General features: G+C 57.7%; 223 protein-coding genes, 9 pseudogenes and 1 other annotated feature. Of the genes and pseudogenes, 121 read left to right on the forward strand and 111 right to left on the reverse strand.

The features are described from left to right. Together K7A42_RS11365 and K7A42_RS11370 are read right to left on the reverse strand one after the other, a co-directional pair. The coding region (locus K7A42_RS11365) for an AAA family ATPase (protein ID WP_282454653.1) at positions 1-252 on the reverse strand (252 nt) is incomplete at its 3' end. Positions 253-663: 411 nt separating this feature from the next. Further along, entirely contained in the window at positions 664-2568 is a 1905-nt protein-coding gene (locus K7A42_RS11370) for a helix-turn-helix domain-containing protein (RefSeq protein ID WP_220367147.1), read from the reverse strand. Positions 2569-2684: 116 nt separating this feature from the next. Between K7A42_RS11370 and K7A42_RS11375 the strand changes: the two genes are divergently transcribed. The 3 genes from K7A42_RS11375 to aspA are packed head-to-tail and all read left to right on the forward strand — an operon-like array spanning position 2685 to position 6766. Next, positions 2685-3905 carry an MFS transporter gene (locus K7A42_RS11375; protein ID WP_174151424.1) on the forward strand — a complete coding sequence of 407 codons (1221 nt, stop codon included), beginning with the start codon at positions 2685-2687 and terminating at the stop codon, positions 3903-3905. Between the two features lie 9 nt (positions 3906-3914). Continuing rightward, positions 3915-5306, forward strand: a complete 1392-nt coding sequence (locus tag K7A42_RS11380; protein ID WP_282455181.1) for an amidohydrolase — start codon at positions 3915-3917, stop codon at positions 5304-5306. Positions 5307-5350: 44 nt separating this feature from the next. After that, positions 5351-6766, forward strand: coding sequence for an aspartate ammonia-lyase (gene aspA, locus K7A42_RS11385; protein WP_282455182.1), 1416 nt, complete (start codon positions 5351-5353; stop codon positions 6764-6766). A 50-nt stretch (positions 6767-6816) separates the two neighbouring features. Here aspA and K7A42_RS11390 read toward each other — a convergent pair whose 3' ends face one another. From K7A42_RS11390 to K7A42_RS11435, 10 genes are all read right to left on the reverse strand, one after another. Next, positions 6817-6981, reverse strand: coding sequence for a hypothetical protein (locus K7A42_RS11390; RefSeq protein ID WP_282455183.1), 165 nt, complete (start codon positions 6979-6981; stop codon positions 6817-6819). 134 nt (positions 6982-7115) lie between these two features. Continuing rightward, entirely contained in the window at positions 7116-8021 is a 906-nt protein-coding gene (kdgD, locus tag K7A42_RS11395; RefSeq protein ID WP_064263120.1) for a 5-dehydro-4-deoxyglucarate dehydratase, read from the reverse strand. Between the two features lie 74 nt (positions 8022-8095). Beyond that, a complete protein-coding gene (locus tag K7A42_RS11400) occupies positions 8096-9301 on the reverse strand; it encodes a pyridoxal phosphate-dependent aminotransferase (RefSeq protein WP_282455184.1) in 1206 nt (401 codons plus the stop codon). Between the two features lie 75 nt (positions 9302-9376). Next, entirely contained in the window at positions 9377-11014 is a 1638-nt protein-coding gene (locus K7A42_RS11405; protein ID WP_064263097.1) for a hydantoinase B/oxoprolinase family protein, read from the reverse strand. Positions 11015-11030: 16 nt separating this feature from the next. Beyond that, positions 11031-13121, reverse strand: coding sequence for a hydantoinase/oxoprolinase family protein (locus K7A42_RS11410; RefSeq protein ID WP_064263098.1), 2091 nt, complete (start codon positions 13119-13121; stop codon positions 11031-11033). Positions 13122-13294: 173 nt separating this feature from the next. Beyond that, a complete protein-coding gene (locus K7A42_RS11415) occupies positions 13295-14170 on the reverse strand; it encodes a transporter substrate-binding domain-containing protein (RefSeq protein WP_223215457.1) in 876 nt (291 codons plus the stop codon). An 11-nt stretch (positions 14171-14181) separates the two neighbouring features. Continuing rightward, positions 14182-14832, reverse strand: coding sequence for an amino acid ABC transporter permease (locus tag K7A42_RS11420; RefSeq protein WP_064263100.1), 651 nt, complete (start codon positions 14830-14832; stop codon positions 14182-14184). Positions 14833-14841: 9 nt separating this feature from the next. Further along, complete coding sequence (locus tag K7A42_RS11425) at positions 14842-15510, reverse strand: amino acid ABC transporter permease (RefSeq protein ID WP_282455185.1); 669 nt, start codon at positions 15508-15510, stop codon at positions 14842-14844. Positions 15511-15520: 10 nt separating this feature from the next. Beyond that, positions 15521-16276 (reverse strand): amino acid ABC transporter ATP-binding protein, encoded by a 756-nt coding sequence (locus tag K7A42_RS11430; RefSeq protein ID WP_064263102.1) that lies wholly within the window; start codon positions 16274-16276, stop codon positions 15521-15523. Between the two features lie 18 nt (positions 16277-16294). Next, a complete protein-coding gene (locus K7A42_RS11435) occupies positions 16295-16768 on the reverse strand; it encodes a RidA family protein (RefSeq protein ID WP_064263103.1) in 474 nt (157 codons plus the stop codon). Between the two features lie 436 nt (positions 16769-17204). Here K7A42_RS11435 and K7A42_RS11440 point away from each other — a divergent pair, with 436 nt between their 5' ends. The 4 genes and pseudogenes from K7A42_RS11440 (at position 17205) to K7A42_RS11455 (ending at position 20264) form a co-directional block, all read left to right on the forward strand. After that, the gene (locus K7A42_RS11440; protein ID WP_064263104.1) at positions 17205-17957 is read left to right on the forward strand and encodes a FadR/GntR family transcriptional regulator; all 753 of its coding nucleotides are present in this window, start codon (positions 17205-17207) and stop codon (positions 17955-17957) included. A gap of 519 nt (positions 17958-18476) precedes the next feature. Beyond that, positions 18477-18668, forward strand: a pseudogene (locus K7A42_RS11445) (GntR family transcriptional regulator); the annotation flags it as partial. A 93-nt stretch (positions 18669-18761) separates the two neighbouring features. Beyond that, complete coding sequence (locus K7A42_RS11450) at positions 18762-19379, forward strand: GntR family transcriptional regulator (RefSeq protein WP_223215472.1); 618 nt, start codon at positions 18762-18764, stop codon at positions 19377-19379. A 6-nt stretch (positions 19380-19385) separates the two neighbouring features. Next, positions 19386-20264, forward strand: coding sequence for a sucrase ferredoxin (locus K7A42_RS11455; protein ID WP_202049064.1), 879 nt, complete (start codon positions 19386-19388; stop codon positions 20262-20264). Positions 20265-20294: 30 nt separating this feature from the next. Here K7A42_RS11455 and K7A42_RS11460 read toward each other — a convergent pair whose 3' ends face one another. The 9 genes from K7A42_RS11460 to K7A42_RS11500 are packed head-to-tail and all read right to left on the reverse strand — an operon-like array spanning position 20295 to position 30120. Beyond that, the gene (locus K7A42_RS11460) at positions 20295-21128 is read right to left on the reverse strand and encodes a hypothetical protein (protein ID WP_064263107.1); all 834 of its coding nucleotides are present in this window, start codon (positions 21126-21128) and stop codon (positions 20295-20297) included. A 13-nt stretch (positions 21129-21141) separates the two neighbouring features. Further along, positions 21142-22035, reverse strand: a complete 894-nt coding sequence (locus tag K7A42_RS11465; RefSeq protein ID WP_013637117.1) for an N-formylglutamate amidohydrolase — start codon at positions 22033-22035, stop codon at positions 21142-21144. Beyond that, on the reverse strand, positions 22032-22730 hold the full coding sequence (locus K7A42_RS11470) for an RraA family protein (RefSeq protein WP_064263109.1): 699 nt from the start codon (positions 22728-22730) through the stop codon (positions 22032-22034). Before K7A42_RS11470 ends, K7A42_RS11465 begins: the two co-directional genes overlap by 4 nt. Then, complete coding sequence (locus tag K7A42_RS11475) at positions 22723-23580, reverse strand: creatininase family protein (RefSeq protein WP_064263110.1); 858 nt, start codon at positions 23578-23580, stop codon at positions 22723-22725. Before K7A42_RS11475 ends, K7A42_RS11470 begins: the two co-directional genes overlap by 8 nt. Then, the gene (locus K7A42_RS11480; RefSeq protein WP_220367151.1) at positions 23573-25129 is read right to left on the reverse strand and encodes a serine hydrolase domain-containing protein; all 1557 of its coding nucleotides are present in this window, start codon (positions 25127-25129) and stop codon (positions 23573-23575) included. The genes K7A42_RS11475 and K7A42_RS11480 overlap by 8 nt, the downstream gene beginning before the upstream one ends. Next, a complete protein-coding gene (locus tag K7A42_RS11485; RefSeq protein ID WP_282455186.1) occupies positions 25126-26790 on the reverse strand; it encodes an ABC transporter ATP-binding protein in 1665 nt (554 codons plus the stop codon). Before K7A42_RS11485 ends, K7A42_RS11480 begins: the two co-directional genes overlap by 4 nt. A 3-nt stretch (positions 26791-26793) precedes the next feature. Next, the gene (locus K7A42_RS11490) at positions 26794-27609 is read right to left on the reverse strand and encodes an ABC transporter permease (RefSeq protein WP_282455187.1); all 816 of its coding nucleotides are present in this window, start codon (positions 27607-27609) and stop codon (positions 26794-26796) included. Continuing rightward, positions 27606-28550 (reverse strand): ABC transporter permease, encoded by a 945-nt coding sequence (locus tag K7A42_RS11495; protein WP_282455188.1) that lies wholly within the window; start codon positions 28548-28550, stop codon positions 27606-27608. The genes K7A42_RS11490 and K7A42_RS11495 overlap by 4 nt, the downstream gene beginning before the upstream one ends. Positions 28551-28572: 22 nt before the next feature. After that, positions 28573-30120 (reverse strand): ABC transporter substrate-binding protein, encoded by a 1548-nt coding sequence (locus K7A42_RS11500; protein ID WP_220367153.1) that lies wholly within the window; start codon positions 30118-30120, stop codon positions 28573-28575. Positions 30121-30259: 139 nt separating this feature from the next. Here K7A42_RS11500 and K7A42_RS11505 point away from each other — a divergent pair, with 139 nt between their 5' ends. From K7A42_RS11505 to K7A42_RS11515, 3 genes and pseudogenes are all read left to right on the forward strand, one after another. Next, complete coding sequence (locus K7A42_RS11505; protein ID WP_006699236.1) at positions 30260-30721, forward strand: Lrp/AsnC family transcriptional regulator; 462 nt, start codon at positions 30260-30262, stop codon at positions 30719-30721. A gap of 89 nt (positions 30722-30810) precedes the next feature. Next, complete coding sequence (locus tag K7A42_RS11510) at positions 30811-31764, forward strand: aldolase/citrate lyase family protein (RefSeq protein WP_223215459.1); 954 nt, start codon at positions 30811-30813, stop codon at positions 31762-31764. A gap of 302 nt (positions 31765-32066) precedes the next feature. Continuing rightward, a pseudogene (locus K7A42_RS11515) lies at positions 32067-32735 on the forward strand (substrate binding domain-containing protein). A 142-nt stretch (positions 32736-32877) separates the two neighbouring features. Here the strand turns inward: K7A42_RS11515 and K7A42_RS11520 are convergent. After that, positions 32878-34107 (reverse strand): type II toxin-antitoxin system HipA family toxin, encoded by a 1230-nt coding sequence (locus tag K7A42_RS11520; RefSeq protein ID WP_282455189.1) that lies wholly within the window; start codon positions 34105-34107, stop codon positions 32878-32880. Further along, positions 34100-34690 (reverse strand): helix-turn-helix domain-containing protein, encoded by a 591-nt coding sequence (locus K7A42_RS11525; protein WP_282455190.1) that lies wholly within the window; start codon positions 34688-34690, stop codon positions 34100-34102. Before K7A42_RS11525 ends, K7A42_RS11520 begins: the two co-directional genes overlap by 8 nt. Positions 34691-34927: 237 nt before the next feature. Here K7A42_RS11525 and K7A42_RS11530 point away from each other — a divergent pair, with 237 nt between their 5' ends. The 3 genes and pseudogenes from K7A42_RS11530 to K7A42_RS11540 all read left to right on the forward strand — a co-directional run bounded on the left by K7A42_RS11530 (position 34928) and on the right by K7A42_RS11540 (position 37331). Continuing rightward, positions 34928-35632, forward strand: coding sequence for an IS6 family transposase (locus K7A42_RS11530; protein WP_174151509.1), 705 nt, complete (start codon positions 34928-34930; stop codon positions 35630-35632). Between the two features lie 61 nt (positions 35633-35693). Beyond that, positions 35694-35843: pseudogene (locus K7A42_RS11535) on the forward strand (ATP-dependent DNA ligase); the annotation flags it as partial. Between the two features lie 594 nt (positions 35844-36437). After that, complete coding sequence (locus K7A42_RS11540; protein ID WP_174151433.1) at positions 36438-37331, forward strand: alpha/beta fold hydrolase; 894 nt, start codon at positions 36438-36440, stop codon at positions 37329-37331. Positions 37332-37440: 109 nt separating this feature from the next. Here the strand turns inward: K7A42_RS11540 and K7A42_RS11545 are convergent, their stop codons facing one another. Together K7A42_RS11545 and K7A42_RS11550 are read right to left on the reverse strand one after the other, a co-directional pair. After that, positions 37441-37875 (reverse strand): cupin domain-containing protein, encoded by a 435-nt coding sequence (locus K7A42_RS11545; protein WP_282455191.1) that lies wholly within the window; start codon positions 37873-37875, stop codon positions 37441-37443. Between the two features lie 10 nt (positions 37876-37885). Continuing rightward, positions 37886-38695 (reverse strand): SDR family NAD(P)-dependent oxidoreductase, encoded by an 810-nt coding sequence (locus K7A42_RS11550; protein ID WP_282455192.1) that lies wholly within the window; start codon positions 38693-38695, stop codon positions 37886-37888. 442 nt (positions 38696-39137) lie between these two features. Between K7A42_RS11550 and K7A42_RS11555 the strand changes: the two genes are divergently transcribed. Further along, on the forward strand, positions 39138-39638 hold the full coding sequence (locus K7A42_RS11555; protein WP_174151436.1) for a helix-turn-helix domain-containing protein: 501 nt from the start codon (positions 39138-39140) through the stop codon (positions 39636-39638). Between the two features lie 179 nt (positions 39639-39817). On the opposite strand, the gene K7A42_RS11560 is transcribed toward K7A42_RS11555, so the two are convergent. After that, positions 39818-40213, reverse strand: a complete 396-nt coding sequence (locus tag K7A42_RS11560) for a response regulator transcription factor (RefSeq protein WP_202049065.1) — start codon at positions 40211-40213, stop codon at positions 39818-39820. Positions 40214-40340: 127 nt separating this feature from the next. After that, a complete protein-coding gene (locus K7A42_RS11565; RefSeq protein ID WP_174151437.1) occupies positions 40341-40955 on the reverse strand; it encodes a response regulator transcription factor in 615 nt (204 codons plus the stop codon). Positions 40956-41150: 195 nt separating this feature from the next. Between K7A42_RS11565 and K7A42_RS11570 the strand changes: the two genes are divergently transcribed. Continuing rightward, positions 41151-43703, forward strand: a complete 2553-nt coding sequence (locus K7A42_RS11570; protein ID WP_282455193.1) for an MFS transporter — start codon at positions 41151-41153, stop codon at positions 43701-43703. 77 nt (positions 43704-43780) lie between these two features. Here the strand turns inward: K7A42_RS11570 and K7A42_RS11575 are convergent, their stop codons facing one another. The 4 genes from K7A42_RS11575 to K7A42_RS11590 form a co-directional block, all read right to left on the reverse strand. Continuing rightward, complete coding sequence (locus tag K7A42_RS11575) at positions 43781-44929, reverse strand: L-dopachrome tautomerase-related protein (protein WP_282455194.1); 1149 nt, start codon at positions 44927-44929, stop codon at positions 43781-43783. A 127-nt stretch (positions 44930-45056) separates the two neighbouring features. Continuing rightward, the gene (locus tag K7A42_RS11580) at positions 45057-45770 is read right to left on the reverse strand and encodes an SDR family oxidoreductase (RefSeq protein ID WP_282455195.1); all 714 of its coding nucleotides are present in this window, start codon (positions 45768-45770) and stop codon (positions 45057-45059) included. A gap of 50 nt (positions 45771-45820) precedes the next feature. After that, complete coding sequence (locus tag K7A42_RS11585; protein WP_006699252.1) at positions 45821-46129, reverse strand: putative quinol monooxygenase; 309 nt, start codon at positions 46127-46129, stop codon at positions 45821-45823. Between the two features lie 76 nt (positions 46130-46205). Continuing rightward, positions 46206-47228, reverse strand: a complete 1023-nt coding sequence (locus K7A42_RS11590; protein ID WP_282455196.1) for a zinc-binding alcohol dehydrogenase family protein — start codon at positions 47226-47228, stop codon at positions 46206-46208. A gap of 116 nt (positions 47229-47344) precedes the next feature. On the opposite strand from K7A42_RS11590, the gene K7A42_RS11595 reads away from it, so the two are divergent. The 7 genes and pseudogenes from K7A42_RS11595 to K7A42_RS11625 all read left to right on the forward strand — a co-directional run bounded on the left by K7A42_RS11595 (position 47345) and on the right by K7A42_RS11625 (position 52928). Then, positions 47345-47746 (forward strand): winged helix-turn-helix transcriptional regulator, encoded by a 402-nt coding sequence (locus tag K7A42_RS11595; RefSeq protein ID WP_006699254.1) that lies wholly within the window; start codon positions 47345-47347, stop codon positions 47744-47746. 53 nt (positions 47747-47799) lie between these two features. Then, positions 47800-48762 (forward strand): GlxA family transcriptional regulator, encoded by a 963-nt coding sequence (locus tag K7A42_RS11600; RefSeq protein ID WP_174151440.1) that lies wholly within the window; start codon positions 47800-47802, stop codon positions 48760-48762. A gap of 139 nt (positions 48763-48901) precedes the next feature. Further along, the gene (locus tag K7A42_RS11605; protein ID WP_282455197.1) at positions 48902-49441 is read left to right on the forward strand and encodes a carboxymuconolactone decarboxylase family protein; all 540 of its coding nucleotides are present in this window, start codon (positions 48902-48904) and stop codon (positions 49439-49441) included. Between the two features lie 138 nt (positions 49442-49579). Beyond that, positions 49580-50338 (forward strand): SDR family oxidoreductase, encoded by a 759-nt coding sequence (locus K7A42_RS11610; protein ID WP_174151442.1) that lies wholly within the window; start codon positions 49580-49582, stop codon positions 50336-50338. A 59-nt stretch (positions 50339-50397) separates the two neighbouring features. Further along, the gene (locus tag K7A42_RS11615; protein WP_282455198.1) at positions 50398-51645 is read left to right on the forward strand and encodes an MFS transporter; all 1248 of its coding nucleotides are present in this window, start codon (positions 50398-50400) and stop codon (positions 51643-51645) included. 366 nt (positions 51646-52011) lie between these two features. Continuing rightward, positions 52012-52095: pseudogene (locus K7A42_RS11620) on the forward strand (ATP-dependent DNA ligase); the annotation flags it as partial. 59 nt (positions 52096-52154) lie between these two features. Beyond that, positions 52155-52928, forward strand: a complete 774-nt coding sequence (locus K7A42_RS11625) for an SOS response-associated peptidase family protein (protein ID WP_282455199.1) — start codon at positions 52155-52157, stop codon at positions 52926-52928. An 83-nt stretch (positions 52929-53011) separates the two neighbouring features. Here K7A42_RS11625 and ada read toward each other — a convergent pair whose 3' ends face one another. Together ada and K7A42_RS11635 are read right to left on the reverse strand one after the other, a co-directional pair. Beyond that, positions 53012-54034 carry a bifunctional DNA-binding transcriptional regulator/O6-methylguanine-DNA methyltransferase Ada gene (gene ada, locus K7A42_RS11630; RefSeq protein WP_282455200.1) on the reverse strand — a complete coding sequence of 341 codons (1023 nt, stop codon included), beginning with the start codon at positions 54032-54034 and terminating at the stop codon, positions 53012-53014. Next, on the reverse strand, positions 54034-54438 hold the full coding sequence (locus K7A42_RS11635; RefSeq protein WP_022557096.1) for a YybH family protein: 405 nt from the start codon (positions 54436-54438) through the stop codon (positions 54034-54036). The genes ada and K7A42_RS11635 overlap by 1 nt, the downstream gene beginning before the upstream one ends. Positions 54439-54614: 176 nt before the next feature. On the opposite strand from K7A42_RS11635, the gene K7A42_RS11640 reads away from it, so the two are divergent. The 4 genes from K7A42_RS11640 to K7A42_RS11655 all read left to right on the forward strand — a co-directional run bounded on the left by K7A42_RS11640 (position 54615) and on the right by K7A42_RS11655 (position 56882). After that, positions 54615-55127, forward strand: coding sequence for an RrF2 family transcriptional regulator (locus tag K7A42_RS11640; protein ID WP_022557095.1), 513 nt, complete (start codon positions 54615-54617; stop codon positions 55125-55127). Positions 55128-55139: 12 nt separating this feature from the next. Further along, positions 55140-55892 carry an SDR family oxidoreductase gene (locus K7A42_RS11645; RefSeq protein WP_022557094.1) on the forward strand — a complete coding sequence of 251 codons (753 nt, stop codon included), beginning with the start codon at positions 55140-55142 and terminating at the stop codon, positions 55890-55892. A 15-nt stretch (positions 55893-55907) separates the two neighbouring features. Next, positions 55908-56345, forward strand: coding sequence for a cupin domain-containing protein (locus tag K7A42_RS11650; protein WP_282455201.1), 438 nt, complete (start codon positions 55908-55910; stop codon positions 56343-56345). 90 nt (positions 56346-56435) lie between these two features. Further along, positions 56436-56882: a carboxymuconolactone decarboxylase family protein gene (locus tag K7A42_RS11655; protein ID WP_282455202.1), complete on the forward strand. Its 447-nt coding sequence runs from the start codon at positions 56436-56438 to the stop codon at positions 56880-56882. 64 nt (positions 56883-56946) lie between these two features. Here the strand turns inward: K7A42_RS11655 and K7A42_RS11660 are convergent, their stop codons facing one another. Then, a complete protein-coding gene (locus K7A42_RS11660; RefSeq protein ID WP_282455203.1) occupies positions 56947-57870 on the reverse strand; it encodes an SDR family NAD(P)-dependent oxidoreductase in 924 nt (307 codons plus the stop codon). A gap of 61 nt (positions 57871-57931) precedes the next feature. Here K7A42_RS11660 and K7A42_RS11665 point away from each other — a divergent pair, with 61 nt between their 5' ends. Beyond that, positions 57932-58867, forward strand: coding sequence for a LysR family transcriptional regulator (locus tag K7A42_RS11665; RefSeq protein WP_416220907.1), 936 nt, complete (start codon positions 57932-57934; stop codon positions 58865-58867). Positions 58868-59048: 181 nt separating this feature from the next. Here the strand turns inward: K7A42_RS11665 and K7A42_RS11670 are convergent, their stop codons facing one another. Further along, positions 59049-59198 (reverse strand): hypothetical protein, encoded by a 150-nt coding sequence (locus K7A42_RS11670; RefSeq protein ID WP_282455205.1) that lies wholly within the window; start codon positions 59196-59198, stop codon positions 59049-59051. Positions 59199-59242: 44 nt separating this feature from the next. Between K7A42_RS11670 and K7A42_RS11675 the strand changes: the two genes are divergently transcribed. Further along, a complete protein-coding gene (locus K7A42_RS11675) occupies positions 59243-60145 on the forward strand; it encodes a LysR substrate-binding domain-containing protein (RefSeq protein WP_282455206.1) in 903 nt (300 codons plus the stop codon). 817 nt (positions 60146-60962) lie between these two features. On the opposite strand, the gene K7A42_RS11680 is transcribed toward K7A42_RS11675, so the two are convergent. Next, a complete protein-coding gene (locus tag K7A42_RS11680) occupies positions 60963-61838 on the reverse strand; it encodes a LysR family transcriptional regulator (RefSeq protein WP_282455307.1) in 876 nt (291 codons plus the stop codon). A gap of 108 nt (positions 61839-61946) precedes the next feature. Here K7A42_RS11680 and K7A42_RS11685 point away from each other — a divergent pair, with 108 nt between their 5' ends. From K7A42_RS11685 to K7A42_RS11715, 7 genes are all read left to right on the forward strand, one after another. Continuing rightward, positions 61947-63104, forward strand: a complete 1158-nt coding sequence (locus K7A42_RS11685) for a CaiB/BaiF CoA transferase family protein (RefSeq protein ID WP_282455207.1) — start codon at positions 61947-61949, stop codon at positions 63102-63104. After that, a complete protein-coding gene (locus K7A42_RS11690) occupies positions 63101-64240 on the forward strand; it encodes an acyl-CoA dehydrogenase family protein (protein ID WP_282455208.1) in 1140 nt (379 codons plus the stop codon). Before K7A42_RS11685 ends, K7A42_RS11690 begins: the two co-directional genes overlap by 4 nt. 89 nt (positions 64241-64329) lie before the next feature. Beyond that, the gene (locus K7A42_RS11695; RefSeq protein WP_282455209.1) at positions 64330-65202 is read left to right on the forward strand and encodes an AraC family transcriptional regulator; all 873 of its coding nucleotides are present in this window, start codon (positions 64330-64332) and stop codon (positions 65200-65202) included. Positions 65203-65329: 127 nt separating this feature from the next. Next, entirely contained in the window at positions 65330-66271 is a 942-nt protein-coding gene (locus K7A42_RS11700) for a LysR family transcriptional regulator (RefSeq protein WP_282455210.1), read from the forward strand. Between the two features lie 173 nt (positions 66272-66444). Further along, positions 66445-67200 (forward strand): SDR family NAD(P)-dependent oxidoreductase, encoded by a 756-nt coding sequence (locus K7A42_RS11705; RefSeq protein WP_282455211.1) that lies wholly within the window; start codon positions 66445-66447, stop codon positions 67198-67200. Positions 67201-67253: 53 nt separating this feature from the next. Next, positions 67254-68255 carry a zinc-binding dehydrogenase gene (locus tag K7A42_RS11710; RefSeq protein WP_282455212.1) on the forward strand — a complete coding sequence of 334 codons (1002 nt, stop codon included), beginning with the start codon at positions 67254-67256 and terminating at the stop codon, positions 68253-68255. Between the two features lie 134 nt (positions 68256-68389). Next, entirely contained in the window at positions 68390-68746 is a 357-nt protein-coding gene (locus K7A42_RS11715) for a putative quinol monooxygenase (RefSeq protein ID WP_121539170.1), read from the forward strand. 25 nt (positions 68747-68771) lie between these two features. Here K7A42_RS11715 and K7A42_RS11720 read toward each other — a convergent pair whose 3' ends face one another. Beyond that, the gene (locus K7A42_RS11720) at positions 68772-69653 is read right to left on the reverse strand and encodes a helix-turn-helix domain-containing protein (RefSeq protein ID WP_282455213.1); all 882 of its coding nucleotides are present in this window, start codon (positions 69651-69653) and stop codon (positions 68772-68774) included. Further along, on the reverse strand, positions 69650-70522 hold the full coding sequence (locus K7A42_RS11725; protein WP_282455214.1) for a helix-turn-helix domain-containing protein: 873 nt from the start codon (positions 70520-70522) through the stop codon (positions 69650-69652). Before K7A42_RS11725 ends, K7A42_RS11720 begins: the two co-directional genes overlap by 4 nt. A gap of 348 nt (positions 70523-70870) precedes the next feature. Here K7A42_RS11725 and K7A42_RS11730 point away from each other — a divergent pair, with 348 nt between their 5' ends. The 10 genes and pseudogenes from K7A42_RS11730 (at position 70871) to K7A42_RS11775 (ending at position 81421) form a co-directional block, all read left to right on the forward strand. Next, on the forward strand, positions 70871-71713 hold the full coding sequence (locus tag K7A42_RS11730; protein WP_416220908.1) for an alpha/beta fold hydrolase: 843 nt from the start codon (positions 70871-70873) through the stop codon (positions 71711-71713). A 184-nt stretch (positions 71714-71897) separates the two neighbouring features. After that, positions 71898-73082, forward strand: coding sequence for an MFS transporter (locus K7A42_RS11735; protein WP_282455215.1), 1185 nt, complete (start codon positions 71898-71900; stop codon positions 73080-73082). Next, a complete protein-coding gene (locus K7A42_RS11740) occupies positions 73083-74081 on the forward strand; it encodes an alpha/beta fold hydrolase (protein WP_121539165.1) in 999 nt (332 codons plus the stop codon). A gap of 27 nt (positions 74082-74108) precedes the next feature. After that, on the forward strand, positions 74109-75377 hold the full coding sequence (locus tag K7A42_RS11745; protein WP_282455216.1) for an epoxide hydrolase family protein: 1269 nt from the start codon (positions 74109-74111) through the stop codon (positions 75375-75377). A 29-nt stretch (positions 75378-75406) separates the two neighbouring features. Continuing rightward, a complete protein-coding gene (locus K7A42_RS11750; RefSeq protein ID WP_282455217.1) occupies positions 75407-75850 on the forward strand; it encodes a nuclear transport factor 2 family protein in 444 nt (147 codons plus the stop codon). A 145-nt stretch (positions 75851-75995) separates the two neighbouring features. Next, positions 75996-77279, forward strand: coding sequence for an epoxide hydrolase family protein (locus tag K7A42_RS11755; RefSeq protein WP_282455218.1), 1284 nt, complete (start codon positions 75996-75998; stop codon positions 77277-77279). 57 nt (positions 77280-77336) lie between these two features. Continuing rightward, positions 77337-77828, forward strand: a complete 492-nt coding sequence (locus K7A42_RS11760; RefSeq protein ID WP_282455219.1) for a DUF305 domain-containing protein — start codon at positions 77337-77339, stop codon at positions 77826-77828. Positions 77829-77844: 16 nt separating this feature from the next. Beyond that, a complete protein-coding gene (locus K7A42_RS11765; RefSeq protein WP_282455220.1) occupies positions 77845-79302 on the forward strand; it encodes a YncE family protein in 1458 nt (485 codons plus the stop codon). A 300-nt stretch (positions 79303-79602) separates the two neighbouring features. Further along, positions 79603-80466, forward strand: coding sequence for an AraC family transcriptional regulator (locus tag K7A42_RS11770; protein ID WP_282455221.1), 864 nt, complete (start codon positions 79603-79605; stop codon positions 80464-80466). A 213-nt stretch (positions 80467-80679) separates the two neighbouring features. After that, positions 80680-81421: pseudogene (locus K7A42_RS11775) on the forward strand (SOS response-associated peptidase family protein). Here the strand turns inward: K7A42_RS11775 and K7A42_RS11780 are convergent. Continuing rightward, a complete protein-coding gene (locus K7A42_RS11780; protein ID WP_282455222.1) occupies positions 81393-82589 on the reverse strand; it encodes a hypothetical protein in 1197 nt (398 codons plus the stop codon). The pseudogene K7A42_RS11775 and the gene K7A42_RS11780 sit on opposite strands and share 29 nt — an antisense overlap. A gap of 370 nt (positions 82590-82959) precedes the next feature. On the opposite strand from K7A42_RS11780, the gene K7A42_RS11785 reads away from it, so the two are divergent. The 5 genes from K7A42_RS11785 (at position 82960) to K7A42_RS11805 (ending at position 88045) form a co-directional block, all read left to right on the forward strand. Next, positions 82960-84066, forward strand: coding sequence for a DUF4062 domain-containing protein (locus K7A42_RS11785; protein ID WP_282455223.1), 1107 nt, complete (start codon positions 82960-82962; stop codon positions 84064-84066). Positions 84067-84205: 139 nt separating this feature from the next. Then, positions 84206-84874, forward strand: a complete 669-nt coding sequence (locus K7A42_RS11790; protein ID WP_282455224.1) for a hypothetical protein — start codon at positions 84206-84208, stop codon at positions 84872-84874. Further along, positions 84855-86249, forward strand: coding sequence for a 7-cyano-7-deazaguanine synthase (locus tag K7A42_RS11795; RefSeq protein ID WP_282455225.1), 1395 nt, complete (start codon positions 84855-84857; stop codon positions 86247-86249). Before K7A42_RS11790 ends, K7A42_RS11795 begins: the two co-directional genes overlap by 20 nt. Continuing rightward, positions 86233-87423, forward strand: a complete 1191-nt coding sequence (locus K7A42_RS11800) for an XRE family transcriptional regulator (RefSeq protein ID WP_282455226.1) — start codon at positions 86233-86235, stop codon at positions 87421-87423. The genes K7A42_RS11795 and K7A42_RS11800 overlap by 17 nt, the downstream gene beginning before the upstream one ends. Further along, positions 87398-88045, forward strand: a complete 648-nt coding sequence (locus K7A42_RS11805; RefSeq protein ID WP_282455227.1) for a DNA-binding protein — start codon at positions 87398-87400, stop codon at positions 88043-88045. The genes K7A42_RS11800 and K7A42_RS11805 overlap by 26 nt, the downstream gene beginning before the upstream one ends. Before the next feature lie 151 nt (positions 88046-88196). Here K7A42_RS11805 and K7A42_RS11810 read toward each other — a convergent pair whose 3' ends face one another. Next, positions 88197-89753: a hypothetical protein gene (locus K7A42_RS11810; protein ID WP_282455228.1), complete on the reverse strand. Its 1557-nt coding sequence runs from the start codon at positions 89751-89753 to the stop codon at positions 88197-88199. Positions 89754-89948: 195 nt separating this feature from the next. Between K7A42_RS11810 and K7A42_RS11815 the strand changes: the two genes are divergently transcribed. The 4 genes from K7A42_RS11815 to K7A42_RS11830 all read left to right on the forward strand — a co-directional run bounded on the left by K7A42_RS11815 (position 89949) and on the right by K7A42_RS11830 (position 92438). Then, positions 89949-90578, forward strand: coding sequence for an SEC-C domain-containing protein (locus K7A42_RS11815; protein ID WP_282455229.1), 630 nt, complete (start codon positions 89949-89951; stop codon positions 90576-90578). 187 nt (positions 90579-90765) lie between these two features. Next, complete coding sequence (locus K7A42_RS11820; RefSeq protein ID WP_282455230.1) at positions 90766-91281, forward strand: hypothetical protein; 516 nt, start codon at positions 90766-90768, stop codon at positions 91279-91281. Continuing rightward, positions 91278-91679: a hypothetical protein gene (locus K7A42_RS11825; protein ID WP_282455231.1), complete on the forward strand. Its 402-nt coding sequence runs from the start codon at positions 91278-91280 to the stop codon at positions 91677-91679. The genes K7A42_RS11820 and K7A42_RS11825 overlap by 4 nt, the downstream gene beginning before the upstream one ends. Positions 91680-91694: 15 nt before the next feature. Beyond that, on the forward strand, positions 91695-92438 hold the full coding sequence (locus K7A42_RS11830; RefSeq protein ID WP_282455232.1) for a DUF5677 domain-containing protein: 744 nt from the start codon (positions 91695-91697) through the stop codon (positions 92436-92438). On the opposite strand, the gene K7A42_RS11835 is transcribed toward K7A42_RS11830, so the two are convergent. From K7A42_RS11835 to K7A42_RS11850, 4 genes are all read right to left on the reverse strand, one after another. Further along, positions 92435-93325 carry a DUF4238 domain-containing protein gene (locus K7A42_RS11835; RefSeq protein WP_282455233.1) on the reverse strand — a complete coding sequence of 297 codons (891 nt, stop codon included), beginning with the start codon at positions 93323-93325 and terminating at the stop codon, positions 92435-92437. The genes K7A42_RS11830 and K7A42_RS11835 overlap by 4 nt on opposite strands. Positions 93326-93333: 8 nt before the next feature. Beyond that, the gene (locus tag K7A42_RS11840) at positions 93334-94128 is read right to left on the reverse strand and encodes a hypothetical protein (protein ID WP_282455234.1); all 795 of its coding nucleotides are present in this window, start codon (positions 94126-94128) and stop codon (positions 93334-93336) included. An 86-nt stretch (positions 94129-94214) separates the two neighbouring features. Further along, on the reverse strand, positions 94215-94895 hold the full coding sequence (gene scpB, locus K7A42_RS11845) for an SMC-Scp complex subunit ScpB (RefSeq protein WP_282455235.1): 681 nt from the start codon (positions 94893-94895) through the stop codon (positions 94215-94217). Between the two features lie 2 nt (positions 94896-94897). Then, on the reverse strand, positions 94898-95851 hold the full coding sequence (locus K7A42_RS11850) for a DUF1403 family protein (RefSeq protein WP_282455236.1): 954 nt from the start codon (positions 95849-95851) through the stop codon (positions 94898-94900). 124 nt (positions 95852-95975) lie between these two features. Between K7A42_RS11850 and K7A42_RS11855 the strand changes: the two genes are divergently transcribed. From K7A42_RS11855 to K7A42_RS11900, 8 genes and pseudogenes are all read left to right on the forward strand, one after another. Next, on the forward strand, positions 95976-97109 hold the full coding sequence (locus K7A42_RS11855; protein WP_282455237.1) for a site-specific integrase: 1134 nt from the start codon (positions 95976-95978) through the stop codon (positions 97107-97109). A gap of 362 nt (positions 97110-97471) precedes the next feature. Next, positions 97472-98617 carry a tyrosine-type recombinase/integrase gene (locus K7A42_RS11860; RefSeq protein WP_034499261.1) on the forward strand — a complete coding sequence of 382 codons (1146 nt, stop codon included), beginning with the start codon at positions 97472-97474 and terminating at the stop codon, positions 98615-98617. 113 nt (positions 98618-98730) lie between these two features. After that, entirely contained in the window at positions 98731-99126 is a 396-nt protein-coding gene (locus K7A42_RS11865) for an AAA family ATPase (RefSeq protein ID WP_223215462.1), read from the forward strand. 1364 nt (positions 99127-100490) lie between these two features. Beyond that, positions 100491-101302, forward strand: a pseudogene (locus K7A42_RS26035) (bifunctional transcriptional activator/DNA repair enzyme AdaA). 17 nt (positions 101303-101319) lie between these two features. Continuing rightward, complete coding sequence (locus tag K7A42_RS11885) at positions 101320-101634, forward strand: isocitrate lyase/phosphoenolpyruvate mutase family protein (protein ID WP_282455238.1); 315 nt, start codon at positions 101320-101322, stop codon at positions 101632-101634. Between the two features lie 8 nt (positions 101635-101642). Beyond that, positions 101643-102241: pseudogene (locus K7A42_RS11890) on the forward strand (isocitrate lyase/phosphoenolpyruvate mutase family protein). 886 nt (positions 102242-103127) lie between these two features. Beyond that, entirely contained in the window at positions 103128-103376 is a 249-nt protein-coding gene (locus K7A42_RS11895) for a type II toxin-antitoxin system VapB family antitoxin (RefSeq protein WP_022557064.1), read from the forward strand. Continuing rightward, positions 103373-103786: a type II toxin-antitoxin system VapC family toxin gene (locus K7A42_RS11900; RefSeq protein ID WP_045534923.1), complete on the forward strand. Its 414-nt coding sequence runs from the start codon at positions 103373-103375 to the stop codon at positions 103784-103786. The genes K7A42_RS11895 and K7A42_RS11900 overlap by 4 nt, the downstream gene beginning before the upstream one ends. Before the next feature lie 15 nt (positions 103787-103801). On the opposite strand, the pseudogene K7A42_RS11905 reads toward K7A42_RS11900, so the two are convergent. After that, positions 103802-104937, reverse strand: a pseudogene (locus K7A42_RS11905) (integrase). Between the two features lie 420 nt (positions 104938-105357). After that, a complete protein-coding gene (locus K7A42_RS11910; protein ID WP_022557060.1) occupies positions 105358-105879 on the reverse strand; it encodes a DUF6428 family protein in 522 nt (173 codons plus the stop codon). A 41-nt stretch (positions 105880-105920) separates the two neighbouring features. Here K7A42_RS11910 and K7A42_RS11915 point away from each other — a divergent pair, with 41 nt between their 5' ends. The 8 genes from K7A42_RS11915 (at position 105921) to K7A42_RS11950 (ending at position 111306) form a co-directional block, all read left to right on the forward strand. Continuing rightward, entirely contained in the window at positions 105921-106277 is a 357-nt protein-coding gene (locus K7A42_RS11915) for an ArsR/SmtB family transcription factor (protein WP_022557058.1), read from the forward strand. Then, entirely contained in the window at positions 106274-106804 is a 531-nt protein-coding gene (locus K7A42_RS11920) for an arsenate reductase ArsC (RefSeq protein ID WP_282455239.1), read from the forward strand. Before K7A42_RS11915 ends, K7A42_RS11920 begins: the two co-directional genes overlap by 4 nt. After that, positions 106801-107274 (forward strand): GNAT family N-acetyltransferase, encoded by a 474-nt coding sequence (locus tag K7A42_RS11925; RefSeq protein WP_282455240.1) that lies wholly within the window; start codon positions 106801-106803, stop codon positions 107272-107274. The genes K7A42_RS11920 and K7A42_RS11925 overlap by 4 nt, the downstream gene beginning before the upstream one ends. Continuing rightward, positions 107250-108290 carry an ACR3 family arsenite efflux transporter gene (arsB, locus tag K7A42_RS11930; protein ID WP_022557055.1) on the forward strand — a complete coding sequence of 347 codons (1041 nt, stop codon included), beginning with the start codon at positions 107250-107252 and terminating at the stop codon, positions 108288-108290. Before K7A42_RS11925 ends, arsB begins: the two co-directional genes overlap by 25 nt. Positions 108291-108295: 5 nt before the next feature. Beyond that, positions 108296-108718: an arsenate reductase (glutaredoxin) gene (arsC, locus tag K7A42_RS11935; RefSeq protein WP_022557054.1), complete on the forward strand. Its 423-nt coding sequence runs from the start codon at positions 108296-108298 to the stop codon at positions 108716-108718. Beyond that, complete coding sequence (gene arsH / locus K7A42_RS11940; protein ID WP_022557053.1) at positions 108693-109418, forward strand: arsenical resistance protein ArsH; 726 nt, start codon at positions 108693-108695, stop codon at positions 109416-109418. The genes arsC and arsH overlap by 26 nt, the downstream gene beginning before the upstream one ends. Continuing rightward, positions 109415-110620, forward strand: a complete 1206-nt coding sequence (arsK, locus tag K7A42_RS11945; RefSeq protein ID WP_034499249.1) for an arsenite efflux MFS transporter ArsK — start codon at positions 109415-109417, stop codon at positions 110618-110620. The genes arsH and arsK overlap by 4 nt, the downstream gene beginning before the upstream one ends. A 224-nt stretch (positions 110621-110844) precedes the next feature. Then, a complete protein-coding gene (locus tag K7A42_RS11950) occupies positions 110845-111306 on the forward strand; it encodes a hypothetical protein (protein ID WP_022557051.1) in 462 nt (153 codons plus the stop codon). Between the two features lie 659 nt (positions 111307-111965). Here the strand turns inward: K7A42_RS11950 and K7A42_RS11955 are convergent. From K7A42_RS11955 to repA, 4 genes are all read right to left on the reverse strand, one after another. Continuing rightward, the gene (locus K7A42_RS11955; RefSeq protein WP_144115357.1) at positions 111966-112166 is read right to left on the reverse strand and encodes a hypothetical protein; all 201 of its coding nucleotides are present in this window, start codon (positions 112164-112166) and stop codon (positions 111966-111968) included. Positions 112167-112775: 609 nt separating this feature from the next. Further along, positions 112776-113990 (reverse strand): plasmid replication protein RepC, encoded by a 1215-nt coding sequence (gene repC, locus K7A42_RS11960; RefSeq protein ID WP_220367179.1) that lies wholly within the window; start codon positions 113988-113990, stop codon positions 112776-112778. A gap of 198 nt (positions 113991-114188) precedes the next feature. Continuing rightward, positions 114189-115214: a plasmid partitioning protein RepB gene (repB, locus tag K7A42_RS11965; protein ID WP_220367180.1), complete on the reverse strand. Its 1026-nt coding sequence runs from the start codon at positions 115212-115214 to the stop codon at positions 114189-114191. Further along, complete coding sequence (gene repA / locus K7A42_RS11970; protein WP_045534915.1) at positions 115211-116494, reverse strand: plasmid partitioning protein RepA; 1284 nt, start codon at positions 116492-116494, stop codon at positions 115211-115213. The genes repB and repA overlap by 4 nt, the downstream gene beginning before the upstream one ends. Positions 116495-117113: 619 nt before the next feature. Here repA and K7A42_RS11975 point away from each other — a divergent pair. From K7A42_RS11975 to K7A42_RS11990, 4 genes are all read left to right on the forward strand, one after another. Beyond that, positions 117114-118013 (forward strand): hypothetical protein, encoded by a 900-nt coding sequence (locus K7A42_RS11975; RefSeq protein ID WP_282455241.1) that lies wholly within the window; start codon positions 117114-117116, stop codon positions 118011-118013. A gap of 57 nt (positions 118014-118070) precedes the next feature. Beyond that, complete coding sequence (locus tag K7A42_RS11980) at positions 118071-118475, forward strand: GFA family protein (protein ID WP_282455242.1); 405 nt, start codon at positions 118071-118073, stop codon at positions 118473-118475. Between the two features lie 116 nt (positions 118476-118591). Next, positions 118592-119989 carry a cache domain-containing protein gene (locus K7A42_RS11985; protein WP_064263983.1) on the forward strand — a complete coding sequence of 466 codons (1398 nt, stop codon included), beginning with the start codon at positions 118592-118594 and terminating at the stop codon, positions 119987-119989. After that, positions 119986-120618 (forward strand): response regulator transcription factor, encoded by a 633-nt coding sequence (locus K7A42_RS11990; RefSeq protein WP_022557688.1) that lies wholly within the window; start codon positions 119986-119988, stop codon positions 120616-120618. Before K7A42_RS11985 ends, K7A42_RS11990 begins: the two co-directional genes overlap by 4 nt. Positions 120619-120684: 66 nt before the next feature. Here the strand turns inward: K7A42_RS11990 and K7A42_RS11995 are convergent, their stop codons facing one another. The 5 genes from K7A42_RS11995 to K7A42_RS12015 form a co-directional block, all read right to left on the reverse strand. Further along, positions 120685-121797, reverse strand: a complete 1113-nt coding sequence (locus K7A42_RS11995) for a TRAP transporter substrate-binding protein (RefSeq protein ID WP_282455243.1) — start codon at positions 121795-121797, stop codon at positions 120685-120687. An 81-nt stretch (positions 121798-121878) separates the two neighbouring features. Beyond that, the gene (locus K7A42_RS12000; RefSeq protein ID WP_045534939.1) at positions 121879-123387 is read right to left on the reverse strand and encodes a TRAP transporter large permease; all 1509 of its coding nucleotides are present in this window, start codon (positions 123385-123387) and stop codon (positions 121879-121881) included. Between the two features lie 14 nt (positions 123388-123401). After that, positions 123402-123950: a TRAP transporter small permease subunit gene (locus tag K7A42_RS12005; RefSeq protein WP_108082033.1), complete on the reverse strand. Its 549-nt coding sequence runs from the start codon at positions 123948-123950 to the stop codon at positions 123402-123404. A gap of 547 nt (positions 123951-124497) precedes the next feature. Then, entirely contained in the window at positions 124498-125274 is a 777-nt protein-coding gene (gene xth / locus K7A42_RS12010; RefSeq protein ID WP_282455244.1) for an exodeoxyribonuclease III, read from the reverse strand. A gap of 8 nt (positions 125275-125282) precedes the next feature. Beyond that, a complete protein-coding gene (locus K7A42_RS12015) occupies positions 125283-125459 on the reverse strand; it encodes a hypothetical protein (protein ID WP_080823558.1) in 177 nt (58 codons plus the stop codon). A 200-nt stretch (positions 125460-125659) separates the two neighbouring features. On the opposite strand from K7A42_RS12015, the gene K7A42_RS12020 reads away from it, so the two are divergent. From K7A42_RS12020 to K7A42_RS12045, 6 genes are all read left to right on the forward strand, one after another. Continuing rightward, positions 125660-126559: a Ku protein gene (locus K7A42_RS12020; RefSeq protein ID WP_022557682.1), complete on the forward strand. Its 900-nt coding sequence runs from the start codon at positions 125660-125662 to the stop codon at positions 126557-126559. Between the two features lie 11 nt (positions 126560-126570). Beyond that, positions 126571-127383 (forward strand): Ku protein, encoded by an 813-nt coding sequence (locus tag K7A42_RS12025; RefSeq protein WP_220367183.1) that lies wholly within the window; start codon positions 126571-126573, stop codon positions 127381-127383. Further along, positions 127380-128411 (forward strand): non-homologous end-joining DNA ligase, encoded by a 1032-nt coding sequence (gene ligD / locus K7A42_RS12030; protein WP_282455245.1) that lies wholly within the window; start codon positions 127380-127382, stop codon positions 128409-128411. Before K7A42_RS12025 ends, ligD (K7A42_RS12030) begins: the two co-directional genes overlap by 4 nt. Before the next feature lie 170 nt (positions 128412-128581). Next, positions 128582-129058 carry an Hsp20 family protein gene (locus K7A42_RS12035; protein WP_003585428.1) on the forward strand — a complete coding sequence of 159 codons (477 nt, stop codon included), beginning with the start codon at positions 128582-128584 and terminating at the stop codon, positions 129056-129058. A 66-nt stretch (positions 129059-129124) separates the two neighbouring features. Next, a complete protein-coding gene (locus K7A42_RS12040) occupies positions 129125-129424 on the forward strand; it encodes a DUF982 domain-containing protein (RefSeq protein ID WP_003585429.1) in 300 nt (99 codons plus the stop codon). Between the two features lie 10 nt (positions 129425-129434). Further along, the gene (locus K7A42_RS12045; protein WP_174151472.1) at positions 129435-129710 is read left to right on the forward strand and encodes a hypothetical protein; all 276 of its coding nucleotides are present in this window, start codon (positions 129435-129437) and stop codon (positions 129708-129710) included. A gap of 12 nt (positions 129711-129722) precedes the next feature. Here the strand turns inward: K7A42_RS12045 and ligD (K7A42_RS12050) are convergent, their stop codons facing one another. Next, a complete protein-coding gene (gene ligD / locus K7A42_RS12050; protein ID WP_282455246.1) occupies positions 129723-132374 on the reverse strand; it encodes a DNA ligase D in 2652 nt (883 codons plus the stop codon). Positions 132375-132715: 341 nt separating this feature from the next. On the opposite strand from ligD (K7A42_RS12050), the gene K7A42_RS12055 reads away from it, so the two are divergent. Further along, positions 132716-132952, forward strand: coding sequence for a DUF6894 family protein (locus K7A42_RS12055; protein WP_282455247.1), 237 nt, complete (start codon positions 132716-132718; stop codon positions 132950-132952). A gap of 247 nt (positions 132953-133199) precedes the next feature. Here the strand turns inward: K7A42_RS12055 and rnk are convergent, their stop codons facing one another. Continuing rightward, on the reverse strand, positions 133200-133613 hold the full coding sequence (gene rnk / locus K7A42_RS12060; RefSeq protein WP_282455248.1) for a nucleoside diphosphate kinase regulator: 414 nt from the start codon (positions 133611-133613) through the stop codon (positions 133200-133202). Between the two features lie 57 nt (positions 133614-133670). Here rnk and K7A42_RS12065 point away from each other — a divergent pair, with 57 nt between their 5' ends. The 14 genes from K7A42_RS12065 to K7A42_RS12130 all read left to right on the forward strand — a co-directional run bounded on the left by K7A42_RS12065 (position 133671) and on the right by K7A42_RS12130 (position 147663). Next, positions 133671-134063: an ABC transporter permease subunit gene (locus tag K7A42_RS12065; protein ID WP_282455249.1), complete on the forward strand. Its 393-nt coding sequence runs from the start codon at positions 133671-133673 to the stop codon at positions 134061-134063. Continuing rightward, positions 134060-134788, forward strand: coding sequence for an ABC transporter permease (locus K7A42_RS12070; RefSeq protein ID WP_282455250.1), 729 nt, complete (start codon positions 134060-134062; stop codon positions 134786-134788). Before K7A42_RS12065 ends, K7A42_RS12070 begins: the two co-directional genes overlap by 4 nt. Then, the gene (gene hisN / locus K7A42_RS12075; RefSeq protein ID WP_282455251.1) at positions 134781-135557 is read left to right on the forward strand and encodes a histidinol-phosphatase; all 777 of its coding nucleotides are present in this window, start codon (positions 134781-134783) and stop codon (positions 135555-135557) included. Before K7A42_RS12070 ends, hisN begins: the two co-directional genes overlap by 8 nt. A 777-nt stretch (positions 135558-136334) precedes the next feature. Further along, positions 136335-137867 (forward strand): sugar ABC transporter ATP-binding protein, encoded by a 1533-nt coding sequence (locus K7A42_RS12080; protein WP_322784268.1) that lies wholly within the window; start codon positions 136335-136337, stop codon positions 137865-137867. 2 nt (positions 137868-137869) lie between these two features. Then, complete coding sequence (locus K7A42_RS12085) at positions 137870-138859, forward strand: ABC transporter permease (RefSeq protein ID WP_220360352.1); 990 nt, start codon at positions 137870-137872, stop codon at positions 138857-138859. A 20-nt stretch (positions 138860-138879) separates the two neighbouring features. Next, positions 138880-139839 carry a substrate-binding domain-containing protein gene (locus tag K7A42_RS12090; protein WP_282455252.1) on the forward strand — a complete coding sequence of 320 codons (960 nt, stop codon included), beginning with the start codon at positions 138880-138882 and terminating at the stop codon, positions 139837-139839. A 75-nt stretch (positions 139840-139914) separates the two neighbouring features. Next, positions 139915-140808 carry an amidohydrolase family protein gene (locus tag K7A42_RS12095; protein WP_135856972.1) on the forward strand — a complete coding sequence of 298 codons (894 nt, stop codon included), beginning with the start codon at positions 139915-139917 and terminating at the stop codon, positions 140806-140808. A 107-nt stretch (positions 140809-140915) separates the two neighbouring features. Next, positions 140916-141902, forward strand: coding sequence for a LysR family transcriptional regulator (locus K7A42_RS12100; protein WP_220360232.1), 987 nt, complete (start codon positions 140916-140918; stop codon positions 141900-141902). A gap of 112 nt (positions 141903-142014) precedes the next feature. Further along, on the forward strand, positions 142015-142869 hold the full coding sequence (locus K7A42_RS12105) for a transketolase (RefSeq protein WP_220360231.1): 855 nt from the start codon (positions 142015-142017) through the stop codon (positions 142867-142869). After that, positions 142866-143900, forward strand: coding sequence for a transketolase C-terminal domain-containing protein (locus K7A42_RS12110; RefSeq protein ID WP_220360230.1), 1035 nt, complete (start codon positions 142866-142868; stop codon positions 143898-143900). The genes K7A42_RS12105 and K7A42_RS12110 overlap by 4 nt, the downstream gene beginning before the upstream one ends. Positions 143901-143943: 43 nt before the next feature. Then, positions 143944-144696 carry an SDR family NAD(P)-dependent oxidoreductase gene (locus K7A42_RS12115; protein ID WP_135856976.1) on the forward strand — a complete coding sequence of 251 codons (753 nt, stop codon included), beginning with the start codon at positions 143944-143946 and terminating at the stop codon, positions 144694-144696. 150 nt (positions 144697-144846) lie between these two features. Next, positions 144847-145851, forward strand: a complete 1005-nt coding sequence (locus K7A42_RS12120; RefSeq protein WP_282455253.1) for a TRAP transporter substrate-binding protein — start codon at positions 144847-144849, stop codon at positions 145849-145851. After that, on the forward strand, positions 145829-146407 hold the full coding sequence (locus K7A42_RS12125; protein ID WP_223217015.1) for a TRAP transporter small permease: 579 nt from the start codon (positions 145829-145831) through the stop codon (positions 146405-146407). Before K7A42_RS12120 ends, K7A42_RS12125 begins: the two co-directional genes overlap by 23 nt. Beyond that, complete coding sequence (locus tag K7A42_RS12130) at positions 146404-147663, forward strand: TRAP transporter large permease subunit (protein ID WP_220360227.1); 1260 nt, start codon at positions 146404-146406, stop codon at positions 147661-147663. The genes K7A42_RS12125 and K7A42_RS12130 overlap by 4 nt, the downstream gene beginning before the upstream one ends. 70 nt (positions 147664-147733) lie before the next feature. Here K7A42_RS12130 and K7A42_RS12135 read toward each other — a convergent pair whose 3' ends face one another. Then, positions 147734-148747: a LacI family DNA-binding transcriptional regulator gene (locus tag K7A42_RS12135; protein WP_220360226.1), complete on the reverse strand. Its 1014-nt coding sequence runs from the start codon at positions 148745-148747 to the stop codon at positions 147734-147736. Between the two features lie 119 nt (positions 148748-148866). Here K7A42_RS12135 and iolG point away from each other — a divergent pair, with 119 nt between their 5' ends. Genes iolG through K7A42_RS12155 form a run of 4 tightly spaced genes read left to right on the forward strand, consistent with a single transcriptional unit; the run spans position 148867 to position 153072 of the window. Next, on the forward strand, positions 148867-149874 hold the full coding sequence (gene iolG, locus K7A42_RS12140; RefSeq protein WP_174000423.1) for an inositol 2-dehydrogenase: 1008 nt from the start codon (positions 148867-148869) through the stop codon (positions 149872-149874). An 18-nt stretch (positions 149875-149892) separates the two neighbouring features. Continuing rightward, positions 149893-150807 carry a myo-inosose-2 dehydratase gene (gene iolE / locus K7A42_RS12145; RefSeq protein ID WP_220360224.1) on the forward strand — a complete coding sequence of 305 codons (915 nt, stop codon included), beginning with the start codon at positions 149893-149895 and terminating at the stop codon, positions 150805-150807. Between the two features lie 14 nt (positions 150808-150821). Continuing rightward, complete coding sequence (locus K7A42_RS12150; RefSeq protein ID WP_220360223.1) at positions 150822-151994, forward strand: Gfo/Idh/MocA family protein; 1173 nt, start codon at positions 150822-150824, stop codon at positions 151992-151994. A 31-nt stretch (positions 151995-152025) separates the two neighbouring features. Beyond that, positions 152026-153072, forward strand: a complete 1047-nt coding sequence (locus tag K7A42_RS12155) for a Gfo/Idh/MocA family protein (protein ID WP_220360222.1) — start codon at positions 152026-152028, stop codon at positions 153070-153072. 23 nt (positions 153073-153095) lie between these two features. On the opposite strand, the gene K7A42_RS12160 is transcribed toward K7A42_RS12155, so the two are convergent. The 14 genes from K7A42_RS12160 to K7A42_RS26105 all read right to left on the reverse strand — a co-directional run bounded on the left by K7A42_RS12160 (position 153096) and on the right by K7A42_RS26105 (position 168108). After that, positions 153096-153956, reverse strand: a complete 861-nt coding sequence (locus K7A42_RS12160; RefSeq protein WP_282455254.1) for a MurR/RpiR family transcriptional regulator — start codon at positions 153954-153956, stop codon at positions 153096-153098. Then, positions 153940-154755 carry a 5-deoxy-glucuronate isomerase gene (iolB, locus tag K7A42_RS12165; RefSeq protein WP_220360220.1) on the reverse strand — a complete coding sequence of 272 codons (816 nt, stop codon included), beginning with the start codon at positions 154753-154755 and terminating at the stop codon, positions 153940-153942. The genes K7A42_RS12160 and iolB overlap by 17 nt, the downstream gene beginning before the upstream one ends. A gap of 32 nt (positions 154756-154787) precedes the next feature. Next, positions 154788-155693, reverse strand: a complete 906-nt coding sequence (iolE, locus tag K7A42_RS12170; protein WP_282455255.1) for a myo-inosose-2 dehydratase — start codon at positions 155691-155693, stop codon at positions 154788-154790. 28 nt (positions 155694-155721) lie between these two features. Further along, on the reverse strand, positions 155722-157554 hold the full coding sequence (iolD, locus tag K7A42_RS12175; protein ID WP_282455256.1) for a 3D-(3,5/4)-trihydroxycyclohexane-1,2-dione acylhydrolase (decyclizing): 1833 nt from the start codon (positions 157552-157554) through the stop codon (positions 155722-155724). Between the two features lies 1 nt (position 157555). After that, complete coding sequence (locus K7A42_RS12180) at positions 157556-159463, reverse strand: bifunctional 5-dehydro-2-deoxygluconokinase/5-dehydro-2-deoxyphosphogluconate aldolase (RefSeq protein WP_282455257.1); 1908 nt, start codon at positions 159461-159463, stop codon at positions 157556-157558. Positions 159464-159534: 71 nt separating this feature from the next. Beyond that, on the reverse strand, positions 159535-160320 hold the full coding sequence (locus K7A42_RS12185) for a TIM barrel protein (RefSeq protein WP_282455258.1): 786 nt from the start codon (positions 160318-160320) through the stop codon (positions 159535-159537). A gap of 8 nt (positions 160321-160328) precedes the next feature. Next, a complete protein-coding gene (locus K7A42_RS12190) occupies positions 160329-161339 on the reverse strand; it encodes a Gfo/Idh/MocA family protein (RefSeq protein ID WP_220360215.1) in 1011 nt (336 codons plus the stop codon). Between the two features lie 10 nt (positions 161340-161349). Then, positions 161350-162249, reverse strand: coding sequence for a sugar phosphate isomerase/epimerase family protein (locus tag K7A42_RS12195; protein WP_282455259.1), 900 nt, complete (start codon positions 162247-162249; stop codon positions 161350-161352). 83 nt (positions 162250-162332) lie between these two features. Beyond that, positions 162333-162524 (reverse strand): hypothetical protein, encoded by a 192-nt coding sequence (locus K7A42_RS12200; protein ID WP_220360213.1) that lies wholly within the window; start codon positions 162522-162524, stop codon positions 162333-162335. 79 nt (positions 162525-162603) lie between these two features. Then, positions 162604-163623: an ABC transporter permease gene (locus K7A42_RS12205; protein WP_220360212.1), complete on the reverse strand. Its 1020-nt coding sequence runs from the start codon at positions 163621-163623 to the stop codon at positions 162604-162606. 21 nt (positions 163624-163644) lie between these two features. Next, entirely contained in the window at positions 163645-165183 is a 1539-nt protein-coding gene (locus K7A42_RS12210) for a sugar ABC transporter ATP-binding protein (RefSeq protein WP_220360211.1), read from the reverse strand. Positions 165184-165247: 64 nt separating this feature from the next. Then, positions 165248-166171, reverse strand: coding sequence for a sugar ABC transporter substrate-binding protein (locus K7A42_RS12215; RefSeq protein ID WP_222857111.1), 924 nt, complete (start codon positions 166169-166171; stop codon positions 165248-165250). Between the two features lie 290 nt (positions 166172-166461). After that, positions 166462-167490: a LacI family DNA-binding transcriptional regulator gene (locus K7A42_RS12220; RefSeq protein WP_282455260.1), complete on the reverse strand. Its 1029-nt coding sequence runs from the start codon at positions 167488-167490 to the stop codon at positions 166462-166464. Positions 167491-167880: 390 nt separating this feature from the next. After that, positions 167881-168108, reverse strand: a complete 228-nt coding sequence (locus tag K7A42_RS26105; protein ID WP_416220909.1) for a TetR family transcriptional regulator — start codon at positions 168106-168108, stop codon at positions 167881-167883. A 240-nt stretch (positions 168109-168348) separates the two neighbouring features. Between K7A42_RS26105 and K7A42_RS12225 the strand changes: the two genes are divergently transcribed. From K7A42_RS12225 to K7A42_RS12240, 4 genes are all read left to right on the forward strand, one after another. Next, complete coding sequence (locus K7A42_RS12225; RefSeq protein ID WP_282455261.1) at positions 168349-169503, forward strand: efflux RND transporter periplasmic adaptor subunit; 1155 nt, start codon at positions 168349-168351, stop codon at positions 169501-169503. A gap of 3 nt (positions 169504-169506) precedes the next feature. After that, complete coding sequence (locus tag K7A42_RS12230; RefSeq protein WP_282455262.1) at positions 169507-172647, forward strand: efflux RND transporter permease subunit; 3141 nt, start codon at positions 169507-169509, stop codon at positions 172645-172647. A 114-nt stretch (positions 172648-172761) separates the two neighbouring features. Continuing rightward, positions 172762-173385 carry a TetR/AcrR family transcriptional regulator gene (locus tag K7A42_RS12235; protein WP_282455263.1) on the forward strand — a complete coding sequence of 208 codons (624 nt, stop codon included), beginning with the start codon at positions 172762-172764 and terminating at the stop codon, positions 173383-173385. Between the two features lie 528 nt (positions 173386-173913). Further along, positions 173914-174390 (forward strand): hypothetical protein, encoded by a 477-nt coding sequence (locus K7A42_RS12240; RefSeq protein WP_282455264.1) that lies wholly within the window; start codon positions 173914-173916, stop codon positions 174388-174390. Positions 174391-174437: 47 nt separating this feature from the next. On the opposite strand, the gene K7A42_RS12245 is transcribed toward K7A42_RS12240, so the two are convergent. Together K7A42_RS12245 and K7A42_RS12250 are read right to left on the reverse strand one after the other, a co-directional pair. Continuing rightward, entirely contained in the window at positions 174438-174995 is a 558-nt protein-coding gene (locus tag K7A42_RS12245) for a sterol carrier protein domain-containing protein (RefSeq protein WP_282455310.1), read from the reverse strand. Positions 174996-175013: 18 nt separating this feature from the next. Then, positions 175014-175325, reverse strand: coding sequence for a hypothetical protein (locus K7A42_RS12250; protein WP_282455265.1), 312 nt, complete (start codon positions 175323-175325; stop codon positions 175014-175016). A 184-nt stretch (positions 175326-175509) separates the two neighbouring features. Between K7A42_RS12250 and K7A42_RS12255 the strand changes: the two genes are divergently transcribed. Both K7A42_RS12255 and K7A42_RS12260 read left to right on the forward strand, forming a co-directional pair. Continuing rightward, complete coding sequence (locus K7A42_RS12255; protein ID WP_282455266.1) at positions 175510-176883, forward strand: ISNCY family transposase; 1374 nt, start codon at positions 175510-175512, stop codon at positions 176881-176883. Positions 176884-177106: 223 nt separating this feature from the next. After that, positions 177107-178137 (forward strand): annotated as a pseudogene (locus K7A42_RS12260) (IS30 family transposase). 41 nt (positions 178138-178178) lie between these two features. Here the strand turns inward: K7A42_RS12260 and K7A42_RS12265 are convergent. Continuing rightward, positions 178179-179723 carry a Fic family protein gene (locus K7A42_RS12265; protein WP_282455267.1) on the reverse strand — a complete coding sequence of 515 codons (1545 nt, stop codon included), beginning with the start codon at positions 179721-179723 and terminating at the stop codon, positions 178179-178181. A 314-nt stretch (positions 179724-180037) separates the two neighbouring features. Next, the gene (locus K7A42_RS12270; RefSeq protein WP_282455315.1) at positions 180038-180247 is read right to left on the reverse strand and encodes a hypothetical protein; all 210 of its coding nucleotides are present in this window, start codon (positions 180245-180247) and stop codon (positions 180038-180040) included. Between K7A42_RS12270 and K7A42_RS12275 the strand changes: the two genes are divergently transcribed. Genes K7A42_RS12275 through K7A42_RS12285 form a run of 3 tightly spaced genes read left to right on the forward strand, consistent with a single transcriptional unit; the run spans position 180171 to position 182101 of the window. Beyond that, positions 180171-181136 carry an LLM class flavin-dependent oxidoreductase gene (locus K7A42_RS12275; protein WP_416220911.1) on the forward strand — a complete coding sequence of 322 codons (966 nt, stop codon included), beginning with the start codon at positions 180171-180173 and terminating at the stop codon, positions 181134-181136. The two genes, K7A42_RS12270 and K7A42_RS12275, sit on opposite strands and share 77 nt — an antisense overlap. A gap of 45 nt (positions 181137-181181) precedes the next feature. After that, positions 181182-181448, forward strand: a complete 267-nt coding sequence (locus K7A42_RS12280; RefSeq protein ID WP_282455269.1) for a SemiSWEET family sugar transporter — start codon at positions 181182-181184, stop codon at positions 181446-181448. Positions 181449-181474: 26 nt separating this feature from the next. After that, a complete protein-coding gene (locus K7A42_RS12285) occupies positions 181475-182101 on the forward strand; it encodes a hypothetical protein (RefSeq protein ID WP_282455270.1) in 627 nt (208 codons plus the stop codon). A gap of 324 nt (positions 182102-182425) precedes the next feature. Here the strand turns inward: K7A42_RS12285 and groL are convergent, their stop codons facing one another. Together groL and groES are read right to left on the reverse strand one after the other, a co-directional pair. Then, positions 182426-184051, reverse strand: a complete 1626-nt coding sequence (groL, locus tag K7A42_RS12295) for a chaperonin GroEL (RefSeq protein ID WP_282455271.1) — start codon at positions 184049-184051, stop codon at positions 182426-182428. A 54-nt stretch (positions 184052-184105) separates the two neighbouring features. Next, positions 184106-184420 (reverse strand): co-chaperone GroES, encoded by a 315-nt coding sequence (groES, locus tag K7A42_RS12300; protein ID WP_006699024.1) that lies wholly within the window; start codon positions 184418-184420, stop codon positions 184106-184108. A 275-nt stretch (positions 184421-184695) separates the two neighbouring features. Between groES and K7A42_RS12305 the strand changes: the two genes are divergently transcribed. Beyond that, a complete protein-coding gene (locus K7A42_RS12305; RefSeq protein ID WP_006699025.1) occupies positions 184696-184968 on the forward strand; it encodes an usg protein in 273 nt (90 codons plus the stop codon). 146 nt (positions 184969-185114) lie between these two features. On the opposite strand, the gene K7A42_RS12310 is transcribed toward K7A42_RS12305, so the two are convergent. After that, entirely contained in the window at positions 185115-185546 is a 432-nt protein-coding gene (locus tag K7A42_RS12310; protein WP_282455272.1) for a hypothetical protein, read from the reverse strand. A gap of 430 nt (positions 185547-185976) precedes the next feature. On the opposite strand from K7A42_RS12310, the gene K7A42_RS12315 reads away from it, so the two are divergent. Both K7A42_RS12315 and K7A42_RS12320 read left to right on the forward strand, forming a co-directional pair. Continuing rightward, positions 185977-186771 carry a DUF2243 domain-containing protein gene (locus K7A42_RS12315; RefSeq protein ID WP_282455273.1) on the forward strand — a complete coding sequence of 265 codons (795 nt, stop codon included), beginning with the start codon at positions 185977-185979 and terminating at the stop codon, positions 186769-186771. A gap of 491 nt (positions 186772-187262) precedes the next feature. Beyond that, entirely contained in the window at positions 187263-187913 is a 651-nt protein-coding gene (locus K7A42_RS12320) for a LysE family translocator (RefSeq protein WP_282455274.1), read from the forward strand. A gap of 88 nt (positions 187914-188001) precedes the next feature. Here K7A42_RS12320 and K7A42_RS12325 read toward each other — a convergent pair whose 3' ends face one another. The 3 genes from K7A42_RS12325 to K7A42_RS12335 all read right to left on the reverse strand — a co-directional run bounded on the left by K7A42_RS12325 (position 188002) and on the right by K7A42_RS12335 (position 191996). Beyond that, on the reverse strand, positions 188002-188391 hold the full coding sequence (locus tag K7A42_RS12325; RefSeq protein WP_416220910.1) for a GFA family protein: 390 nt from the start codon (positions 188389-188391) through the stop codon (positions 188002-188004). Positions 188392-188841: 450 nt separating this feature from the next. Then, positions 188842-190329 carry a SulP family inorganic anion transporter gene (locus K7A42_RS12330; protein ID WP_282455275.1) on the reverse strand — a complete coding sequence of 496 codons (1488 nt, stop codon included), beginning with the start codon at positions 190327-190329 and terminating at the stop codon, positions 188842-188844. Between the two features lie 74 nt (positions 190330-190403). Continuing rightward, positions 190404-190459: a sequence feature (sul1 is cis-regulatory element that is thought to sense ions involved in sulfur or methionine metabolism; They are found in Alphaproteobacteria), on the reverse strand. Between the two features lie 895 nt (positions 190460-191354). Then, a complete protein-coding gene (locus K7A42_RS12335; protein ID WP_282455276.1) occupies positions 191355-191996 on the reverse strand; it encodes a hypothetical protein in 642 nt (213 codons plus the stop codon). Positions 191997-192270: 274 nt separating this feature from the next. Here K7A42_RS12335 and K7A42_RS12340 point away from each other — a divergent pair, with 274 nt between their 5' ends. Together K7A42_RS12340 and K7A42_RS12345 are read left to right on the forward strand one after the other, a co-directional pair. Then, on the forward strand, positions 192271-193704 hold the full coding sequence (locus tag K7A42_RS12340) for a sensor histidine kinase (protein ID WP_282455277.1): 1434 nt from the start codon (positions 192271-192273) through the stop codon (positions 193702-193704). Further along, a complete protein-coding gene (locus K7A42_RS12345; protein WP_077985974.1) occupies positions 193701-194345 on the forward strand; it encodes a response regulator in 645 nt (214 codons plus the stop codon). The genes K7A42_RS12340 and K7A42_RS12345 overlap by 4 nt, the downstream gene beginning before the upstream one ends. Here K7A42_RS12345 and K7A42_RS12350 read toward each other — a convergent pair. From K7A42_RS12350 to K7A42_RS12395, 10 genes are all read right to left on the reverse strand, one after another. Then, entirely contained in the window at positions 194342-194926 is a 585-nt protein-coding gene (locus K7A42_RS12350) for a hypothetical protein (RefSeq protein WP_322784269.1), read from the reverse strand. The genes K7A42_RS12345 and K7A42_RS12350 overlap by 4 nt on opposite strands. 159 nt (positions 194927-195085) lie before the next feature. Then, the gene (locus K7A42_RS12355) at positions 195086-195928 is read right to left on the reverse strand and encodes a transporter substrate-binding domain-containing protein (RefSeq protein WP_077985976.1); all 843 of its coding nucleotides are present in this window, start codon (positions 195926-195928) and stop codon (positions 195086-195088) included. A gap of 2 nt (positions 195929-195930) precedes the next feature. Beyond that, positions 195931-197103: an alanine racemase gene (gene alr, locus K7A42_RS12360; RefSeq protein ID WP_282455278.1), complete on the reverse strand. Its 1173-nt coding sequence runs from the start codon at positions 197101-197103 to the stop codon at positions 195931-195933. Then, positions 197103-197840: an ABC transporter permease gene (locus K7A42_RS12365; RefSeq protein WP_282455279.1), complete on the reverse strand. Its 738-nt coding sequence runs from the start codon at positions 197838-197840 to the stop codon at positions 197103-197105. Before K7A42_RS12365 ends, alr begins: the two co-directional genes overlap by 1 nt. Further along, complete coding sequence (locus tag K7A42_RS12370) at positions 197840-198529, reverse strand: ABC transporter permease (protein WP_282455280.1); 690 nt, start codon at positions 198527-198529, stop codon at positions 197840-197842. Before K7A42_RS12370 ends, K7A42_RS12365 begins: the two co-directional genes overlap by 1 nt. Before the next feature lies 1 nt (position 198530). After that, positions 198531-199334, reverse strand: coding sequence for an ABC transporter ATP-binding protein (locus K7A42_RS12375; protein WP_322784270.1), 804 nt, complete (start codon positions 199332-199334; stop codon positions 198531-198533). 96 nt (positions 199335-199430) lie between these two features. Next, a complete protein-coding gene (locus K7A42_RS12380) occupies positions 199431-200315 on the reverse strand; it encodes a helix-turn-helix domain-containing protein (RefSeq protein WP_282455281.1) in 885 nt (294 codons plus the stop codon). Between the two features lie 551 nt (positions 200316-200866). Beyond that, positions 200867-201340, reverse strand: a complete 474-nt coding sequence (locus K7A42_RS12385; protein ID WP_282455282.1) for a helix-turn-helix domain-containing protein — start codon at positions 201338-201340, stop codon at positions 200867-200869. Between the two features lie 363 nt (positions 201341-201703). Beyond that, the gene (locus K7A42_RS12390; RefSeq protein ID WP_282455283.1) at positions 201704-202891 is read right to left on the reverse strand and encodes an MFS transporter; all 1188 of its coding nucleotides are present in this window, start codon (positions 202889-202891) and stop codon (positions 201704-201706) included. An 82-nt stretch (positions 202892-202973) separates the two neighbouring features. Further along, positions 202974-203855 carry a helix-turn-helix transcriptional regulator gene (locus tag K7A42_RS12395; RefSeq protein WP_139190419.1) on the reverse strand — a complete coding sequence of 294 codons (882 nt, stop codon included), beginning with the start codon at positions 203853-203855 and terminating at the stop codon, positions 202974-202976. Positions 203856-204110: 255 nt separating this feature from the next. Here K7A42_RS12395 and K7A42_RS12400 point away from each other — a divergent pair, with 255 nt between their 5' ends. Together K7A42_RS12400 and K7A42_RS12405 are read left to right on the forward strand one after the other, a co-directional pair. Next, positions 204111-205088, forward strand: a complete 978-nt coding sequence (locus K7A42_RS12400) for a class I SAM-dependent methyltransferase (RefSeq protein ID WP_282455284.1) — start codon at positions 204111-204113, stop codon at positions 205086-205088. 156 nt (positions 205089-205244) lie between these two features. Further along, a complete protein-coding gene (locus K7A42_RS12405) occupies positions 205245-205916 on the forward strand; it encodes a hypothetical protein (RefSeq protein WP_282455285.1) in 672 nt (223 codons plus the stop codon). On the opposite strand, the gene K7A42_RS12410 is transcribed toward K7A42_RS12405, so the two are convergent. The 5 genes from K7A42_RS12410 to K7A42_RS12430 all read right to left on the reverse strand — a co-directional run bounded on the left by K7A42_RS12410 (position 205870) and on the right by K7A42_RS12430 (position 209923). Then, the gene (locus K7A42_RS12410; RefSeq protein WP_282455286.1) at positions 205870-207888 is read right to left on the reverse strand and encodes a hypothetical protein; all 2019 of its coding nucleotides are present in this window, start codon (positions 207886-207888) and stop codon (positions 205870-205872) included. The genes K7A42_RS12405 and K7A42_RS12410 overlap by 47 nt on opposite strands. After that, the gene (locus tag K7A42_RS12415) at positions 207854-208228 is read right to left on the reverse strand and encodes a hypothetical protein (RefSeq protein ID WP_282455287.1); all 375 of its coding nucleotides are present in this window, start codon (positions 208226-208228) and stop codon (positions 207854-207856) included. The genes K7A42_RS12410 and K7A42_RS12415 overlap by 35 nt, the downstream gene beginning before the upstream one ends. Before the next feature lie 24 nt (positions 208229-208252). After that, entirely contained in the window at positions 208253-208657 is a 405-nt protein-coding gene (locus tag K7A42_RS12420; RefSeq protein ID WP_282455288.1) for a hypothetical protein, read from the reverse strand. 2 nt (positions 208658-208659) lie between these two features. After that, complete coding sequence (locus tag K7A42_RS12425; protein ID WP_282455289.1) at positions 208660-209409, reverse strand: ParA family protein; 750 nt, start codon at positions 209407-209409, stop codon at positions 208660-208662. 112 nt (positions 209410-209521) lie between these two features. Next, complete coding sequence (locus tag K7A42_RS12430) at positions 209522-209923, reverse strand: hypothetical protein (RefSeq protein ID WP_282455290.1); 402 nt, start codon at positions 209921-209923, stop codon at positions 209522-209524. A gap of 126 nt (positions 209924-210049) precedes the next feature. Here K7A42_RS12430 and K7A42_RS12435 point away from each other — a divergent pair, with 126 nt between their 5' ends. The 6 genes from K7A42_RS12435 to K7A42_RS12460 are packed head-to-tail and all read left to right on the forward strand — an operon-like array spanning position 210050 to position 213259. Next, positions 210050-210727, forward strand: a complete 678-nt coding sequence (locus K7A42_RS12435; RefSeq protein ID WP_282455291.1) for a nuclease — start codon at positions 210050-210052, stop codon at positions 210725-210727. A gap of 17 nt (positions 210728-210744) precedes the next feature. Then, positions 210745-211380, forward strand: a complete 636-nt coding sequence (locus tag K7A42_RS12440) for a thermonuclease family protein (protein ID WP_220367060.1) — start codon at positions 210745-210747, stop codon at positions 211378-211380. Beyond that, on the forward strand, positions 211377-212000 hold the full coding sequence (locus tag K7A42_RS12445; RefSeq protein WP_220367061.1) for a thermonuclease family protein: 624 nt from the start codon (positions 211377-211379) through the stop codon (positions 211998-212000). Before K7A42_RS12440 ends, K7A42_RS12445 begins: the two co-directional genes overlap by 4 nt. Beyond that, complete coding sequence (locus K7A42_RS12450) at positions 212001-212315, forward strand: hypothetical protein (RefSeq protein WP_077985991.1); 315 nt, start codon at positions 212001-212003, stop codon at positions 212313-212315. A gap of 8 nt (positions 212316-212323) precedes the next feature. Beyond that, positions 212324-212698, forward strand: a complete 375-nt coding sequence (locus tag K7A42_RS12455) for a hypothetical protein (RefSeq protein WP_077985992.1) — start codon at positions 212324-212326, stop codon at positions 212696-212698. A gap of 27 nt (positions 212699-212725) precedes the next feature. After that, the gene (locus K7A42_RS12460) at positions 212726-213259 is read left to right on the forward strand and encodes a hypothetical protein (RefSeq protein ID WP_282455314.1); all 534 of its coding nucleotides are present in this window, start codon (positions 212726-212728) and stop codon (positions 213257-213259) included. 32 nt (positions 213260-213291) lie between these two features. On the opposite strand, the gene K7A42_RS12465 is transcribed toward K7A42_RS12460, so the two are convergent. From K7A42_RS12465 to K7A42_RS12530, 14 genes are all read right to left on the reverse strand, one after another. After that, positions 213292-213633 (reverse strand): helix-turn-helix domain-containing protein, encoded by a 342-nt coding sequence (locus K7A42_RS12465; RefSeq protein WP_077985994.1) that lies wholly within the window; start codon positions 213631-213633, stop codon positions 213292-213294. Between the two features lie 459 nt (positions 213634-214092). Continuing rightward, positions 214093-216885 (reverse strand): type IV secretory system conjugative DNA transfer family protein, encoded by a 2793-nt coding sequence (locus tag K7A42_RS12470; RefSeq protein ID WP_282455292.1) that lies wholly within the window; start codon positions 216883-216885, stop codon positions 214093-214095. Next, entirely contained in the window at positions 216854-217903 is a 1050-nt protein-coding gene (gene virB11, locus K7A42_RS12475; RefSeq protein ID WP_282455293.1) for a P-type DNA transfer ATPase VirB11, read from the reverse strand. Before virB11 ends, K7A42_RS12470 begins: the two co-directional genes overlap by 32 nt. After that, on the reverse strand, positions 217900-219216 hold the full coding sequence (virB10, locus tag K7A42_RS12480; protein ID WP_282455294.1) for a type IV secretion system protein VirB10: 1317 nt from the start codon (positions 219214-219216) through the stop codon (positions 217900-217902). Before virB10 ends, virB11 begins: the two co-directional genes overlap by 4 nt. Positions 219217-219226: 10 nt before the next feature. Then, complete coding sequence (locus K7A42_RS12485) at positions 219227-220060, reverse strand: TrbG/VirB9 family P-type conjugative transfer protein (RefSeq protein ID WP_282455295.1); 834 nt, start codon at positions 220058-220060, stop codon at positions 219227-219229. After that, on the reverse strand, positions 220057-220791 hold the full coding sequence (locus tag K7A42_RS12490; protein WP_282455296.1) for a virB8 family protein: 735 nt from the start codon (positions 220789-220791) through the stop codon (positions 220057-220059). Before K7A42_RS12490 ends, K7A42_RS12485 begins: the two co-directional genes overlap by 4 nt. A 102-nt stretch (positions 220792-220893) precedes the next feature. Further along, positions 220894-221970 (reverse strand): type IV secretion system protein, encoded by a 1077-nt coding sequence (locus K7A42_RS12495; RefSeq protein WP_282455297.1) that lies wholly within the window; start codon positions 221968-221970, stop codon positions 220894-220896. Between the two features lie 211 nt (positions 221971-222181). Next, positions 222182-222973, reverse strand: coding sequence for a conjugal transfer protein (locus K7A42_RS12500; RefSeq protein WP_282455298.1), 792 nt, complete (start codon positions 222971-222973; stop codon positions 222182-222184). A gap of 23 nt (positions 222974-222996) precedes the next feature. Next, positions 222997-224169 carry a lytic transglycosylase domain-containing protein gene (locus K7A42_RS12505; protein ID WP_282455299.1) on the reverse strand — a complete coding sequence of 391 codons (1173 nt, stop codon included), beginning with the start codon at positions 224167-224169 and terminating at the stop codon, positions 222997-222999. After that, positions 224147-226666 carry a VirB4 family type IV secretion/conjugal transfer ATPase gene (locus tag K7A42_RS12510; protein WP_282455300.1) on the reverse strand — a complete coding sequence of 840 codons (2520 nt, stop codon included), beginning with the start codon at positions 226664-226666 and terminating at the stop codon, positions 224147-224149. Before K7A42_RS12510 ends, K7A42_RS12505 begins: the two co-directional genes overlap by 23 nt. A gap of 3 nt (positions 226667-226669) precedes the next feature. Then, on the reverse strand, positions 226670-226996 hold the full coding sequence (locus tag K7A42_RS12515; RefSeq protein WP_077986004.1) for a VirB3 family type IV secretion system protein: 327 nt from the start codon (positions 226994-226996) through the stop codon (positions 226670-226672). 2 nt (positions 226997-226998) lie between these two features. Then, positions 226999-227352: a TrbC/VirB2 family protein gene (locus K7A42_RS12520; protein ID WP_077986005.1), complete on the reverse strand. Its 354-nt coding sequence runs from the start codon at positions 227350-227352 to the stop codon at positions 226999-227001. Beyond that, positions 227349-228434 carry a lytic transglycosylase domain-containing protein gene (locus tag K7A42_RS12525; RefSeq protein WP_282455301.1) on the reverse strand — a complete coding sequence of 362 codons (1086 nt, stop codon included), beginning with the start codon at positions 228432-228434 and terminating at the stop codon, positions 227349-227351. The genes K7A42_RS12520 and K7A42_RS12525 overlap by 4 nt, the downstream gene beginning before the upstream one ends. 207 nt (positions 228435-228641) lie before the next feature. Next, the gene (locus K7A42_RS12530) at positions 228642-229103 is read right to left on the reverse strand and encodes a hypothetical protein (protein WP_282455302.1); all 462 of its coding nucleotides are present in this window, start codon (positions 229101-229103) and stop codon (positions 228642-228644) included. Positions 229104-230686 lie beyond the last annotated feature (1583 nt).

Raw genomic sequence — 230686 nt, forward strand, 5'->3', positions numbered from 1 at the left:
CACCTCATCTATGATGGCAGTATCAATCTGACGAACGAAGCCGACTGGATCGGTCTTTGCTGATAGTAAGGTCGTTTCGTCATCTAACGTGAAATACGGACGATCTGTCTGGAGCAGGGTTCGAGCCAACGTCGTCTTGCCACACTGCCGCGGTCCGTTCACAAGTACGACTGGCGTATCTTTGAGCGCGACCCTAATTCGCTCGGCTGCGCCTCTCGGATAAAGGAGGTCAGAAGGACTTTCCCCTTTCAATCTATTTTTCCTCCTGATCGCTACCAAATTCTAGGATTGCCGATGCGTTCAGGTCGGAGTTTACATGCGTCCAATTCGGATTGCAACTTCGTCCAATCCGGAACTTACTGCCGTCCGTTTCGGAAACTTGATGGACGAGCCAGCTACAGAGAAGAGTGAGCGGAGGCGTGTTGGAGTGAGGATTCAAATCGTATTGCTCTCGAAGGGGTCAGAACCGTCGACCCTCGAGTTAGTCCGCTAAGCCATTGACAATCTGATCGCTTCAAGCAAGCGGAGCGTGGGCTGTAGCGTTACGTCAAATTATGGAACTGGAACCCGCGGTTCGGGTGGCAGAAATGCCCATTTCCGATTGCCTCTATCCATTGGATGGCCAGCGGTTCGCAACAATGTCAGCCGTTCCAACCGAAAAGCTTAACCGGAGTAAGTTGAGTAAAGCTGGCATGCAACGCTTAAAAGCGTGAAGTCCTCTGCATCTGAAATCTTCCGGCCGGTCAGCGTTTCAATTCTGGCAAGTCGCTGATACAGCGTATTGTTGTGTATCTTCAGACAGCTAGCTGCTCGAGCAGCAGATTTTCCCTCCTGCACATAGGTTCGTAGGGTTTCATATAAAAAATCGTGTTTCCGGTCATGGAGAAGCGGAGCGAGGACCTCGTGAGCAAAGTCAATGATTTCATGCCGGTCGCGCCCGCTCAGCAGAGCTTCGATTCCCATATCCTGATGCAACAATATTCCAGATTGTCCGCGCCGCGCGAGGCAATCCGCAGCTTTTTGAGCCTGAGCTTTGGCCGCCGAGTGGAATCCGGTCAGGTCGTAAACCAGGCTTGCCCCCACTTGAATATCAAGGAGCAACACTCTGTCCATCATTGAGGCGAGATTTCTGGCAAGCGCAGCCGCAGTGGACGCGGAGAAGACCATGATAATCTGATCGTCCTGATGAAAAATAAGCACGTTCGACAGCTTGATCGCGTTCTGCAGATTTGTTTGAGACCTATGCAAAGACAGGCGAGCATCAGGTGAATCTGGAGCCAAGACTTTCGCAACCATGATCTGATGAAAGCGCTCCAGCCGGAACCCGAAATGTTCGAGACGGCCGTGACTGTCGACGCCTTTTAGGAGATCCTCAAAATATGATCTCCTGCTTGCGTTCAGGACATCAAGTCTCGACATGTCCCGGACAAAATCCAACGCCACGAAGGCAGATAGCGTGCCAAAAAGTGCCCTTTGAAAGGGCACGTCGCAAACGGGGCGGAAATGAAAGAAACCCACAGGTGCTTCAGCGACTTGAACGATCTGCTTGAGACTGCCGCGGGTGTCTGTCCAGCCGCTGGTTAGATAGTCAACACCGAGCGCATTCTCGAATCGAAACTCGACGCCAAACAAGTCCGCAACCAGATCCAGCCGCTCCACCAGACTTCCACTGGTGGAGAAAATACGCAAAAGCTTGTCGTGCAACTCCACGGCACGGTCGAGCTCGGCATTCTTGCTTGCCAGGTCGCTCCGCATTTTTTCAAGTCGGTTCGATGTCGCGACAGCGTTTTTATAGGCGAGCGAACGCTGATATGCGACGGCAACCTGAGCAGCCAATGATTCCAGAACGGTACTGTCAAAAAGCGAGAAGGTACCACGAGGGGAAAAACATAATGTCGTCAATGTGCCAAGGCGCTTGCCTTCCGCGGCAACGGGCACGCAAAGCAATGCGTTAGCAATCCGCGATCGCTCCATGAAAGACTGGCTTTCGGGGCTCATCACGCGGTGGGCATCAATGATATTTTGCCTTCCATTATGAATGGCAGGGACGCCGGTTACGAAGACCTCGCCGGAGACGGATTCATTCGGCTGCAGGCGGTAATGCGTATAGTCATCCGGAAGCCCTTGATGCGACACCGGAATAAGATAACCGCTTTCTTCGTCAAACAACCGAAAGACCCCGGCATCCGCGTGCGGTAGCACATTCATTACCTCAGCGAGGACGCTATGCACGATTTCCTGATCGTCAAGGGAGTTGATCACTGCGGCATTGACAGATGCCAGCATTTCCACGGTCTTGGTCTGCACGCCTATGACCGCCTCCTGAACGGCGGCAACAACGCGGGTAGTGACCTGTTCGCTGTGCGGGGCAGAAACCTCGAAAATCGTGCGTTTCGCCGTGAAATACGAGTGGTCCACCACCACGCGAAGCGTGTCGCCACTTCGCTCAACCGTGTGGGACAGCAGGGACGCTGTCTGCTCTGTTGCCACATCGACATCTTTGAAACGCAGCACGCCCTCGTGCTGCATCCTGCTCAGTTCCGGATTGGACGACAGGATAATTTCCACGGCAACCTCATGGTGATCTGCACATATTATTCTGTAATATTATAGAGGAATAAACATCGATTTTCTTCGTGGCAATGCGACAAAGACAGAAAGTCAAAAAAAGGGGGACTTCTGTTATGTTTTCAAAAATACAGCGTCGACATGTCATCATAGGAATGCTGTTCCTGTGCTGGGTAGTGGGCTTCATCGACAAGACCGCCATCAATATCGCGATCATTCCGATCAGTGAGGAGTTCGGCCTCTCCGCAGATCATCAGGGTATGATCATCAGCGCCTTTTTCCTGGCCTATTCGATGACGCAGCTGATTGGCGGCTATCTGGTGGACCGCTTCGGGGCACGGCGCGTGCTCAGTTCCGCCGTTGCAGTCTGGTCGCTGGGAACGGCCGCGTCGGGTGCCGTCCACAATGCCGTAGGGCTTGCTGCGACACGCGCCATGACTGGCGCCGGTGAGGCCGTCTTTCCCGCGGGCGGCTCCGTGGCAATCACCGAACATTTTGAAAAGTCGCAAATGGCGCGCGCCAAGTCGGTGCTGCAGTCCGGTGCTTCGGTTGGTTTTGCCGTCGGCTCCATCGTCATTACCGCGCTGATAGCTGCCCATAGCTGGCAGGTGATGTTCTATGTGCTGGGCGGCGTCGGTATCTGCATGTCGATCGCGCTTTTCTTAGTCATGAAGCCAAACGACCAGTCCGTCGCCAAGGCGAAGGTTGAAAAGGTTTCAGAAAAGAAACGCATTGGTGCGTTGTTGAAAAACTCGCTGACCTGGAAAATCACGCTCGTCTATTTCTTCACCAACATCGTCTTCTGGGGTCTGCAGTCCTGGCTGCCGTCCTACTGGGTGAAGGTCAAGGGCATGAGCATGGTGCAGATGGGCGCCTATTCGATGATCCCACCAGCACTCGGGTTCATTTCCTTCCTGACCTGCGGTTGGTTGCTCGACCGCTTTTTCCACCAGAAGGAAAAGTACCTCATCTGCATCGGTTCGGCCGTGTCTGCGATCTTCATCTACCTGATGGCCAATGAGGAATCCATTCCGCTCGCCTTTGCCTATCTCTCGGTTTCAAACGTCTTCCTCAATGCGATCTCGATCAGCGTCTTCGTTAGCATCATGAAGCACTTCCCGCAGAACACCGTCGGAACAGCAACAGGCTTGATCAATTCGCTCGCCCAGCTTGGTTCGTTTGCATCCCCGATGCTGATCGGTGCCGTCCTCTCAGCCACCAATCAGAATTACGGCATCGCGTTCTCGGTGATCGTCGCGTGCGCAGTCCTGGTCTGCATCATCGCCACCACCTTTCCCGCCGTGCATGGCAAAAAGCCTGTCGAACAGACCGCCTGAAGGAATAACATGACATACCTCGACATTATTGAACGAACCGTCGCGTCCCGATCCGACAATCTCAAATCCGTATCCGATGCGATCTGGTCTTTCGCTGAAATCCGTTATGAAGAGACACGCTCTGCAGCCCTTCTGGCCGATGAACTCGAAAAGGCTGGCTTTGATGTCACGCGCAATGCCGGCAACATCGAAACCGCCTTCGTCGCCAGCTATGGCGAAGGCCAGCCGGTCGTTGCAATCCTCGGCGAATTCGATGCGCTGACCGGTCTCAGCCAAAAGAGCGGTGTCACCAGCCACGACCCTATCGTTGCAGGTGGCAACGGCCATGGTTGCGGCCACAACCTGCTGGGAACCGGCGCACTTGCCGCCATTCTGGCGCTCAAGGCCTGCAAGGACGAACTGGGCCTGAAAGGCACGATCCGTTATTATGGCTGCCCGGCCGAAGAAGGCGGTGGTGGCAAGGCCTACATGGCCCGCGAAGGCCTGTTCTCGGACGTCGACGTGGCATTCACCTGGCATCCGTGGGATGAAAATCTCGCTTATAATGCCCGCATGCTGGCGACCAATCAGCTGTATTTCACCTTCCGTGGCACAAGTGCCCATGCCGGTTTCGAACCGCATCTCGGGCGCTCCGCGCTGGACGCAGTCGAACTGACCAATGTCGGCTGTAACTATCTGCGCGAACACATTCTTCAAGATGGCCGCATTCACTATGCCATCACCGACACCGGTGGACGCGCGCCAAATGTGGTGCAGTCGCAGGCACAGGTGCTTTACAAGGTGCGTGCACCGCGCATGGATCAGGTCCGTGACATCACTGAACGGGTAACGGATGTTGCACGCGGTGCAGCGCTGATGACAGGCACCCAGCTGGAAGTCACCTTTGACGCGGCGTCGGCTGATCTTGTGCCGAATGTCACGCTGGCGCGGATGATGCATCAGGAGTTCGAAAAATTCGGCGTTGCCAGCTTTTCGAACAGCGAAAAGGATTTTGCCGGAAGCATTCAGAAGACGTTTTCGAGTGAAGTTCAGGCCCGGATTGCCAAGCGCGCCAAAATCCTATCGGAGGACCTGAACGCCTTCGAAGAAGTACCGACCTTCCTGCATGGTTCGACCGATGTCGGCGACGTCAGCTGGCTTGTTCCGACCGGCCAGGTCTACGTGGCGACCGAAGCTTACGGCACCCCTCCACATACCTGGCAGATGGTGTCGCAGGGTACCTCGGGTTATGCCCACAAGGGCATGTTGCAGGCAGGCAAAGTGCTTGCTGCATCTGCCGTGCGTGCTCTGACCGACCCGGAACTTATTGCTCTAGCAAAACGCGAGCATCAGGAGCAACTGGGCGGAGAAAGCTACGTTCCCCTGATCCCGGCAGATGCTACCCCGCAGCGCCTTCGCTAACAGACCATCCGCATCACATCCAACCGCCCTGACTTGAAAAACCAATGATCACGTCTCTTCCAATGCGCACCGAACATGATCTGATCGGACACTGTTCTGTTCCGGTCGAGGCCTATTATGGCATTCACACGTTGAGGGCGGTTGAGAATTTTCCAATTTCCCGCAGGCGTCTGTCAGATGCACCGGATCTGGTCTGCGCCCTTGCGGCCATCAAGGAAGCAGCTGCACGAGCCAATTTCGACCTCAATATCCTTGGCCGAGAACTGGCTGAAGCCATCATCCAGGCATGTCAGGAAATTCGGAGCGGCGCACTTCTCGATCAGTTTGTCGTCGATCTTATTCAAGGCGGTGCCGGCACTTCCACGAACATGAATGCCAACGAGGTGATCGCCAACAGGGCGCTTGAAATCCTGGGGCATCGCCGTGGTGACTATGCTCATCTTCACCCCAATGAACATGTCAACCTTAGCCAGTCGACCAATGACGTTTACCCCACCGCATTGAAGCTCGCGTGCCTGGCCGGGATCGGGCGTCTTCTCAGCGCGATGGCTGGCTTACGTATGGCATTCGCCGACAAGGCCTCGGAATTTGCCGATGTCCTGAAAATGGGTCGGACACAGTTGCAGGACGCCGTTCCGATGACCTTGGGTCAAGAGTTCGGAACATATGCCGTCATGCTGCTGGAAGATGAAGCCCGCTTGTCGGAAGCGGCTTTGTTGATCCGTGAAATCAATCTTGGCGCAACGGCAATCGGAACCGGCATCACTGCCCACCCGGACTATGCAACCAAGGTACGCGAACATCTGTCCAGCATCATCGGCATCGATCTGCTCACCGCCCCAGATCTGGTTGAAGCCACGCAGGATTGTGGCGCCTTCGTGCAGCTGTCTGGCGTGTTGAAACGTGTGGCCGTAAAACTGTCGAAAGTTTGCAATGACCTTCGACTGTTGTCCTCAGGACCGCGGGCCGGTTTCGGCGAGATCAATCTGCCGGCGCGTCAGGCGGGCTCGTCGATCATGCCAGGCAAGGTCAACCCGGTCGTCCCTGAGGTCGTCAATCAGGTGGCATTCGAAGTGATAGGCAATGACGTCACGGTGACGATGGCCGCGGAAGCGGGCCAGCTTCAACTCAATGCTTTTGAGCCGATCATCTTTTACAGCCTTGATAACTCCATCCGCCATCTGACCGAAGCCTGCCGGACGTTGGAAGAAAACTGCGTGCGCGGCATCACCGCCAACCGTGACCGTCTCAGAGACAATGTCGAGCAGTCGATCGGCCTCATTACAGCCCTTAACCCCTATATCGGTTATAGCAACGCGACGGAGGTTGCGTTGGAAGCTCATCGATCGGGACGCGGAGTCTACGAAATCGTCCTTGAACGTGGCTTGATGGCGAAGGAAACGCTCGACACCGTGTTACGCCCAGAGATGCTAACTCGTCCGCAACAGATATTGGCTTAGACTGACGAACGGCGGTTTCCAATCCTTCTTACAAGTCACATTGGCAGAGATTATGGCTCCTTTGCAACCAATGTCGAACCTTCCATCGCCTTGAAGGGAATAGAACCTTTGACCTGGGCATTTTGCGGCTTGGCAAAAGCGAACCATCTTAAGTTCTCGGGATCTCTGGTTTCGCGGCAGGCAATCCAGCGATCCATGTGCGCCGGTTCATTCATCGACAATTTTCAGATGGGTTGAATTCAGGCGGCGTGGCCTCTTACTGTCGGGAACTTGCCGATCGACTACTAATTGATTTTCAAGACATGGGGGTGGTGCTGCCATTGGCAGCACCGCTGTTCGACGCTGAACATCAGCGTTTGTGTTTGCCGATCAACATTTCCATCATCGCCATCTCTTCGGCCGATAGATCTTGCAACGGCGCCCTTACCGGACCGGCATCGAAGCCCTGGAGACGAACACCGGCTTTGACCGCGGATACGGCATACCCCTTGGATCGATTGCGTATCGCCATGAACGGGTAGAAGAATTCGTTCAAAATAACTTCGCAACGGCCTCGTTCACCGGCGCGCAGGGCCTTGTAGAAATCGATCGCGAGGCCCGGCACGAAATTGAAGACGGCCGAGGAATAGGTGGTGAAGCCGGCACCGAGATAGGCTTCGGCAAACAGTTCAGCCGTCGGCATGCCGCCGAGATAGGTGAGCCGATCGCCCATCTTTGCGGTGATCTGGCGCACCAGGCCGATGTCACCGGTACCATCCTTGAAGCCGACGAGGTTCGAGCATTCGTCGCAAAGCCTTGCAAGCGTATCGGCCTGCAGCACCGAGTTGTCGCGGTTATAGACCATGACGCCCATGCCGGTCGACTGGCAGACCGCCTTGATATGGCGATAGAGACCTTCCTGGGGAGCGTCGATGAGGTAATGCGGCAGAAGCAGAATACCATCGGCACCGGCTTTTTCGACCGATCGGGCAATGCCGACGGCGATATCGGTGCCATAACCGCAGCCGGATACGATCGGTGTCTTTCCAGCGGCCTCCTTGGCGACGCGGACGATCTGCGGAATTTCCTCCGGCGTCAGCGAAAAGAACTCGCCCGTCCCGCCGGCGGCAAACAGCGTGGCAGCCTCGTAGCCTGAAAGCCAGTTGACGTGTTCGGCATAGCTCTTGGCGTTGAATTTGCCCTCGCCGTCAAAATGCGTGACGGGGAAAGACAAAAGGCCGGCGCCCAGCACCTGTTTCAACTCCTCGGTCTTCATCATGTACCTCCTTGTCTGCAAGATGCGCTGATCCGGCATCTCTTTCGTGATTTTCCGTTGCGGGGGTTGGCGTCTCAGGGCTTCAGCGAGTGAACCATATCGGCCAGTCGTTCGCAGGCCTTCTCGAGTTCGGCTTCGGATGCGGCAATCGACAGGCGGATGAAGCCCGGCGCAGCAAACGCAGCCCCCGGCACGCTCGACAGGCCGAATGTCTGCAACAGATGCGCCGCAAACGCGGTATCGTCACCGAGGACTTCTCCATCGGCGGTCTTGCGGCCAATCAGTCGCTGCACGCCGACGAAGGCGTAGAAGGCTCCATCCGGCGCGATGAAATCGATCCCCTCGATCTCAGCCAGCCGACCGGCCACGATCTTCCCCCGTCTGGCAAATGTTCGGGCACCCTCGCCGACAAAAGCCTGATCTCCGGTCAGCGCCGCGAATGCTGCAGCCTGAGCGACCGGCGACACGCATGAGACGCTTTGCGACTGCATCTTGTTGAGCGTCGAGATCAGCGCTTTCGGACCGGCGGCATAGCCCAGCCGCCAACCCGTCATTGCGTAAGCCTTGGAAACGCCGTTAACGATCAAGGTACGGTCCCGCAATTGCGGGCAGGCTTCGCCAAAGGAGATGAAGGGTGTGTCGTTCAAGAGCACATGCTCGTAGATTTCGTCGGAGACGACGAGCATGCGCGGATGGCGCTCCAGCACGCAGGCAAGCTTGCGATATTCTTCTGAAGAGTAGATCGCCCCGGTCGGATTTGACGGAGAATTGAGCATCAGCCATCTAGTCTTCGGCGTGATGGCTGCTTCCAGTTGCTCGGCCGATAGCTTGAAGCCGACATCCGCGCCGCAGTTCACATAGACAGGCTCGCCTCCATGCAGCGAGACGATGTCGCCGTAAGATACCCAGCAAGGCGTGGGGATGATGACTTCATCGCCCGCTTCCAGCGTTGCGAGGAACACATCGAACAGGATCTGCTTTGCACCGTTGGCAACCATTGCCTCGTCGGTGGAATAATCCAGGCCGTTTTCCGTCTTGAACTTCCTGACGATGGCCTGACGCAGGCTTTCCATGCCCGCCGGGGCGCCATAGCGGATACCGCCCTTGCGGATCGCGTCAACGGCAGCTTGCGCCACATGCGGCGGCGGTTCGAAATCCGGCTCACCAAGCGAAAGGTCGATGATATCGCGGCCTTCCGCTGCCAGCTTCTTTGCCGCCATGGCAATCGCCATGCTCGGCGAGGACTTGATGCCCGCAGCACGGCGGTTCTCGAAATTCATTTTCGGTCTCCTTGGAGGATTTAGGTTGATCGGGACCGGGCGAGGCATCTGCCTCGCCCGGCACTCTTGGGAGATTTATTTCGAAGCGACGTAGTCGAAGGCGATATCGCGTTCTGCCGCAGCGACATCCCGCTTATCCGCCCGCCCGTAACCGCCGCCGCCCGGAAGCTGCAGGATCAGCCGGCGTCCGGCCGGAACATGCTGGCGTCCCTTTGATGCGAGACGGGTTCCGTCATCCAGCAGCACGGCACCGGCAGCGCCGTTTTCGCCACCTTCACGGCCACGTGGCGGGTGATCGACACGGTCGAACATGGCGTTGAAATGCATCTCGTGACCTTCGGTCGGCGAAATTTCCACCACCTGGCCAAGACCGCCGCGGAACTGGCCCGCACCGCCCGACCCGTCGCGCAATTCCTTGCGCCAGAAGATGACCGGACCGACGTGCTCGGTTGCCTCGATCGACATCGAATGCACGCCGCTCGGAAATGCCGTGGCGCTCATACCGTCGAGCGTCGGGCGTGCGCCGGAACCGCCACTGTTGAACAGCAGAACTTCGGCGCGTTGTCCGCCATCGGTCGGAGCCTTGTCGCCCTGAAGCGGACGAACGCTGACATGCAGGTTCCACAGCGCGCCCGCGCCCTCGGCCGGGATCTTGCCGGGCAGCATCTTGTGAACCGCACCGAGAACGGCGTCGGGAACCAGATGGCCAAGCACGTGACGCACCGACACCGGCGCCGGATGCTGGGCATTCAGGATGCAATTCTTCGGAGCAACGACGCGGAATGGCAGGAGCGAATAGTGGTTATTTGGAATATCGGGTGCGATCGCGACCTTCATGCCGTAGCACGCATAAGCCGCCGAATAGATGATCGGGCAATTGATGCCCTTCGGGCTCGGCCCCGAAGTACCGTCGAAGTCAGCAAGGATATGATCCTCGCCCACATCGAGGCGCACGGCGATATCGATCGGCGAGCCGTAGCCATCAACCCGCATCGTGTTGGAATAGGAACCCTTCGGCAGTGCGGCAATCCGTTCGATCGTCGCGTCATAGCTGCGCTTGAAGATGAATTCGCCGAGCGTCTCCAGATCGTCGAGCTGGAACTCTTCCATCATATCCATCAGGCGGCGATGGCCGATCTCGTTGCAGGCCGCCAACGAATAGACGTCACCAACGACCTGATGGCTCTCGCGCACATTATTGTGCAGGATGTTGACGAGGTCCTTGTTGACCTTGCCACGCTCGGCAAACTTCATGATCGGAACGAAGATGCCCTCTTCATAAACCTCGTTCGCATCCGGCCCAAAACCGCGGCCACCGACATCGACCACGTGTGCCGTGCAGGCGAAATATCCGACAAGCGCGCCGTTGCGGAAGCTCGGCGAAACGACGGTGAAGTCGTGCAGGTGGCCGGTCCCTTTCCACGGATCGTTGGTGATATAGACATCACCTTCGAAGATGTTCTCCGGCCCGATATCGCGGATGAAGTGACCGACGGCTTCCGCCATGGCGTTGACATGGCCGGGCGTACCGGTGACCGCCTGGGCGATCATCAGGCCGCCGCGATTGAAGACGCCGGCGGACAAGTCGCCCGATTCACGTACGCTGGTAGAGAAAGCCGTGCGGATGAGGGTGACGGCCTGCTCTTCGACGACGGAGATCAGCCGGTTCCACATGATCTGCATGTGAACGTCGGAAAGTGCATTGGTTTTCATGGATAGGATCCTCCGTTCAAGCGCTCTGCTTGACGCGTACGAGCAGGCAGCCATCGGCCTGCATGATTACTTCGCGGCTGGCGGTAATGATGGTCGAGGTTTCGCGTTCGGTGATGACGGCAGGCCCCGAGACGAAATCGCCCGGTTTCATGTCTGCGCGGTCGACGATCGATGCGGTCTGGAAGCTGCCTTCCTGCACGTCGAAGATCTCGCGCGTGCCACGAACCTTTGCTTCGCCGACCTTTGCCGTCTTGCCGATCCGCTCCGGCGGCGCGACCTTTGAGGTGGCCCGCAGTGACCAGCTGACGATCTCGACATCGAGCCCGTCGATGACGCGGCCGAAGAAGTGTTCGTATTGCTCGTCGAAGAGCTTGCGGAACAGATCGCCATCGGCATCCGCATAGTCACGAACCTCGATCGTCACCGGCACTTCCCAGCCCTGCCCGACGTAACGCATGTAGGCGATGCATTCGAGATCCGGATCGGCATCCGGCGCGCCTGAGCGCACGAAGGATGTCGCTTCCGCGATCAGGTCCGAAACGGTCTGGTTGATCGCGGTCGCATCGAAGCGGCTGAGGCGGCTATAGGCGCTGCGGACACTCTCGAAACCGAAGGGTGCACGCAGGAAGCCGATGGCCGAGCCGACGCCGGCACCCGGCGGGATCAGAAGTTCGGCCATGCCGAGCTTTTCGCAAAGGCGCGCTGCATGGATGGGGGCCGCACCTCCGAAGGCAATCATGGTGAACTCGGAGAGTTCCTTGCCGTTTTCCACGGCGTGCATGCGCGCCGCGTTGCTCATGTTTTCGTCGACCACTTCGCTGAGGCCATAGGCGGCCGTCGCGATATCCGTATCGAGCTTGGATGCAAGATCCGTATCCATCGCCTTGTCCGAGGCCGGGCGGTCGAGCTTCATCGCGCCGCCGGCAAACTCGTCCGGATCGAGACGTCCCAGGATCAGGTCGGCATCGGTGACTGTCGGGTTTGCGCCGCCGCGACCGTAGCAGGCGGGACCCGGCTCTGAACCGGCGCTGTGAGGCCCGACTCGGATCTGGCGCATGCTGTCGATCGTCGCGATCGAGCCGCCGCCGGCACCGATCTCGACCATTTCGATGACCGGAATGGAGATCGGCATGCCGCTGCCCTTCTTGAAGCGCCAGGTGCGTGCCACTTCGAAGGTTTTTGAGGTTTTCGGCGTCTGCTTTTCGATCAGGCAGATTTTTGCCGTCGTGCCGCCCATGTCGTAGGAGAGCACCTGATCGAGGCCATAGCTGCTGGCAATATGCGCCGCAAAGATCGCGCCGCCGGCCGGGCCGGATTCAAGCAGGCGCACCGGAAACTCGATGGCGCTTTCGACGCTGATGATGCCGCCACCGGAATGGATCATGAAGACCGGGCAACGCGTGCCTTCCTGCGTCAGACGACCAACGAGGCGGTTAAGATAGGATGCCATCAGCGGCTTGACGAAAGCATTGGCGCAGACAGTGTTGAAACGCTGGAACTCGCGCATCTGCGGCGAGACTTCCGAAGAGATAGAAACCGAAATATCTGCCTTCTTGGCGAGAAGACGGTCTCTCACGATCTTCTCGTGCATGCCGTTCAGGTAGGAGTGGATGAAGCCGATCGCGACGCTCTGATAGCCGGCGGCGATGATGTGATCGCACAAGGCATCGACCTCATCGAGGTCGAGCGGCTTCAGCACGAGACCATCGGCGCCGATACGTTCATCAATGACAAACCGTTCGTTGCGCGGCACGAGCGGCGCCGGGAGAACGATATCGAGATCATACTGCTCGAAACGGCTTTCGGTGCGCATCTCGATGACGTCCCGAAAACCCTTGGTGGTAATGAAGGCGGTGCGCGCGCCACGCCGCTCGATCAGCGCATTCGTGGCGAGCGTCGTGCCATGAATGATCGTGTCGATTTCGGAAAGTTCGACATTGGCAACCTCCGCCACCTGCCGGATACCCTTGACGATCGCATTTTCGGGATAGGAATAGTCGGTCAGCACTTTGATCGAATGGAGCGTGATGCCTACCTCCATTGCAACGTCGGTGAAGGTGCCACCGATATCGACACCGACCCTGATCTGCTTGCCATCTTTCGCCATTGTCTGTCTCATGCTCCATAAGCGAGCTGTTGTTGCGGCTGCCCGAAAACCCGGTTTTCGGCGTGCAGCGACCTGTCCCCGCCCGCGCGAACAGGCGGGGGCCAAGAGCTCTTCAGTTGTTGATGTTTTCTGTCCGGCGCGGCGGCCTTCGGCCGTCGCGCTGGATCGGGATGTTACTGCTTGCCTGTAAAGTCGACGCCCGGAACCGTGGTCGGGAGTTTTGCGCGGTCGACGCCGATCCATTTCTTGTAGAGCGCGTCGAGCGTGCCGTCATCGGTATGACGGGTCACGAAATCAGTGAGGAAGGCGAGCATTTCCTTGTCGCCCTTGCGAACCGCCATGCCCTGGAAGTTGTCGGCAACCTTGTACTTGCGCTCGAACTGAGCGTCATAGCCCGCCTGCTTGATGACGAGGCCGTAGGTGATGCTGCCGACGATTGCGTCGACCTGGCCGGACAGCAGCGACTGAACAGTCGTCGCATCATCATCGAAACGCTTGATCTGCGTGTTCGGCGGGGCGACCTTGACGAGAAGCGGGTCGAAGGCGCTGCCGCGGTTGACGCCGATCACGTATTTGCCAAGATCTTCGTTCGCCTTGATGGCAGCGTCCTTCTTGCCCCAGACGGTGATGTCGTTCGACGAGTAGGGAATGACATACTGGATGACCTTGGCGCGCTCCTCGGTGATCGTCATGGACGGCACGAGGAAATCGACATTGCCGTTGACCAGCAGCGGAATACGGTTCTGGCCGGTGATGCGCTCGAACTTCACCTCGACGCCGAGTTCCTTGCCAATCAGCTTGGCGATCTCGATGTCAAATCCGTCGTTCTGGCCCTTGGGATCGATGAAGCCCCACGGAAACTGATCCATCTGCACGCCGACCGTGGCTGTACCCTTGGCCTTGATCTCTTCCGGCGTCACGGCGAAAGCCGAGGTGGCAAAGGAGGTCGCGGCGAGAAATATGGCGGCGAACCCGCCCATGACTTTCGAACGCGAAAGGGTCAATGCTGTATTGAACATGTGGTCACCTCTGGTTGGTTTCTTTTTCATGCGTTCTTCTTTTACCGAGCGGCGTTGAGGCGCCTTTCGATCCTTGCGCTGCAATAGGTCAGGGGTACGCAGATGATGAAGTAGATCAGTGCGACCGCCCCATAGACCTGCAGCGGCTGAAAGGTGATGTTGGCCATCAGCTGCCCCGAGCGGGTAAGCTCGGTGAGGCCAAGCAGGGCGGCGAGCGCCGTGCCCTTGATCAGGTTGACGAGAAAGCTGATGGTCGCCGGCAAGCCGATGCGGAAGGCTTGCGGAAGAACCACATCAATCATCCGGTGCATGTAACCGATGCCAAGCGCCCGAGCCGCCTCGCTTTGACCATCCGGGACCGCCTGGATGCTGCCGCGCCAGATTTCGCCGAGAAATGCGCTCGTATGCAATGACAATCCGATCGTCAGCGCCATCCAGACATCGACCTTAAGCCCCAGAAGCGGCAGACCGAAATAGACGAAGAACAGCTGGATCAGGAGCGGCGTGCCCTGGAAGATCTGGATATAAATCGCCATCAGGATGCGCAGCCATGCCCATTTGCTGGTCCGGCCCAGCGCCACGGCAAGCCCGAGCGCGCCGCCAAAGGTGAAGGCGAGCAGCGAAAGGACAACTGTCCAGCGTGCGCCTTCGAGCAGAAAGAGGAACTCACCCCAACCGAATTGACGGATCATCTCGCTGCCTCACTTTGCCGGATAGGAGAAATAGACCCGGCCGATCATGCCGAGAGCGATGGACAAGAACTGCGACAGCGCCAGATAGATGACGCCGAGCGTCAGATAGATCTCGAAGCTGCGGAAAGTCTGGGCATCGAGCGTCTGGGCGAAATAGGTCAGTTCTTCCGCCGAAACCGAGGACATCAGGCTGGAGTTCAGCATCATCAGAATGAACTGGCTGCACAGGGCCGGGTAGACCGCGCGGATCGCCGGACGAAACACGATGAAGCGGTAGATATCGACCGTGTGCATGCCGAGCGCCCTGCCCGCCTCGATTTGGCCGGGGCGAATGGACTGGACGCCGCCGCGGACGATTTCCGCCGCATAGGCGGCGCAGTTGAGCGTCATCGCAAGGATTGCGGCCTGCTCGCCGCTCAGGCGAATGCCGATCGCCGGCATGCCGAAGAAGACGAAAAACACCTGCACGAGGATCGGCGTGTTGCGGATCATCTCGATATAGCCGACGGCGATAGCTTTTAGCGCCGGCTGCTTACTCATCCGCATCATCATGAAAACGATGCCGAGCGACAGGCCGAAGATCATCGATAGCGACGACATCTTCAACGTGCCGCTCACGCCATCGAGAAGCGACGGCCAGGCAGCAAAAACGGGGGCGAAGTCGAATGTATAATTCATCAGTCGCCCCTCAGTGATTGAGGATCTGGCTGAGGAAGGTCTTGGTGCGCTCATGGCTCGGATTGCTGAAGAACACATCCGGCTTGGCGCTTTCGATGATCTCGCCGCGATCCATGAAGATGACACGGTGCGCCACGGCGCGGGCGAAGCCCATTTCATGCGTCACGCAGATCATCGTGATACCGTCGTCGGCAAGCGAGATCATCGTGTCGAGCACTTCCTTGACCATCTCAGGATCGAGCGCCGATGTAGGCTCGTCGAACAGCATGATCTGGGGATCCATGCAGAGCGCCCGTGCGATTGCCACGCGCTGCTGCTGACCACCGGAAAGCTGGGCCGGATATTTCTGCGCCTGCTCGGCGATATGCACCCGCTCCAGATGGCGCATCGCCTTGTCCTCCGCCTCAGCGACCGAGGTCTTGCGTACACGACGCTGCGCCAGCATGCAGTTCTGCAATACCGTCAGATGTGGGAAGAGATTGAACTGCTGGAACACCATGCCGACATCGCGGCGGATATGGTCGGCATTGGAGCCCTTCTGGCTGAGCGTCGTGCCGTTGACCGCGATGCTGCCCTCCTGGATTTCCTCCAGATGATTGATGCAGCGGATCAGCGTCGACTTGCCGGATCCGGAAGGACCGCAAAGCACGATATGTTCACCGCGCCCGACTTCGAGATTGATCCCCTTAAGCACCTGCAGGTTGCCATACCACTTGTTGACGCCGCTCATGGAGATGGCTTTTTCCGAAATGCTGGTCCCGTTCATGGCCAGTTCCCCTTTTTGTCAGGCTTTAGGTACGATTTCGAAGATCGCATCGACTTCGACGGATGACCCGCGCGGCAACGAACCAGCGCCGAGTGCCGTGCGCACATGACGACCCTTGTCACCGAAAATCTCCACGAGAAGATCGGACGCACCATCGATGACTGCGGGATGACCCTTGAAGTCCGCCGGCGCATTGACGAAACCGCGCAACTGCACGCAGGCAACAACGCGATCAAGGTCGCCTTCAAGCGCGGCATTGACGCGCGCCACGATGTTCAGCGCGCAAAGCCCGGCAGCCTTGTAGCCATCCTCGGGTGAAATATCCCTGCCGACGACACCGACATAATGCTCGACTCCATCGATCCTCGGTATCTGGCCCGATACGAAGAGAAGGCTTCCAACGATGCGATGCGATATGTAATTCCCAGAGGCTGGCGCGATCGTAGGCAATACGATGCCGAGCTCTGAGAGGCGTGCGGAGACGACACCCATAGCGACTTTCCATCCGATTTCTAAAGATGCGCCAGAAGCGCAACCATGTTCCCGGAGCAGGTCGTCATAGGCTTGAAGACCTAGCTGATCGCCTGCTCACTTCTTATCATTTGAGATTATTGAAATACTATCTCTTGTCAATAAGAAAATTAGTGATGCTATCACTTGGTGATTTTGGTCTCCATATCAAAGCTAAATACCTGATTTATATGAAAATAAATGTGATCATACGACATGAGGGTCACACCATTTAACGCATTTCTCGGATTCTTTTTTTCGGGTATCGAAGTGATCGCGACGCACGTAAAAATCCAGTGTGCGCACTCTATCAAACAAAAGATGCATCAAAGAGATAGCATCACTACGATAGGTCGTGCTATCTTGCTTCCCATCAAGACATGCGCAAACCGCCAGCGCTTCACAAGACGGGTGATTTTTGGACACTTTGACGGGCCGAACCATACAGGCACTGAAAACACATATCAGCGACAACCAACTTTCGGCCGGCATAAAGCTCGGCTCGCTCAACGAGCTGTCACAGCAATTCGGAGTGAGCAGGACCGTTATCCGAGAAGCGGTATCGGCGCTACGTTCCGAAGGTGTCGTTGAAGCGCGACATGGCGTCGGCGTGTTCGTCCGCGATACACCACGTGCCGGCGCCGAGGAACCGGGTACATTCGATGCCGATGTCGCCCTCGCCCCCCTATCCCGCCTCAAGACATCCTTCATGGATCTTCTCGAACTCAGGATGGCATTCGAGGTGCACGCGGCAGGCCTTGCCGCAGTTCGGCGCTCCTGGGCACAGGAATCCAACATATGGAATGCCGCGCGTCAGTTCGAGGCTTCACTGGATGACGAGGCGGCACTCGATCATCTCGATTTCGTCTTCCACCGTTCCATTGCGGAAGCGACGAACAACGGCGCCTTCATCGAATTTTTCAGCCTCATGAGCCTGCAGATTCTGCCGCAACCGGCTTTCTCGAAGCAATTGAACCCGGCACTGATCACGCCGGACTACGTACAAAACACCGTGGTGGAGCACAGGGCAATCTGCGAGGCCATTAGTACCGGAAACTCGGAAAAGGCACGCGAGGCCATGCGCGCACATCTCAACCGTAGCCACCTGCGTTATCGTGGGTTTGCCGATGGAACCAGTTCTCCGCTTAGCAATGTTGCTAGAGAGGAGTAGACAACAACAACTTTGTCTATGTGGGGAGGAAAGATACCTAACCTGTACTCCTCATGCTCTTGAAGGGAATCGAACCCGTGATCTGTTGTTACCTTGGTAATACTCAAACAATCTTTTCCAATACGCGCAGTTGATTAGTTGCGGCCCCATCGTGGTCCGTGTGCCTAATGCGGTTGTACGTGCTAACTTCTGAGGAGGTAATTTTTTGCACCAACCTGTACCGATTGCTATCGGCGAACGGATTTTTGAGCCTTCCAATAGCGGCGAATATCAGTCTAACGCTGGGTGTGCCCGCCATGCATGGCGGTACTGGGGTATACAGTGTGTACCGAAAATTGGCACCGCCACCCGAATAAACCTGCTCCCGAAACTGAAGAGCACAAAAAATCGAGATTGAACCAACTATTTGCTTCGAGATCGTTGGGAAATTGTATTATAGTCGCACATAAATCATCACATCGATTGGATTAATAGGAAGTGACTATTTTAAGGGATTCCTCGGATCTAGCAGGGGCCGTAGTGGACGTTCTCAGTCCTCTTCAGATTGAAGTCGTTCGCAAGTTGATACCAATTGTGCGTGGGGGCAAGTGGCCAGTCGGAGGGAAAATCTCTGATGCCGCTCTCGCTCGCGAATTCGGCATTTCTCGTACGCCAATTCGGCAGGTACTACAGTTCCTTGCCGAGAAGGGAGTTGTGACGCAAACCGAAAATCGTGGCTTCGTCCTCGTGCGTGTACCGTCGGCAGATGACCGCCTAGAGGCGATTGTACCCCCATCTGAAATGGATTTGCTATATCGGCAAATCATGCACGCAAGAGCAAACGGTCTGATCGGTAGCGAAGCGTCCGAAACGGAACTGCTGGAGCATTTCGGTACGTCACGCGGTGTCGTGCGCCGCACACTGATGCGCCTGTCTGCCGAAGGACTGGCAGAACGGCGTGACGGGCACGGTTGGCGTTTTGCCGAATGCCTCGACAACCGGCAGGCAGTCAATGAAAGTTATGCCTTCCGCGCCATCATCGAATGCGGCGCCGTCATGGAGGATACATTCCGGGTGGACATGGAAATGCTGCTGGCGCTGGAAAGTGAACAGACGGCGCTGCTCAATGCCCCCTTGGCCTCGATTGAAGGCTCCGCCTGGTTTGAAGCAAATGCCCGTTTCCACGAAACGGTGGTGTCCTGGGCCAACAACCGCTTCCTCGAACAGGCGATCCGTCGCCAGAACAGCCTGCGCCGCATGACGGAATATGCGGAATTTGCCGAACTGAGCGAAGCTGGCGTACGCAAAGCGGCACGGGACCACCTGGCAATCCTGGAAGCCATCAAAAGCGATGACCGCAAGCTGGCTTCGGCGATCCTCTTTCGCCATCTCAGCCGCTCTTCCGCCAGTGGCGAGACACACCCTGCCCGGCTTGGTGATTGATCGCAGATGGCAGCACGTATCTTTTGCCGTGACCTGTGTGCTGAGCGCGGCGAACCGGCATCGGGACTTGGCCCATCGTCAAAAAGCTATGTGCTGCTGCACTGGCCGCGCGGTGACTGGCGGGTGCCACGCATCAAATCGCACAACATGCCGGAAGGACTCGGCCAGGCAATTCTGGCTGCCAATGCCGCGGGTATTCACGTTGCACTGGTGGATGGCGACAACATCGGTTTTACGCATCAGCATATTGTCAGAGACCATGTGACGCCTGAGGAAGCCGAACAGCTGCTACTCCATATTGCTGGTGGAGGCGTGCTTGACGGTACACATGACCCACGCGTGACCGTTGTGTGCTGCACCGATGGCAAACAGGACCCTTGTTGCGCGCGTTACGGCTTTGCGACATGGAAGGCCCTGAGACAGGCGGCCGACCCACGTCGTTTCCGCATCCTGCAATCTACCCATCTCGGTGGATGCCGATTTGCCGCCTCGCTTGTCGTTTTACCGCAACGGGCCCGTTACAGCCGACTGGAACCATCACAGGTTAGCGAGTTTCTCAGCTGCCTTGAACAGGGCAATCCTTACCTGCCCTGCTATCGCGGCAACCCCTCTTACGATGCGCCAACACAGACGGCGGAAATTGCGCTACTGGAATTGGCAGAGCGGAACGGCATAACCGGGGAAGTGACACTGCATAAAACGGAGAGCGAAATCTCCAGCCCGGAGCAGGCGCATTTCCACGCGACGATTGGTATGCAACGCGCCAGTGTAACCGTTGAGAGGCCGGAGTTTGCGGTCAACACGCGCTGTGTCACGATTGGTGAACCTGAGGGCACAAAAAATGTGGCGCGGTGGGTCGCCACATCTGTTCAGGCCACAGACTGACCAACTTCGTAGTCTCCGGCCAAACTTTTGTCAGTCTTTGAGAACTGCCGAGAAAAATGCCTTGACGGGCGGCTGAATGCCGGTGCCATCATGGCTGATGCCGGCAACCGTATCGAAACGCGGTTCGACACCAATCGCCTTCAGGCCCTTTTCCAGGGTGCGCAAACGCTCAACGCGGGTTTCGCCGCTGTCATTGATGCCCTCCATCCAGAAGGGTGATTTTGGCCCGACGGTGACATCCCAGGTTTCGATATCCGCGTCACCAATAACCAGCTGCACAGCCACCCGACGCATCGCGTCAATATCAATGGGCTGGCCAAAGATCTCTTCCATGCCGTTCAAACCGACCCACCACTTTGCGCGATCATCGGGAAGCGTGACGGTACCCGGCGCACCCACCGAAACGGCGCGAAGTCTGTGCGGGTGAAGATAGAGAAAACGATGGGCAAATTGCGCGCCGCCGGAAAATCCGTGCATCAGCACCTTGTCTTTTTCGACACGGTAGCGTGTCGCCAGTTCATCGATCATATCCAGCAAAACAAGATCATAACGAATGCCGTGATAAATCATATGTTTGTAATTGTGCAGATCATCAGGATCATCGATGCCAGCCGGGAAAAGCGGCGCCAGCAAAACGCATTGGTGTTGTTCGGCAAAGTCGATGAATTCATCACGCAGGATATCAGCATCGCGCAGGCTGCCGTGAACGAGGACTGCAAGCGGATGTACGATTTCACCGGCCGGATCATATCCTTCCGGAATATAGCAGCACCACGAAAAGCGCTGATCCATACGCGACGCAAAGATCGGCGTGCGGCCGCGACGATAGAAATTGAGTGGCACAGCCTTTTGCGTGACAGACATGAGACAATTCCCCTTAGAGTTTTTTCGGTGGTTGCTGGCTGGCGTAATCGGCCAGCACGCGGTTCATACGGGCAAGCACACCCTTTAATGCCTCGTAACCATCGTTACGCTCGCGCGTTGTCTCATCCATGTAGAGCTTGCGGTTGATCTCGAACTGCACACTGTGGCGTTGCAGGGCCGGGTTCGAATAGGCCGCAACCAGTTCTGCGCCGCGGAAAGGCTTGTTGAGCGCAACGACCAGCCCCTCCGCTTCGAGAGTTTCGGTGATCAGCGCTATAAATTCGCCGGAGGCCGACCCACCATGCAGATCGCCAAGGCAAATATCTGCCCTCACCGTTCCCGCCGGATCAGACGAAATCGCATGGCCAACAGCGGTCATCGAATGGCAGTTGATGTGATAAACGCGGCCAAACCGGCTGTAGATGGCGTTCAGCAGGCCAGCCAAATGTTCGTGGTAGGGTTCCCAGTAAGTGGCGATCCGCGCCTCAGCTTCGGCCACACTCATGAGTGCGGCATACATTGGCTCATCGCCCCAGGCATAACGCCACATCAACCCCATGCCACGTTTTGCGGTTGCGCTTTCACGCACCGGATGAGGCCAATCACCGTCTAGAAGCTGCGTGTCCATGTCGAGCAGGGACCGGTTCACATCGAGAAAACTGCGAGGAAAATGTGCACTCAGCAGCGGCGCACCGACATCGCATGCCGACAGAAACAGATCATCGATATGCGTGTCTGCCGCCACTCTCACACGTTCTGCGGAAACAGCAGGCTTGAATCCCTTGGGCATGTCGAGACCGCTATGGGGGCTGTCAAACACCATCGGCACCAGAGGTACCCGGGGTGCAATCACCGAAAGCACGCCCTCCATCGTGACATCTTGCAACTGGCCATAAAACGGGGTCATTTTTGTGTTCCCTCCGGTGCGCCTGGGTTGAGGCGCGCATTCACCTTGTCCACCGCGCGGGTGATGTCACCGAGCTTTTCGCCATCGAGAAGCCGCTGCATGGTTCGGGCAACCCGTGTCTCACGGGCAATGCAGATCTCAGCGATGTCTGCTGCCTCATCTGCCGGCAGCACCACCACACCTGACGCATCCGCCAACACGATATCGCCCGGCAAAACCGGCACACCACCACAAGCAATTGGACGATTGAATGTGCCACCAAGATCAAGCTGGCGGGTCGTGACAGACGAAACACCGCGGCACCAAACGGGCAGCCCTTCGGCAATGATTTCCGTGACATCCGTGCACGGGCCATCAATGATGACACCGACAACACCGGCCATACGCGCAGCCCGTGCAACCGCACCGCCAAGGCAGGCATGGCGGCTGTCGCCCAGCCGGTCGATCACCAGCATGTCGCCGGGGCGCACCTGGCTCAGCGCGTAATGCAACAGCGTCGAGCACATGGCGGGAATGGCGAGCGTAACAGCAGCCCCGGCACAGGCCTGTTGTTGCGGCAAGACTGCCTGAATGGAACCACTCATGAAACCGGTGTGACGCAGATGCCCGATACTGGCGGTTTCAATCTGCTGCAACGCCTCGATTACCTCCTGCGGAGGCGAAACCGGCATTGCACCGATCCGTAATTCAGTCATGGCTTTCTCCTTGCGACGGCCTTGGGGCAGATGCCTCAAATGGCTGTACAGCATTTCGTGGATCAAAACCGGCCAGATGGCGCATCAGCCGCGCAGTATGTCCAACAATATGGTCACAGATCACCTGACCTTTTTCTGCACTTGCCAATGAGGCCCGACCACCGAGCATGCCAGCCGGATCGACCTCGGTGCAATCAAGCGGTATCTGGACCGGTATTCCTTCAAAACGCGTGGCAGAGACACCACCAACAGGCAAACCGAACACGCTGCCACGCGGCGCGGGATCGCGCATCGCTTCGGTTCGAACCAGTTCGGGAAAAAGATGCATATAGACCGAGGTCATCGGTTCGCCGCCGTGACCGCGAACACGCGTTGCATCATCACCGTAAAGTGTCTTCCACAAGCTATCCGGCAGGCTCTGCCAGATGTTCAGTGCCGGTATCAGCACGCCTTTTTCACGGCGCAACTTGCGGCAAACCTGATCGATCAGTGGTGCATTCGTTGTGTGCCCATTGAAAATCAGCAACTGTTCGTGACCGTGGTCGAGGAGGGAAGTCAGAATATCCTCAAGCACGGCGGTAAACGTCGCAGCACGCAATTGAATTCCACCGGAAATGGAACGGAAAAATTCGGCATGACCAAACGGCAGCACAGGTGCTGTCAGCCCGTCGCCCGCCCGGGCGCTCATTTCCGCCAGCCGTTCGGTCAGCATGAAATCGCCCATTGGCGCATGCGGCCCCTGCTCTTCCTGCGAGGCAAGTGGAATGAGAATGACTGCGGGGCGTTTCATACGCGCCGCAAATGTCTCATGCGTCATGCGGGAAATCGCAACCGGCTCATCATCAACCATGCTGTTTCTCCCTTGTATGCTGCTCTAGCAGTCGCCCCTTGAGGTCAGGTAATTCAAGCTGTGATGAATTGACATTCACCCGCCTCGAAAGGGTCACAGAGCCATCTGCAAAACGTAAGCGAACAGTATCGCGAAACGCCGTTTCAACGAATATCCAGTCCATTTCCAGAACAGTGTCCGCACCCTCACTTTCAAGAAGACGGGCAGAGGCCAAGACCCTCAATCCTCCCGCCGGCTGATAGGAATGGTGCAGCCTCGCGCCGGGTATGGAGGTGACAGTTTCAATGTAAAAACCACATCCGGCCCGGAGGTGATGTTCACCGTCGGCGTCACGAAGAATGACGCTCAGTTCATTATTGTTGGTGGCGAGAGCGACGCTGTCGATAGCTTGATCGTTGGGCTCGACCATCCATGTACCGCACGGTACCTTGTCCGGCGAAAACGCCTTGTCTGCATAATTTACAAGCTTCAAACTAGCAAGCCGCACGTCCAGCTTCTCAGCACTCTCAGTTGTGCCGCCACCCTTCCCGAGCGCTGGACGCAGTAATTCATAGATCAGCTGATGGACACGGCGATCACTGTCTTCCAAGCCGCCAGTGAACCCCACGACGGCATTTTCGTCCGGCAGGACGATACAATATTGGCCAAACAAGCCATTGGCAGAAAAGCTGTTATGGGGACCACGCCACCATTGATATCCGTAGCCTTCACGCCGGCTAACCTTTTGACCATCTCCAACTTCGTCCGGGCCGAGATAATGGTCTCCGGTAAACACACCCATCACCACATCCCGGATCTGCATGCCGGTTGCCGCCTGCACCCATTGGCGCGGCAAAAGTTGTCGGCCATGCCATTCGCCACCCTGCAAATGCAATATGCCGAGTTTCAACATGTCCTCGCTGGTGCAGCTGAGGCCATTACCGCCGGTGTTGACGCCGTCAGTGCCCGTATCCCACGTCATGTTGGCAGACATGCCCATCGGCTGGAATATCCGCTCTGAGAGATAATCCGCGATCAACCGCCCCGTGACCTGCTGCACGATGGCAGACAGCATGTAGCTTGCGGCACTGTCGTAGACGAACACCTCACCGGGATTGTGGGGGCTGGGCTGGCGCAGGAAATCCTCCACCCAGCTTGAAAGCACCCGCCGCCAGGAGCCACCGGAAATACCACGGCCATGACCGCTGGTCATGGTCAGCAGATGCCGCACCTTCATGGCCCGCAGATTATCGTCGACCGGTCCTGCATAATCAGGGAAAAATTGCAGCACCGCATCATCGACCGACAGCAGACCATCCGACACCGCCAGACCAACAGCCATGGAGGTAAAACTTTTGGTTACGGAATGCATCATATGCGGGCGGGCAAGTGAATACGGTGCCCAATAAGCGCTGGTGATCAGCGCGCCATCCTGCCAGATGAGGAGGCTATGCAATTCGAGATCGTGACGTTTGATCTCATCCAGCATGGCAAGGATTATCGCCGGGTCCGTGCCACGCGAGGCGGGCGTTGCCTGTGGCAGATCCGCGGTTACTGCTGTCATTTTCATTGCAATACGTCCGCCTGCTGTTTTTCCATTTCTGCGAAACGCCAGTTCAGCGAAACGCCAGTTTCGGTGCGGGTCAGGGTTGGGATGGCCGAAAGCAAGGCGCGCGTATATTCCGATCGCGGAGCATCAAAAATGTCGTCGCGGGTGCCTTGCTCAACGATGGCGCCATCACGCATCACCACCACCCGGTCGGCGAGCTGTTCGACCACACCGAGGTCATGGCTGATGAACAGGCACGAAAAACCATATCGTTTCTGCAGATCAGCCAGCAGTTCCAGCACTCTGGCGCGCACGGTAACGTCAAGTGCCGACACCGCCTCATCAGCAATCACAAATTGCGGTCGCCCGACAATGGCACGTGCAATTGCCACGCGCTGACGCTGGCCACCGGAAAGCTCGTGCGGGAACCGGTCGAGATAACGCCCGTCGAGCCCTACTTCTTCCAGAATGGTGCGCGTGCGGCGCAGCTTTTCTTCCCGCCTCGAGGTGGTGTCGTGACGCAAAGCCTCTACGACGATGTCGCGAATTTTCATGCGCGGATCGAGTGAACCGAACGGGTCCTGAAAGATCATCTGGCAGTTAAGGCGGTAATTTCGCCATGCGGGCGAATCCGGCTTCACCTCTTCACCGGCGAAGAAAATACGGCCGGCGGACGCAGGTACCAGCCCGGCAATACACCGGCCAAGCGTCGTTTTGCCGGAACCGGAGGCACCGACCAGCGCCACGATTTCACCCGGCCGCACGACAAGGTCGACGCCATGCAAAGCCTTCTTGGTCTTTTGCGGCGCCATAAAGCCAGCGTGGGCAGTGTATGTGACCTCTATGCCGCGCACTTCCATAACCGGTTTCGCTTGCGGATCGATGTCTCTCAGCGGCCCACGCATCGGCATGGATTGCAGCAATTCGCGTGTATAATCATGGCGCGGATTGGAGATGATATCCGTCACCGGCCCCTGCTCGACAATCTCGCCATGCCGCATGACGATGACGCGGTCGCAGTAGCGCGCCACCATCGGCAGATCGTGGCTGATCATCAACAGTGCGGTATTTTCGCTGCGCACCATCTCGAGCATCAGTTCCAGCACCTCGCGCTGCACCAGAGCATCGAGCGCGGTCGTGGGCTCGTCGGCGATCAGCAGGGATGGTCGCAGCAGCATGGCAGATGCCAGCATCATACGTTGGCGCATGCCGCCGGAAAAATGGTGCGGGAATGCCAACAAGGCACCTTCGGGATCATGAATGCCAACCCGCCGCAAAATCTCGAGAATTTTGGCGCGCCGCGCCGCAGCATCCAGCCGCATGTGCAGTTTCAGTGGCTCTTCAAGCTGCTTGCCGATGGTCATCGACGGATTGAGCGAGGTCATCGGTTCCTGAAACACCATGCCCAGCCGAGAGCCACGCAATGCGCGAATTTCCTTGCCTTTCATCGATGGTACAGAGCGGCCTTCGAAACGGATATCACCGCCAGAAATGGCAATCGCCGGTGGCTGGAGACCCATGAGGCTGCGTGCCACCATGGTTTTTCCCGAACCGCTTTCGCCGACGATACCGACGATTTCACCCTCACCAACGCTGAATGAAACATCGCGAACGATGCGGTGATCATCAACTCCTTTCACGGAAAGACTAAGGTTTTCGACCTGAATGAGAGGCTGGTTCATTGCTTACAGTCCTCGCATGCGGGGGTCGAAACGGTCGCGGATCGCATCACCGAACAGATTTATGCCAAGCAGCGACAGGGAGATGCAGAGACCAGGGAAGATGCCGAGCCATACGGCTTCCGCGATATGCGGACGGCCACTGGCCAGCATGTTGCCCCAGGTCGGCGCTGGTGGCGGCACACCAAGACCAAGAAAGCTAAGTGCACTTTCGGTTAGCAGCACCGATCCGAACATGGAGGTTGCCAGCACGATCACCGGACCGAGGCAGTTCGGCACGATATGGCGGAACATGGTATAGGCAGCCGAATTGCCCATAATACGGGACGCTTCGATAAACTCTCGTCCACGCAGTGACAGCACCGAACCACGCACCACACGGACCATGGAGGGCGTATAGGCAATGCCTAGCGCCAGGATGATGCCGTACATATTGGCGCCGGTAATCGATAGCAGCGCCAGCGCCAGCAACATGCTGGGAAACGCCAGTAGCGCATCGTTGAATGCCATGATGACGCGGTCCGTCCAGCCACGAGCATAACCCGCCAGAACACCAAACGACACGCCGGCCAGAACGGCGATGCACACAGTCACAAGGCTGATTGAGACACTAGTACCTGCAGCCGTCATCAACCGGGACAGGACGTCGCGGCCAAATTCATCGGTGCCAAGCCAATGGGTAGCGTCCGGCGCCTGCAACTTGGAGCGCAGATCGATGCGCATCGGGTCGAAAGGTGTCCAGATGCGTCCGGCAAGCGCCGCCCCGAAAAAACAGGCGAGAAGGGCGCCGCCGAGGATACGGTTTCGTTGATGGCGTTTCATTCTGCAGTCACTCTCGGATCGAACAGGGGATAGAGCAGGTCAACCAGCAGATTGACGAGCAGATAGGTGACGGCCACAAACAGCAGGCAGCCCTGCACGACAGCGTAATCACGAGCATAGATGGAATCGACGATCAGTCGGCCGAGACCCGGAATGGTGAATACGGTTTCCACCACGGCAACGCCGCCGAGAAGATTGCCGAGGATAAGACCGATCAGCGTCCAGGTCGGGCCGAAGGCATTGCGTGCCGCATGGCGCAGAAGCACCGCCGCCTCGCCCAACCCCTTGGCGCGAGCATGGGTAATGTAATCCAGCCGCAGCACATCGAGCGTCGAGGCACGAGCCATACGAACGATAATGCCCACCTCGTGCAGCACCAGCGTTGCCACCGGCATGATCAGATAGATCAATCCAGCGACCGGATCGTCGGTGACCGAGACATAACCCAGCACCGGCAACCAGCCGAGCTTGAGGCCGAAACCGAGCAGGATCATCAATCCCAACCAGAAGGTCGGGATTGAAAGCAGCAATGTCGACATGGCAACACTAGCGAGATCAAGGCCGCCATTCTGTTTCCATGCCGCTGCCATGCCGAGTGGCACGGCGATCAAAACGGAAAGACCAACTGCAATCAGCACCATCCAAGCACTGGTCGAAAACCGCTGCAGCACAAGGTCAAGCACCGGTTGACCATTCAGCACGGAGTGACCGAGATCACCTTGCAGGACATTGCCAAGCCAGATGACAAATTGCAGCGGCACCGGTTTATCCAGTCCCATCGACTGGCGGACGGCAGCCAGTGCATCTGCATCAGCGAGATCGCCGAGCATCAGACTGGCCGGGTCTCCGGGTATCAGGCGGATGAGGCCAAACACCGCCACCGACACGATGAACAGGGTGGGAATTGCCGACAATAGTCGGCTCAGGGCAAATTTCAGCATGGTCAGTATCCGCCAGTCATTCTCACTGGGTTTTCTCAACGCCCCAGAAGCGGGCGAAGCCCTGCCAGGTGCGATATCCCTTTATCTTCGGGCCGGACACGCCGACATCGAGGCCGTTGGCCAGCATCACCAACGGTGCCTGATCCAGAAAACGGGCATGCAGATCATCAAAGATTGCCTGACGTTTTGCCTGATCGATTTCCTGTAGCGCCTGGTTGACGAGCTTGCTGACATCAGCGTCATCCCAGACGGCATTGGCCTTTTTGGCTTTCGAACCGACAACCGTCTGATAGGCGAGCGCCGGATCGGTGCGGTTGGAATAATTGAATGCCATGATCTGGTATTTGCCGCTGTTGAAACGGTCGAGCTGGCTTGCCCATTCAAGAACTTCGATTTCCGCATTGATACCGGCGGACTGCAACATGGCCTGCGCGATGATTGCAGTATCGTAGTTGATGGCCGAGCGACGGTTGGTGAGAATGTTGATCTTCTCGCCCTTGTAACCAGCCTTGGCCAGCAGTGCCTTCACGGCATCAGGATCATAGGTGTAACCCTTGTCCTGCGCCGCCGTATGATAAAGCGAGCCAGATGCAACGAGCGAATTGTTGGGAACACCCAGTCCGTACGTTACGGAGTCGACGATCTGCGGCGTATCCAGCGCGGCAATGACTGCCTGGCGCATTTCGACCTTCGACATCAACGGATCAGCCGTCTGGAACAGCATGGTCACAAGGCCACCGTGGGGAGCTGCAACAATGGCGAAGTCCTTTTCGTCCTTCAGCTTTGCGGCTTCGCCTGGCGGCAGGTAGGGCAGCACGTCCAGCGCGCCACTTTTAAGACCAGCCACCGCTGTTGCGGTGTCCGGCACCACAACATATTTCACTTCGTCAACAAGCACTTCCTTGCGACCACCGTAGCCATCGGGCTGCTCGCCTGAGATGGAGTAGTCGGCGAACTTCTTCAGGGTCAGTCCCTGCCCGCGCTTCCATTCTCCAAACTCAAACGGGCCGGTGGCGATTGGCGCCTTCCACTTGCCGTCGTCTCCAAATGACGCACGGTGCACGATACCGGTGGAGCCACACTGCGCCTGCGCCATATAATTCAGGAACATCGCATCGGGACGATCAAGCGTTAAAACAACCGTGTTGTCCTTCGCCTCGATTGTTTCCACCTTGGCGTCACGGCTGCCGTCAAAGAATGTCTTGCAGCTGAATTCCGGATCACGAATGAGCTTTTCAAGGCTCCACTGCACATCGGCGGCGGTCATCGTCTCACCATTGTGGAATTTCACGCCGTCACGAAGCATAAATGTATAGGTCTTGCCATCGTCGGATACCGTCCATTCCTTGGCCAGCATCGGGCGAATCTGGCCCTTTTCACCTGCAGCAACCAGTCCTTCAACCACGTTGAGCATGACGGAATCCGTACCAGCATCGCGGTTTATGCCCGGTTGGGAGCTTCTGATATCAGCGGTAATCTGCACATTCAGCGTATTGGCTACAGCCAATCCGGGAAGAGCCATCGCCGCAGATGCAAATAATGCACGTAACGCCGGTTTCGACAGTGACATAAGTTCGCCCTCTTGTTTTATGTTTGTGCAAAAAACATTTCATATGTATAAATCACAGTCAAGCATGTTTCGATGTCCGTCATAAAAACATGTTCGAGCCACCCCCAATTGGGCTACGTCGCAACTGTGGAGGCGGCCCATGGAGGAAAAACTGAAACTGGATGCAATAGACCTGCGCATTATCGAGGCCATGAAGCGCAATGGGCGCCTGACCAAACAGGCGCTGGCGGATGCCGTCGGCCTGTCGGCCACCCCTGCTTGGGTGCGATTGAAACGACTTGAGGCACAAGGCGTGATTACCGGCTATCACGCCCGCATATCGAGAGCGGAACAGCCATCGCCCGTTCGGGTGCTGATGGAAGTAACACTGGCCAGCCATCGCCATGCGGATTTCAAACGCTTCGAGAGCGCCGTTCGTGACATACCGGCAATCGTGTCCTGCTGGTCAGTAGGTGGTGGCGTCGATTATTTCCTGACCGTGGAAACGACTGACATCGACAGTTATCAACGGCTTGTCGACCGAATGCTGGCTATGGAAATCGGTATACAGCGCTACTTTAGCTATATCGTGACCCGGGCTGTGAAAGACCGGATGGACTAAATTCAATCCAGGATCGGACCGGACGGGCTGCGCAGCAGCTATCTTTGGCCCGATCATGTAGTCCGGCTCTGCAATACTCGCTGCATTCGATGGCAGCCGAGGACAGGACACGTGAGCGAGGCATCATTGCCCCCGCCATGCCGCAGGGCGACATTATCGGCCTTGCACCACCGCTTCGCCTGACATGCGAAGAGGTCGAAGAGGTTGTTTCGGTTCACCGTCAACGCCGCCAGACAGGTGCTGGGACAAACGCGCCAACCAATCCGTTTTCAGATCAGGGATACCGTCGCATGACAAAAAAATCCGGACATAAATCAGCCGTCTGGCTCTCCGGGCCTAACATCGCAGCAGCAGAAATTGCTGCCTCCATCGGCTACACTGCTGTCGTGCTCGATATCGAGCACGGTAGTTTTGACCTCTGCACACTTGAACAGTTCATCCCGGTTCTCAAGGGTTTGGAACTGGAGGTTCTGGCCAAGGTACTGGCGCCTGAGCGTGGTCCCATCCAGCAGGCGCTTGATTTCGGGGCAGATGCTGTAGTCATTCCCCACATTCTTGATGCTGCCCATGCAGAGAAAACATGTGCCTTCACAAAGTTCCCGCCGCATGGCGAGCGCAGTTTTGCCGGAGGTCGAACCGTAGCCTATGGCAGCCCGGATGACCAATGGTTCGTTGATCAGGATTTCAAGACCAGATGTTACCCAATGATCGAACATGCCGGTGCATTGAGAGATATCGGACACATTCTGTCGCTCGACACAGTGGACGGCGTCTTTATTGGTCCGAGCGATCTCTCCCTTCGACGCGGCCGCGGATCCTACAAACGCAGCGAGGCCGATTTTGCTGATCTGAAAGCGATTGCCGAGGCGGCAAAAGCCGCTGGCAAACACTGGCTGCTACCAGCCTGGAGCGTCTCCGAAAAGAAATTCGGCTTAGAAAATAATGCCCACACACTTGTGTTGACCATGGAGCACGGTGCCATCTCACTAGGTTTTCGCGACGCCTGGAACATTACCGCACAACTTCTCTCGCCAGCACACTGACAAGAAAATAACCACACATCTCACTGATCCAGATGACTTCGCAAACGACAAGGCGGCGGCGAACTTACATTGCTCGGCGACGCTTATCGAGACTGCCATCCGCGGTGAGACCTGGCCTTCCTGTCAAAAAACGGGCCTCAGCATAGGGACAGTGCCATCCCCGGAAGGTCCAGCTATCGAGGAGTTTAAAGGAAGGGTTCGCCTGATTGATCATTGACACAGCCTGGTAGAAAAGGCTTTCCCATTGTTAATCAGGACAGCCCTCAGGCGGCTATCTTGAGCAGGCACGTGCCGCGTTCTCCATGATCGATGACGCAGAGCGGGCAATCCAAGGTCAAGCAGTAACGTCATTGATTGGCCAAGTCCGTATCAGCGTGCCAACTACTTATCGTCACTACCGGCTCCCAGAAATGCTGGACCGTTTCACCGATGCCTTCCCGGATGTTCGGATCGAGTTGAGCATCACCAATCGGAACGTTGATTTGGTGGCGGAGGGGTACGACCTAGATATCCGCCTTGGGCCGCTCCCCGATAGTGGGCTGCTGGCGCGCAGACTGTAGGATGCACCGCTGCGGTTGGTTGCGTCCCCGCGATATCTTGAACGTGCTGGTGTCCCGACAAGCGTCGAGGACTTAGCGAAACACCAGTGCTTGCCGTTCGTAATGCCAAGTACAGGGCGCCCGGCACCATGGCTGTTTCGGATTGACGGAAAGGATCTTGATTGGACCCCTGCGGGAAAAATCCAAGTCTTTGACGACGTCCTCGGTGTTGTGCGTCTAGCGGAGAGCGGGCTGGGCATTTGCCAGACCTACGACTTTATTGTGCAAGACTCTATCGAGCGGGGACGCTTGGTGGATGTCCTCAAGAACGTTCAGGGCCGCACAAGAGCTTTCTCGATAATTTTCGCCCCACATCGGCGTCTTTCGTCGGCAACCCGGGCTCTGATAGATTTCTTGGCGAAGGAACGATAGCCACTAGGTATCGGATGATCAGTTAAGATGTACTAGACGATCGCGTTGATGCGATTCGAACCAACGGCCATCCTGTTTTGGATGGGCTAACGCCTTGAATATGCAGCAAGGCTTGATAAATCGAATGCCGAGCCGCAAGACACTACTTCGCGAACTCACGATACAGCTCGACCTTCGGTGCGTGCGTATCGATCGTTTCAATGACCTTGGCGGCCATCGGCAGGTTTTTCTTTTCCGCCTCCCATACCGTCCTAAAGCGTTCAACCGTCTCGCGCGCGGTGTCGATCACCAGCTTCTCGGAAAGCTCCGCTTTCGCAGCCAGATGCGTCAGCTCATCCTTCGACAGCGCCGCCATCTTTTTTGTGCGGGAGAAATTGAGCGCCGCCGTATCTTCCCCCTCGATGTAAGGGATAGTCGACAACAAGTCATACGCTGGCGAGAGCGCAGGGGTGCGGCGATCAGGATAGATGAGCGAGCAGTTCTTCAGGTGCAAGTCGCCATTGCCGATTAGCGTGCTGAAGACTAGACGCCGGATGAATTCCGCCACGTCGGCCGTGCTGGTTTCGATCCCCAGCACGCGGCCGATCATCCGGTAATTGCCCCTATCGTATTTGTGGTCGGGAAAGACGCCGAAGACTTGCGCAAAGTCCTCGATATGTACCGCTCCCTCCGGCGTGCGGTCAAAACGCTTGATCGCCAGCGCCTGCCCATGCAGTTCACCCACCCCCTGAGGCAGGCCGCTCACGGCGTCGAGATCAACCAGCTGGAGCTCAGGCACGTCCATACCCATCATGCGGGCGATGGTCATCATCGCGAACTCATTCTCGGGCACGCCACTATATTGTTGAGACGGCAGCTTCACGATCCACGAGCCGCCCGTGCCCTCGGCCGGAATGGTCAAGCCGCCGCCCTTTTTGTCGTTTTTAAAGGCCGAGAACTTCAGCTGCACACCCGCCAGCGAAAAGCGCAGCGCGTTCGGCCGCGCTTCGACAATAGCCTGCTCGTCATCCGGAGGCGCGTCATCCCCTTCGGAGGGATGCACCGTCACAGCCCCAGGCAGGTCGCGGCCGAGCATCCATAGCAGGAAGAATTCCCGCGACGGCTTCACACCCGCACGATCAGCGAGGTATTTGCGCAGCGGTCCTTCCGGCAGTAGGTTCGAGAAGAAGGGCGGGACCACCGTGTTGTACGGCCTGAACTTCGTGATGAGCGCCCCGAACGGGTCTTTCAGGGACAGGCTAAGCGTCGGCCGCTTTTCGTCTTCGATATATGCATCGTTGAACGCGAAGATGGTGCGCCCGTCCTGCAGATTCGTCAGGGTCGCAACCGGTTCCCCATACAGCCTGACATCGAGTACCGTGAACTTAGGCATTATCATCTTCCTCATCCAGCGCATAGGCCGAGCGAGGGACCGCGTCGTCACGGTCGCGGTGCACCGCGGCGTTTCGTAGGTGTCTCACGGCATGTGCGATCCTGCTCAGTTCCTGACGGGACGGCGGATCAGCCTGCCACCGGTCGAGGCGTGCAGTCGCCTCATTGAATGTGTCCATCTCCTCGGCCGACAGAGGAAGATGCCGTAAGAGCGCGAGGCTATCTTTGAATGTATCTGCCTCGGAAGCACTACCGAACCCGCCCCTGTGCTGGGCAAACCACCGCTCAAGGCGCCCCACCAGCTTGCGCTGGTCGGATGTCAGGACATCACTCGATGCCGATGCGCGATCGAGGATATTGCGGATTGCCGGCGTCAGTTTTTTCGGGGCAAGGACGATCTCGAGGTCGAGCGCGCGTGCCACATCCACCAAGCTGCCAAGACCGGGCTCCATGGTGCCCCGTTCTATCTGAGAAATATGGCTTTGCGTCAGGCCCGATCGTGCGCTCAGCTCGCGCTGGCTCATTTTCTGCGCTTCGCGCGCAGCGCGCAACTGCTGCGTTATATGCTCTGTTTTATATGCCATATCATTATCCTGTATCGCTCGATGCGAAACATACAGGATAATATATAGAAGATTCTCAGGAGCGATGCAACGCCGATATACAAAGCTGTATCAAATTGCTGACCTATATGGAATAATGTATCGTCTTGCAGTCTTAGGGCTTACAGCTACCCATCAGCTCCTATTGGCAAACCATCAGTGCGCGCAGCGATGTCACGGTAACGTCTTATGAGGAGCGACCGCGATAGACGCACGTTCATGAGTACTTCGCCAGTCAGCTACAAGCGCCATCATTTCCCAGCCCAAATCATCGCCCACGCGGTCTGGCTCTACTTTCGGTTTCCGCTGAGCCTGCGCCTTGTCGAAGAATTGCTGCTCGAGCGCGGCATTGCCGTCTCCCATGAAACGATCCGCCTCTGGGGAAAAAAGTTCGGCCCGGATTATGCGCGCCGCCTTCGCCGCAAGAAGCCCAGCGGCAACGATGTGTGGCACTTGGACGAGGTCGTCATCATCATTTCCGGCAGGAAACACTGGGTATGGCGGGCCGTCGAACAGGACGGGTATGTGCTCGACGAAATCGTTCAGAACCGCCGCAACACCAAGGCTGCCAGACGATTGTTGACCCGTCTTCTGAAGAAGCAGGGTATCGCACAGAAGCGGATGATCACTGACAAGTTGCGCTCCTATGGAGCAGCCCGACGGCAGGTCATGCCGCACGTCGAACACCGATCCCACAAAGGTTTAAACAACCGGGCCGAGAATTCGCATGTGCCACTGCGGAAACGGGAGCGGATGATGCAAGGCTTCCGATCACCGGGAGGTCTTCAGCGCTTCGTCTCTGCCTTCTCCGCTCTCCGTAACCTCTTCGTCCCGCCCCGCTCACAACGCTCCGCATTCCAAAACCGCGTTCACCGCATCCAGGCGATCGCAGAGTGGAAAGCTGCGGCCGGAGCCATGGCCTGAGACCAATCAGAAAGGCAGAAGTCTCTCATGCATCCGATGTCAAGTTAAGGTGACATCGCCCCTCGAAGGCATCGTCGGCAAGCCTCTCAGTCAGCCCTATCGCTCCGGCCGAACCGGCGATTGGGTGAAGATCAAATGCGTTGAGAGTGAAGCCTTCATGGTCGGCTACGAGCAATCGGCAGCATCGCCAACGGGCTTCGCATCTCTTATGAGCGGCGGCAAGGTTGTCGGTCGCTTCGACGGCGCAATCGACAATCCCAAAGCTGACGTCACGACGGCTGCCAGCTACGACCTTCTGGCGCGCCCGCAGCTCGCCGATGAAATCGAGGCCGCGTGATAAAGCGCTGACTTGTCCGTTGCGCGCCTCCTATTGTGGCGCGCGGCGGAGCCGTTCACAGACATCTAGCCGGGTTTGACTTCGTCCCGCCTTGGCTGGCCGCGACCCTACGGTGGGACGATCCACGCGGCCAGCAGACGTTAATGCATTAATTTGCGGTCCGGACGTCAAGATCTCGCGGGAAAAGCACCTGCTTCGGGCGCGCTGAGGCTTCCGTCCACAGTGACAAGGCCAACAATCCTTCCGGGTCGTCCCATCGAACGGTGCGTCCAGATCGGCCCGCCGGACGGGCGAAACCACTCTGCAGCAAGAAGAATGATCAAGCGTCGGTTTCTACTCCACAGATGCGCCACCACTTGACAGGGCACCATAGCCGCCTCCCGGGAGCTTGCTCGAGGAAATTTACACTGTAGCCTAACGAGCACTCGATCGGGATTACCTACAACGAATTCGAGAAAGAGGATCTTCATGCGGACGGCCAATACCAGCACGCTAGAAATCGCATATTTCGAACATGGTTCTTCGGAAGGTTGGCCTGTGGTGGTGAGCCATGGGTTTCCATATGACATTCACGCTTATGACGAGGTTGCTCCTCGTCTGGCAGACGCAGGAGCGCGAGTGATCGTCCCTTACCTGCGCGGCTTTGGTCCAACGCGCTTTCTATCGCGCTCATCAATGCGCAGTGGCCAACAAGCCGCTCTTGGAAAGGATGTCATCGACCTGCTGGATGCTCTTGGCATCGAAAAGGCTGTCCTGGCGGGTTACGACTGGGGCGGTCTTGCCTCTTGTGTCGCATCAGCGTTGTGGCCGGAAAGAGTGGCTGGACTGGTGTCCTATGCTGGCTACGACATCATCGATGTAAAGCGTCTTGGCCATGCCTATCAGCCCAGCCTCGAACAGGCAGTCTGGTACCAACATCTGTTCCAGCACGAGCGCGGGCGTGAATGCCTGTCCCTGCATCGCCGCGATTTGTGCAGGATCCTATGGAAGCAGTGGTCGCCGACGTGGGCATTCGACGACGAAACGCTCGACAGGACCGCAGCCTCGTTCGACAACCCTGATTTCGTTGACGTAGTTATCCACTCCTACCGTTTCGATTTCGGGACTGAACCGGGTGACCCAGCGCTTGCTGACCTGGAGACGCGACTAGCCAGCAAACCACCCATCACCGTTCCTTCGATCACCATTGACGGGACGCAAGACCCGCTGAAACCAGGCGGAACGGCGGATCATGCCCCCATGTTCAAAGCTCGACACGAGCATCGGGTCGTTGAGTGTGGGCACAATTTACCCTGGGAGGCACCACAGCAGTTTGCCGACGCTGTCATCACGGTTCACGCTTGGAGCGGGACAGTGTCCTAGACACTGCGTCGCTTGCGTCGGATGCATGAGCCGCGCCAACCAACGAGGCGCTGCTTCAGACGGCATTCAACACAGTGCCATCCGAGACAGATGCAAAGCTTGCATGGGCTCAGACCACTGGGCGTTCCCGTTGCGCGATGAAGGTTTCGGGTGTTCCGTCATCGCTGTTGACGAAGACGATATCCTTCGGCTCCCGGCGTGGTGTGTCCACGGACAGAAATACGACCGGCTCCTCAATGATCTTCGGCAACGCATGAACCGTGCCCTTTTCGAAGAAGAGCAAATCTCCCGGTTTGAATTCCGCCTCAGTTGAAGGGTCTTCGATCCAGAAGGTCCCTCGGCCAGAGAGCACGTAGAGGTACTCGTCACAGCCGCGGTGATAATGCGGGGGCGTTCCTCTGTAGACACGGAATACGCGTGAACTCGCCGCGGCTGTGTCGGTCAGATACTCGTCTATCAGAAGCGTATCGGCCGCCTGCGGGAATTTCGCGATGATCGACGCAAGATCGAAACGGGCCGAGCGCGCGTTTGTCTTCGTGGGCATGACAAACTCCTTACGCGGCCAGTTCGGATGCGCCGGCATAGCGCGGAGCCGGATGAACATTTGAAAGATGCGGCAGCATGATCTGACGGGCGGCTTCATATGCCTCCCATTCCGCACCGTCCTGGAGCGAAGGAATTGTCACCTTTTCCTGGCGGTCGAGGCCGAGAAGGGCGGAATCAACCAGATCCGCAGTGCTCATCAGCCACTCGCTCGGAAGGTTGCTGACGCCGACGCCCGCGACATCCCAGAATTCGGTCGATGTGGCGCCCGGCAATACCGCCTGAGCACGGATGCCCTTGGAGGAAAGCTCATGCTGCAGCGACTGGGTGAAGGCCAGCATATATGCCTTTGTGCCGCCATAGACGCCGTTGAGCAGCTCCGGAGCGATCGCCACAATGGACGCAATGTTGATGATCGTGCCGCCACCTCGCTTGACCATGCCAGGCACGACGGCATAGGTCAGACGCGTTGGGGCTGTGACGTTGGTGGCAATCATTTCGGCCATTTTGCCGATATCGCTCTCCAGAAGCGTGCCGGCGCCACCGAAGCCGGCATTGTTGACAAGAACAGAAATGCTCTCGTCGCCTGAGAAACGCGCCTCGAGCGTAGCGAGATCAGCGTCCTTGGTAAGATCGGCGGTCAGAACCGTTACCCTTGCATCGTGAGACTTGCGGATACGCTCGGCGACGGCCTCGAGCTTTCGCTTGTTTCGCGCGACCAGGATGACGTCGTAACCACGCCTCGCCAGCCGATCCGCATAGGTCGCGCCGATACCAGAAGATGCGCCTGTGATGACCGCGGTCGTGTTTTCAGTGCTCATGTTTAAACTCCTTCAGAGGCAATAAGAACGGCACCGGAAAGCTAGAGCGGACGCAGCCGTGAATATTTGACGATACATTCACTGCTCGTAAGGCGAAGATGGACCGTCTTTGCGAGCACAATCATCGAATTGATCGCCAAGTCGGGTTCCCACCCTGGAGGCATACTCGCATCATCCGGGCGCCCCCGTGGACCATGTTGACGTCGTCAAAGTCACTTCGGTCGCAGTTCTGCCTTCAGTCAAAGCAGATCTTGGATGGCCCCAGAACTTTCGGTCGCCCGGTTCGGGATACGCCGATCCAAACCATCGAAAAGAGTGACTAACATCTTTGGCAGCGGCACCCCATCCAAAGGTTTGGGGTTGTGCGCACCTGAGTTCAATCGCCAAATCAAGGTACGTTGGGCAAAAAGAGATCATTGAGTTTAACCAAGGAGTTAACGAGATGATCGCTACCGCAAACATATCTTGGACAATCAATGCCGATGCCGTGCGCCCCAGCATCGCCACCGGTGTTCACCCATCAGCTGTGGATGCCGACATCGCCAAGATGCCCGCCCTCTTCCCGGACGCGAGCACCGAAGTTGTTCGTGGCGGGCTCGCTCCATGGCAGTACAAGAAGGTGTTAAAGTTCATCGAAGAGAACCTTTCTGAAACGATCAGGATCGAGGAACTCGCAGATACTGCCCGCTTGAGCTGCAGTCACTTTTCTCGTGCTTTTCGGGCAACGGCCGGCCAGTCGCCGTACGACTATGTTCTCGGTCGCCGGATGGCTTTCGCCAAGCAATTGATGGCGCAGACAGACGCTTCCCTCAGCCAGATTGCCCTTGATTGCGGAATGTCGGACCAAGCTCATCTTTGCAAGGTGTTTCGCCGCACCTTCGGGACGACGCCAAACGCATGGCGAAAGCCTCAGCGGACGGAGGCGAAACACACGCTTCACTGAAAACATATCGACAGTCGTCGCTGCCGGCATGCCCGCGGCGACGCTTGGTCTCACGGCTGAACGACCGACAAACCTGTAATCGCCTCTTGCCGGCGCTTACAGGTTTTTTGTTATGGATGGGCGTGGTCTACAGGGACTTGTTCTCGACCAAAGGATTGAAGTTAAAGTGGCACTGCTTCTCAGGCGCCCTCAAGGCAGCGAATGAGATCATCGGCGAGAATTGGCTTTTGGAGGAGCTCCCTGGCTCCGCTCGTTATGGCGCGCTGCCGCAGCATGTCGTCCCGTAATGCTGTCATCATGACGACTGGAATACCGGGATGCTGGGCGCGAACGACGTTTTGCAGATCAAGGCCACTCATGCCAGGCATATTGATGTCTGTTAAGAGGACATCGACGCGCTTCGTGTCTGGAGATTGCAAAAACGCGTCTCCAGATCCAAAGGCAAGGACATCGTAACCCATTGCCTCGAGGAAACCGGATGTGGCCTCAAGCAGCGCCTCGTCGTCATCAACGATAGCAATGGTTTTCTTGCCGAGGAACACCGGCGCCGTCCTTTCCGCAACACGTTCAGTCATCGCTGTAAATAGCCTGTCGATGGCCTCGCGATAGTTATACGATCGTATGGCCATATGCCGAAACGATCATAAACAGGCCCGACCAGCAGGCTAAAGGTACGAATGCATCTCGTGAATTTTGGTTGCGTCAGCCGGCTTTCAGCAGCTCCGCCTTGCGGACCAGGTCTGCGACCGAGCCCGACTTCATCTTGCGCATGACGTTGCCGCGATGAATTTTGACGGTGATTTCGCTCAGTTGCAGCTCATGGGCGATCTGTTTGTTCAGCAGACCTCGGATGACAGCATCCATGACCTGTGTTTCGCGCGGCGTCAGCGTGGCGGCAAGCTTGGATATTTCCATCGTTGCAGACAACTGAGAACGTTGCTCCCGATCTTTCTCGATCGCAGCAGTTACGGCATCGATGATATCCTGATCCCGGAATGGCTTCTGCAGAAAATCAAGCGCTCCCGCTTTCATCGCTCGGACAGTCATCGGGACGTCCCCATACCCGGTCATGAAAATGATCGGCTTCCGATTACCGGCTGCCGCGAGTTTGGTCTGTAACTCGAGACCGCTGAGCCCGGGCAGCCGCACATCGAGAACCAAGCATCCGGGGCGATCGGGCACGGCCGCGGCCAAAAGTTCGGCGGTAGAGCCAAACCCGACCGAAGCGATCCCAACGGACCTGAGGATTTCGCCGACGCTTTCCCGCATCCCTTCGTCGTCGTCAACGATGGTAACAAGGGGTGTTGCGTCGGTCATGCGTTCTCTCCAGGCAAACTCGGCTTGCGGATGTACGAAACGTCGTCGTCAAATCTTCCTACAGAGCTTCAGCCTTACGCGCCATAGACAGAACGCCTACTCCACGCGGTATTTGCTCCTTAGAGGTGCAGACAGGTCCGCGAAGTGCTAACAGAAATCTCGCCAGACCGATCAATCATTTTAGCGACACATTTCATGGCCGATGTCCTGCCAACCGAGACCTCCACCTTCCGTTCGACAGGTGGAGGAACAACCAAACCGATCGCGGTAACCTCGCGAATTCTCGTGTCGAGCCTCATCGGGACGTCCGTCGAATTCTACGATTTCTACATCTATGCGACTGCCGCAAGCTTGATATTCGGGCCACTCTTCTTTCCGGCTTCCGTCTCATCGCTGGAGCTGATCGGAGCCTATGCAAGCTTTGGCATCGCGTTCATGGCGAGGCCGATCGGAGGCGTTGTCTTCGGGCATTTTGGAGATCGGGTGGGTCGCAAGGCCACCCTCGTAGCGTCGCTATTATTGATGGGCCTCTCAACAGCTGCGATCGGCCTTCTTCCAAGCTACGCGGTCGCGGGTTGGCTAGCCCCCGCCCTCCTCTGTCTGTTGCGTTTCGGCCAAGGCTTGGCGCTCGGGGGAGAATGGACAGGCGCTGTCCTGCTGGCGCTGGAAAATGCTCCTCCTGGATGGCGGGCCCGTTTTGCGATGTTCGCACCGCTCGGTGCACCGATCGGCTTCCTCTTGGCCAATGGACTATTCCTGTTGCTGACGGTTTCGCTGACCCCGGCGGAGTTCGCCAGCTGGGGATGGCGCATTCCCTTCCTCGTCAGCCTTCCGCTTGTAGGCTTTGGCCTCTGGCTGCGCTTCAACCTGGTCGAAACCCCCGAATTCACCGAGGCGGTCGCTGAGACAAAGCCCGCACGCGTGCCCCTTGTTGAGGTCGTGCGCGATCATTCCTCCCAGCTCATCATCGGCGCTTTCGGTGTCGTCGCATGCTTTTCTCTTTATTATGTGGTGACCGCGTTTGCGCTCGGCTACGGCACGACAAGCCTCGGCTATACAAGAGCTGAATTTCTTGGAGTGCAGCTGATTGCCATCTTGTTCATGGCAGGCTCGATCATCGTCGCCAGTTGGCTTGCCGATCGGCTGAGCCACGAACGAGTATTGATCTGGGGATGCGTCGGTACAATCCTGTCAGGCATCGCCATATCGCCGATGATGAGCAGTGGCTCGCTGTCGACGATCTTCCTCTACCTGGCTCTTTCTCTCTGTGCCATGGGCTTCGTCAACGGACCGCTCGGCGCCTGGCTGCCGAGCTTGTTTCCCGCCCGTGTCCGATATTCCGGCACCTCGCTCGCCTTTAACATTGGCGGTATCGTGGGTGGCGCCTTTTCTCCTGTGATCGCTCAGACGCTTGCCTCCACCAGCGGCCTCCTCGCAGTCGGTTTCTACCTGGCGATCACCGGCGGACTGAGCCTTGTCGCATTCGATGCGAGCGCGCGCGCCCGAACCATGCATGCGCTCACGCAAAGTGAGAAGCGCTATCGCGCTATTTTTGAGCAGAACCATGTTTCCCTTTGTGAACTCGACCTATCAAGGCTGCGTGAGAAACTCGATGAGATAGCTCTGGCCAATGGTGGCAGTGTCAGAGACTTCTTCGAACGTCATCCGGGCTCTGCCGACGAATGCGCGGATCTCATACACTTTGTTGACGTCAACGACGCCACAGTGAAGTTATTTGCTTGCAGCTCGGCAGAAGAGCTCCTCGGTCCGATGCGCCGGTTTCTACCGACCAATGCGGACACGTTTCTTTCGTTGATATTGGCGGTGGAGGATAGCGCTGAACGTTATGAGAAGGAGTTACATCTGCTGACCCGTGAGGGCAAACCGGTTACGGTTCTGTTTATTGCAGCACTGACGACGGATCGGGACGCTCTTGACCGTGTCGCTTGCGCGATGATCGATGTGACTGAGCGTGAGCAAGCGAAGGAGGCACTCCTTGCGGCCCAAGTGCAGCTTGCCCGTGCCGGTCGGGTGGCAACCGTGGGGGCGGTCTCCGCCACTATTGCGCACGAGGTCAATCAGCCGATTGGTGCCGCCGTGATGTTCGCACAGGCTTGCATCCGCTGGCTGAAATCTGAAACGCCGGACATACAGGCAGCCCATAACGCAGCCGAGAAGGTTGTGCAGCACAGTATGCGCGCCAGCCAGATCATTCAGCGTACTCGCGAGCAGATCAAAGGAAATCAGCCTCGACCTGAACCTGTCGATCTCAAGGAGCTTATCCTGGAGGTGATCGGACTGCTGGAGCGAGAGGTCACATCTTCCGCGACACGCATCAAATCGATCTTTGCGCAACTCGACCACGTGGTCCTCGCCAACAGGGTGGAAATGCAGCAGGTGATCGCAAATCTCGTCACGAACGCCATCCACGCGATGAACGAGACCTCACTGGAGAGGCGGGAACTGAAGCTGGTTACCGATCAAGTTTCAGACGATACCATAAGGCTGACGGTCCGCGACAACGGGACTGGGATCCGACAAGACAATCTTACAAAACTGTTCGACCCATTCTTCACAACCAAGTCCGAAGGCATGGGCGTTGGCCTTTCAATCTGCAAGACGATTGTTGAAGCACACGGCGGCTCGCTGGCCGCTCGCAACCATCCCGACGGCGGGGCCGTGTTCGAGATGATCTTGCCCCAGGCAATGACGCCCAGTCATGGAGCCTCAGCCATTCCTGCGGTTTGATACGAGTTACCCGCTGAAATCAGAGGCGATGGGGGCAATCATCGCCGCTGATCGTAATGCAAAATCAGTTACGCCAATTACTTGTTCAACAGAACCGGGCCAGCTTCGATCTTGATGCGGAGCAGCTTGTAGGGCTTCTTGCGCATGTCGACGCCCTGATGGAAACCAGCCTGCTTGTCGAGCTGGTTGGCGGTAAAGTAGAGGTAGCCGTCCGCCGCTATAGAGAGAGTATCCGGCCATTGGATCTCAGGGGAATGGACGAGCGTCGACCACTTCCCCTTGTCGAGCACCCGGATACTGTCATGCTCGTAGTCGCCACCGTAGACGCGGCCCTTGTCATCTGTCTCCAGTCCATCGGAAGCACCCTTGAGCCCAAGATCCTTGACCTTGGCGGAAAGCTGCTTTCCGCTGACGTTCTGGTCGAGCAAAGCCGCCGTCGGTATAGAATAGAGATGTCGTCCAGACACCGCCGAGTAATAGAGGGTTCCGCCATCGGGAGAGATGGCAATTCCATCACTGGCGATTTGAATCTTCGAGGGTTTTCCGCCCTTCGGGCGGTTCATGAACTTCTGGCCGTCGACGACAGCGATGAAATCCTTGTCAGCCGACGTACTCGGGTCGCCTGATAGGCGACGGAAGGCCTTCCCAGACGCAAGATCGACAACGATGATGCCGCCGGGACCCGTCAGGGAGCTGTCGGTCACATAGGCGACACCCTCCGAACCCCTGGTCAGATCGAAACGGACATCATTCACATAAGTCGTGTCGAGGATAACGTCAGCTGGGAAGACGATGGTCTTGACCACCTTGTTGGTCGCGAGATCAACGGCGACCAGCTTGGCGCCGCCCTGTAGCGGCGGCTTGAAACCGGGTGCCGCGGTGTCAAGGATCCACAGACGGTTGGCCGGATCAACGACGACGCTCTGGACGCTAATCAGGCTCTTGGCCGGATTGACCGGGTCAGCTTTGTTGATTTGCGCATCAGGGTAGGCAACCGCCTTGCCATCGATCCATTCCGCCACAGTGAAGGGTACGTCGTCACCCCAACGTGGGTAGTTGATGAAGATGCGGCCGTCACGTGCGACGGTAACCCCGGTCGGCATTGCGTCGTTAAAAGTCGCGACGGTTTCAAGCTTAGGCGATTTATCTTCAGCAAAAGAGCGGCCAACGGGGACTGCCAGCATCAAGCCAGCGGCGGACAGCAACAACAGCGTTTTCTTTATCATCGAGATCTCCATAGAGCACAGCCCATCGATCCCGGCCGGGCGGAGCGCGCTGGGCCGGAAGGGCAAGTTTCGAGACAGTTGCACGGACAAGGCCGGTGCAAAATTTGCTTTCAATAAGAGGTCGGTTTTATGCGATGGCGCCGCCGCCATCGACACGAACATTGGAGCCGGTCGCAAAGGGCGTTGCCATGAGGAAAAGCACTGCATTGGCAATGTCGGTCGACTTCCCGATCGTCTTTGCCGGCAGATTTGCCGCGACCTTGGCAAACATTGCGCCTTTCGCGTCCTGGTCCATTTTCGACCAGAGGGGCGTATCGATCAGGCCAGGCGACACGGTATTCACCCGGACCGGTGAGAGTTCCAGTGCAAGGCCCCGCGCTAAGCCTTCAAGCGCGGCATTGATGGCGCCCTGCAGCACCGACGTGGCCGACGGCCGCTCGCTGAGGAAACCCGAGACCAGGGTCAAGGTGCCACGTTCGGTGAACCGGGCGAACCGGGCCACGCGATAGGCGCCCCAGAATTTGCTCTCCATCGCCTGTTGCGCGTCTGCAAGCGCAAGCTTGCGCACAGGTCCCGTAGGCGTCTGTGCCGCTGACACGACGATATGATCGAACGGATTATTTGCGCTGAAAAAGGCTTCGAGCATGTTTTCGTCCGCTGTATCGAGAACTGCGGATAGAGCCTGAGGTCCCAGCGACTTCAGCGCCTCGTCAAGCTTGGGACGTGACCGTGAGGCGATCGTGACGGCAGCACCGGCTGCGACTGCCGCCTCTGCCACGGCCAAGCCGATGCCCGAACTGCCGCCAACAACGAGAATGCGGCTGTTTGCTAGAGATGCCATGTTATTACCCTTCCTGCCTCACTCAATCGCGAGTTCGGCAATATCTGGTTTCAGAGGAGCTGCTGAAGGCGTTGCAGGTGCAACGGTTCCGCAAGAAGCACATCAAGACGAGCCGCCAGCGATTGGAACGGGGCCGCCTGCGCATGAGCTTCGAGAGCGGTGCCATCGCGCCAGCTCTCCAGCATCACGGCTGAATCAGGGTCGTCGCGGTCCACGGTCAGATCGTAGAGCAGGCAGCCATCCTCCTTTCGCACTTCCGGCACGATTGCCTTCAATGCATCAAAGAGCGCCGACCGCTGCTCCGGCTTTGCCTTTAACCTTGCAACGAGGTGAATAACCTCCGAAGCATTCTCGTCCATTGTCCTATCCTCTTTCACGGTGACCATCGCCCGAAGATCGGGGCGGCAAGACGACTAATCTTCCGCCCTCGCCTCTTCACTTGGCCTCGAAACCTTCGAGCACGAGCTTGCCTTTGGTCTTTCCACTTTCGATCGTCGTATGGGCCTTTTTCAAGTTCGCGGCGTTTATGGGATAAAGCGTCTCAGTCACGGTTGTGTAGATCTTCCCCTCGTCGATCAGCCGGGAAACCTCGTTCAGCAGCTTGCCCTGTTCGGCAATGTCGGCGGTCTCGAAGATTGAACGCGTAAACATCAGCTCCCAATGGATCGATGCAGCCTTGCGCTTGAAGCCAAGGACATCGAGGCTGTCCGGGTCGTCGATCAATCCGAAGCGGCCCTGCGGCGCGATGAGCTCGATAATCTCCTTCAGATGACGATGGGTTTCGGTCGTGGAGAAGACGAAGGCCGGCGCGCCGATACCGAGGGCGGCAACCTGTTCGGCAAGCGGCTTGGAATGGTCGATGACGTGGTGAGCACCGAGGCTTTTCACCCATTCCTGCGTTTCCGGACGCGACGCCGTGGCAATGACTGTTACATTGGTAAGCGCTCGTACAATCTGAATTGCGATGGAGCCAACGCCACCCGCACCGCCGATAATGACGATTGCGTTTGCCGCACCTGGCACGGGCTTGCGAATATCCAGCCGGTCAAAGAGCATTTCCCAGGCGGTAATGGCCGTCAGCGGCAAGGCCGCAGCTTCTGCGTTCGACAGTGTCTTTGGCTTAGCCCCAACGATACGCTCATCGACGAGATGAAACTGGCTGTTGGCGCCGGGTCGGATCAGCGAACCGGCATAAAACACCTCGTCGCCGATCTTGAAGCCTTTCACGCCAGGCCCGGCTTCAACCACCTTGCCGACGGCATCCCAGCCGAGAACCTTCCATTGACCTGCTTCCGGATTGGCGTTTTTGCGAACCTTTGTATCGACCGGATTGACCGAAATCGCCTCGACCTCGACGAGAATGTCGCGGCCCGCCGGCGTCGGACGGGGAAGTTCGATATCCTGCAAGGCGTCGTCCCGTTCGATGGCGCCTGCTGTCTGGTAACCGATTGCTTTCATGATTTTGCTCCTTTGATCAAAGCGGGATTGCTGATTGATATGGTACCAAAATGGTCTATATTCGCAGGAGTGCAATACGCACAAAGAACGCACGTAGTATCAAAAAGGATACTGTCATGGCAAAAGCCAGACACTCCCGATTCGATTGTTCCCCCGGCTGCTCGGTCGAGGCGGCGATCGGTCTTATCGATGGAAAATGGAAGTCAGTGGTCCTTTTCCACCTCCTGTCCGGCACGTTGAGGTTCAACGAGCTCCGCAAGCATATCGTCAAAGTCACGCCACGCATGCTGACCAATCAGTTGCGTGAGCTTGAGGACGACGGGCTGATCGAGCGGAAGGTTTATGCGCAGGTCCCACCGAAGGTCGAATACAGCCTTTCGGAACTTGGCCGCAGCATGGAGCCGATCCTGCTTGCACTCAAATATTGGGGCGATGCCAATATTAGCCTCTATGGTAAACCTCGCGGCGTTGATCCGCGGGAGGCGAAAGTCACGAAGCGTGGCGAAGCCCACGCCTGAGAGCTCTATGATCTAGCGTGTCCGTCAATTACGGACCCGAGGCGGAAGTCGATATGCGACGCATTGGTTTCATTATGGAAGATGGCTTCCAGGTCATGGGCATGGCCGCCCTGACTGCCTTCGAATTCGCCAATGACGCGCTGGGCGAGGAAATGTACCGCCTGACGGTCATGTCCGAAAAGGGTGGCACAATCCGCTCGTCACTTGGCATCCGTATCGAGACCGAACCGCTCAGCGACTTTCCCGATACGCTGATGGTTGTCGGAGAACTCGTTCCTAAGCCTGCGCCTGCGAGACTGCTTGCCTATATCCGCGATGCTGCGAGCCAGTCGCGTCGCGTCGCCGGCGTCTGCACCGGGGCCTTCCTTTTGGCCGAAGCGGGCTTGCTGGATGGTCGCACCGCGACCACACACTGGGCCCATGCGAGAACACTGCGAGAGCGCTACCCGGCAATCGCAGTCGACGACGACAGGATCTTCGTCCATGACGACAACATCTGGACCTCTGCCGGCATGAGTGCGGCCATAGACCTGACGCTCGCCATGATCGAAGACGATCATGGCGCCGAACTCTCGCGCCTTATCGCCCGCAAGATGGTCGTCTATCACCGCCGGCCCGGCGGCCAATCACAGTTCTCCGCCCTGCTGGAACTTGAGCCTCGTTCGGATCGCGTCCGCCGGGCTCTTGTCTATGCAAAGGAGAATCTTCGCAATCCTCTGACAGTGGAGGAGCTCGCCGAAGCCGCAAGCCTCAGCCCGCGCCAGTTCAGCCGTCTGTTTCGTGACGAGACCGGCCAATCGCCGGCGAAGGCAGTGGAGCGCCTGCGACTGGAGGCAGCCAAGGCCATGCTGGAAGACGGTCGCCACCCGATCGAAATTGTGGCAAGGGATACGGGCTTTGCCGACCGAGACCGAATGCGCCGTGCCTTCCTACGCTCCTTCGGGCAGCCGCCGCAAAGCCTTCGCCGCAGCTTGCGGATGATCGACGGTGAACGTGCCGAGGAATTCGCCGCCTGAAGTTTCTCGAATTGTTCGATCCGATCACGCTATGAGCCCGGCCCGCCAATAGCGATAGGCCATCACCATCGATAGCAGGAAGTTACAAGCTTGACGCTCTCCTGCCGCGCATCATCGCGGCGCTTGAAGGAGATCAAACATGTCAGCAATTTCAACACTTTCAGACAACGAAGTCACGCCGCATGTGGCAGACGTCTTTGCCTCGGCAAAGGCCACCATGGGGAAGGTCCCTAACCTCTACCGGGTCCTTGCCCATGCACCGGCAGCCCTCGATGTCTATACCGGAAGCAAGGGATTTCTGCGCAATGGCGTCCTTTCCGCCGCGGCGCAGGAGCAGATCGCTATCGCCATCGCAACCGCAAACGGCTGTGATTATTGTCTCGCCGCACATACTGGCGGAGCACGCGCGGCAGGGGTCAGCGCCGAAGACCGCGCCAATGCCCAAAAGGGGCGAACGTCCGATCCGAAGATCCAGGCGATTCTCGATCTCGCTCTGGCAATCAATGCCACCCACGGACAGGGAGCGGCTCCAGCGCTTGAGGCAGCCAGAGCTTACGGTCTGACCGATGCGGAGATCCTTGAGACGATTGCCCACGTGGCCGTCAACATCCTCACCAACAGCGTCAACAACACAGTGGGCACAGTCCTCGATTTCCCGAAGGTCGAGCGCGTCGCCTGACAATGCTTCATCCCGATCATGCTAGCTGTATGTCCTAAAATGACGTTTAGATGTCATTTCAGACATCGAGGCTATGAGGCATGATCTTCCCATCGAAGCACCGCTTCCATCGAAACCCAGATCCAAAGGAGAGCTTTCATGCAACTTGAGAACAATACGATCTTCATCACGGGCGGCACATCCGGTATCGGCCGCGCACTGGCGGAATCTTTTCACCGCCTCGGTAACAAGGTCATCATTGCCGGCCGCCGCAAGGCGCTGCTCGACGAGGTCACCGCCGCCAACCCCGGCATGGAAGGAATTGAGCTCGATATCGCCGATCCTTCAGATATCGAGCGCGTAGCAGCCCGGCTGATCCGCGACTATCCGTCGCTCAATGTCCTCGTCAACAATGCCGGCATCATGCCTTTCGACGATGCAGGCGCAAAGATCGATGACGCGCAATCGCGGCGGATCATCGACACCAACCTACTCGGCCCGATCCGTCTGACTTCTGCGCTGATTGATCATCTCAAGGCTCAGCCGAAGGCTACGATCATCCACAACACGTCTGTCCTGGCCTATCTGCCGCTCGCCTCCACTGCGGTCTACTCCGCCACCAAGGCTGCGCTGCACTCCTACGCTCTGTCGCAGCGTTTTCAGCTGCGCGACACCAATGTCAGCGTCCAGGAAATCGCGCCGCCATGGGTCGACACCGATCTGATCAAGAAGAGCGGCGATCCGCGCGCAATGCCGCTAGACATCTTCATCGAGAAGACGATGAAGGGTCTCGGTACCGAAGCCGAGGAGATCTATGTCGATGAGATCAAGGCCATCCGCGACAATCCCGGAAGCGGGGAGCACGCGCTCTTCAACGCCTTCAACGAATCTCTGGTCGCAAATCCGATCCCCGTCTGACACGACAGGCCGAGGCCCGGTTGCGGACAAGGCGGCCGGGCATTCGGCTGGAGGTTACCATGCTGCAGAAACATGACTTGAAATCAGCCATTCCCATTAACGGCGGGGATCTCGGAGGGCCCGAGCCGTCCATGCTACCGGCATGGTTCCTGGCGCTTGGGACCTTCGCAATCGGTACCGAAGGGTTCATGATCGCACCATTGTTGCCGACCATCTCAGCCGATCTCGGCATGAGCCTGTCGGCAACCGCCATGCTGGTTGTTGTCTTTACCCTGGTATTGGCGCTCAGCTCGCCGATCGCAACGGTCATCACCGGTGGCTTGCGTCGGCGGGACACGTTGTTGCTTGCCATGATGCTCTTCACGGGCGGCAATCTGGTTGCGGCCTTCGCGCCCGGGTTCGGCACGCTGATATTTGCACGCATCCTGATGGCGGTTGCCGCCGGTCTCTATGCGCCGAACGCCAACGCGCTTGCCGGAATGATCGTGCCGGCAGAGAAAAGAGGACGCGCACTTGCCATCGTCAGCGGCGGCATGACGATCGCGATCGCACTTGGGCTTCCGCTTGGCTCGATCATCGGCCACGCATTTGGCTGGCGCTCGACATTTCTCATGGTCGCCGCCACGGGGGCTGCCGCGATTATCGGCATCCTGGCAGGTGTCGGACGCAACGCGGGGGCTCACATGGTCATCGCGAGCCTCGACGAGCGTATCGGCGTGATCCGTCAGGCACCCGTGTTGAAGCTCCTATCGGTGACGCTGTTCTGGTCGATGGGTGCTTATACGGCCTATCCCTATATCGCACCCTATCTCTCGCAGACACTTGGGTTAGCCGACAGGGGCATTGCGGCAACCGTCACGCTTTGGGGCGTATTCGCGGCGCTCGGCGTCTTCACCGGCGGCGCACTGAACGATCGGTTCGGGTCGCTCAAGGTTGCGAAGCTCTCGCTTATCGCGCTCGCGCTCTCTTTCGCCGCTTTGGCTGTGGCCACAGTACTTCCGGACATGGGTGCCGTTTTGCTGGCACTTCTCGCCGTCGCCGGATGGGGGTTCAGTGTCTGGTCCTTCTTTCCCGCGCAGATGGCTCGACTGATCGTTGCTGGAGGACAGAGCCACGCCTCCGTCGCACTCTCCCTCAACACATCTACTATGTATCTCGGCTTTTCCATCGGCAGCGCGATCGGCGCCGGGATCATCGCGATTGGCAATGTCTGGATGATCGGTGCTGCGGCTGCCGTGATGGAATTGGTTGCATTGGCTCTCGATGAAATCTGGAAGCGCAGACAATCCCGACGGGAACGGCGTTGAACCTGGATCAGAGATGGCGGCACTGCAGATGTCTGTGGTGGCGCCATCAGTGAAGAGACCGCATTGGGCTCGCATATCCCGATGGGATTACGTGAAATCTGTCCACGCGGCCGAGAGCCGCTGGTCGTCGACTTGGTTCAGCCTCTGGGACAGCGCGGTCGCTATATTGGTATAAGCATCGCTACCCAGAACCAGCCGTAGAGCCGCCGTGGGATTGTCGGTTGCTTCGATGATAGCGGCGGCAATCTTTTTAGGGTCTCCGATGGGGTTGCGAGCAGGATCTCGCAGGACCGATCCGAGAGAGGCGATGGGAGTTTGCTCATATCCCGGAGGCGTGTTGGATAGATGCTCGGCTGCAGCGACGCGACTGGGGACGGTAAACTACGGCATGCTTCCTACAAGGGGCTGCGGGAACGGCAGGACAATGCCGACGTTTACAAGCTAGACTAGACACGCAGGCGTACGTCACCGGACAAACTGCATTCGGTCGCAACGGAGGAATTGCTGCCATGTGCAATCTTTATCGCATGGAAGACAAGGACTGGGTCTCGAAATGGGCCCAGGATGCCGAGAGCTTTATCAACCTGATGCCGGCGTATCAGATGAACCCTGACCAAATGGGGCCCATCGTCCGCAACACTGCGGATGGCAAGACGCAGCTTGTGCATGCGCGATGGGGCCTGCCCTCACCGATTTTCCTGCAAAAGAAGGCTGCGGAAGCAAGAGCGGATAAGCTTAAGGCCAAGGGCAAGGCCGTCGATATCAACGAACTCATTCGCATGGAGCCCGACCGTGGTGTGACCAATGTTCGCAAGCTCAACCTGCCTCACTGGACGAGATGGTTCGGCGTCGAGCACAGGTGTCTCGTGCCCGTCACCAGCTTTGCCGAACCGGATCCGGCGAGCCAACAGGACGGTGGCAATGTGCCCAATGCATGGTTTGCGCGCGACGAGGCAAAATCGCTGATGTTCTTCGCCGGTATCCACGTGCCGCAATGGAAAAGCGTCCGCAAGGTGAAGGATGGAATGACCACGGACGATCTCTATGGCTTCCTGACCACGGATCCGAACGATCTTGTGAAGCCAATCCACGAAAAGGCCATGCCTGTTCTGCTGCTGACGAAAGAGGAAACCGACGTCTGGATGCGAGCACCTTGGGAGGAAGCAAAGCAACTCGCCCGCCCACTACCAAACGATGCGCTCATCATCCTGTCACGTGAGCCCTACGGATCTTCAATCGTATCGAAATCTGGCGAGCCGGTGGAGCAAGACGGTCTGGTGTAACCGATTAGCCGTTTCGCTCGGCAGCAGCACTCCACAATCGGGTCAACCACCGCGGCGCAGTTGTGCGAGAACATGATTTCAATTTAATGTCGTCCCTCTCTTCGCAGCAGCTCAGCCTTCCGCTCGATTCCCCAGGTATAGCGGAATGACGCTCCATCTTTTCTCACAACACGGTGGCAGGGAATAGCGATGGCGAGTGGATTGCTCGCGCAGGCGCTAGCCACAGCCTTACCGGCCTTCGGATATCCAACCCTAGCTGCAAGATCTTCATAGCTGATGATCTCGCCCGGAGAAATATCTCGCAACGCAAGCCAGACGCGACGCTGGAAGGTAGTCCCACGCAGGTCGAGCGGCAAGTCGAAGCCGACCTCTGGGCGCTCAACCATTCCAACAACCTTGGCGACGGTGTCCTCGTATCGTTCGTCCCCTCCGACAAAGTTCGCGTTTGGAAATCGATCCTGAAGATCTGTCAGGAGGGCGGCAGGATCATCCCCAAGGAGAATTGCCGCAACGCCCTTGGCGCTCGATGCAACCAGGATCGCACCAAGCGATGTCTGGCCGACTGCAAAGTGCAGCGTTTCCCTGCGCCCGCCCGCCCTGTAGTCTGCCGGAGCCATTCCGAGCGCGCGGCTGCATACCGCGTAGAATCGTCCACTGGAACCGTATCCTGCGTCATAGAACGTCGATGTAATGGTCCTGCCCGGTTTTAGTCCTTCCCGGACGAGTTGAGCCCTCCTCTCGAGCATGTATGCTCGCGGGGTCATTCCCGTGTGTGCACGGAACGTTCGGTGGAAGTGCCCTTCACTGATCCCCAGGGCGTGCGCGAGCGCCGCGACGGTCGGCGAGCTGTCTCCGGCATCAATCAGCTTGCACGCCTCGGCGACCAGATCGGCATTCCTCCTTGCGAATTCCTCATCATTGGGACGGCATCGCAGGCACGGGCGAAAGCCTGCTCTTTGTGCGTCGGAGACGCACCCGAACCAGCGCATGTTCTCTGGCCGGGGAGGACGGGAGATGCAGGTCGCCCTGCAGTAGACGCCGGTTGTGAGGACGCCGCGGAATGCGAGCGCTGTCGCTTCGGTCAGAACTTCCGCGGCATCCGTCATCAGCCGGCGCTCCTCTGCATCGAGCCAAACGGGTTGTCGATGAGGTAACGCCACAGGCCGTCCGGGCCACGGCGGGCGATGTCCGTTGCGGTCGCCACCATGTTGATCTTCGTGCCGTCCCGCGCCGTGCCGATATACGACCAATCGAGAATGAGGGACGCGATGTCGCCCGCCACGAACAGGTGACGCTGCGTGATCGACATCTGAAGGCCGAGGCTGAAGTACTTGGAGAGCTCCCTGCCGATCGCCTCCCTGCCGACGTGAGCGACCCCTGCGGCGTCTACGATCAATCCTTCCGGGTCGTAGAAACCGAGCATGGTGTCAACGTCGAGCGAGTTCAGGTGTGCAAGGAGCGCCGGGACGATACCTTCCGGCGTCGAGGAGAGTGCGAGCTTGGTAGTCATTCGATGTCCTTTGTTGTTGTTTCCGCTCTTGCGAGCATCGTGACAATGGGCGGACTTCCAGCCGTCGAAACTCCGTTTTCTGATCTCATATTCGCAATTTCGAGCACTTGATGTGATCACGGGTTGACTCCGATCAAAATCATAGACATTTTATATCCACGATTAGGAGATGCAACATGAAACTGAGCGAAGGCGTCGAACAGGCGATCCACTGCACGGCATTCCTGGCGGGGCTGTCGCAAGACGGCGTGCTGTCGGCTGCAGCACTGGCCGCACTCCACGGCGTGTCGACAAGCTATCTGCTGAAGCACCTGCAGGCGCTGTCCGGCGCGGGCATCGTCGCGACAACACCAGGGCCGAAAGGCGGCTACAGGCTGGCCAAGGCCCCACGCGAAATCAGCCTCCTGGATATCGTCCTCGCGGTCGAGGGACCGGCGCCCGCCTTCCGGTGCGCCGAAATCCGCCAGCGAGGGCCGAACCCTCTTCCGCAGCGCTATTTCACAAAACCCTGCCAGATCAACGCCGCGATGCTGAAAGCCGAGAAAGCGTATCGCGCAGAACTCGCCAAGGTGTCCGTTGCGGACCTTCTGGCGGATCTCGGCGCAGACGACGACGGTGGTATCGCCGCCCGCGGATGCGCCTTCCTCGAACTCCACGAACGCAAGACGGGCAATCGCGCCTCGTCATAGGAGAAAGCAGAAATGAGTAAGATAAAGAAGGTAGCAGTCATCGGCGGCACGGGCCTGATCGGCTCGAAGGCAGTGAAGCTGCTGCAGGATGCCGGCCACGAGGCCGTCGTCGCAAGCTCCCGCAACGGCATCAATGCCTATACGGGAGAAGGACTGGCCGCTGCGCTAGCGGGCGCCGACGCCGTCATCGACGTTTCCAACATGATGTCGTTCGACAAGACTGTGATAACCGACTTCTTTGCAACGTCGAGCAGCAACCTGACGATCGCAGAAAAGGCCGCGGGCGTACGCCACCACGTCGTCCTTTCCATAGTCAACGCCGATCAGCTCGCGGCCAATCCCTACATGGCCGGCAAGCTGGCGCAGGAGGAGACCGTCGCGGCGTCGGGCCAAGGGTACACCATCGTCCGCGCGACGCAGTTCCATGAGTTCATCGAGACCCTGGCCGGCGCTTATGCGGCGGACGGCGCGGTGAAAGTGCCGGATACCGACTTCCAGCCGATCGCGGCCGACGACGTCGCCGCTGCTCTGGTGGAGGCCGCGCTCGGCGAGCCGAGGAACGGAACCGTCGACCTTGCCGGACCTGAACGGGGACCGTTCGAATCTTTCATCCGGACTTATCTTGATGCCAGGGGCGACGCTCGTCCGGTCAAAGCCGACGAGGCCGTCGACTACTTCGGCGCTCCCGTTGTCGCAGGCTCACTGGTTCCCGGCGGAGACTACATCAAGGGCCGGATCACTCTCACAGAATGGCTCAAGGCATAGGCAGAGAGGCACATCATGAAGACCATCTTCTATGCCGCTACGGCACTTGCGGTCGCTCTGGCCACAGCTTCCGCTCATGACGTCGTCAAGCCTGGACTTGTGTACGACACGAAGGACGCAAAGGTGACGCTGGTTTACGAGCATCCCCTCCCGGACGTTCCCGGCAAGAGCGTCAAGGGCGTGCTCGTCGAGTACGGCCCCGGCGGCTACAGTTCCGCTCATACGCATGCAAGATCCGCCTTGATCTATGCGACGGTTCTCGAAGGCGCGATCCTGAGCGCCGTGAATGGTGGCGAGACGAAGACCTTCACTGCCGGCCAGAACTTCACAGAGCTGCCGGGCGACCGCCACGACGTCAGCGCCAACGCCAGCAAGACCGAGCCGGCGAAACTGCTGGCGGTCTTCGTCGTCGATACTGATGACACCGCCCTGACGACGCCGCGCAAGCCGTAGCGCTACCTACCAGACTACCCCTCACCTAGCACAAGCAACGACGGTTTCTCCGGCGAACGGAGAACCGTGTCTACGAGAAAGGAAAACAATATGTCCCGCATGAACTGGTCCGAAGTCGCCCCCGAGGGTGCCAAGGCGCTCTTCGGCGTCCATCACTACGTCACCAAGAAAACGAACCTGCCTGAAGAGCTCATTCATCTCGTCTTCCTGCGCGTGTCGCAGATCAACGGCTGCGCCCATTGCATCGACATGCACAGCCGCGATCTGCGCAAGACGATGTCCGTCGATAAGATCACGCTTGTTCCTGTCTGGGACGAGGTGCCTCACCTGTTCAGCGAGCAGGAACGAGCAGCACTGGCCTGGGCCGAGGAGGTGACCAACGTCAGCCAGACCCACGCGTCTGACGAGGCTTATGCCGCAGCCGCAGCCGCTTTCGAACCGAAGGACCTCGTCGATCTGACCATCACGATCGCCGCAATGAACGCCTTCAACCGCTTGGGCGCGCCATTCCGGCTTCCGGTGGCGGCCAAGGCCTGATCAGCGTCCGGTCATCGCTCGACGAGCACCCTGCCGGTCCGGACAGGTCGACAGGGTGTTCCGCTCACAGTGGCAACCCCAGCATCCGCGTCGCGATCTCCCAGAGCCGGACCGCGTTGTCCTCATCAACGGCGTATCTGGCCACGCCTTTGAAGGGCCCAGATCCCCGCTCGTCAACGACCGAGGCCTCCTGGCAATCGTCGAAATATCTACCGGAAATGCCTTCGACGAGCGGCGAACCCGCCAGCAGCACCGACGTGGCTGCTCCCTGCTCTATTGTCTTGCGCAAATGCTCGGGGGTTCGCAGGCCTCCGGTGTGCTTCTGAAGCCCCGTGGCAATCGCTCCGGGATTGAGCGCGTTGGACGTTATCCCGTCGCTGGCCCAGTTCTTGGCGATCCCAACGGACAGCAGGATGCAGGCTGTCTTCGATTGCCCATAGGCAAGCAGCGGATCGTATGGAATGAAGCGGAAGTCCGGATCGTCCCAGAACACGGGCGCGAACAGGTTGCCAGTCGAGGCGACGGAAACGACACGGGCACCATTTGCCTTGGCTAGATGCCGTCGCAGCGCTAGCGTGAGTGCGAAGTGCCCCAGATAGTTCGTCGCGAACTGCATCTCCCGTCCTTCCGCAGTCCGCTGGATTTCCGGAATGGCCATGACGCCTGCATTGTTGACGAGGACGTGCAGAGGGTCGTTCCAGTTCTCAGCAAATTCCTGGACGGAAGAAAGATCGGAGAGGTCGAGCCGGCGAACACGCAGCCAAGCCTCGGGCATACTCTTTTTCAGCTCAGCGACTGCCTTCTCCGCCTCATTCGGGCGGCGGGCTGCAATCGTCACAGCAGCTCCCGCGGCAGCGAGAGCGCGGCTCGTCTCCAGCCCGATGCCAGCGGCGCCACCGGTTACGATGACGTTCCGGCCGGCGAGGTCGACGCCTTCCAGAACGTCGGCGGCCGTAGATGAAAAGCCGAACGGTATCGGTAAAGTCATTGTTGTACTCCTTCAGTAATCGACTTGTCCCAAAGATAAGCGCATGGCATTCATGAACTAGATGACCACCGTTACACGCAATGATGAGATAATTCGAACAGTGGGCTTGCTCCCTCCTGGCGAGCTAGCGGCCTTCCTTGCCGTCGCCGAGCACGGAGGTTTTCGCGCTGCGTCCCGAGTTCTGGGCCAGACGGCGTCGGCGCTGAGCCACGCAGTCGCCGGACTGGAGAGACGTCTCAAAGTGAAGCTCTTCCACCGTTCGACGAGGAACGTCTCGCTGACGGAGCCTGGGCGGAGACTTGCGGAGCGGCTCATGCCGGCGCTCAGCGAAATCGGAATGGCGGTCGATGAGCTTCACGACCAGGCCGCCTCGCCGTCCGGGCTTGTACGGATTAACTGCGACGCCAACGCCGCCGAGCAGTTGCTAATGCCGCTGTTGACGCGCTTCATGAAGCTGCAGCCGGCAATGCGCTTCGAAATCCGGTCCGAAGGGCGACTGGTCGATATCGCCGAAGGAGGTTTCGACTGCGGCATCCGCGCGGCGGAACTCGTCCCCGGGGAGATGGTCGCAATCCCGATCGGTCCAGACCAGCAGCACATCGTGGTGGCATCGCCCGCCTATCTCGACAATGCGCCGCTTCTCGAAAGTCCGTCGGATCTCTCGCTTCACCAGTGCATCCAGCTCCGCATGGCGGGCGGGTCGATTTATCGCTGGGAGTTTCAGCGCCGCGGCGAGGAGGTCGTCGTGGCGACGACCGGCAACCTCGTGGTCGACCAGTCCCGACTTCTTCCGGCCGCGGCTCTGGACGACTGCGGCCTCGCCTATGTCACGCGATGGATGGCCGAGGAAGCACTTGCGGACGGGAGACTCCGGCAGGCGTTAGCCGAGTGGACGCCGCCCTATCCTGGCCTCTGCCTTTACTATCCCAGACACCGCCATATCGGAGGGGGGATGCGGGCCTTTCTGGACTTTCTGAAGGCCAATCGATCGATCTAAGCTCTTGAAGGGACTCGAACCATCGTTCCTGTCATTCGTTGGCCATATTCGAATGAAACTTCCCAACGCAGCCAACCACTTGCTCTGAGCAGCCGGTGGGTCTGATGGTCATCACGAAGTCAGAAAGCGCCACCATCTCCGCAAACTCGGCAGCTTTTCTTCCGCTTGTCGTCGTCGTTCATCAGGGCACCTTCACGAGGGAATTCTCGGCATACTCGACGAAGAGGGCCGTCATGTCGACCAGCGTTGTGACAATAGGTGGCCGGTTCCATTTGTCGCTCTGAACCTCGATATGGTTTGCGTCCTGGGTGTGCATGTATTTCGAGTGCATGATCCGGTCGCAGAGGCCTTGTTCGGTAGGAAGAGATTTCGAGGATGCTGCAAAGTCGTCAATTAGAGGTTTTCCGAGCAGTCATGCTTACCGGCGGCATGACGTCCGCGTCAGAGACGGTCCGAATATCGCAACCCGCGATCAGCAGGCTCATTCGAGATCTGGAAGACGAATTAGGCTTTAAACTGTTCGAAAGGTTTGGAAATCGCCTGCGTCCGACGTCGGAGGCAGTCATCCTTTATAAAGAGGTGTCACTGCATTTCCACGGTATCGACCGCATTGGCAAAGTTGCAAACGACCTGCGCAATTCCCAACTCGGATCTGTCCGCATCGCTTGCTATACAGCGCTGGCAATGAGTTTCATGTCCGAAGTCATTCAAACTTTTGTGGCCAGCAGACCCGATGTTTCAATCTATCTGCATGATGACTCTTCTCGCACCGTTCTCGAACTGGTGGCGCTTCATCACTTCGATCTCGGTATTGCGTTCACGACTGGCGACTACCCAGGCCTGCTCATCGAGCCGCTACCTCGCTTTTGCGCCGAATGCATTCTGCCGATTTCACATCCGTTGAGTAAAAAGGAGACAATCGTCCCCAATGATCTCAATGGAGAGACGTTGATTTCGCTGGGCGTCAATAGTCTGCTTCGCATGCAGCTAGACTCCGTCTTGGCCGCAAACGAAGTTGCCTGCAAACGCCGGATCGAAAGCACGCTTGCCCTCAGTGTCTGCGATATGGTTAGTAGAGGACTCGGGGTTGGGTTGGTCGACCCGTTCACCGAAAGCTTCTACAGTAACCGCAGTCTCTGCCGCCGGCCTTTCGTGCCCGCGGTACCGTATGATTTCGCGCTCGCATTGCCAGGCGGCAAGACGCCTCCACGTATCGTAGACGAATTCTGCGGCGTCCTGCGGGAAGCTGTAGGTAAGTTGCCTTTTGCGAGGTTGTAGCGTGGCAAGGCAGCATCGAAGAGAACTCTTGACCTGCGGCATTCGACTGCACATTAAGCCCCTCGAAGATCATCGCGTCGCCGCCTCTAGTGATACTGGAGCGGAACTTTTGTCGAAGCTCAGACCAATTGCGTCAATCTCGAGGCGATAACCGTAGATGGCAGCAATCAAGATTGCCGCCACAATGGCCACGGGCGTCGCAACCGCGAGAGCGGGAATCGCGCACATTTTTTTAGCTATATCAGTTAGTTATTTCTTCCCGGTGTGCTCGACGTTTTCCCGTGCTTCACGTCCTCTACCGTGCTGCTGGGGTGGCGCGGAGCGCCTCCAATTCTTCTCTTTTCATAGTTCCATCGGCCGCCACACGGCCGTTCTCTTTCCTTCCCGCAGATTGCGGGCCTCGATCACCCCGCCGCGAAGAGCGGGGGGACAAGGGCGCTGCGCGCAGCTGACAGAAGTTGCAGCAGGGGGCGGCGGCGGAGCCCTCCCTTGTGGCCGACTGCTCGCCAGCGGCAGGGTCTAACGGGTCTCAATGAGACCCGTTGGGAAAGAACTGGTGCACGATCTCCAGATCGGTTGCTGGACGCCATAGGTGCTCTGCGTGGAGATCGGGACCCGTCTCCTGTTGAGCGATTCCAGCTCTTAAACCAGACGAACCGTCGTCCAAGCCAGTGCGTGGGGAAAATGCCACATCATCATTGTCGACCTGGCCGTGTAGACAATCGTACTCCCATTGAAGGCTATGACCTGTCGTGACAAATATATCCCTGCAAAATTGACGAGCCAACTTTTCGCTAGGCTATTCACGGATCCGCCCTCAACGGTCCATCTCGAACGACTGGAGCGTTAGGTCACGGAAAGCCTTTGAGGCTTCCGTGAGTGGTAGCGACGCGGCGGTTGCCAGAACGATCTTATGCGGCGGAATGTCGTCGGAGATTTCGAGGCGCGTCACTCCTTGCCCATCATAGGTGGCGCCGTGTGCAATGTCCGTGGCGAGCAGGCTGAAACCAAGCTTGTTGGCCACCATCGAGCGAACCATCTCGATGGATGTCGTCTCCAAAGCGATCGTCACCGGCAATCCCTGGCTTTGGGCGATCGAGAGAAAGAAGTCCCTGCTAAATGGCAGGCTTATGAGAATCAGGGGATCGCTCAACAAATCTCGCACGAAAACCGTCTTTGCGCTGGCGAGATGATGCCCGTCGTGGACGAGCGCATAGGGGCGAACCTCCTTAAGGCTCGTGAGGTGCAGCCCGGTCGGAAGGCCGACGTCATACATGATCGCGAGGTCAATTCTGCCCGAATTTAGCCCCTCGACGAGACCGCGCAGGTCATTCTCGACCAGCTCGACGCGGCTGCCGGGAAAGCGTTCCCCGAACAGACGGACAAGCCTGGGAACATAACGCGGCCCAACGGTGGAAAACACCCCGAGGGTCAGCTTGTGAGACATCAAGTCGGCAGTCCTTGCGGAGAACACCTGCTCCGCCTGATCCAGCAACCGCCGAAACTCGGGGATCTTCGAGCGCCCGAACGGCGTCGCCTGCAACCCATGGCCAGACGTCCGCCGAAACAATGGCTGCCCGAAATGCGCCTCGAGTTGCGTAACGGCTTGGGACACCGATGGCTGCGATACATTAAGCGCCCTTGCAGCAGCGGCAGTCGACCCGTGGTCGGCAACCGCGAGGGCGTATACCACCTGTCTGAGATTGAAGGGTAGAGCCAAACTCAATATCTCGTATCAATAATCTATATTTCTACTTATACCCCCGATGTGACTAGGCTGGAAGCACCATTGGAGCCGAACATGCCGTCGATCAACAGACCCTTGAGCGGAATAACGGTCATTGATTTCACGCGGGTCCTCGCTGGCCCCTACTGCACCGCGCTGCTCGCCGACATGGGCGCGGAGGTGATCAAGATCGAGAGCATGGAGGGTGACGACTATCGCAAGGTCGGCCCCTTTTTCGACGGCAAAAGCGCCCTCTTCGAGGGCGTCAATCGCGGCAAGAAATCCATCGCCATGGATCTGAAAAACCCGGACGAAATCAAGGCGCTCCACGCTCTGGCGGGGCGGGCCGATGTGGTGGTCGAGAATTTCCGACCTGGCGTGATGGCCAAGCTTGGCCTTGGGCCGGAAGTGCTGCGCGTGGACAATGAGAGGCTCGTTTTTGCATCGATCTCCGGCTTTGGCCAGACGGGGCCGAATGCCATGCGGCCTGCCTACGATATCATCGTTCAAGCCATGACCGGGCTGATGGAATTGACCGGAAACGAGACCGGCGACCCCACCATGATCGGTGAGTCCTTCGGAGACGTTGCGGCGGGCGTGTTTGCGAGCTGGGCGATCATGGTCGCGCTCTTCGAGAGGGAAAGAACCGGAAAAGGCCGGACAATCGATATCTCCCTGTTTGACTCGTTGCTGGCAATGATGCCGACATCAGGAGCGCGTGTCCTGCTCGCGAATGGCGATCCGATCCGCACCGGCAACAAGCATCCCCTATCGGCGCCCTTTGGCGTCTACCCCGCCGGAGACGGCTTCTTCGCTGTCGCGGTTTTGAACGATCGGCTTTTCAAGATCTTCTGCGAGGTCATTGGACGCCACGAATTCGCTGACGATCCGAGGTTTGCAACAGACGCCGAGCGACGAAGAAACGAGCCGGATTTGGCTGAAGCAATCATCGCCTGGGCACGAGACTTCACCGCCACCGATGTCGTCGACATTCTAACAACGGCAGGCGTTCCGGCCTCGGTGATATCATCGGCGAGGCAAGCCTGGACCTCCGAGCAAGCTGATTATCGAGGCCTTTATTCGCTTGCGGCAGCCCGGGACGGCAGCCAGCTTCCGCTTCCAGAGCAACCGGCGCACTTCATCGACGACCGACGAGGAGGCCGCACTGCGGCACCGGAATTGAATGAACACAATGATGAGATACGCGCATTGATCGGGGCGGCATGCCAATGAGCGAGCTGAATGATGAAGAGCGAATGATGCTCGAACAGATCGAGCGCTTCGCGAAACAGGAGCTGGGACCTTACGCCTCAGCTCTCGACGAGGGTGAAGAACCCGCCACACGCCATCTCAAGTTTATGTCCGCCTTGGGCCTGATGGGCCTCAACATCGCGCGGGATCATGGCGGCATTGGATTGAGCGGTATTGCCCTTTATGAGGCGGTCGAGTTGATTGCCGGCGCGTGCGGCTCGACCGCGTCGATGTTGACGGCCCATTTTCTCGCCACCGATTCCGTTGAGATCGGTGGCAACGACGAACAGAGAGAGCGAATTCTGCCGCTTGCCGCTTCCGGTCAAATGCTGGGCGCTTTTGCCCTCACCGAACCTCATGCCGGCTCCAACCCAGTCGATATGGGCACGACAGCGGTAAAGTCCGAGCGCGGATATCGCATACGTGGCACCAAGTGCTTCATTTCCAACGCAGCATACGCGGATTTCATCATCGTCTACGCCAAAACGGCTCCCGAAGCGGGCGCGGGCGGCATCAGCGCCTTTCTGGTCGAGCCGAAAGAAATCTCGAGCATCGAGTTCGGCTTGCCGGAGCGGACCATGGGCCTCAGAGGCGGTCACGTCTTTACCGTGACGCTCGATTGTGTCGTCCCATTGTCGAGCCTGATGGGGGCCGAGGGATCGGGCTTTCGAACCGCGCTGAGGGTGCTGGATAACGGCCGGATAGAAGTGGCGGCACAGGCCACGGGTGTCGCGGCGGCGGCTCTTGACGCAGCGATCGCCTATTCGAAGGAGCGGAAGGTCGGCGGGCATCCCGTTGCGGATTTTCAGGGCATTCAATGGATGCTCGCCGATTGTGCCGTTGAGCTCTCGGCTGCTCGAGCACTCGGCAAAAGCGCGGCCGGCATGCGAGGCACCGGCAAACGCTATTCGACGGAAGCCGCAATGGCCAAGCTTTTCGCGACGGAAGCGGCAGGACGTATCGCCGACAAGGCCCTGCAGATCCACGGCGGCAACGGCTACACCCGAGACTACCCGCTGGAGAGATATGTGCGGGATCTGCGTATCCTGCGAATTTACGAAGGCAGCTCGGAGATCCAACGCGGGTTGATCGCGCGAAGCCTGCTTCGTGACCGATAAATCCTCGAAGCGCATCGCCATGGCTCGAGCGTGGAGCAAGAGGTCCATCGCGCTGGCCTATTGTTCAGCCAAAAATCAGGGCCGCCGGCATGGCAACGATATTTGAGAAGGATCTTCCCGAGAACGTCCTCAGTATAGAGAGGCGAAGCAGGATCTGGAATGGCGCCATTGTCGAAGACATTCACGAGCATGCCAAGGGCTGCGTTGTTCACCCGATGCCACATGCGAATGAAACCCGGTTTACAGTCAGTCTGGCGGAGGTCGGGAGCGCGACGGAGTGCCGGCTGACGCCTGACAATGCCAATCCTCTGGAACACAGCACCAACCATATGGCGGTGATCTCACAAGGACTGCCTTGGTGGGGCTACGCGCGGCAGCTTCGGTATGCCAGATATGCGATGATCGTGTTCGATATCCCCATTCTGGAAGCGCGTTTGCAAGGTGACTTCCGTCCAGCCATTTTCGAAGAGCCGCGACTGCGCTTCAACGATCCCAGGATTCTATCACTGGTGAAGATGCTCATCGAGATCCCCGACGCCAGCGCGTCATACGCCTTGTTCGGCGACAGCCTGGTGGCCGGCATATTGGCCCTCCTGAGCGCTATTCCATTGGCTGACCGGCAGCCCATGAAGCTTGCCCCGTGGCAGGTTCGTCGGGTCAAGGACTATATGCACAGCAGGCTTCCTCGACCGGTCGAGCTGGCTGAACTTGCCGCCTTGCTCGGCCAGTCGCAATGGCATTTCTGCCGAGCCTTCAAGGCATCGACCGGAACCTCCCCATACCAATGGCAGCTTCAGGAAAGAACCAAGATGGCCCAGGGACATCTTCTCAAATCGGATGCCCCGCTTGACGTCATTGCCGAAGCGACGGGCTTCAGCGATGCCATGCATCTGATCCGGGCGTTCAAGAAGCGAACCGGCCAAACGCCGGCTGCCTGGCGACGCGAGAACAGCCTTCGATAGAAATCGCTGCCAACATCAAGCGATGTCAAGGAAGGCAAGACCGTACATGGAAGCGCAAGAACGTGCATGGCATCGGACACGGACGCGCGTATAGTCAGCTCAATTCTGCAATCAGGTAGGCTTTCATTTGGATCAGATACTCGCCATACGGACCTTCGTGCGCGTTGCCGAGGCAGGATCTTTCGCCAAGGCGGCGGACAGCATGAATTTGCCGCGCTCGTCGGTCAGCAAGCTCGTTCAGGATCTCGAGGCCCATCTCGGGACGAAGCTGGTTGAACGCACCACCCGGTCGGTGACGATGACCACGGAAGGCGTCAACTATCATGAGCGCGCTCTTCGTCTGCTTGCCGACCTCGACGATATGGACGGTACGGTCGCGGGCGCGCGCAGCACGCCTAAGGGAAAGCTTCGAATCGATATCGGATCGGTGCTGGCGAATGAAATTCTCATTCCGGCCCTGGCCGACTTCCAGCTTCAGTACCCCGACATCGATCTGATGTTGGGCGTCAGCGACCGCTCGGCCGACCTTATCGGCGAAGGCATCGATTGCGTCATTCGCGGGGGAACGCTTACCGACTCCTCAATGATGGCGCGAAAGCTGTGCGAGCTCGACTATGTGCTCTGCGCCGCGCCCAGCTATCTGAACGGACGAGACCCGCCGGCGCGTCCGGAGGATGTCCAGTCACACCGCGTCGTCAGCTATTTTTCCGCATCCTCGGGAAAGCGATTTCCCCTGCGCTTCCAGCGCGGCGATGAGCGCATCGAATATGCGCCCAGTTCCGCAGGCATCTCGGTCAATGAAAGCACCGCGCATCTGAACGCGCTGCTTGCCGGATTGGGGATCGGTCAGAGCTTCGGCTTCCTGGCGAGACCGCACATCGAGCGCGGCTCGCTGGTCGAGTTCCTTCCGGAGTGGAAACCCGAAAATCACACCCTCCATCTCGTCTACCCGGCCGACCGATTTCCGAACCCTCGGCTGCGCGCCTTTGCCGACTGGGCGGCCAGGATTTTCGAGCGGGTCGACGCCAGACGCGCCGCCACACCCGAGATCATCCATGCGGATGGATAATCTCTCCACGCCGAGCGACTTCTCGCCGCCACGCTAGCCGACTAGATTTTCCTCATCGGAGGGCGACGACAGGCAGGAAGCCAACGCCACCTCCCGAACAGTTTCAACAGTTCAACAGGCCGCGCGCATTCGGGCTGGACCCTTCCGCGCGCCCAGCATCAGGAGAAAGTAAGATGACCAACAGGCTCGCAAACAAGATCGCGGTCGTAACCGGCGCCACCAGCGGCATCGGCCTTGCAACCGCCAAGCTCTTCGCGGCGGAAGGCGCCCGCGTTTACATCACCGGCCGCCGCAAGGATGCGCTGGACAAGGCGGTGGCCGAGATCGGCCACGGCGCTGTCGGCATCCAGGCGGATTCCGCGAAGAATGAGGATCTCGACAAGCTCTTCGCTCAGGTCAAGTCGGAGCACGGACGCCTCGACGCCCTCGTCGTCAACGCCGGCGGCGGCACCATGCTTCCGCTCGGCCAGATCACCGAGGAGCAGATCGACGACACCTTCGGCCGCAACGTGAAGGCCGTCATTTTCACCGTGCAGAAGGCGCTCCCGCTGATGGGCCAGGGCTCGTCGGTCGTGCTGACCGGATCGACCGCGGGCACCGAAGGCACCGCCGCCTTCTCCGTCTATTCCGCCTCCAAGGCAGCCGTGCGCAACCTTGCCCGCTCCTGGGCGCTCGATCTCAAGGGCACCGGCATCCGCGTCAACGTCGTCTCGCCCGGCGCGACCCGCACCCCGGGCCTCGTCGAACTCGCCGGCGACGACAAGCAACAGCAGCAGGGTCTTCTCGACTATCTCGCCTCGCGCATCCCGCTCGGCCGCGTCGGCGAATCCGAGGAGATCGCCAAGGCGACACTCTTCCTCGCTTCCGACGATGCAAGCTTCGTCAACGGCGCCGAACTGTTCGCCGACGGCGGCCAGGCTCAGGTCTAACCAAGCGACGGGAGTGGTTGACGGCCACTCCCCTTTCTCAAGGAGTTAAGGCGATGCGCGCTGCAGTCTATTTCAAGCATGGAAAGCCCGAGGCCGTCCTTCAAGCCATAGAAGTCGAACATCCGAAACGTCCGGGGCGCGGTGAAGTCCTGATCCGGGTGCTGCTGCGCCCCGTCCATCACGGCGACCTTCTTGGCGTGGCGGGACGCTACCAACCAGGATCGGTAGTTCCAAAAGAAGGCGTGCGCGTCGGCTTCGAAGGCTACGGCATCGTGGAGGAAGCAGGAGATGGCGTCGATCTCAAGCCTGGCGTCCGCGCCGCGTTCTTCCCTGGCCGGGGAGCCTGGAGCGAAAAGGCTATCGTTTCGGCCGAATACGTCACGGAGATCCCGGCCAACGTCTCGGATGAAGCCGCGGCGCAGCTCCACGTCAATCCGCTAACGACGGCGCTTCTGCTGCGGGCGGTCGAGACATCAGGCGCCAAACCGGGGCGGGACGTCGTCGTTTTGACGGCCGCCGGATCCGCCGTTGCCCGACTGACGATCGGACTCCTTCTCGATCGCGGCTTCGACGTGGTTGGTGTCGTCAGGCGTGAAGCCGGCGTGAACGAACTCAACGTCGTGTTCCCGGACCTGCCGGTCGTTTCCACCGACAAGGCCGGCTGGCAGGACAAGGTCATTTCGGCCGCCGACGGTCATCCGATCGGCGTCGTGCTCGACCCGGTCGGCGGCGAGACGGCCAGCGCGGCGGCCGGGCTGCTGGCTCAAGGTGGCAGCCTCGTATCCTACGGCGATCTGTCCGGGCAGCCGATCTCGGTGCCTGCCCTCTATTTCTCGACCCGCGACATCAGGATCTCGGGCGTGACCGTCGGGCGCTGGGCGAGCCTGCCGGTCGAAATCCGCAAGGCCGATCTCAAGCTGGCGATAGAACTGGCCGCCGGCAAACCGGAACTTTTCCCGGTCGAGAAGACCTTCGATCTGGCCGATGTCGGCAAGGCCGCCGCACTTGTCGAACTGCCCGGCAAGACCGGTACGGTCCTGCTCTCCTCCTACTAGAAAGCTGCCGGGCACGGCACGCGCGCCGAAATCCGTAGCAAGAACGTCCAGAGAGAGCAAATCCGAACATCGGCGCAGGCTCTGCGCCGATCTGATGTCTTAACCGATCATCAACCACAACATGAGGAAACACCATGGCAGACCATGACAAGACATTGCCCACCGGCGTCGTCGTAAGCGCCTACTACCGCGTCCATCCCGACGATCGCCAGACATTCATCGACGCGGTCATCCCTGATATGACCGCCGCCGAAAAGATCAGTGGTTGCCGGTTCTATGCGTTCGCGCAGGACCTCGTCGACCCGAACACCTTCCACCTGATCGAAGGTTACGAGAACGAGCAGGCTTATGAGGAGCACGAAAATTCCGAGACCTTCCTCAAGGCGCTCGCTCATGTCGTGAAAAATGTCCGCATTCTCGATCGGCAGGGCGTGCGCTACGACGTTGCCAAGCTGCATGTCGACGACCCTCGCGGTCGCGTCTCCGCCTGACGCGCCGCTCCCTGGAGGCGCGCGGTCATTTCAGACCGTTTTCGCGCCTCCATGCTCCCGGCGTCTGGCCGGATCGCTTCTTGAAGGTTCGTATCAGATGCATTGCGTCGCTAAACCCGGTGGCTTCGGCCACGGCTTCGAGCGGGCTCTCCGAATTGAGGAGCAGTCGCTGAACCATTTTCACCCGCTCGTCGAGTTGCCATTGATATGGCGACACACCGGTCGAAGCCTTGAAGGCGCGCGCAAAATGCCACTGTGAGAGCCCGACCAAGGCAGCAAGTTCCTGCAACTCCACGTGTTCGGGCAGACGTGACAGCATGTATTCGGTCACCCGGTGAAGCTGCCGGGGTGCGAGCGTTCCCGAACGCGCGTGCGTTTCCCTCGTTTCAAACGCAATTGCGAATATCGCAGCGGTCAGGCTGTCGCCGTATAGCCGGTAGGTGTCATCCTCGGCAGGGATTTCCGCCAGCATCGTCACCAGCTTCCATATCCTGGGTTCGGTAAATTTCAGTCTAGGTGCACCACCCCGTGCGCAAGAAACATGGTGCTCGAACTTTTCAGAAAGTGCATTGAGGTCGAAGATGACCGTGGCGTCATAGACGAACTTCACTTCGGAAGCGTATCCCCACAACGGCGTTCCTGCCGGAGCGAAGGCCATGTTTCTGGGCTTGTGTTCCACCGGACACGGTACATTCTTGCTGAGCCGAGGCTCTGTGATGCCACCTACCTCGTCGAGATTGATCGACAAGCGGGTCATGTCCTCGTAACCGAGAGGGTGAAGGATTTCGCCTTGCGCGTAATACGCCTTCGTGATGTCTATACGGACGCTATTCCAGGACTGCGTCCGCGTGGTGATGCTGCGAATATTGTATGGCAGGCCGAGCAGTTCGGCTTCGCGCGTGTTCATCGGCGGTTACGCCTCCAGGTTCCGGGAGCCTCTCCAGTGAGCTTCTTGAAAACACGACTAAGGTGCACTGAATCGCAAAATCCGACAGCCTTCGCGATCGCGTCGAGAGGGGCGTCCGAGCGAAGCAGAAGTCCCTGAGCGGCATCCACCCGCTTGTCGAGCTGCCACTGGTAAGGCGACAGACCTGTTGAAGCCTTGAATGCCCGGCAGAAATGCCATTGCGACATCCCGGCCAGCCGTGACAGCTCGTGTAATTCGATGTGGCGAGGCAATTGGTCCTGGATATAGCTGACGATGAGTGAGAGCGCATGATCCGAAAGGCGCGCCGCTGCAGCAGGCGGCTCACCGCCTTCCGCAGATAACAGCGCGAACACGGCAGACGTGAGACTATCACCCAGAAGCATCATCGCAGGATCTTCTTGCGGGATGTCGACAAGCATCCGGACGAGTGTGTGGATCCGGTGGTCGGTGAACCGCATCCGCGGCCGCTCGAACATCCGGGCGTGGAAATCTTCCTGGAACGTCTTCTCCAGCGTTTCCAGATCGAATAGCAACAGCGCGTACCGACTGTAGTGCAGCTCCTTGGTCGCGTGCCCCCAGAGCGGCATTCCTCGTGGCACGAGTGTCATGTGGTTGGGCCTGTGGTCCAGAAGGCAAGCCTGCTGTGGTTTCAACCTCGGCTCGGTCACACCGCCAACCTCGTCGAGCGCCATGGCGATGCCGGTCTCCTCCTCGTTCAGCAAAAAATGGAGGACTTCGCCTTTCGTGTATTCGTGCACATCGACAATCGTGACGCCGTTCCAGGACTGCGCACTGCTGTCGATCCTTACGACGTTTTCGTGAAGATCGTTCGCACTCTCGACACTCATTGCCTTCCTGTTCCCTCCAGCCGCCGGCAAACACCGGTCAGCCGACAACCTATCCGCTCGCGCTAGCCCGTAAACAGTCGAATGCGGCCGGAGCGAAGTTTGGAGCAAGAACGTGCAGCTTCAGCAAGAACACGCATCGCTCGCGTGACCGGAGCCGAATAGTCTTCAGCCGTCCAACTAACACGAACAGAAACGCCGACCGTGACCTCGACCGACCAGCCCCTGCCCCTCACACGACGCGACGCGCTCCTGACTGGTGCAGCGTTGGCCGCGACGATGTCGCTGCCAGCAGCGCCCAGCCTTGCCGCAACCAAATCATCAAACCATCCAACTGACGGAAATCTTCCCATGACTGAAAGCTTCATCAAGACCAAGGACGGCTTCGACATCTTCTTCAAAGACTGGGGTCCGAAGGACGCGCAGCCGATCGTCTTTCATCATGGCTGGCCGCTGTCATCGGACGATTGGGACGCCCAGATGCTGTTCTTCCTGGCCAATGGTTACCGCGTTGTCGCCCATGACCGCCGTGGCCATGGCCGCTCAGCCCAAGTCTCCGAAGGCCATGACATGGATCACTACGCCGCCGACGCCTTTGCCGTCGTCGAGCACCTGAACCTCAGGAACGCCGTCCATATCGGACACTCCACCGGCGGCGGCGAAGTGGCACGTTATGTCGCGAAGTACGGCCAGCCGCACGGCCGCGTTGCCAAGGCCGTGCTCGTCTCCGCCGTCCCGCCGCTAATGGTCAAGACCGCCTCCAATCCTGGCGGCACGCCGATCGAGGTCTTCGACGGCTTCCGTTCGGCGCTGGCCGCCAACCGGGCGCAATTCTTCCTCGACGTCCCCACTGGACCGTTCTACGGCTTCAACAGAGAAGGCGCGAAGCCTTCACAAGGCGTCATCCAGAACTGGTGGCGGCAGGGCATGATGGGCAGCGCAAAAGCCCACTACGAAGGCATCAAAGCTTTCTCGGAAACGGATCAGACGGAGGATCTAAAGGCCATTGCCGTGCCGACCCTCGTCATGCATGGCGACGACGACCAGGTCGTTCCGATCGCCGACGCCGGCGAGCTATCCGTCAAGCTCCTGAAGAACGGCACGCTCAAGGTCTACAAGGGCTATTCGCACGGCATGCTGACCGTGAATGCCGACGTCCTCAATCCCGATCTGCTTGCCTTCGTGAAGGCGTGAGAACAAGGGCGGGCAGCGGGATATTATCCATCACGGTGGATGATGTCTCCATCCCGGCCAGCTTCTCGGCTGCTGCCCGCCCTTCTATCCTCTTCGCATCGGAAACACGGATGCGTCAGCTCTATCGGTCCGCCTACCCCAGGCGGGAGAGCTTTCGTGCATCCCTAAACCTTGAGGTTCGAGTATGACGGAGACAAGTGAGCCCTCAACCTCTTCGTGGCCTGCGGTTCTTTCAATCGCGGTCGGCACCTTCGTGCTGGTCACAAGCGAGTTCCTTCCGATCGGACTGTTGTCGCACATCGCCAACCAGTTCGACATCCAAGCCGGGCAGGCAGGTCTGCTGGTCACAGTGCCTGGCCTCATCGCGGCCATCGCGGCGCCGCTGTGCACCGTATCGGCACGAGATATTGATCGCAAGCTCCTTCTGATCGGCTTCACGGTTCTTGTCCTGATCTCGAACCTGATCGTCGCCAGCGCTTCCAGTTTTGAAGTAGCGATCCTCGGACGCGCCCTGCTCGGCATCAGTGTCGGGGGCTTCTGGACCTTTGCTGCGGCCGTCGGACGCAAGCTTGTCGCCCACCGTGACGGCAATCGCGCGACATCGATCATCATGGCCGGAATATCCATCGGGACCGTCGTCGGCGTGCCCCTCGGGTCAGCGCTCGGGAGCATCATGGGCTGGCGCCTATCATTTATCGCCGTCGCCGCATTGTGTCTGCTCGTCGCGGCAGCACAGGCGGCACTTCTGCCCAAGATCCTGATCGAGGCCGGGCAGTCCTGGCGAGGTTTGCGGGAAACAGCTCGGAGCCGTAGCCTGACGCTCGCGTTCACCGCGACCGCACTCACCGCCGGTGGCCACTTTGCCGCCTACACCTACCTCGAGCCGCATCTGGTCATCAACGCGCTGCTAGATCCGGCAAGGCTTGGCCTGTTCCTAGCAATCTATGGCGTCTTCGGTATCGTTGGCACCTTCGTCGGCGAGCGCCTGAGCCGTCAAAAGCCTGCGTCCGGGTTCATGCTCGTCGCTATAGCGATGGCGGCGTCGATCATCCTGACCGCTCTTTTGTCTTGGAACCCTTTCGCCGAGGCCGTCGCCGTTGCCCTATGGGGAGCAGCTTTCGGAGCAGTTCCCGTCTGCGTGCAGATCTGGACCTATGCCTCCGATCCCGCAAGGTTCGAAAGCAGTTCTGCGATCACTGTCAGCGTCTTTCAGATCGCAGTTGCTGCTGGCTCATTTTTCGGCGGACTGGTCGCCGACGCGCAAGGGATTATCGCCGCCTTCCTGGCCGGCGCATGTCTGAACCTCCTAGCTGCACTGCTGGTCGCCAGGAAGATCCTTCACCCCAATATCATCACAAAGGAGATCTGAATGATCGTTCGTCCGCTACTGTTCGCCATTGCCGCGTTTACCGCAAGCGTTGGGATGGCTGATTTGGCTTCGGCTCAATCCGCTACGGCTACTACCGCCGCGCCGGCGCCAAGCGATGCCGAGCTCGTTGCCTCCCTTCCAGGCTTTCGCAATGCCGATGTCACCGTTAACGGCGTCAAACTTCACTACGTGATCGGTGGACAGGGTTCACCGGTGGTACTGTTGCCGGGCTGGCCGCAGACGTGGTGGTCCTGGCACAAGATCATGCCTGAGCTTGCCAAGGGTCACACGGTCATATCGCTCGACATTCGCGGCATGGGGCAATCCGACAAGCCGGCCGATGGCTATGAAAAGAAGACCCTCGCCAACGACGTCCATGAACTGGTGAAAGCCCTCGGCTTTCAAAAAGCCGACATCATCGGCCACGATATTGGCTCGATGGTCGCCTTCGCTTACGCCGCCAATTACCCGGAAGCGACAAGCAAACTGATCATGCTGGACATCCCACATCCAGATGCTGAGCTTGCTAAATGGCCGCTGCTGCCGACGGTAGGGACCTTTAGCGACAAGATCGATGAGAATCATGGATATCCGTGGTGGTTTGCCTTTCATCAAGTCAAGGGCCTTCCCGAGGATCTTCTCGAGGGTCGCCAGGCGATCATGCAGAACTGGCTCTTCCGCTATTTGATGAAGGACGAAAGCAAGATCGACGCGCGTGACCGTGCTGTCTATGCAGCAGCCTACGGCGACCGCGATTCAATCCGAGCAAGCGACGGCTGGTACCAAGCCTTCCCGCAAGACATCATTGATGATGGCAGCTACGCCAAGCTCGAGATGCCTGTACTGGCGCTCGGCGGAACCGGCTACGGTTGGCTCAAGGCGACCCTGGAGCGCAAGACAACCAATCTGACCGCGATCAAGATTGCGAACAGCGGGCACTTCATCGCCGAGGAGCAGCCAGAAGAGACGCTGAAACTCATCAACCAATTCCTCAATTAAAGCATCAACTCGGGAAAGAACCCACCCATGACCGTTCAAACGACCGACGCTTCGCGTCGCCGCATATTGCAGCTTGCTCTCGCCCTGCCTGTCGCGACCGCCTTCGTTTCGCAAGCTGCTGCATCAAGCTCCGCAGGCATCCTTCCGCCAGCGACGAAAGACATCAAGCCGTTCAAGGTGTCGGTGCCACAGTCGGTCATCGACGACCTGAAGCGCCGGCTTAAGAACACCCGCTGGCCCGAAAAGGAAACCGTTTCCGACTGGTCCCAAGGCGTCCCTCTTCAAAAGGCGAAGGCGCTGATCTCCTACTGGGGAGAGAAGTACGATTGGCGGAAGTTCGAGAAGCGCATCAACGCCTATCCGCAGTTCCGCACGGAAATCGACGGGCTCGGCATCCACTTCATCCACGTCAAGTCGAAGCACGAGAATGCTCTGCCGATCATTCTCACCCATGGCTGGCCGGGGTCGGTCGTCGAGTTTCTCAAAGTGATCGAACCCCTAACCAATCCAACCGAGCACGGCGGCAAGGCGGAAGACGCGTTCCACGTCGTCATCCCCTCGCAGCCCGGCTTCGGCTTTTCCGACAAGCCGGCCTCTGAAGGGTGGACCGTGGTGCGGACCGCCAATGCATGGGCTACACTGATGAAGCGCCTCGGCTACGACAAGTGGGTGGCGCAAGGCGGAGACTGGGGATCTGGCGTCACTCATGCGCTCGGACATGTCCGGCCCGAAGGGCTGGTGGCAGCCCATGTGAACTGGCCGCTGGTCTTTCCGGAGAAATTCCCGGAGAACCCGACGCCCGAGGAAAAAGCCGCGATGGATGCGGCGATGAAGTTTGCGAACGATCAGTTCGGCTACTTCAAGGAACAGGCGACTCGGCCCCAGACGATCGGATATGCGCTAGCCGATTCACCCGTCGGCCAGGCGACGTGGATCTACGAGAAATTCCAGGCCTGGACGGACAATCGCGGCGAACCAGAAGACGCGCTGACGGTCGACGAGATGCTCGATGACATCTCGCTCTACTGGTTTACGGATACGGCCGCCTCGTCCGCCCGAATCTACTGGGAAAACGCCCGTAACGGCGGCGGTTTCGACGCCGGTCGGATCGAACTGCCGATGGCAGCCACGATCTTTCCGAAGGAGATTTACCGCGCACCGAAGGCGTGGGCCGAAGCCCACTGGCCGAACCTGTTTTATTGGAACGAGGTCGACAAAGGTGGTCACTTCGCCGCTTTCGAACAGCCCGACCTCTTCGCGCAGGAAATGCGCGAGGCCTTCAAGTCCATCCGCTGATCCAACTCTAGCAAAGCCAAGGAAACAACATGCCGACCAACGAAGAAGTCATCCGCGAACTCTACCGGACCGCAGAAGTGAAGGACGTCGCAGCATTCGTCGCCCTCTTCGCCGAGGGCGGCTATTTCTGGGACGTGTCAGCCGGCGCGAAGTATTACGGCGCCGATATCGGTAAGACGGTCGACATCTACGCTACCGCCTTCCATGACATGCATCGCGAACTCGGAAACTTCTACGTAACCGACGACGTGGTCATCGTGGAACTGACCCTCAACGGCACCCATACCGGCCCTCTCGCGCTGGCAGCCGGCACAATTGCGGCTACGGGCAAGGAAATGCACGCACCATGCTGCGACGTCTTCCATCTGAAGGATGGCAAGGTGACGTCCTTCCATTGCTACACGGCCGCGACGATCATCTTCGGCCAGCTTGGCGTATTGAGCAACCTCGGCGCGTCGCTCCAGCAAGCGTGACAGTGGCTGCGGCCGATTTCGAAGAGCCGCGGCGCATTCTGATCATCCATGCTGATGGATTGTATCTCTCTGCGCCGCCGCTTCTGCGCAGGTCGCCTGCCGCCTAGATCATGGCGTGTCTTTGAATCCCAGAATGGAAACGACAATGAACGATGTGAACCCTGACAGCCCCCGCGATATCGACCCTAGCCGCCGGCTGTTCCTTGGAGCCGCAGCTGCAGTTTCCGCCTTCATGGCGGTCGGTGGAGCGGCGGCGGCAACACAGTCGACCGGCGGCCTGGAGATGCCTGCTGCGACGAATGGCATCGATCCATTCAAGGTGAAAATCCCGGCCTCAGCAATTGAAGACCTTCGAGCCCGTCTCCGTGCCGCACGCCTGCCGGAAAGGGAAACAGTCTCCGACTGGTCGCAAGGCGCTCCCCTAAGTTCGGTCGAGGCGCTGTTGAAATACTGGCGCGACAGCTACGATATGCGTCGCCTGGAGAAGCGCCTGAACGCCTACCCGCAATTCCGGACCCAGATAGATGGCTTGGGCATTCACTTCATCCATGTGAAGTCAAAACATGCGGATGCGCGACCTTTAGTCCTGACGCATGGATGGCCAGGTTCTGTCGTCGAGTTCCTCAACGTGATCGGTCCGCTCACCGATCCCATCGCCCACGGCGGCAAGGCCGAGGACGCATTCCACGTCGTTATCCCTTCGCTACCGGGCTACGGCTTTTCCGACAAACCGATGGAGACCGGTTGGGGCTTGCCGCGGATCGCGCGAGCATGGGCGCAGTTGATGCAGCGCCTGGGCTACACGCAATATTATGCCCAAGGTGGAGACTGGGGTGCTGGTGTCACCACATGGATGGCGAAGCAACATGTTGCCGGACTGAAAGGTATTCACCTCAACCTGCCCTTGCTGTTTCCGCCGCCGATTGAAGGCACTCCCGACGCGGAAGAGCAGGCATCGATTGCCCAACTGGTCGCTTTCGGGACCCATGGCTCCGGCTACGCCAAAATACAATCCACCCGCCCACAGACGATCGGCTATGCGCTCGCGGATTCTCCGACCGGTCAAGCCGCTTGGATCTACGAGAAATTCGGAGAATGGACCGATGCGGACCATCATCCGGAGAAGGAGCTAGGCTACGATCAGATGCTGGATGACATCATGCTCTACTGGCTAACCGACACCGCAGCGTCTTCAGCGCGCCTCTACGCCGAAAGCTTCGACACCGATTTTAACCCGCAGAAGCTCGATATCCCCGTTGCGGTCAGTGTGTTCCCTGCGGAGCTCTATCGCCCGCTGAAGATCTGGGGCGAGCGCATGTATTCGAAACTGACCTATTGGAATGAAGCCGCCCACGGCGGTCACTTCGCTGCATTCGAGCAGCCTGCAATCTTCACTGAAGAACTCCGGAAGGCGTTCGCAACCATGTGATGCCCTTGCCGGGCTCTGCCCGGCATTAGCTTCGATGTAACAACAAGGAAGAAGCCGATGAACCTCTGGTCCTCACGAAAGTCGATGGCTCTTGCTGCCTCCATTCTGGCAACCGCGGGCGCCTGCGCTGCCTTTGCTCATGATCCCACGCAGCACGATCACGCGGTGATGCAGACGGATGACGCTGGGCCCGAGGCGGCTTACCTCGCGGAAAACGATGCGGCCATGAACAAGATGATGGCGGAGATGGAGGTCAAGCCGACAGGTGATGTCGACCGCGACTTCGTGGCGATGATGACGCCCCATCACCAGGGCGCCATCGAGATGGCACTCGCAGTTCTCAAATACGGCAAGAACGAACAGCTCAAGCGCATCGCGCAGGAGATCATCGTGGATCAGCAGCAGGAGATCGCGGCCATGAAGCTTGCGATCGGCGATCCGCTCCCCCCATCCGAAGCGGCCCCAACCCAGGTCGCGCCGGAGACTACCCCCACCGGATCCACACCCAGCAAGACCATGCAGGGCATGGACCCCAACATGAAGATGTGAGCCAGAGGTCCTCCCAATGAACATTCGGACGTCTTTTGCCGCCAGCTTGCTGGCGGGCAGCATGCTATTGCCTTTTTCCGCCTTCGCCGGACAGGCACCCTTCGCCGCTACCGATCCGGACATTCCCGTCAGCAGCAAGGACCGCGTCTATGCCGCCGAGCAATTCTCCAACACGGTGTCGGTGACCGATCCCGCGACCAACAAGCTGCTCGGTGTCATCAAGCTCGGCGATCCACAGCCCGGCAACCTCTCGCCGCTCTACAAGGGCCAGGTGCTGGTCCACGGCATGGGCTTTTCGCCCGACAAGAAGACGATCGCGGTGGTCTCGATCGGTTCGAACTCGGTGACCTTCATCGACACTGCAACGAATGCGGTAAAGCACACCACCTATGTCGGCCGCTCGCCGCACGAGGCATTCTATACGCCCGATGGCAAGGAAGTATGGGTGACGGTCCGTGGCGAGGACTATATCTCCGTCATCGACGCCGCCACATTCGAGGAGAAGACGCAGATCAAGGTGCCTGCCGGGCCTGGCATGCAGATCTTCTCGCCTGACGGCAAGTACGGCTACATCTGCTCATCCTTCAATCCGGAGACCGTCGTCGTCACCGTCGCCGATCACGAGATCGTCGGCCATGTGAAGCAGGCGAGCCCATTCTGCCCCAATATCGCGGCCTCGCCTGATGGAAAGCAGGTCTGGTTTACGCTGAAAGACATAGGCAAGACCCAGGTCTTCAATGCCCAGCCGCCCTTCGATCTGATCCAGACGATTGATACCGGCCCGATCACCAACCACGTCAACCTAGTCACCAACAAAAACGGCAGCTTCGCTTACATCACTGTCGGCGGCCTCAACGAGGTCAAGGTATTCCGCACCGACAATTTCGAGCAAGTCGCCACCATCCCCGTCGGCAAACTGCCACACGGCGTCTGGCCCTCCGGCGACGGCACGCGCGTCTATGTCGGCCTTGAAAACGCCGATGCGATGGCCGCGATCGATACGCTGACCAACCAGGTCATCGCGACGATCCCGATCGGCCAGGCGGCGCAGGCCGTCAACTATGTGCCGAATGCGGTTCCTGAAGGCGACGGCATGCAGAACCTGCAGCCGCTCGGCACCGCCGGCGTCGCCGCTCATCTGACGCTGTCGGCAAAGGGCGACAAGCAAAAGACGGCGCCGACGAGCGTTACGCTCTTTGACCAGGGGCTGACGCAAGTGCTGCAGGCATCCGTGACCGGGCTGGAACCGAAGACGATGTACGTGCTGGCACTGTCCGACAAGGCCGATGGCAGCGGCCCCCTCCAGGGCCTGTCCAACTTCATGACGAACCCGGCCGGTTCCGCGATCGTCAACGCAGTCGGCCCGATCCGGCAGATCGTCGAATCCAAGCACAAGGATGAGCGCAGGTATATCGTCGTTGCCTCATCGGTCGACGGCAAGCCCGGCAAGGTCCTGCAGGTGCAGGCCGATTGACGTAAACCGATGGCTCGCGGCATGACTGCGGGCCATCCACCCAGGATCTCACAGAAGACGACTTGCCAGCCAATCGTAACGCGAAAACGTCAGCACTTAGCGATTGGGCACTTGAACCGAGGCGGGCGAATACCTTAAGTCAGGGACCGGATCAGATTGATATAAGGCACTGCTGAAGCGACGGGGACGCAGCTCGAGACGACCCGTTCGCGTCCACAGGAAGTAGGTCAACATGGCGTCGATAGCAGGGCGTAGTAGTAGGAAGGTGTTGCCGGCTTCGACATTGGTCTTCGACTCCCAATGACTGCTATCGACGACGAGGCCGACTTCCTCACTAAGATCGTCAAGCTTGATAGCTGGACAGGTTCGTGGAATGGCGTAACGATCGATGAGCGACGTGAGCGGCTGAAAGGGAAAGTCCTTCACGAGCTTGTCCGGGAAGATGAAACCGGGCTCACCATTAATCTTGACGAAGTCGGCGGCTTCACCGAACCTCGGTTGAAGAGAGACCAGCCTTGCCCAATTGACCACCGTCCAAACCACATGGCCCTGATCCCGAAGGGTATGCGCCTGTGGGGATACGGGGAGCTTGAATACTGCCACTATGCGGTATTGCGTTTCGACATTCCAACACTCGTCAGAACATTCGGCGATGAGTTCACCGCTCGGGCATTCGAGCGTCCACGCATTAGATTCATGGACAGTCGAATTCTGACACTCGTCCGTATGTTGCTTGAAATCCGAACAGAAAAGACCTCGAACCTGCTCGGCGAAAGCCTGACTGCCGCGATTTTCGCGATCCTATCTGCGGGGGATGCCGAAGTACGCGAGGCGGGCAAGCTGGCCCATTGGCAGGTGAAGCGGGTCACCGAGTATATGCGCGAACAATTACCCCGTCAGATAGAACTAAGCGAGCTCGCTGGAATCCTAAACCAATCGCAGTGGCACTTTTGTCGAGCCTTCAGGGCGTCGACCGGGCTTTCGCCCTACCAGTGGCAGCTCGAGCAAAGAATCAAATTTGCAAAGGAACTGCTTCTTGATACCGACATCCCGCTGGAAGCGGTCGCGCAGGCCACGGGATTTGTCGATGCGATGCATCTCAACCGGGTATTCAAGCGCCGGGCGGGCGAAACACCAGGTGCATGGCGCCGTTCACAGAAGTAGCTGTCGGGCGTTCTTCGTACATCTAGTCGGCAACGTGATGATGAAACTCAGGCCCTGGGGTGAAGAGGGGATAATTCAGCACGCCACCTATGCAGGTTGGCACTCAGGCAGGACAATGCCGACGTCTTCAGGCTGGCACTTCTCGAGCAGGGCCAACCAATAGCCGACGTTAGATTATCCGCTATTCGATCTGGTCGGAGTGGATAGCCCGCGATGTGCAATCTTTATCGGATGGAAGACAAGGACTGGGTTTCGAAATGGGCTCAGGATGCAGAAAGCCTGATCAAACTCATGCCCGCCTATCAGATGAACCCGGATCAGTCCGGGCCAATCATCCGCAATGGCCGCCAAGGCCCGCGCCGAGAAGCTGAAGGCAAAAGGACAGCCCGTGGATATGGACGAGCTGGTGCGCATGGAACCGGATCGAGGCGTCACCAACATCCGAAAGCCGACCCTTCCCCACTGGAAGTGCTGGTTTGGCGTCGAACATCGCTGCATCGTACCGGTCACAAGCTTTGCCGAGCCTGATCCTGGAGCCCAAGAGCCCGGCGGCAACGTGCCGAACGCCTGGTTTGCGCGGGACGAGCAGAAATCCCTGATGTTCTTTGCCGGCATCCATGTCCCCGGCTGGCCAAGTGTCCGCAAGGTCAAGGACGGGCTGACAACTGACGACCTCTACGGTTTTCTGACAAGGGACCCGAACGGGCTGGTGAAGCCGATCCATGAGAAGGCGATGCCGGTCCTGCTCATGACAAAAGAGGAAACCGAGATCTGGCTGCGGGCGCCGTGGGATGAGGCCAAGGATCTCGCCCGGCCCCTGGCCGACGATGCGCTGATCATTTCTTCGCGCGAGCCCTATGGCTCCTCGATCGTCTCGAAATCCGGCGAACCGGTCGTGCAGGGTATCCTCCTGCAGACCGGCAGGGTCAGTAGTCCATGTTCGCATGCATCATGAACTCGCGGCTCCACCGCTCAAGGAAATCCTCCATGTCCTCCTCGGTTCCGCTGACAGCAGTATGGTATCTTTTTATATGTTCCTCGTCATATGAAGGGTCGACGCCAGCATCCATCAGCCGATGAGGGCCTTCGAGAGGACCAGTCGTTAGAAGTTCATCCAAGCTGTCGAAGATTGCGCAAACCTCAGCGTGATCTTCCTGCTCAATCGGGATGAAGGAGAAGCGAACACTGTTACCGAAACGGCTGAAATTCGTCGGTATCGCGCCGACGTGCGGCAGGTGAAAGAAGATGGATCCACCGTCATTCTCGAAACCGCCATGTGCAAACGGGTTGCGGATCCTCTCCTTGATGTCGCGCATCTTGCCTAAGGGACCAGCAGAAAGCGAAGCATCCGTCACGATTTGACTGAGTTTTACGTCCCATTTTCCGCCGAGAAATTCCAACAGCTCACCCTGGTTGAGCACCTTGCCGCTAAATGCTCGCAGCAGAACGAGTCGATGCTCCAATAGACTGAAGTAGGCATCGACCATTGCTGTCGAATAATAAAAGCCTTCGTGTTTCGCCTCCATCATCTTCCCGAATCCGGACATCATGTCGCTCACCAAAGATGACGCTATATCCATAGGTGACCCAGCGTTCTGCTTTTCAGCCTTTTTGGCTCTGCTTTGTCTCGGCTTTCGGTTCGCCTTGGCGTAAGCCCTGTCGGCTTTATCTCGGAAAAACCTGTAGCGGTTCTCGAATTCGCTGTATCGGTTTGCGATTAATGCCTGACCGAGCGCCACCTGATGTTTCGCGATCGGAGCGAGGAAAGTCTCAACGTGCTTTAGCGCCGTCTTGAGCTGGTTGATGAGCCTCTGCCGGTCCTTCGCATCGCCGCCTTTCATACCGATTGCGAAGCCAAACTTGCGATGCTCGAACAAAACCGGAAAGCCTTTAAAGCTCCCATAGACTGTCCAACGCACCTTTTCTCCGCTCCCTGACCACCCCCAGTCCATGACATTCCGCATCATGAACAGGACGAGTTCCGGCACAGGGAAGTCCCGTTTATCTGGTCTGGAACTCGGGATCTCATAGCTGTGCTGATCGTGTGGGAATTCTTTCGACAATCCTACGAGGCTCTTGCCAACGCGAGATTTCAGAGTTTCGAACGGTTCATTCGACGTCACGGCTAATATCTTTCTTCGTAAGGCGATGCGAAGGCTCTCAAATCTCGTAGGCTGGCTTAGATCGCGCTCATTTTACAATCAAAACTGGCAACGACAGATACAGCTATCCACTCGCGTCCAGTTCGCAAGCTGATCCGTGGCAACGCACGCGCAAAAGCCGAATAGTATACAAGTTCTCGACTACACGTACGCGATGAAGACAAAGTTCGGCGGATAATGCTGAAACCATTCCTGTAAAATCCAGCCTGGCGGGCGAAAATGCGACTACAGAGCTCTGGCTTAACTTACATTGCGGATATCTTCCCTCAGTTGTGGACCTTTTTTTACGACACAACTAATCTCCGTGCTGCCGGATTCAAAGGAACGCAGCGTGCACGACAAGCGGTATCAGGTATTCATTAGTTCAACATTTCAAGATCTCCGGGAGGAGCGCCGAGCGGTCCAAGATGCGATTATAAGCATGGGAGATTTTCCCGTGCAGATGGAGTCATTCCCGGCCGCGGACGAAGATCAGTTCGAGTTCATTAAGTCACTTATCGACAAGTGCGACTACTACGTTCTCCTCATCGCAGGACGTTATGGTAGCCCCGCTGAGGACGGGATGAGCTATACCCACAAGGAATTTCGGTACGCCGTCGAGAAAGGTGTTCCCGTTTTAGTGATGCTCCACGGAGAGCCGGGCAAGATCCCTTCAGAGAAGCTAGAGTCAACTGACGCTGGCCGGAAGTCCCTGGCTGGCTTTATTAAAGAGGCTGAGCATAAGCGGCTCCGGAAGACCTGGACGACATTCGGCGACCTCAAGCTGGCCGTCCGTGAGGCCCTTGATCACGCCAAGGCGACCAAGCCACGCGTGGGCTGGATCAGGGGCGACGCTGTCACAAGTATTAATACGCTTGAGGAACTAAACGAGGTTCGAAAGGAAAATGAGAAATTTCGTGCAGCGTTGGGTAATCTGAGCGTAGAAATTCCACTTCCGAAGCTCCCCGATGCTGTCGAACTCACTACCCTGGCACTTTTGCCGCTAACGTCGAAGAATAACAGCAAGCGGGGCAGCTCCGCAAAGGTCCAAGGATCGTGGATATCCTTCTTCCCATTTTTCTTCTCGAACCTTGATGTCTCAACGAACGACTGGAACGGCGAATTCTATTTCTCTATTGATCACGACGACTCATGCATCAAGATCGCCTCCGCAATCGCGGGGGAGTTAGCTCCTGTCGATACGACTGGCTGCTTCAAGCTAACCCACAGCACGCTGGACCGCCTGATTTCCTACTACACCGAAGCAGGACTTATGATTGCATCGGGGAACGAGGGCCAGAGCCCGTTCACAGAGACGGCTCAGCGTCTCGCTCGCCGTCACCACATAGTCGGAAGCGGATCTCCATTTGCAATCATCGAAGGCGAGATAAGCGTCACGACGATCGGATTCGCAGGCGGCGATTTTTCACGAAGCCTCGATGAAGACATCCCATTCTAGCGGCACCGATCTGAACGGCCAGTGGGCCGACAGAAATTCCGTATCCCGCTGCATTTGAGCAGAGTTCGAGATTTCATTTCGGCTGCTCGACGGTACATGCATTATCGGATTGACCTGTGCCCTGCGGCTTCAGCGCGATATGATTGATGGCCTTCACTTTCCATTGTCAGATTTTTTTCTTAATTTATTGACATTGTCAGATTTCGAAACGATGATGCAGACATTGGAGGCGACGATGACCGACGGACCTTTCCGGAATTCTGCATTGAGCAATAAATGGAAGCAGTATGGACGGGACCTCGTCAATGACGCGGCCTCGCCAGACGAGCGCACCAAGCAGGCTTGTCACAGCGTGCTCGGCGCCATCGATATGAAGGAATTCGATCGGCTCTATCGTGAACTGGATTCCCGTGCATCGCGTGACCAGATGGATCTGGATTCCATAGCAGCGACGGAAGCTATCTTCGACAACAATGAGCGCTCGCCTTTCGGCGACTCGCTCGAGCGCAATCTACTTTGCAATCTTCGCGAAGGGATGTCGGAAAGAAAATCGCTCGACGCGGCTCTCGGAAGCGCTGTCAGCGAGCTTCTCGAAAACGCCAGAAATCGTATCCACGAAGAATGTCTTCGGGCCAGAGACGTTAGAGATATGAGCCAATCGGATTTTGCAAAAGGCGTTCAGCGAAACCGAGAAACCTTCGCGAATATCGATATCGGCAGCATTTGTGCTGCTCTCGAGAACGGCAACAAGAACGCGTTCCGCCGGACCGCGCGAACGGATGTGAACGATGGACCAGATGAAGACTGAAGCGCCCACTGAGGTCCATCACGAAAAACACCTTTTCGCTGTTGAAAGAGGCCGGGGCGCTCAACGTCCGGAATTGGATAAAGCTACCGTTGCCGAGATCGGCAAGCATATACAGTTCGTCCCGGATATTCTTGATACCTTTGACGTAAAGGGATTTGCGGCGAAACACTATGACCTGATGGTTTTGGCGGCCGCGATCGAGTTCGCCGACCGCCGGTGGAGGCGACCGGCATCATGGCTGCGCAATCTTCATCTTACGATCCCCGTCATCGACCACGCATGCTGGTCGAGGCCTGAGGTGCAGTCGTCACTGCGAAGCGCCATGAATTTTCTGACCGGCGACAGCTGGCGTTTTACTTTTGTCAAAGCCGCCGAGGCGTCTCCAATAGGTTGGCGGCAGGTTCCGCTTATGTTTGAGCAACCGAAGACCTTCGCGATCGCATATAGCAACGGATTGGATTCGCGTGCAGTGTCCGCGCTGAGCGGCCCGCCCTCCGAAGCGTTGTGTATCCGCGTAGCCAGCACCAGGCAGCGCCGGATGGAGGGCGACAGCCACTTCACTCTAATTCCGTTCCGGGTGAAGGGCTTCAAGGGCAAGGAAAGTAGCTTCCGATCTCGTGGTTTCCAGTTCGCGGCAATGGCGACGATTGCCTCGCATCTTTCCAACATAAGCAGAATTATCGTCCCAGAAAGCGGGCAAGGCGCACTCGGGCCGGTACTCGTACCCCTCTATAGTATCTACACTGATTACCGAAATTTCCCGGCGTTCTTCAGAAAGATGGAACGGTTCACGCGCGCATTGCTCGACTGCAGCATAAAGTTTGAACAGCCACGCCTATGGTCAACCAAAGGTGAGACGATGAAGGCGTTCCTGGGGCTGCCAGGTAAGAAACAACAGCATTTGATCAATACCCGTTCGTGCTGGCAGACGCGCAGAATCGTCAATGCCGAGCACCGGCGGCAATGCGGTCTCTGTGCTGCTTGCCTCTTGCGCCGAATGAGCCTTCACGCAGCGGAAATCGTAGAGCCGGCCGACGCCTATGTTGTCTCGGATCTATCAGCTGCAGAAGTCGATTCAGCGCTCGCGAGCATCACTGACGACGCTGATCGTAACATCATGGTTGAATACGGAAGCGTGGGGGCTCGCCATCTCGACCATCTTGCCACGATGTCCGAATTGCCGGATGCAAAGTTAAGGCCATTCGCTTCACAGATTGCCGCCGCGACTGGTGAGGCCTATGAGCAAACTCTTCGAAACTTGAGAATAATGTTAATGACGCATGCCCACGAATGGCGGACCTTCTTGTCCGCGCAAGGTGACAAAAGCTTCTTGAAAAACTGGATGGACGGAGGCCGCTATGACTGCTCTGAATGAGCTGAGCGCGCAGGAAATTGGCCGCCGTCTTCGGATTGCACGCGAGAACGCCGATATTCGCCAAGATGATGCTGCGCAGTTCATCGACGTCTCGCGACCGACGCTAGTCTCCATCGAGAAGGGTGTAAGACGTGTTCGCATCCAGGAGATCCAGACTTTGGCTCGCCACTATGGCGTGTCGGTAAATGCACTGTTGCGACGCGAGGCCGTCCATACCGATCTGATGCCGCGGTTTCGCAAGCTCCGAGAGACGGAAGACGACCATACGTTGGAGGCAGTACGGCTGCTCAATGACTTGATCAAAGCGGACGTGGAGCTCGAAAACATTCTCGGCATACAGCGCCGCCGTAACTATCCTCCTGAGCGAGGCATAAACGAGGGTGACGCAGTCGCGTTGGGTGAATCCCATGCGAAGGAGCTTCGTGATTGGCTCGGGTTGGGATCAGGTCCCGTCGCCGATATCTTTTCGATCGTGGAGCGGGGACTCGGAATTCGCCTTTACCAACGACGCCTTTCTTCAAAGTCAAGGGTCGCGGGCTTGTTCACTTACGATGACAACGTGGGCGCTTGCATTCTTCTGAACGCAAACCATCCGCTACCTCGCAGGGTCCAGACTGCGGCACACGAGACCGGGCACTTCTATGGAACGCGGCAAATACCTGAAGTCCTCGAAGAGGATGAGAAATTCCTTTCGCGGGACGAGCGCTACGCAAATGCCTTCGGCCGCGCATTTGTCACGCCGGCTGAAAGCTTTGGCGAGAGCTTTCGAGAACTGAAGGAGATTACTGGAAAGACGACGCGGCGCCTCGTCATTCTCCTTGCTGACCAATATGGGATTTCCCGCCAGGCCTGTGTTCTGCGTTTGGAAGAACTGGGGCTTGTGAAGAAGGGAACGTGGTCATGGTTTGAAGATAACGGAGGCATCACGGACGAGCAGGCGCGAGAGGTTCTTGGGAGCGCCGGAGACCGGCGCGACGCTGGGAAGGCTGATGCAGATCGGTTGGTTTCGCAACGAATGAGTTTGATGGCACATGCTGCTTGGAAGCGCGAGCTGATGTCAGAGGGGCAGCTCGCCGAACTCCTGAAAATCACCAGGCTGCAGTTGCGCGAGATCGTCGACGAGATCGAGCTTGAGGAAAAAGAGACGGATGACCTACTCAAATTCCCTGAGTGACGATACCGTCCCTTTGGTTCTCGATACCAGCGTGCTGATCAACCTGCATGCCAGCAGGTGCGGGGTCGATATCCTCACCTCGATTCCCAATCCGATCATCGTCGCGAACATCGTAGCTGGCGAGCTTGAAAACGAGACGAGCCGTCGCAACGGCGAGGAGGCTTTCCTGGGGGCGCTTTCAGCAGCTGGACACGTCTCATTGCTTGATCTGACGGATCAGGAATTTGAGATGTTCTTCGAGCTCACTTCAATATCGCCCACACTCGATGACGGAGAGGCGGCGACGATCGCACTTGCCAGCATGAGGAGCCTCTATCCGGTAATAGACGAGAAACGCGGCCGGAACCGCGCCAATGCAATCATGGGCGTCGAACCTGCATGGTCGCTCGATCTCGTTCTTCATCCGATAATTGCCGAGAGCCTTGGGGAGGAGGGTCATAGGGAGGCCGTTTTCCGGGCACTGCGAGATGGTCGAATGCGCATTCCTCCAGAAAGCACTTCCCATGTGGTCGGTATCATAGGAATCGAAAATGCCGAATACTGCACCTGTCTCCCGGGCTACAAGCAGCTGTTCTCGCGTCGTGAGCCGCAGAAAATGCAAATGAACCAGTTGCTTATTTAGTAGATTCACTCACTCACGGAGCAACGAGAAAGCTGCCAGGTGCCGCCGTCCAAGGAGCAACTCGAGCGCCAAAGATCGATGACGCTCCATTTATCTCACCTAAAGGCAAGCCCGCGTGCGCCTTAGGGCGGAAGGAACGACCCGCAATCTACTATCCCACCTTCCAGCTTTCGAACGGACCGAGTACGAGTGCGGGGCCCTTGGATTTACGTTCTCTCTTTGAGCGTTCGACAGTACGATTTATGAAGTCCTTTGTCCTAGCGCCTGGCGCGCGAGCAATATCATCGACAACACGCGGTTGGCCGCCAACAATCTTGATTTCGCCTTCTTCGCGTCTCTGTGATTCGACAGGAAGTTCGATGAGCGCGGTGTATTGAGCGCCCGCTAATTCAAGAGATAGCGGTGCAAGAACCATGTCCTGCTCATCAACGACCCCATCCCCCTCCCATGTCGGAACAAATAGATTCACTCCCGGCAGAAAGCCGAGCGCAAGCAATTCCTGATGATGCTCAACCCAATCGTAAAACTCTGAAAGCAAGACCTTTCGTTGCTTTCGGCCCGCATACCTTTCAATCGCTGTCGCCATTCGCCGTAGCATTGGAGCGACGGGTATCCAGTTGCTGAACGGCCCCTCCTCGCCCTCGGCTGCCGGCAACTCAACCACTCCATTGCCAAAGTCGATTTTCACTCTTCTCTTGGACTTGGCTAATATGGCGCCCACCTCAATGATAGTGACCGCTTCGTCCAAATCGACAGTCCGGGATCCCTCGTAGTCAAAAACAATACCCGCCCATTCCTTTTCGAAATCGAGCGTGACCTCGAAGAACGAATTCGCGAAGCGGGTTGGAGCACTTTGACTTCCTTCCACGAAAGGTGGCACGGCATACATGTCAGCTGCAAATCTCGCCCAGCTTCCATCTTCCACATCTTCGATCTCGATCGATACTGACATGAGAGATGGCGCTCGAAACTCAAAGAGGGCTTCGCGGAAGAAATCCGTATCGTTTTCTAGGCGGATGCCGAACCGTCGGCGCTCCACGGTCAGATCCACTACGTCGATCTCCTGGCGCTTTCCGAGAAAAAGGCTATGGACCTTCTCTCTCGCGTCTTCGCCTGGGATGAAAAAGTGTCCAGTTATCGAACCGTCATCAAAACCACATGTCCGGCGCTGATGCATCTTGGTTTCGAGATAAGTGGAAAATGGCCCTCCAAGAATTCCATCGAGAGCTTTCGACAGTCCTTCACCATCTCGACCAAGCTCGATACCCCGGTCCGTCGGAATCCGCACCGTCACTCGATGTAGCTTGCGGTTACCGCTGGCTTCCTCCCTCCTAACCCGGCGTAGTGTCTTGTAAATGATCTCCCCATCAATTGGGACGATCATAGCGCGGGTCGGCGAACGCGCTCCATTGCCGTATTCGAGGACAGCAATGGCGGCGGGCAAATCAGCGTCAACGAGATGCTTAAGAGCTGAGAGCTTGATGCGGGGTGGCTCTGCCGGGCGATCCGTAGATTTGACCTGCACGAGGAACTTCGGCAGATCGTTCTGCTGATCGAGCGGCGTGGCGGCCGAGCGGACGGGCTCGCGTTCCAGAAGAAAATCCCATCCAAGACGATCAACGAGTGATTTCTGCGCTCGGAACCCCTCCGGCTGGCACCAGCCGAAGAAATGACCTTCACCCATCCCACCAACGTCACGCGTTTCCATTTTCCCACTTGTCTCCAGAACTGATGCATCGCTAGAACGGCGTACCTCGCCGCTTGCGAAGAGTTCACGTCATGTTGCATCGTAGAGTTGACTTCTGGAGTCGTTCAATCGAGATGGCTGTGCTCTCAACAGGTTTCAACGTATTACTTCGATTCAGACATCACCTCGACGTCTACACGCTGCGGGATTGATCTTTTGCTGACACGAACGCCTTCTGCCGATGACCGGCGTGTTCAAGATTTCTGCCGCCGGGTCGCACCCGAAGCTAGACCTCGCCTTTTGGAGATAACACCGGATCCTCAATCTCTGCCTCAGGAGTGCTTTCCGAACGTCGCGCGGAAAGTCGAATTTGAAGGTGGCCGCATAGTGTTTGGTTGGGCAGTCTGGGAATGGCCAGGCGTTTACATAGAAGCGGAGCACCACGCAGTATACGAAAACCCGGAAGGTGCATGGATCGACAATACACCCTCTCCGTCAAACGATATCACCCATCGATTGTTTGTGCGCGATGACTCCGCGATTTACGATTTCAACAATGAAGGCATTCGTCGCGATAATCAGCGGCAAGCTCTTGCACGCGATCCGCTGATCCAGGCATTTTTCGACAGCGCCAAAGAATATAACAAGGCAATGGACAGGCTCCCGGGATTCGGGGACATCCAAGTGAGCGGAGCCGTCGCGCGGCGTATCCAAGCGCTTCAGATGGAAAATGCCAGACTGACGATGCAGCTTGCAATGAAATATACGCCGAGGAACGCGCGCTGCTTTTGTGGGAGTGGCCGAAAATTCAAACAATGTCACGGGCATCCCGGACTTCGCACCTAGCGTTCGGCAACCATATCCGATGGCTGGACGGTGAACGCCTCGGTTAATTGTCGCCAAGTGGGCGACACGAGTATCTCTCTGGAATGTCTGTTTCCCACCGATTGCGCAATTAAGCGGGCGCTACATTTTCATCCAAGACTGAATCGCGAGCTCTAACCAAATTCGACTTAGGGGATGGTTTTTAAAGATGTTCGATATCCTCAGCGCAAGAGATTTCTATTCCATGCTCGTTGATGATTTTAACGACTTCGCTGCCGAGCCACATTCGGCAAGACGCGCAATGCACTGCGCTATAACCGCCTATCATCTTCACGAGTGGGTTTGGGGAGACTGGCTCAGTAAAGACAAGGCTGCGCGCGATGCTATGGGCATCTCGAAGAGAGACCGGGAACAGTTCCTGGAGTGGATCGACCGACACTGCGTCTGGTTCCAAATGGTTCAGGAGTTGGCGAACGGCTCGAAGCATTTCGCGAGAAACACTGGCTTTGCGACAGTTTTGGTAAGTGGTTACGGCGAGGGAGGATTTGGGGTCGGACCGTATGGAAAGGGATATCTTGTGATCGATCTAGGCGAAGAGGTCGGAGATCAGCGGTGGCTCCCTGCCGCGCACCTTTTAGAAGTGGTTGTCCGCTTTTGGCGTGATTTCTTTCGAAAATATCTCCCTTCGCCCGACCTCCCGGTGAGCGCCCAGCACGTCGATTGACGCAGCTCGTGCCGCGCCGCCTCAAGTCGAGCCTTCTCTCTGCTCGCATCTGGGTCGGGTGCCGCGACCACATCAAGAATGTACTTCAAAGATTTCCAAAAGATCGTGACGGGCCTGTCGTTGAGCGGCTCAAGACCCCGCCGCTTGCCCAACTGGTGGATCGCGTTGCGCGAATGCTGATGTTGGTTATCGCACAGCGGGATGACCTCTCTATTCACGGCCTTCTGGCCTATGCCCCGCCACTCATAGCCAATGGTGTGGTGGCAGGTAATCCGTCCGCCGCATTCGTGGCCCCATTTCTTCCCAACAGCGCATGCCAGTTCAGCAATACGGGCAAAATGGCACGCGAGAAGTTCACCATTACGTTACGCGTCGAAAAGCTATACTCGTCAACATAATTTAGGGGACAGACAATGTACGAGTTTTTGATCGAGCTTTACCACGTGACAGTCAAGAACCTGCCGGAGCTGCGGTTTGACAAGCGCAGTGAGGTTCACCGCACACTGGTTTCGCTCTATTCAACGATCATCGAGCTAACCAATGCCGCCCTGCAAATCCGTGAGGCAGGTGGTTATACTGGCATGGACATTTTGCTCCGGTCGGCGCTTGAAGCTCACGTTGACCTGATTAACCTCGCTAACGACGACGAATATCTGAAGGTCATGCTCTCCGCCTACCATAAAGAGTGGATCAAGCTCGCGAGTGATGGTGTAAACGGCGAAAATCCCTTCCTTGCCTATTTCAAGGACAGCCCTGAGGCACAGGCGAAGCTCGAAGAACACAAGACCGAGCTGGAACAGCTGAAGAAGACGGTACGCATCCCCACCAACCTTGAGAAGTTCCAGAAGGCGGGAATGGAGAACGAGTACCGCTCGATCTACAACAGCCTGTGCAACGACAGCCACAACAACCTGCGCTCCTTGACAAGCAGGCATTTCCGGCCGCGGGATGGCGGCCTGGATATGGTAATATTTGACAAGCCGACCATCGACGATCTTGCGGCTACGCTTGATACCTTCATCGCCACGTTGAACACCTCAAACCACATCATGCATGACTACTTCAGCTCGGAGCCCGAGGTAACCGAGGAGCTGGAGCACTACCGCCGTGTCCGTCAAGAGAAGGGTTTGTCGTGGGTGGAAGATCTGGTGGTTTAGCCAGGCACAGCCGCTAGCGAGAAATAGTCCCCGCTGCTCATCCCGGCTCGGACCTCATCGAGGTAGGTTTTATCCACGCCGTAAACCTTCTCGCGAGCTTGAGCGATGATGACCTGATTGACGCCGGCCACGACAGCCGGAGGCTGGTTGTCGAGCAAGGCATCGTTGAACGCAGGCTTGGCTATAATGAAGAGCTTGTTGGGACTAATGGGAATAGCCATGTGCCCGTTCGGGCCGCCGAGTCCCGACGTCATAATGAGCGGCCGATCACAGGTCAGAAAGCGACGATTGGCGGTTTGAGCGTCGTAAACCATCCAATCCATATTCATCATGGTGCGGATAACGTTCTGGTTTTGGGCAAGTTTGGTGGGCACGAGGATGGCCGCAAGCTCCCGAACGCTCGGATTGGCCAGGAGCAAGGCCTCGGCGGCTGTCTCAGGCATACCCTCTTTCCGAATACGAGCCCATATGGCTTCCGTTTTGGCATCCGGCTTCATGAAGTCCTTGTAGATGCGATCCTTAAACAAGGACATCTCGGTCGGATTCCGAATACCGAGCCAGAGCAGGAACCGCGCCCAGACTGCCCGCTCTTCTTCAGTGATATGTACGCCTTGAAGCAGCTTATCCCGCACCTTCGCCGCTGACGTATCAATCTCCTGGTTGAATACCTTCTCGACATTCTGCTTGGTGTCTTCGGTCACGCCGGGAAGCGTGTAGAGGTTAGGGACATAGCCGGTTTTTGTAGTCACCCAGCGACGGCAGCGAATCTCCATGGTCGGCGGCACGCGGCCATACTCGACCAGCTTGAGGTCCGTCTCGCTCAGCCACGGGCGCAGGTAGAATTGCGGCAGGAAGTGGTGATCGTCGGTGTCTTCGCCTTTTGCCATAGCCGATACTAAGCTTCCGCCCTGCCCCTTACCTCTTCAAGCAGCCACTTGTTTACATCTTCTATCCGCCTCACCACGAGCTGGTAGTTGTTCTGGTCCCAGTTGACGACCTGTCCCACGATCTTCGCATCCTCCGCCTTCCATTGGCGGTTTTCTGCCATCGCTTTTGAAAGGCCCGTTTCCCAAACAAGGGAACCGCTGAAGCCGTTTGCCTTCTCCTTCTTCATGTTTTCCTGTGCCTCGTCACTGGTTCCGGATGTGAACTCAATCTCAGAGGGCCTGCAGAGAAGATAGAAAAACCGCGTGTCGTCCGTGAAATCGGCGTTGATCTGCGTGCAATAGCCCGTGGCGCTGGTTTGGTTGATATCGAAAGCGTACTGGGCGTTCTCCCCCGCGTAACCCCTAAAAAAGTACACCTCTTGCGGGAATGGGTCGAACTTGCCGGCAAACCATTCAAACTGAATGGCTTGCGCCTCATGTTCCATGCCCTGCCACAACTCCGCCGGAATGGGCAGGATGGCGGAATCCAACGAGCCCGGCGCGCGGATGTATTGATCTGGAAGTTTGACTGGCTGGTCCGAGCCGTGAAACAGTATATCATCCGCGTGTTCGTCAGCGACATGTCGGGCAGTCAGCACGAAGATCTTGTCATCGAGTGAGACGAAGGTTCCGGTGCCTTTGTAATTAACGGAATGCTCATTGCTCGCAGTGAGCGGCGTCACACATGGCGCAATCCACTTGTTCATGATGTCGGTAAGCAGGTCCACCTGCTGCTTCCAAAGCTGTTCCTTTTCCAAACTCATGTATCCTCCTAAACGTGACAACGGCACCATATGGCTTAACCTCACGCCGTCAAACGCAGTTGTCTAAATGTCAGGCCAGCATCAAACTATGCTTCATCGGGCTCCAGACCGTCCGGCAGCACATCTTGAGCGGACTGAAGGCTTAGCAGGCCGGCATCCCCTAATGCTTCGGCGTCCGGAAGATCTCGCAACGTCTCCATTCCGAATGCCGAAAGGAAGTGCGCCGTCGTTACGTAGGTGTACGGCGCCCCCGGTGTAGGGCTACGAGGCCCGGAGCCGATGAAACCTGCACCACGTAAATTACCGATCGTATCGCGGCTGACCTCTCTGCCAAAAATCTTCGACAGCTCGCTGCGCGTGACCGGCTGGAAATATCCGACCGCCATCAGCACCATCGCCTCGAATTCTGATAACGCCGCAGCCCCTCCCCGCGTCGGCGCCGACGAAGCGCGGATTGTCTCGGCGAACCGCGGTCGGGTTCGATGCTGCCAGCCGCCGGCGACCGACACCAAATCATAGGGTCGATCCCGAAGCTCCTCGATGAGATCATCAATCAGCAGATCGATGCTGCAATCTTTTCCTACCACCCGCGCCAGCGTTTCTCGGCTGACGGGCTCGGCCGAAGCAAAGATCACCGCCTCCACCCGCATCATCCATTCCCGCCAGCGCATCTCCGCCGGGAACTGATCCAGTTCACGATCATAAAGAAGTTCGTCTGCGGCGTTCGCCTTTCGACGAGATGGTTTGAGTGCAGGAGATCCGGCCATGATCACAATCCAAAAATTCGGAAGGCTGAGCGGCCGGAGAGCTCGCGCACCGCCTCGAAACTTTCCAGACGTTCGAACAGCCGGTTGGCCGCCCAGCGCGACAGGGTGCTGCCGGGCGCGGACGCCGGCACGGCGTCTTCGGTCAGCAATCGGCGGATCACCGGCTCCGCGCCCCTGGTACGGACCTTGGGCGCCACGGCCAACAGCCGCGCGGCCCGGCGATCAATCTCAACAGCAGAGCGGAGTGCGGCCTCTACGCCATTGACCAGCGCCAGGGAGATCGCTTTCGGATAAGCCGGTTCCCCCGGCCGCACGCGACCGCGGCCACCGATGGTGCGAAAGGCTGGGCCAAAGCGCTCAGGCGACAGTAGGGGCACCGGTTTCGGCCAGTTCAGCCTGTGCGCCAGCACGAGCTCGGCGAGGCCAAGGGCCAGCACCTCGGTGTCCGGGCGAACGGCAGAGATCGCCGTTATCAGGTCCGCCACCGCGAAGGGTGCTGCTCGACCGGATTGATTTGCAGAATCGACCATCTCAGGTATCGAGGCAAGCCTATCGTCCCACTTCATTCCAAGGAGTGCGGTAAGCTCCTTAACGAACGGTGTTGGGACCATGCCAGATTGGCGCGCCAGCATTCGTGTGGCCAGAAACAGTTTTCCCGCCGGGCCGGGATCGTCGCCAGAAGACGTCAGCAAAACCGCGTCGCGGATTGCGGTTTCTTCCTCGCTGCGACCAAGCATTCGGGCGGCAATGGCGGCAGATTTCAGAGCGAGGCGATCGCGCCAACAGTCGAGCCACGGCGAATCCGCGCGGATCAAATCGTCAAGTGATTTCAAGGCGATACCGGCGGCGAAGGCGGCGTCGGACTCGTTGATGTCGTGGCTTCGCAGCCGCGCCCAGCCCGGCAGCCGGGGTGACCAGGGGAGTGGTGCTGGAGTGGAAAGAGCGAGCGAATCCATGCAACGGAGCATAATTCACATGCGCGGTTTTTGCCAGACGTTACGCGACTAACCGCACGGCATGTCGGCTATATATTACGTCCGATAATCTTGCATTATCGGACATATTCGTCATTATAGAGAAATGAGCCAAATCATCGAGCAAAACACCAAAAATCACGTCGAGGAGACCTCAGCGCCGTCTCTCAGCACGGCGGCTGGGCGTGATGTTTCCGCGCCGGAGGTGTCAGGCGCAAGCCCCCTCCCCTCTCTCGCCGGCGGTGGCGAGACACCTGCTCATCTTGCCAGCCTCGCCGATCGCGCTCGTGGCTATGTCCAGGCGGCCAGTTCCGCCAACACGCGCAAGGCCTACGCGGCCGACTGGAAGCATTTTTCGGCGTGGTGCAGGCGCTCCAATCTGGCCCCCCTGCCCCCGCATCCGCAAACCGTCGGACTTTACATCACAGCCTGCGCTTCCGGCACGGCTGAACGGGGTGCAAAAGCGAACTCTGTCTCGACCATCGAACGCCGCCTCTCCTCACTCTCCTGGAACTATGCCCAGCGTGGCCTCTCGCTCGATCGCAAGGACCGGCATATCGCCACCGTGATGGCCGGCATCCGCAACAGCCACGCCAAGCCACCTGTCCAGAAGGAAGCGGTCATGGCTGAGGATATCATTGCCATGGTCGAGACGCTCGATCGCGGCTCTCTGCGCGGCCTGCGGGATCGGGCCATGTTGCTCATCGGCTTTGCTGGCGGCCTTCGGCGCTCCGAGATCGTCGGCCTCGACCTGAAGGCCGACCAGACTGAGGACGGTCGCGGTTGGATCGAGGTCCTCGACAAGGGTATGCTTATTACGCTGCGCGGTAAAACCGGATGGCGAGAGGTGGAGGTCGGTCGTGGCTCGGCCGATGCGACCTGCCCGGTCGCCGCAATCGAGACCTGGATCAAGTTCGCCAAGCTGGCTCATGGCCCTCTGTTTCGCCGGGTCACCGGGCAAGGGAAAGCTATCGGCTCGGAGCGGTTGAACGACAAGGAGGTTGCTCGGCTTGTGAAAAGGGCCGCAATGGCCGCAGGCGTTCGCGGTGATCTCAGTGAGATCGAACGCGCCATCAAATTCTCCGGACATTCCCTTCGCGCGGGCTTGGCCTCCTCCGCTGAAGTCGACGAGCGTTACGTGCAGAAACAGCTCGGTCATGCTTCAGCGGAGATGACACGCAGATATCAGCGCCGGCGTGATCGCTTCCGCGTGAATCTGACTAAGGCATCAGGGCTTTAGTTGGCCCCTCCCCTACTCCGCAGTGAAATCGTAAGAGGAGATTTCAGTGCAGAATTTCACGCTTAGCGATTCAATTGAAATCGGGAGCCAAAAGCCACAGCAGCCTCGGAGATCGGCCGCAGCAGGCTCTGGATGGGCAATCTGGCGAGATCGTAAGACATTGAATTTATGGTAAATGATTTGTAAAAGGAACTCTATATGAATATTAAGGTTCCTCACATGCTATGTTCGGGAGTTGAGGTCATAACCATCGATAAGTACCTCTTATCGATGGTAGTTGATTTCGCGGCGCAAATCACCGAAAATCGTAGCAAATCCCGGTCCTGACGGCCGCCAGAACGCGCATTCTTTTGGAGCACCCCGTGCCAAAAACATCGCTGACCGCCGTCGAGCGCCGCGCCGAAGAACTCGACACCATCGCATCGGTGTTGCCGCTGGAACGCCGCGACGAACTCGCCGAACTGTTGACCGATGAGGACGTCGAGACGCTGCGTCACCTCGTCAACCAGGGCATGGGCGACAATACGCTGCGCGCACTGACATCCGATCTCACTTATCTCGAGGCCTGGGGGCTGGCTTCGACCGGACAATCGCTACCATGGCCGGCACCTGAAGCCCTATTGCTCAAATTCGTCGCCCATCATCTGTGGGATCCGGAAAAGCGCGCAGGCGACCCCAACCACGGCATGCCCGCCGATGTCGACGAGAATCTCAGGCGCCAGGGTTTTCTGAAATCCATCGGCCCGCATGCGCCTGATACGGTGCGCCGCAGGCTGGCTAGTTGGTCGACACTCACCAAATGGCGCGGTCTTGACGGCGCTTTCGCCTCCCCTGCCCTCAAACAGGCGATCCGGTTGGCAGTTCGTGCTGTTCCCCGAAAGCGCCGTCGAAAAAGCGCAAAAGCGGTCACAGGGGACATCCTGCAAATGCTGCTAGCCACGTGCGCAAGTGATAGCCTGCGCGACGTTCGCGATCGGGCGATACTGATGGTCGCCTTTGCCTCGGGTGGTCGCCGACGCAGCGAGATTGCCTCATTGCACGTCGAGCAACTGACTGTCGAGGCTCCGATCGAAGTGCCCGACAGCCCTCCCCTCCCCTCTCTCGCCATCCATCTCGGCCGGACGAAAACAACCACCGGCGAACAAGATGAGATCGTCTACCTGACGGGCCAGCCGGTGGAGGCGCTTAATGCCTGGATGGCAGTCGCAGGCATTGAAAAAGGCAGCGTGTTTCGGGGGATTGGCAGGTGGAATACAGTTTCGAAGCGGGCGCTCGACCCGCAGTCGATCAATGCCATTCTCAAGCAGCGCGCCAAAATGGCAGGGTTGGAGCCAGGGGAGTTTTCGGCGCACGGGTTGCGGTCAGGGTATCTGACGGAAGCCGCCAATCGCGGCATCCCCCTCCCCGAAGCAATGGAACAGTCGCGCCATCGATCGGTGCAGCAGGCTTCGAGCTATTATAACAATGCTACGCGGAGAAGCGGTCGGGCAACCAGACTCCTAACATAATTGATTTTCCTCCTTGCAATCACGGAACACAACTCCATGAACGCATGGCTGGTTAAACGAGGAATTGAAGCCGAACTCCAACACATGGTCAACGAAAGCCCTGCGGGGCGCTGTTGGGACGTCGTCAGGTCGGTAAAGCGACATCGGCAGGCAATATTGGCGAAAGCCGGCCCTCGACTTATCTCGACCTGGAGTCGGAGGCGGATTGGGCCAAACTGGCGGAACTAGAACTCTATCTTGCAAGCCTTTGTAACAAGCTGGTCATCCGTGACGAAGTTCATCGCCTGCCAAACGCATTCCAAATTCTGCGAGGCTTGATCGATCGCAATCGCCCTGCCGGACGGCGAACTGGCGAGTTTCTGCTACTTGGCTACGCTTCGATCGACCTCAAACAATTCGGAGAAGCATTGGCTTGCCGCATTGCCTATCCTGGAATGCAACCCGTCGATGGGGTAGAAGTGCCGGACCACACGCTCGACAGGCTTTGGTCACGTCGAGATTTACCGTAACCGGTGTTCTGCCCCCACGTTGCCTGCACTCGCCTGATTGTGATCGACGTTCCATGGACGAGGGACAAGGAGTTTCTCCATGGAGACTACACCGGAGGTTCTCACGACGCGGCGCGGGCGACGTGAGGCTCATCGCCAATGGCCGGCCGCGGAACAGGACCCACTTGCGGGCGTGAAGACCTCCAACATCCTATTCGCAAGCGACGGAAACGGAAGAATTCAACAACACTGAAGCCCATTCTGCGGCCATCGCGCAGCTCGATCTTCTGGGTGGTGCTTTGACGCGCTTTACTAAATACGGGGATGCTTGTTGCCGATGCAACGAGCCCCGCCCCCTCTCCTCCTCCGCAAAAAGCGGCTTTGCTATATGGCCAGTTCCGACGCTTGCCTTGAAATTTAAATTAGCTCTGGTCTTGTCCGGGAATAGGTCCGAGTAGCAACGTTGAAAGCAACCATTCCTCCCCTGGCGGACCGTCCGCAACCTCCAGAGCCAGCACTATAGTGTAAAGCGCAGTACCGAAGTCCCGCGCGGTCACGAACGAGTTCAACCCGGATGGTGGAAACCTTGTCAGCTGACAAGGTTTACGGCGTAAGTCGTGTCCGTGGTGCACCGTCAGAGAGCCGAGCGGCTGCGAATTTTTTCGCATTTCCTCAGTAGAATGCGCTGCCGGCTGACAAGGTTTCGCAGTGGTAGTCTGCTCCAGGCTTGTCGAAGTACCACTTTTTCACGGACCGGTGCATCTCGGATTAGACGAGAACCTTGTCAGCTGACAAGGTTCTGCGGCGGTAGTCAGGTCCCGTGTACAGCATCAGAGAACCGAGCGACCGCGAATATTGCATTACTTCGGTGGCAAAAACCTTGCCAGCTGACAAGGTTTTGGTGTCCGACCTAGACCGGACTATCCTAACGCAGTGCGTCCCGGCCTACTTCAACAGGCTTGCCGTGAATGGGGTCGCTGGCGCGGTTTCCTAGATCCCACAGGCGTTGAGCAAAGAAGCTCAGCAGTAGCGCCTCGGGCGCCGGCAGGGCAGGGAATGCCCGGTAATAGCGAGGGCGGTTGGTGTGATGGCTTTGATATCCAAAAGATCAGACCGGATCGGCGTGCAGATCGTCTGGAAGACGGACTTGTGAGGTGGCGTCGCTGGTTCTCCAACAAGATGTTTGCCTTCATGGAAGAAGCGACATTGGCCAATGGCAATATCATGTTGGAGAACCTGCGTGGCAGGGTAGGGGACCGGTTGTGCAAACGGATTGAAGCTGTTGGAGCGGCGGAAGCGCGGAATTTGATCCGGTCAACGCGGAAAGATGAATAGACGCCCGAAAGCCGGCGGTGTGTTGTCCTTTGCAAGGCTAGGAATTCCGCATCATATTTGATCTTCCGGACCCTGACACACTCTACGCAGCTTTACTGGCCCGAAATGAACGTTTCGATGGTCAAGTCTTCGTGTGTCGCTTCAACCGGCGTTTTTCGTCATCTAACCTTCCCTGCGCGAAAACCTAAGCGCGAAAACGCGTCAACGGCGGCTCCGCCAAGGATTGGAGACGCTGGCCGTTGGCGGGAAAGTTGTTTTGGCTCAACACGAGGCCAGCTTTGAATCTGCCAGCGCGTTTCGCGCCGCTTTAGCGCGTCTACTCGGCCAATCTCCATCGCAGTTGCAATCGGACAAGCAGCTACGGGCAACATGGATAACGACGCCGCTCGGCGACATGATCGCCGTGAGTAGTCAGAGCCATCTGCGTCTTTTTGGAATTCGTGGATCGAAAAGGTCTGCCTGCAGAGCTCAAAAAGCTCCAGCAGGTGTCCAAAGAGGGTATCCGTATCGGTAGCCTGCCGCTCTTGGAGCAGGCCACGGCAGAACTCACTGAGTATCTTGCGGCGCGTTGCGACAGGTTTTCAACACCACTTGCGATGTCCGCCAACCCCTTCACTCAACACGTGTGGGACGTATTGCGCGAAATACCAGCTCTCGAGCCCGAACCTATTCCGAAATTGCACGTCAGATCGGTCGCCCCACCGCAATTCGCGCGGTGGCACGTGCCACTGGTGCCAATCAAATAGCTCTCATGATTCCATGTCACAGGGTCATCGGAGCAGACGGATCTTTGACGGGATATGACGGAGGCCTCTGGCGCAAGCGGCGGCTGATCGAATCGAACGACAACATAAAACAGTAATTAAGGAATACCCTTGCATGACATCCCAAATCTACAAAGCCCAGTATTTTCGAAGCTTACATAAACCGTCGAACCCGCTGTTTCTCTACAATGTCTGGGATGCCGGAAGTGCCCTTGCGGTGGCGCGCGCTGGTTCAAAAGCTGTTGCGACCAGCAGCTGGTCCGTTGCTGCTGCCCAAGGTTACGCAGATGGCCAACAGCTTCCCTTTGAGGAGATGCTTGCAGTTGTCACGAGAATCGCAAAATCGGTGAAGCTACCGGTCACCGTCAATTTTGAGGGTAGGTATGCGGCCGATCCTGAATTGTCGGGCAGAACGTCCGAAGGTTACTAGAACTACGCATTGTCGGCTTCAATTTTGAGGACCAGATCGTGGATGGCCCCGGCCTCTATGGTGTTGAGGATCAGGCTGCTCGGTTACTCGCGGCTCGCCGTTCAGCCGATTCTACCGGTGTTCCAGCATTCATCAATGCCCGGACAGGCGTCTTCCTAAAAGCCGATCAGGGCACCGCACACGCTGATTTAGTCGAGGAGGCGCTTGTCCGCGAGAAGCATATGCAACGGCCGGCGCTGACGGCTTTCTCGTTCCTGGATTGACAGATGATGCGTTGAACCGCCGAGTCTGTGACGCGGCAACAATGCCTGTTAATTTGATGACAACTAGCAGCCAGGACGTCCATAGGTTGACCGAGTTGGCCGTGGCCGGCATCACTTTAGGACCGGCACCATATATCGCTCTCATCTCTGCCGTTGAAGAAGAAGCGAACGCTCTTCTGTACCTTGGAAGAATGTTCCGGAAATTAGCTTATCCCCTTGGCCCTTTAGTGCTCAGCAGCCACTTCGTCGATCTGCACCTCATGGACCTGTCGTCGGTGGAGAAGCGTGGCGTAGTCGATAGGGCATTTTGTGGCGAACTGATTGGCAGATGCCGCTTGCCATGATTGTCGCACGCGTTCTTCAGGTGTTTTGTAAAGAACGGAGGCGGATTGGTCAGAGGCGCGCTACATGATTCAAACGCAGCCTCACCAGAGGCGAGAAGCGACGCCAGATGGGCGGGAGACCAGTTAGTTGCGCAGATGTACACTGGTGACCGTGCGCGGCCGCAAAGGCTGGGATTAGGGGCGTAGCGGGGACGCAGATTTGCAACCCATCGGACTGCGCTGGAATTTGTTGAACGTGGCGATACCTTCGGCCAAGAAAGGCCGGTTCTACCTTCGCCCGCGACTGAGGTGCGGGAACCGCTTCAGGGAAGGACCAACTGCCGTCAAGAATTTCTGCTGCGGCCCACGAGCCTTGCCGCGCAATTCCAACTAGCGGTAATCGGGATACAATTAGCGGTCTTGCCCGAGCAGTCGCCAAACTTCACGTGAACCGGTCCGTCAGCCTCCTTATTGGCGGTCAGATTGTTGGGGGTATATAGGTTGGTGTCGTTTTTCTCGACATAGCCTGCGGCATTGTGGGCACTGATGATTTTCGCGCGCGATCTTCGGAGTGCTTTGTGCAGATAACGAATGCGCGAGAAATTGAACAGTTGCAAGCGTGTTCTATGACCTAAATGCAGGCCCGCGACCCTCGAGATCAGAGGTCGGACGGCGGTCTGGTTAAAACCAGCGTGAAATGCGTTTCGGTGGCCGTCTACGGCGAAATTGCTTGGCGTATGGCGTCCGGGGGAGGGTACGTGTTGGTCTCCACGCGGGACGGCCGTGCATGATGGACGAAAACACAGGCCGCCAAATCAAAAACACCGGATAGCCATCAAAATGGCAGATGCCATCTTGATGGCTATTTCGTTCTAAGTTAAATTTGATCCAGAGGAAGGAGCACTTAATGGTAACCCCGCAACTATCTGTCCGCAGTTCCAAAGCGCGCGACCTTGCCCATAAGCTCGCCCGCCGAGAAAATCGCACGATTGCCGAAATCGTCGAGCGCGCGCTCGAATCCTATGAGGCTCGAGAGGCGGGACGTGAACCCGCTGCGAAATTCTATAGCCGTCTTTCATCCCAGTCGGGTACGGATATGGATTTCGACAGTATCATCAATGAAAACAGACGCGCGCACAAAGGCGTAGAGCTTTGATTTTTCTGGACACGAATGTGATGTCTGAGACTTTTAAGAAAGCTCCCGATTCTGCGGTCATAGCATGGCTGGTTCGCCACGATGCCGAATTGGCATTGCCGACGGTTGCAGTTGCTGAGATCGCATTTGGTATTCAAAAGATCAGGCCGGATCAGCGAGCAGATCGCTTGGAAGAAGGACTTGTGAGCTGGCGTCGCCGGTTCTCGGACAAGATGTTCGCCTTCACGGAAGAAGCAGCATTGGCCTATGGCGATATCATGGGAGACGCTGCGCGGCAGGGGAGGAGGATGTCGGCTCCGGACGGCATGATCGCGGCGATAGCGCGGATCAATGGTGGCCGGTTGGCGACCAGAAACCTCAAAGATTTCGAAACAACAGGACTTGAATTGATCTCGCCTTGGCAATTCTAACAGTGATAGCGGATCCTACAACAATCGGGCCGCACGCCCGCTTCGCTTTGTCGCGTTGTTGCAGTAGCTGGACGCCTGTTGCACTGATCGATGGCGCGACTGTATCCATCGCCTCAGGCAGCGGAATGCCGCGATCGGCGGCCTCCGTCAAATATCCTGACCGCAAACCGTGCGCAGAAAACTCCCCGGGACCCAACCCCGCCATTTCCGCCCGATGTTTAGGATCGCGTCGATCGACTGCGGATCGAGCGCCCGGCGCGAGACCGTTCCCCACCTTCCGATGCCCCGAAACACGCTTCCCATATCGATCCTGGCGGCCGTCAGCCCGGCATTCAATGCCTCGACAGGCCGGCCTGTGAGATAGACGACTTCGTCGTCCTCTCCGGTCGTCGTTTTGGTCCGCCCAAGATGAATTGCCAAAGAGGGTAGGGGAGGGCTGTCAGGCACCTCGATCGGTGTTTCCTCGGTCAGTTGCTCCATGCGGAGGCCTGCGATCTCGCTGCACAGGCGACCATCAAAATCGCTCTGTCCCCGATGTCAAGCAAGCTGTCACTTGCGCACATGGCGAGCAGCATTTGCAGGATGTCCCCCGTGACCGCTTTTGCGCTTTATCGACGACGCTTTCGTGGAACGGCGCGGACCGCGAGCCGGATCACCTGTTTGAGGGAAGGGGAGGAGAAGGGTCCGGATAAGCCGCGCCATTGCGTCATGGTCGACCAACCCGCAAGCTGGCGCCGCAGAGTATCGGGGGCGTGCGGGCCGATGGATTTCAGGAAACCCTGGCGTCTGAGGTTTGCCTCAACGTCATCAGGCATGCCGTGGTCGCGGTCGCTGGCACGCTTCTCCGGATCCCACAAATGGTGGGCGACGAATTTCAGCAGCAGCGCCTCGGGTGCCGGCCAGGGGAGTGATTTTTTGGTCGCCGCCAATTCCCAGGCTTCGATATACGCCAGATCGGAGGTCAGCGCCCGCAGCGTGTTGTCGCCCATGCCCTGGTTGACCAGATGTTTTAGCGTTTCGACATCCTGGTCAGTCAGAAGTTCGGCGAGTTCGTCCCTGCGCTCGATTGGCAGCACCGATGCGATCGTGTCGAGCTCGACAGCGCGCCGCTCGCTGTTAGACAGGGAAGCTTGGTTGCGCGGTTTCGACATCAATCGATCTCGACGTCCGGCCGCCAGCGGCGAATGATTTGAATGATCTCCGGTTTGTAAGCCTCGGGGTAAACAAGATCCTCTTCGCGCGAGAAAAGTGAAGACTGTCACCATGTCTTCGCAGACGTCGCGATCGACGTCGGCAAGGTCTGTGAGATTAAAGTCGCCATGCACGTCTGCGTTCCACCAGGCAAAAATGAAGTTGGCGACCCTCCAGCTCTGGCCGGTATCGCCATGGGGACGTTGAGCAACTTTTCCAGCGCGAAGCGGACGCGATCTTCCGTGTTTTGAAGCCTTTGCAGAGCGTGATTTGGCCCAGGTTAAGTGTGTCGGCTGTCCTAATCGAGCGGATTCTAACTCGCTGATTCAAAAGGACAAGGCGTTCTCCCAATTCGCCGGATTGACCCTAATTGGGCGGACTCAGGAGCAGCACGAGCCCGTCTGTTGTGTTGGGCCAGAGCACGCCGAGGCCTTCCGATTTTCTTCGGCGAGCCATCGATCGTGCGGCTTACAGCTCGCTGGCCGCGGTACCAGGTCTACATGTACCGCACCGCTGTGCAGGGCGGGGGCCGCCGCACAGTAAAGCTGCATCGGCCGGACGCCGTCACTGACTTCGAAGGTCAGCTTGGCCGATCCATCGAGCCGCAGATGCTCCGATACCTTGCGGAAGATGGCGGCGAACTTGCCGGCCGGCATATGCGAGCGGTCGTCTTCGTGGATGTCCCACAGCTGTACGAAGATTTCAGACCATTCTTCGTGCTCGGCGCCACAGTCGAGTGCTGCGAACTGTCCCGCCTTCACCTCGGTCACGTGATAGCCACCTTTCACCGGGCGGCCGTCGTAGGAGAAGATCAACGGCAGATCCCGGACGCCGTCGAGGGTGTCGAGCAGGTGGCCAAGGCTGATATCCGTTTCGAGAAAGGGCTTGTCGAGTGCGTTCATTTCGGCTACTCCTGTTTCAATAATTCAAGGATTGTAGAAATATGGAAGAACGTCAAGCCCTAATGTCGTTTGCGGCACTGTCGCAGGAAACAAGGCTGCATATTGTCCGCATGCTGGTGGTAGCCGGTCCGGACGGAATGGCTGCCGGTGCTATTGCCGAAAAGGCAGAGGTCTCGCCCTCCAACGTGTCTTTTCATCTGAAGGAGCTGGAACGCGCCGGGCTGATCAACCAGCAGCGGGAATCCCGTTCGATTATCTACACCGCCAATTACGATGGGCTGGGCGCGCTGGTTCGCTTCCTGATGGAAGACTGCTGCGCCGGGCACCCGGAGATATGCGCACCGGCCACCGAGGTCGCCGCCTGCTGCGCGCCAACCGCAAAGGAGAACCTACAATGACCGCTGATCGCGTTTATAACGTCCTGTTTCTCTGCACCGGCAATTCGGCCCGTTCGATCCTCGCCGAGTCCATCTTGAATGGGGAAGGCAAGGGCCGATTCCGCGCTTTCTCCGCTGGCAGCCAGCCCAAGGGCGAGGTCCATCCGCTTGCTTTGGATACGCTGCGAAGCCTCGGATACGAGGCAACGGGGTTCAGCTCAAAAAGCTGGGATGTCTTCGCGGAGCCTGGCGCGCCGCAAATGGATTTCATCTTCACGGTCTGCGACAATGCCGCTGGCGAAGCCTGTCCGGTCTGGATCGGCTACCCGATGACTGCCCACTGGGGCGTTGAAGATCCAGCAGCCGTCGAAGGTTCTCTGGTTGAGAAGGGCCAGGCCTTCTCCCAAGCCGCCCGCTACCTCAAGAACCGGATCACCGCGTTTGTGAATCTGCCCCTCGCGTCGATCGACAAGCTGGCGCTGGAAACTCAGCTCCGCACGATCGGCACGATGGAAGGCAGCACCAGCCGTAAGGGCGACGTCGCGTGAGCGACGTTTTGGATCAGCAGCCGGCCAGCGGGCGCGATCAGGACCTCCAGGCAGCACTGCAGGCGGCGGGACTTCCGATCGACGATCTGGAGCAAAGCGGGCGCACCTTCTTTCGCTTTGCGGACCGGGCCCAGATTATCGGCTTCGCTGGGCTGGAGCCCTATGGAGACTACGCGCTGTTGCGCTCTGTGGTCGCCCTGCCCGACCAACGCAGACGCGGTTATGGCGAAGCCATTTCACGCCAGATGCTTGACCAGGCAGCGCGCGATGGTGCCCCCACCCTTTACCTGCTGACAGAAACGGCCACTGCATTCTTTGATTATTTTGGGCTTCGTGAAGGTCGATCGCACAAGCGCGCCGGCCGCAATCTTGCAAACAGGCCAGGCGGCAAGCCTTTTCCCGGCCTCCGCCGGCCTGTTTGCCAAGACTATCCAAGGGTAAAATCATGTCTACGTTTGAACGCTATCTGACGGTGTGGGTCATCGCCTGCATCGTCGTCGGGGTGACCCTCGGCCACCTTACGCCCGGGGCCTTCCAGACGATCGGCGCGGCCGAAGTCGCGAAGGTCAACCTGCCAGTGGCAGTGCTGATCTGGCTGATGATCATCCCAATGCTGCTCAAGATCGATTTCGCGTCCCTCGGGCAGGTCGGCCGCCACTGGCGAGGGATCGGCGTTACCCTGTTCATCAACTGGGCATTAAAACCGTTTTCGATGGCGCTGCTTGGCTGGCTGTTTATCGGCTATCTGTTCCGGCCTTACCTGCCGGCAGGCCAGATCGATTCCTATATCGCTGGCCTGATTATCCTTGCGGCCGCGCCCTGCACCGCCATGGTGTTCGTCTGGTCGAACCTGACCAAAGGCGAGCCGCATTTCACGCTGAGCCAGGTCGCGTTAAACGATGTGATCATGGTGTTGGCCTTCGCACCGATCGTCGGGCTGCTACTCGGCCTTTCGGCCATTACGGTCCCGTGGAATACTCTTATCCTGTCGGTCGTGCTCTATATCGTCCTGCCGGTAATCTCGGCGCAAATCCTGCGTCGGCTGACCGACGTAAACCGTCTCGCTGCCAGGTTGCAGCCGGTATCCCTGGTCGCTCTACTGGCGACCCTGATATTATTGTTCGGCTTTCAAGGCGAGCAGATCTTCGCGCAGCCGGGCGTGATCGCCCTGTTGGCCGTGCCGATCCTCATCCAGGTCTATTTCAACTCCGGCCTGGCCTACCTTCTCAACCGCGCGAGTGGGGAGCAGCACTGCGTTGCAGGCCCTTCCGCTCTCATTGGCGCATCCAACTTCTTTGAACTGGCGGTGGCAGCGGCCATCAGCCTGTTCGGTTTCGATTCCGGAGCAGCCCTGGCGACCGTCGTAGGCGTGCTGATCGAAGTGCCGGTCATGCTGTCAGTGGTCTGGATCGTCAACCGCAGCAAGGGCTGGTACGAGCGCGGCGCCGCCGTCCGCTCCTCCACTTCCACCATCGAAAGGGCCTGACGACCATGGACGTCACAATATATCACAACCCCGCCTGCGGAACGTCGCGCAACACCCTTGAGATGATCCGCAACGCCGGCATTGAGCCCACGGTGATCGAATACCTGAAAACCCCGCCGACGCGCGCACAGCTTGTGCAGATGATCGCTGATGCCGGCCTGACGGTGCGCGGCGCCATCCGTAAAAAGAGCACGCCCTATGCGGAGTTGAACCTCGACAATCCGGAGCTGAGCGACGATCAGCTGCTCAACGCGATGCTTAAAAACCCGATTCTAATCAACCGGCCTCTGGTCGTGACGCCGCTTGGCACGCGCTTGGCACGACCATCCGAAGTGGTGCTGGACATTCTGCCCGACACCCACAAGGGCGCCTTCACCAAAGAAGATGGTGAGCAGGTCCTCGATGCGGAGGGCAAACGCATTGTCTGATCTTCCTGCCGCATCCCTCTCGCATCTTTGTCAGCCAGATTTGGGCGCCCTGCGTCCTCCATTCTCATCGCACAAGCCGCGCATTCTGATCCTCTATGGTTCCCTGCGCGCCGTATCTTATAGCCGGCTCCTGGCGAATGAGGCGGCGCGCCTGCTCGAACATTTTGGCTGCGAGGTTCGGATCTTCAATCCAGCGGGCCTGCCGCTTCCCGATGCGGCGCCGGTGAGCCATCCACAGGTGCAGGAGCTGCGTGAGCTTTCTGCCTGGTCGGAAGGCCAAGTCTGGATTAGTCCGGAACGCCACGGCGCCATGACCGGTATCATGAAGGCGCAGATCGACTGGCTCCCGCTTTCGGTTGGTTCGGTGCGGCCGACGCAGGGCAAGACCCTGGCCGTTATGCAGGTTTCCGGTGGTTCGCAGTCGTTCAATGCGGTCAACCAGCTGCGGGTCCTCGGTCGCTGGATGCGGATGATCACCATCCCGAACCAGTCGTCGGTGGCCAAGGCTTTCCAAGAGTTCGACACCGACGGCCGCATGAAGCCGTCTTCCTATTATGATCGCGTCGTCGACGTCTGCGAGGAACTGGTGAAGTTCACGATCCTGACCCGTGACGTCTCTGCCTACCTCACCGATCGCTACAGCGAGCGAAAAGAAGAAGCCGAAAAGCTGGAGCAGCGCGTGAGCCTGAAATCCATATGAGCGAGCGCGCTCCCGTCGCCGCTATTGTCGCGCTCGGTGTCACGCAGAACATCGGTTACGGCACCCTCTATTACAGCTTCAGCATCCTAGCACCCGACATGGCCGCGGATTTTGCCTGGTCGACCGAATGGATCTTCGGAGCGCTATCGGTTGCGCTCCTGATCGGCGGCCTGACGGCGCCTTGGCTCGGCGGCTTGTTCGACCGCATTGGGGCCGGACGGATCATGACCATAGGGTCGGCGATCGCCGCCGTCGCCCTTGCAGCCTGCGCTTTTGCAACAAGCAAGTCGGCCTACGTCGTTGCCCTTATCGCAATCCAGGTGGCAGCCAACCTGGTGCAGTACGGCGCCGCGTTCGCGCTCCTGGTCCAGATCAGACCGCATGTGGCCTCGCGCAGTATTACCTACCTGACGCTGCTCGCCGGCTTCGCCTCCACGATGTTCTGGCCAATCACGACGGCTCTCCATGCGCACATCTCCTGGCAAAATATTTATCTGCTTTATGCCGGTCTGAACCTGTTCATATGTCTGCCGATCCACGCCTGGCTTTCGCACGGCGTTACCGCGCGCCGGTCGACGACCAAAGCTCCGCCGCAGCGGGTTGAAGGAATACTGCCACCAGAACAACGCCGCGCTGGCTTCGCACTGATGGTCACGGCGTTTTCGCTGCTGTCGCTCTCCAGCGCGGCTGTATTGGTGCATATGGTGCCGTTGCTCTCCGGTCTCGGACTCGGCACCACGGCCGCCCTGGTCGGTACGCTCTTCGGCCCATCCCAGGTTGCCAGCCGCCTCATCAACATGGTGTTCGGCAAGAACTTGCCGGCGCTTTCTCTGGCGATTGTCGCGGCCGTCCTGATTCCCGGCGGCACTCTGATCCTGTTGGCGCTCGCCCCGTCGGTACCCGGCGCCATGGTGTTTGCGGTGATTTTCGGCATGGGCAACGGCCTGCTGAGCATCGTCGCCGGCACTCTACCTCTGTACCTGTTCGGCAGTGATGGCTATGGCAAGCTGCAGGGAAAGACCATGGCGTCCAAGCTGGTGCTGTCGGCCTTGGCGCCGTTCGTGATGGCGTCCGCGATGGCGAATTTCAGCATCCCCGTCTCTCTAATAGTCGTAGCCATACTTGGCGGCGCAGCGATCGTCATGTTCGGACTGATCTTCCCGTTGCAGCGGGCCACCCGGACCGTTCTCACCTCCGGATAGCGCGAGGCGTTGGCGGCAAGGGTTTCGCCATCGTAGTCGCGCCACTTGCCGCCGTGGTCTCTCGGGTTCTCCCGAAGCGACTGACTGAATTTTCTCGAGTCACGCCTGATTGAAAGAGGAGAAACATATATGGAATCAAACAGGATCTACTTCGAAGGTAATCCCTGGCCAGAGGGACATCCAATCAAAGAGCTTTATGGTCAGCAAAAGAGATCGACGGAGAAGTGTGGTTCGACATTCATCTCGAGACGGCAAATTACAATTCAGAGCGCGATATAAAGGATAAGGAAAGCTCGAACTATACCAGCGACTGGGACGCACCTTACTCTTGGGAAAACTATCAATCCTGCATATTGTCGTCGGATGACTGGCACAATGGCGGATTTAAAATCTGCTCCAAGGATGAATATACGCCGGAGTTTCTCAACGGCCTCGAATTGCTGATTGACCCCAGCCCGGAAACGATAACAGACCGGAATGATTTCGCGTTTCAGATATACCTGCTCAGCCATGATACGGTTGCCAAGCACAAAATCAAATTCGACCGGATCGGAAATTCCAATCGTTTCAAGATCTCGTGGTTTGGTAAGATCGCACGAACATACGTTGGAGACCACGATTTCAAGTACAATTTTTCGGTCATGGTGACATCGGCTGATTTTCCTCAGCTAACCGAAACACTATGATTTCAGCCGGCAAAACGAATTTGGGTGTTCTTGCATTGCTCATCGGCAGTTTTGGATCAACTTCGGCAGAATCCGGAAGGCCCGCGCCTGGGCGGGATGTCGATCGAACTCAAACCATTCGCTTGTTGGAGGCCACGCCTGCTCCGTGCGCCGAGGTCACGTTCGGTCTAATTTCAGTGGCGCTATCGCACCGGTACCTTGAGACTCTCGCCAATTCGTCCGGGGGGCAATCACGGAGCAAAGCCGAGCGGCTTAGAGGGATTCGCGGCAAGCGCGCAAATGAGCTGCTTGAAGCGCTCAAACCGAAGGCTCGTTTAAGCGATTGTGTAGGAAGAGCCGATGGAACTGCCGGGGCCGACTGGACGTACCTGGTGCTCGAGCTGATCGAGAAGGGGAGAGCGGCAGTATTCACCGACAACGGAAAACCAGTTCGCACCGTACAAATTCGCTATTTGGGAATTCGTTGTGGGGACCATTGCGGCCGTGGTGACATATTCGTATCCACCCCCGATGCCCCGCGCCCATTTCTGATATTGAACTGGTGGGCTTCATGAGCCTGTTATCAATCCTCATGCTGACCTGCGTTGAACGGCTCGTTCTTTCGACGCGTTAACCCCCTCGGGAGCAACATTGACGATTCTGTCGGGTGAAGGTGCAGTTCATTGGCGCAGCAAGCGCGACGAGCGCAGGTCGTACCGGATGAGCATGGCGCAGGGGAACGCGCGGCCCGAGAAGCGGGATATCGCGTTTAAGTTAGGTGCGAATGAAATCCTGTCGCCAGCGATACCTGCACGGTCGCTTGAAGCGAGGAAACTGTCGGTAAATCGTAAGCGCTGTGGCGCCCGCACTTTGTCCATCATGCTCTGTCTTCTCGAAGGCTTGCACCAGGAGGAGACGGCAAGTTCGCGCCAATGGGAAGATTTTGGTTTACGCAAAACCTCCCGATCTCCGACGTCGCAACAGTGGGCCAAACAAGTGTCTGGCACGGTCGGCCTAGGTCGAGGCTCTTGCCGCCCAGCGCCTAGAAAACGAGAACAGCTACGGGTCACCAAGCAGCGCCCGGCCGTCTGCCGACGTGACATTGCCAGGCGCAGTCGCCGCATGGATAGGCGACGAGGGTCGGGGCTGGGAGCAGATTTCCGTCATGTTGAAACCAATGACGGCACGACATCCGAGCACGCCTTGTATCGACGAACTGACATTCATGGGTGTCCGCGATCGCCCCACCGTGGTTGGCATCGATGCATTCTAGCCCGCGACAGAACTTGGCACTATGTGCTGGTCCCTCAACGACGATCCTACGCGTCAATTCTCACCTACGATTCTGGCTCGGTACAGCCACCAGTGTCTCCTCGACCGAGGGTATTCGCACAGTAACCTGCGCTCCGCCTAGAATTCACGGTCCGTTTGGCTTCAGCTTGCCTGGAGGAACAATTTTTGTTCCCACCCGCACTTATGTTGCCTCAACATTACCCAGTGGCTTTGACGTTGTGGCCCCCGGCACGCAGCAGAGCCATTAGGACCGGACCAAGTGAAAATTCGCCTCGCTTAGCCTTGCTTGTCAAATCTCTGAGATATCCGCCCGGTGAATTAATGTGACCACCGCGCTCCAAAATGCACGCAATCGTCACCGCCGCGTTCTCTGGACCCATTGCCTCGCAGGCTTCCTGATATGCAGAGGGGCTGACTCCAAGCATGGATCTGACGACCACTGCGGCTGTCATTAGTTCACGCCAGTTCCGAATTTCGCCTTCGGGCCCGTAGCTTGAAATTTCGGGGCAGGCCCGCAGCACAAGTCCGATTGGGAAAGCCTTGATCGGCACATGCTGGGGCTGCCTGTCCTCACTCGGCGTCGCTCCCTGCTCTTTTCGAGAGCTAGGTTCAAGTTCATTAGGAGGGTTGGTATTTGAATTCTGTATGTGGCGCTCAATATGAACATCATTGGCGTTCATTTTTGATGAAAAGTCATCGAAATTCAGGAGCTTGACGATATCCTCGCGTAGACTACTCATCCTGAGACCAAGATCGCCGAGTTCAGCGAGGGTGGGGTTGCGCGGAATTTCTCCCACAATCGCGATATAGCGCTCCTCTATTCCGTCCCAATCGCCTGCTGCCCCTTCTTCAACAGCTGCAGTGATCAGCTTGCGGATATCCCGCCGGCAGATCGTCAGATTTTCCTTTGCCTGTCTAAAGGCGATCCGATCGGCAGCAACCTGCTGGGCGACGCACGCAAGCTCCTCAGCTCGCATAAGAAGAGGTGATATGTCGAATCCGTACGCATGCTCGATCGAGCCATCGTCGCCTTTTCTCGCGTAGCGTTTGCCGTTGGCGCTATCCTTGCGGATAATCAAGCCGGCATCAACGAGGGCCGCAAGATGCCGACGCAAGGTCGCGCCTGCAATGCCATGGGCACGAATTGACAGCTGAATGTTCGAGGGAAAGACGACGAGCTGCGCGTCTTGGCGCAGTTCGTTCTCCGGATAGAAGCTCAAAAGCGCATCGAGAACCGCGAGGCTGCGATCCTGCAGACCAAGCACCTCTCGAGCTTCAGATGCATCGCGAAAAACCTTCCACTTGTTTGCCGATTTACCTTCCTCGATCCTGCTCGTGGCAATTTGCCGCCTCACAAGCGCAAGGGTAACCTGTCGCCGCCCAAAGGGCGTCGTTACTTGTCCACCTTCCATGTCCTCGCCTCTCAAAAAGGCAAAAGAAATACGCTCACCAAAACGGTGCCAAAGACTCTTGACTAGGATTCATGGAAATGCGATTCTCAAGCTCTCACACAACGAGAAGGGCTTCCATGACGGCAACGTTTTCGGGGGCCTTTTTCTTTTGCGCGCTTTCCTTCCGTAATTCGTGTCGAAATCCACTTGCGGCTTCGATCAGTTCTTAGACTTCTCACGACTGAAGCGCTCAGCCAGCGTCGGCAATTCCGATTCAATAAAGCTCAGGAATTCCTTCGCGGACGCTGTGTGCGCTGAAATACGAACCTCGTTCGCGGTACGAACAAGCCTGCCCAGTTGCTCGCCTGCGGGTCCAGCAATGGACTTTCCAGTGTCCTTCTGGGGGGCCTCAGGTTTGAGAGCATTGAATGCTGCAAGAAACTTCTGGTCCGATCCCAGGCGCTTTTCGGCGCTGCCGGATAAAACATTCCTCAATGCATCGTGGAGATCCGGCCTTTCGGAATAGTTCTTTGCAAAGTCGGCCCACCTCGGGCGACCGACCTTGCCCGCCCGCCCGATTGCTTCGATGATTTCGGTCGGGACGACACGGTAGACGGACCGCATGCGAGCGAGTTCGGGGTCATCGATAGACAGCGCAGCCTTGATATCCCGAGGCTTTACACCAGCATCATCCATGCGGCGGGCGAAGAGGGCGCGCTCGATCCAGGTCAGATCCTGGCGATCAGCATTTTCAATACCCTGTGCGATAGCAAGTTCGATGTCGGAAATCTCGACCTCGATCGCCTTGACCGGAATTCCAAGGTCTCTGGCTGCCTGGAGCCGGCGGTGGCCGTAGATCACCTGATAGCGGTCAGGAGACGAAGGTGATTTGCGGACCTGTATGGGAACCTTCTGGCCTTCGGACCGTATCGAGTTCCGGAACGCCTCGAAATCGGCCGCATCATCGTCAGGAAGACGATCAGGAAAGGGCGAGGGGTCGATACTTAAGGGATCGAGTTCGCGGATCGTGCCTCCGCCGGCTTCGACCAGAGCCTTCAGGCGGTCGCGTTCAGATTTGATGTCGTCGATCGCCCGATGCGCCGCACCGATCACGCCTGCGCCCACTCGCGCAGTTGGCACAGGCTGGGGAGCGGGGGTCGGGTTCTCGGTCAAGAGCCGGTTTTCCAACTCGGCAGAAAGCAAACCGAAGTTTGCCACAATCGATTTGCGCGACTTGCTCGTCATGTACGCCCCCAACTTGTGTTGATGAGTTTCACGATCGCTTCGTTCACGGCGTCAACCGCCTCGCGAGCACGTTTATGCGTGTCACGACCGATTTGGCCCATTTCGAGTTCATAGATGGAGCGCTTCGCAAGCCCCGCTGCTTCCACAGCCGTGCTCTCGATCAAGGTCGGCAGGAGGACATCCGTGCCAAACAGATGACGCATCATCGCGACTACCTGCGACTGCGGCGCGTCGTTCGGATCGTGGCGGGTAACCAAATAGCGAATGAAATCCTGATCGAGTTGTGCGCCGCTTTCGTTCAGCACGCTGATCAGGTCTCCCATCATCAACAGGAACTGGCTCATGGAAGCCACGTCAAGCATTGCAGGATGGACGGTGATGATCATGCTGGTGGCGGCGTAGATCGCGCTGAGGGTGAGGAACCCAAGGGAAGGAGGGGTATCGAGAATCACGACGTCGTAGTCCTGATCAACGTCGGCCAATGCCAGTTTCAAGCGCTCGAAGAAAATTGCCCCTGAGCCGGATTTCTGCGCCAGAACCCTGGGCGTCTCGTGCTCATATTCCATGACCTCGAGGTTGCCCGGTATCAGGTCGATGCCGTCGAAATATGTTTTGCGAATGATGTCGCGGATCGGCCGACGCTCTGCATCGTCATAGCGCAACGCCGCATAGATCGTCTCATTGGCGCCTACGTCAAATTCAGGCTGGGCGCCGAAGAGAGCGGAGAGTGACGCCTGCGGATCGAGGTCCAGTGCAAGGACACGATAGCCCTGCAAGGCGAGATAGTGCGCAAGGTGGACGCAGGTCGTGGTCTTGGCACTGCCGCCCTTGAAGTTGGCGATTGCCACCACCTGAAGGTGTTCACCCTCGCGGCGCCGGGGCAAGAATCTCAATGCATCTGCAGGCTTCTGGCTTGCGAAAAGCTCCCGCAATTCGTTGATCTGGGCCAGGGTGTAGACGCGGTGATTGTTTTCCAGCCGCCCGGGAATCGGACCACGCCCCTCACTCGAGAGAAGTTTCAGGGTGGAATCAGGAATGGACGTCAGTTTGGATACTTCGTTGGTCAGGAAGGGGCGCAGGCTTTTTTCTGACTTGGGCGGATACATGCGAGTTCGCAGTTCCTGCAATTGCTGCGACAAAAGGCTTGCGTGACGTGCTATCTTGCCGCCCGCATCTTCCTTCTGCACAATCGCCGCTTCGATCTTATTCGCTATCGCCATATCGTCCCCTTGGCGGGCAAAGTTCGGTTTGCCGACTAAATCCCGCCAAAGATACAACATGATTCTCGCGCTACGTCCAGAGATAAGGGTTGATCGAGCCTCAAGGGGATCATCTGCCGTTGAGGCCGTGACGCTGAAACGGCTACAACCTGTCGCGTAAATTGCTGGTCGCCGCGGCCTGTCTAAAAACCCGTTGCGGTCATCTATCCAAACTTATGTTTTCACTATTGCGTGCATCGCCTCGGCCGCCCGATACATGAGATCAATATTCCAGGGCGTGGCCGGCTCATGCACACTCTGGCCGAGATGGCGCTTCCTGACGAGAGCCCGCGAAACCGGCGGAGCGACCGCCGAAGATAAGTCCGGTCCGCGAACGCCGTTGGCGACGCTAGCACTTTATCAAAAACGGCAGCTCTCGCACGGGTCTCGGCCCCTGATGCCGGGATGCCAGAGACGAATGCTCTCCGATTTCTTCGTGCCGCCACCGTCTGTGTTGTTGACGGCATGTCGGCTCTCGAAATCCGCCGTCGCAAGACCGATCACCATCATCATGAGCTCCCTGGCACTCGTCGGTCAGCTTCTGTCGGGGATTGTCTCGCGGACGGGGTTAGCGGCGCGTTTAGTTTTTTAAAATTCGCACACTGGACGCAACCGGGCCCGAGGCGGATCGTTTTCTGAAATGGACGACGAACAAGAGCATCAGCCCAACAACCCGGTTTTGGAAACGGTGTCGTTTCCGTTCGACCGCATGACCGTCGCACGGTTCCGAGAGACTTTTCCCAAGGCGCGATGGAGTGACCGCCTACAGGCGTGGACGGTTCCCGGCAGCACCGCGCGGCGCCGAATTGACCGGTGGCTGGCGTCGGAAGCCGACCGCAAGGCTCCCTTCGAAGAGGAGAGGGGACGCGACCTCTTCGAGTTTGAGCCTATACTGAGCCCATACCTGGAGGTCCACAACGGCGGTTTGCGCGTCCGAACGCCCTATTCCCGTGAGGTCGTTGACGAACTACGACAGATTCCCTTCGCCCGCTGGAACGGTGAAGCCAGAGCTTGGGAAGTGCCCTTTGCATTCTATGAGGAACTACAGCAGCGATGGGAAGCTATTGAAGATGCTGCAAAACGGGCTGAACCAGAGGAAAGACGCAAGAGAGCCCAAGCCAGAAGAGGCACGGAGGAAGAAGCCAGGACAAAGCGGCGCGCGGCGGAACGCAGGAAGAAAAGGCTTCCCGTTGCAAGTGACGTAATGCCGCCACTAGGTCGACCGGTGGCTACGGCTGCCTATGGAGTAGTTGTCGTCACCGAAGTGACCGGAGAACTTGTCGATCCGGCAGAGGTCACAGAGCACCATCCTGCCGTCAGCGATGAACATGTTTGGGTACTGTGGCGATTGCCCACACTGGAAGAGCTGATTCACACCTGGCCGGCACAACACGAACCGATCCAGTTTGATAGGAACCGCGGTTGGTGGCAGCCGACATTGGATGAATTGCGGGATGCGAGACGGCAGGCGAAGATGCGTGAACGACGCAAGCGCAAGGACGGCCACGCCCACGACGGGGCGCGGGCGGGGCAGATTTAATGTCGAACTGGGAGGGCATCCTCGACATTTCAATAGCAACAATAAATGGAGCCTCACATGCACATCGATGGCGCATGCCAATGCCGAAAGATCACGTATGAAGCCGAGATCGACCCGCAGGACGTCGCAATCTGCCACTGTACCGACTGCCAGAGGTTGACCGGCTCCGCGTATAGAGTGACCGTCAGCACACACCGCAACCGGTTCCAGATCACGTCCGGTACGCTCAGACTTTACGTAAAGAGCGCCGACAACGGCCGCCGGCGGCTCCAGTTCTTCTGTGCCGACTGCGGATCGCCCGTCTACACGACCGGAGAGCATGAGGATGCAGAGCAGATTGGGATCAGACTGGGAACGGTGAACCAGCGTCAGGAACTGAGGCCCCGTTCGCAGATCTGGTGCTCTTCGGCTTTGCCATGGGCGCAGAGCCTGACCGATCTTCCGGGTCGAGCGAAAGACTAAGCTTCGGTCAAAGAGGGTTGTTACGCCATCCTGGTCACGGGCCCGGGGATGCTCGACTTGCAGCGCGAACTGTTGTTAGGTGATGATGCGTCGGAGCGATGTGTCGGAGGGGCCGCATGAGACTCAGGAACCAGATCCTTGCACTGGCAATAGGGCCCCTTGTTCTTGCCATTATCGTTATCACGGCGCTCATCACCTGGCAGTCCATGACGCTCGCACGCACCAGTATCGATGCCTTCGAGCGAAACATGCTCGCGGCAAAAGAGGCTGAACTTCTCAACCTCACCAATCTCGCCCTTTCCGCGATCCGTTCGGTTTACGATAGGGCCGGACCGGATGACGAAGCCGCCAAGGAAGAGGTCAAGCGTATTCTGACGGACCTCGATTATGGAAGGGACGGTTATTTCTTCGTCTATGATTATGACGGGCTAAACGTCGTTCATCCCCGGCAGAATTTCCGCCCCGGCAATAACTGGCTTGATCTCTATGATCCTGACGGCAACCGCGTCATCTACGACCTGATACAGAAAGCGAAGGAGGGGGGCGGGCTCGTCCAGTACAAATGGGAGAAGCCTTCCACACGCAAGATGGCGGACAAGCTTTCATTCGCCGCCGGACTCGACAAATGGCGCTGGATGATCGGCACAGGAGTCTATCTTGATGATGTTTTCGCGGCTACCGGGGCGGCCAAGGAAGAACTACGTCACTCCATCACATGGAATTTCCTGATTGTTGCATTGTTTTCGGTCCCTGCGGTGCTGCTGGTGTTTGCCACATGTATGGTGCTCAATCTGCGCCAGCAACGACTGGCAGACGGGCGTCTCAAGGCGTTGATGCAGAGGGTGATCGATACTCAGGAAGAGGAACGCCTGCGCATCGCTCGCGAGTTGCACGACGGCATTTCCCAAAACCTAGTCGGCGTCCGGTTTGCAATCGATCTTGCGCGCCGCAAGGTGACGCCGGAAAACACGGGCGCTGTCGAAGCGATTAGCAAGGGTGCGTCGGCATTGACCGAGGCAATCAAGGAGGTCCGTCGTATCTCTCATGATTTGCGACCCCGCGTTCTCGACGATCTGGGGTTGTCTGCGGCGCTGGAAGCATTGATTTCAAGCTTTTCAGAACGAACCGGCATCGCGGCCACGCTTGAGTCCGTGGCTTTCAAGCACATGCTGCTTCCGGAAGCACGCGTCGCCCTTTATCGTGTCGCCCAGGAAGCGCTCACCAATATCGAGCGCCATTCCGATGCAACGCAGGTGACCATCAGGTTCTCCAGTCGGGATGAAAGGGTGCAGATGGTCGTCAGCGACAATGGCCGCGGATTTCCGGGCGCCCGGGCAGAGAAGGAGATGCCGGTCAGCAAAGGCCTTGGGTTGCGAAACATGCAGGAACGCATGACCCATTTCGGTGGCAGGCTTGAAGTCGAAAGCTCCGCAAAAGGCACTGTTCTGCGCGCAGTCCTGCCCATAACCGCCATGAAGGATCGCGGCCAACGCCTGCAGGAGGCTGCAGAGTGAACCTTCATCCGATCCGTGTCCTTCTTGTCGATAATCACCCTCTGGTTCTGGACGGGTTGAAGGCTGTGCTTGAGACCTATGAGCACATTGAGGTCGTTGGGACTGCGGCCTCTGCCACGGCGGGTATTGATGCGGCTGTCGCCACGCAACCCCATGTCGTGCTGATGGATATAAACATGCCGCAGATTAATGGCATCGATGCTCTTGAGCTATTCAGGGAGAAGCAGCTTTCCTTTCGGGTGCTGATGTTATCCATGCATGACAGCCGGGAATATATATCGACGTCGGTCATGTATGGTGCTGCTGGTTACATCCTCAAAGACGTGGCGACCGAAGAAATTGTGGCTGCAATCGAAACCGTGGCCGCCGGCGGAACCTATTTTTCCTCGGGTGTTCGAGATGTCCTCATGGAGGGATCATCCGGAAGGCTGAAGGAGCTGACAACACGTGAGCAGGAAGTTCTCCTTCTGATCGCACGCGGGAAAAGTAATCGCGATGCTGCTCTTACGCTCGATATCTCCGAGCGCACGATGGAAACCCATCGCAAGAACATCAAGCGGAAACTTGATATCGCGACGACCGCCGGCCTCATTCGCTATGCGGTAGATAACGGACTTATCAAAGAGTAAGACGAGGCTGAAAATCGGGTCCCGAAAATGTCGCCATCCCGGGGCCCGATACGCGTTTATGCGGGCTTATTTGCCTGCCGTCTGCATCGCATAGCCGTAGCTATCATAGGTATATTCGGCAACGCGGAACCACTCAAAGCTCTCATCTCGAAACTTCTTCCAGCCAGGATAGATCCTGGCCCATGCCGGGTGCTTCTGGGTGTATTCGTCGTAGAGTTCGAAGGTCGCCTTGTAGGCGGCGTCGAGTACATCCCGGGGCAGCGGTCGAAGCTGCGTGCCCTTGGACACCAGCGAGCGGATCGCGTCCTTGTTCTTGACGTCGTAGAGCGCCTGCATGTTGATATTGGCGGCCTTGCAAGCGGTGTCCAGCGCTGCCTTGTATTCATCGGGCAGGGCCGCATATTGATCCTTGTTGACGAAGAAGTGGATCGTCAGTCCACCCTCCCAGAACGCGGGGTAATAATAATAGGGCGCGATCTGGTAGAAGCCGAGCTTTTCGTCGTCGTAGGGGCCAACCCACTCAGCAGCGTCAATGGTTCCACGCTCCAGCGCGGGATAAATGTCGCCGCCCGGAAGCTGCTGGGGCACGGCACCGAGCTTGGCCAGCACCTGTCCAGCAACGCCGGCAATGCGCATCTTGAGGCCCTTGATATCCTCGAGACCCTTGATTTCCTTGCGATACCAGCCGCCCATCTGGGCACCCGTCGCACCACCGGGAATGCCGATGACGCCATAGTCGGACAGAAACTCGTTGTAAGCTTCGTTTCCGCCGCCGTGATAAAGCCAGGCATTTTGCTGGCGGGCGTTCAGGCCGAACGGAATGGTCGAGCCAATGGCGAACGTCGGATCCTTGCCGGTGAAATAGTATCCGCAGGTATGGGAGATTTCGACGGTATTGGCTTTTACGGCGTCGATCGCCTGAGCGCCGGGGACGATCTCGCCTGCCTGGAAAACCTGGATTTCGAATTTGCCTCCCGTTATCGCCTTCAGGGCGTTGGACATGACAACGGCACCGCCGTAGATCGTGTCCAGATTGTTCGGGAAGCCTGACGTCAGACGCCAACGAATGTTGGGCAAAGATTGGGCTATGGCTGGCGTTGCCAGTGTGGAAACGGCCGCAGCCGCCCCCGCCAGCACGCCGCCCGACAATAGTTGCCGGCGACCTGGATTGACCTTCATGAATTACCTCCTCCTTCTTTGGATGTCTCCGACGTTGGCCCGCCGGCAGGCTGTGACGGGCACCTCCGCGCCCGACCGATTTCAAGGTGTCGAGGGCTTTCCAAAGCTCGGCGCGCTGTTGCCGGGTGCCAGGAAGGGATTTGCGAAAGGATCGGCGTCCGTCCCGGCGCTCGGCATGGGAACGTTGATATGGACGGCAGACGGATCGACCTGCTTGGCGCCCGATTTGTAGTGCATCACGATGCCAGGGAAGGCGATGATGATGACGACCATGGCAAGCTGAATGAATAGATAGGGGATTGCTCCGAGGTAAATCTGGGTTGACGTCACCGGCTGGATCGTCTGCCCGGTAATGCGATCCCTGTAAGCACGTGTCGGCGCCACGGACCGCAGGAAGAACAGCGAGAAACCGAAAGGCGGATGCATGAATGATGTCTGCATATTGACCGCCAGCATGACGCCGAACCAGATCAGGTCGATGCCCAGAGCATCTGCGACAGGTGCCAGGAGCGGGATGATAATGAAGGCCAACTCGAAATAGTCGAGGAAGAAGGCCAGGAAAAAGACCAGCAGGTTCGCGACAATGAGGAAGCCGATTTCTCCGCCCGGGACCGACGTCATAAGATGCTCGACCCAGACATGCCCGTTCACGCCGTAAAAGGTCAGCGAAAAGACGCGCGCGCCGAGCAGGATAAGCAGCACGAAGGACGACAGCTTGGCGGTGGCGTATAGCGACTGCTGTATGAGTCCGAAATTGAGTTTGCGGTTGGCGAGCGCAAGCGCAAGCGCGCCCACCGCTCCCATCGCGCCGCCTTCCGTAGGCGTTGCGATGCCGAGGAAGATCGTGCCCAGCACAAGGAATATCAGCACGAGAGGTGGCACCAGGGAGGTGATGACCTTCAGCAGCAGCTTGCCGCCACGCAGGGTCCGCGCTTCCAATGGCAGGGCCGGGACCTTCGCCGGGCTGATGATCGAGGTGATGATGATGTAGAGCGTATAAGCCCCTACGAGCATCAGGCCCGGAACGAGTGCGCCCTTGTACATGTCACCAACCGAGCGACCGAGCTGGTCGGCGAGTACGATCAGGACGAGGCTTGGCGGTATGATCTGCGCCAGCGTGCCAGACGCTGCGATCGTGCCGGCGGCGATTTTGCGGTCATAACCATAACGCAGCATGATCGGCAGCGAGATAAGGCCCATCGAGATGACGGAGGCTGCAACAACGCCTGTGGTGGCCGCCAAAATCGCTCCTACGAAAATCACCGCGAAGGCAATGCCACCGCGGACGGGTCCGAACAGCTGGCCGATTGTGTCCAGCAGATCTTCCGCCATACCGCTCTTTTCGAGGATCAGCCCCATGAAGGTGAAGAAAGGTATGGCAAGCAATGTTTCGTTTGACATCTGGCCGAATATGCGATCGGGAATGGCCTGGAACAGGGTTGCCGGGAGCAGCCCGAGTTCGATCCCGATGAAACCAAAAAAGAAGCCGACGAAGGCCAGAGCGAAGGCTACCGGGTAGCCGAGCAGCAGCACGATGATGAGCGCGGCGAACATGATCGGCGCGAGATTTTCCGCAATGAATGCCATTATTGTTTTTCCTTCGATCAGAGCATCGCCGCTTCGGCGTCTGCCTCTGCAACCGGATCAGGAATAACGCCGCGCAGGATGGCGACGCGCTTGATGAGCTCCGAAACACCCTGCATGGCAAGGAGGCTGAAACCGATCGGGATCAGCGCCCAGACCGGCCACTGGATGAGGCCGCCCGTGTTGTTCGAAACTTCACCCGAAGCGAATTTCTGCAGGAACACTGGCCAGGAAAGATAGACCGTGATGATGCAGAAGGGCATGAGAAAGAAGATGGTGCCGAGAATATCGACCCATAACTGCCCTTTGCGCGGAAGATTCCCGTAAACGAGGTCGACCTTCACATGCTCATTGTTGAGGAGCGTGTAGGCGGCGGCGATCAGGAATACGGCAGAAAACAGGTACCACTGCGATTCAAGCCATGCATTTGAGCTCATGGAGAACGCCTTGCGCATGACCGCATTGATGGCGCTGATGAAAATAGCCACCAGAAGCAGCCACGAAATACCTTTGCCGATCGCGGAATTGGCTGCATCAATGGCGCGCGAAACGGCCAACAGAAATCTCATGAGATCCTCCCCAGATAGCGGCCGCGTACTCCTCAATACACGTGCTGCCGCTCTAATGCGGGCAAGATATCAATGGCGGGTTCTCGCTCAAGAGCTGCCACGGTCGAACTTGTTCAGGCATACCGAGAACTGGGTATAAGAGCGTACCAAAGCAAGAACGTGCCGTATGTTGAGACAAAAGCGCGTTGATGCTGGTCGCGTCGAATCAACTTCTCGCGCGGCGAAGATGAAGGTTAGGCGGCTGCCCAATGTTCTGCCGCCGTCATCGGCCGATCTCCTCAGGGAGACAGTCGCATGTCGTTTTGCAACCTTGATCGCCGCTAAGATCTGAGAGCGGTTGCGACCGCTGAATCGGCGACTTGATTGACTGTCTGTAAGCAAGATGGACGCCGGATTTTCGGGCGCGTCACGATAGTCCAAAGACGTCGACATTCGCTCGATTATGGACAAGATCTTTCCAGCCCGGCCGCGATGACAGCGCTCATGCGAAAGGTTGGTCCGCCAATCGCCGCCAGCAGGGAGGCTGCGAAGCATCCTGATCCTCTCTCTATCGGTCGTCCAGCTCAATCCAGGCGGGGGCGTGATCACTGGTGTGCTCCCACGCACGCGCAAACATATCGACGCCACAAGCCTGCAGTCGTTCGACTAGTGACGAACTCAGCAGAAAATGATCGATGCGCAGACCCGCGTTACGAGCAAACGCATTTCGGAAATACTTCCAGAAGGTATAGATTTGATCATCCGGATGCAGCAGCCTGATGGCGTCCGTCCAGCCCATGGCGATAAGGTCGGCATAGGCTGCGCGAACCTCGGGGCGAAACAGGGCGTCGTCTCGCCAGCGCTCAGGCTTATAGACATCGAGATCGGTCGGCATGACGTTGAAGTCTCCGACAAGGGCGCATGGCACGTCCAGCTCGAGCAGTTGAGCCGCGTAGGAATGCAGCCGCTCAAACCAGCGCAGCTTGTAGTCAAATTTCGGGCCGGGTGCCGGGTTACCGTTCGGCAGGTAAAGGCAGCCGATGATCATGCCGTCAATGGCTGCCTCGATATACCGGCTGTGGGTGTCGTCAGGGTCTCCGGGAAGCCCCCGGCGCGTCTCGAGAGGTTCCTGACCCCGGACAAGGATTGCGACGCCATTCCATGATTTCTGACCGTGGCAGATGGCGCCGTAGCCTGCGCGCTCAATTTGGCGGCGCGGAAACTTCTCGTCCGGCGCCTTCAACTCCTGCAGGCAGACGACATCGGGTTTTGCCTGATCGAGCCAGCGGAGCAGGACTTCGATCCGGCCGTTGATGCCGTTGACGTTGTACGTGGCGAGCTTCACCGGGTTCGTCAGTGCTTGCGATCACCCCGGTCGCCCTGGCCCGGTTTCGCATCATGCTTCGCATCGTGGCGCGCGTCGGCGGAGAGCGATCGCGAGACGTCGACGCTTTCCTTGAACTTGCCGTCCTTATCGCGGCGCACATAACGCTTGTCGGTCCCGGTATCAATCAGTTCACGCTTGCTCATGACAGACCTCCTCTTTTAGGATTCGTGACGGGAAACGTTCGTCGCCGCAAAAAGATGCATCCGAATCAAGCGTCTAGCGCAGACTCGCATAACGAGTGGTGATCGTGGCCTTAAGTCCTTGAAAAATGATTCGTTTTGACTCGGAACAAATGCATGCTGATTCGCTTGAATCGCATTGGTTGTGGCAGGAGTTTTGCGTCATGGTTGCCCCGCGAGCGAACTGGAAGGGCTTTATCAAATTCGGAGAGGTCGCGTGTCCTGTGGCTCTCTATACTGCGGCATCATCATCTGAACGGATCGCTTTCAACACCCTCAATCGCCGAACCGGCAACCGGGTGAAACGCGAATTCATCGACAGCGAGACCGGCGATCCTGTGGAACGGGACGCCCAGGTCAAGGGTTATGAGATCGAGAACGGCCAGTATATCGTTCTCGAGCCGGATGAGGTGGCTGCCGCCGTGCCTCACAGCGACAAGACGCTGAAGATCGACGCCTTCATCCCCTGCAGCGAGATCGACAGCGTCTATTTCGACAAGCCGTATTATCTGGCGCCCGACAGGATGGGGACGGAAGCTTTCGTTCTGTTGCGCGATGGTATGAAACGAGCCAAAGTTGCTGCGATCGCCCGCACCGTGCTCTTCCGACGCCTGCGTACGGTGCTGATCAGGCCACACGGGAAGGGCCTGATCGCCACGACGCTCAACTTTGACTATGAAGTCCGCTCGTCGGCGGAGGCCTTCGAGGAGTTGCCGGACCTGAAGATTGAAGGCGAGATGCTTGAGCTTGCCGCGCACATTATCGGCACAAAGAAGGGGACCTTCGACGCCAGCACGTTCGACGACCGTTATGAGGCCGCCGTTGCCGAGCTGGTGAAGGCCAAGATCGAGGGCAGGGCCCTGCCGAAGAAGAAGGCCGCAGCGGTCCCCAGGCAAAACGACCTTTTGCAGGCGCTGCGTGAGAGTGCTGGCATGGGCGCCAAATCCAGCCAGAAACGCGCCGCTTCTAACGCCAATAAGAGTGCCGGCCGTCAGAAGGCTTCAAAACCAGGTGCTGCTGCCAAATCAAATGCGGTCTCGTCACAGACGCGCCGCGCCGGCTGACGGAGGAAATCATGGCTGTCCGTCCCTATTGGAAAGGTTATCTGAAACTCTCGCTCGTCACCTGTCCCGTGCAGATGATGCCGGCAACGTCCGAAAGTGAGAAGGTCCGCTTCCACACCCTCAACCGCGATACCGAAAACCGGGTCGTCAGCCACTACGTCGATAGTGTTACCGGAAAAGAGGTGAGGGAGGAGGATGAGGTCAAGGGCTATGAGCGTGGCGAGAACGAATACATCATCCTGGAAGACGAAGAACTGGAAAACGTTGCGCTCGACAGCACGAAGACCATCGACATCTCGACGTTTACGCCCCGTGACAGCATTGAGTGGATATGGCTCGACACGCCCTATTATCTTTCACCCAACGATGCCGTCGGCCAGGAAGCATTCTCGGTCATCAGGGATGCGATGGAAGCGCAGAACATGGTGGGGATTTCACGTCTAGTGATTACCCGCCGCGAGCGCGCCGTCATGCTTGAGCCACGCGGCAAGGGTATCGTTCTCTGGACGCTGCGGTATGGGGATGAAGTCCGTGACGAGAATACTTACTTTGGCGGGATCGAAGAAGATGAAACGGCCGATAGCGAGATGATGCGTCTCGTGCAGCAACTGATCAAAAAGCAAACGCAGCACTGGGATCCCAAGATGGTCATCGATCCGGTTCAGGATCGGTTGCTTGACATCATTGCCGCCAAGAAGAAAGCGCTCAAGAAGTCTGCAAAACCCAGGACATCCACACCGGCAAAGTCGGCAGCCAGCAATGTCATCAATATCATGGACGCGCTGAAGAAGTCGGTTGCGGCCGAGAACCGGGCGGGCAAATGAAAAGTCCCGCCAAGCCGCTCCTGCAGAATGACAGCCTGACGGCAAAATCGCAGCCGCGCCGCAGGCGCGATCCGGCTCAGCCCAATCTGCCGTTCGACCCGATGCCAGATCGCGTCGAGCCATGTCTGGCGCTCCTGAAGACGGCCCCGCCGTCCGGCCCCGAGTGGGTCTATGAAATGAAGTGGGACGGCTATCGGCTCGCGGTCCATATCGAGCCGAAGGGTGTACGGATCATTACCCGGGGCGGCCACGACTGGACGCACCGGTTTCCCGCTATCGCCGCAGCGGCCAGGGACCTTGGAATTGCAACAGCCATCCTTGACGGCGAAGCAGTGGTGATGAACGGCGAGGGCCGCTCCGATTTCGGCGCTCTGCAACGCTCGCTCGGCGGGCGAGGCGGCAAACGGGCGTCGACAGAAGCCGTATTCTTCGCCTTCGACCTTATGTATTTCGATGGTCACGATCTCACGCGTACCGAGCTGTCGGTCCGCCGGCACTTGCTTGGGGACCTGCTGGAAGACGCGACCGGCGCAATCCAGCTGTCCGAAGAAATAGACGCGGACGGCGCTGAATTATTGGCGAGCGCGTGCTCCCTCGGCATGGAAGGAATCATCGCAAAACATCGTGACAGCCCTTATCGCTCGGGCCGGACCGGAGACTGGCTGAAGATCAAGTGTGTTCAAAGCGAGAGCTTCATGATTGTCGGTTACGAGCAGTCGGCGGTGGCGCGCGGCGGGATCGGCAGTTTGCTGCTGGCGGCGAGACGTGGACATGACTGGGTCTATGTTGGCGCCGTTGGAACCGGGTTCAAGGAGAAAGATGCGGCGTATCTGAAGAAGACCCTGGATAGGCTGAAGACGAAGACACCGGCCGTTCCGCTCAAGGGCAGGAATTACGTCTTCGCGCAGCCGACGCTCATCGCCGAAATCGAGTTCCGTGGCTGGACCGACGATGGCAACCTGCGTCATGCGTCCTATAAAGGCCTGCGCGAGGTACAGGACAATGCCGCGGTCCATGAACTCGACTGAGTTGGTCTTGGCCGGCGGGTGGACGTCAATTTTTTTTTGACGACGGACTTGAATCGTAAATTCCCGAAAACCAAATCGATTGCCGCCAGCTGCTGAGACAGGGCTGGACTTGCTGGAAGCGCCGCCTTTCGGCGCTTCTGTACCCATGTTGCTTCAAGGAGGATATGGCTATGGCAACATCTTATGACTACGCACCCCTGTTCCGCTCGACCGTCGGCTTCGACCGGATCTTCAATCTTCTTGAAAATGCCCAGCGCGCCCGCTCGATCAGCGACTGGCCGCCCTATGACATCGTCAAGACCGGCGATGACAGCTACCGGATTTCGGTCGCGGTCGCAGGGTTTGCCGAGGACGAGCTAGACATTACCTTTCAATCCAACCTTCTCACCGTTACCGGCAAGAAGCAGGACGCTTCCGCCGATGAATACCTTCATCGCGGTATAGCCGGCCGGCCTTTTGAACACCGTTTCGAACTTGCCGACCATGTCAGGGTGAATGGCGCCGATCTCCGCAACGGTCTTCTGTCGATCAATCTCGTTCGTGAGATTCCTGAGGCCTTGAAACCGCGCAAGATCGATATCCAGACCAGCCCGGCCCTTCAGCATAAGGTTGCCCCGGCGCAGATCGAAGCCCAAAAGGCGGCCTGATCGATCTTGAAAAACGGGCGCCGTTGCAGCGGCGCCCGCCAACATCGGGGTAGAAAGGAGAGCGCGATGAAACCCGATATGTTCAAAGAGCCCGTAACCATCCTTATCGGCCTTGGATTTCCGACCGAGGTTCGCAGCGTCATCGACGCTTACCGGCATCTGGCGGAATGGCCGGCATCGATGCGCGATACGGCGCATTCAATGGCGCTGAAGGCCTGCAGCGCGGCATTGCGCGGTGAGATCGAAGCGGACACCGCCCGGGGTCTGTTTGCAGCCTTTGCCGCCAAACACGATCTGCTGGCCCCGGACGTTGATGTCATCTCCGCGTCCCGTCACTCGCACGACAAGGATCCGCACGTTCGCTGAGGAAGCCGACATGCATGAGAATCCGCAGCTTGCCGCGCGCGATATCGCCCTGATGGGCACGACAATCCTGCTCAAGGGTATGGAAATTGCGCGGCCGATCGATGTGGTGGACGCAACCACGCTTAAGGTCGACGAAAAACGGACCATATTGGCCGCCTGGGCTTCGGACCTCTACACGATCGACTCAAGGCCGGCGTCCCGCCATATGCCTGGAACGCCGGAGCCTGTCTCAATCGATGAGGTTCAGGCTGCGCTGAGCGACCTTGACCGGCGCTACGGGTCTTGATCCAGGCCGCTCTCAGGCGGCCTGTCTCATCGACTTCGTCAGCCGCTTGATGGCCTGCTCCAGCGAACGCTGCCCGTCACAGTAATCCTCCCAGGCGGTTGTCTTCGACAAAAGCGCCGGTACGGTGCGAATGGTGAAGCGTTTCGGATCGAGATCCGCTTTTACCTGTTTCCAGGTCAGTGGCATCGATACTGGTGCGCCTGGCCGGGCGCGCGGTGACAGCGGCGCAACAGCAGTCGCCATTCGGTCATTTCGCAGGTAGTCGAGGAAGATCCGGCCGTTGCGCTGGTTCTTCGCCATCTTGATCAGGTAAAGGTCGGGGTTGTCACGGGCCATCTGCATGCAGACATCGTGTGCGAAGCCTTTCGCCTCCGGCCAGCTCAGCTTCTTTCCCTTCGGTACCGCAAGCGGGGTGACGACGTGAAGGCCCTTGCCGCCGGTGGTCTTGCAGAAGCTGACGAGGCCAAGTTCCTCCAGCCGGTCGCGCATTTCCCGGGCGGCTTCGACCACGGTGGGGAAGGGTACGTCCGGACCCGGATCAAGGTCGAAGACAAGACGACCGGGCACCTCCGGTTCGTTGGGCTCGCAATTCCAGGGATGCAGTTCGACGCCGCCGATCTGGGCGATGGCGGCAAGGCCCTCAACGCGATCAATCTGCAGATAGGGTTTTTTGTCGCCGAACACCTTGACCAGCTCGAGCAGGTTCGACGTTCCCGGCATCGCGTGTCTCTGGAAGAACTGCTCACCACCGATGCCGTCAGGCGTCCGGATGATAGAGCATGGCCGTCCCTTGATATGGTCGATCAGCCATGGACCAACGGCCTCATGATAGTGCGCGAGATCTTCCTTAGTGACCGGCTCACCGTCATTTGCATCGGGCCAGAGCGGCTTGTCAGGGCTGGAGATCATCACGCCCATCACTTCTGCCTTGGTGTTCTTGCCGCGTGCCGGTCGGGAAGACTTTGGCCGGGCCGGCGTTGGCGTTTCGGTTTTCCCGGGCGATGCCGGCGTTTCGGCCTCAACCTCCTTCGCCGGCTTGTCTTCGCGCAAACCCTTAAAGGCTGCCTGACGGACCAGTCCGTCCGCGGTCCAGCCAGCGAACTGGATCTCGGCCACCAGTTCGGGCTTGACCCAGACGATGTTGGGTTCCGCTTTCGGAGCGCCTATTCCGGTAAAAGGCGACTTTGAGGTTTCCAGTGCCCGGAGCTTCGGCAAGATCGTATCCACTGTTTTGGCACCATAGCCGGTCCCGACCCGACCGACATAGACGAAGTGGCCGCCCCTGAAGACGCCGACAAGAAGTGAACGAAACTTGCCGTTAGTTTTGGCGTAGGCGCCAATGACGACCTCATGTCCGGCGCGGCATTTGGATTTCGCCCAGGTATCGGTACGCCCCGACTGATAGGGGGCATCCGCCTGCTTCGAGACAATGCCCTCCAGCGAGAGCTTGCAGGCCGATTTCAATACTGCATCGCCGCCGGTCTCAAAGTGTTCGACGAACCGCAGGCGCGGATCTCCCCCCGCCTCGCTCAGAAGCGCTTCGAGCCTTTTCTTGCGTTCCGTAAGCGGCAGTTGCCTTAGATCCTCACTCCCCTCGAACAGCAGGTCGAAAGCAAAATAGACGAGCGCATCCGTTTTACCTTCTGACAGCGCCGCCTGAAGTGCGGCGAAGTCCGGGGCACCGTTTTCATCGAGCGCACAGATCTCACCGTCGATGATGGCATCAGGCAAGCTTGCGGCCGATGTCGCAATCGCCGGATACTTGGCGGTCCAGTCCAGCCCCTTGCGCGTCTTCAGCTTGACTTCGCCATTTTCAATGCGCGCCTGAATACGGTATCCGTCGAATTTAATCTCGTGGATCCAGCCATCGGCCGAGGGTGGACGTTCTAGCGTTTCGCAAAGCTGCGGAGGAATGAAGTCGGGCATCGCGGACTTCGCCGCTTTCGGCGATGCAGGGCGCCTTTTCTTCGTATCCGCCGCACGTTTGTCTGCCGCCAGTCCGTGATTGCTGTCCCAGACGGCGTCGGCCTGCACATCGCCGCTCTGCACCATAAACGGTTTTGGTTTCTTTCCTTTACCGGCGGCGATGGCGTCCATGGTTCTGCCCGAGGCAACCGACGTGTCGTTTTCGTCAAGGATGGCGGCGCCGTTTTCTTCAACCGAGAAGTCGTCGCGATGCTTGATCAGCAGCCAGTTCGTCCGTTTGCCACCGTCACGGTCATTGCGCATCCGCACCAGCACGAAGCTGCCATGCAGCCGCTCTCCCTCCAGTGTAAATTTGAAGTCGCCCTTGGCGAGCGCCTGCTCGGGTGTCCGGTTGCCTTCCGGCTCCCAGTAGCCGCGATCCCAGAGCATGACGGTGCCGCCGCCATATTGGCCTTTGGGGATCGTGCCTTCGAAGTCACCATAGTCCAGCGGGTGGTCTTCCACCTCCACGGCCAGGCGCTTGTCCTGGGGATCGAGAGACGGTCCCTTGGTCACAGCCCAAGACTTGAAGACGCCATCGAGTTCGAGGCGCAGGTCATAATGGAGCCGCGTGGCGTCGTGTTTCTGGATGACAAAGCGCCTGCGGTTTGAAGCTTTCAGCTTCGTTTTTCCGCTTGGCTCCTGCGTCTTCTGAAAATCGCGTTTCTGCCTGTAGGTCGAGAGCTTGTCGTTGGCCATGAGCATCCCCGTAAACAATCAGCCTGCCGTCCTTGATGGAATGAGGCGCGGGCAGGACAGAGAGAGGTGCTCCACTGCCCCACCGAGAACAGGAGCACCCGCCCACTATCTCAACAAGCAAAATCAATTATTCCAGGTTTTGTTCCGAAGGGGCGGAGGGGGGCGGCCAGCCGGAAGCTGATCGGAGTAGGGTAACCAGTCTGCACAGGGCAATCCAGAGACCCGCCGATGTTTCGTTCTCGGGGGCGGTCAGTTCTGCGCAATACTCCCATCGCGGATTCGGCCAACGGAACCAATACGATGAGAGGCAGTTGGTTATTGGAGGAAATCAGGATTATACGATGCCACGGTATTTTTTCCACGTCCGGGACGCTGACGGTCTCTCTTTGGATACGGAGGGTGCGGTACTGTCCAGCGACGAGGGTGCCTGTATTGAGGCCGTACAAGCCGCGAGGGAAATGCTGGCAGAGAAATTCCTGAAGAATGAGGTTGTGGACGGCGCAGAGTTCGAAGTCGTAAGGAGCGACGGCGTCCTGGTGGCTAAAATTCCGCTGAAATCCGTTGTACGATTTGAATGACTCCAGGTGCCTGAGCATGCGGTCGTCGTCTACACGATCCGCGGTGGTCCCGAAAGAAAGTCCAATCGATGGCGAACAACCTGGACCGTCAACATTTCGCCTGACACCAGGGTGGGCAGGCAATCGGGCCAGCCCGCGCAGGTGGCATCTTGATGTCGTTACTTTTTCTCTGTTTGCTTTCACACGGCACGCCAGGAAACCTCGCCGATTTATGGCGAGGTTCTCGTATCCTCTGAAATTGAGCCCTTCAGGCGGGTGTGGAAGGGACGCCGGCCGTCACATCAAGGACCGTCAACATGTGTGACTGCCCGTCGCGGCCGCTCCACTCGATCTGCTGCCCCGGAGAAAGACCCAGAAGCGCAGCGCCAATCGGCGTCAGCACGCTGACCATTGAGCGTTCGATGTCGGCGAGACCGGGATAACAAAGAGTGACCGATCTTCTGGCGCCGCCTTCCGTCCTGTAGGACACTGTCGATCCGACCGCTACGGCATCCGGCGGGAATTGGTCGTCCTCTACGACGTCAGCTCGTTCAAGTTCGATAAGCAATTCTTCGGCAACATCAAGGTCGCGTCCCGGTGCTGCCAGTGCAAGAGAGGTCAGACGAGCCTGGTCAGTCTGCCTGACGACGATCGACGGCTTTCCGCAATTGGTGGTGTTCATGTCATATGCCTCTGTTGCAGCCCGAAGGCCGCGCTATAAAAGACTGCTTGTGGAGCATTGGGTCGCGCAATCCCGGAGGATCAAAGCCCGGGCATAGACCGTGGTGCCTGGCAATCCGTTCCGACCGGCGTGATCGAGGCGGGTTACTCACTCGGGCTGGGCTGGTTCGTCATGTTTTTCAAGATCCGCTTGCCGCTTCTCATGAGATTTGCCCTACCAGGCCTCGGCAACAACTGGATTTCGCTGATTAAGGACACGTCGCTCATTTCCATCGTCGGCCTCCATGAGCTGATGGGCCTCTCGCAGATGGCAACGTCCGTTACCCGCCAGCCGTTCACGTTCTACATGACCGCCGCCATGATCTATCTCGCTCTGACAATCGCAAATACGCGCCTCATCGCCTGGTTCGAAGGCAAGCTGCTCCGCGGCGAACGGAGATCCGCAGCATGAGCTGGTCCTTGATGTTCGAGAGTATCCCCGCGCTTCTTTACGGTGCGTTGATCACGGTGCAATTGCTCCTCCTAACCCTTGCATTCGGAGGGCTGTTAGCTCTACCGCTCGGGATTATCGCAGCTAATGGTCGTCCAATATTGCGGCTCCCTGTTGTGGGTTACATCACATTTTTTCGAGGAACGCCGCTCTTGGTGCAGGTTTTCCTCGTCTACTATGGGCTATCCCAGTTCCAGATTATTCGCAGCAGCATTTTCTGGCCGGTCCTCCGTGAAGCTTGGTTCTGCGCACTGCTGACGCTCGCTCTTCACACTGCGGCCTACACAGCGAACATTCTTCGCGGTGCCATTCTTGCTATCCCCTCCGGGCAAAGCGAGGCGGCCGTCGCTCTGGGCATGCGCCCGTCTCTGATCTACCGCCTCATCATTCTACCCCAAGCATTCCGGATTGGAATGCCTGCCTATGGCAACGAAATGATCAGCATGATGAAAGCGACCTCGCTAGCAAGCACCATCACGATCATGGAACTGACCGGCACGGCGAACACAATTGTCGCCCGCACATACGCACCCTACGAGGTCTTCATCTCTGCGGCTCTCATCTATCTCTGCGTCGCCTGGATGCTGTCGCGTTTCGTAAGGGCTCTTGAAGCCCGCCTTTCCCGGCATATGCGCCCGACGGCGGAGACACAAAACAAAATGAGGAGGGCACCCGCCCATGCTTGACAAATCCCTCGACCATTTCACCAGTTTCGCCAGTGAAATTACCGACGTAGCGCGGCAGATCGTTCGCACAGCCGCCGCCGGCCAGCGTCGCCCCGCCGCCAAATCTGATTCCAGCCCCGTGACAGAGACGGATCGTGCAGTGGAACAGATGCTCCGCGGACGTATCGCGGATCGGTTCCCCGGTCATGGAGTGCTGGGGGAAGAGTTTGGCGCTGAAGGATTGGACAAGGAATTTGTTTGGGTTATCGATCCAATCGATGGCACCAAGGCGTTTATCGGTGGCCTGGCTGTTTACGGCACGCTGATTTCACTGACACACGGCGGTACGCCGGTTCTTGGTATCATCGACAACCCAGTGACCGGTGATCGCTGGTTGGGACAGGTCGGTCGAAATACGACGCTGAACGGTAAAGCCGTCCGGACTGCCTCGACGGCCGTTCTTGCTGAAGCGTTCATGGCAAACGGAAATCCAGAGCCATTTCAGCCCGACGAAAAGGGTAGCGTCGATCGCCTCCGCCAGTCGACAAGGTGGTGCGTCTATGGCGGAAGTTGCATGGCCTACGGCCGCGTCGCGGACGGTAGCATCGACATCAGCATCGACGGTGGTCTAGATCCTTACGACTACTGTGCACTAGTGCCAATAGTGAAGGGAGCGGGAGGCTGCATCACAGATTGGCAGGGTCGACCGCTCACTCTCGCGTCGGGCAATCTCTGCCTCGCGAGTGCCAACGAGGCTATCCACCGACAAGCGCTCAAAACACTGAATTGAGGCCGGGCACTAAAGACCGAGCTCGCGGAAGCGATTCAAATGCTTCGGGGCCATGGCAGCGTTTACGCCGAAGTACAGGCCGATGCGAAGATTCGGTCCAAGAGCTGAACTTTAACTTAACTTTTTCAGCACTGCGTTGGCCTAACTAAAACCTCGATAGTGCCCGGTCATGGTCTTCCCTGTTGAAACTCCCATGGTTCGCTTGGACGCACATCGCCTGCACATCTCGATACCGGGAAGTTTCTTGATGGCGCGCGCCGACGCGCGATGGCCACTGCGCTGTCGTGCAGCTTCACAGGCATTTGGCGAGCGGCTCATGACGCGACGATAAGGCGTCTGGTGCTTCCCGCGCAGGTAAAAGGTTGCTTGCCGCTGCGCAACGGATGCTTTCCGATGGGAATGCCGTAACGCGGAATGTCGGAAAGCGGTACCATGAGAGCTGTCCACTCACGAAAGCGGCGTCGCGAGATATCTGATCGTAGATACATTATTCTGCAGGAAATACTGAAGGAAGCTATCGGGGCTAGCATTGTCAGGCCCGCGTCGGCAATAAATGCGACCCTAGTAATCGCAGGTTTGTGCATATTCATAGATAGCAGCCCCAAGGCGATAATACGCAACTTTGACAGACAACTTGTGCCTCGCACCATACATGAAGCAAGCCAAGCTAATTCGAAATGCTGCAAATGTTTAGCCCACCTTCATATGTCTTTAACTTTAGTAAATTTCCGGACCCGGCCGGCTCCTCTAATGTTTTGCCAGGAGGAGCCAATATGATTGAAAATTTCTTTGATCGCGTGCGACCGCGCTTCACGTTGCGGACAACATCAGCAGCGTGCGCGCCCCATGTCCAGCGTTGACGAACCGCTCATCCGCGTCCGAAACCTTCAAAAAAGCTTTGGCGCAACAAAAGTCCTGCGTGACGTTAATTTCACTGTAGTCCCAGGGCAGATCCATGCGCTGTTGGGCGGCAATGGTGCGGGTAAGAGCACCATGATCCGCATTATCACCGGCAGCGTTAAAAAGGACGACGGCGAGATCGAGCTGTCCTCGCTTCGAGCTGAAAAACCGGTAATAGCGGTCGTCCACCAGGAACTGGCGCTTTTACCGGATCTTTCGGTTTGCGAGAATATCGCCATCGTGCATTCTACATCAGCCCGATCCTTAGTCGGGGCAGAACGACAAGCAGAGATTGCCCGCGTTGCGCTCTCACTGATCGACCCTGATCTCGCTCTGACCGGTCTTTACCGAAAGGCCGCGGACCTCTCGATGCATGAGGGACAAATCGTCGAAATTGCCCGCGCTTTGTCCACTGGCGCGGAGGTGCTCCTGCTGGACGAGCCAACTGCAAATCTGACTGCAGGGGAGACGGAACGCTTGTTTTCCGTGTTGAGGCGGTTAGTTGCGGAGACGAAGATCGGCATCGTTTTCGTGTCTCATCGCATGAAGGAAATTCGCCAGCTTTGTGATGTCTGCACAATTCTCCGCGATGGATTGACTGTCGTGGACGCGGCACCGATGAACACGCTCTCGGATAACGATATCATCCAACAGATGGGACAATCCTCCCCAAGCGTCGAAACGCGTATCAAGCGAGATTTTTCGCTTGAGCACGAAAGCGTGACGCTCTGTGGACCTGGAGCCGAGATTTGCATTCGCAAAGGACAGATACTTGGACTGGCCGGGGCACCCTCGGGCCCCTCGCATGTAATCTCGCTTCTCAATGGCACGGCAAAAGACCAGGCTTGGCTGTTGTCGGCCGGGGGTTGGCCGAAGAAGCCTGCTACTCCCAGACAGGCCGTTGATCTGGGCATTGGGTTTGTATCCGGCGATCGCCGACACAAGGGCGTGCTTGGCCAACTGCCAATTATTGACAATGTTCTGGCCTCGCGCCGGGTGAGAGAGCGACGCAGTCTAGTCCGCTCGACGGAGGAACGGGAGTGCCTAGATCTGGTTGAGGCATTGAAGTTGAAAGCGGGTTCGATCTGGGATCTACCTTCGACACTTTCAGGTGGAAACCAGCAGAAACTTCTGGTGGCCCGCTGGCTGGGAATGCCGCTGAAGATGATCGTATTCGAGGAACCGACCCGCGGCGTTGACATCGGGACAAAACGCGAAATCTACGAACTGATTCGACGCATGGCTGATCAAGGCACCATCGTCATCTGGTGGTCGACGGAAAATGTCGAGCTCCTGGAACTCTGCGACGAAATTCTTGCCTTCGACACAGAGGGTCGTGCCAAGGGGCTCCTGCCAGCCAGTCACTTTAATGAAGACGCGCTCGCCGACTTGACGGGGATGGCCGCATGAACATGAAGGTAGAGAGAATGACCCCCAACCACCTCGGTCAACCGAAACTGAAGGCACCAACCATCCTGTCCAACTATCGGTCGGAATTGGCCATTGCCCTTGCTTGCGCCGCATTGCTGGTTGGTGTGGGTCTCTTCGTGCCGGCGGCACTCTCGTCTGGCAATTTTGCCAACATCCTTCAGGCATCGGCGCCGCTTGTGATTATGTCGCTCGGCGTGCTGATCGTTATCATTACCGGCGGTATAGACCTTTCGGTCGGGTCCATCTTTTCCCTGACGGGAATGGTTACGGCGCTAGCAATGGCCAACGGATTTGGTGATGTCAGCGCTAGCCTGATTGGGCTTGGTGTCGGCATAACTTTTGGATCGATTAACGGGGCGCTGATCACACTCGTTGGCCTGGCGCCCTTTGTCGTGACACTCATCACTTATGCTGTCGCGGCTTCGCTTTCCTTCATCGTTACCAACGGTCGTTCTCTGGGCGTGGATTCGCCAAATTACTGGCTGCTGAACAGTGGGCAGATCATTCCTAGTGTGCCCAATTTCATCCTTTTCTGTCTGGTTTTCACGATCGTGTTGGAGTTCGTGTTGCGAAAGGTGACAGCCGGCCGCTGGTTCTATTCAGTCGGAAGCTCCCAGACGGCCGCCTACCTTTTGGGTATTCCGGTCAAGCGCACCCGCTTTGCCGCCTACGTCATTTCCGGCACCATGGCCTCATTCGCTGGTTTGCTGACCGTAAGCTACATCCTGAACGCCGAGGCAACTGCCGGTGCGTCACTCATGCTTCAGGCTATCGCGGCAGCCGTCATCGGCGGAGCAAGTCTTGCCGGTGGCACCGGTTCCGCTATTGGCGCCGTCCTTGGTGCGTTGATGATCACGATCATCCAGAACGGCGTCAATCTCATCGGCATCAACAGTTTCTGGCAGGGCTCCGTCACAGGTATTGCAATCCTGGTCGCGGTCCTGATCGACAGGTTCAGTCACAGATCATGAGCTCAAGGAGGAGGAGCATTATGAAAAATCTGATGAAAGCATTGGCGGTGGTTGCAACTGTCGTTATCGCACCTGGGGCGCAGGCACAGGAGAAGAAGTTCTCGGTCGCTTATATCGCACCGTCGCTAGATATCGATTACTGGCAGTGGGTGGGACATGGCGTGCAGCAAAAGGCTAAAGAGCTCGGCATGGACTATGTCGAGTACACTTCGGAAAACTCGCCAGCAAAACAAATGGACAATGCTCGCGTAGCCGCGACACGCGGGGTGAACGCAATCGTAATAGGTCCCGTCAGTTCGACATCTACCCCACCTCTATTGAATTTCTTGGCGCAGCAAAACATTCCCGTTGCATTTGCTGGTATCGGGCCGCAGGCCGGACAGACGAAGTTCACTTCAGCGGTCACGGCCAACAATTATGAAACCGGGCTCGCCCAGGGAAAATTCACCTGCGAGCTCGCCAAGGAGCGGGGAGGAAAAGACGTTGGCGTTCTCTCACTTCCTCAGGACCGTGAGAATGCGCAAAAATATCTGAAAGGTGCCACTGAAGCCTTCCAGGCAAACGGTTGTGAACTTGTACAAATGTTGGAAACGAAGGGCCTCACCATCAATGAAGCCGTTACACAAGCGAACGACCTTTTGACTGCGCATCCAAACGTGAAGGCGATCTATGGGATGTATGACCAAGCGGGCACCGGTGCCGCTAAGGCGCTTGCAACGCGAGGAATGACGGGAAAAGTTGCTATCACCGTGGCAGATGGAAGCCCCACGACGATTCAACTTCTCAAGGATGGCGCAATCCAGGGCATCTTCTTCCAAGAAGCTGTAGGGCAAGGTATTGATGCGACTGAACAGGTCTACAAAGCCTTGAAGGGCGAGAAGACAACACAGAACATGGCGCTCGTCATGCCGCTGGTCAAGGCGTCCGACATCAACTCGGATCAGGCCAAAAAGGTCATTGCTCGCGTTTTCCCTCAGTAACTCGCTTGATGGCCGGGGGCTGCGTCAGGCAGCCTCCGAAATGATTTCTTGTTCAGTGACAACCGGATCAGCTCCATGAACGACATTCCGCTTATCGATCCTCATCACCATCTGTGGGATATCACCAATAACTATTATCCCTGGTTGAATGACGGAGCAAAGCCTTCCGCTTTTGGTGATTACTCGGCCATCATCTCCGACTATCTTATCGAGGATTTTCTGGAAGATGCAAAAAACCAGAACCTGGTAAAATCGGTTCACCTCGATGTGGGGTATGATCCGGCCGACCCCGTCGGCGAAACCCGGTGGCTGCAGGGTATTGCCGACCGTCACGGGTTTCCCCACGGCATTGTCGGATATGCAGATTTTCGCAAACCCGACGTGGCCGACCTGTTGGACGCGCACGCAGAATACAGAAACTTCCGCGGCATCCGCCAATCAATGAACTACCACACGGATAAATCTAAGACCTATCTGGATCGCCCGGAGATCAGCCGGACGCCGGAATGGCGCAGCGGCTTCAAGGAACTTGTCAAACGCAATTTTTCCTATGATCTCCAACTCTATTACTGGCAGATGGAGGAATTTTTCGAACTCGCTAAGGATTTTCCCGACATTCAGATCATTTTGAATCACACTGGAATGCAGGTGGACGGGCCCGACCATTTCGAAGGTTGGCGGACGGCGATGCGCAAGCTGGCACAGGCTGAAAACGTTGCATGCAAGATTTCAGGTCTCGGCATGGGGGACTTCACTTGGACGACGCAATCTATCCGCCCCTACGTTGAGGCGGCTATCGAAATCTTCGGCGTGGACCGCTGCATGTTTGCGTCCAACTTCCCCGTGGACAAGCTTTTTTCATCTTATGATGCAATATTTGACGCATTCAGACAGATCACGCGCGATTATCCCCAATCGGATCGGATGAAGCTTTTTCACGATAATGCGGAAAAATTCTATCGTATCTGACAAAAGCCGGGCATAGCCCACGCGTGTTATCGTACAGCACCCTTGCAGGTGCTGTTTTTTTTGCTTAAGCCTCACAGTATTACTTTGGCCGGCGTAAAGGTCAGTCGATGCGCGATCTCAACCTCAAGGGCACGGAATATTTCGAGGCTGTGGCCCGGCTCAGCAGCGTAACCAAGGCAGCTGAAGAACTGGGGATTTCTCCCTCCGCTGTCAGCCAGCAATTGTCCCTGCTTGAAGCGCAATTGGGTGTTAAGCTTTTCCGGCGAGAGAAACGTCGCCTGGTGCTAACGCTCGATGGTGACCGCATGTTCCAGACCACGACACAGGCGTTCAGCGCCATCCGTAATGCACGATCGGCAATCTCGCTCCAGCGTCACACGCGCAACTTCGTCATTCGCGTTAGTCCAAGTTTTGGGGTGCGCTGGCTCGGCCCCCGTGTGGGGACGTTCGCCGCGGAAAACGAAGACTGGAACATCCGCATCGACGCCACACCCGATTTCACAGCGTTTGACACTGAAAACGTCGACGTTGACCTGCGATATGGCATGGGAACCTGGAGCGGAGTGGCGGTCACGCCTCTAATGCACGACCTGATCCTACCTCTATGCAGCCCGGGCTACCTTGAAAGGCTCCGCGAAATCGATCCCGATCCCGCGCGCCAGCTTGCAAAAGCCAGGCTTATCGATAGCGTCAAGACGCTGTATCGATGGGACCTCTGGCTTGCGTTTAACAAGGTTCATATACCGAAGGTGAACTACGCCTTGCGCTTTGACCGCTCATCTATGTCGATCGAGATGGCAAAGCAAGGCGGCGGTATTGCACTGGACAGCGTGACCTTGTGTCTCGGTGAACTTCAGCGCGGCGAACTGGTCCCGTTCACCACATCCTTCGAGGTGCTCGAGTTTCCCGCCTACTGGTTCGTCTGTCCCTCGCGACATCTAAGCCGCCGCATCGTACAGCGTTTTTCCAGTTGGATGACTGCCGCCTGTCAGGCCCACGATGCTGCGGCGAGGGCGCATCTGGAAGGTCTCGGATGCCGCTTCCGCCTCGGATCGCCAACGGATCTCATAGACGTCAAACCCTGGGGGCTGTAATTCCTGAATCAGGCGGTTGTTAAGCCTGTCTTCAAAGGTTTGTCACTTTTCTTAAAATCAATCCGTATCCGCCGGTGCTATTTCTGAATGTAGAAAGTGCCGGGAGGAAGGTATGAGTTTGCCAGAGCGAGTGGTTGCGCGTTCCAACGTTTCGCTGGAACTGCGTGCATGGAATATTCGTCGCAAAGCCCTGTTAATGGGTCAGGTTCAAGGTCAGGGTTACATCGGTCAAGCGCTCGGCGTCGCCGACGTTCTCGCTGCGTCCTATTTCCACGCCATGGAATTTCGTCCCGAGGATCCTGAATGGGAGGGCCGCGACCGGTTCCTGCTGTCGATTGGCCACTACGCCATCGCGCTTTATGCTGTCCTCATGGAAGCCGGAATTCTTCCCGAAGAGGAACTCGAAACCTACGGCATGGATGACAGCCGGATGCCAATGTCGGGGATGGCATCCTATACACCCGGCATGGAAATTACAGGGGGCTCATTGGGCCACGGGCTTGGCATTGCGGTCGGCATGGCCATGGGCCTGAAGCGCAAGTCCAACAAGGCCATGGTCTACAATCTAATGTCTGATGGAGAACTGGGCGAAGGCTCGACCTGGGAAGCGGCCATGTCTGGCGCCCACCACAAGCTCGACAACCTGATTTGCCTTGTGGATTTCAACGATCAGCAGGCAGACGGCAAATCCACTGAAATGCTGTGTTCCGAGCCGCTCACGGATAAATGGGAGGCCTTCGGTTGGCACGCTCAGCGCGTCAACGGTAATGATCTTGGCGCCGTTGTGGAGGCCTTTGACAAGGCGCGGTCCGTCAAAGACGCCAAGCCCCGCGTCATCATTTTCGACACCACCATGTGCAAAGGTGTCCCCTTCCTGGAAAGCCGCGAAATCACTCACTTCGTTCGCGTCGAAGCGGATGAGTGGGACCAGGCTCTCGCGGTTCTGGAAGAAGGAAAACCAGCATGACACTTGCATCCATGGCTCGCAAATACGAAGCACGTAAAGTCCCGCAGGGGGAGCGTCAGGCGACCTCTGCAATGATCGCCTCCCTTGCAGCAGAAGGCTACAATACAGTTGCAGCGCCTTTCGGTCACGCCCTTATTGAGGCAGCAAAGAAGGATGAGCGCATCCTCGGGCTGACAGCCGATCTCGGGAAATATACCGACCTGCACATCTTCGCGCAGGCCCTGCCGGATCGCTTCTACCAGATGGGCATGGCAGAACAGGTGCTGATGTCTGCGGCGGCCGGTCTGGCTCGTGAAGGGTTTATTCCCTTTGCCACGACCTACGCGGTCTTTGCGTCTCGCCGCGCCTATGACTTCATCGCCATGGCAATCGCTGAGGAGAACCTGCCGGTCAAGATTGTCTGTGCGCTGCCGGGGCTCACGACCGGTTATGGTCCGAGCCATCAGGCGACCGAGGATCTGGCGATCTTTCGTGGCCTGCCGAATATGACGTTGATCGACCCATGTGACGCTGACGACATTGCCGGCATGGTGCCGGAAATCATTGCTCATCAAGGCCCGGTCTATGCGCGGCTGCTGCGCGGGAAAGTTGCTTCCGTCCTAAGGAAACACAAGCCTGATTACCGCTTCCAGCTTGGCAAGGCTCAGATGATCCGGGAGGGAAAGGACGTCCTCGTGATCTCCACGGGCCTCATGACAATGCGGGCACTTGATGCCGCGGTGAAGCTGGCGGAAGACAAGATTGACGTCGCCGTGCTTCATTGCCCAACCATCAAGCCGCTGGACATCGAAACTATCGCCGCCGAAGCCGCAAAGGGAGGGCGTCTCGTCATTACCGCGGAAAATCATACGGTTGTGGGAGGCCTTGGTGAAGCCGTTGCAGGTGGTCTGCTTTCGCGCGGTGTCGCACCACGCTTCCGCATGATCGGCTTGCCGGATCAGTTTCTCGAAGCCGGAGCTCTGCCGACCCTACACGAAATGTACGGGATTTCGGTGCAGCAGGTTGCCGCGCAGATCAAGGGCTGGCTCTGAACGAGCCGCCAGCGTAAATATCATCACAGGGAGGGAGAGGCTCATGGGCCTTTTGAAGAACAAGTTCGCCATCGTGACTGGCGCTGCTTCCGCACGCGGTCTTGGTAAGGCTACCGCCAGACTGTTTGCCGAACATGGCGCAACCGTTGCCATTCTGGATCTCGATCCGGAAGCTGCCAATACAGCGGCAGTCGATTTGGGACAAGGTCATGTCGGTCTTGCGTGCGATGTAACTGACAAGGCCGCATGTGAGGCTGCTGCAGGGGAATTGCTCAAGCTGTGGGGCCAGATCGATGTTCTTGTCAACAATGCGGGCATCACACAGCCGTTGAAGATCATGGATATCGGCCCATCGAATTACGATGCGGTTCTGGATGTGAATCTGCGGGGCACGCTCTACATGAGCCAGGCTGTTATCCCCGCCATGCGGGGCAAGAGATCCGGATCTATTGTCAATCTCAGCTCTGTCTCGGCCCAACGCGGCGGGGGTATTTTTGGCGGACCACACTATTCAGCCGCCAAGGCCGGCGTGTTGGGATTGACGAAGGCTATGGCGCGCGAGCTGGCAGCATCCAACATCCGCGTCAACGCAATTTGCCCGGGCTTCATTGCAACCGATATCACCGCAGGCAGGCTGACGCCGGACATGCTGGAAAAAATTGTCGAAGGAATTCCCCTGGGCCGTCCGGGTGAGGCGTCCGACGTTGCAGGCTGCGCGCTGTTCCTTGCCTCAGATCTGGCCGCCTATTGCACGGGCACTGAAGTGGATGTGAACGGCGGGTCTTTGATCCACTGATCGAGGACGAAGGCGGCCCCCTGTGGGCTGCCGGTCCGGACAAACTTATTCTATTGGACGCGCGGGTCCCGAGTAGCTGGATGGGTAGCCCTGGAGGAGGGGCCCCATCCATTGCAAGTCTACTTTATCAAAACTAAAGCGGAGGAAATCATGACCTTAGAAATCAACAGGCGAATGTTTCTGGCATCGGCAACGGCAGCTTTTGCAGCCCCGGCGCTCGTAGCAGGAATTCGCCCTGCGCGAGCGGCAACCACCCTCACCCTCGGCCACGGTGCGGCTCCAGGCAATCCGCGCACGCTGGCCGCGTCGAAGTTTGCAGAGCTGGTCGCCGAGAAGACCGATGGGCGTGTCAGGATCAACGTAGCCGGAGCCGAGACACTTGGTAGCGATTCCGCAATGCTGACAAGCCTGCGTACCGGCGCATTGGATTTTACCGCCAATAGCCAGGGCGCGACCTCTGCCGTCGTGCCCGAACTCGCCGCGCTTGGGTTACCCTTTCTGTTCAAGGATACTGATGCGGCCTCGCGTGTTCTATCCGGCTCGGTCGGTGAGGATCTCAACAAGCGGTTCGAAGCCGTGGGGATCGTGCCGCTCGGCTGGTGGGACAACGGCATTCGTCATCTCACCAATTCCAAGCGCAAGGTCGTGACACCTTCCGATGTCAAGGGTATGAAAATCCGGACACCCGCCGATCCGATGACAATCGACATCTTCCAGTCTCTCGGCGCCAGTACTGAGCAGATTGCTTTCGGCGAACTTTATATCGCGCTCCAGCAGGGCGTTGTCGACGGACAGGAAAACCCGCTCGCCAACATCGAAAGCTCCAAGCTGTTCGAAGTCAATCGCTTCATCAGCCTAACGGCCCACAAGTGGGAATCGACGCCCTTCCTGATGTCAAAGATCGCGCAAGCCCGTCTCGGTGCGGATCTGGAAGCGGTGAAGGCAGCAGCGGAGGAAGCGGGTGGGCTTCAACGCGAGCTGTCCTTCCAGAAGTCAGCCCAGGTGCTGGAGGCTTTCAAAAAGAACAGCAATATCGAAGTGGTGGACGTCGACCGGGAGGCCTTTGTAAAGGCTACCGCTTCCGTTGCAGACAACTGGAAGAAAAAGCCTTTTGGCGACTTTGTGAAGCAGATTGAAGCCGCCGCCCGCGGTTGATTATCCAGCCGGGCCGGAGGTTCCAATGCTAGTTCTCTACAATTTGATCGACCCCATTGCGCGACTGATCGTGAATCTTTCACGCATCGTCATTATCGTCAGCGGTGTCGCCTTGACCATCGTGACGACTGCCAATGTTCTCGCGCGATACATGCTCAGCAGCGGCGGTTTTTCCTTTGCGCAGGAATTGCCGATGCTCATATTTCCATGGTTCATCCTGTCGGGAATTGTGCTGGCGGCCCATATGGGAGGCCACATGGCTGTTGAATGGCTTTATGACAAGCTGCACGGCAACCTCCGCCTCGGTGCTTTTGCACTGTCCGGCGCCATCAGCATCGCTTCTTTCTTGGTTCTTGCCTATCAGTCCGTCTTGGTCGCTGAAATCGCCAGCGTCGAGAGCAGCCCGGTGCTCGGAATTCCTAACAGCGTCGGCTACTACGCACTTGCCGTCGGCGCACTCCTTATATCGGTGGTCACAGTCGCAGCTACCCTTCGTGTCTTCAAGAAGGGATGGGAATACCGGATCGAACTCGCAGCCGTGGAGATCCCGCTATGACCCTCATCATGATTGGAACCTTCTGTATATTGATGGTGCTGGCGGTTCCTGTAGGTTACTCCCTCATCATCGCAGCCGGAGTTGCGGTCCTCTTCAACGGCTACATTCCGCTCTCGATCGTTGCCCAGCAGGTTTACGACCAGACGCAATCCTTCCCGATGCTGGCGCTCCCCTTCTTTATGCTTGCGGGGACTTTAATGCTGGGGGGTGAACTGGGACGGCAACTTCTCGAACTGGCGTCCAAAGCCATGCAGCGCTGGCGCGGCGGCCCTCTGTCGACGACCGTCGTGTCCTCCGTTGTTTTCGGCGGCGTTTCGGGCTCCGCCGTGGCCAACGCTAGTGCCCTCGGCTCCGTTCTTATCCCCTGGCAGAAAAAGCATGGGTTCCCGCCAGCCCTCTGTGCCGCAAACAATGCAACGTCCTCGGTTATCGACGTTTTGATCCCGCCGTCGATCCCCATGATCCTTTATGCTCTGGTCAGTGGCGTGAGCGTGGGTGACCTGTTTATCGCCGGCATTCTACCAGGTCTGATTATGGCCGCCAGCTTCGTCTTCGTGTGCTGGTATGTCTCCGTGCGTCGCAAATACCCGACTGAGGATGCGCGTCTTCCCAGACGAGAGCTTGCTCTTCTTATCATCAAGAGCTTCCCGGCCATTCTCCTGCCCGTCCTTATCATTCTGCTGCTGCGCTTCGGTTTTGCCACGCCAACGGAAGTGGCTGTGCTTTCGGTTGTCTACTCGCTTCTCCTCAGCCTGCTCTTCTACCGCGATCTGACCTGGAGACGCTTTTGCGACAATGTTGTCGAGGCTGGGGTCGGAACCGGTGTCGTTATGCTGGTGATCATGGGCAGTGCAGCTGTCGGCTGGGTACTCACTTTCGATCAGGCACCGCAACAGATGGCGGACTGGGTTGCGGCCAATATCTCAAGCCCGGTGGCGATCATACTCATGATGAACATCATCATGCTGATCGTCGGCATGCCTCTCGATATGCCGCCGGCCATTCTCCTTCTCGGGCCAATCTTCGTGCCGCTCGCCGATGCGATCGGGCTCGACCGGGTTCAGTTGGGCATGATGATGGTCATTAACCTTGGCATCGGTCTTTACACGCCTCCGATCGGGACGACCCTGTTCATATCATCATCTATTGCGCGCTCTCCTCTGGGAGAGACAACCCGGGAACTCGTGCCCTTCTTCGTCATGGCAATGTTGCTCCTGCTGGCGGTGAGCTTCATCCCCGCTCTTACAATCTACTGAGAGCGGCTTTCATGGCTTCTATGACGGGCAAAGCCGCCATCACGGGGTGAAATCTCAAACAGCCAGACCATCAGCAGTTTTCGATGGTGTGGATTTGGACCGGCGTTATGAGTGAGGGGGGTGGTCTTTCCTCTCGCCCAAAGAAAGACGCAAGTGCACCAATGGCAGTCTGCACCTCGAAAGCGGGTCCTTGATCGATGATGACATCGATCAAGCCCTGTCGCAGCAACTGGCGTCTATCGGCGGTCAATTCATGGGTGATGAACACTATTTCACTCGCTCTTCCTACAGCATTCACGGCATTCAAGACGGTTGATGCTCCAGCTGACGCATTGTAGATCCCGCGAATGGCGCTGTTGCGCTTCAGGGCGCTGAACACCAAATCGCCAGCCAGTTCAGCCCGCTCATAGCTTTCAAGCACCTCGGTCACATGACAATCGGAATAGCGTTCGTTTAGCACGGCACGGAATCCGGTCTCACGCTCCTCATGTCCCATCATGCTGAGCATTCCGGAAATCACAAGGACGTCTCCACCGTCTCGCCCCAGAAGGCGGCCCATCAGATCGCCGGCAATCCTGCCTGCCTTGACGTTGTCGGGACCAACATAGGCAAAGCGGTCCGAGTCCGCGATGTCAGTGACAAGGGTGATAACCGGCTTTCCCGACGCGCCAAATTCTCTCAAAGCGGCAGCAATATCGGGATCGGCTGCGCTGACAATCACCATCCCATCGCAGGTCTTCTTGAGGCTGCCGATCAGGTCAGCTGTTGCACGAGGCTTTACCGGATCGATATGATGGATTCTGAACTGCAGATTGAACTGCGGAAAATCTCGCGCTGCCGCCTCGAAATTTGCCTGAACTGAGGCGTGAAACGGGTTTTCGGGGCGCTGAAGCAGAACGGCAATCCTGAGGGTTCGCGCCGCCCGCTGATTGAGCGCGCGATCAATCTTGAGCTTTCGAGCCCATTCGATAACGCGTCTTTCCTTCGCGTCGGTGACGCCGCCGCGATTGTTAAGAACGCGGTCAACGGTGGAAAGCGAAACATTTGCAGCCTTGGCGATGTCCCTAGCGGTGATCTTTCCCATTCCAGGTGGCCCTATTTTGACGAGATCTCTTCAAGAATAGAATACCGCGTCAAGAACCTAACGCTATCATCTTTCTCATTCGAACGTCATGGGCGTTTCGAAAAAGGGAGGTTACAAACATGATTGAGCTCGCCGTCTTTGGCGCGGGCCGTATTGGGCAGGTGCATGCCCTGAACGCGGCTGCTCACCCTTCAGCGCGCCTGAAATACATCGTTGACCCCGTAGCAAGCGAGCATCGCGAGCATCTCGCAATCCAAACCCGAGCCGTGCTGTGCGAGCCGGAAGAAGTCTTTGCCGACCCAGATATCGCAGGCATCGTCATAGCGAGTTCCACTGATACCCATGCGGAACTGCTTTTGCGGGCGGCGCAGGCAGGCAAAGCCGTGTTCTGTGAAAAACCGGTCAGCCTTGATTTTGCAACCGTCGTAGATGTCACAAGCAAGGTTGAAAACGCCGGCGTGGCCTGCCTACTTGGATTTCAACGCCGATATGATCCGGATTATCGTCTGGTGCGTGACAGGATCGCGAGCGGTCAGGCAGGCCGCTTGGAGCACATCGTCATGCACACCCGCGACCCGTCGCCTCCGCCACGTTTCTACGTCGAGCGTTCGGGTGGGATGTTTCGAGACCAGGCGATCCATGATTTCGACATGGCCCGTTATCTTCTTGGAGAGGAAATAGCAATTGTCTACGCGGTTGGAAAAAGCCTGATCGACCCGGAAATCGAAGCGGCAGGCGATATCGACACGGCAATGATCACACTGACATCGGTTTCTGGTCGCTTCGTTCAGATGATAAATTGCCGGCGTGCGCCATTCGGTTACGATCAGAGGTTGGAGGCCCTGTGCTCGAGCGAGGTGCTCTACGTCGAAAACCGCCCGCAACGGGGCGTCATGATCGCCGACGCCAATGGTTTTCATTCGTCGATACCCATGAACTATTTCATCGAACGTTTTGCGGGTGCCTATCTCGCGGAAATGCACGCCTTCATCGATATGATCGAGAAGGGTACCAAACCCCTCGCCGGGATAAGAGATGGCTTGGAGGCGCAACGCCTTGCCGAGGCCGCGATCGTTTCGATGACAACCGGCTCACCCGTCCACATCAGTTCCGACTGGCATCCTTGAGAAAGGAAGGTAACGACCATGACAACCACCGATCTCCTGCCAGAAGGTGTCAGAATTGCCGTCAGCCCGTTGTCATGGGTAAATGACGTGCTTGAGGATCTCGGACGCGACATATCGCTTGAAACCTGCCTGAACGATGCGGCAGCAATCGGTTACCAAGGCGTAGAGCTGGGTCGCAAGTTCCCCCGAGACGCCGCCGTGCTTCGTCCGCTTCTGGACAGCCGCGACCTGCAACTCGCATCAGGCTGGTATTCCGGCGAACTTGCCGAGCGCGGCGTCGATGCGGAGATGGCAAGCGTCGCCGCGCACGCTGCCCTGCTGCGGGACATGGGCAGCAGTGTGCTTGTCTATGGCGAGGTGGCGATGATGACACCAGGCGCGCCGCTCGATGCGCCGATGTCAAAACGCCTGACCATGCCGGCGGATGATATTGGCGGTTACGCCGCGAGACTGACAGAGTTCGGCAAGCGGCTTGGCGGAGAATACGGGCTGGTGCTCGCCTATCATCACCACCTGATGATGGTCGCAGAGACCTTCGACGAGATTTCGTCGCTCTTTGACAAGACCGGAGCGGAGGCTGGGCTTCTGCTCGATACCGGCCATGCCGCCGGTGGTGGTTTCGAGTACGCACGGCTGATCGAACGTTTCGGCGATCGCATCAACCACATTCATCTCAAGGATATGCGCACTCCCGTGATGACGGATGTTCGCAGCCGCGACCTCAGCTTTAACGACGGTGTTCGTGCCGGCATGTTCACCGTTCCTGGCGATGGTAACGTCGATTTCAGTCCGATCGTGCGCTTTGTTCGCGGCGGCTACAAGGGCTGGCTCGTGGTGGAGGCTGAGCAGGATCCCGCCCAAGCGCCGCCGCGTCCTGCCGTCACTCGCGCCTTCCTTCACATGCACGACCTTTTAGCAGCTAGACCAGATTGAAAGGAAGAGAGGCCATGACCCCAAAAAAACTCAATATCGGCCTGATCGGTTCAGGCTTCATGGGCCAGGCCCATGCGGACGCCTACCGTCGTGCTGGCGTGCTGTATCGTGACCTGGCGGCCATCCCGCATCTCTATATGCTCGCCGATGCGAGCGATGAAATGGCTGCCGATGCCGCCGCCCGATATGGTTTCGAGAAAAGCACCGGAGACTGGCGGCGACTGGTTGAGGATCCCAACGTCGACATCGTCGACATCACCTCGCCAAACGTCATGCACCATGAAATGGCGCTTGCAGCGATAGAAGCAGGCAAGCACGTCTACTGCGAAAAGCCACTTTCCGTGACGCTGGCAGAGGCAGAGCAAATGGCTGCAGCTGCCCGAAAAAAAGGCGTCAAGACGATGGTCGCCTTCAACAACATCAAGACACCGGCGGCAATGTTGGCCAAGCAATTGATCGACAGAGGCGATATCGGACAGCCCATGCGCTTTCGCGGCTGGTTCGATCAAGGCTTTTTCAATGATCCCGATTTGCCATTTTCGTGGCGCTGTACGCGTCGCGATGCAGGATCAGGGGCGCTGGGCGATCTCGGCAGCCACGTTATTTCCGTTGCACAATATCTGCTGGGTCCGGTTGAAAGCGTCATCGCCCAAAGTCAGACGTTTTTTCCAACGAGGCCCGTGCCCCGGGCTGGTTCGGGTTACGGTGCAAAGGCGGGCAATGATGCGCCTCGCGCGATGGTCGAGAACGAGGATCAGATCCAGGCGCTGGTCCGCTTCAAATCGGGCGCAGGTGGCACCATTGAGGCATCCCGCGTAGCTGCCGGCAAGGTCTTTGGCGTCTACTGGGAAATATCCGGCACAGAGGGCACGATCATCATGGACGGAGAGCGCTTCAACGAGCTGAAGATATCGCGTTTCAACGACCCAAAGCCTGACCGTGGATTCAAGACGATCCTAGCGGGAAGCCAAGTACCGCAGTTTTCGGCATTTTTCGGCTTTGATTTCGCTGGCGGTGGCCTCGGCTACTTCGACGTCAAGGTTATCGAGGTACGTGACCTGATCGAAGGCATCATGCGCGATGCCGACTGTTACCCAAATTTCGAATTCGGGCTCGCCAACGAACAGATTATTGACGCCATGGAGCGGTCTCTGGCAACGGGCCAGTGGGAACAGACGGCGTCCTGAGCAATCGAGAGGCTTTTTGAGGAGATTTAAGATGACATTTCCAACCGCTCTTCCACCGTCCCGATTGCGAGCACCCCTGGACGCTCCTCCACTGCGCTGGGGCATTTTGGGGACTGGCTGGATAGCGGCAAAGTTCACAGAATCGGTAAAGGCACACACTCGGCAAGTAATCGCGGCCGTGGGTTCGAGATCGGAAGAAACTGCCAAGCGGTTTGCATCTGAGTGGGGTGTCGAGAACGCTTATGGAAGTTACGAGGCGCTCGTTCAAGCACTCGATATCGATATCATCTATGTGGCTACCCCACATGGTTGGCACCATGAGCACGTCCTGCTCGCGATCAACGCCGGTAAGCACGTGCTCGTCGAAAAGCCGATGGCGCTGAATCATGCCCAGGCTGCCGAAATGGTCACTGCTGCTCGTAAGAAAGGCGTCTTTTTTGCAGAAGCGCTCTGGACGTATTTCCTGCCGAAATTCGACATTGTCCAGCAGGTCCTTGATGCGGGCGTTATTGGGGACATCAAATCGGTCTACACGGAATATGGCGAGTATCTTCCGCGTGAGCACCGCATCTTCAACCCAAAACTGGCGGGCGGGCCGCTGCTTGATCTAGGTACGTATCCAGTGTCGTTAATAAGCAAGCTGCTTGGCGTTCCTTCCAAGGTCGTCGGCGTTGCAAGTCCCGATCCGGCCGGAGTGAATGGGCAGCTGGCTGTCGCCATGATGAATTCCCGGGGCTGCCAGGGGACCATGGCAACGACCCTTTATGGGTTTACGCCAACCGGCGCGACCATGGTCGGCACGGAGGGCTCGATCCGGTTTGTCAACGAGTTCCATTTGCCAGGCGCGTTCGAAGTGTGGTCGCTGGACGGGACTGTCAGGTTGAAATACGCAGAACCTCGTGGCGCGCATTTCGAAGGGCTCTACCATCAGGCTGCTGGGGTCGCTTACAGTATCAGCGACGGCGACCTTGAAAGTCCTTGCAGACCGCTTGATGCATCACTTGACACGATGAAAACACTTGATGCGATCCGTGCAGCGCTCGATATCGACTTCAGGAAAGCAGGGTTGTCTGAATGACCGCAAGACGGGTCCGATAGTCGTTATGTTAGGCACTGCTTCCCGTTGCGCAACAGGCTTACGCTGGAGGCGAGGACCTCACCGAGTGCGATACCGGCAATAGATATCAGCGTGGCGTTCATTTCCGTACTTGGGAGAGTGAGACGGGCAGATGCGAGTTCAGCCAAACGTGAAAGGCTCGTATCCGTCATTGCGATGACGGGGACGCCCTGCTGCACAAGTGTGGATGCCAGACCTGCAACCTGGTCAGCGTCAGCGCCACAGGCGATAACGACTGCCGCATCGCCTGGTGCCGCACAGGTCAACTGTGCTTCTCCGCCGGTAACATCAGTCAACAGGATCGTTTTGATTTTCGACCGGACGAGGACGTGTTCCATGGCGACCGCAACGGGGAAGGCGCTTCCCCGCCCGATGACAAACATGCAATTGGCGCGGGCGATGATACGGGCAGCAATCTGGATATCCGTTGTCCTGACCGCGCTCAAAAGATCATCCAGCACGTGGTGACAGGCGTCAATCGCCCTACCAAAAAAGCGGTCATCCGGCCCTCCGTTCCGCTCGACAGCTTGTGTATCATTCCTTCCAGGGCGCCCTGAGACCTTTTGGCGCAGGGCGTCGCGAGCGATTGCCTGGACCGCAGCAAAGCCGTCATAGCCGAATAGTTGCGCGAACCGTATCAATGCTGATGGTGTGACATGTGCCGCCGCCGCGATATCCGTTGCAGAGTTCAGCGCAACATCATCCGGGGAATCCAGAACGTAACGCGCAATTGCCGCGAGGCGTTTTGGGAGTGAGATATACCGTGCGCGGATTCTCGCAGAAAGGTTCTCGAAATCCTCGGGGGCGCTTGTACTCTGACCTCTATGATCAGACTTTTCGGGCATCGCGTTCCATGATCCATTCGACAGCGGGGTCGGGTACAAAACGCCACTTGCGCACTGGTCCTGCCATCACGTTGAGATAGTACATTTCGAACCCGTGCGGTGCACCACACGGATGATGACCGCGCGGCACAAGCACGACATCACCATCCGAAACGGCGATGGTCTCATCGAGCCTGCGATCATCAGTGTAGACGCGCTGAATTCCGAAGCCGCTTGCCGGGTTCAGTCGGTGATAATAGGTTTCCTCCAGGTAGGTGATGCGAGGGTAGTCATCCTCGTCATGTCGATGGCTCGGATAGGAAGACCAGTTGCCGGCCGGCGTGAAAACCTCCGTGACGAGCAGGCTGTCGCAATAATCTTCGGCCTCCATGGCAATGTTATTGATGTGTCGCTGGTTGGAGCCAACTCCCCGTGGAGTGAGCTTGATACCATCAGGCCCGATTTTGCGGGCAGGATGCCCACGTTTGCCGGGCGCTAGGCAAACCGCGATCGTGCAATCCGTCGTCGCCTGTGCCGCCCAATGCGAACCGTTCGGGAGATAGAGACAATGCGGTGGCGTTTTTTCGAAAACGTTCATCCGCTCGCCAAGCTCGCCCCAGTCCTCCCCATCGGCAGTAAAATGGGCCTTGCCTTCAACCATCACCAGTATTGCTTCCATGCTACCGGTTGCCTCGCTAATGGCTTCCCCGTCGCGCAGGCGATAAAGATTGAATCCGACATACCGCCACCCCGCCGACTGCGGGGTGATTTCGTGAACCTTGCCGTGGCCGCCGAACGGCCGGCGCAGAAGATGGCTCATGATGATTTTTCCTGTTTGTTTGCGTTGCCTGTTCAGGCTGCGGCCCTATCCAGCCCGACCTCGCGGGAGATCGATTTCAGTGCGTTCAAACCCATGTACTGGTAGAGGAAAGGTTCTCGAACGGCGCTGTCCTGCTCGGCCTCGATCACCAACCATCCGGAATAATCGTGGGCGGCGGCGACCCTGAGAACCGGCGCGAAGTCGACGCAGCCATCCGGATCACCAGGCACGGTGAAGACACCGCGGCGCACACCCTCGAGGAAGGAGAGGTTCTCCGTGCGAACCTGCTTCATGATCTCGGGACGGATGTTCTTTGCATGGATGTGCGTTACGCGACCCATGTACTTGTTTGCCACCTCCAGAGGGTCCGCGCCGCCGAAGGTGCAATGACCCGTGTCGAGCAGCAGGCGGGTATAGGGACCGGCCATCGCCATGAAGCGGTCGATGTCGGCCGCGCTTTCGATGATCGTGCCCATGTGATGGTGATAACCCATCTTCACGCCCTGTTCTGCTGCGTGCTTGGAGAGCGCCTCGTAGCCCTCGGAAAATCGCGTCCACTGCTCATCGGTCATGATTGGGCGATTGTTCACCGGCGTGCCGTCGCTGCCATGGACGGTATTAGAGCACTCGCACGCATTAATGTGGTCGCCACCGGCCGCCTTGGTCATGTCGATGAAGGTCTGCAATGCTTTGATCTCGGTCGCGATGTCATTGATCAGGAGATTGGTCGAATGCCATCCGCCGACGAAGCGCAGGCCAAATTCGCCGAGCTTGGCCTTTAGCGCCTTGCCTTCGTTCGGCATCTTGTGTCCTTTCTCGATGCCGTCAAAGCCGATCTTGCGGCAATCGGAAAGGCAATCTTCCAGCGACAGATGCGCGCCGATTGTCTGATCGTCGTCATTGGACCAGGCGATAGGGTTGGTTCCGTAGAGTATCATGGTTCAGTCCTTTCAGGCATTCGAAGCGTCAATTGATCCGCTGGCGAGCGGTGTTGGCTTCATAGTGTGCGCGCGCCTTCTTCAGTTTTTCGGTGTTGCCGACTTCGGGAACCGCGACGTCCCACCAGCCGCCGCCGATGCCAGCGCCGGTTTCGGCTTCGGTGTCGATGACGATGACGGTCGGGATGTTGCGGTCGCGAGCGGCGACCAACTCGGTTTCGAGCGCGGCGATGCCCGACACCTTCATGGCATGGGCGCCCATTGAGGCCGCATGTGCCACGAAGTCGATCTCCGGCTGCACTTCGATATTGCTGTCCTTGTACATATTATTGAATTCGGCCCCGCCGCATTCCTGCTGCAGGCGATTAATGCAGCCGTAACCGCGGTTGTCGGTCAGCACGATCGTGAACGGGACACGCATCATCACGGCCGTCGCCAGCTCGGAGTTGGCCATCATGTAGGAGCCGTCGCCGACGAAGCAGACGACATCCTTGGCCTTATCCGCAAGCTTGATGCCGAAGGCACCTGCTACCTCGTAACCCATGCAGGAGTAGCCGTATTCCATATGGTAGCCATTTGTGGCTGCCCGCCACAGCACCTGCAGCGCCCCCGGCATGGTGCCGGCGGCACACATTGCGACAGTGTTCTCCTTGGCTTGGCGCAACACGGCGCCGATGACATGGGCATCCGATGGCAGGAAGTTCGCACTCTCTGGGTTCGGGGCGGCGAGGGCGCCGTCGGACAACCGGAACCATGCATCGCGCGCGGCATAGTCAGGATCTTCAAACCGGTGGCTAGCCAGTCCTGCGGACAATCGTGAGAGCGCAACCTTGGCATCTGAGACAAGCGGAATAGCGCCGTGCTTTGCAGCGTCATAACCGGCAAGATTGATCGAGACAAGCTTGCGCGCCGGGTTGGCGAAAGCTGTCCAACTGCCGGTGGTGAAATCCTGGAAGCGGGTACCGACACCGAGGATGAGGTCGGCATTAGCCGCAATCTTGTTGCCACAATCGGTCCCGGTCACACCCGGCGATCCGAAGTTCAAGCTCTCCTTCCAGTCGATCGCGCCCTTGCCGGCCTGGGTTTCGACGACAGGAATGTTATGCATCCTGGCGAAGTTAAGAAGATCTGTCTCGGCTCCAGAGTAAAGGACGCCGCCGCCGGCGACGATCACGGGATTTCGTGCCGACTTGAGCGCGGCGACGACATCGGCGACTTCACGCGGATCCGGTTCCGGCCGGCGGATGCGCCAGGTTTTCTCCTCGAAGAAGCTCTCCGGCCAGTCAAAGGCCTCCGCCTGCACGTCCTGGCAGAAAGCGAGCGTAACAGGGCCGCAGTTGGCAGGATCGGTCATAACCTGCATGGCACGTGGCAGGGCCGACAACAGGTGTTCCGGCCGCGTAATACGGTCAAAATAACGGCTGACCGGCTTGAAGCAATCGGTGACGCTCATCGTCCCGTCCTCGAAATCTTCGATCTGCTGCAGCACCGGATCGGGTCGGCGATTGGCAAAGACGTCGCCGGGGATGAACAGAACGGGAAGCCGGTTGACATGGGCAAGGGCTGCCGCCGTCACCATGTTGGTGGCCCCCGGACCGATCGACGACGTGATCGCCATTGCCTTGCGGCGGCGGTTCGTCTTGGCGTAGGCGATGGCTGCGTGCGCCATGGTCTGCTCGTTCTGGCCGCGCCATGTAGGGAGTCTTTCCTGGATACCGTGTAACGCCTCGCCGATGCCAGCGACATTTCCATGCCCGAAAATCGCCCAGACGCCGTCGATGAAGCGCTCCCCGTCCTCGTTCATCTGCACCGACAGCCAGCGGAACATCGCCTGTGCTGCGGTCAAACGGATCGTTGTCATATCAATTCTCCTTGGCGGCCTTGCGCGCCGCATCCCAAATCTCGCAAAGGCGGCTGTATCGCCGCGTCATTTCGGCAACGGCTGCCGCGTCTGTTGTCTCGCCCTTGAACCACTGACGCGCGACCTCACCAAAGATGGTCCGGCCAACGGCAAAGCCTTTCACCAGTTGATAGCGTGCGGCGACTTTGAAGCTTTCCTCGAGCTCCGCTTCCGGCGCATCAAGTCCGAGGACGACAATGCCGCGCGTGTTCGGGTCGTTGTCGTTGATCGCCGCGCAGGTCTTGTCCCAGGCGGCTGCGCTGACCATCGGCTCAAGCTTCCACCAGTCCGGATAAATCCCGATCTCGTAGAAGCGCCGGATAAGGGCAGCAGTGGTGTCGTCATCGACGGGTCCGACCTTGGACGGAATGATCTCAAGAAGGAATTCCAGCCGGTTGCGGCGAGCCGCTGAAAACAGGCGGCTGATGGTTGCTTCCTGCTCAGCCCGCATCTCTGCAGCGTCGCTCGGATGGCAGAAGCACAGCACCTTGACGACGTTCTCCAGAGCCCATTCGCTTAGAGCCCCATAGTCAGGCCCGAGTTCGGGCTCCAGCGTCAGAGGACGCGAACCGGGCCACTCGACCGGTCGCCCGATCCAGAGCCCCGTGCCGGAGGCTGCATGCAGCGCCTGACGCCCAAGCCTATTGTCGCAGAGAATTCCATACCCCGCCTCTCCGTTCTGAACATCGAGCGCCGCCTTGAGACAAAGTTGTTTAAATTCTCCGATCTTTTGCGATGTCGCTCCTTCCATCGCTTCCAGCTGAATGCGATGGTCGAAGGCAAAGACGCGCATCGTTGACCAGTCATTGTGGCGGTTGGTCGCCCAATGGATCTGCTCCAGCTCCGCATCTTTGCGAAGCGCCTTTTCCTTCACGCCACGCTTGAGGAAGAACTCCAGTTCCTCGAGCGAGGGATAGGCCGGCGTGCAGCCATGGCGACTGACGGCGAATGCACCGCAGGCATTGGCGTATTCCAGTGCTCTTGGCCAGGACGCGTCTTCCAGCCAGCCCTTGATCAGGCCAGACATGAAGCCGTCTCCTGCGCCAAGAACGTTGAAGACTTCGATCGGGAAACCCGGTCCCCGCTCGCCATCATCAAGGCTGTCGGGGATCGTGCCGGTAAAGGCGACCGCGCCGGCTGCGCCGCGTTTGCAAACGAGGGTCGCTGGCGAGAGCTCGCGCACCGCGCGCAGTGCCGCGATCGTGTCGGTCGAGCCGCCCGCGATATGGAATTCCTCCTCCGTGCCGACGATCAGGTGGAATAGATGCAGGTGGCTCTGCAGCTTCGTCGTGACACGATCACTTTCGATGAAGCGACTTTCTCCGTCGCCATGGCCCGCCAACCCCCACAAGTTTGGGCGATAGTCGATATCGAGGCCGATGCGAGCGCCGTGTTTGCGGGCAAGGTCGATAGCTTTGAGGACGGCACTTTCGGTCTTCGGGTGGCTGAGATGGGTACCGGTCACGACGAGGGCGCGGCTCTCGGAAATCAAGTCCTCTTCGATATCGTCTTCGCACAGCGCCATGTCCGCGCAGTTCTCACGATAAAAAATCAGCGGGAAATGTTCTTCATCGCGGATGCCGAGCAGGACGAGCGCAGTCAGTCGCTCGGGATCAGTCTTGACCCCGCGTACATCGACGCCTTCCTTCCGCAACTCCTCGCGAATGAACCGTCCCATATGCTCGTCGCCGACGCGCGTGATCAGACCGCTTTTGAGGCCAAGTCGCGCCGTTCCTGCCGCCATGTTGGTGGGCGAGCCGCCAATATATTTCTGGAACGACCCCATGTCCTCCAGCCGGCCGCCGATTTGCGCGCCATAGAGATCCACCGAAGAGCGGCCGACCGTTATCACATCCAAAGTTTTTGCCATTTCACTCCTCAAGCATCCCAGGAGACACACGCGTCAGAAGATCGCTCGCGGCAAAGCCGCGAGCGACTGGGTCAAATTGCCCGGTTGATGTGGCCAATGCTGTCCCTCACGGCAGCAACCGGGTCATTCAATTCGTGAACGTCCTCCGCAAAGGGCTCGAAGCTGTAAGGGCCTCGGTAACCAGCGGCATTGAGTGCCTTGATCTGGGCGATGTTTTCCAGGCGGTCAGCGCCATTCACGAGAACGCGGTGCGCATCAAGCATTTCGGATACCGGAACGGCCGGATCGACGACGCCTGAGATATGCACGAGGCCGGTCTTCTCGGGGAAGAACTCCGTCTCGCCCGCCAAGTGGTGGTGGAAGGTGTCATGCACGAGCTTGTAAACTCCTTCGCCGCCGGCAGCCTCGATGGCCTCCAGCGCTTCTTTCTTCGTGCGCAGCGACGAAATCGGAAAGCCGAGCGGCTCGACGAGACCGGTCAGGCCGCGTTCTTCGAGGATCGGCTTCATCGCTTTCAGCGCAGCGACCAGATCATCAAAGGCGACCTTCGTGCCATCGTTGAGCGGGCACATGACCAGTGCCTCTGCACCGCTTGCGGCGGCGTAGTCGGCCAAAGCGACGGCGCGCCTCGGCAGGTCGCCGGACCAGACATTGAAGGGATAGAGCGCGTTGATCGAGATGATCGTCACGCCGGCCTTTGCCGCTGCGTCCTTGACCGCTTCGGGACCGATGGTGTTGACGACATCCGGCAGATCATTCCGGATTTCGACCTCGGTCAGCCCGATACCTTTGGCGGCAGCGAAGAATGCCTCGAGGGTGAGTTTCGGTGCGGTGATGTGGTTGATCGCAAAACGCATGACAAACCTCAGTTATAGAGCGCCGGACGGGCCGGCAGGTCGATCGCGACGGACTGCCCTTCCTTCTCCTGCGCGGTGACACAGGCATCGGACGTGATGGCGGCCACATAGCCGTCCCAGGAGGTCGGGCCGGATGCGGTACCCTTGGCGGCAGCGTGGATAAAGTCCTGGAACTCGACGTCGTAACTCGCGATGAAGCGATCCTTCCAATCCGTCAGGATGTCGTTCTGAAGCCTGGCGTCGAGGCGTGTCTGGATTGCCAGGGGTTCCGGCAGCTTGGCGATACCATCTTCGCCGACGACTTCGCACTGGATGTCGTAGCCGTAGTGGCAATTCACGAAGATCTCGACATTGATGATCGTGCCCTTCGCCGTTTCCAGGATCACGATCTGCGGGTCCTTGAGCTTGGCGTGGCTGCGCACGGCGGATCGAGGAAACAAGACGCGCGCCGAGACGTAGTCGTCATCAAGCAGCCAGCGGAACACGTCGATCTCGTGGATCAGCGTGTCGTGGATGGCCATGGGCGTCACATATTGCTCAGGAACGGACGGGTTGCGGTGCGCTGCATGCACGATGATTGGTGCCCCGATCTTCGTGTCGACTGCCTTCTTCAACGCGACGTATCCGCTGTCGTAGCGGCGCATGAAGCCGACCTGCACAAGGCGCTTGCCATGCTTTACCTCAGCATCGACAATGCGCTTGGCGCCTTCCGCCGTCGTTGCCAGGGGCTTTTCGCAGAAGCAGGGCTTACCTGCTGCGATTGCTGCCAAAACGTATTGCTCATGGGTAGCGCCCCAAGAGGTGACGAGCACGGCATCGACGTCGGACGCGGCGATGAGCGCTTCGCCTGTGTCGTAGATGGCCGCATCCGGTGCGATATCTTTCTTGACGGCTTCGGCGGACGCCCTGTTTACGTCGCTTAGCGCCACGATCCTAGCCCCGCCGAGGACCTGGTTGATGCGGCGCGCATGCTCGCGGCCGATTGCGCCGGTGCCGATGACACCAATTCTCAAAGTCATTGGAAGAACCTCACTTCTGGTATTTGTTGATAAATCTGTTGATCTCAGAGCACATGAAGCGCCCGGATTCGTCCGCCCTGTCCTCCCAGGCGAAGACGCAGGAGGTCACGATGCCGTCGAAGCCGATCTCGGAGAGCGTGCCGAAGAAATCCTCCCACGGCACTTCGCCCTGGCCGATATTCAAATGTTGGTGCACGCGCGCCTGCGTGCCGGGAGGGTTCAGGATGTAGCGCAGTCCCGAGCTTGCCTTGTGATTGAAGGTGTCGCCGACATGGACATGCGCCAGCACATCCTTCGCTTCGCGCAGCATAGCCTTGGTGTCGTCGCCGAAATAGAAGGTATGCGGAGCGCAATAGAGGAACTTGACGTTATTCGAATTGACCGTGCGGATGATGTCGAGCGCCGGCTGCAGGGTCTCGCACCAGTCTTCCGGATGCGGCTCGATGTTGAGCTGGATGCCTTCGCGCTCGAAGATCGGCACGAGTTCTTCCATCGAGCGCCACCAGGCGTCTTCGCAGGCCTCGATCATGGAGCCGGTGTGGCAGCAGTAGCAGGAGCCCTTGTCGGGGTGCGGTCCGCGGCCGAATTCGGAGTTCATGGTATCGACTTCGAGCTCGACGGCGATCTCGATGGCGCGCTTCCAATGCTTGACCGCCGCCTTGCGCTCGGTCTCGTCATTGGAGGCCCAGCGATACATGGGAAGCAGCGATGCGATACCGACATCCGCCTCCTTCAGCGATCTCTTGAGTGTCTTGATACGTTCGGGGAACACGCGTGGCGCCTTGAACCACTCTAGAAAGTCGGCGCGCGGCGATAGCTCGATCCAGTCGAAGCCAAGTTCCTTCACCTTGCGGGGAAGTTCCTCCAGGCTCAAATGACGATGCATGAACGGGTCTATGGCGATCTTCATGGATGCCTCCTTTTCTTTGTCCTTGTGATCAAGGGAATGGTGGGGGGCGCGACGTTGAGAGGAGCCGATCGCGCCCCGGGCTGCTACGTCGCGTAGCTGGCCATGTATTCAGGGGTCATGCGCTCGAACGGCACACAGAGGGCTTTCCGGACCGTTTCGCCAAGCGCCGTATTCTCCGCGAAGGAGGTCATGTTAACCCCGAGACGGATATCCCTTGTCATTGCCGGAACGGTCTGAACCAGGCAAAGTGCGGTCGTCATCAGAAGCTGTTTCATTACAGTTCCTCACGTATTGAATATCGATGTGAAGTTGCTCCGAGAGGCGATGGCGCGAAGGGCCTGTCGCCGCTCCCGATCAGCTCTTTTTAACGCGCTTGCGCTGACGATAGACGTCTGCCACCACGGCAGCGACGATAATGACGCCCTTTAACATCTCCTGGTAGTAGGCGTCCAAACGCAGAAAGGTGAAACCCGAGATAATCACGCCGAATATGATCATTCCGATCATCGTTCCGAGAATGGAACCGCGTCCACCCGACAGGGAGACGCCGCCTATTACGGCCATCGCGATTGCGTCGAGCTCGTAGCTCATGCCCATGCCGGCTTGTGCGGTTAGACCTCGCGAGGCCACCACGATACCAGCCAGTGCCGACAGTAGGCCAGCAACGGCATAGACCTTGACGGTGTGGCGTTCGACGTCGATACCCGAAACCCGAGCGGCCTGACGATTTGCCCCTATGGCATAGGTGAATTTGCCGTAGCGTGTGTAGCGCAACACGACGTGCATGACGGCGGCCACGCCCAGAAAGATCAAAACAGGCGCGAGACCTTTGCCGATCATGGCGAAACTGTCGGTCGGGAAGCTAATCGGTTGCCCTTTGGTGTACCACTTCGCAAAACCGCGCGCTGTCACCATCATGCCCAGCGTGGCGATAAAGGGAGGTATACGCGTATAGGCGATCAGCACTCCATTGATGCCGCCGCAAACAACCCCGACCAAAAGACCGACTGCTACTGGCACAATAACCGGCAAGTCGGTTAAATGGGGGTAAAGGGCACGTTCATAGGTGCCGGCCTGTGCGAGACTCATCGAGATCATTGCGGTTGCGCCAACGATCGAGCCCGAGCTCAGATCAATACCGTCTGAAATGATGACCTGAGTGACGCCGATCGCGATGATGCCGATCACCGAAACCTGAAGAATCATAATTGAAAGACGTTGCGTATTCCCGAGAAAGCTCTGCCCCTGCAAAATCCACCCGAGGATTTCAAAAGTCAGCGAAATCCCGATCAGAACCAGGAATATTGTCAGCTCAGCCGGTAACCGACGTTTTGTGGTCAAGGTCGGCGCAGTAGATTGGGTGATGGTGTTCATAGTTTCCTCCCTTTCCCGCCGTTATCGGGCAGCAAGGTCCATAATTTTCACTTGTGTTGCATCGGCGCGATCAAGGAATCCGGCCACGTGACCTTCGTGCATGACCATGATCCGATCGCTCATGCCCAACACCTCCGGCAGTTCCGACGAAATCATCAGTACGGCGACGCCTTCGGCAGCCAGGCCGGTGATCAGTCTGTGGATTTCGGATTTGGCGCCAACATCGATGCCGCGGGTTGGCTCGTCGAGGATGAGGATCCGGGGATTCGTCAGGAGCCAACGCGCGATCAGCAGCTTTTGCTGGTTTCCTCCGGACAGATTTTCGACCGTCTCATGCAAATTCGGGGTCTTGACGCGAAGTTTGGCGGCCATCTCCTCGGCCAGTTTTGTGACGGTGGATTGATCGACGAACCCAGCCTTGACGTGCGAGCGTGTGATGAGGGCAGACTGGATGTTCTCGAGGCAGTTCAACGTCAGGAAACAGCCCGTCTCCTTGCGGTCCTCAGTCAGGAACGCCAGTCCAGAAGCCATCGCGTCGCTTGGATTCGATATCGCTGCGATCTTGCCGTCGATCAAAATTTCACCTGAACTCGCCGGTGTGACACCAAAAAGAGCCTCCGCGACGTTCGAACGTTTTGAACCCACCAATCCCGCGAGCCCGAGGATCTCGCCGCGGCGGACTGAAAAGGAGATGTCGTAAAAGACGCCCGGGATTGTCAGGTTCTTTACTTCCAGGATCACGTCGCCGATGGGGCAATCGACTTTCGGGAACATGTCGGTGATCTCGCGGCCGACCATCATGCGAATAATGTCGTCGCGCGTCACATCCTTGGAAGAATGGGTGCCAACGTATTTTCCGTCTCGAAAGACTGTGAATTCGTCGGCAATCTCAAAGAGTTCATTCATCTTGTGAGTGATGTAAACTATACCAATACCGCGAGAGCGAAGATCGCGAATGATTGCGAAAAGGTGCTCCACTTCGCGATCGGTCAACGCCGAGGTTGGCTCGTCCATGATCAGGATCGAGGATTCATAGCTGACCGCACGGGCGATCTCGACCATTTGTTTCTGCGCAACGGTGAGTTCGGAAACCTGAGCCTTCGGATCGAGCTTAATGTTGAGACGCGAAAACAGATCCTCAGTCATCTTGGCCATATTTGAATGATCGATAAGACCAAAGCGATTTTTCGGTTCGCGGCGTATCCAGATATTTTCCGCCACGGTCATCGAGTTCATCAGCGCCAGTTCCTGATGGATCATGGCAACGCCCTGCTCGAGGGCGTCAAGCGGGGATTTCAACGTAACAGGTAATCCGCGCAGCCTGATTTCACCGGCGTCTGGTTGGTAGATCCCCGCGATGATTTTCATCAGCGTGGACTTTCCAGCGCCATTTTCACCCATCAGTGCATGAACAGTTCCGGGCCGCACCCGCAGCCTGACATCATCGAGAGCGACGACGCCGGGAAACTCCTTTCGGATGCCTTCGATTGCCAGCAAACCGTCGCGCTCGGTATTTTCGAGCATCTGTTTGATCGCTGCAGCAGTTGTTTGACTTACCATCGCAAATCCTCCGTCTCGCGAAAGAGGAAGGCATCAAGATGCCTTCCTCGCGTGGTCGCGCAGGTCAGTTCTTCGCCTGGTAGTTCTTTAGGTTTGCCGGGGTGACGAGTTCGAATGGAACATAGACCTTCTTTTCGATCTTTTCGCCCTTGGCAATCTTGATAGCCGCGTCAACCGCGCCTTTTCCCTGGCCAGCCGCGTTCTGGAAGACAGACACGTCGAGGTCGCCAGCCGCCATGGACGCAAGAGCGTCCTGCGTGGCATCAATGCCTGCGACGACGACGTCATTCATAGAGCGGCCCGATGATTTCAACGACTGGATCGCGCCAATTGCCATCTCGTCATTGTTGGAGATGACGGCATCGAACTTGACGCCAGCCGACAACCAGTTGGTCATCAGATCGGCACCCTGTGTTCGAGACCAGTTTGCAGTCTGCTCTTCGACGATCTTGATGAAGCTGCAATCGGGTGTTGCGATGACGTCCTTGATGTCCTGTGTGCGCACGCGCGCGGCCTGATTGGACAGTTCACCCATCATCACGACGGCATTGGCTTCCTTCTTCCCGGCTTCCTTGAGAATTCGGCAGACCTCCTGAGTTTGCAGTGTTCCTGACTGTTTTTCGTCCGAAGCAACGAAGGCCTGCTTCTCGGGCAGGTCGTCAACATTGACCGGTTGGCGATTGACGTAAATGAGAGGGATACCTGCTGCTGCGGCTGCCTGTGAAAGTGCGGTGGTCGCATCGGTGTCGACCGGGTTAACGATGATTGCATCTACCCCCGAGGCCACAAAGTTTTGAACCTGGCTCAGTTGTTTGCCAACATCGTTTTGCGCATCTTCGATCTGGAGAGTGACGCCGTCGAGGCCTTTGGCGTAATCAATCATGCCATTGCGCAAGACTGTCAGGAAGTTGTCGTCGAACAGTGCCATCGAGACGCCAATCGTCTGGGCAGATGCCGATGTCGCCAGTAAGCTGGCAAATGCGGCCATGATCAAATGTTTTTTCACGTGTTTCTCCTCCACGGTTTTCCTACCCACTCAGCGTGATAACGCCGGCGGGCTTGGTCTGTTAGAATATGCAACAGTTTTCCACGAGCTCTGACGATGTCAGTTCCCTAGGCGCGGCCATCAATGATTTTTACGAACGCGATGGCCTCCTGTCTCCGCCATCGCGCTCTCACACTTTCGCAAAGGAGGGCCGTCGTCAACGATTTGTCGCCGCAGAACCTATCAAGCCTGATAGAAAAAACAGGCGGTCAATGAGAGATTCTATCAGATCTCTACAGGCTTTCAGGAACCCACAAATGTGCTGGCAGGAAGCGCTGGCCAGGATTCTCAGCCATCCCGTGCTCCTTGGTGTGGATCATTGTCATGATCAGATCTGCGCACAGGTCCCGCAATGGCGTTTGAAAGATGCCCGAAATCCGCCGCTCCAGAAGGGCCTGACGTGATTCAGGGGTTAGTTCATTGACGAGGCAGGCAATGGATCCGGATCTGTTTTGCTGGACTAGCGCTTCAATAGCGCCCTCCATTCCACCGCCGATGCAGTACAGACCAACCAAGTCCGGATGGTGCGAGAGCGTGTCCATCATGAGGCCATAGGTGAGGCGGCGGGTCTCAAGATTGACGAGGGCATCCAGAACTTCAAACTCAGGGGCGTATTCCCGCATATATGCGCGAAACCCCGTTTCCCGAAGCGAATGTCCATGAAACCGGTGTCCACCCAAAATCAGGAGAACCTTGCCGGGGGTAGGCGACAGCTTCGAAATTATCCAGGCTGCAGTACGTCCAACTTTCATATTGTTGGTGCCCAGATAGGTTTCACGGACGCCTTGCGCGAAGTCGGAAAGTAGGGAAAACGTTGGTATTCCTTTCGATTTCATCGTGGCAACGGCTTTCGTCACGTCGTGGTGGTCTGGTCCTGCTGCCGCGATCGCCTGGACCTTGCCGGCCATTCCCAAGATCAAGTCGGCGAGCTCGCTGGGTTCCTCGGATTTGGCAAACTCCATCCTGAGGTTGATGTTGCGGTCCTTTACTGCCGAGGCAGCTCCCTGGAGTTCGGCGGCAAAGTCCTTGTAAAATGTCTGCCGTTCCTTACGCAGAATTATTCCGAAATTATACGTCGGAACATCTCCCAACATTCTTTGACGGATAATGTTGGTGCCGCGAAAACCGATCTTTTCGGATGCCTCGAAAACTTTTTTGGCGGTCTCTTCGCGAACAGGTAAACGCCCGTTCAAAACGCGGTCTACGGTCGCAACGCTTACGCCGGCGGCGCCTGCAAGATCTGATATGGTTGGGCGCTTCATTGGAATGCCTCTCATAAACGGGCGAATGCTATCAAGAACGGCACAGGGTTTTCGCACTAACGTGAAAAACTATCAATTAGGTCGCTGTCTGCGGCGCTCTGCGGGCATCCGAGATCAATCAAGACACCATTGCTCCGGCAGGCAGTATCATCGCAACTCGCGCTAGCTGAGGTGCTTTCGAACTGAGCATCTTTTTTTACAACGCCGTCCTCCGACATCGTGTTGATCTTCGAGAAGACGGGTTCCGCAAAGTTCTCACTATAATGGTCGACCAGCTCGGGAACCCGGGTCGGCTCGGCCAAGAGCAGCCTATGCAGTTCCTGCATTTTCCGGTCATTTACAATGGCATCGAACGGGACGCCTAAAATTCATTCGACCGCTTCGACGGGACTATTCCGCGCACCTGAATAATTGGGAAAGCCCTCTGAGATTCTCGGTCGTGGACCTAAAATATCTTTCCTTCGTTTCGAAACAGATGAACACGGAACCCTTAGTGACATTCCCAGGGCGAGCGATGTCTTTAACGCTTGTAGTGGTGAAGCCTTCCTTTGCAAATGCCTCCGATGCGGCATCAACTATCTCCAATAGGCGTCGAGCTTTCTGCTCTGCGCGCGTCAATTTCTCGGCTGCGACATTTTATACACCCCCTTGCGACCTTCTTCTCTTCTTCTGCTCGCGTTGGGCGTGATCCGAACCGGAGTCTCTCCAGTGGCGTTTCAGTCCTAACACTTCGCCGCCCTGCAATCGGCGCAGGACTAGACAGTTTTACTATATTTACAATCGGAATGTATGTATATAAGTACGCAGGGGCGGGCTCCTCTATGGTGGCCTCATAAAATTCTCATCGGAAGGTGAAAAATGGTCGAGAAAAGTCAGTGGTGGCGCGGGCGCACGGCGGCCCTTGCGCTGATCTTATCATGCGTCCTCTATCCCGGTAGAGTACTCGCGCAGCAACAACCCACTCCGTCGGTCACGGTTGAAACCGCCAAAGCAGCAGATTTTACGCTAACTGCGCGTTTGCCCGGACGAATCAAACCATCGACGATTTCAGAGGTACGCCCGCAGGTCTCCGGCATCATCCGGGAACGCCTGTTTGAGGAAGGTGCCCGCGTCGAGGCTGGTCAAGTTCTCTACAAGATCGAGGACGAAACCTATGTCGCGGCGGTGGAATCTGCAAAGGCCAATGTGGCCCAGGCGCAGGCCAGCTATGATTTCGCCGTCGTTGATGCGCGCCGTGCTGAAGAGACATTTGCCAACAATGTCAGCTCGGCAGCGAACCGCGACAACAAGATTGCCGAAAGAAACAAGACGCAGGCCGCACTTCAGGTGGCGCGGGCACAATTGACCACTGCGGAGATCGATCTGGAGAGAACAACGATTCGTGCGCCTATTTCAGGCGTCATTGGGTTTTCGGAAACGACGGCCGGCGCGCTTGTGGCTGCCCAGCAGACGACGGCCTTGACCACGATCCGCGCGCTCGACACGATCTATGTCGACGTAACCCAGTCCGTGAACGATCTTTTGCGTTGGAATGCCGACAAAAGGGTAGGGGGCAGCCAGTCCCAGTCCGTTGCAACGATGATCCTTCCGAACGGCCAGACTTACCCTGTAAAAGGTGATCTGAAAGCAGCCGAACCGAGGGTCGAGCCGACGACGGGCATGGTCACACTTCGAATTTCCTTTTCCAACCCGGACAACAGGCTTCTGCCGGGTCTGTATGTGGAAGTTGAGCTGCCGCAGGCCATTACCAAGGACGCCATCCTCGTTCCGCAAAGCGCTGTGATGCGCAATGCCAAAGGTGAGGCCTCCGTCTGGATCGTGGAAGGCGGCAAGATTGTTCCGCGTCCGGTAACGATTGTCACCAGTGCCGGCAATCGCTGGGTCACGAGCAGCGGGCTGAAGCCGGGGGATCAGATCGTCATGTCTGGTTTCCAGAAGGTGGCGCCGGGTGCGTCGGTGGAAATAGAGCAACAGCCGGTGGGCCAGCAGGCTGCCCGGGTCGGGAGCAACTGATCCATGGCACGCTTCTTCATAGATAGACCCATTTTCGCCTGGGTCATTGCAATCATCATCATGGGCCTTGGCGTCCTGTCGATCATGAGGCTGCCGATCTCGCAATATCCTTCGATCGCCGGCCCGTCCGTGGTCATCGGCGCGACCTATCCCGGTGCATCGGCCGAGACGGTTGCGGACACGGTGGTGCAGATCATCGAGAAGGAAATGACTGGCCTTGACGGGTTGCGTTACATCGACTCATCAACGACCTCCACCGGTCGCGCCACCGTCACGCTCACCTTCAATCTCGGCACCGATCCCGACATCGCGCAGGTGCAGGTCCAGAACAAGCTCAGCCAAGCCGAAGCGAGCCTGCCATCGGAAGTGACCCGCCAGGGCGTGACGGTTGAGAAATCGACAACCGGCTTCCTGATGGTGATCGCACTGATCTCCGACGACGGAGCCCGAAGCGCCATCGATCTCGCCGATTATCTGAACTCCTATATGGTCGAGCCGGTGTCGAGACTGAAGGGTGTCGGTAAGGTCGAAGTGTTCGGGTCGGAATATGCAATGCGGATCTGGCTCGATCCTCAGAAGCTGAAATATTACGGCCTCTCTCCCACCACCGTCATCAATGCCATCAGCGCCCAGAATGCGCAGATATCGGCCGGTTCCTTCGGCGCGATGCCGGCGCCGGAAGGCCAGCAGCTCAATGCCACCGTCACCGCCCAGTCACTCCTGAAGACGCCGCAGGATTTCGAACGCATTGTGCTGCGTGCCGATACCGATGGCGGGCTGGTGCTGCTGCGCGATGTGGCGCGGGCCGAGCTTGGAACGGAAAACTACGAAATCTCCAGTTTCTACAACGGCAAACCATCGTCAGGCATGGCGATTCAGCTGGCATCCGGCGCCAATGCGCTTGAAACGGCGGAACTGGTGAAGGCGAAGATGGCCGATCTCGGCGCGTTTCTTCCCGCCGGCGTGAGCTATGTCATTCCCTATGACACGACGCCGTTCGTCTCGCTTTCCATCGAGGCGGTCATTCACACGCTTATCGAAGCGATTGTGCTGGTCGTGTTCGTGATGCTGATCTTCCTGCATAATTTCCGCGCGACGCTGATCCCGACGCTGGCCGTGCCGGTGGTTCTGCTTGGAACCTTCGGCATCATGGCGGCGCTCGGATTCTCGATCAATACGCTCACCATGCTTGCCATGGTTCTGGCGATCGGTCTGCTGGTGGATGATGCGATCGTGGTGGTGGAAAATGTCGAGCGTATCATGCGCGACGAGCATCTCGATCCTGTCGCGGCCACGAAAAAGTCGATGGGAGAAATCCAGGGCGCGCTCGTGGGCATCGCCATGGTGGTTTCCGCCGTCTTCGTGCCGATGGCGTTTTTCGGCGGCGCAACAGGGGAAATGTACAAGCAGTTCTCGGTGACGATCGTCGCGGCCATGGCGCTCTCGGTGCTGGTCGCCCTGATCTTCACACCGGCGCTCTGCGCGACCATGCTGAAGGCCCATGACCACAATGCGAAGTCCGGCCTCGCCAGCCGTTTCAGCAACTGGTTCGAGCGCAATTTCTCATGGCTGACGACGCGGTACGGCAATGTCGTCAGGACTTCGGCGAAAAGGCCGGTGCGAATGTTCCTCGTCTACCTGCTACTGGTCGGCGCCATGGTCCTCCTTTACCAGAAGACGCCGACTTCGTTCCTTCCCGACGAGGATCAGGGAACCTTGATGACCATCATCCAGACGCCGCCCGGTTCGACCGCGCAAAATACCGAGGCGGTTCTGGGCAAGGTGGAAAACTACTACATGAATGCCGAAGCCCGGAACGTCGAGTCTGTCTTCTCGGTTCGTGGTTTCTCCTTTGCCGGTCAGGGCCAGAACATGGGCATGATGTTCGTGAAGCTGAAGGACTGGGAAGAGCGCAAGGGCAAGGAAAACTCCGCCCAGGCCATCGCCGCGCGTGCCTTCGGGCCTCTGATGGGCGGCATCAAGGAAGCGATCGTGGTTCCGCTGGTGCCGCCGGCGGTCACGGAACTCGGCAATTCCAACGGCTTTACCGCCTTCCTTCAGGCACGCTCCGGCCAGAGCCATGAGCAGCTTCTGGAAGCGCGCAACATGCTGCTGGGTCTTGCGGCTCAAAGCCCGAAACTCATGGCCGTCCGGCCGAACGGCGTGGAGGATGCTTCCCAGTTCGAACTCAACATTGACTGGGGCAAGGCCGGCGCCGTTGGCCTCAGCGCTGCGGATGTCGGCTCGTTCCTGACCACCGTCTGGTCGAGTTCCTATGTGAACGACTTCCTTTACGAGGGACGCATGAAACGCGTTTACGTGCAGGGCGAGCCTTTGGCACGCACCGGACCGGAGGACCTTGCTCTCTGGCGGGTACCGAATGCGAATGGCGATTTCGTCGATCTTTCGACCATCGCCAGCCAAAACTGGGTCTTCGGCCCCCAGCAGGTCAGCCGTTATGACGCCCTTCCCGCCATGTCGATCGAAGGGTCGGCTGCTGCGGGTTTCTCCTCCGGTGAGGCACTGGCGGAAATGGAGGCGCTTGCCGCAAAACTCCCGCCGGGCTTCAGCCTGCAATGGACGGGAATGTCGCTCGAGGAAAAGGATGCCGGTGCCGGCGCCTTACCTCTCTACGGGCTGGCATTGGCAACCATGTTCCTTTGCCTTGCGGCGCTCTATGAAAGCTGGACCATTCCCGTTGCGGTTCTGCTCGCCATGCCGGTCGGTATCCTCGGCGCGCTTCTGGGCGCGTGGATCGGTGGGCAGTCGAATGGCGTCTATTTCCAGGTCGGGCTTCTGACCGTGGTCGGCCTGACGGGCAAGAACGGCATCATGATTGTCGAATTTGCGCGAGAGCGAATGGCGCAGCTTGGCGAAAGCGCATTCGAGGCGGTTTGCCAGGCGGCGAAACTTCGGTTCCGGCCGATCCTGATGACGTCGCTTGCCTTTGGCCTCGGTGTCATTCCGCTGGTCATATCGACGGGTGCTGGCGCCGGTGCACGCCAGGCTATCGGCTTTGCCACCTTCTTTGGAACGGTGACAGGGACTTTGCTGGCGATTGTTTTCGTGCCGGTCTTTTTCGTGCTGATATCGGGGATATTTAGCCACAGAAGCGTAAAGGCGGCGGAGCCGAAAACTGCCTGAGGTTGATGCATTCCCGTCCCGCCGTGATGAGTTGCGGCGGGACGGCAGTTTGCTTTTGCCGGGCTGGTCCATGTAGAAAGCAACGGCGAAATTCAGTCACGGGAGTTTAGAGGCGTGAGAAGAACCAAGGAGCAGGCGGCGGAAACCGGTCGCCAGATCTTGCAGGCGGCGGAGACCCTGTTTCTGGACAAGGGCTATGACAATGTCAGCCTAGAAGAAATCGCTGCTCTTTCCGGTGTGACCCGGGGTGCAATCCACTGGCATTTCAAGAACAAGCACGGGCTTTTGCTCGCTCTCCGAAACGAGGCGCAGGAACCGTTTCGGCGATTTGCCGACGAACTTTCCGAAGGCCGGAGCTCCGCTTCCATCGAAAAACTCGGCGACATCATAGCCGACACGTTCAGGCTGCTGGAGCAGGATCCGCGTCAACGCGGTCTGCTGCGGGTGATGATGCGGCTCGATATCGTTCTGGCGGAAAAGGATGAGGCCGCACAAAACACGTTTCCCGAGGAAATGCATGAATTATTCGTGCGCATATTCAGGGCAGTCGAGCGAAACCCCGGAATGGTGAAACCGTGGACGCCGGAAAAGGCTGCCTCCATGCTTTATGCGGCGATGGGCGGTCTCATTACGGAATGGGCGCTAAGCAAGAGCGTCTTTACGCTTTCCGAAGACGGGGGCCTTCTGGTCGCGACTTTGCTCGCAGGAGTTCAGAAAAAACACCAAGGCCTCGGCTGAAGCAATTCTGACATAATCACCCCAAGCGAACCGCTCTGACATGCGCTGGTGACGGAAGATGACTAGGTTCAAATTTACAAACGTGTTGTATGTATATATAAAGGTATCGCTACGGTTGCCCCGGCAAGTAGCGCTGGTTGACCGGTATGATCCCGAAAGCGAACCGGTTGCCCAATGGAGGAGGCGGTTCCGAAAATGATGAAGGATCGCGAAAATATTTCGCGCCAGTCTCCTGCCCTTCGCGGCAGCCTGGCCGTTTCCACGGGTTACGGAGGTTCCGTGCCTGCTCCGTCTTCGACAAACATGGCCCTGACGTATCGTCCCCTGCCGTCAGGGCCAATGATGTCCGCAACGCTCATTGCCGGACATCGGACGGGGCACGTTTTCCCCCACCAGCGTGCCCCGTCATTTCTCCCGCGGCTTCGCCGCCTCATCCGCAGTGGCCGGGAGGTTGGCCAAAACCGCTTCAGGAAACCGTCCGACTGGCTGAGAGTTGTCGCGCTTGGCGTCATTCTGGTCGATTTTGCCGTGTTGTCCCTCGCCAACAGGTTTCTCGACCGGAACTTTGAAGGTTATCTGCCGGGCCTCGGGCCAATGCTGGGCGGATTGCTGTTTGCAATCATCATCATGCGGCTTGCGCGCCCCGCATTTTATCCGGATTGGATTGCCATCGGCGCCCTTCAGGCAGCGATGGGATGTATCGTCTGTGTTGATGAGAGCCTTAGGTCGTCTGCGGCCTTTTTGCTTTTTTGCTGTCTGTTTCTTGGTCTTTCGTTATTGCGGCTCTGGGTTGGAGAAACGATCCGTCCCCACCGGGGGGCTCCATCCCTGCTGGCAGGCGGCTTGACCACCCTCTTCTTTGTCGCATGGCTGGTCGCGGATCGCTCCTTTGGACTTGGAGGGGGCCCGGACATCATTCTGGCCGCAGATCTTCTAGTGGCAGGCTTCACGATAATGTTGTTCGGACTCTCTCTGCGGACTGACAAGGGTGACTCTCTCCCTTGATCATCAATATAGATCTCGACCAGCGCAGGGTTGGGCTTCTGTGCGATTCAGAATGATATCCCTGAATGCGGCTTTCGGCTGGTCTCGAACACGCGGTCAAGCTCTTCCACAGGTCCCTCACAATCTGCGACAATACGTCCGGATGCCGCAAGATGTGAGGCGCTTTGTGCCCCGAATATCAGCGTGGCGAGGTCCGAAATCGCAACGGAGGCTTCCGGTTTTGCGCCGCTCTTGCTCGCACCCTTGGGACCGAAGGTCCAGATACCCGCATTGTCGGGGAAGAGGTCATCCTTCACCGCAATCGTTACCCCGCGCGTGCCGGCGAGACGACGGGCTGAGAGCAGTGCCTCGAGATCCAGCGGCCGTATCCAGCTTTCGTCACGTTGACCGGATATGTCAAGCGCACGCGGGTTTTCCAGAAGCAACGGCAGCGGGTCATCAACCGGCCGGGATGGAAACACGACTCGGTGCAGGATGTCCTGGGTGAAGAGATGACCAATCAGTCCGCGCCAGGCTTCGCCGTCATGGGCAACAAGATCGTCGACGATCACCGTGCGGCGCGTTGATGTGAACCAGTTGTCCGAAGGCTCGACATGGAAGCGCAGAAAGCCGCTTTCATCTCCCTAAGCGCCAAATACCAAGGCATGGTACGGCGTTGCGCCATGCGCGGTGCGGTATTCCTGCATCGACCACCAGCCGTCCCATCGGGACAAGGTTGCAGCGCGCGGTTTCGGATCCGTATCGGCAATCCTGCGAAACAGGTCAAAATTTTCGCGGGCATCGACGATGCGGATCTTTTCACGCGACGTCTTTGCCGCAAGTCCGGTGCGCGTGAGATCGACCTCCTGGCGGACCGACCAGGATGCGACCCCGTAGCCATAACGGCCATAAATGCGGGGATCGGATGCCCTGAGGCCTGCGTGGCGTCGAATCAACTAGGTAAATTCTTAACCTTGAACACATTCCACTTAGCAGACGTTACTCCGATTCGATCTTGACAAAAGTTCCATAATAAAGCTTATGCGATATGTTATTGTAGCCGCAAAGTTAAAGTGTCCTGTTTCTGCAAAGTTGGAATGTCACACTCCCCGGATCTGAATGATACCCGGGAGATTGCGGATGGGATTGATAGCGATGAGCGAGCGCGATCTGCAACGGATCGAGATCTTGTCGAAGGTGGTCGCCGGCCGGATGACCACGGTATCGGCGGCGCATGTGCTTGATCTGAGCGAGCGCCAGGTGCGCCGGCTGCTGGAGCGTATACGGACTGGCGGCGCGGCTTCGATCCGGCGCAAGGCAATCGGTCGGCCGTCGAACAACCGGATCAGCGACGGGGTTCGCGATTATGCAATGACGCTGGTTCGCGAACGCTATGCGGATTTCGGACCGACATTGGCGACGGAGAAGCTGGCCGAGCGCGACGGACTGCGTGTATCGCGCGAGACGGTGCGCAGCTGGATGACTGATGCCGGCCTCTGGCTGTCGCGCAAGCAGCGCCGGACGTTTCATCAGCCGCGGTTACGACGAGAAGCCTATGGCGAACTGGTGCAGATCGACGGCTCGGAGCATCGCTGGTTCGAGGATCGCGGACCGTCTTGCTCGCTGCTGGTATTTGTCGACGATGCGACCGGCAGGTTGATGCAGCTGCGCTTCGTGCGTTCCGAAAGTGCCTTCAGCTATTTCGAGGCATTGGAGCTGTATCTCAAGCGTCATGGCGCGCCGGTTGCCTTCTATTCGGACAAGCATTCAGTGTTCCGGGTGGCGAAGAAGGATGCCAGGGGTGGTCAGGGCATGACCCAGTTCGGGCGTGCGCTCTGCGAGCTAAATATCGAGATTCTCTGTGCAAATTCGAGCCAGGCCAAGGGCCGGGTCGAGCGGATGAACCGGACGTTGCAGGATCGCCTGGTCAAGGAGCTCAGGCTTTCTGGCATCGACAGCATGGAGGCGGGCAATGCGTTCTTGCCTGTTTTCATAGAGGACTACAACGCGCGTTTTGCAATCGTCCCTGCCCGTCCCGACGATCTGCATCGGCCGCTGAATCTGGCGCCGGATCGGTTGACCGAGATCCTGTGCAAGCGCGAGCAGCGCTATGTCGGATCGCAGCTGACGTTTTCGTTCGAGCGCAAGCGGATCATGCTGGAGGAGACCGCGGTGACGCGTGGCCTGGTTGGCCGTTATGTCGAGACCTATGCGTATGCGGACGGTCGGCTGGATGTGCGCTGGAAGGGACATTCCCTGCCCTATCAGGTGTTCGACAAGGACCAGCGGGTGACGCATGCGGCGATCACCGAGAACAAGCGGCTCGGTGATGTCCTGGCGTATATCAAGGAGCGCCAGGACGAGCGCCCGGCGCCTGACGTGAAGAACAACAGCGACAAGAGTGGATACATCAAACGCGCGCGTGGACCCGGTCGTCGGAAAGACTTCACGACCGATCCGGTCGTGATTGCGCGGCGAAAGAAAGCACTGTCGCAACAGCCGGCTGCGGAGTGAGGCGTCTCAAAGCTAAAGCCGAAGAGCTGTATCGATCACCCGCCCCGATCTGATCTTGCAAGCGGGATCAGCCGCTCAGATCGGGGCTGGTCGGTGTTGCGTGTGGTGACATGCGGACATTTCTACTTTGCAAACCCGCGGACATTCCAACTTCCACGCCACAGTTATTGTACCCGGGTGGGTTCTAGAATGAAGTGCGACTTGCTAATGATCCCAAAGGGTTATTAATCGCAAGGATGATGCAACGAAGCGCACCTACTCTCAGATTGCATTGGACGAACGCCGTAAGATTGCCCGCTGGAGGTTGGCTGGGCTCAGTATCGACGCCATCGCAGAAAAACTCGGAAGGCACCGTTCGACGATCTTTCGCGAAGTCCGGCGCAACATATTCATCGACAAAGAAGTCCCTGATCTTAGCGGTTACTACTGCGTGACCGCGCATCAGATGGCCTGTGATCGCCGCTTGAAGCTGCGCAAGCTCGCGCGCTTCTCGCATGTCCGACAATCGGTTATCGAGCGGATCGTACACGGCTGGTCACCGCAGCAGATTGCCGGAAGGATGCGACTTGAGCATCATCCGATCTCGGTGAGCCACGAGACGATCTATAAATTCGCATACTCAGCCGACGGTCAGGCGATCAAGCTGTGGCGACACCTGCCGGAACGTCGTGCCAGGCGCAGGCCGAGACACGCCAGACGCAAGCACGGTCAACGCTTTAGCTCGGATCTGAACATTCTGCGACGTCCCGACACTGTCGGCGAACGCAAACAGTTTGGGCACTGGGAATGTGATCTCATCCAGTTCCGCAAGAAGTTTGGGAAGGCCAATGTCACATCGCTCGTCGAGCGCGTGAGCGATTTGCGATCTTCCTGCGTAACAACGACCGTCAGTCACGTCCGGTTATGGACGGCCTGATACAGGCCCTCAAGGCCCTACCCCATCCCGCCCGTCGCTCGATCACCTTCGATCGTGGCACCGAGTTCACGGACTGGCCGTATCTGCAAGCGAGCATCGGCACCCAAACCTGGTTCTGCGACCCGCAATCGCCATGGCAGAAAGGCACCGTCGAGAATACCAACGGCCGCGTCCGGAAATGGCTTTCGAGAGAGGTCGATCCATTGTCGGTCACAGATGCCGATCTAATCGAGATCTGCAACCGCCTCAACGCAACACCCAGAAAATGCCTCGGCTATAGGACACCGGCCGAAGTCTTTCGCAAGAAACTGCTCGCGCAGATCAGGCATGCCAGCTAGCTTGATACGCAACAGAAGTCGCGGTTCAGCGTGAGCTCACATCAGCCCCGCAATTGAAGATCGGCATAAACCTCTTCGATCCTCGCGGCCTCCTCATCGGTAAGCGCAGCGAACTCCCTGTCTCTCGCACGCTTTGACAGCCTTCCATCGTTCTGGCGCAGGAACCGAAACAGAAGGTCGAGCAACCGATCCGGCATGTCGATCAAGCTCTGGACCTCTGTCTTGAACGCATCATAGATACGCAGGAACGCGGTCTCGGCCGGCAAATCGACGTCGATGGTGCGGGCGACGCATTCAAACAGGAACTCCGCATGCGGCGTCAGGTCGAGATAGCGGTAGAAATCGGCGGTGTCGTTCAAGACCTCGACATTGCCACGATCAGTCGCCTGCCAGCGGATATGCGGCAGAAGACGGCGCGAATAGCTTTCGAGTACGGTCCGATAGGCGTCGATGCGATCAAGGATGACGGCCGACACCGGAAAGACCAGGCCCGGCGGATTGAAGCCACGCTCGGCAAGGACATGATGGATCAGATAACGATGCAGTCGCCCGTTGCCGTCCTCGAACGGATGGATGTAGACGAAGCCGAAGGCGAGGATGGCGGCGGCGAGGACCGGATCGAGCCGGTGCGCGGCGCCGCGATCGAAGGCGATCAGCCCATCGACCAGTGACGGAAGATCGTCGTGGCGGGCGTCGACATGATCGGGGATCGGCGCGCCGGTCAGGCGGTCGTGTTCACCGATGAAGCCGCCCTCCTCCCGCAGTCCGAGATGGACGAAACGCGCGTCGCCGATGACGATGCGTTGCAACCGTTCGAGCTCGGCGCGGTCGATCGGCCGGCGGCCGGCTTCGCCGATCACCTGTCCCCAACGCTGGATGCGATCCTGTGGTGGATCTTCTCCCTCTATCTGGAAGCTCGAACGCGAATCCTTGAGCAGCAGGAAGGCGGCAGTGCGCGCCAGAAGATCGGTGGGCACTTCGGCGACGAGCCGTCGTGCCTTGTCGCCGAGGCCGCGCGCGACGAAGGCCTCGAGTGCGGGCGTGCGAAAGATCAGCGGGCAGAAGGCGGGCGTGCCGGGGAGGTTGTTCTTCACGCGGTGGCGAGTCGAAGTCGTCCCCTCAACCGCCCATTGTTGCTCAGGATCGACGGTCAGGGCGTAGCTGCCCTGGGTCGCATCGGGCAGATCAAGCCGCGTATCAAGCAGCCATTCGTAGAGGAACCAGAGCCTGCGCGCATAGGCGCCGGTCGGCGCTGCGCGGACGATGGCCGCGATCGGCTCCGGGCCGGTTTCGCGGAACAACGCCTTCAGGACTGCAAGATCCAACCCCTCGTAGCGGAGTGCAAATGTAAGGTGGCTGGCGAGTTTCTCATCCGGCCGGTGACGCGGGGTGTAGAGGCTCCAGCCCTCGGCCTGGTAGACCTTGTGACGTGGTCCGATGGCCGACAGGTTGATCGGCACGGGCACGGACAAGCTCCAGGCATCGATCAGGGCGGCATAGCCGACCGGAACGGCGGCTTCCGGCAGCCAGCGCCCGTGAAAAACGCTTGCCTGTCCTGAAAATGACTTCTTCTGCCCCGGCTCCATAAATTTTGATACCTAGCCCTGAAATTGACCTCAGGACAGACATTCTCATGAAATCCGATAACCCACAATGAATTTCGATTCATAATCTTAGATTGGCGTGAAAATCGATTCCAGGCCAAGAATACGGATGGCGCTTACGCGCCCCCATCTCGAAGCGATAGACCGGAATGCCGAGCTACTTGGCCTTGTCGGCGAGGTTGTCCTGGATACCGGTGCCCGGCCAGACGATGACGCCGATCGACAGAATGCCGAGCATGGCGTCGCTGCGCTTGAAGGGAGCTGCCTTGGCATGCTTGCGCCTGCTGCGGCGGTGGCTATTCGGCGATCTCGGCTACCTTGATAGGCTGCTCGACGGCACGCAACAAGGGCACCTGCGACAACCGCGTCGACATCCGGCGCGACCAGCTGGAGACCCCCGTGCTTACGCGCTGCGCACCCGGATGCTCGATCCCAAAATCTTCGCCGAGTTTTGCGATGCCTATACGCAGGAATGGAATCGCCTGCGTATGGACGCGCGCCAACATCAATGCTGCCGAGGCCCACTTTACCCCGTGGAGTGGGCGACAGGGGAACTCGGGCAACAACTGGGCGTGGCTGGGAGCTGCCATGGCCGTCACGACCCTGCCCTTTGGCAGCCTCGCCATTCCTAGTGGTTTGCGCTATCACCCGGTCACTCTTGCGCATCTGATTGCCACTCTCTCGGAAATGTTTCCAGACCGGCTACGCTGGGTCGCCGTCGGAAGCGGTGAAGCCTTGAATGAACATGTCGTGGGAAAAGGCTGGCCGGACAAACATGAACGCAATCTGCGTCTGCAGGCCGGCGCCGACATCATGCGAAGGCTGCTCAGGGGAGAGACGGTGTCCCGCATCCTGCCATGGTTTTCAGCTGACTCCGCAAGGCTTTGGTCGCTTCCAGTGCGGCCTCCCGCTCTCTTCGGCGCCGCACTCTCCGCGCGGACAGCTGCTTGGATGGGTGACTGGACAGACGGTCTGCTGAGGGTTCGCAAGCCCCAGGAGGAGCTGGTCCACGTCTTCGACCAGTATAGGTCAAGGGGCGGCTCGGACAAACCGCTCGCACTCCAGTTGCAGCTAAGCTGGGGAGCCACAAGGGACGAAGCCCGTATCGCCGCCTGGGATCAATGGCGAACGGCAGCAGCACCAGCGGACCGTCTGGCAAACCTTGCAAGCCCGGCTGCTTTCGACAGCGCGACGCGCGAAATTCTCCCGGAGGAGATGGACCGGTTTGTTCCTCTGGTCACAGAAGCTGGTGACGTCCTTCGGCTCATCGACGAGTGTCGTTCATGCGGCGTCGGAGAACTCTACATTCACAACGTCTCCCGCGACCAGGCGGGCTTTATTCGATTCATGGGGCGCGAGGTATTGCCAGCAGTCGCCGCGACGTCACCAACGTGACGCCTCGATGCACCGAACTTGACTGATTGAAAGGATATTTTGCTCATGGACGGCGGTCTTCTGGTTGGCTATCTCGCCTCGATATGCTCCGTGACGAGCTTCATTCCCCAAGTCTGGAAGGCGGTGAGGTCCGGGGACACTGCGGCGATTTCGGCGCCTATGCACATATTGACCGTAACCGGATTTGCGCTTTGGGCAGCGTTCGGCTTCCTCCGCGGCGAATGGCCAATCATTTTAACGAACTCGATCTGCTTCTGCCTGTCGGGGATCGTCCTGTTCCTGAAGCTCCGGGAGTGTCGCCGGCCGGAATAAGCACGTCACGTCGTTCAGAAAGTGACGTGGCGGAAACCAGATCGCATTTTTTTGGCCGTCAAAGCGGGCTATATCCGCTCGGACTTGCTTTCGCCGGTCCGCGAACGTCCCGCGATTACCAGGGCCACGGCGCTGCAAATCGCTCCGGACAGGAGATAAAGGCCGATAAAGGCTATCCCGAAGCGCGTCGCAAGGTAGAAAGCTGCTGCCGGCGCAAAGCCGGCGCCGATCAGCCAGGCGAGATCGGAGGTCAGGGCAGAGCCGGTGTAACGCAGCCTCGTGCTAAAATTGTCAGCAATAGAGCCCGATGCTTGCCCGAAGAAAAATCCCATGAGAGCAAAAGCGGAAAGCAGGAAGGAATACTGACCGGTTCGTCCGACGTCGATGAGAAACGGTGCGGAAAGACTGAAAAGCGCGGTCAAGATTGCGCACAGCATCAGGTGCCCGCGCCGTCCAATCCGGTCCGCGACGTAGCCGGAGGCGACGATCGCAACCGTACGGAAGGCTGCACCGACGACCTGCATCGCCAGCATCTCACCCGTCTGCTCGCCTCTAACGAGAGCGATCCAAGCGAGGGGAAATATGGTGACAAGGTGAAAAAGAGCGAAGCTGCCGAGCGGCATGTCAACCGCGCAGCATTCCGCCCTGACTGACAGCAGAATGGAAAACCTCGGCGGAACCGATTGATTTCCTGGTGAAAGTTTCGTGTGTGGTCGATTTCGCTTTCGCAGAAACCTTTGCCGCGAAGATTTGAGGCTGGACGACTGACGCGCATATTGGAGCAGTGGACGCCGCTCCTGACGCCCGTGGCCCTTTATCATTCCGGGAGGAACACCCCACCGGCCGCCTTCACTGCGTTCATCCAGACGACCCGCGAATTTGCGGAAGGGTACTCGCGCTGATATTTGGCCGGTCAGGCTCCGCATCGTTACTCACGGAGCACCAAAAAGGGGGCGCCCTCTGGGCGCCCCCTTCCATCAAAAGTCCATTCCCGCTCCGACGGGTGTAGGCGCGGCATCCTTCTTCGGCTTTTCGGCTATCATCGCTTCGGTCGTCACCAGAAGGCCTGCTACAGAGGCGGCATCCTGAAGCGCAGTACGAACGACCTTGGCCGGGTCAATAACGCCCTGCGCGTAGAGATCACCGTATTCGCCTGTCTGTGCGTTCCAGCCAAAGGAGAAGTCCGTCTTCTCGCGCAGCTTGCCGACGATAACGGAGCCTTCCGCGCCGGCGTTTTCGGCGATCTGACGGACGGGTGCCTCGATTGCACGGCGGACGATATCAACGCCGACCCTCTGATCCTGGTTGGCCGTACCGAGATTGTCGAGCGCCTTGACAGCGCGCAGCAGCGCGACGCCACCGCCAGGCAGGATGCCTTCCTCTACCGCCGCACGAGTGGCGTGCAGCGCATCGTCGACGCGGTCCTTCTTTTCCTTTACTTCGACTTCCGTCGAGCCGCCAACCCGGATGACGGCAACGCCGCCGGCGAGCTTGGCGAGACGCTCCTGCAGCTTTTCGCGGTCATAGTCGGAAGTGGTATCCTCGATTTGAGCGCGGATCTGCGCAACACGGCCGTCGATCTCGGACTTGGAACCTACGCCGTCGATGATGGTGGTGTTCTCCTTCTCGATAGCCACCTTTTTGGCGCGTCCGAGCATGTTGAGCGTAACGTTTTCGAGCTTGATGCCGAGGTCTTCGGAAATGACGGTACCACCGGTCAGGATGGCGATGTCTTCCAGCATGGCCTTGCGGCGGTCGGCGAAGCCAGGCGCCTTGACGGCAGCGATTTTGAGGCCGCCACGCAGCTTGTTGACGACGAGCGTTGCAAGGGCTTCGCCTTCGACGTCTTCAGCGATGATGAGGAGAGGCTTGCCCGACTGGACCACGGCTTCGAGGACCGGCAGCATGGCCTGCAGGTTCGAGAGCTTCTTTTCGTGGATAAGGATATAGGGATCCTCAAGTTCGACCCTCATCTTGTCCTGATTGGTGACAAAGTAGGGCGACAGATAGCCGCGGTCGAACTGCATGCCTTCGACGACTTCAAGTTCGGTTTCTGCGGTCTTTGCTTCCTCCACGGTGATGACGCCTTCGTTGCCGACCTTCTCCATTGCCTCGGCAAGATAACGGCCGATCTCCGTATCCCCGTTCGCAGAGATTGTTCCAACCTGGGCGATTTCGGAATTGCTGGTTATCTTACGAGCGTTGGTCTTCAGCTCCTTGACGACAGCATCGACCGCAAGATCGATGCCGCGCTTCAGGTCCATCGGGTTCATACCGGAGGCAACCGCCTTGGCACCTTCCTTGACGATCGCCTGGGCGAGGACAGTTGCGGTCGTGGTGCCGTCGCCGGCCAGATCGTTTGTCTTCGAAGCGACTTCGCGCAGCATCTGCGCGCCCATATTCTCGAACTTGTCTTCAAGCTCGACTTCCTTCGCAACCGACACGCCGTCCTTGGTGATGCGCGGTGCGCCGAAAGACTTGTCGATAACAACGTTACGACCCTTGGGGCCAAGGGTGACTTTCACGGCATTAGCGAGCACATCGACCCCTCGCAGCATGCGTTCACGGGCATCGGTGTGGAACTTGACTTCTTTGGCAGCCATTTTTTTAACTCCTCAATAGGCAGCTATCTGACTGATGGGTGTAGGGTAGGACGGTCAGGCGGCTTTCTTCTGCTCAGCCTGGGCGCCGATGATGCCCATGACATCGCTTTCCTTCATGATCAGCAGGTCTTCGCCATTGATCTTGATCTCGGTGCCTGACCATTTGCCGAACAGGATGCGGTCGCCCACCTTGACGTCGAGCACCTGGATCTGTCCGGCATCGTTGCGCGCACCGGGCCCAACGGCGATGACCTCGCCCTCCTGCGGTTTTTCCTTGGCAGTGTCGGGGATGATAATACCGCCTTTGGTCTTTTCTTCGGATTCGACCCGGCGGACGAGAATGCGGTCATGAAGCGGTCGGAACGACATATTTTCCTCCGTGAGACAAAAAAGATGACGTCTGTTCTTACCGGGCCGGGGGTGGCCGACCCGGAAGTGCGAACCTCGTCCGAGCGTTCGCGCGCAAAAATCTGGTTTGGCGATTTTTGAATTTCAAGAGGTCGACGCAAAAAAATCAGCACTCATGATCGTCTGCTGCTAATACGCTGAAAAGGAACGAAATTCTGACGGTCCGCGTTGAGGAAAACGTTGATGCCTGGAGTATTTTGCGCCACACTTTGTCGTGTCACGAAAGGAGATGAAGCATGCAGTTTTCATCCGATCTTGAACGCCAGCTCAATGGCTATGGCCTCACAACTGCCCACATCTTATATCGGATTCCGGATTTCGAGGCCGTGCTCCAGACCTTTGTCTGGCAGGATTATGACCTGGCCCCCGACTTCCCCGAAATGCACAAGTTCCTCGACTTTTGGCAAACGAGGCTCGACGGCCCCCTTCACTCCGTGCGCTTTACACACCAGCGTTTGATTGGGCCGAATGAATGGCGTCGCATTGACGGCGAGTTCCGTCTCCAGTGACAGGTAACCTACACAACACTTGGGCGGCGGGGTGGTTATTTACGTAAAAGCAACAGGAAAGCGCCGGGGAGCATCCGCGCGTCGAGGGGCTGCTTTTATCCGGCCGCACCGGCGGGGCTTAACCTCTTCCGTTGTGGGACTGGATCTCACGGCCTCGGGCGTGTGTGGTCCTCTCCAGTATTCTCCAGTGCAGCCATGATCGCGTTCTTGATCTCGTCCTCTATCGCCTTCCGCTCGTCGGGCGACATTGCGGCAAGATCGCTTTCCGTTAATCCGCGCGCCTCCAGATACTGCGCCCTGATTTTTTCGCCGAGGCTCATATGCGCCCATTTGCTCAGTTCTTCCTCCGGGCTTGGCCCGCCGTTCTGCAGAGGCGCCTCATCAATGAGTCCGGCCGGTTCTCCCTGGAGCGACCAGAGTATATTTGCAAGATTGGAGGAGAGGGGCGCGGGGGCGCCCCCGAAAGAAGTTGCAACTGGCCGCTCGGCAGCCTGGCCGGGGACTGTGTGAGTGACCTCCTGCGGCCGCAAACGTGTGTAAATCGCGGCGGCTCCGCCAATCCGGTCGACTGCAGACATTCGATTCTCCTTTACTTGCAACTTGGAGAAACTCGCTTGCGTCTGGCTTGCCATGGGACGTGGCCTAAGTCATTGATCCGGGATGACCCTATCCCGGCCGTCAGTTACCTGAAGCCTGTTCACTTGAAAGCGAAGGTCGCAAAGCACTCTCACCCGATCTGTCGCTTACCGCGCGTGGTCCTTAAAACGGCTTGACCTTTCGTTGTGGAAGCCCCCGATCATTCGCGCCGTTACGAATACGTGTTGTGCAAGCACTTCCGCGACCCAAGTCAGCCGCTAGCCGCTCCCAGTTTTGATCCTCGCGATTGCCTCTTGATACATAAGCAGCCGCAGTTCCAAAGCCCCGTCCGACCGGCTCATGCAACTACGGACACTGCGGAACATTGGGCCGTTCCTGAGGTTGGAATGGCAATGGAGTGGAGGGAAATCAATGACAGACGCAGGAGCTGAAGCAAGCCTCCGGCCCTTTTCCGGAGAGTTTCGATGGGCCGGTTATATGCTGGGCTTTGGACTCGGCGGCTTCTTCGATGGCATTTTGTTGCACCAGTTGTTGCAATGGCATCATCTTTTAAGTGGTCTTGAGCAGGCACGGCTGGATATTCGCCTTCTCATTCTCTGGGATGGTATTTTTCATGCGCTGATGTATCTTATTGCTATCGTTGGGCTTTGCTTTCTCTGGCGAGCCCGTGCCGAATTCCCTGCACCAGGAGCGGATCGACTCCTGTTTGCCAATGCCGTTGTCGGCTTCGGTGGATGGCATGTCCTTGACAGTATTGTGTCACACTGGCTGCTGGGAATTCACCGCGTCCGTATGGACGTGGATAACGCGCTTTTTTGGGATTTGCTCTGGTTTGCCATGTTTGGACTTATCCCTTTGACCATTGGCTGGATACTGCGCCGGAGCGGGTCAAGAAGTGGAGGTGGTGCACCCAGATCGCCGTTTTTGCTCGTCGTGGCGGCACTGACTGCGGGCCCGCTTGCTTTGCTGCCGCCGTCCGGTCAATCACAGGTGACGGTACTTTTCTCACCCGGCACAAGCGAGCTGGATGCCTTTGCTGCCATTGCCGCGGTAAACGGCAGGATAATTGCCTCTGACGCGTCGGGCCAATTGTGGGCAGTGGATATGCCGGCGGATGGAAATCCCTTGGAACTCTATCGCCACGGTGCACTGTTGGTAAGCAACGCCGCTCTGCCCCTCGGCTGTTTCAACTGGACCAGAGCCTAGCAAAGAGGGTGATCCGGCCGGAACAAAACCAACGACGGTGCCCCCGGATTTTGCTGTGCGACAGTCTCACTCGCAACCCCGTATAGACCTCGCAAAGGCAATGATTGCGTCCAACATCGCGGGCTTTTTCCGCGGCGCCCAATGTCCACAGTCTGGTATTACGTAGCTCCTCGTCAGGTCGGGAACGAGTTTCGGCATTTTGTCGATGACTCGCCGCGGGCCGGGCATATTCAAGCGAGGGTCCGCTCTCCCACGATATAAAGAGCCGCAAGGCCCGCGTATAAACCGTGGAGCGAGCGTCACAGGTACCGTGTCACATCGAGGTTGCCATAGTAGTTCAAGCCGCCAATGAAGCTGGTTCGTTCGAAGACATCAACGTGACGTGCGAACTACATACTCACTGAACCATTGGATGGCGGCACAACAAGCCGGTCTCGCATCGAACGCTTTTCAATGCTATTGCTATCGCCACAGAGGGGAGTGAGACAATCATGGATTCGATAATTCCCGGCGCGGCCAATCTCAGCCTGTTCGTCAGCGCCACTCTTGTTCTGCTTCTCGTGCCTGGACCGGCGGTTCTTTACATCTTCGCCCGATCGGTCGAGCAGGGCCGTTCTGCTGGCCTCGTCTCGATTCTGGGCATTCACGCGGCCACACTCGTGCATGTCGCCGCGGCTGCTGCGGGGCTGTCGGCGCTCCTGGCGTCTTCCGCGATCGCCTTCAGCGTGGTGAAATATGCCGGCGCGGCCTACCTGATTTGGTTGGGCTTCAAGAAGCTTTTCGGTCCCGCGAGCATTCCCGACGTTAACGGCGCAGACCAGCCGCGCAGTCGCGGACGCATTTTCCGCGAGGGTTTCCTGGTCAACCTCCTCAATCCGAAAACCGCGTTGTTCTTCCTCGCCTTTCTGCCGCAGTTTGTTGAGCCCCAGCGTGGCCATGTGGCAATGCAGGTTGCGTTCCTCGGGATTCTTTACACGGTGATCGGAGTGCTCACGGACGGCGCCTATGCACTCGCTGCCGGGACGGCGGGTAACTGGCTGAAGCGCAGCCCGGTCTACCTTAAAGCTGAACGCTGGGTCAGCGGGTCCATTTACATCGGCCTCGGATTGACGGCCGCATTTTCGGGAAACCACAAAAAGTAGGTTATGATAATACATGCAGGCGACGAGGGCCGGAAGCTAACGTCGCGCCGGAGTGATGGTAGAGGCTTGCGGTCGCAAACGCGGCCGGTCAATGGGGTCCCTCACTTCGCAAACACAAAGAGACCCAAGGGAATTGCATTGCTTCATATACGCTCTGTGTCGGTTCGATGCCTGATGGATCCTCAAAACAGCCGAGGGCAATCGCGACGAGGTTTGGCCGGAATTCCGGGAGCCAATATACCGTAGATCCGCAGCAAGGACAAAAGCGAAACTCCAACTTCTTTCCGCTTTCGCCCCGGCGTAGAAATGCCTTATGGTTGCCGGCTGCGGTCACCTGGCCGGCCCCGTAAAACACGGCTACGCCGAACGCGGAGCCGGTACGGCGCTGGCATTCCCGGCAGTGGCAAACTGATACCTTCAGCGGTTCGCCATTCGCCGTTAGTGTCAGCTGTCGACATGAGCAATAAGCCAAACGCATTATGTGGTTGTCCCGGGTTGCGCTTCTTTCCACCCTGAATCAGGTTCCAAAAAGTAAGCAGCACGCGTAAAAGTGACCAGCCATTTGTTTTCTGAACAGCGCTGCAATCGTTGACCGCTGCGAGGTGTACGCGTAATCTGTTGCGACCTCGTCAGGGTCAGTTTCCATCTCGATCATCTTGTTACAATGTCACTCTTAAACCTTCTCGCCTGACCGTGCTACCGCCATTCCTCGAGCGGCAACAAGATCAGTCTCCCTTCCTTCAATCTCGGGCCGTCAGGGCGGTTTGATCGGCGCGGGTCGATGCGCCAGCCATCAGGCCTGGGTGCAACCGTAACAGCAAAAGCAACGCAATGGCGCCCATCGACACCCTCACGTCCGCCGTAAACGGCGCCATCGGTTCGATTCATGACGCTCGTCCACAACATCAAGGCGCACGGATGCAGGCGGTCAGTGTAGTGCGGCGCTTGCCGCGTGCCGCTCATCCTTGTCGTGCAGCGCGAAGCGATCAACCATATCAGCACTCGCTTCGTTGAATCCGAGAACCTCGACCTCGTCGCCCGCCTGACGGAACTTCAGCACGACCTTGTCCAATGCGCCAATTGCGGTGATGTCCCAGAGATGAGCCTTGGCGAGATCGATAACGATTCGCTTACCCTTATCGGTGAAGTCGAACGCGTGGATAAAGGCTTCTGCCGACGCAAAAAATACCTGCCCCATTACTTCATAGATGACACTATTCTGTTCGGGATTCTCCTGACGCGTGACCTTGAAAAGACGAGCTACCTTGCCAGCGAAAAAAATGCCCGACAGCAGAACGCCGACAATTACGCCCTTTGCCAGATCATGTGTTGCGACGACAGTGATGACCGTCGCCAGCATGACGACGGATGACGGAAGCGGATGGCGTCTCAGGTCGAGGATCGACCGCCAAGAGAAAGTGCCAATGGAAACCATAATCATGACTGCAACGAGTGCGGCCATGGGGATGATCCGGACGAGATCGTTGAGGACGACGATCAGAAACAGCAGGAAAGAACCAGCCACGAAGGTTGAAAGACGTCCTCGACCACCGGATGTTACGTTGATGACCGATTGTCCGATCATGGCGCATCCGCCCATGCCGCCGATCAGTGCCGAGGCGATGTTCCCCGCGCCCTGTCCAACGCATTCTTGGCTCTTGTTGCTCGGCGTGTCCGTCATATCGTCGACGATCTGCGCGGTAAGCAGCGATTCCAGCAGGCCGACAGCAGCAAGTGTCACCGAGTATGGGAAGATGATCTGCAGCGTCTCCCAGGTCACCGGAACCTGAGGAAGCATCAGGAAAGGGACAGAAGACGGCAGTTCGCCGAGGTCACCGACGGTGCGCAGGTCCATGCCGAACCACCACGCCATGGCCGTGAGAACCACGATGGCCACAAGCGGCGATGGGATCGCCTTGGTCACGTATGGAAAGAGATAGATGATGGCAAGACCGCCTGCAATCATCATGTAGGTGAGCGTCGGCACGCCAACGAGTTCGGGTAACTGGGCCATGAAGATCAGGATCGCAAGCGCATTGACGAAGCCTGTGATGACAGAACGGGAAACGAAGCGCATCACGCGGCCCAGCCTCAGCCATCCCGCAGCGATCTGGATGATGCCCATCAGGATGGTGGCGGCAAAGAGATACTGAAGACCGTGGTCCTTGACGAGCGAGATCATGACGACAGCAGTCGCCGCCGTGGCGGCAGAGATCATGCCCGGCCGGCCGCCTACAAAGGCCGTCACGCAGGCGATTGCGAAGGAAGCGTAGAGGCCGACCTTGGGGTCGACACCCGCAATCACCGAGAAGCCTATCGCTTCCGGGATAAGCGCGAGAGCGACGACGATACCCGAAAGTAGGTCGCCACGGATGTTGGAGAACCACTCCTGACGGTAGTTTGAAAGAGTTTCCATCGGAATATTTTTCACAGTTGAGGCAACGGGCCGAGCGAAACTCGGTCCTCGAAATGGCATAGGTTGCGTTGCTGTGTTGTCTGGCGGATCGGCGGCCAGAAGAGCCACCCGGAGTTTCACCGGGTCCTTGTGGATGACGTTAACTAGCTCACGCAGGATCGGTTTGCAATGATCGACCCGGTCCAAACCTGCCAGAAAGTCCGACCTGGTGGTCAAGATTGCGGATGCGAGGCCATTTACCTGGAATGATCCTTATAAAGGGCCAACGCAGTCAGGCCGCCTACAGTTGATCGATCATAGAAGCGGCCGGTTGGGACGCCGCACCTTGAAGAAGATAATCTGTCCGCTGACGCGCCCCTCTTGTGAACCTAAAGAGGGGCCATGAACCGACATCTTTTCTCGGACGTGGGTCGGCTTCAAAAGGTGTTCTCAACGCAGGACTGACAGGGACTCGAAAGTGTTATTCGAAACGCGCTTGACGCTCGCCGGGCGCGGTTGACTGAGGGAACGTTCTGCCGTACGGGCGCACCGCCTGGAGCAGTTGCGCTAGCGAACCGGCGGAACCGATGAAGATAACGCGTCATCGTTTCGGATAGCCGAAAAATGGGATATGCGATGCGACGACTTGCGAGTGTCAGAGAGCGTAACGCTTCTGAAAAGACGGCCCAGTCACATTTGACCGCTTCGGCCAGGGGCTGATCTCCGGCTATCGGCCTTAAGTGGGCCGTAACCACGCACGAGATCTCCATTGTCGCCGATCATTATCGTGAGCTTGCGCATGTTAGCAGCGGCCAACTGATTATTAGGTATTCACGGCAAACGGGTCGCCTACATGACATCGCCGGATCAAGCTCGCGGCGGGCAACTTGATCCGGCGATAGTGCCGGTCATTACTCCGGCAATTAAATGAGGTCGACCGACACCAAACTCTCAAGACGCAGGACGGAAAACTTGCAGCCGCGTAGGTGAGATCCTGGTAGCAGACGAAGGCAGGTTCAGGCGTGCCACTCCTTTACGGCTGTCTCTCAGTTTCCGTCTTCTTGTTCGAGAGCGTCGCGAACCTCTGCGATTTTCCCTGTATCTGTTCCAGTGCCTAAAATGCTCTTCGCTTCGACAAGCTCCTCGTCGGTGACCGGCCTGTTTGCCAACTGTTCCAGCGCCGAGACAAGGGCGGTTTCGCTAAGAGCGGGATCCGTGGGCACGGCCCCCACCCCGTACTGAATTTCGAATTCCGCATATGCCTTCACGTATGCTGCAAGCGCCGCCATCTTGGGGTCCTGGGAATTCAGATAGGCATGGTAGTTTCTCTTCATTGAATTAAGACTGCCAGTGCCGAATTTGGCGCTGTGCGCCTTCGATTTCCCACCTTGGCTTCTCGAGATCTTTTCTGAATCATGCGATTTCAATGATGCCGAAGAACCCTTGTGACCGTCTGAGTTTGAGGGGCCCCGGCTTTCGCCGCCGCCGGATTTCCCACCGCCATGGCCTCCCCCGTTGCCACCGCCGTTTCCTCCTCCATTACCACCGCCATTGCCGCCGCCATTACCGCCGCCGCTCCCGTCCTTCGCAAATACTGCGTGCGTGAAGCCGGGAGTATCTCCCGCCATGGGGGCAAGGGCCAGGACGAGCCCAAGGCTTGCGGTACCGATCAGCGAGGAGATTTTCATGTGCAGGCCCTTTCAAGGTGGGTCACCGCATGTGCAGAGCTGCGGTGCCAGCAAATCGTTACGCACTACGATATTGCCGAAATTCCGGGTTTCTACTCCACTCCGACCTATGCTCTGGGCATTCGGACCATAGTCCGATTGATCGCGACCGATGGTCGCTGATTGTATGGACCGGACGACGGGCTCACATCGGGGAAACCGGTGCCTCCCGCGGGCATGGTGGACACCTTGCGTTGACGGGTAGCTATAAAGGATTGGGAGATGAGTGCTGATAATGCGCATTCTGCGAACAGGCCCTAACCAGGAGGCGCCGATAACGAGCCCGGTGGCACGCTGGAATTCCCAGTCACTCGCACGCCAGTTCCTGCTTGCGGGCGGCTTTGTCGCGATCTGCGCAATGGTGGTCGTGGGCTATTTCGTTGCCAGTCTGATCGAAAACGCCGTGACACGTAACTCCGCGGCAACGACCGCGCTTTACGTCGACAGCGTGATTGCTCCTCTGTTGCCTGACATGCAAACCACCCAGAGCCTGGACGATTCGATAACACGGGCCCTGGATGAGACCCTTGGGCAGGGCGCGCTTGGAAAACGACTGTTTTCGTTTCGCCTCTGGCGCAGCGACGGTACTATTCTCTATTCCAGCGAAAAAAGCCTTTCCGGCAAGCAGCTCCCACTGTCCGGCGACCTTAAGACGGCCTTTACCGGCCGGATGACAGCGAGGTTCAATCGGATCGACGGCGTCGAGAGCGATGCCGAACGCGATAGCGAAAAGCCACTTCTGCAAATCTACAATCCGGTCTTGCAGCCGTGGTCGGGCAAGGTCGTCGCCGTCTCTGAATTTTTTGAGGTCGCCCACGAATTCGAATGGAGTCTTAAACAGGCCCGCCTCCTGAGCTGGCTCGCGGTCGCGGCGTTCACGACCATATTTTTTGGCCTCTTATCGATTATAGTCCTTCGTGGAAGCCGAACCATCGACAGCCAGCGCAGGGCCCTCAATGACCGCATCGATGAACTCTCCGCCCTGCTGCGGCAGAACGACGCCTTACGCGCGCGTGTTCAGCGTGCGACACAAAGAGCCACGTCCCTCAACGAGAGTTACTTGCGCCGCATCGGTGCCGACCTGCACGACGGTCCCGCACAATTGGTCGCCTATGCATCCTTGCGCCTTGACAGTCCGAAGCTTGCCGATCCTCGTACTTCTGCCGAAGAGCGGGAAGCATCCTTGACAAACATCAAGACAAGCCTCGATGACGCCATGGCAGAAATAAGGGCCATTTGCAGCGGGCTGATGTTACCGCACATAGAAACGGACAGCCTTGCCGAGCTGCTGAAGCGCGCGATTGTTGCCCACGAGCAGCGCACGGGGGTCACTGTCGACCTCTTGCTCAACGAAACACCTGCGTATCTTTCCAGGGCTGCAAAGATCTGTATCTATCGCTTTGTTCAGGAGGCCCTGAACAATGGCTATCGCCATGCGGGCGGCATTGGACAAAAGGTTGCACAATCATCCGAACGCAGCCAGGTGACCGTCGAAGTAGCGGACGAAGGGCATGGTTTCAGTATGACCGACGTTTCACCCGAGAAACTCGGCCTCGCGGGTCTTAGGGACCGCGTTGAAAGCCTGGGCGGAGTCTTCCATCTCTTTTCATCCGATCGTGGGACCATCGTGCGGATGTCGCTTAACATCGAGGAAATGGAACAGGCATGACCGCAGAGCAGATCAGTCTGGCAGTTGTGGACGATCACCCTCTCTTCAGGGAAGGTGTTATCCGAAGCCTGACCGAAATGGACGAATTCAAGATCGTTGGCGAGGGTAGCAACCGGGACGATGCGCTGCGCATAGCCGCGGAGCACCGACCGGACATCCTGCTGCTCGATATCTCCATGCCTGGAGGCGGGCTGGAAGCTGTCCCGCTCATACTTGAACAGGTCCCGGCCCAAAAGATCGTGATGCTGACGGTCTCCGAGGCAGGCGATGACGTCATGACAGCTCTAAGGACCGGGGCCAAGGGTTACGTCCTGAAAGGAGTCGGGTCCCGTGCACTGGCTGATATCATTCGAACCGTCGCGGCAGGTGACAGTTACGTCGCTCCGACACTGTCGGCACGTCTGATTTCCCAAACCGGGTCAGGCGCCCGAGCCAATCCCTTTGTCGCACTCACGGAGCGGGAACGGGAAGTGCTCGAGCTGGCATCTGCAGGGTTAAGCAACAAGCATATTGGGCTGAAACTGGCTTTGCACGAAAAGACGATAAAACATCACATGACACAGATCTTTACCAAGCTCGGCGTGAGCAACCGGACGGAAGCCGCGATGGCATTTCGTGACGAGATTGACCGGCGCCGTTAGCGGAGGAAGGCCCTGAGCCGCTGCTCGTCTGAGACTGTTGCATCGCGATTGATGATTGTTCTGCCCTTTGCATCCTTCATCACGTATCGGCCGCGCTGGACGCTTTCGCTGATGCCATCCTTGTGGCGGACAGTCAAAGTACCGCGACCTGCATTCGCCGCGTCGTCGACATCGGCCTCGGTTTTCGCAGCGTTTCCGGTGCCTGACGACTGGCTGTTATTGTTTCCCTTGCCGCCCGAATTACCATTGCCATTGCCGCCACTGTTACCGTTGCTGCCTCCGTTTCCGCTACCCCCTCCATTGCCGCCGCCACCTCCCCCGCTGCCTCCACCGCCGCCATTTCCGTTGCCACCACCATTACCGTTTCCGGCCTCAGCCATCTGCTCGTGAAATGCAGCGGAGAAACCGTGAATTTTGATCGTATATGGAAGAGCCGTGTTAAAGAGGGTCAAGAGCAGACACGGGAAAACGGCGATCAGTTTGCGGCGTGGTAACACCTCCAGCCTCCTTCGGGTTCGATCTGTATGCCAAGGATGCGAAAATCTGACCGCACCGATGGGCAAAACTTTAAGCCCGTACAAGTCGTCACTACACCTTGGACGGTCAAGTCCAAATATGCGACAAAAGGTTTGACGGGACTTCAGCAGACACACGAAAAAACTATCGTCTCCCTTCGATCAGACCAAGGTCTGACGTGAAGCTGTCCAAGGTCGGATAGCATACTAGGCGCGCAGAACTGGTTATGGCGTTGACACCATATCAATGCCGAACCACTTCATGCTGAAAGACTTTAATGTCCCATCTTGCTTCATCGCCTGGATTCCTCGGTTAAAGAGCCTTATTAGATTGCTGTTGTTTTTCCGAAGGCCGATACCGACACCTGGGCCAAAGACGCCACCCGAAATCCGGGGACCATAGAGCGATGCGACCTTCCCTCCGTCAGCGTCCAGAAATGCTTTCCACACTGAATAATCCGCCAGTCCGCCATCAATCCGCCCGGCAAGCAGATCCAGGTTCAGATTATCCTGCTTGTCATAGGTCCTGATCTCCACGTCCTCCCCCAGCACCTCCCTCACAAATGCCTCAGCATTCGTTGCCCCCTGCACACCCAGTATTCGGCCCTTCAAGTTCGACCTCAGAGCCTCGAGAAGCAGTCTGGTTGCGGAATTTTCCGAGGAAAGATCGACTGCGGCGGCCGGGTCCATCGCGTGGAGGCCAGTCGAGTTCGCGACGACGAAATAGTTGGAGGTCAGAGCGTATGGTTCGGAGAAAGCTATGACTTTCTTTCTTTTTTCAGTGATCGACATTCCGGCCATGACCGCATCATATTTGCCGACCGTCAATCCCGGAATGATCCCGTCCCAGGCCTGAGCGACAAACCGGCAAGAGATCTTCGCCCGCTCGCACAACGCCTTTCCCACGTCCACGTCAAAGCCTTCAACCTCTCCAGAGGAGTTGACGGAATTCCAGGGAGGGAAAGCCCCCTCTGTAGCAATAGTAATCGTCTTCGATTCCTGGGCATTTGCGTGACCAACGAGTGCTATAACAATCGGCAAGAGGCACAGCAGTTGCGAGACTTTCATATTTATTCCCCTTCTTTGCTTTTCGGATTGATGTAGAGGCGTGGGATGTGGTCACGAAGGTCGCCATAAATCCCGATCGCGTCGGTGCCTCTGGTGCTCGCGAACTCCTCAATGCTGATCTGTTCGGCGCCCTGGCGTCCTAGCAGGACTACCTGATCCCCAAAGCGTGCCTCCGGGATATGACTAAGGTCGATGCGGATATGCTCAAGATGGGACGGCGGAAGAAGTCTTGCGCGTTTGCCGCGTACCAGCCCCACTGCCCTCTCCGGCAGAGCTCTGGGAAGGCCATCACCCCATCCCATTCCAATCACTCCGAGAACCATGTCGGGGCGTATCCACGAAATGCTGTCGGGTGGATCGAGAGATTGATCGAGACGTTTAACGGAAATGAGTGTTGTCGAGATCGCCGTCAACGCCGGTCGCAGGCGCACGTCACGCACGGGTTTCTCGACGTCAGAAATACCGAAAAACAGTGCTCCGGGATCGACTGCATCAAAGTCCATGTCCGGGTAGTTCAAAACACCTTCGGTGCTTGACATCATGACAACCGGAACGCTGATGCCCAACGAACGAATTTGTCTTAGAATGCCGTTCATCTTCGCTCGTTGACTGTGAGCGAGTTCCGGACCGGAGCCGGGCAGTTCACTCAAGTGAGCGTAGATGCCTTCAACCCGAACTGTTCGGTCCGTAGCGGCCTCAGCGAGCAAATCGACCAACTGCGCCGGCGTTGCCCCAGCGCGAAAGAAACCCAGATCAACTTTGAGGAATATCCGCAGATTTGACACGCTCGTGCGCCATTGCCTTAACTCGGCGATGCTTGATACGGTAACGATCAGGTCGAGCGCTTCTATCGTGGCAGCTGCGACAGGCAGAGCGCCCGGGTAAAGGAGTACTGGATTCGAGATCCCTTCGCGACGGATGGCAATCGCGTCAAGTAAAGACGCGACGGCGAAGCCGTATACATTTTCAGCAGCCAAGGCCTTTGCAACAGGACCTGCTCCGCAGCCATAGGCATTGCGTTTCAGGCATGCGTAGACCGCCACATGTTCGTGAAGATGCGCTCGAATTTGCCGGTAATTGTGACGAATGGCCTGTAGATCGATCTCATACCAATTCCCGCGTAGTTCTGCCGACGAGACGCTGACAGGCCGAGGCGGGAAAGCAGTGATACTCATTATGCCAACCCCCTTGACAGCCGCGCCGGCTCGGCGGCCTTCCTCTCATTGTCGATACGGCGATGATGTTTCGACAAGCGAAGCTCAATGAGGCTAAATGCACTTGTGAAGAGAAAGGTCACGGTGAGATAGAGAAGAGCGGCGGCTACGAAGACTTCGTAGGGCGCGAACGTCTGAGCAACGATCTTTCTGGCGGTCCCTGTCAACTCCATAATGGTGATGGTGCTTGCCAGCGAGCTGGCTTTCAGCATGAGAATGACCTCGTTCCCATAGGCCGGCAGCGAAAGCCGGAAAGCGATCGGCAGTATGATTCGTCGGATACGAAGGAGAAGCGGCATTCCCAACGCCTTGGCTGCTTCAATTTCGCCTGGTGGTACGGCGCGAAGGCCGCCGCGCAGAATCTCCGTCGTGTAGGCGGAATTGTTCAGCGAGAATGCAACGAGCGCGCACCAGAACGGATCCCGGAGTATGGGCCAAGCCACGCTTGCCCGCACCCATTCCAACTGGCCAAGGCCGTAGTAGACCAGAAATAGTTGCACCAGTAGTGGCGTGCCGCGAAACACGAATGTGTACGCCCGAACGGGCAGGGAAATTACTCTGCTTCCTGATGCCCCAGCGAGAGCCAAGGGGATCGCAATGAATGACCCTGCGACAACGGACGCTGTGGTCAGGAGAACAGTGAGAGCTAGGCCATTCAAAAGCTGCGGAATTGTCTGCACAATCAACGCCACGTCCATCAGAAACCTCCTTTGGGGGAGATGCGCAGGCCGCGGTCAGTTCGACGCTCCAAGGCAGCAAGTGCCGCGAGCGAAATCGAGGTGAACATGAGATAAAGGCACGCAGCCACAGAATAGAACTTCAGCGGATCGTGTGTGGCGCCAGCGGCGATGCTCGCCTTCCGCATCAGGTCTTCGAGCCCAACAACCGAAATCAGCGCCGAATCTTTTAATAACGTCAGCCATAGATTTCCAAGACCGGGCAGAGCATGCCGCCACATCTGCGGCATGATCACAAGACGCCACACGGACAGATTTGAGAACCCAAGTGCGCGAGCTGCCTCAATTTGACCCGCGGGCACTGCCTGAATAGCCGCCCGGAATACCTCGGTTGCATAAGCACCGAACACAACCGTCAATGCGAGAACACCGGCCGAGAACGCATCAATTTCAACGTATCGACCAAACAACGCCGTGAGCGCGACAGTGCCTCCATAATACAACATGAGAATGAGAAGCAGCTCCGGAACACCCCTGATAACAGTGGTGTAACCATTCGCCACCCACCGGACGCTTCTGCTTTGACTGCGCTTCGCCAAGGCGCCGCACCATCCAACGACGATGCCGAAAGCAAGGCTTGAGAATGCCACTTGAAGGGTTGTGATGGCGCCGGCCAGAATCTGTTCACCGAATCCGGGGATGGAAAGCATCTCATCGCCCTCCAATGTGGGAGGATAAAAACCGTCTCAGCGAAGATGAAGAAGGGCTGCCAAAGACAACGTCCGGTGGGCCTTCTTCCTCGATCAAACCCTGCTGCAAGAAAATCGTACGGGTCGACACTTGCCGCGCGAAGGCAAGTTCGTGCGTCACGATCAACATCGTCCGACCCTCGCCAGCAAGAGACTGAATGACCTTCAGCACCTCGCCCACAAGCTCCGGATCCAATGCGGATGTCGGCTCGTCAAAGAGAAGGATCTCGGGCTCCATAGCCAAGGCGCGGGCAATCGCCACGCGTTGCTGCTGCCCGCCGGACAGATGGGCGGGATAGGAATTCCGCTTGTCTGCAAGCCCAACCTTTGCAAGCAGTTCCTCCGCCCTTTGACGGGCATCTGCCTTGGTCAAGCTCCTGACATGGATCGGAGCCTCCGTGATGTTTTCCAAAACCGTTTTGTGGGACCAGAGATTGAAGTTCTGAAAGACCATTCCAAGCCTGGCGCGCAGCGCGTTGATCGCTTTTCGACCAGCCATGCCTGGGCGCATCTCGACGCGATGCCCCGACAGCCAAATCTGCCCGTCTGTCGGCTCTTCCAAAAAGTTGAGGCATCTCAAGAAGGTGCTTTTTCCCGAGCCGCTTGCCCCAAGAATTGAAATAACGTCGCCGGCGTTGGCAGTCAGGGAGATCCCTTTGAGAATTTCGAAGTGCCCGTAGCTTTTCTTGAGGTCCACAACCTTCAGAGCGGCTGATTTCTCATTACTGATAGGCGTATGTTGCGCTGGAAGCTGATATGGATGCAATGGCTTGTCCTCGGCTGCTTACCAAACCGAGAATGCCGAGGTGTACCGAGCAAAACTTGCAGAATGTTGATGGTGGTGCGCGATTTTATCGCAATATCAACCAAAAGCCCTGTCCGACCAGGCCGCCCTGTACATTTGCGGAGTCGTGCCGACCTGCCGGCGAAAACTGTTTGCGAAATGGCTCGATGTCGAAAAGCCGCATGCCAGGGCAATATCGGTGATGGTCATTTGGGAATGACGAAGATGTTCCTTGGCACGCTCGATCCGCCGTCTGATGATAAATTCATAGGGCGGGCAGCCGAAGCTTCGTTTGAACGCACGACAAAAGTGCGGAACACTTAAGCCTGCGACTGCCGCAAGCTGACTAAGGGTCACATTTTCAGCTAGCCCCTCCTCGATTTTTTGAACCACGCGGCTCAGATCCGCCGCAGCCAGTCCGCCTTTGAAGAAATTTTGAAAGCGCTCCTGCCGACGCATCATTTGTACGAAAATCGTTGCCACGTAAGCTTCGACCAACATCCCGCTCAAGGAGTTCCGTTCGCAGATTTCAGCACCTATCCCGCGGGCAGCATTCATAATGACCTGATCTTCGAAGCCAAGATCCGGCGACAACGTCGGCAAAGTGATCGGGGAGGTCGTGAGACGGGTCAGTTGGGCCGGATGAACCATGATAGCCAGATAAGCCGCCGTGGACGCTCCAATTTCCCAGCCATGCCAACTGCAACCTGCTGGAATGAACAGGATCGCGCCAGGTTTTCGCGCAACGAAACCGGCCCTCCTGTTATCGAGAAAATAGTCGCCCCGCTCTGAATTGCCACGTAGGTTAAGAAGCAACAGATGGTGGTCAGAGACGATCGCCGTCTCTTCCTTGTCAAGCCCTGTTCGTCGGACCAAGTCGACCCGGGCAGTGCGCCAGGTTCTCTGCTGATGAGACGTTACCCGGCATTGCCCCTGTTTAAAAACATGGGATTGAAGTTTCAACGGCCAGTCTCCGGAATGAGTTACCGCGGTACGTCCCCGCGAATGACTCACTAAACCTCCGAATGATCGGGGAGTTGGAAACTGTACGAGACAGCCCTGCGGCCTTTAGTTCCGGGGAACCTGGACATACGCCACAGGCTCCCCGACCCGAAAAGGTCAGAGAGTGCGATGTTGAATCGACCAACACCAGTCGCTCGTAGGGGTTTCCACGCCCCAAGGCAGTACGTGCTGCCTCACCGCTTAGGATAAAGGATATGACGCGCGCTCGCTAGTTTTTTGTACCGCGTCGAAGATAAAAACTCTTGTCCAGATGCTCGATAATTGGCGTGGTTGGGTCACGCCGGAACACCCAATGAACCGATAGCCAAAGTATCGTCACTGCCAAGATGTTCTTTTTTTTCGGGGAACGGACTACCTGCTTGAGGCACCCAACATAAAATGTCGGGCGTGCACGCCCGGGGTCATCCAGACTTTGACAGAACTAACACGTTAGATAGCTTGCCGTACATCGTCGCTGGAGATTAAGATCTTCTCTGCACCTGTAAGATTGATTACTGGCAGGTGCGATTTCTCAGAGGGGGGGAACCGCTACCAGCTCCGTCACTACGCTCTTCATCTCGCGCGAGCGCGTGAATGAGCGCCGCTACCCGTTCACGAAGGCGCGGCGACAACCGCATCAGGTGGCTCAGCAGGAATCGCACTTCGCCCGGCGGATCTGTTATTTCTTCTTTAGCGAAAAGCGATCCGAGATCTTTTGTCGGAGGAAGACCATCGAACAGTTGGCCAACCGTTACGTTCAAGGCGCCGGCAATCGCGTAAAGTGTCGAGGCTCGCACACAGTTTCGACCCGTTTCATAGTTTTGAATTTGCTGGCGACTGACACCGACGGCCGCAGCCAGTTCGGTTCGCGACTTTCTGGCCAATATTCTCCAAACGCGGATTTGCCTGCCCACATGCGCGTCAACGTGAGAATAAGCTGGTGGAACATTCAGTTCTGTCGCCTTTAGCGGGATAGACGCCGCCATATGAACTCCCCAGATAAGAGTTCAAGCGGTGCGCCCCCGCTTGAAGAACTCACTTAACCCGTGGCGGGGAGTTGATAACCGTACGTGACGGCCCTATGGCCTTTAGTTCGGGCGAACCTGGACATACGCCACAGGCTCCCCGACCAAAGGTCAAGGAGTGTGATGCTGTCTCGGCCAGCATCAACCGCACGTAGGGGTTATCAAGCCCCGAGGCAGCGCGTACTGCCTCAAAATCTAACTAGTACCGCTGCCACAATTTATCAAGATCGAGAAGGCACAAGATGTACCACCTGTCCGCTGGCGAGCGGCTCTCACAAGATAGACTTATGTGGGTAAGGCACATCTTTACGACCTACGGCGTCGTTACCTAACAAGCAGCAGATCGCGCCGAAAGCACGCCCAGAATACAACTCCGGTAAACAGCACCACTAATCCGAACCAACCGAAAATGACGGATGGCGCCAAAGCATTTCCGATAAGCGCTACGACGCCGTACACAGAGAGAGACAGTGCCATGCACACCGTATGAACCTGACTCCTGGCCCGACCAAGCTGACTTATGGGAAACGACCGCTGAATTTCAACATCGATAAGAATCCGGGCAATGTTGTAGGTTAGCCCAAGTCCCATCATCTGAAGCAGCACTGCAAAAAGATTCTGGAACACCAGGAAAATCGTGAGGATCACGCCTGTCGCAAGAAGGTGCCATAAAAGGGCATCTGATTTCTCTGACCGAAACAGCAGCCACAGACATCCGAGGACGGACCCAGCAGCCCACCCGGCCTCCACAAAGCCAAACGCCAAGGCGCTTCTCCCAAGTTCTCCCATCACAAGAGCCGAACCAAGAACGCTTACCATCATTCCGGCCGCATAAATGAAGGCGTAAACGACGGAGGGAAGCACAAGACTTCGCTGCGGCAACCCGGGAAACAATTCGCGCCGCAGAAATATGACCGGCTCGGCATTCCCACGCCGGTCACAATATCCCTCTGTTCTGACAATGGATGAGCCGAACGACAACAAAAAGCATGACAGCGGTGCCACGAGGCTCAGGTAATCCGGTGTGAAGGCCAGCAGCAAGCCTCCGGCGACGGCGGCGCAGAAATTACCGATCTGCATCCACACATATGCCGTAGAATTGAAGGATAGGAGGCGCGCCTCATCCACCATTCCGGGTATCATGGCCTGGAGCGCAGTGAGATACGTTCGGTCCAATACAGCATATAACACCCAAGACGCGACGAGCGACTGGACCGGGTAACCCGACATCATTCCGGCAGTCGCCGCTGCCACGGTTAGGATACGGAGACCGTCACAGACTAGACAGGTCAGTTGCGGCCGATAGCGGTCAGTGACTACCCCGCCAAGGTTCGTTGTCAAGAACTCGGCGCAACTCCCGGCCGCGAGCAACATCGCGATCGCAGACGGATCCGCAGTGTATTTCATCATCAGCCAGGCGACAACGATGAAGTATATGTTGCGTCCGACCGCCGAAGCCGTCACGCATAAAAGATAATGACAATGTGACGCACGCGGTGTCGTCATGCTCATGGACTTACCTCGAGTCTGCCTTAACCGCAGCATCAAGATTCTAAGGCTCCAAAGGCATCCAGGCTTTCATGTTTTTGATATTTTATTCGGCCCAAAGAGCGCGGTACGCGATCGGAGAGATACCAAAAGCCTTGTGAAAGCTCGATGAGAGATGACTGCCGCTCGAGTAACCGCACGAATGTGCGATCTCGGTCACCGATTTACTTGTTGTACGAAGCAACTCGCTCGCCCGGTCGAGGCGCACCTTGTTGAAATGAGCTTGTGGAGAAAGACCGGTCGACTGCTTGAACGCTCGGGACAAGTGCGCCGCACTATACCCGAACTCTTGTGCGATCGCGCCCAAGCTGACTTTCTCCTCCAGCGCCGCGTCAATACGCTGAGTGATGCGTTTAAGCACGGCAGGCGCGAGGCCGCCTTTGCGGTGCTTGTCGAAGAGCCTTGAACGTCGCAACAAGTGCCCGAAGATTGTGGTGAGCTGCCCTTCCACTATGAGTCCACTTGCGGAATCCAGCTGCGCAAGCTCCAAATAAATTTTTCGGGCCGCATGCTCAATCCCTACGTCCTGAAACGACATATTCGGGACAAACCGTGCGGGCACGAAGTCATCGCCAAAAACTTTGTCGGCAAATCGTTCCTCGGCGGAAATCAGGAGATAGGCCGCGTTTTGGTCGCCTTCATCCCATCCATGCCACATGACGCCGGGCGGAATGTAGACCAATGATCCTTGCGGCCGCGCTGCGAATGAATGCCGACGACCGTCGAGAAATGTCTCTCCGGATCTCGCTGCCCCTTCCAGGTTAAGGAAAAGCGAATGCGTATGGCTTTTGAAATCAATCTGCTGACGCCTGACACCTTTTCTTCGCACGAGCCCGATACAGAATTCATCCCATTGCGCTTGCTTTTGTGAGACGACCGCACTTTCGGAATTTTCCGGCAAAATGCGTCGGTGGCTAAGTAATGGCAACCCATTATCTCCCGCACAGACTTTTACTCAGCTAAAAGATTAAGGCACCCAAAGAGGTCAGGCAAACACATGTACTCGCAATCGGAAAAATGCATCATATTCTTGAAAACATATCAAATTTCTGAATGAACGTTTGCGCCTAGCCCCGCACGATAGCTGAGCCCAGCAGTCAGGTTTGCGTCTCACGGTTCCGTGGAATCGTCAACTGACCGGATCCTGCAGAACTGGATTGGCAATGCTATCGAGAGGCATTAGATGCAAGACTTCACGCAGTTTCACGAAGAGTGCGAGCGGGGAGCCCGCTTAAACGAATTGGCCGATTTCTTTTCGTCCACTGCAGCAGGGCGGGCGGGAGTTCCTATTCGCCGACCCTCTCTTGATTTCCGGCTTTTGGAACGCAACCCCGAGACTGAGCGGTTTGCCGCGCTACACACAGTCAGACAGGGACCGTTCGATCAGCATTACCTGAGCAGCATTCCTTACCGATATGAAGAGGAGATAAGACTAGGGACGGCCATACTCCGATATTCGTCCGCACGTCAGTCTCCACTAACCCTCTATAGCTTGGGAACGGCGGAAGGAACGATGGCGCGAACCATCAGCGAGCTTGCCGACGGGCAAATCCTGTCGCTGTCGTGCAGCCCGACCATCGAAAACCAGGAAAGCTTCTACGCTTGGGGCGTCCCAAAACATGCGCAATTCTTCCTTGGCCCCTTTAATCACCTGTCACCGGAATCGCTCAGCCAAACACCTGGGCTCCAGGACTTTGCGTCAGGTTTTGATATTATCTTCGAAGATACCACATTTCAAATGTACTCGCCGAACCGCCAGCAGCAGATCGCTTTTGTCCGACGTAATCTCAAGGCAAAAGGTTTGATGATTTTTCTTGAGAAGTTCCGCAGCCAAGATGTCGAAGAGTATCGACGGAGAGAACTTCAAAAGGATCACGGGTTTAAGGTCCGATATTTCAGCGAGGCCGAAATAAACCGCAAAAAGACAAATGTTTTGGAAACCATGAACCTCAATGAAGTCACTCTCGACGAAATGCGCTCCGTTTTGAGAGATGTGTTCTCATACGCTTATATCATCTGGAACAGCGGAAACTTCTACTCGATTGCGGCAAGCAACAGCCTGAGAAATCTGGATTTGTTTGTCTCCTGCCTCGGACCTGCGGCTATTCCCTCTGAATACACGTATGGCGAAGTGCCCGCCCGCTTTCTTCCCGATCCCTAAAATGAGCTTCCTCACCAAACACTCGCCCATGTTCTAAACAGCCACATCTGTTCCGCTCGTGTATATTGGAGGGTCGCAATCAACTGGTCAGAAATGTGACTCTTCGGACACCCATATTTTTGATAGCGAGCGTGTCCCAGCTTGGATCGTCTGCCGATGGATACCATTGACTGCACATTCCGAAAAATCGGTTCGAGAGGCCTCGTCATTTTCGAGAGAGATGGCATCCTTTTGAGACGATCTATCCCTCCCAGAGACTTCACGCTGGGAGACGTCAACGCCGTCTTTGTCCAGATGCTACAGCAACTTCGTCAAAAAGACGTCCGCTTCGGCTTCATCTCCGACGCCAGAGGCATGACGGTCGGCACCCAGGGCACGCCAGAATTTCTCGCTCTAACCCGTATCCTCGACGATCTATTGAAGGTTCGGGAGGTCATCCCGGACTTCTGGATGACATGGGGCACCTTCCGTCAAGCTCAGGATGATCGGTCGGGAATGGCAGATACGGATACGGTATTTCGAGCGATCAAGTGGTATGGCGTTGAAAAGAAGGAAGCCATGTTGGTCTGCAGCACCGCTGAAGGACGGCGTGCAGCAGTCGAGGCGGGCATCACCTACATCCACTCTCCCCCCATGGAAGGCGGTCACCGCGGCCATATAATTCCAGATGAATTCTCCACTTCCCTTCCTCCGGAAAATCGTGGCGCCAGATGGTTTCACACCGAGATCGAAAGAATGCTGAGGCTGAGCCTGCCAGCCCGGATCGTGGACAAAAAAGGGTTCAACGGCTGCGGTCCCTACCATTCTCCCGGGGCGGACGAAGCTTGATCGATTTCGTCATTTCGCGATCGCGCTGCTGGCTTTTGTCACGCTGGCGGTTGGGCCGGTCAATGTCCGTCTGATCACGCTCAACATTGGAACGGGCGATGCGCGCCGCATCGACTGAGCGGTCGTTCGACGTCTTCTTGATGATCCCCTGCTCTGCCACATGATCGCGCCCGGCGACCGACTTCGTTTCGAGGCTGTCGGAGCTGCGCTTGTCTCTGCCCTCCTCGGCGCGACTGCGGTTTTTCACGACACGCGCGTCGAGCTGCAATCCGACGACTTTTCCGATTACCTTGGACGCTTGTTCGAAGATCAGGCGGTCGGAAGGGTTGGCGATCCTCGCTGCAATGGTCGAGGCGGTGTTCGCAAGAGTTTGTTTCGCCGTCTTGGCCTGGGCGGCGCTAATGGGGGTCGATCGCAACATATGCTCTTCTCCTTTTTCTCTGGAGGGATCGCGGCCATCGTGGACGGCCGTTTCGAGCCGCCGATACTCACGTTGCAGCCCGGTTAAGAGGTCCTTGCTCAATTCGCGCGCCCTGCTCGGCGCGTTTCGGTCCTTCGCAATCCCGCCCAGCATCCTGACGACACGTCCGACCGAGCGCCGACTCTGGTCCAGCCGCCTTCTGGCTTCCGCAAGCTTCGGCGCCGTTGGAGTGTCGCGAACCTTGGCTATCACCTTCTCGATCACGTTTGGCGGCGCCGTCGCTCCCATTCGCTGGAACATTTCCCACTCCCAACGCTTGACGGGTGGGGGAGCGGCGCGTTCGATGCGTTTGTGGCGTTCAACTGGGATTCCACGTTCCCTCGCTTTTTCGGCGAAGCGCATTCGCCATTCCGTGAAGTCGCGAATGTTGGGATTGAGCATCTGTCCGCTGCCATCGCGCAACGCGACAATCACGTGCAGGTGCGGATGCTTGGCAAGATCGTTGCGATTGTGGATCGCATAGGAATAGCGATGCCCAGCGAATTGCGCTCTGAGGAAGTCGCGGCCAGCAAGGAGGAGCTTGTGTCGATCGACATTCGCCGGTCCCGATAGCAACAAATGCATAAAATCCCGTGGCTGGCGGGTCTGCATGAGCGCGCCCACGATCTTTCCCTCCGCCGTCAGCTGATTTTGATCGGCCGTGGTGATCTCGCGGCGTCCGCCACCGCGAAAATACCGCCCGCTTCTGCCTGGCTGTTCCTCGATGCGCGCTTTTGTCGAAAGCGTCACCTCCGTCCCGCTGCGCTGCATCGCGTGCAAGGCCGCGATCAGACCCTTCAGGCCAGACGAAAATTCGACTGGATAGCGCGAGATCGGCGTGATGCCCTCTCTCCGCAACGTTTTGTCCAGGCGCTGGTCGATAGCATGCGCGATGTCTGATTCGCCCGGTATACGGTTGCTGCTGCTGCGATCCGCCCGATCCTTCTTTTCATGCGCAAAGACGAGAACGAAGTGCAGCCTCGTCTGTCCCTTCTCGCCATCACTAACACTGAAGGCGTATGTTCGATCTATGTCGCCAGCCCGGCGGAAACCATCCTCTGCGAGCGAGGAAAGTGCACGAGCGATGTCTGCCCGGTCCGCATTTTCGAGCTCGTAGGTCAGACTAAGAACGTCCCTGCTACCCTTCCGATTGCCGAACTCTCTCTCCCATGAGCGCACGGCTTCATTGATATCCGATACCTCTCGGTCGTCCTGATCGTGTGCCTTTTCTTCCTTAGCCTGGTAGTGCAAGACGTGGCGCGCAGAGCCAGCGCCTGCACCATAAGACAGAACCTTGACGACGACCGCGTTGTTACCCGCCGCGCGGCTAAGCGCCGAGGAGACAGCAGGGTGCTTTGCGGGTGTTCCTTTACCTTTCACGGCCGACGCGCGCTTCCCACCTCCGCCACCCGCGCCACGGCGGCGCAGCTCGTCGTCGATCAAATCGAAATAGCTTGGCAGCCGGCGACCTTCGGATCTAGCGTTCAAGCGACTTCTGAACGGCTCCCTCATCATGCCTCCTGATCAAGTCGACGATATAAGACGATGGCCGGACAAAGGCGGCATCGCGAATGGCGTCGAGAGCGACCATCACGTCATCCAGTCTCTGCGCGATCACACGGACGGTCTCGGCGCGGTTACCCTCGTCTGTGAGGAATTCTTCGTTACGGAAGGCCAGCTCACGTAGGAACCGATGCATGTCGGCCAACTGACGATCATGTTCATCGAGCATGGCTGGAACATTCATGATCTCCCTGACGACGATCAGCTTGGCAACAATGTTGACGGAAATATCAAGCCGTCCGGCAAGAGCCTCCACGTTTCCCAGGACATGATCGGGAATGCGGAACATAATGGGCGGCCTTCTCATTTCGATCTACAGCCCCCTTGCTTTAAGGGCTTCCAGAATCAAGCGATGGATCGCTGAGGACAGTTGCTCGTGCTGCTCCAAAGACACGTGGAAAATCTTCGTCAATACATCGTCATCAAGATAAAGCGATACCCGTTTCCGTTTTACTGACGCACGAGCCGTTGTCTTGGGCGCCTTGGACTCCGATCCTCGCTTGTTTTCAAGGCTGGCCGGCATTCGGATCTTCGAAGAATCTGGCTCCGAAAAACCGGTTTCCGCCTGTGCCGAACCAGAACCAGCGGGCATGAGAGCTTCGAGGTCTATATTTGTTGGCATGTAGGAAGTTGCTGCCTCCTCGACGTCCTTCGCTTTTTCTTCCCCTCCTTGGGTAACGGCGAGAATGTTGCCGGCCGACGTTCTTTCCTTTGACATCGTTAAACCCCCTCCGCCTGCAGCAGACCGATGAACTCGTTGTTGATCCTTTTCACGAGATCGATTGCGTCGAGCACGCTTTCCGACGCCCGCCGTTTGGCTGACGGCGTCAACGCCGGGTTGTTCACAATGCCTGCGAGCTTCGAGTAAAGGGAACCGTAACCGGCCCCCACGTCGCTGAAATGATTGCTCTTACGGACGACCGTTTCGACCACGGGTATCCGGCCGCTCGTCAGGATCGCGTGAACCTCGGGAAGCGATCGATTGTGCTTGAGGGCAATCATGTCCACGTAGTTCCAAATCGCCGCGTAAGGAATCGGCCCGCGATCCCGCTTCCGACCTATTTCCGTCAATATGGTAGCCACCTTGATGGCCGACGTGGCTGCCGTTGGCTCTGGAATCACTGGAATAAGGATGGCATCGCACTCGTGGTAGACTTCGATCGCGCGCTGATGCACGTACCCACCGACATCGTAGATCCGGATTGCCGCCTCGGGCGCGTTGTCGAGCCGCTCACGAAACCTGTCTCGAGGCGCCACGCGCAGATGCAACAATGACCCGTCCGTCGGCAATAGGCCCCGCTTCATAGAGACATTGTACCAGCGCGTCGACGATTCCTGTTCGTCGCAATCGATCAGCAGCGTCTTGTGGCCTTGCTGTGCAAACTCCGCAGCGAGATTGACGTTCAGGGTCGACTTCCCGGCCCCGCCCTTGAAGGTCGATATGGCGAGAGAGAGGGGTTTGACTGTCATGACATTTCTCACCCATTTTGCCGACGTCTGGATCGCGATCGCTTGCGCGGAAGATCTGAACCCAGCTTGGCAGTTGTCTTTGCTCCCATCTCATACGAGGGAACACAATCCTTCACCGGCCACGAAACTTTGCCCGTGCCTCCTCCTGTTGCCGGGCTGCGATAAGCCCCTCATTAAGCCGCATCGTTTCGAGCGTTCGTGCCGCCTCCGAAACCGGATCCCTCCCCGGCCAGAATCGAAGAATTGGCAAAACGAGCAGCAGGAACGATGTGATTGTCCCGGCTCTAAACCACGCAGATTCAGCATAGAGGTCGCTGGCCCATTGCCAGACGCTCCCGGTCGTTTCCAGCGGTAAAAAGGCATAGGAAAACGTCAACACAATCCAGTAGCCGACAAAGGCCGCAACCAAAATGCATGCCATCGACACCAGGAGGAAGCACGCGATCTGGAGCAGCAACCAGACGGCGCGGATTGGAAGAGTGAAGGCCATGAGAGCTTTTTTATAGATCGACATCTTCTTGTCTCCACACGCAAATTGGGCCTGTGACCAACCTGCCTCAAACTTCACGGCCGGTCAATACTTGCACTGCAGTACAATTTCGTGCATATTCGAAAAAGTCAACAGGTGACGGATGCGAACATGAAAATTGACGCATGGCGGGGCTTATGCCACTTCATTCTCAGCCCTCTTGGTGCTCTGATCTTGAAATCCGAGACAAGCTGGGCCGACACGAATGCTGAGTTCGTCAGCTATCGGAACGCCTATGTGTCGGGGCGTGATCCGATCCCCACATCGTCGATACCGCTCGATACGTCATCGATCGCAACGCAACTTGGTTTCCAGAGTGTCATCCCAGAAGCCGCGCTCAGCGGAAGCGCATTTCTCGCAGCAGGTGGAAAGATCGTAAGGCTAGCCGAAGTCCAGGGCGGCCTTTCAATCGAGCCGCTCGGATATGCAGACTTTGTGGCAACCCGCTCCATCGTCTCGCTTGCGGCGATGACTGTGACCATCTCAGACGTGCAGCAATTCGCCGGAAACGCATTCTCCTGTCACGAGCTCGGGCGGACCCGCGGCCGGTTGATGGTATCATATGCTGAATGCGTTTTCATGGGTGGAGATACCCCACGGTCTCTCTCGGAAGTGCTGATCAGCAAGGGCGTGGCCTTCGCCTTCGGCGACAGTGCCGGCCAGCCCGTCTTCCCGGTTTATTCGCAGGTGGAAGACGCCGCACGGGCGACCAAAGCCGGTATCGGGGCCAGTCTCAGTTTTCTCCAGCCCTACGGTGAGCGTTACCGTGCCAATCCGACAAGGCATTGATGCGGATCGGAGCCTTGATGTTTATGTCCACAATCGCAGCTTCCGGCCTCTACACAGGCATTGTCATCCTCCCGACGCTTGCCGGTAACGAATTGCGGCAAGTGCACCCTCCTTCTCCACCAGTTGTTCGCGTTCAGGCGGCGCAAGATAGCTCTCCTGCGACCAGGGACGCGGCGCAGCCACCATCTTCCGCGTTCGTGCCGTTTCCGAGCCACGCGCAGTTCGAGACCGGTGATAGCTGGATCTCCGGCAGCAAGCGGTATCGCCTTTATGGTTTGCAGGCATGCCTGCGCGGAACCACCGTCACCCTGTCTGCAGGGGCTTCGCGCGACTGCGGGGAACTGAACGTGATCATGATGCAGGCTCTGATCAGAGACACAAAACCTGTCTGCACCAACATTCAAATGATTGACCAGAGCAATGTGGTGGTCGCATGCCAGACGACGGCGGGCGCGCATCGCTATGATCTCGCGACCTATATTATAGCGCAAGGATGGGGATTTGCTGCTGTCGATAGCACCGGCCAACTCATTGTTCCTGGCTACAGGATCGCTGAGGAAAGCGCCCGTGCTGCCCGCGCAGGGCTCTGGGCCTATCCCGACATGCCGCACCCTGTTTCGGTGCTGATGCAACAAGCCGGGGTGTCACGATGAAGGTTATCACGATCTCGATGATTTTACTCGCTCTCGCTCCAATGGGCTCGCTGGGGCAGGCTCGTTCCTCCGACATTCCGCGTCAGATATTTGGCAAGGTACAGGTTATCGACGGCACTACGTTCGAATTCATCAAGAGCCGTCAACTCGTGCGGCTGGCCGGCTTCGAAGCCCCTCGTCTCAAGCAGGTGGCGACGAGCGACGGCATAACATGGCCGGCTGGGGAGGTCACGCGCGCGTGGATGATCCTGCGAACCCTTGGCCAGGACGTCAATTGCGCGCCAATCGGTCGCGATACCAACAACAATCTGATCGCCCATTGCTTTGTAGGCGAGACAAACCTCGCGGAGACGGCCATTGCGGAAGGGATCGGCTACGCTTTCAACTATCCCAACGAGCCTCAGATCCCCGCTTATTTCGACTTTGAGAGAAGAGCGAGAGGGCTTGGCCTCGGCATCTGGTCCTCGGCAGATTTATCTCCTCCCTGGCTCAACAATGTATCGCAGGTGCCCGTTGAGCAGTCCGACGGCCAGGCGCAGGCCTCCGAAGCGCACCGTCCCCTACCCTTGTCCGTCATTCCCAACAGCGCCTTGTCCCTCACGCGAGTGAATGGAGGTTAAATGAAAAGCCCTTTCCAGACTTCGGCTATTATTCTGATCTTGCTTTCAGTTCTTCCGTATGCAGCCCGCGCGCAGGACGGCGCCACCAAAGCACAAATCGAACGACGGGATCCGGACTTTTGCGGGGCAGGCGGCGCTGGCTGCGATCCGGCGGACGTGCAGCAATGGAAAGCGGTCGGCAACAAGCTGGCAGACCTGTCTTCGGCCGACCTTAGCCAATACGCCTATGCCTGCGCCAAGCATCGTGAATGGAAATCGGATTGCGAAACAAATCCCATAGCGATCCTGAAACGCCTTGGCATCGAAGGCTATTGAAATTGCCGATGACGAAACTCGACCATGGATGGCTTGCGAGCGCCGGTATCGTGTTCGTTGTTGGATCGGCAGGTGGTTACACGGTCGGCCACCTGCAACGGACTGACAGGACAGCAGAGCTTGAGCAGGAGATCGTGCGGCTCGAAAAGGAGTTCGGACAGAAACAATGGGCGTTTGAATTCCCGAGCGACACGGAGGCAAGCGCCGCGATCGCCAAATCCGGTCGTTCGATCCGGATTTCGGAATGCCGGCCCCGGCAGGCGGTGCCCGGTGTTACCTGTACCGGCGTCATCACCACCACAAGCGGCTCATTTGCGGGGGTGACCCAGCCCGGCACCCTGTCGTTTGCAAAAATCGACGGCGCCTGGGTGCAAATGCAGTAGACCAATCAAAGGAGACCGGCTGTGAAAATGGTCATGTTCTTGGCCACAGGTTTGATGGGCTCACTTTCGGCGATGTCTGCAAAAGCACAGGACGCGGACTGGGGTTGCCAAGTTCTCCTATGTGCCGCATCGAAAAACCCGTCCTGGCACGGTGTCCCCTATTGCGTTCCACCGATGCGAAAGCTCATCGACGCAATGTCCAGACCCGGCTTTTCCTGGCCCATCTGCCAAGAGGCAAAAGCGGGAAAGCCTGGCCATGAGGATTACGAGGATTGCCCTTCTGGAACCACAGTGGGCTATTCGTCACGGGGCGGCGACATCAGTTCGCGTAGTGAACCTGACCAGTGCATCGAGACCGTCAATATTTGCCGGCCGTTGGGCCGGCATAACGGCAGTACGAGGTCAGGGGGCTTGACGATCAACCGGAATTTGGGTGGGGATGGCGACAGCTGCATCAAGCAAATTGCAACTCCCCGCCCCCGCCGCGCGGATCCCTACTATTTTGATATTCCAAACGACGAAGGCGTGAAAGAGAGGTTCTGGTTCAACTTGAACCACTAGCGGCTGCCGGAAAGCATCTCGCGACCACGCGATCACGAGTCGGTCCCGGCGGTTTTCTGTTTCTTGCGGCGGGCTTTCCAGACCGCTATCCGAGGGAGGTCATCTTCAGTGATCTTAAGCAAATCCTCGATGAGGACATTCCACTCTCGCTGCATCTTGTCGAGCGTCGAGAGCTTGACGTCTCGCATCGCCCGCGTCACCTGCGAAATGTATGCCTCGTGCACCCCGAGTTGCACAGCCAACTCACGGTTCGTCACCTTGCGTTCCGCCTTCAGCCGTTCGAGGCCAATGGCAAGCCTCTCCTGGAATGACAGAGAATCGAGTGTCGAAACATCGACGGCCTCGACCGGAGGCTGGTGTTTTACACGAGGCATCGACTGCCATTCCCAGTCGGGACCGGGCGCAGTCTACGACCGACCCATACGCCGACCAAGTGACGACAAGGTGGGCCATGACGGCGCATCAAAAATGTCCCTGGAACCGGTTTGCTCATCCATCACCCGATGTCGACTGCAATTATCTCTGCCCAAGTGTAATCCGCTTGTCGTTCATATTTCAAACAAGGCAGTTCACAAACTCATTACGCTTCCTACACCTCTCCGATCTACCGATGCAAGTGATACTGGCCGATCATCCGGATCCGAGGAAGGTCTGCATCAATTCGGTGCATAAGCCCTGGCTGCGGAAACGATCCGCTGGATTTTACGCTCATCGGAAATCTGGAGTCTCGAAAGATGTTCGATTTTGGCCGTGGAAGTCGTTCTCGTGATAGGCGGGCAAAAGACCGCACCTGGTCGGCTCCTCCGAACTGCGGTTCTGCTTGAATTCAGAAACTAATTGCGATCCGACCTGTTTTCGGGCTCCGTCTCATCTTCCCCCAACGGATCGCGTGCCGCGTCCGCGAACTCTCGCAGCCACGCTCTCGAACTTGTCTCGGTCAGCCTGCCTGAAAGGGTGTCAATAAGGAGATCGACATCCGCGTTCAACTCTTCTGGCTCAACCCAATTTTCGCCCGCCTGCTGGAAGACGACGTCATTCAAGGCCTGGAGATCGTCGCCAAATGCTTCTCTCACTTCCTGGCGCCGGAGAATGGGGGAACCAGATAAGCGATCGGGCGAACCCCTTTCGGATTCGGATAAGCCGTCCTGGTACTTGCGCGAGCTCGTCGGAGGTCCGAAATAGCCGCTTTGGCCAAGCTTTTCTTCATCGATATCGAGATCAATGTTATCTGTAAATTTGGCGCGGGCGTCTTTGGTCTCGACACTCACATCTTCGCCCCCAGCCGCATAATGCGCGGGTTTACGCCGCGGCTGCTGATCGCCTGCATCTTCTTCTGCCACTCCAGATTCGCGCTTCTCATCGAGGTCCAGCCGGCGACGCAGTTCATCGAGGGAAGAAATATAAACGTGACGAACGCCTTCTTTGACGATGAAGCTCAAACCTTGTGGCGTTCGGGCGCGCTTGATCGCAACAAGATTGAGGTCAGCCCCAAATTCGACGGCACTCGTCCTATCACGCGGCGTGGCAGCACTCACCGGCGGCGCGCGAAAACCCATGCGGTCACTGTCACCGATCGTCCATTCGACCGGCTTCAAGCACGGCTTCGGCGCCGGCTGGAACTTTCGTACTTTCGCGAACATCCGCTCGCCGCCGGCGTCCAGTTTCATGATCCGCATCATCGGCATGCCAGTCACCTGGAGGATCGCCTCTTCCGGCTTCATCATCATCAGCGTGTTCACCGGCAGAAGATCGACTGACACCGGTACCTTGGAGATCGACCGCTGCCTGCGGCCATGCCGATAAGAATAGGACGATTGTTCGACCCATTCGGTGGTTTTCCCGGCTGCGAGCGAGACGGCCAGCGCATCGTCCTGATTTTGGAAATTCATGAAGACCTTGATCGTCGACGCCCCCATCAGGATCTTCTGTCCGGACCGCTGATACAATCGCTCGAGCTGGGCGCCGTCCTGAAGAATGAAGACGAAACGCACGCCGTTCTTGCGGATCAGGGGGGCGAGCGTCAGCACTGTGTCGATGCGGCCGCCATTGCCGAACTCGTCAAGCATCATCATGACCTCATGCTCGCCGTTGGGCAAAGGACCCATTTGGACCAGCTTATCGGCCATTTGCTGGATGAACATCGAGATCAGGCGCTCATAGATCTGGATAGCGTTCCAGTCGGCCTGGATATAGATGACCATCTTGCGGCGGCGAATGCGATCAATTGGTATGGTGGTGATCGAGGTCAGCGCCTCGACCAGGGGATTTTGGAGGAAGTTCAGCTTTGCGACGATTTCGGCTGCAATCCCTTCTCCCAGCTTCTCATGACGCCCGGCAAATTTGGTGAGCTGCATTCGGGTCTGGTCAGACAGGACCGTCTCGTAGTTTTCAAGCAACTGGACGATCGCCTTGCGCTCGTCGGACATCGAGTTGAGAATGCGGTAAAGTTCGCTGAGCGACTTGCGGCTATCCGGGCATTCGAGCACGAAACCAAGCATGGCCGTCAGCAGGATCCTCGCGCTCTCTTCCCAGAAGTCGGATGAATCCGAGCGCAGCCGCTCCGGCAGCAGCATCTGGGTCAATTTCTGCAGGTCGGTGATCCGCTGGTGGGGATCCTGACTGATCAGGTCGAGCGGATTGTAACCGTCCGTAAATTTCGATCCCGGCGCCAGCAGAAAAGTCTCAAAACCCTTGGCCTTCAGGTAACCGGAGGTCTCGTTGTACAGTTCACCGCTCATGTCGAGCACGATCTGAGAGCCTTCGAAACTCATCATCGAGGGGATAACGAAACCCCGCGACTTCCCCTGGCCGGGCGAACCGATCAGCATCACGTGCTGGTCTCCGTCATTGCGCAGAAGAAGCCCCTGTTTCAGACCAAGTACGATCCCGCGCTTGTCGCGCAGGCGAAAATCTGCCGCATCCTTGAGGGTTGCCAAGCGCGCCTTGCCCATGATCATCCGTTGGCGCTTCTGGATCGTCGCTCCGATCGGAAAACCGACAAGCCCGGCGGCTGCGGCAAGACCGGCAAGCGTCGCAACCACGGTCTGTCGTGAGGGTTTTTGATACACGCCATTGACGTCGGTCGCGCCAAACGGTGCCTGGTACATCGCGGCGAGATGACTGCCATAGTAGCTGGCGATTTCCGCATGCTCGCCGGCGCGGGTGACGACGAGGTAAAACGCAATTCCATAAACAGCGACGGCGGCATAAGCTGCGGCAAAAACGAGGGCCGTTGAGGCGATCAGGCTGAACATCGACCGGACATGCAGGAGGTAGAGGATCTTACGCGACAGCGCCCTTCCGCCCTTCAGCATCCAGAGACACAGCAGGAAGAACAGGATTGGTGAGGCAAGCGCGAATGCGAGAAGCGACAATCCGGCAGTGTTGCGGGTATGAATAATCGACCAGGTATAGCGAAGGGCGTCAGTAAAGCGCACCTGGCTTACATAGTCGAAATACGACGGTGACCCGAATGAAACGACATAGGCGTCGTAGATCAAGGTGAAGAAGACAAGCCAAATCACGACGGCGCCCGATAGCGCGACGGGCAGTGTCAGGAAGGACAGTTTCTGCAAGCTCGTCCATTTCGGGCGGTCAATCTCTCCGTCCGTGTACACGCTGGCCATGTTCGTCAACCTCGTCGGCAAAATAGATCTCGCTGACGCCGCGCCCGCCGGCGGCATCGCTCTTTTTCAACTGGACAACGATCGGGATGATCGAGCGGATATAGCGGATGATGTCGTCACGCTCCATGCGGACATTGCTGTTGAGAACCAGCGTCGACAGCCGGTTGAAAGCATGGTGCGGCGAGTTGGCATGGATTGTTGACATAGAGCCCGGGTGACCGGTGTTGATGGCGTTCAGAAAGTCGAACGCCTCGTCGCCACGCAGCTCGCCCATGAAGATGCGGTCGGGCCGCAGGCGAAGCGACGTGGCGAGAAGGTCGCCCATCGTCACCCTCGCTTCTCCTTGCCCCCCCTTCGAGACCAGCAACGAAACAACGTTTTCCTGGCGTGGCTCGAGCTCGGCCGTATCCTGCATGAGGACGAAGCGCTCGTGGTTCGGGATCGCCGTCAGCATCGTGTTAAGGAAAGTCGTCTTTCCAGTGGACGTGCCACCGGAAATCAGCATGCTTCGATGGTTGGCGGCTGCCTGTTCCAGGAAATCTCGTACCTTCCCTTTCCGCAACAGTCGCGAGAGTTCGACATCGACATCATCGAGATAATCGTCTCCGGTTACCTTCGTGAAGCGGAAGGCGCCCGCCTTCTCATAGTCGTCGAGGTCGAACCGTCGGATGAACTGCTTGCGGATCGAGAATGCGTGGCCGGTCGCAGAGGTCGGACTCAGGACAAACTGAACGCGCTCGCCACCCGTCAACGTGGCCGACAGAAGTGGATTCTCGGCATTGACCGTCTGCCTGGTGAAGGAGGCGGCGCGAGACGCCATGTGGCGGATCACGTCCTGTTCGAGGCCCCCGATCTCGTGGCGCACCATCCGAAGCTGACCGATCTTCTCCAGCCAGATTTCATTGCTACGCTGGCACGAAATTTCCACGACAGCAGGGTCGTCGAGGAAAACCCGTATGGGTTCGAGCGCCTCGGCAAGAAAGTGCTGTTCGGCAGAGATCTGGGGGCGCGCGTTCATTTCCCGTATCTCACCTTGCGAAGGCGCTCGAACTCTTCGCGCACCGGGTCGGGATAGAGACCCGCGAAATCGAGATCCCGCGTCACGAAAACGTTGATATCCGAACCTTGAGGAATGTGGATGGTCGGACGAATGTTGCGGGAATCCTCGAACGCCGTTGCTGCCATTTGCTGGATACCCGAGGCGATGGTTTCGGCGGCAATCGAGCGGACGCGGTCCTGGGATGACTCTCCGTTGTCCTGAGGTATGCGGGTGACACTGCCATTCTCGTTGATGATGGTAATGTCGCGATCCTGCCTCTGACCAAGCTGCGCGATGTACTGAGTCGCGCCGCCAATCAGCGTCATCAGCGCCGGGGGTCCGAATCGCTCCCAGTTCTTCCGATCAACGACACCGGTCATACCAGAGCGGCCAAGACGGTCCGTGCCATAGGAGCCCAGCTGCACCGAGACCCCGTCGCCGCGGATCATTCGTGTCCAGACAATCAGGATGCGCTCCTGTCCCCTTTGGACACCGGATTTGTAATCGCCGATGAGTGACGAGCCAGCCGGAATCAGAATTCGGCGGCCATCGAAGGAATAGACATCCTCCCGCACAATCCCCTTCACCATGCCGGCGAGATCGGAATTGATAGCTGTCTCGAGCGTCCCTCGGATCATCGTCCCCTGTGGTATCCAGGCATCCGTGCGGCGGTTCTTGGTTGCGGCCGACACCTCCACACCCTGTGCACTCATCGACTTCAGGAAGGCACGATCGCTATCGACTGCATCTCCGCTCGTAGCGCCTGATTGACCCGGGTTGCTGTTCGCACCGAACATATTCGCTGATGCATCGGACGACGTCGTCCTTCTGGTCTGGTCCGACTGATCGAATACCATTGCAGACGAGCGGACGCGTTCAAGCAGCTTGGCCTTTCGCTCCAGCTCAATGCACTTGGGGTCGTCCGGGTTTTTGCCTCGGGAGCAATCGACCTCGGCAGGAGGCGCGACAGGGGCGGCGGCGGGAACGCGCGGGGCCGGTGGCGGTGGCGGAAGTGGTGGCGCTTCCGGAACCTGGACCGTAGGCAGCGGCGGTGGTGACGGTGTCCTGAAGCCTTCGTTCCTAGGTGTCTGCACCGGTCGGAACTCCTCACGGGGCGTCGCGTCGATTGTCGGTTCTTCTTCCCCACCCGCCAGAAGGAAGTAGAGAACAACACCAACGCCAGCAATAGCGACAACAACTGCGAACGGCCGCATCAGGCCTATGCCACCGCGCCTCACCTGCCCGCCAATGGACGTATCGGTGTCTATCGAATGGTAGTTGGGGTCCGACATGGCGCGCCTCCTATCTTGATAGCGATTGCTGGTGGGATGTTCCTCTGCCAATTCGCTTCGGCGATACCGCGCCTTCAATTGGCGCCGGAATATCGGCAGGGGCGGTGCGGAGATTGAAAAGGCAAGTCTCGCTCTCGGTGCCGAAACGCAGCGTCCATTGCCGCGAGACCTTGTCGATGACGATGTAATCGGCCTCGCGGCGGTAGTTCACGAGGCTCTCGCGGCGCTTGCCGTCGACAATGAAGATCGCCGGGATGTCGCCGGTGAATTTCATGAAGGTCTTCAGCCCATCGTCGAAAACCCAGAGCGGCTTGGCTCCATCGCTTCCCTTGAAGCCGTAGTCGTAATTGACCTTGTCACGGCGGATGTTTTTGATGTTAGGATTGCGTTGGGCTGCCTCAGCCTGCTTCCACAGTTCTGCCGTGCCCTTGAGGCCGGCGTCCTCCGGATAGGTGAACCGCAGCTTGAACGTCTGGTTCTGCATGGATTTGGTGTCGTTGACACGCAGGTCAAAGGAGTAGGTTCGCTTCGTCGTGACCACGGACAGATTGGTGACCGCATCCTTCTCCATCGGTTTTAGGGTCAGGGAGCGCCGATCAGCCGAAGTGAGGATCTGCCAGGAGACTGTGTCACCGGCCACGACCTGGGTTATTTCCTCATCCGCTCCGAAGAGGATTGTCGTCACCAGCCCATAGGTACCTGTCACGAGGAACACCTGCTCGGCCGAATAAGCAAGCGACCTTATTCTCGGATCGAGGCGTCCTGGCCTCGCGACCAGTTCGGCATGTAGGGCCAACGGCCACAGCAGCATGAAAAGAGAAACAAAAACCGTCTGCCTCATCATGGCGTAATCCCTGAGGGCATGGTCTCGGGGACTTTCGCATATTCGGTCACGACAAAACCGAGTGGATTGTAGAGGCGGACGCGGTTGCTGGCGGGCAGGTTGATCTGCCGGTAGCGTATGGTCGCCGACCAACGCGTAACGACGTCACCACCGCGACGCCGTTCACGTGTCTCGAAACGAACAGACATGGTCGATGGATTGAGCGGATTGACCGAGAGGATCTCCGGCCGGATTTCGCCGGTCGCACCAAGCAACTTGACGGGGCCTCGGGGATTGGAGGGGTTCATCCAATCCTCGTAGTCCTTGAAGGCCTGCGAGCCCGGTTCCGACCACAGCGCGATCATGTCGAAATTGTCGGAAAGATAACGGGGATCGTAGGTTTCGCGTCGGATGACGTAATTGCCGGCGAAGGCAGCGCGGACGGCCTGGTTTTCCGAGACCGTCGCACGGTCTTTATCGAGTGTGGTCACCGTTTCCATATAGCCGGTGTTCCGGTCAACGATCAGAGGTACAACCTCGGTGCGCACCAGCGGAAAGAGCTGCGCCACTGAGAACGACAGAACGCCAGCAACAGTCCAGCCGGCCAAGGCAAACAGCAGGAGGATGAAACCGATCAAGGTGCGGAGAGAGCGGTTGTTCTCACCCCAGGAGAGGTGCTGATCGTAGAGGTCCTCCGGACCGGCCATCTGGTCGACCGGCTCTGATCGCAATTGTCTTCTGAACAATGTCAAGTTCTGTCCCCAAAATCATGATCGTCGTTAATGTTGCGGCCCGCTTGAAGAACGGATGCGCTGTCCGCATGAAAAACCTGAATGACCAGAGGGTGTCTCACCTCACTCGCCGTTTCGCCGGCGCATTGTCAGCATCCGGCCTAGCGCGCCAGCGCCCGTCATTGCCCCGCGGCCCGAAAGCGAAACCGCCGTCAACGCGCCTTTTGGACCCGCCAGCATGGCAAGGGCCACCGCTCCGGCCTGCCCGCCTCGCGAGGTGCTGGAACCTAATCTTTCGCGGGCAGCGCCGTATAGCGCACTGGCGCCGCCTCCGCCGGGAGTGACTGCAGTCATTGTGCCGTAGGCGAATGTTCGCGCGAATTCCGGAACCTGAAAAATGAAATAGGAGATCAGCGCCAGATAGAGCACCATGGCGAGCACGATCGCTAGCGCGTTTTCCCTCGTCGCCATGTCGCCGTTTATCGTGTCCATCATGCCAATCAGAAACCCGAAGGACAGTCCGGCCATGACATAGGTGAAAAGCAGCATGAACATGCCATAGGCGATGCCCCTCACCCAGGCGTCGAAGACGAACCGCGTGATCCGGAAGAAATAGGAGAGGATGGCGATCGGGCCGATCGCCAGCATGACAGCGGTGATCATTTTGGCAAACAGCGTTACGCCGGTCAGGATCAGCAGCATCGGCAAGAGACCGAAGACCAGAACTATGAAGACGACAACCGCACCGGTGACGTTCGGCAGCCATCCGGATTCGTAGGAATTGAAGAGCTGCATGGCGAAGTCGTAGACCTTGCGCGACATGCTGGCGACCTGCGCGGCAAGATCGGAGCCGGCGGACTGCCCGCCCATCGCGGAGGAAATGGCAGCACCCAGATCCTGAGGCGACGTCAAAATGAACTGACCGATATTGTCGTAGAAGGTGGCCCAGGACATGACCAGCGCATAGGCAAGCGCGAGCTTTGAGGCAGTGATCGCCATGTCCTGAACTGAGACGCTCGAAAAGCCAAGCGCGGCCCAGAGAAAATAGAGGATGAGGAACAAGGCCAGGATGGATGAGACGAGATCGCCATTCTCGGCGAACAGACCCCACGCTCTCTCAAGCGAGGCCTCGTTGATCCTGTCGAAATACCGGAGTGCGTCGCCGTAGAAGTTGATCGCGTAACTGACCGGATCCATCATCCCCCCTCTTAGGAATTAACGGGCCGCATCGGACCGCAATCGTTGCTGACGATCCGCGCAAGCGCCTGTTGCGGCGGCGCGGCTTTCTGCTGTTCCGCGTAGCCGAGGGCTGGGACGGGGTTCTCGTCAGCCGAACATTTCGCCAGCTGTTCAGACTTGCCGCCGCACCCGGACAAGGTCGCGGTGGCCAGTATCACCAACGGGACGAACCTCACTGGGTCTGCTCCTCGAGTGCCTTGAGCTGGTCGCGGACCGATGCCCCGTCAGCGCCACTACCGCCATCGCGCATCACGCCGTCCGGAAGCGTCGCGAAGGTCTTAAGGTTTTGGGACGAGGTCGCGAGTGCCGCCTTGTACTGCTGATTCAGCAACATCACCTGGTTGTTGAGGGAGCCGACGGCTTCGTTTGCGGTCTGGTTGCCCTGGAGCACCATCTGTGTGTTCTGTTCGAGCGCGCCCTTCAAATCCTGTGCCGTGCCGATCTGCTCCGTCGCCTGCATGAAGGCGTTCTGACGCTCCTTCGTGGCGCTGTTCATTGCGTCGGTCAGGGCAGTCAATGTCGTTAGCGCGTTGATGCCCTGCGAGTAGGCCTGGTTGGCGCCGGACAGCTCCCCTCCCTTGACGGTATCGACCGCCATCCTCACCAGATTGAGCCCGTTGATCAGTTTGGCGGCGGTGTTCTGAAATTCACCGCTGATGCCGCCGAACAACGCTTCGTTTCCTGACAGGATGCTGCTGAAATCCGGCGCCTGTCCCATGCTGAAGCCGTTACCTGTTGCAAGTTTCGCGAATTGGCTTGCATCCTGCGATCGGTCGCCGGTTATCGCCTGAAGCGTCTTCGTCGTGTTATCCTTGACGATCGAGGTGTCATCCTGGATCTGCTTCGAGAGTTTTTCGATTTCCCTGCTGACCGCGATATTGTCCGCGTCCTTGACCGGAACCTGCGCGAGCGCGTCCGATGTTGCGGTGATGGCAAGCGCTGCGGCGATAACGAATTTTTTCATCTGCCTGTCCTCTCTCTTCCTGTTCAATTTGCCACCGGCCGGGCATCGACGACCGTCACCAGCCCAAGCGCCGGATCCTCCACCACCGAGAAGGTGGCGACATCGCCACTGGCGCGAGCCTCCTCCTGGAGGTCTTCAAGCCAGCGCCTGATCTGGTCGGTGGTCGCGGTGGATGGCACGGCAAAGCATTTGACATTGCCGGTATCGATGGTCGCCGAGGGGCACTGGACCTCGGCCATTACAAGGGAACCATCGTGTTCGCCGGCGTTGCCGCCACCTGAGCCACGCAGACCCGCCGACGAAGACTGGAGCCCTGCCTGCAGGCGCTGAAGATATTGCTGGTTCGCCGCGAGCGACTTGCTTAAAAGCTCGTTCCAGACCGAACTCCGTTCGGCCTGCGCCTCAGTATTGCGATCGATCGCCTTTTTCAGCTGCTCGCCGCATCCACTGACGTCACTGGCGGTTTCCCTCTCGACGCCCTCGCCCGGAGGACTTCTGTCGCCGTTCTCGGCCTTGTTCCGGCTATAGTAGTATGAGACCTTTTTGACGTAATCCTGCGTTTCGGGAATATCGGGAATTCGGCCGTTTTGAAGCGACTGGCGATAGGGTCCGGCATTGTAGCCGGCGGCGATCAGGTCGTAGCGATTACCGAACATGCCCTGCAGCTGCTTGATGTATTTCGCACCTCCACGAATATTGTCGCGGAGGTCGTAAGGATTGACACCAAGCCCGGCCGCGGTGCCCGGCATCAGCTGCATGACGCCGGTCGCGCCAACCGGTGAGCGCGCGGATTGGCGAAAACGTGACTCCTGCTCGGCAATCGCCAGCGCAAAGTTCGGATCGACGCCCTGGCGGATCGCCTCGTCTGCAACCAATCGGGCGACTTCCTGCTGGCTATAGGTGCGCTTCGACCGGCCGGCCGGCGCGGCTTCACCGCCGATACCCTCGGCCGAGCAATCGGTTGGCGCACCAGAGCCCTGCCCGGGCGCAACACTGTCCGTGGTTCCGCCGGACGCGCCCTTCACGCTTCTCGTGTCTGACTGATAGGTCTTGTACCAGTTCTCGGTCTCGTGCTGGATATTGCGGCGGGCGTCGTCGTTCACCGGTACCTGCGCTAGCACCGCGACTGGTCCGAACACGCTGGCCAATACCACGGCACTGACGGTTGCCAGTTCAGGAAGCCTTGCGTTGGTCATCGGACGCATCCCCCTCCCAGTCGCAAAATTTCGAGAGCCAGTTCTTCGGATCGTCGCCATATTCCTCGCGAAGCATCTCAACTTCGCGGACGGTTTCTTCTCGGCCGGAAAGGACCTTGATGAACTCCGGCATGTGGGACATGTCGACACGCGCGATCACGCTGCTCTTCGCGTGCTTGATCAACATGAAGCGTGAGGCCGGATCACCATTCTTGACCCAGTCGAATTCGGCCCTGGAAAGGCCGAAGTGCTCCATGTAGGAATTCTCGTCCGCCTTGGGATTGGCGAAGAAAATGTTGGTCGAGGTCTGTTCGATGATCGTCCGGCTCACGCTCGACTGCACCACGTCATCAGCGGACTGCGTGCCGAAAATTACCAGACCATTTCGCTTTCGGATGGTCTTGAAGTAGTCCTTCATCGTGCGCTTGAACTCGTCGTCGTCGAGCAGCTTCCATGCTTCGTCCATCAGGTTGATGATCGGCGCCTTACCGTCATAGACTTCGTCCAACCGGTGGAACATGTAGAGAAGTGCTGCCGTGCGAACCGGTGGATCGTCGAGGATCGACGTCATGTCGAATCCAACCATCGGCCGCGAGATATCAAGGCTGTCGTCGGGGTTATCGAAGAGCCACGCATAAGGGCCGTGATCGACCCACTTGTCGAGCCGTGCGATCAGGCTTCCCTCGGTCCTTTCGCTTCCGGCGAGCAGGGCACGAAGTGACGACAGGCTGCGATAGGACCGATCCCTGGTTTTGAGGACCGACTTGATCGCCGTGCGGATGATGGTCTCCTCCTGCGGCGTCAGGCTCTCGCCTTCCTTCGACGGCTTCAGCATGAAGCTTAAGAGCTGATAGAGGAAGACGCGGTTATCCTCGGTATCATCAAGAAGCAAAGGGTTCCAACCTGACGGCTCGCCGGGTTCGAGCGTCATGTAGGTCCCACCCGCCGCGCGAACCATGATGTCGAGACCGCGGTCCTTGTCGAAAACAATCGTCTTGAGACGCGGGCTGACCCGGTAGGCCTGGAGGATCAGAAAAGCCATGATGACGGTTTTGCCGGAACCAGTCGGCCCGAATACCGTCGTATGTCCCACATCCCCCTGATGGAAATTGAAGAAGAACGGTGTGCCCGACGTCGTCTCAAATATGGTGATCGCAGGACCCCAGTGATTGCCGTCCGGCTTGCCGTAGGGATAGGCGTGGAAACTGCTCAGGCCCGCGCAATTGAGCGTCGAGATCACCGCGCGCCGGGCGATATAGGCCTGATTTCCGGGGAGCTGCGCCCAATAGGCGGGCTCCGCGTTTAGATCCTCACGGACATAGGAAGCGCCCAACGCACCTAGCTCGTTGCCGATGAGAGCAACGGCATCGTCAAGCTGAGCCGGCGATGTCGCAATCGGCATCACAGTCAGATGATGCTCCGCGAAGGCCACGCGCTTGCTCGCCAACTCGTCCCGCGCAGTATCGAGACTGGCCTGAACGCTGGAACCACCCTCGTCTGCCTTTGACAGCTGCCGATCGAGGCGCTCGATCCGGCTTCTTGCTGTGACGTCGTCAATGAAGGACATCGACTGCGTGAGCACCATCTCGAATGGGAGTTTGAGAATGTAGTCGAGCATGCCGGCGCCGGTCTCGGGCGGATATTCCTTCAAAGAGACCATTGCGGCGTAGCGGTCGTCGCCGGCAGTATCACCCTGAAGATGGATCGTTCGGTTGCCGATCGACGTGCGACGCGCTGGCAGCATGGCGTCGATGGGCAGGTTGCCGAGCCGGATGGGCCGCACACGAGCGCCATTCAGCAGCGTGTAGAAAAATTCGCATTGCTCCGAAAACCAGGCTTTGGGTGTACCCTCATCGAGCTCCATATTTTCAAAAAAGTCGCGATAGATCGTCTTGCCGTTTCCAAGGTCAACCTGGACACGCTGCACGTCACGCAGGACTTTGGGACCGTAGGCCGCGAGTGACTTCTCCAGTGCTTTCGTCGCCTCGACCAGTTTGTCTCGAATCGATCGAAGCAGCTCTTTCCGCACGACATCGCCTCCGATGCCCATGATGCGGGACAGTGCTGAGCCTCGTTTGAATAGCGGCCGCACAACGAGTGAAATGTAGGTGTCGTTGACGAACATCTCGTTCCTCGAGATGCTTGCCTGGTAGACATCGTCCAGACGCTGAATGAAAGGGTCGGCGAACGTAGCCGGCAAGGACGGTGCGACCTTACGCCTGACAACATGGGTGTAGAGCGCAAAGCTGCCGATCGAGGAAATGGCGCGAAACGCGGCGTTGCGCTGCCGCTGCAGCATATTGATCGTTTCAATATCGGCCGTTTCGAACGAGAAGCCGGTGAGACGCAAGGTCGATACCAGGCAATCGTTTTTCAGCCGGATAATGCCGTTTTCAATCGGGACATAGAAAGGAACGTGAGCCGAGATGCCGCGATCGGCAAAGATCTCCCAGCCCTTCGACAAGCTTCCCTTCAGCGATCGTGCCGTGGTGCCCATCGGTCAAGCTCCGTAGGTCCGGATGCCCCCGCCCAGCCTGCGGCCGAGGGGATTGACGCCGCACATGCTGCGGCGCCCGAGAATGTCAAAAAACCAGAGGTCGAGTTTGACCGTCAGCACGTAGAGAATGCCGTGCAGGGTGACGAAGGAGACGGGAAACCACAGAATGGAACCCAGCACCATGAACACCATGAGCGAGATGAAGCATTCAGCGAGGAAATAGGTGTAAGGGATCCCCATCACTGTCGGCGGACGCGTGAGGGCAAGGATGACAGGATAAGATTCGATGTAGTCGTCCCCGCCTGCGGCTTTGTTGGCAGAGTTCGTCATGATCACGACCCAGCGAGGAAGTCGACAAGCTCAGCGGCAGCAAACATGCCCGCGAGGCTTCCGCCGACCCGCAGGAGCGCTCCCCATGACCAGAAACCAAAAGCGGCAGCCAGGAACATGCCGATGAACGCGATCGCGCCCACCGAACGGCCGAAGGGGCCGGTAAAGAATTGCACCAGTCTATCGGCAGCATTCTCCAGCGCATCAAGGCTTTGCGCGGCGGCCGGCTCATATTGACTGACGAACAGGATCGAGGCCGCAAGCAATACCATAGCGACATGGCCGGCCCACTTACGGTTAAAAGGGGAGCGGCAGGTGACGCTGCCAACAAGGATTGCCGTGATCATTATGCTCATTGAACTACCTCTTCCGTGACGATTTTGACCGGGCCGCCGCGTTGGATCGCTTTCATTGGCTGTTGCGGGCTGTCGTCCGAGACAAGGGGCTTTGTGGCCGAGAAGACAAGCATCGGGGACCTTGCCCGGTCGACCAGCCCTGCGCGGCGGTGCTGACTGGATTCAGGGCTAGCCGTCGGCCTGGGTGTGTAAGGCAGGCTGGTTGCCGGCTTGCCGGTGTAGTAGCCGACGACGCGCGTCACATAGTCCGCGGTTTCGCGGATGAGCGGCAAGGATTGATGCGCATCGACACGTGGTTCTCCGGCATTATACGCGGAGGCGATCAGCACCGGGTTGCGATACTTGTCGATGAGCACACGCAGGAAACGCGTTCCTGCACGAATATTCTGTTCGGGGTCAGTAAGGTCATCGGCGCCGAAAGCCTCACCGATCTTTGGCATCACCTGCATCAGGCCGACGGCACCAGCCGAACTGACCAGGTCCGGATCGAAACGCGCGTTTTCAGCGCGCATGATCGACAGTACCCAGTTCGGATCGACCTTCTCCTCCGCCGCAATCTGCACCGCGAGTGTTGCGTATTCTTCAGGCACGCCGGAAAGCAGGTCGGGACGACCTTGCGTCGATGTTTGATCCGCGGCGTTGCCGGCGTCGACAGCTGGATCGCCGGCCCGTTCCCCTCGACCCGGCTCAAACGAGAAGACGCTGATCGGTGAGAACACGGAGTGGTCCCGCAATGTTCTCGTGTCGCGCGCCAATTGTTCCGATAGTTCAGGACCGGCAAGCCGGGATCGGGTCGTTGCTTTTACGACGAAGGCAAGATTTTCGGTGGCGGCGTTGATTTCGGCCCGCCCCCAATAACGTTCGTTGAAATTGGCGAGATCAATGGCTGGCGGCAATAGATGTTCGGGCGTCACACCAAGAAGCGATACCGCCACAGGTGTTGCCGGCGCGGCGCGCTCTTCCGAATGGTTGAGGGCAAAACCAATGGGCCGATCGCTAAGCTCGCGGCTTTCGCTTCTCCGGCGTGGATCATTCTCGGCGGAAGTCGAGGCAAAACTGGCCGCCAGAAGCAGTGACGTCATAGCGGGCCAGACCGTCCGCCGCGACGCTCTGGCTGTCGGGTTGCTCACAGAAGAAGGCGGGCTGTCATCCATTTCGAACGAGTCCATAACTTATACTGCCGTACAAGTTTTGAACTGCAATCCGAGCGGGAAATCAATCAAAAAATAGCACTGTAGTGCAAGTTCTGTTATGGGATGAGCCGAGAGTTCCTAAAATGCCCAATGAATTCAGTCGTGTACCCTTGACCATTGATCGGGCTTCCAGCGGTAAGAAATCTGCTCCCGATCGCCGAGAATACGAGCCAGTTTAACCGCAGTGCCTCCTTTGACGAGCACGGAGCCAGAATCGGCCCCTGAATACGCACGATAGATTCGGCACGTGAAATTCGGGAGTTCCCGCTGGATCCTGGAAGCAGGCCAGCAAGATGAAACCTGATAGGGAGAACGATCGAGATCCGTCTTCAGATCGCGTGAGACCTGCTGTACCGGGCCGAGTCGGTGGCGCCCAAACTGCGTACCGTACTCCAGCTGACACTCAACGATATTCGCTGGATAGTGTTTGCAGGCAGCAAGACTGAGATAGGCGTCGGGCGCTGGCGGCAGCGGCCGGGGCGGCTGCTCAAGTTGTCCGCACGCTGCCAAGGGGATCGCAATGGCCAACGGCCAAAACAGAGCTTTCAGGATTTCCACGGCTCACCTCCTAAGTTTCCTGCTGGTATCCGGCGTATTCGAGAGCCTTGAGATAGAGATCTCGCGCGAGCCCACAAAAGGATGACGACGGTTGCGCGGTGGCTCGTCAGTGGGAAACCGTCCTGCTGTTTCGCTTCGGAAGACCTTGCAGTTATCTGCGCAGAATCGCTGCCCGGCACCGTGCAACACGTGAGAGATGTCACCGGCAACGGATGGACACCGCTGCAAAACTTGTACTTCAGTATAATTTTGAGCAGTCATATACCAGATTCTCAAGAATGGAAAGTGCGATGAACTGCGGCAACCTCGAAGCAATCCAGTGGCATCCTCTCTTCCGAACGCCGACCTCTTCAGGCTGACAATCAGCCATGCTTCGCACGGAGATCAGCGAAATCATCGCCTCATCGAGAATACGAGGCTTCAAGCTGGTGCAGGGAGCCCACAGGCCGGGCTGTACCGAACGACGGACCGCCCATCACATATTCACACTCGATGTGAGGCTGCTTCCCGGCACCTCGCAACTCCGACAATTGATCAGCACTGTTCGCGCGGACGCGGGTTCACCTGATTACTCACCCGCTGCTTCTTCGAAACATTCAATCGCAGCTACGCGCGTCCACCTGTTTAAGCAAACACTCGTCCACCCAGACGCTCAGCCATTGGTTCGCTCACAGGCCGATTTACCGAGAAGCCAAACCGTCATTTGGTGGATCGGCGCTCCACCTATTCACTCACTTGCACAGACGCCTGCTACCTGATTCAGGGATACGCTGGTTCACCGAGCGGCCTGGTCCCTCAAAGGCCGACGCGCTGAGACCCCTGTTCGCTGTATTGGCCATCCACCCAACCAACCGGTTGCTCAACCGGCGGATCGGCATTTTGCCTATTCGCGGTTTCGCCCGTTCACCTATTCTCTGAAGAGCTGCTTTCCCGATCGCGTCTGGGGTCAATAATCCAAGGGGTCGCCTGCTCGCCTTAGAGACAATCGCCCCTCGGGCGAACGGCTATTGGTATACCAATAGCCTATCCTGCCATCTCCCACCAAAGCGGTCCGGGCGCCGTGCCCGACACGCCCATGTTGTTGCGGGTCGACAGACGAAGCAACAGCGAACACAGGCTTGGCATGTGATCCGCGCCGGAGCAGCAGCGAGGTGCGGGACCGGTTTGGTGGGAGATATGAAACGGGGCGTCGTCGTGAGTTGCGGGGATGTCGGTAGCCCGGCGTCGATTGCAAGCGAACGAGGAGACGGCGAGCGCGCCGCAGGTGGGGAGGATTGCGTGAAGCCGGGGCCGGAGAATGAGGACGCAGCAAAGCACAGTCCTTCTCTCGGTCTTGTGTGGAGAAGTCGCGGCAGCGTCCGCTTGACAGGCCCAACCTTCTCCGTTTGTGCCGCAACCGCGGGAAGGACGTGACGCGAATGGGCGGAGACCGTTCTCGGGCTCAGTGAGCGTTGCCCGCTTGCACCTATCGCCGCGGGCGGCTCGCTCAGATCATCCCTCGGAAACCCATCATCAGCATGAATCAATCAAGGCAGACCGATTCAAATATGTCGTTGGACGCGGAGTCCGCCTTGTCCGATTCT

This window comes from Agrobacterium sp. InxBP2, assembly GCF_026191755.1.
In the GTDB taxonomy this organism is placed as follows: domain Bacteria; phylum Pseudomonadota; class Alphaproteobacteria; order Rhizobiales; family Rhizobiaceae; genus Agrobacterium; species Agrobacterium pusense.

Excerpts from the sequence above, each read along its gene's own strand:
- K7A42_RS11850 (WP_282455236.1), bottom strand. The coding sequence starts at position 95,851 with ATGGATTCGCTCGCTCTTTCCACTCCAGCACCACTCCCCTGGTCACCC.
- K7A42_RS11835 (WP_282455233.1), bottom strand. The coding sequence starts at position 93,325 with ATGGCAAAAGGCGAAGACACCGACGATCACCACTTCCTGCCGCAATTC.
- K7A42_RS11450 (WP_223215472.1), top strand. The coding sequence starts at position 18,762 with ATGCACGCAAGAGCAAACGGTCTGATCGGTAGCGAAGCGTCCGAAACG.
- K7A42_RS11730 (WP_416220908.1), top strand. The coding sequence starts at position 70,871 with ATGACTGAAAGCTTCATCAAGACCAAGGACGGCTTCGACATCTTCTTC.
- K7A42_RS12270 (WP_282455315.1), bottom strand. The coding sequence starts at position 180,247 with ATGTTGGCGCGCGTCCATACGCAGGCGATTCCATTCCTGCGTATAGGC.
- K7A42_RS11670 (WP_282455205.1), bottom strand. The coding sequence starts at position 59,198 with ATGCACTCGAAATACATGCACACCCAGGACGCAAACCATATCGAGGTT.
- K7A42_RS11725 (WP_282455214.1), bottom strand. The coding sequence starts at position 70,522 with ATGAGTGTCGAGAGTGCGAACGATCTTCACGAAAACGTCGTAAGGATC.
- K7A42_RS11790 (WP_282455224.1), top strand. The coding sequence starts at position 84,206 with ATGATTGATGGCCTTCACTTTCCATTGTCAGATTTTTTTCTTAATTTA.
- K7A42_RS11425 (WP_282455185.1), bottom strand. The coding sequence starts at position 15,510 with ATGAATTATACATTCGACTTCGCCCCCGTTTTTGCTGCCTGGCCGTCG.
- K7A42_RS11975 (WP_282455241.1), top strand. The coding sequence starts at position 117,114 with ATGGACGACGAACAAGAGCATCAGCCCAACAACCCGGTTTTGGAAACG.
- K7A42_RS12255 (WP_282455266.1), top strand. The coding sequence starts at position 175,510 with ATGGGATTGATAGCGATGAGCGAGCGCGATCTGCAACGGATCGAGATC.
- K7A42_RS11885 (WP_282455238.1), top strand. The coding sequence starts at position 101,320 with ATGACATCCCAAATCTACAAAGCCCAGTATTTTCGAAGCTTACATAAA.
- rnk (WP_282455248.1), bottom strand. The coding sequence starts at position 133,613 with ATGAACACCACCAATTGCGGAAAGCCGTCGATCGTCGTCAGGCAGACT.
- K7A42_RS12510 (WP_282455300.1), bottom strand. The coding sequence starts at position 226,666 with ATGGGCACCACGGCACGATCGCTGAAGGGAAGCTTGTCGAAGGGCTGG.
- K7A42_RS11795 (WP_282455225.1), top strand. The coding sequence starts at position 84,855 with ATGGACCAGATGAAGACTGAAGCGCCCACTGAGGTCCATCACGAAAAA.
- K7A42_RS12435 (WP_282455291.1), top strand. The coding sequence starts at position 210,050 with ATGAAAATTGACGCATGGCGGGGCTTATGCCACTTCATTCTCAGCCCT.
- K7A42_RS12310 (WP_282455272.1), bottom strand. The coding sequence starts at position 185,546 with ATGTCTGCAGTCGACCGGATTGGCGGAGCCGCCGCGATTTACACACGT.
- K7A42_RS11405 (WP_064263097.1), bottom strand. The coding sequence starts at position 11,014 with ATGAAAACCAATGCACTTTCCGACGTTCACATGCAGATCATGTGGAAC.
- K7A42_RS11715 (WP_121539170.1), top strand. The coding sequence starts at position 68,390 with ATGGCAGACCATGACAAGACATTGCCCACCGGCGTCGTCGTAAGCGCC.
- K7A42_RS11400 (WP_282455184.1), bottom strand. The coding sequence starts at position 9,301 with ATGAATTTCGAGAACCGCCGTGCTGCGGGCATCAAGTCCTCGCCGAGC.
- K7A42_RS11610 (WP_174151442.1), top strand. The coding sequence starts at position 49,580 with ATGCAACTTGAGAACAATACGATCTTCATCACGGGCGGCACATCCGGT.
- K7A42_RS12195 (WP_282455259.1), bottom strand. The coding sequence starts at position 162,249 with ATGAAGATCGCCATAGACCCGTTCATGCATCGTCATTTGAGCCTGGAG.
- repA (WP_045534915.1), bottom strand. The coding sequence starts at position 116,494 with ATGTTGTATCTTTGGCGGGATTTAGTCGGCAAACCGAACTTTGCCCGC.
- K7A42_RS11765 (WP_282455220.1), top strand. The coding sequence starts at position 77,845 with ATGAACATTCGGACGTCTTTTGCCGCCAGCTTGCTGGCGGGCAGCATG.
- K7A42_RS12340 (WP_282455277.1), top strand. The coding sequence starts at position 192,271 with ATGCGCATTCTGCGAACAGGCCCTAACCAGGAGGCGCCGATAACGAGC.
- K7A42_RS11500 (WP_220367153.1), bottom strand. The coding sequence starts at position 30,120 with ATGTCACTGTCGAAACCGGCGTTACGTGCATTATTTGCATCTGCGGCG.
- K7A42_RS12150 (WP_220360223.1), top strand. The coding sequence starts at position 150,822 with ATGACCCCAAAAAAACTCAATATCGGCCTGATCGGTTCAGGCTTCATG.
- K7A42_RS12105 (WP_220360231.1), top strand. The coding sequence starts at position 142,015 with ATGAGTTTGCCAGAGCGAGTGGTTGCGCGTTCCAACGTTTCGCTGGAA.
- K7A42_RS11545 (WP_282455191.1), bottom strand. The coding sequence starts at position 37,875 with ATGCCCACGAAGACAAACGCGCGCTCGGCCCGTTTCGATCTTGCGTCG.
- ligD (WP_282455245.1), top strand. The coding sequence starts at position 127,380 with ATGAAAAGTCCCGCCAAGCCGCTCCTGCAGAATGACAGCCTGACGGCA.
- K7A42_RS11615 (WP_282455198.1), top strand. The coding sequence starts at position 50,398 with ATGCTGCAGAAACATGACTTGAAATCAGCCATTCCCATTAACGGCGGG.
- K7A42_RS12400 (WP_282455284.1), top strand. The coding sequence starts at position 204,111 with ATGCAAGACTTCACGCAGTTTCACGAAGAGTGCGAGCGGGGAGCCCGC.
- K7A42_RS12020 (WP_022557682.1), top strand. The coding sequence starts at position 125,660 with ATGGTTGCCCCGCGAGCGAACTGGAAGGGCTTTATCAAATTCGGAGAG.
- K7A42_RS12135 (WP_220360226.1), bottom strand. The coding sequence starts at position 148,747 with ATGGGAAAGATCACCGCTAGGGACATCGCCAAGGCTGCAAATGTTTCG.
- K7A42_RS12520 (WP_077986005.1), bottom strand. The coding sequence starts at position 227,352 with ATGAGCATAATGATCACGGCAATCCTTGTTGGCAGCGTCACCTGCCGC.
- K7A42_RS11390 (WP_282455183.1), bottom strand. The coding sequence starts at position 6,981 with ATGAATGAACCGGCGCACATGGATCGCTGGATTGCCTGCCGCGAAACC.
- K7A42_RS12515 (WP_077986004.1), bottom strand. The coding sequence starts at position 226,996 with ATGACGAACTCTGCCAACAAAGCCGCAGGCGGGGACGACTACATCGAA.
- K7A42_RS12390 (WP_282455283.1), bottom strand. The coding sequence starts at position 202,891 with ATGAGCATGACGACACCGCGTGCGTCACATTGTCATTATCTTTTATGC.
- aspA (WP_282455182.1), top strand. The coding sequence starts at position 5,351 with ATGATCACGTCTCTTCCAATGCGCACCGAACATGATCTGATCGGACAC.
- K7A42_RS12110 (WP_220360230.1), top strand. The coding sequence starts at position 142,866 with ATGACACTTGCATCCATGGCTCGCAAATACGAAGCACGTAAAGTCCCG.
- arsC (WP_022557054.1), top strand. The coding sequence starts at position 108,296 with ATGGACGTCACAATATATCACAACCCCGCCTGCGGAACGTCGCGCAAC.
- K7A42_RS12225 (WP_282455261.1), top strand. The coding sequence starts at position 168,349 with ATGGTCGAGAAAAGTCAGTGGTGGCGCGGGCGCACGGCGGCCCTTGCG.
- K7A42_RS11735 (WP_282455215.1), top strand. The coding sequence starts at position 71,898 with ATGACGGAGACAAGTGAGCCCTCAACCTCTTCGTGGCCTGCGGTTCTT.
- K7A42_RS11805 (WP_282455227.1), top strand. The coding sequence starts at position 87,398 with ATGACCTACTCAAATTCCCTGAGTGACGATACCGTCCCTTTGGTTCTC.
- iolD (WP_282455256.1), bottom strand. The coding sequence starts at position 157,554 with ATGACAACGATCCGTTTGACCGCAGCACAGGCGATGTTCCGCTGGCTG.
- iolE (WP_220360224.1), top strand. The coding sequence starts at position 149,893 with ATGACAACCACCGATCTCCTGCCAGAAGGTGTCAGAATTGCCGTCAGC.
- K7A42_RS11855 (WP_282455237.1), top strand. The coding sequence starts at position 95,976 with ATGAGCCAAATCATCGAGCAAAACACCAAAAATCACGTCGAGGAGACC.
- K7A42_RS11585 (WP_006699252.1), bottom strand. The coding sequence starts at position 46,129 with ATGGACGAGAATGCTTCGGAGGTTATTCACCTCGTTGCAAGGTTAAAG.
- K7A42_RS12440 (WP_220367060.1), top strand. The coding sequence starts at position 210,745 with ATGTTTATGTCCACAATCGCAGCTTCCGGCCTCTACACAGGCATTGTC.
- K7A42_RS11540 (WP_174151433.1), top strand. The coding sequence starts at position 36,438 with ATGCGGACGGCCAATACCAGCACGCTAGAAATCGCATATTTCGAACAT.
- K7A42_RS11915 (WP_022557058.1), top strand. The coding sequence starts at position 105,921 with ATGGAAGAACGTCAAGCCCTAATGTCGTTTGCGGCACTGTCGCAGGAA.
- hisN (WP_282455251.1), top strand. The coding sequence starts at position 134,781 with ATGCTTGACAAATCCCTCGACCATTTCACCAGTTTCGCCAGTGAAATT.
- K7A42_RS11770 (WP_282455221.1), top strand. The coding sequence starts at position 79,603 with ATGACTGCTATCGACGACGAGGCCGACTTCCTCACTAAGATCGTCAAG.
- K7A42_RS11565 (WP_174151437.1), bottom strand. The coding sequence starts at position 40,955 with ATGACCGACGCAACACCCCTTGTTACCATCGTTGACGACGACGAAGGG.
- K7A42_RS11635 (WP_022557096.1), bottom strand. The coding sequence starts at position 54,438 with ATGACTACCAAGCTCGCACTCTCCTCGACGCCGGAAGGTATCGTCCCG.
- K7A42_RS11495 (WP_282455188.1), bottom strand. The coding sequence starts at position 28,550 with ATGCTGAAATTTGCCCTGAGCCGACTATTGTCGGCAATTCCCACCCTG.
- K7A42_RS11810 (WP_282455228.1), bottom strand. The coding sequence starts at position 89,753 with ATGGAAACGCGTGACGTTGGTGGGATGGGTGAAGGTCATTTCTTCGGC.
- K7A42_RS11520 (WP_282455189.1), bottom strand. The coding sequence starts at position 34,107 with ATGCCTAAGTTCACGGTACTCGATGTCAGGCTGTATGGGGAACCGGTT.
- K7A42_RS11480 (WP_220367151.1), bottom strand. The coding sequence starts at position 25,129 with ATGAAAATGACAGCAGTAACCGCGGATCTGCCACAGGCAACGCCCGCC.
- K7A42_RS12035 (WP_003585428.1), top strand. The coding sequence starts at position 128,582 with ATGGCAACATCTTATGACTACGCACCCCTGTTCCGCTCGACCGTCGGC.
- K7A42_RS12305 (WP_006699025.1), top strand. The coding sequence starts at position 184,696 with ATGCAGTTTTCATCCGATCTTGAACGCCAGCTCAATGGCTATGGCCTC.
- K7A42_RS12215 (WP_222857111.1), bottom strand. The coding sequence starts at position 166,171 with ATGGCCGCATTTGCCAGCTTACTGGCGACATCGGCATCTGCCCAGACG.
- arsH (WP_022557053.1), top strand. The coding sequence starts at position 108,693 with ATGCGGAGGGCAAACGCATTGTCTGATCTTCCTGCCGCATCCCTCTCG.
- K7A42_RS11470 (WP_064263109.1), bottom strand. The coding sequence starts at position 22,730 with ATGACTGAATTACGGATCGGTGCAATGCCGGTTTCGCCTCCGCAGGAG.
- K7A42_RS12055 (WP_282455247.1), top strand. The coding sequence starts at position 132,716 with ATGCCACGGTATTTTTTCCACGTCCGGGACGCTGACGGTCTCTCTTTG.
- K7A42_RS12120 (WP_282455253.1), top strand. The coding sequence starts at position 144,847 with ATGACCTTAGAAATCAACAGGCGAATGTTTCTGGCATCGGCAACGGCA.
- K7A42_RS11455 (WP_202049064.1), top strand. The coding sequence starts at position 19,386 with ATGGCAGCACGTATCTTTTGCCGTGACCTGTGTGCTGAGCGCGGCGAA.
- arsB (WP_022557055.1), top strand. The coding sequence starts at position 107,250 with ATGTCTACGTTTGAACGCTATCTGACGGTGTGGGTCATCGCCTGCATC.
- K7A42_RS12470 (WP_282455292.1), bottom strand. The coding sequence starts at position 216,885 with ATGGCCAGCGTGTACACGGACGGAGAGATTGACCGCCCGAAATGGACG.
- K7A42_RS12155 (WP_220360222.1), top strand. The coding sequence starts at position 152,026 with ATGACATTTCCAACCGCTCTTCCACCGTCCCGATTGCGAGCACCCCTG.
- K7A42_RS12025 (WP_220367183.1), top strand. The coding sequence starts at position 126,571 with ATGGCTGTCCGTCCCTATTGGAAAGGTTATCTGAAACTCTCGCTCGTC.
- groES (WP_006699024.1), bottom strand. The coding sequence starts at position 184,420 with ATGTCGTTCCGACCGCTTCATGACCGCATTCTCGTCCGCCGGGTCGAA.
- K7A42_RS11760 (WP_282455219.1), top strand. The coding sequence starts at position 77,337 with ATGAACCTCTGGTCCTCACGAAAGTCGATGGCTCTTGCTGCCTCCATT.
- K7A42_RS12095 (WP_135856972.1), top strand. The coding sequence starts at position 139,915 with ATGAACGACATTCCGCTTATCGATCCTCATCACCATCTGTGGGATATC.
- alr (WP_282455278.1), bottom strand. The coding sequence starts at position 197,103 with ATGAGTATCACTGCTTTCCCGCCTCGGCCTGTCAGCGTCTCGTCGGCA.
- ligD (WP_282455246.1), bottom strand. The coding sequence starts at position 132,374 with ATGGCCAACGACAAGCTCTCGACCTACAGGCAGAAACGCGATTTTCAG.
- K7A42_RS11720 (WP_282455213.1), bottom strand. The coding sequence starts at position 69,653 with ATGAACACGCGCGAAGCCGAACTGCTCGGCCTGCCATACAATATTCGC.
- K7A42_RS11530 (WP_174151509.1), top strand. The coding sequence starts at position 34,928 with ATGAGTACTTCGCCAGTCAGCTACAAGCGCCATCATTTCCCAGCCCAA.
- arsK (WP_034499249.1), top strand. The coding sequence starts at position 109,415 with ATGAGCGAGCGCGCTCCCGTCGCCGCTATTGTCGCGCTCGGTGTCACG.
- K7A42_RS12415 (WP_282455287.1), bottom strand. The coding sequence starts at position 208,228 with ATGTTCCGCATTCCCGATCATGTCCTGGGAAACGTGGAGGCTCTTGCC.
- K7A42_RS11980 (WP_282455242.1), top strand. The coding sequence starts at position 118,071 with ATGCACATCGATGGCGCATGCCAATGCCGAAAGATCACGTATGAAGCC.
- K7A42_RS12345 (WP_077985974.1), top strand. The coding sequence starts at position 193,701 with ATGACCGCAGAGCAGATCAGTCTGGCAGTTGTGGACGATCACCCTCTC.
- K7A42_RS11375 (WP_174151424.1), top strand. The coding sequence starts at position 2,685 with ATGTTTTCAAAAATACAGCGTCGACATGTCATCATAGGAATGCTGTTC.
- K7A42_RS12385 (WP_282455282.1), bottom strand. The coding sequence starts at position 201,340 with ATGGCGGCGTCTATCCCGCTAAAGGCGACAGAACTGAATGTTCCACCA.
- repB (WP_220367180.1), bottom strand. The coding sequence starts at position 115,214 with ATGACGAGCAAGTCGCGCAAATCGATTGTGGCAAACTTCGGTTTGCTT.
- K7A42_RS11475 (WP_064263110.1), bottom strand. The coding sequence starts at position 23,580 with ATGGTTGATGATGAGCCGGTTGCGATTTCCCGCATGACGCATGAGACA.
- K7A42_RS11595 (WP_006699254.1), top strand. The coding sequence starts at position 47,345 with ATGGCAAAAGCCAGACACTCCCGATTCGATTGTTCCCCCGGCTGCTCG.
- K7A42_RS11490 (WP_282455187.1), bottom strand. The coding sequence starts at position 27,609 with ATGAAACGCCATCAACGAAACCGTATCCTCGGCGGCGCCCTTCTCGCC.
- K7A42_RS11755 (WP_282455218.1), top strand. The coding sequence starts at position 75,996 with ATGAACGATGTGAACCCTGACAGCCCCCGCGATATCGACCCTAGCCGC.
- K7A42_RS12205 (WP_220360212.1), bottom strand. The coding sequence starts at position 163,623 with ATGAACACCATCACCCAATCTACTGCGCCGACCTTGACCACAAAACGT.
- K7A42_RS11650 (WP_282455201.1), top strand. The coding sequence starts at position 55,908 with ATGAAGACCATCTTCTATGCCGCTACGGCACTTGCGGTCGCTCTGGCC.
- K7A42_RS11840 (WP_282455234.1), bottom strand. The coding sequence starts at position 94,128 with ATGAGTTTGGAAAAGGAACAGCTTTGGAAGCAGCAGGTGGACCTGCTT.
- K7A42_RS12410 (WP_282455286.1), bottom strand. The coding sequence starts at position 207,888 with ATGAGGGAGCCGTTCAGAAGTCGCTTGAACGCTAGATCCGAAGGTCGC.
- K7A42_RS11695 (WP_282455209.1), top strand. The coding sequence starts at position 64,330 with ATGGCAACGATATTTGAGAAGGATCTTCCCGAGAACGTCCTCAGTATA.
- K7A42_RS12455 (WP_077985992.1), top strand. The coding sequence starts at position 212,324 with ATGACGAAACTCGACCATGGATGGCTTGCGAGCGCCGGTATCGTGTTC.
- K7A42_RS11420 (WP_064263100.1), bottom strand. The coding sequence starts at position 14,832 with ATGATCCGTCAATTCGGTTGGGGTGAGTTCCTCTTTCTGCTCGAAGGC.
- scpB (WP_282455235.1), bottom strand. The coding sequence starts at position 94,895 with ATGGCCGGATCTCCTGCACTCAAACCATCTCGTCGAAAGGCGAACGCC.
- K7A42_RS12160 (WP_282455254.1), bottom strand. The coding sequence starts at position 153,956 with ATGCCCGAAAAGTCTGATCATAGAGGTCAGAGTACAAGCGCCCCCGAG.
- K7A42_RS12370 (WP_282455280.1), bottom strand. The coding sequence starts at position 198,529 with ATGCTTTCCATCCCCGGATTCGGTGAACAGATTCTGGCCGGCGCCATC.
- K7A42_RS11430 (WP_064263102.1), bottom strand. The coding sequence starts at position 16,276 with ATGAACGGGACCAGCATTTCGGAAAAAGCCATCTCCATGAGCGGCGTC.
- K7A42_RS12200 (WP_220360213.1), bottom strand. The coding sequence starts at position 162,524 with ATGAAACAGCTTCTGATGACGACCGCACTTTGCCTGGTTCAGACCGTT.
- K7A42_RS12090 (WP_282455252.1), top strand. The coding sequence starts at position 138,880 with ATGAAAAATCTGATGAAAGCATTGGCGGTGGTTGCAACTGTCGTTATC.
- K7A42_RS11910 (WP_022557060.1), bottom strand. The coding sequence starts at position 105,879 with ATGAACGCACTCGACAAGCCCTTTCTCGAAACGGATATCAGCCTTGGC.
- K7A42_RS12130 (WP_220360227.1), top strand. The coding sequence starts at position 146,404 with ATGACCCTCATCATGATTGGAACCTTCTGTATATTGATGGTGCTGGCG.
- K7A42_RS11525 (WP_282455190.1), bottom strand. The coding sequence starts at position 34,690 with ATGGCATATAAAACAGAGCATATAACGCAGCAGTTGCGCGCTGCGCGC.
- K7A42_RS12040 (WP_003585429.1), top strand. The coding sequence starts at position 129,125 with ATGAAACCCGATATGTTCAAAGAGCCCGTAACCATCCTTATCGGCCTT.
- K7A42_RS12325 (WP_416220910.1), bottom strand. The coding sequence starts at position 188,391 with ATGCGTTTGGCTTATTGCTCATGTCGACAGCTGACACTAACGGCGAAT.
- K7A42_RS12190 (WP_220360215.1), bottom strand. The coding sequence starts at position 161,339 with ATGACTTTGAGAATTGGTGTCATCGGCACCGGCGCAATCGGCCGCGAG.
- K7A42_RS12045 (WP_174151472.1), top strand. The coding sequence starts at position 129,435 with ATGCATGAGAATCCGCAGCTTGCCGCGCGCGATATCGCCCTGATGGGC.
- K7A42_RS11690 (WP_282455208.1), top strand. The coding sequence starts at position 63,101 with ATGAGCGAGCTGAATGATGAAGAGCGAATGATGCTCGAACAGATCGAG.
- K7A42_RS12100 (WP_220360232.1), top strand. The coding sequence starts at position 140,916 with ATGCGCGATCTCAACCTCAAGGGCACGGAATATTTCGAGGCTGTGGCC.
- K7A42_RS12355 (WP_077985976.1), bottom strand. The coding sequence starts at position 195,928 with ATGAAAGTCTCGCAACTGCTGTGCCTCTTGCCGATTGTTATAGCACTC.
- K7A42_RS12365 (WP_282455279.1), bottom strand. The coding sequence starts at position 197,840 with ATGGACGTGGCGTTGATTGTGCAGACAATTCCGCAGCTTTTGAATGGC.
- K7A42_RS11550 (WP_282455192.1), bottom strand. The coding sequence starts at position 38,695 with ATGAGCACTGAAAACACGACCGCGGTCATCACAGGCGCATCTTCTGGT.
- K7A42_RS12185 (WP_282455258.1), bottom strand. The coding sequence starts at position 160,320 with ATGCGTTTTGCGATCAACCACATCACCGCACCGAAACTCACCCTCGAG.
- K7A42_RS11710 (WP_282455212.1), top strand. The coding sequence starts at position 67,254 with ATGCGCGCTGCAGTCTATTTCAAGCATGGAAAGCCCGAGGCCGTCCTT.
- K7A42_RS11955 (WP_144115357.1), bottom strand. The coding sequence starts at position 112,166 with ATGATGGACAAAGTGCGGGCGCCACAGCGCTTACGATTTACCGACAGT.
- K7A42_RS12015 (WP_080823558.1), bottom strand. The coding sequence starts at position 125,459 with ATGAGCAAGCGTGAACTGATTGATACCGGGACCGACAAGCGTTATGTG.
- K7A42_RS11660 (WP_282455203.1), bottom strand. The coding sequence starts at position 57,870 with ATGACTTTACCGATACCGTTCGGCTTTTCATCTACGGCCGCCGACGTT.
- K7A42_RS11640 (WP_022557095.1), top strand. The coding sequence starts at position 54,615 with ATGAAACTGAGCGAAGGCGTCGAACAGGCGATCCACTGCACGGCATTC.
- K7A42_RS11675 (WP_282455206.1), top strand. The coding sequence starts at position 59,243 with ATGCTGCAAAGTCGTCAATTAGAGGTTTTCCGAGCAGTCATGCTTACC.
- K7A42_RS11830 (WP_282455232.1), top strand. The coding sequence starts at position 91,695 with ATGTACGAGTTTTTGATCGAGCTTTACCACGTGACAGTCAAGAACCTG.
- K7A42_RS12430 (WP_282455290.1), bottom strand. The coding sequence starts at position 209,923 with ATGTCGATCTATAAAAAAGCTCTCATGGCCTTCACTCTTCCAATCCGC.
- K7A42_RS11415 (WP_223215457.1), bottom strand. The coding sequence starts at position 14,170 with ATGAAAAAGAAACCAACCAGAGGTGACCACATGTTCAATACAGCATTG.
- ada (WP_282455200.1), bottom strand. The coding sequence starts at position 54,034 with ATGACGGATGCCGCGGAAGTTCTGACCGAAGCGACAGCGCTCGCATTC.
- K7A42_RS11410 (WP_064263098.1), bottom strand. The coding sequence starts at position 13,121 with ATGGCGAAAGATGGCAAGCAGATCAGGGTCGGTGTCGATATCGGTGGC.
- K7A42_RS11465 (WP_013637117.1), bottom strand. The coding sequence starts at position 22,035 with ATGACCCCGTTTTATGGCCAGTTGCAAGATGTCACGATGGAGGGCGTG.
- K7A42_RS11685 (WP_282455207.1), top strand. The coding sequence starts at position 61,947 with ATGCCGTCGATCAACAGACCCTTGAGCGGAATAACGGTCATTGATTTC.
- K7A42_RS12425 (WP_282455289.1), bottom strand. The coding sequence starts at position 209,409 with ATGACAGTCAAACCCCTCTCTCTCGCCATATCGACCTTCAAGGGCGGG.
- K7A42_RS11560 (WP_202049065.1), bottom strand. The coding sequence starts at position 40,213 with ATGACTGAACGTGTTGCGGAAAGGACGGCGCCGGTGTTCCTCGGCAAG.
- K7A42_RS12465 (WP_077985994.1), bottom strand. The coding sequence starts at position 213,633 with ATGCCTCGTGTAAAACACCAGCCTCCGGTCGAGGCCGTCGATGTTTCG.
- K7A42_RS11435 (WP_064263103.1), bottom strand. The coding sequence starts at position 16,768 with ATGGGTGTCGTCTCCGCACGCCTCTCAGAGCTCGGCATCGTATTGCCT.
- K7A42_RS11820 (WP_282455230.1), top strand. The coding sequence starts at position 90,766 with ATGTTCGATATCCTCAGCGCAAGAGATTTCTATTCCATGCTCGTTGAT.
- K7A42_RS11920 (WP_282455239.1), top strand. The coding sequence starts at position 106,274 with ATGACCGCTGATCGCGTTTATAACGTCCTGTTTCTCTGCACCGGCAAT.
- virB11 (WP_282455293.1), bottom strand. The coding sequence starts at position 217,903 with ATGAACGCGCGCCCCCAGATCTCTGCCGAACAGCACTTTCTTGCCGAG.
- K7A42_RS11590 (WP_282455196.1), bottom strand. The coding sequence starts at position 47,228 with ATGAAAGCAATCGGTTACCAGACAGCAGGCGCCATCGAACGGGACGAC.
- K7A42_RS12500 (WP_282455298.1), bottom strand. The coding sequence starts at position 222,973 with ATGAAAAAATTCGTTATCGCCGCAGCGCTTGCCATCACCGCAACATCG.
- K7A42_RS11995 (WP_282455243.1), bottom strand. The coding sequence starts at position 121,797 with ATGAAGGTCAATCCAGGTCGCCGGCAACTATTGTCGGGCGGCGTGCTG.
- K7A42_RS11625 (WP_282455199.1), top strand. The coding sequence starts at position 52,155 with ATGTGCAATCTTTATCGCATGGAAGACAAGGACTGGGTCTCGAAATGG.
- K7A42_RS11985 (WP_064263983.1), top strand. The coding sequence starts at position 118,592 with ATGAGACTCAGGAACCAGATCCTTGCACTGGCAATAGGGCCCCTTGTT.
- K7A42_RS12230 (WP_282455262.1), top strand. The coding sequence starts at position 169,507 with ATGGCACGCTTCTTCATAGATAGACCCATTTTCGCCTGGGTCATTGCA.
- K7A42_RS12115 (WP_135856976.1), top strand. The coding sequence starts at position 143,944 with ATGGGCCTTTTGAAGAACAAGTTCGCCATCGTGACTGGCGCTGCTTCC.
- K7A42_RS11580 (WP_282455195.1), bottom strand. The coding sequence starts at position 45,770 with ATGGCATCTCTAGCAAACAGCCGCATTCTCGTTGTTGGCGGCAGTTCG.
- K7A42_RS11605 (WP_282455197.1), top strand. The coding sequence starts at position 48,902 with ATGTCAGCAATTTCAACACTTTCAGACAACGAAGTCACGCCGCATGTG.
- K7A42_RS12525 (WP_282455301.1), bottom strand. The coding sequence starts at position 228,434 with ATGACGTCACTGCTTCTGGCGGCCAGTTTTGCCTCGACTTCCGCCGAG.
- K7A42_RS11740 (WP_121539165.1), top strand. The coding sequence starts at position 73,083 with ATGATCGTTCGTCCGCTACTGTTCGCCATTGCCGCGTTTACCGCAAGC.
- K7A42_RS12265 (WP_282455267.1), bottom strand. The coding sequence starts at position 179,723 with ATGGAGCCGGGGCAGAAGAAGTCATTTTCAGGACAGGCAAGCGTTTTT.
- K7A42_RS12320 (WP_282455274.1), top strand. The coding sequence starts at position 187,263 with ATGGATTCGATAATTCCCGGCGCGGCCAATCTCAGCCTGTTCGTCAGC.
- repC (WP_220367179.1), bottom strand. The coding sequence starts at position 113,990 with ATGGAAGGTGGACAAGTAACGACGCCCTTTGGGCGGCGACAGGTTACC.
- K7A42_RS12450 (WP_077985991.1), top strand. The coding sequence starts at position 212,001 with ATGAAAAGCCCTTTCCAGACTTCGGCTATTATTCTGATCTTGCTTTCA.
- K7A42_RS11570 (WP_282455193.1), top strand. The coding sequence starts at position 41,151 with ATGGCCGATGTCCTGCCAACCGAGACCTCCACCTTCCGTTCGACAGGT.
- kdgD (WP_064263120.1), bottom strand. The coding sequence starts at position 8,021 with ATGAAGACCGAGGAGTTGAAACAGGTGCTGGGCGCCGGCCTTTTGTCT.
- K7A42_RS12460 (WP_282455314.1), top strand. The coding sequence starts at position 212,726 with ATGGTCATGTTCTTGGCCACAGGTTTGATGGGCTCACTTTCGGCGATG.
- K7A42_RS11575 (WP_282455194.1), bottom strand. The coding sequence starts at position 44,929 with ATGATAAAGAAAACGCTGTTGTTGCTGTCCGCCGCTGGCTTGATGCTG.
- K7A42_RS12315 (WP_282455273.1), top strand. The coding sequence starts at position 185,977 with ATGACAGACGCAGGAGCTGAAGCAAGCCTCCGGCCCTTTTCCGGAGAG.
- K7A42_RS12405 (WP_282455285.1), top strand. The coding sequence starts at position 205,245 with ATGGATACCATTGACTGCACATTCCGAAAAATCGGTTCGAGAGGCCTC.
- K7A42_RS11555 (WP_174151436.1), top strand. The coding sequence starts at position 39,138 with ATGATCGCTACCGCAAACATATCTTGGACAATCAATGCCGATGCCGTG.
- K7A42_RS11600 (WP_174151440.1), top strand. The coding sequence starts at position 47,800 with ATGCGACGCATTGGTTTCATTATGGAAGATGGCTTCCAGGTCATGGGC.
- K7A42_RS12445 (WP_220367061.1), top strand. The coding sequence starts at position 211,377 with ATGAAGGTTATCACGATCTCGATGATTTTACTCGCTCTCGCTCCAATG.
- K7A42_RS12420 (WP_282455288.1), bottom strand. The coding sequence starts at position 208,657 with ATGTCAAAGGAAAGAACGTCGGCCGGCAACATTCTCGCCGTTACCCAA.
- K7A42_RS11645 (WP_022557094.1), top strand. The coding sequence starts at position 55,140 with ATGAGTAAGATAAAGAAGGTAGCAGTCATCGGCGGCACGGGCCTGATC.
- K7A42_RS11750 (WP_282455217.1), top strand. The coding sequence starts at position 75,407 with ATGCCGACCAACGAAGAAGTCATCCGCGAACTCTACCGGACCGCAGAA.
- K7A42_RS11485 (WP_282455186.1), bottom strand. The coding sequence starts at position 26,790 with ATGAACCAGCCTCTCATTCAGGTCGAAAACCTTAGTCTTTCCGTGAAA.
- K7A42_RS12280 (WP_282455269.1), top strand. The coding sequence starts at position 181,182 with ATGGACGGCGGTCTTCTGGTTGGCTATCTCGCCTCGATATGCTCCGTG.
- virB10 (WP_282455294.1), bottom strand. The coding sequence starts at position 219,216 with ATGTCGGACCCCAACTACCATTCGATAGACACCGATACGTCCATTGGC.
- K7A42_RS11800 (WP_282455226.1), top strand. The coding sequence starts at position 86,233 with ATGACTGCTCTGAATGAGCTGAGCGCGCAGGAAATTGGCCGCCGTCTT.
- K7A42_RS12485 (WP_282455295.1), bottom strand. The coding sequence starts at position 220,060 with ATGATGAGGCAGACGGTTTTTGTTTCTCTTTTCATGCTGCTGTGGCCG.
- K7A42_RS11705 (WP_282455211.1), top strand. The coding sequence starts at position 66,445 with ATGACCAACAGGCTCGCAAACAAGATCGCGGTCGTAACCGGCGCCACC.
- K7A42_RS12495 (WP_282455297.1), bottom strand. The coding sequence starts at position 221,970 with ATGATGGATCCGGTCAGTTACGCGATCAACTTCTACGGCGACGCACTC.
- K7A42_RS12210 (WP_220360211.1), bottom strand. The coding sequence starts at position 165,183 with ATGGTAAGTCAAACAACTGCTGCAGCGATCAAACAGATGCTCGAAAAT.
- K7A42_RS12220 (WP_282455260.1), bottom strand. The coding sequence starts at position 167,490 with ATGAAGCGCCCAACCATATCAGATCTTGCAGGCGCCGCCGGCGTAAGC.
- iolG (WP_174000423.1), top strand. The coding sequence starts at position 148,867 with ATGATTGAGCTCGCCGTCTTTGGCGCGGGCCGTATTGGGCAGGTGCAT.
- K7A42_RS12330 (WP_282455275.1), bottom strand. The coding sequence starts at position 190,329 with ATGGAAACTCTTTCAAACTACCGTCAGGAGTGGTTCTCCAACATCCGT.
- K7A42_RS11380 (WP_282455181.1), top strand. The coding sequence starts at position 3,915 with ATGACATACCTCGACATTATTGAACGAACCGTCGCGTCCCGATCCGAC.
- K7A42_RS11745 (WP_282455216.1), top strand. The coding sequence starts at position 74,109 with ATGACCGTTCAAACGACCGACGCTTCGCGTCGCCGCATATTGCAGCTT.
- iolB (WP_220360220.1), bottom strand. The coding sequence starts at position 154,755 with ATGAGCCATCTTCTGCGCCGGCCGTTCGGCGGCCACGGCAAGGTTCAC.
- K7A42_RS11510 (WP_223215459.1), top strand. The coding sequence starts at position 30,811 with ATGGCAGCCGAGGACAGGACACGTGAGCGAGGCATCATTGCCCCCGCC.
- K7A42_RS12505 (WP_282455299.1), bottom strand. The coding sequence starts at position 224,169 with ATGACCAACGCAAGGCTTCCTGAACTGGCAACCGTCAGTGCCGTGGTA.
- K7A42_RS11895 (WP_022557064.1), top strand. The coding sequence starts at position 103,128 with ATGGTAACCCCGCAACTATCTGTCCGCAGTTCCAAAGCGCGCGACCTT.
- iolE (WP_282455255.1), bottom strand. The coding sequence starts at position 155,693 with ATGATACTCTACGGAACCAACCCTATCGCCTGGTCCAATGACGACGAT.
- K7A42_RS12180 (WP_282455257.1), bottom strand. The coding sequence starts at position 159,463 with ATGGCAAAAACTTTGGATGTGATAACGGTCGGCCGCTCTTCGGTGGAT.
- K7A42_RS12005 (WP_108082033.1), bottom strand. The coding sequence starts at position 123,950 with ATGAGATTTCTGTTGGCCGTTTCGCGCGCCATTGATGCAGCCAATTCC.
- K7A42_RS12070 (WP_282455250.1), top strand. The coding sequence starts at position 134,060 with ATGAGCTGGTCCTTGATGTTCGAGAGTATCCCCGCGCTTCTTTACGGT.
- K7A42_RS12335 (WP_282455276.1), bottom strand. The coding sequence starts at position 191,996 with ATGAAAATCTCCTCGCTGATCGGTACCGCAAGCCTTGGGCTCGTCCTG.
- K7A42_RS12085 (WP_220360352.1), top strand. The coding sequence starts at position 137,870 with ATGAAGGTAGAGAGAATGACCCCCAACCACCTCGGTCAACCGAAACTG.
- K7A42_RS11655 (WP_282455202.1), top strand. The coding sequence starts at position 56,436 with ATGTCCCGCATGAACTGGTCCGAAGTCGCCCCCGAGGGTGCCAAGGCG.
- groL (WP_282455271.1), bottom strand. The coding sequence starts at position 184,051 with ATGGCTGCCAAAGAAGTCAAGTTCCACACCGATGCCCGTGAACGCATG.
- K7A42_RS11505 (WP_006699236.1), top strand. The coding sequence starts at position 30,260 with ATGGAGGAAAAACTGAAACTGGATGCAATAGACCTGCGCATTATCGAG.
- K7A42_RS11665 (WP_416220907.1), top strand. The coding sequence starts at position 57,932 with ATGACCACCGTTACACGCAATGATGAGATAATTCGAACAGTGGGCTTG.
- K7A42_RS11460 (WP_064263107.1), bottom strand. The coding sequence starts at position 21,128 with ATGTCTGTCACGCAAAAGGCTGTGCCACTCAATTTCTATCGTCGCGGC.